Here is a 230686-nt window from a genome sequence, read left to right on the forward strand (position 1 = left end):
CAAGCCAGGCGCAAGGACTCTCCATCATTGAGGTCGCCCACCACACGTTCAATATTCAGCCCGTCAATGGTGAAGGTGTTGCTGGTGGATCTATGCAGCACACGAACCTGGTCCCCCCGCTCAAGTAGGGCGCGAACGACATTCGCTCCAAGTTGCCCGGTTCCACCAATAACCAACGATTTCATCTGAAACCTCCGTCGAGATATCGTGGAGAAAGCCTTCTTTCAGGACGGGTTGAACATTCCCTGTCCGGCTGGACAAATGGGATCTGGACACCGACACAGGTTTGCACGATTGCGGTAAAGATATACAGGGAACTGAATGATCCCTACTGCCCAAAACCCTGAATGGCGTTCCAGGCATCATTGCCTGGTAGACCAAAGGAAGAGGGAGCATCTGCGGTTCGAACCAACAAGAGCGTCATGGGAATCATATTGGAAAAATCCTGAAAGGTCCCGGTTAAGGTTCTCCCATCATCAGACATCGTGGTGGCAGATTGGCCCATCGTTCCCAATACGGTCCGATAGAATATGGCCAATTGATTACCTTGCAATTGGCCTTCGCCCTCCGCGGTCACCATGGTTCCCAATACACTGGTGGTCATCTCCCTCATGACCACTCGATCTCCAATTTGTTGCAGGACATAGGACACGGCCGGTTCATTGGGGTTTTTCCAGATACCCGTCACATCAACCACTTCTCCTTCCTGGAGGATCACATTCAACTCCCGACGTTCACCGGGGAGAAGGTCAACATTCATAAACCAAGGTCGATACTTTTTCTTTTTGACCGCCACCTCGTATGCATCGGGAGGTAATTGACTCACGACTAATGATCCCTGTGTGGTGTTTCCGACGAGTTCATCGTCAACAAATACCTCCGCATCCTGGGGAAGAGTGGTGACCACCAAAGTGGCCAACTTCTTTCCGTCAGAATCACCGGCATCTGGTTCGCTCCCTGATGAAATATTTTTGGGTTCAATCCTGACTTGACGGCTAAACCCCGGCCAATTATCAACCGTAAATTGAGCAATTTGAGACGGCTTGGCATTACCAAACTGCCGGATGATTTCCACAATGACCCCAATGACTTTTCCCTGGTAGAGCAATGGTCCTCCAGAGTTCCCTTCTTCAACCGCACCCGAAAATTTGAGAATGGGTCCGTCAAATCCAGACAGGGTCCCCCGGGTCACCGCCCATGGATTGCCTCCAACCTGGGGAAACCCGATCACACGCACGTCTTCGCCCCCATGCAATTGGCTCTGAGTATCCCACTCCAAAATCTGCACATCATCGGGGAGGTCTCCGCCCACTTTCAACAGGGCCAATCCTCTGGGATCTCCGCCTTCTTTATTGATCACCTCAGCGACCAACGGTTCTTCTTGATGAGAAAAAAACGTGACGGTGATCGACTGAGGGACTTCGGCCTCTCCCTCAATCACATGTGAGGCGGTCACAATAAACAGATGCTTTTTGCCCTGTCCGGCCACAAAGCCGGTTCCGATCTGTTGCCTGTTGGGGAATTGAGCCGTGATCTTGACCACACCCTTTTTCAGCTTGTCGATATCCACCTCGGAGAAGACCGGTGGGACCATACCCAACATGCCAATAAGAAAAAAAATCAGGAAACGGATGAATAGCATGGGCAAGTCCTATACTCTGTCATAAGGTTCACATACCCCCGTAATCTTGTCACAACAATCCTAAGAAACCAAGACCATTCACCCAGAACTCGTGCAATGGAATGAAGAAAGTTCGGCAGAAGTCATCATCTGTTTTTCCTCCCAAAATTTTCCTGAATCTGCCCTTCCATATAAACGCGATGATGATTTCATCTGTGATGAAACTTAATGTTCATCAACCCGGACAATCTTTTCTTCGTTCACTTTTTTTCATCCAGGAATGACACCTAAAATCCGATTATTTTCTTGACTGGTTCAAATAAAGGGCTATATCGAATTCGATCGAAGAGGGTGGGGCGAAGGTCCTGTGGATTACCGGCTGTCCCCGTTTTGACATAGCCGGCCTTCCCCTTCAGATCCACCATGAATGTATGGCTGACCGGGTCAATGCTGATGGACGTGATTTCAAATTGGTCCAGGTCATCTAGGGTCAGAAATGCATTCGTTCCAATCGGCACCGGAGTCATCCCTTGTGGACTCACATATTCTACGGTTCCAAAAAAGTCCTCTGGCGGTTTGCGTTCACCGGTACCAGGATCCTGCCAGGAAAAGTCTACAGATTGAATCGGCAACACTGAACCGGAAATGGGTTTCTTGGCTGTGGTTTCTTTTTCTTTCAACACCAGGACAAAGGCCTGGTCCTGTCCAAACAGTTCGATCGTTCCCGGCTTCTGTTCAAAAATGATTTGATAGGTCAGCTCCTGATCTTGGGGAAAGGGTATAGAGAGTCCCGGAGATGCCTTCATTCCTGTCTCAAGAAGTTGAACGGCATGAATCCTGGACATCACCACTCGCTGTCGCCCTTGCTTCGCTCGGATCGACCAGGTGAGGGCATTGTCATTGGAAACCTCCATACTCACCAGGGCCTCGTCGGTAAGCACGATCCCATCGAGTTGTCCCGCAGCCGCAGACTTATCCTCCGTGGTTTCGATCGTGATTTCCGAGGAGATGCTGGGCCTGTCCGCTGCAAATTGTACGGTCCGCCCATTGATCGGCAAATCCAGCCAGGCTTTCGGTGGATAACTATCCGACGTCATATCATAATCAGCGGGATCAGCGACGAGCAGCCTGTCCGGAGTGACGGAAAGCTTCCCGACGTTTTCAACCGTCAGGGAGTCAAAGGTTATGGCATCGGTCAGTCGCTTATTATCCAAACCGGGAGCCACCGTAAATTCAATACGAGCCGTCTCAACATGGACGGAAATCACCGGGGCCACTCGCACAAATGAACTGCCGATAAGCAGAAGGGCAAAAATACCGCCCACCATCGTCCTGATCCCCAAAAGGGCCACCAGCTTTCCCACCACGGACGCTTTTGTGGAAGAAGCCTCCGGGAATTCTACGGACTTCCCCTCTAATTTTGCTTTGATGACGCCGAGAAGAATCTCAAATTCTTTGGACCCGGACGACCCATCCCATCCAAGAAAACACAAGGCCTGAATACCTGTAAACGCTAATGGGATGGCATCGGCCTCCAACATGACCGGTACGACCTTTTCTTTATTCAAGGCTTCCCGAGCCTCGGCCCGCACCCATCGGGAATCTTTGGCGTGCCCCGTCCATAACACCACCACACATTTCGCGTCGGCCAATGCGTCTTCAATGGTTTTATCCCACTCGCTGCCCACTTGAATCTGGCGATCCCACCAAACCGAAATCCCCGACTGCTCCAAGCCCTCCGCCAATTGTTGGGCCACAGGTCGATCCTCACTGGCGTAACTGATGAACACATCTTTCATATCTGAAGAGGTACTCTCGTTATGGGGTCACAATGGGCTGATGATAGAAATGAATTTCTTTGGAAAGGGTTTGATTCGTCGAAAGCGAAAACCCGCTGATGTCCAGTTTATAGAGACCTGGCCCTGCTTCTTTGGCGTTCCAATGAATGGTAAAGGGGCGCCCGGCACGTTTTCTTCTGAACATTTGCGTCTCCACTTCTTGTCCTGTGGCTTCCCGGGTGATGGTCGCCATCAATCGCGCATCTTCACCGGTTTTCAAGGTAAAGAAATAGCCATCAATTTCAGATGGTGCATCCTTGTGGTAAAGCACCGCAGGCGCCACTCGCTCTATGCTGGAGGTCGTCTCGGCATCCAGGCGAACCAGGGCTCCCAATTCATAGAGATCAAGTTTGGGAGTTAGTTGTCTCAGGACAGGATCGGTCGGCCAGGCAAAGACATTCTGAAATCCCTTTTTCCAGACCCGGGCAGGTTCCACCTTATCCAACCAATAGTAGGTGCGATAATCCAGTTCGCGAACGGTCAGATACACCCCATGCTCATCATCTAGATAAAATTGAAGCTTCACCGCATTTGGAAAGTTGTCAGAGGAGACCGTTTCCTGATAGTCGGCCAAAACTGAAATCAATTCGATATTCAATCCCGAGACCGGCTTCGGTTTGACGCCTTCCTTCCAACTGCCCGATTGCTCCTGACGCCTTATTTGATACTCCAAATCCAGTTGAGCCCAGAGTAAGGATGGGACCGCTGCGAGGAAAACCAGAGTCAGGAATAGACCATACGCATATCGTTTTATCACAACGTTCTGCTCCGCCTCGCCAATGGGGTAAAATCTCATAATCTGAAGACGTTCGAGTGAGAAACCCGAATATCGATGTCGAGAAGTCTAACGCGGACGAGAAAACGAATCTAGAGGAACAAAGTATTCGGGCAACGGCCTAATGTTCTACACACATCGCCATTCAGGTAGTTTTGAAAGAGCCACGATTCAAAGAGAGATTCCGGGGAACAACTTGCGGGAATGCCGGGGGCAGCTTTAGTGATATTAGACATCCAGATCATTGGTGAACCCCTCAGATAACATGGAAGAAAAATTCAGGGAATTATTTCGATCAAGAACTGGCCGGAAGGGGTGTAATTGATAGAGAGATTATGATTGGAAAAGAATCGGAAAGCGAAGGTAGGCGTGTTTACCTCAGCAAGATCGTCTTGTCACTATGTACTCCCACCCAGTCCTCGCTTACTCAATCGACGCTCTCTTGCTACATGCGAGGCACCTTGTGAGCCCTCTTTCTCCCAATCCAGGTCTCTGAAAATTCGGCAGATGAACATCTTCCCGGCCATTGCTTCTTATCTCACACCCCCTTACCTCCGTCGTCGGATACAATATTCACACGTAATGTTTTCAATCCGGCGCTAAGCTGTTGACGAATGCTGGGAGGTGCCTGCGTGGCAACCATTAATTCAAAGTACCTGATGTGTTTGATGACGGAATCCATTTCTCTGGCCGACCCTCCCCGTCGTTTGGCTTCAAGATATCCATTACCAATTTCTTTCTGATCCTTTCCTGTCATACGCTGTGCATATAAGGCCTCAAGCAGTTTTTGATCCGGGGGCAGACTTATATCCCAGAAGGATTGTCTATTTTCTTTAAAATTCTTTGCATATGTGGCTAAATCAGCCAGTCCCTCTGTGATCGGATCAGGTCCTTTCTTTTTCCCTCGTTGTGGTTGCCGTCCTTTCGGCTGATCCCACGAGAGCACAATTTCAGCCGCGAGTCGGTTTTCCAAGGGATAATACGCATCGTTTCGCTTTACCGCTTTGCCAATAGTATAGGCTTCATCATAACAACGCTTCATCTCGAGTAGGGCTTTCCGTTGATCCGCCTTAGTGGTGAGCAACATGGCTTTCCCTTTATAGAGCTTCCCTTTGAGGGCATACCGTTCTTGGGTAGGTTGAATCGTAAGAAGGCCTGCGAGAATATTTTCCGCATCATCAAACAGGTCCTGGATAGGAAAATCTTTTTCTATGGGGTGGAGCGTTTGTGCTATGGGATCTCCCTGTCTTTCGACGCGATCGAGTGCCCATCGGACTTTCAAATTGGCTAACTGTTCCAGCGACTCTACCGTCGCATCGGCCGGTTGCAGGGTTCTTCCTCGATCATAGAATCGGACCGCCTCCGCAAAGAGGCCCAATTCCCCATAAGCCACCCCCAGGGCAGCACACATAGCCGCGGAATCCGTCCACCCTTGACCGACACCGGCAGTCAATTCCTGCAATCGGCGTCTCAACCGGGCTTCATCTTTCGGCTCGGCTGTTTTGGCTTCTTGAACCAGATTATACAATTCCTCTCGCAATTCGACGGGAGCCACCATCCGGCGCTCCCTACCTATGCTTTTCGCTCCGATGTGTAACGAAAAATCCGGATCCCCATAACATTGATACGCACCCCACGTATTGGAACCCCCCTGGCGAAGAAAAATCTCCTCACGTGCCAGCCGCACCGCATCGCCGAATGTTCGATTTTGAAACATCTCTTCATAGAATTTCTTTGCAAAGGTTTTAGCGGCAAGGTCATCCACCGCCCAACCGGCTGCCACCACCGCCCGCACACCCATGCGAATCAGTTGCGTCCCCAGATTGGAGGCGAGTTGATGAAACGGAATGTTTGATTGTTCAGCACTGCCTTTGGTTTGTCCCAGATGGCAGCAATTCAAAAACACCAATTCGGGCACATACCGCATTTGATTGATTTCGGCCGGTGTCAAAAATAGACCTTCCCCGAGAACCATCCCCGTGACCGTCTTGGGTTTCGTACCAGGGTCCCTTTGGGAGCCTGGAATTCCGAGCTTGGCGAGCTCTTCTTCTATTGGAAATTCAAAAACGCCATGCGCCGCGCAATGCACAATACGATAGGGTTGTTGATACAACGCCGTCAGAATCGCATCCGGTGTCGCGTCTCCCTCCACGAGTTCCACCACCTCACGGTACTCCTGATGCCGAATGAGTTGCGCCACTTCCCGAGCTTCCCTCGCGGCACCCGGCAAGGGAGAAAATTTCCCTGAGGGTTCGTGACTGGTGGGATCACCAATGACCAACGCATTGAGGGCTGTCCCATGGAGGACCTTTTCCCGGAATTGCGGAACCGCCATTTGCCGGACCATCCCGGCCTCCACAGCCAGAGGACGCGAGTTGGGATCAAACCGATTGTGCAATAATTCCCAAGGATAAGCGGCAGACTTTTCGTCCAGTACCAGCACCATACTTCGACGGTCCGGAGCATATTCCTTCATCCGATTCGGAATGATCAGTTCAAACAAGGTGCTGGATAATTCCAGATCATTCTGCGTGGTGGCCATAGCCCGTTCCAAAAACCGTTCAATAAGTTTTCGTTGTGCCGGCTGCAAATAGGTTTCGGCCCGCGCACGATTGGTGAGGGCTTCAAATTTCAAGGAGCCGTCCTCCTGGATGGCAATGCGCAATCGTTGCCACCAGCCCGCATCTTCATCAAATGAGGCACGGCGACGCCCCTCAACTCCCTCGACCATTACTTCATGGATATTGAAATGTTCCCGAAAGTCTCGTGACCGTCCAAGTTCCAATAGCGATTTTGTGGCTTGAATGGCCAGATCTTGATACAACTCGAGTATCTCGACTGTCTCGATGGAGCCCGTGAGGCGGTCATCATCGGCGGTCTGCCCTTCAGATTCAGGCGTCTCCGTCCGTTCCAGCTTGTCCAAACGCCGATTCGCCTGAAGAATTCCGCGAAGAAGGGATTGGAGAGAATCAATCAGGGACAGTCCACCCGCACCCGTCCCGATCAGCAACATGGTCAGAGGGATGTTCAGTCGTGGACCACACGAACCATCCACCGCCGTGGCACTGCGACGTTTCCGCTCAACCTCGATACATTTGAGCGCATAGTTGACGACCGCATCGGCCATCGTGCTCGTTAACCCTCCGGGGGTTAAACCCCCAACCATGCCCAACCCCACGACGATGGCCCCTGGATGCGTTCTTTCCTGATCACAATCCCCATCGGTTAGCACCACGGCAGAAGTATTAAGTTTATCCGGATAGAGACCCAGGCACTGTCGTTCACGCAATCGACCATTGAGTTGCCGGTCAAGATAGGCCTCGGCACTAACAATCGTGTCTCCTTCATAATGCCCCACCGCCACAGGAGACGAGGCGCGCGACAAATTGCCATGGACCATGGTCACGCTAATTTTCCGGGTAGGCTGGCGTTTCTTTTTGATGCGAGCCGAGCCCAGGGCGGACGCAATGAGATCCTCCTCGTTGGGATACATTTCGAGCCGAACCTCGGGGAGCTCAAAGGGGACAACGGACACCCCCCGACGAACGAGAGGCACTTGGGACAACTTCGTGGTGACCCCGGCATTCAATAAATCAAGCAGGGCATCAAAGGCTTCCGGAGCATTGGCCAGGTCACCATGCTCACTGTCCATATAATACGTCTGGTGCTTAAGGGCTTCAGGAATACCGGTATCCCAGGGAACCCGACCATCCCCAAAGGGGGTCGCATCAATCCGTATTCGCCGTTCGGCTGAGGCCGAGAGATCAATGGAGACATCACACGGTGTCGCATCCGCACGCCCCGCGACATAGATCATCCGTTGAGAGTCAATCGGGCTGTCCTGAAGAAGTCGCTGAACCTTGAAGGCATCAGCCAGTTGTGCGGCATCAGGCACCGGCCACTCAATACCAGCAGTTTTTGAGGTCGCCACTTTCGCCCCGAATAGCCCTCGCACTCGATCCCGGTCATGCTCCAGGAGGGACCGCCAGGTTTCCACTTGATACACATCAAGAGTGCCGGTATGCGGGAGAAGCTGCAACACTCCATCAAATCTGGAAATAATTCTCAAAAGAGTCGTTTGGGAATTCGTAATATCCAGAAGGTCTAACATTCGCACCAGTGGATCACGCCCCATGAGCATGCCGGTGATGGCATGCGACCCCATATTGGGTGTGCCCAACATGATGAACCGGGCACCGGGATGCCGGCACATGCGATCCCACACCTTCTTTCCCTCTTCCGTCGCCATCATGACTCGCACCACCAATCCGCCCATGGAGTGCGCGACAATCCGCACCGGTTGTCCCACAGCTTCCTGAACTTTGACCGTTTCCTCTAAATCCTTACGAAACCGGTCAGCAAGTTCGATCAGCGATTTTCGCCAATCATAGGCAAAGGGTTTAACCGTATGTGAATTGGCCAAATACTTGATGAGGTCCTTATAGCCACTCCCGATCGGTTGATCAGCCTCCACATTCTTCGCGGTATACTTCAGTTTTTTCAGGCCGCCAAAAGCTAAATCCAACTTATCTAACCAGACACGATCGTTTCCCACCTTGAGTTGACTGCCCATGGTGCCGGGCAGGACATAGACAACAGGCTGTGGGGATCCCACAGCACGTTTGCGGTAATCATCTTCGGTCACTTCGGAAGGTTCACGCTCCAGTCGGTGAAATAGAGAATGAGGCGCATCCTTGGTGAGAGCTTGCATCAGCCGATTTGCCGTGTCCGGATTGCGAAAATAATGGAAATGATCCACCTCCTTTCCGGTGTCGATCCAATACTGCACCTCCCCTGTCCGCTCTGTCCCACCGAACATCGCCGGGGTATTCACCACCAGATCATGATCTTCACGATAGAATAAATCCGTCACGAAGGTTTTGAGCCGCCCCAGCACCCCTTCTCCGGCCACATCCCCGCCTAAAATATGCAGATCCGCCATTGACCGGATTCCCGGGCGATTGAGAATGCGAACCAACGGGGAGGTCGGCATCTGCGCTTCCAACCCCGGCAACTCTTCCGGTTTGGTCCGGTTTTTCACCACGCCCAGCAGGAATGCGGAGAGACCTTCCAGCACCGGATTGCCCTTCAGCCCCGGGATGGCCTCAACCACGTTCAGGATAATCGACAGATACCGATCCAGCCGGCCACTGGCCAACGTAGTTCCGCGAGCTGGACACCCAACCCGAACAAACCGTTCAATGATCAATTGCTTTTGTTGGAGCAGATGACCGAGTTGCTCCAACTGCTTCAGATCGTCCTTTCGATCCGGTTGCGCAAAGACCTGGAAATCATCCTGATCAAAGGGAAATCGGCCTTCCATGATGCTGCGACAGAGCAATTCCCCCACGAGTCCGCCACGGGAATGCGAGACCAGGTGCAGACGAGCCCCTTCGGGAAAATATCCGGCAAGGTCCAACGCGTTTTGAATGGGATTCTGAGAAAGCGTTCGATGTTGAAAGGCCAGCACACGTTTGGGGTAATGGCCAAGAAGTTGCACCATGCGGGCATTGGCGCCCCCCTCCCAGAGTCCGCCGAAACTGCCTTCGGTCGAAGAGGCGGTTCCATGAATGAAGACCAGCCACGGTGTATCTGTCTTTTCCTTTGCCAGGGATTTGATCCGTGTGTAATCAGACGATTCTTTTCCTTCCCACCGATAGAGTCCAGGACCAGGTTTCATCACACCTTCGACCTTGTCCTTAATCAAGTCTGTGGTCGCACCGACAGGGTCCAGGCCAAACACTTTGAACCCTTTAATCACCCAATTGCCGACGATGCCCCGACTGGGAGTCCCTAGAGGCAACGCAAGGGGAAGCTCGACCACGTCACCGGTAGACCCTCGGCTGGGAGTCAATCCAAAATCCCTTTCCAGATCATCGGCACGCACCCACAATTTAATCCCCTGATCCAATTCCAGTTGGATGAGATCGTCTGAACTCAGATCATCAATTTCCAGAGGGGGTTGGCCCGCGCGAGCCCCTTGGACCCTGGCACTGTGTTTAAGAGTGACCAGGTCCTTCAAATTGCCAGGGAAATCGGGAGTTGCGGATTTCAGGTAGAGGGGCTCACGTTGCCCATGAACACGAAGACGTTTCATTGGTTATTCCTCATACAGTACTGGTGATATACCCACCGATTCTCCCCGGCGGAACAAACGCTTCCTAAAATATATCGACGATGACTACTGTGTGTTTCATTCAATTGCCAGTCAAAAGAAAACGGAATCCCATTACAGCAAATCCACCGAATAATTCCTACCCTTTGCTATGGCATCTCTTCCACCGAATTTGTTTCTTCGTAGGGGCGTTCCCGTGAAACGTCGTCTTCACCGCACGTCGGGTGGCCATCCACGACACATCTTCTGTAGATTTGGGAGGTGATGTCGCCGGTCGTCTGGCCATTCATGCTGCACATCCCACCGGGGCGTCTCTACATCGGACAGGGTGGTCCGAGATCAATTGAGAAGGGTTCGGTGCCCTCTCTCGTCACAACGTGGGGGTGACCCATCGACTTCTATTGAGAGAGAGACATTGGTGTCATGATTAATTGGAACTGATTCCGGCCAATGACTTGTCGGAATGACGACAATTGAGAGGGGCAACTTTGGCAGGCGATGCACTCTACCTTTTTCGTAGGGGTCCCTACCATGCCGGCTCCACAGCATCAGGTAAAGTCATTAATGATTATAAGCAACAAAAATGGTTATTTCTTTGTCGCGACGTTCCGATGGAACGTCCTTTTCAATGCACGTCATTCGACAATCAAGGATAGACGTATCGCCCGATGTCTCTACCGGTCAGGGCTTTTTGGTCAGGTGAGCCAACTGTTCCTGCTCCCAACCGCCGCCTACGGCTTTGAATAGATCCACCATAGCCGTGAGACGTGCCCGCTCGGTTTGGACCACTCCCAATTCTGCATCGAGCACGATGCGCTGAGCATCTATGACGTCGATATAGCTGACCAATCCCTTTCGATACCGGATGTCCGCCAGCTCCAGCGATTCCCGGGCGGCTACCACATGTTGATATTGACTGACTAGTTGCTCTTTGCGCGTTTGCAGGGCAACCAGCACATCAGCCACTTCCCTGAACGCATTCAGAATGGTTTGCTGGTAGTCTTCTAACATTTGTTGATACCGGTTTTCCGCCACCTCTAATCTGGCCAAATTGGTATAGCCTTCAAAGATCGGAAGGGTAACCGAAGGACCGATCGCCATGTTGCGGCTGCCCCATTTGAACCATTGATCGAATTCGCTGGTGAGAAATCCTCCGTTTCCCGTGATGGCCACGCTGGGGAAAAAGTAGGCGCGCGCTTCTCCAATTCGAGCATTGGCGGCTTTTAAGGTTTCCTCCTTTTCCAAAATATCCGGGCGCCGTTGCAAGAGATCTGAAGGCAGACCAACAGGGATCGTTGGTTGTGCCATCACGGACCGAAGGGGTTTGGAGGACAACACCAGCGTCCCAGGATTGGCCCCGGTCAACACTTCGAGTTGATGCAGTTGCACAGCCCGTTGACGACGAAACTCGGGAATTTGCGAGGCCGTTTGAGCCACAAGGGTTTCCTCTCGTTTCACATCCAGGTCCGATACCAGACCGGCCTGCGCACGGCTCCGGATGATCGACAGTGAGTCTTGTTGAAGGGCCAGGTTCCGTTCGGCAATTTCCACTTGTTCATCGAGTTCACGAAGCCGAAAATAGGCATCTCCCACCTCACCCACCAGGCTCAATAACAAACCGCGGCGATTCATTTCGCTCCCCAACGCTTCTGCGGTAAAGGCCTCCTTTCCGCGGCGAATGCGACCCCATAAATCCAGTTCCCATCGAAGATCGATGTCCGCACGCCAAATATCAAAATCAGCTCCGGGCGGCGCGAACCCTTCAGGTGCCCCTCCTGTGGGACCGACCAAAATGCTTTCCGATCGACGAATCCGGCTATAAGATCCATTCAACGACACATTGGGATAAAGCCCGGCTCCTGACCCATAGGCAATCGCACGAGCCTCCAGCACCCGAAACGCAGCTTGTCGCAGATCGTGGTTCCGATCCAAAGCCTGTTCAATCAATCCATTCAATTCATCGTTGGCGAACATTCGCCACCACTCGGCCTCCGGCACTTGGCCGACCGTGATGGGAAGCAGAGAAGATGAGCCTTCCAGGGTCATTCTGTTCCAGTCTTCCGGGACATTGAGGTCCGGCTGCTGATAGTCCGGCCCCACCAGACATCCCGGCAGACAAAGAATCACAAGCATCATGGGTACATGTTTCTTGGCGATCATGCGTTTCCCCTTATTGAGTCTCACCTGCCTTCGACAACGGACGGGAGACATCAGATTGCTGAGCCCCTTTCCCCCATTGGCTTTGGTCCTGTCCTGAGACCTGAACAGCAGAGCGTTCAATATAGACATCGACTTGTTGGCCAACATAGACCGGGAACGAGGGCCTTTCAAATCCATAAATTATCTGGAGCACCCTGGTGTCGACCCGCTCGCGATTGTCGCCAGTGAGGGAACGTTTGGGCACAATGTACGGCTCAATCCGATCAAAGGTGAGAGAAATGGACTTATCCGTAAACCCTTTGAGATAGGCCACAGCCGGGCTTCCCGGCACCACCAAAGGCGCGTTGACCTCATCGATATCGGCCCGCACCTGTAGGGTCTCCGTATTTCCCAATAAGATGAGCGGCTCTATGGGATTCACCGTGGCATATTCACCAGCCCGAACGTTGACCTGAAGAATCGTCCCCGCACGTGGTGCCCGGACGGTGAGACGATTCAACAACGCTTGGACTTCATCGCGTTCCGTTCGGGCCAAATGGAGATCAGCCCTTGCCCGAACCAACGCCCGCTTGGCTCCTTCCGTCTCATGCCATTTTCGCTTCACATCATCTTCACTGACCGCCCGACGGTCTGTGACCGACTGAAGCCGCTTCAATTGGTCATGGAGATCCCGAAACCGGATCTCCTGCTCCGCGATCCGCGCCGCCGCAGACGGGAGCGAATCAGTCTTGGTTTCCAATTGTGCCCGCAACTCCCGATCATCCAACTGAAACAACGGATCTCCCTGCTCAACATGATCCGCCACCGTGACAAACACCTCCGTCACAAGACCGGAGACCGGAGGCGCGATCCGGACATTTTCATTCACCGCTTCAATAATGCCTGCCGCAGCCACGGTGACCGGATACGGATTCTGAGGAGGAGATTCCATCGGTGGAGGCGGAGCCACTTTCTTATTAGCGCCCCACAACGTCGCAATCGTCAAAATAATGCCCCCCACCGCGATCCAAAAGCTCAGACGTCGCAGTACCATTTAAACGGGTGTCTCCTGCCCTTCTTGGATCTGGTTCACTCGTCCATCTTCCATGTGGACAATGCGATCGCCAAATTCAAAAATCCGGGTATCGTGCGTCACGATAATCACCCCCCGATCATGCTGTTTCCCGATATCATGTAATTGCTGGACAATGCGGTGTCCCGTCTCTCCATCCAGGTTCGCCGTCGGTTCGTCACACAGCAATAACTGAGGATCACTCACCAAGGCTCGGGCAATCGCCACTCGCTGCTGCTCCCCTCCCGACAGTCGGGTTGGCAATGCCGCCAAGCGCGCCCCCATGCCCATGCTCCCAAGGACCATCTCTGCCTGAGCCAGGGCATCGTGTTTGGCTACTCCGCGAATCAATAACGGGACAGCCGCATTTTCGACCGCCGTGAGGGTGGGTAATAGATGGTATTGCTGGAAAATAAATCCGAGATGATCCAAGCGAAATTTCGTTTTTTCAGACGCGGACAATTCCAGAATGGATTCGCCTAAGATTCTCACCTCTCCCTCATCGCTTTCTAAAATGCCGGCAATCACCGATAAGAGCGTCGTTTTTCCGCTACCCGAAGGCCCCACCAGCAACAACACTTCCCCACGAGCGACATTTAGATCCACTCCCTTTAGGACAGAGATCCGGCTCTCTCCTTCCCCAAACGATTTCACCACCCCTCTGGCCTGCACTAGCCAGTGAGCCGAATCATGATTGAGAGTTGGAGACGGATTCCCTCTCACGACGCTACCCCCGAAACACAATCGCCGGTTCAAGTTTGGCCAACTTTCGAATGCTAATCACACTCGAAACCGTACAAATCAACAGGAGCGCGACGCCCACTCCGACAAGAAGAGGCCATGTTTCTTTAAAGGGAAGCCGCCCACCACCTGCCGCAGTCAATCCAAACAACGTGGCCAATCCCACACCGACTCCATATCCAATGGACCCGACGGTAAAACTTTGCAGAAGAATCATGCGCGCCAGGATACCCGTGCTGGCTCCTATCGCTTTTAGTGCGCCGAACTGCGGCAGGTTTTCAACCGTAAACAGGTAAAAGGTTTGTCCGGAAATCGCCATCCCCACAATAAACCCTAATAGGACGGTGGTACCAAAATTCACGCCAATACCGGTGTTTTGTAGAATCCATCGAATGGTTTTCCATCCAAACTGGTCTTCGGTAAATGCGCCTAATCCGGTTTGCTCATGAATACGCCTGGCTAATTCCTCGGGACCGACTCCACTCACCGGACTGGCAAGGACATACGACAACTTCCGCCGTTCTTCGGGTGTCACACTCAAGGCTCGCTCGTAGGTGGTGTAAACGAAGGGAAAGTTTTGAAAACTTTTTTGAGTCTGCACGATTGCCACGACCCTGACACGGTGATCATTGATTTCAAACGTGGTGCCGAGATGAATGTTCTCGGGCCCACCTAATCGTTCCACGCCTAATTGATCGATCGCGACCGCGTCAGGAGAGCGTAGTTCTTCAATCTTGCCATCCAATACCTTACCGGGTCGGCCGATTAAGGTACTGGATTCAATTCCGACTAAAGCAATTTGTTCATAGTTCCCATCCCGCAGCCTCGCACGCTGAACGCCCTTATAGAGAGGAACTGCCCATTCCACCCCGGAAACACTTCGAACCAGGTTCACCGTCGTATCAGCCAGCGGTTTAATCTCTTCGACTTGATTGATATTGGAATCGGTAACCCACACAGGGGCATTCACATTGGTGATGCCCGATTGCGACCAGGTCATCAACCCCCAGAAAATGGATCCCTGCTGAACAATGAGCATCGTGGAAAATGTGAGCCCTGCCAGCAACATGAGGTATTTGGGGCGATCGCCAAACAACATTTTCAGTGCAACGTAATTCATATTTTCCGTGCCGTCCGCTTCCGGGGTTTTTTTATTTGGCCTGACAAGCGGGCGGCTCCTTCCGGTGAAGGAATTTTGAGTCCGTTCATCATGATGTTCACAAAGGTTCGGGAAATGTCTTCGGCTGTCTGAGGGAGTTGAGCCTGAAATAGGACCGTCAACAACCGATGATAAATCAGCATGCCCATAAAGGCGCGTGCAGCAATAAGGGGCTGAACCGGTTGAAAGGCCCCATCGTCTATGCGCTGTTGAATGTAGCCGGCCAAAAAATCATAAAACACTCGGATGTGATTGTGGAAAAACATATCCGACATCTCATGGTTTTCCAGTGCGCTAAACAAAATCAGCCGCATCAAATCGGAATCCGGAGCCCCTCCGACCACCGTCCGGGCAATCACGGAAAACACCTCAACATCCTTTTGTTCCCCAGCAAGACTTTTCACTCTGGAGAGTAATCCCGGCACGGGAGATTCCTCTGCAAGAATGGCCGCATACAAATCTTCTTTACTGGGAAAATGTTTAAAAATAAGGGCTTCGCTTACTCCTGCCCTCTGGGCAATCTCCCGGGTCTTTGTCCCGCTAAAGCCTTTTTTGGCAAATAAGGAGGCCGCCGATTGAATGATTTTGGCCTTCCGGACCGGACCGGATATTCGTTTCGGTGATGATCGCATTTGGGGGCTTCCTAATTAGTAAGTATTTACTTACAATTTTAAAATTTCCCCAGAAAGCTGTCAAGGAATCCAGGAAATCTAAATCATTTGCAATTTTTTCGGGAAGGGTGGAAAATTCGTAAAGCTTACATGGCCAATTCTGACTCATCACAATCATCAATACTCAGGATGTTCTGCGATGATCAGATGGACACCACGGAGATTCACCTCGCATTATGAGCACGAGAGTTGATCACCAACATAGGTGCAGGTTTTCAATTTCGCTCATGAAAGGCTTTTTAATTACCTCCCGCATAACAACACGGGTAAGTCCTGCCAATCAATTTGACTCAACGAAAAAGATGCGTATCTTGTTGGGGAGAACAAGTATAATGTTGCTATATTCCTGAAGAACGGTAAGGACCAAAATGGATACTCCCCCAGAACCCGAGAATACACTCATCGTTTCCCTCCCGCTCGTCCCTGTCAAACGAACGGTCTTGTTCCCCGATACCCTTGTTCCCTTCACGATTGGCCGACCCCGCTCGATCGCGGCGGTGGAAGCCGCGATGAATTCGGAAGACAAAGCCCTGGTGTTCGCCACTCAGCGTGACTCTGAAAAGGAAGAACCCGGGTTCGATGACCTGTATCGCATTGGCACAAAGGCCGTCATCAAGCAAATGGGGAAAACTCCGGACGGCCATCTCCAGGTTCTCGCACAGGGCATCGAACGCGTCGTCCTACTCAAGCAGGAACAAGCCGAACCCCATATGATCGTTCGGTCCCGGCAACTGGCTCTCTCTCTTGAATCCGACCTGGAACTGGAAGCCTTGCATCGTGAACTGGTGGAACTCATTGGCCAATTACCGGAATTATTGACGACCCAAGGCGTAGTGGAATTGGTGGCGGTGCTTCGAGCGGAAAAAAATCCCCTTTCGGTGGCCTACCGGCTCGTGTCCCTCCTCAACCTCAATGTGGAACGATTACAGGGACTTCTGGAGCAATCTGATGCCAAGGAGGTGCTTCGTCAGGTATACGGCGCATTGGCACATGAACTCCATATCCTCAAAATTCGCCATGAAATCGCGAGCCAGGCCCAAGCGGAAATTGGAAAATCCCAACGGGAGTACTTCCTACGACAACAGTTAAAAGAAATTCAACAAGAACTCGGAGACTTGGAGTCCCAACCTGAAGATGGGGAAGTGGGAGAATTAAAAGCCCGTATCGAGAAGGCTGATCTTCCTGAGATCGTAAAAACCGAAGCCACCAGAGAATTGAAGCGCCTGGTCAAGCTGCCTCCCGCCTCTCCGGATCATCAAGTCATTCGCAGCTATTTGGAGTTGGTCCTAGAATTACCCTGGAACACCCTCACAGAAGATCACCTGGATTTGACTCACGTTCGAACCATATTAGATGAGGATCATTACGGCATTCAGGATGTCAAAGAACGCATCCTTGAGCACCTGGCTGTGTTGAAGTTGAATCCGTCTGCGAAAGCTCCCATCCTGTGTTTGGTGGGACCTCCGGGAGTGGGGAAAACCAGTTTGGGGCAATCCATTGCCCGCGCCCTGGAAAGAAAGTTTGAACGCCTGAGTTTAGGGGGCCTCCATGATGAAGCCGAATTGCGTGGACATCGCCGGACCTATGTCGGGGCCATGCCCGGCCGTCTAATTCAAGCTCTCCGACGTGCCGGAGCAAAAAACCCAATCCTGATGCTGGACGAGGTCGATAAGGTCGGACAGGATTTTCGAGGAGATCCCGCCTCAGCCTTGTTAGAAATTCTTGACCCGGAGCAGAATCATACCTTCAGGGACAATTACTTAGATTTGCCCTTTGATCTCTCTAAGGTGATGTTCATTACCACGGCCAATTCCCTGGACACGATCTCCCGTCCTCTTTTGGATCGCATGGAGATCATACGCTTGGGTGGCTACAGTCATCAGGAAAAACTTGAAATTGCCAATCGCTATTTGTGGCCTCGCCGGTTAAAGGAGGCCGGGTTGGAGTCCAAACCTCTGACGTTAGAGGAACAGGTGATTCCCCATATCATTAAACGGTATACCCGTGAAGCCGGCGTTCGCCAATTGGAACAGATGTTGGGACGGCTCACTCGTAAAGTGGCTTTGAAGCTGGCAGAACATCCGCCGGACCAGCCGGAAGAATCTCTCACAATTATCCAAAGTGACCTTCCGGAATGGTTAGGGATCGAACGATTTATGCCTGAGGAAGCCAGAAAAACATTGCCCCTGGGGGTAGCCACGGGAATGGCCTGGACAGAAACCGGCGGGGATGTCCTCTATGTGGAAAGTGCCCTTCTCCCGGGAGGGAGCGACCTCACCATTACGGGCCACATTGGCGATGTGATGCAGGAATCAGCCCAAGCGGCTCGAAGCTATCTCTGGTCGCGCGCCGAATCACTAGGCCTGGACATCGCCGTGTTCAAACAAAGCGGGATGCATATTCATGTACCGGAAGGTGCCATTCCCAAAGATGGACCATCTGCCGGTGTGACTATGGCCAGTGCTCTGGCTTCACTCCTGCTGAAAATCCCGGTTAGGAACGATACGGCGATGACCGGAGAAATTGGGTTGACGGGATTGGTCCTGCCTGTGGGCGGGATTAAAGAAAAGATTCTGGCCGCACATAGGGTCGGGTTGCGCCGCATTGTCCTTCCTAGAGCTAACGAAAAGGATCTGAAAGATGTGCCTGACGCTGTGCGATCTGAGTTGTCCGTCATATTCGTGGAATCGATTGAAGAGGCCTTAGATGCTGTCCTGCTGGAGGCGCCGGACATTCGTGGGAGACAAAAGAACCCTCCGCCCACCCATCCTGCAGGGAGTGAACAGAAAACCGTCATGGGCAGTCGCTAACTAAGCTTTCAGGGATGCTCTTCTCTCCAACCTTGATTCTTCCCTCATTCTGGAAATGACGCGACGAGACTACTCCCCACCTGTGAGGAAAGAGGATATCCGTTGCATGGTAAAGGTCCCCCCAGGTTCAAGGGGGTTGTGATCCTGGCCAATGCGAGTGTACCACCAACGGCCCCGTGCGACCGGGGAATCATCTAACCACTTCAGCTCAAACCCTCCCTCTCGATCGTTACCGGCTTGCATCCATTTGCCCTTCCACACCCCATCCTTCAGTTCATGGGTTTCAAACCAGCCATCCTCCCAATCATAATGTCCTTTCCCCGCCTCATTTAACGTAATGGTATTGGACCCGGTATCGTCTGCATAGGCCCATATTCCGGCAAGTTCTTGAAGTTGTCGAGGTGGATGAAAGGGTTCCAGACGAGAACGCACTTCATCTTGAGGAGTCTGATGTGAGAGACCAGCACAACCCAACACCCCAACAATATTTATGACGACCATGATCATTTTGACTATACTTTTCTGCATGAATCCTTCCTTGACTCCCCACGAGAATTAAGTTGGGAAATTATGTTTAGGATTGTATCAAATAAGACCGATAGAGCCAGATACGTGAAACCCTGTATCTCCAGAGACCACCACTGATGAGCCCGATCAAAAAGGTGGCGTCTGAGCGATGGAACTGACGCCCGCTTTGTTCTGTACAAATTGCGGGAGGGTCAGAAATGGCGGAGAGACCTGTTCGCATTGTGGGGTCGCGCGTCATTCACCACTACAGGAATCCGTGAATAACTCCAATGAACCACCACTCGCCACAGACCGTTCCTTGACCCCATCAGAATCTCAGGGCCCGTTGTTCCCTAATAGGGCTGGCCCATTGACTGAACATGGCTCAGATTTAGCATATTTAGGTTTTGCGCAGAGAAAACCGACCGAGCCCCTTCGCGCAATTCCCCCTTTGGACATAGACAACGAGTCGGACGATTCCGATTTGTTTCCCGTCCACCACCCCATTTTTTGGGGGCGTGGGCGAACCCTCTTTGGCATTTTCATTGTCAATACCTTTTTCACATTACTGACTCTTGGCCTGTATTCTTTTTGGGGGAGAGTGCGTATTCGCCAATTTTTGAGCAGCCAAACCAGTTTTGCTCACACTCGCTTTTCCTATCATGGAACTCCGCAAGAATTATTAAAGGGCTGGTCAAAAGCATTTTTAGTTTTTGGTCTTCCCTATGCTTTTCTGAGTCTCGTTCCCCTCATATGGGACCAGATTCCAATCTGGATTCCCAATGCCCTTGCAGCAACCATGGCCCTGTGTTTCATTCCTGTCGCTGTGGTCGGATCGCATCGTTATCGCTTGAGTCGAACTTCTCTGGGAACAATTCGTTTCTCCTTCCGGGGGCACGTGAAAGCCTATATGAAAATATGGATCCTGGGAACGGTACTGACCTTGTTGACTGCCGGCATCTATTATCCGTTTTTCGAAAATGCCAGACGGAAATTTCTCGTCACTCACACCTACTTTGGCAATCGCCCATTCACCTATTTCGGAACGGGAAGCGGACTCTTGAAAATCTATGCGAAAGCCCTTGCCCTCAGCATACTGATTGTGATCACACTCATCGGGACCAGCGCAGGACCCGAAGGCCTGTCAGTCTTCGCCCAATGGCCATCCGGTGGTTGGCGAGACCTCTTGTTCAATTCCATCTTCATCACCGGGATTCTCACACTGCTGCTACCGTGGTTTTATCTGCAGGTTGCCAAACAACGGTACCAATGGAATCATTCAGATTTTGGAGATGCGCATTTTCAATTTTCTGCCTCCACCTGGAATTTAGTGGAGTTGCGGATGACGAACTTCTTCATGCTCATTCTTACCTTTGGATTAGCCTGGCCTTGGGTCCAGGTCAGAAATCTTCAATTTTTGTATTATCATCTCACCCTTCAAGGCCCTTTAGATTTTCAACGGATCGAACAGGAAGCCTTGGATGCTTCGCCCACCGGAGAAGAGCTTGCGGGATATTTTGACGCTGGTTTCGATCTGGGCTAATTTGGCCTTTGTGCGTGTCAGTGTTGGACCTTCCCGACATTCACCTCTCACCATCCATCGACAAATTATGAATCCCTTAGGCTGAACCACCTCGATCATGGCATACCCCACAGAATGGAAAGGGTCTTATTATGACGGACAATCGGCAGTTCCCCAGCATGTCACCATCTCCGTGACAGCTGTCGGCCTAAGTCTTCACTTTGCTGACCACACACACACGACATGGAACTACCATGAACTTCGCCAAACCCAGGGGCGCTACTCCGGAGAAGAAGTACGATTCGAGCGAGGGACAGGAATTGGCGAAACCCTGGTCATCCCCGGCCCCAATATTCTGCTGGCGATTCATGAGCATGGCGGATCGGACACCAAGCATTTCCATCATCCCCACACGCGAGGTACACGCGTGTACTGGACAGTGCTTGCCGCACTCGCCAGCATCCCCATCGTGTATGGCATCTTTATCTGGGGGATTCCCTTATTGGCTCAGCCAATCACCGCCGCCATTCCGATTTCCTGGGAAATTCAGTTGGGACAATATGTTCAACAGGAAGTCACAGCCGGAAAACCGGTTTGCCAGAATCCGAAACTGATCCACGCGGTCGAATCAATATTGACGGCCCTGACCGATTCCATCGACCGCCCCCCCTATCGATTTCAGGTGACCGTGGTGGATAGCCCCGTCGTCAACGCCATGGCGGCTCCGGGCGGGTATGTCCTGGTCTTTCGTGGTCTTCTGCAGGACACCGGTTCTCCAGAAGAATTCGCGGGAGTCCTGGCTCATGAAATTCAACACGTTCTGCTTCGACACACCATGCACCTTATCGTCAGGCATGTATCGATGGCTTTCGTCATCGCCGCGCTCAGCGGGGATGCCAGCGGCATAGTGGCCTATGCACTCCAAGCCGCCCAAACGCTTCAAACCCTGTCCTATAGCCGTGACGCCGAAAACCAGGCCGATGAACAGGGATTCCAATTATTACAGCAGTCGAAGATTAATCCCGAGGGGATGATCACCTTTTTCGCCAAACTTGGAAAAGAACAACCTGGGAACGACGTCTTTCGCTATCTTTCGACTCATCCGGAGACCCAAGACCGGCTAGCCCACCTGAAGTCTTTGCTGCCACCAGGCTCCATGACCTATCGAACCTTCCCGTTTCAATCTGAGTGGTCTGACATCACCACATACTGCAAGTGACCCCCTAAAGGCATTTTCCGAACCCGGTTTGCCTCCTGGCGCAAACGCCCTTGACGGGAGGTTCAACTCACCTTTTTAATACCTAGCCCATTGCTCTCCAGCCCTGGAGCCTTCATAATCATTTCAATCGAGACATACCGGAATGTATGGTGTCTTTGTTTGTACCGCGACTCCAAATACACCTATACCCCGTCTGTCTAGTCGGAGGGTATTATCATCAACACACAACAAGGGGTGGGTCACATGGGAACCGAAATAACACGCTATGCCATTGGGGATCACGGGAAGCTACACAAATTTACCGGAAAGAATGTGCCGGCCGGCACCGAGGCGCTGGTGGAAGAAGACGGAACAAACTTAACGGCGAAGGGGAAAACCTATACCGCTCGGTTTTCGGATATTCTTCCGAACGTGGAAATTATTCGCGTGCAATTCGACCAATACAGTTCGAATGCCATAGGTGATGCCATGGAAGCCCATGATAAAACCCTAGAAAAGATTCCTGAAATGCTTGAAAATACAAAGATCATATCAGAAAAACTCAGGCATGATTGGATGGCCCAGGACAAAGCCTATCAGGATACAGAAAAAGCCAAAAAAGTACCGCCGGCTGCAGCAAAAGTCACAGCCCCTGCGAAAGAAGCGATTGCGGCAACCTAATCAATCCCTCCCTAATTACAGAACATTCCAGGACTAAAAATGGCGCCGTTCGCTTCAGGGTCATCATCATTGTTCCCCCTCTGCCCCAAAAAGCAGAGGGGGAAAACGCTTCAATATTTCTCAATACTCAAACTAAAGAATTCCGAAAAAGGACCGGCTTAAGCCGGTTACGACCTGCAGGACCTTGCTATCAAGGCTGAGGAAGAGCGGGTAAAATTCATGGGGCTAACCATCAAGATTTGCTTCACCTTGATCAAATAAACGGACTACTTTTTTCGAAACGTAATATGATCTTTATACTCTTGAATCGCGGCGCCCAACGCCTTCGACCCTAATGGGATATTGGCCTCCAGCGCATCTTCAATGCCTTGATCGTCAATTATCACTTCATAGCATTCGTGTTGATTGGTGAGCACCATGCCCTTCTCCGTTTGCCGGGGCATATAGATTTCCGTCCACACTTCCTTTTCCACCAAACACACATCCCGAAACCGTTCATACAAAAGCTGCAACCGTTCTTGATCAGAAATTACGAGCGGATTACTTTCCATTACTATACATCTCCCTTTACATCGTCAACAGTGCTTCCTTTTCTACTCCCCTCTCATCAAACTCGTCAAGTGGGTCGCAAGCTATTTTCCGAAAACGGATACCCAGGGGTCGCGGTTAAGAAACCAGAGATAAAAAAACGTGCCCAGCCAGCCATGATAGAGCCCCAGCGGCCAAAGGTTTCCATCACGGATATAGAACGGGATAAAAAAGCAGGCCATAAGGCCGGTGGCCAGCATCAGCCACCAATCGGGGAAATGAACCACGGCAACAGGATCACCCCAATGGGAAGGGATAACTACAGTCCATGCTGAGGAAAAATTTTGATGAGATTATCGACACCCAGGGCCTGCACAAGAAACTGTTGAAGGATTCCCCACCCCGGATACATGAACAACAGAAACAGCATGGCATACCAGACCATGGCTAACCGCAACCAGGCAAATAACACCGATGGCCAAATGAAGACTTGTCGAAGATTGTCGGTGCGAAATCCCCAACTCTTCCACCTCGTTGGATCTTGCCGAACCTTCCAGACAACATAGCTTATCCAACTGATGCTGGCCAAGGCTATGGAACAGTCCCTTTGCACCAAGACTTTTGAATACAAGATGCAGCAGCCCTGTCAAGACAACCGCAGAGAATTCCCACCAATTGCCAACCCGATCATCGGGAGAAATTTTCAGAAAATCTCTCCCCCATGAATTACAGGGTATAGGCCGAGGAGCCTTTGAGAAAAGCCACGGAGGGATCCTGGGGGGAAACCGTGATCACTGGTGAACCATCTAGGTAATGATCCGTAATGAAGCCCAATGCATCAGACTCATAAGGAAAAAGACGGACCACAGCAACAACCGTCTTTCCCAATGTAGGAAAAACCAATTGAACATCTTGCGGCCGTTGAGTTTTCAGTGTTTTTGTCAGGGCTTTTTTCAAACTTCTGGCTGAATCTTTCGGTAAGACCTCATTAGTGGCCCGCCCAATCAAATGCTCTCCACCTAAAAGGTGTTGACAGGGAACAGGGAAAAAACAATCTCGATAGATCCCATTTTCATCCCAACGAAAGATTTTATGCGGAACAAACGAGACATGATCACCGGAAAAAATCCTGCTCAAAAATTCTTCCCACATCGCCTTCGACCACCGTTTACTGGACATAGAACCCTCCATGGTTTCTATCCATTTCCTCTATCATATAGGTCAATGATCATTACACCAAAACTTCAGGGCTCTTTAAGAGAGTAAATAAGAGTTCTCTTCTCATGCACAACTAGGGAAAGTCCTAGTTATTCCAAAAAAATTCCCTAGTATCCTATCTACTGTATTAAAAAAGGAACGATTTAGAACAACGCTTCTCTTCTCTATGCCTAAAATAGACATAAATTGTCTGGTTCACCGGGAAGGCCTTGGTCCAGTTCACTCAGAGTTTGGTATTTGACCACCCCACCCTGCGGCGTTATCTGAGTCAGAAAATACTGTAGGAAACCCAGGGAAATAAATCAACGGCCTCTACAATGCAATAAGCAGCAAAGCGAGCACACGGTCCATTGACAAGTCTATCCGCTAGAGACAGTAGGTCCGCAAGGGTGGAAATCCATTAAACCCCACAGACGCATAGCTGCTGGTATAGGCGCCGGCGCTTAAGACTTCGATTCGATCACCGATCGCCAAATCCATGGGCAACTCATAAGATGTTTTTTCATATAACACGTCTGCGCTGTCACAGGTGGGGCCAGCCAATATCACCGGTCCCGTTGGACCCTGACGGAAGGTGCGTAGGCGATACTTTATACATTCATCCATCGTTTCAGCCAAACCGCCAAACTTTCCGATATCGAGGTACACCCATCGCCGGACATCTTCGCGAGATTTTTGAGAAACCAGGATCACTTCGCTCTGGATAATTCCCGCATCCGCCACCAGAAACCGCCCGGGTTCAATCATCAGTTGAGGGGATGGGATACCAAAGGATTGCTGTAGAGCCTGTTGAATGGTTTGAGCGTAATGGGAAAATGGCTGAAGAGTCGTTTGGTAGGTAGCCGGCAATCCTCCGCCAATATTAACCCATTCCAGCTCCAGACCCTGTCGTCTCAATTGGCGATACAATTCCGCTGCCTGCTGCATGGGCTCGACCCATTGCTGCGGATCGGTTTGTTGAGACCCCACATGGAACGTCACACCCAGCGGTTTCAACCCGAGATCACTACTTTTGATGAGTAATTCATATGCCATGGTCAGGTCACAACCGAATTTTCTAGAAAGAGGCCAATCCGCGTTTTTCCCTTGGCTCAGGACTCGACATTGCACTCCAGCACCAGGCGCCTGTCTCCCCAATTTTTCCAGTTCGGCCACACTATCAAAAGCAAAGAGTCTAACCCCACAGGCAAAAGCATAGCCAATGTCCGCCTCTTTTTTAACCGTGTTGCCATACGACAGCCAAGTGGCCGGCACCCCGAGAGACAAACACAAATCCAGTTCATAACGGCTTGCAATATCAAAGCGGGAGCCCAGCGTCGCTAATAGTTGAATGATTTCCGGGGCGGGATTGGCTTTCACGGCATAATGGATCGCTGCCTGGGGAAACTCTCCTTGAAGCTCAAGATACTTGTGTCGTACCTGCTCAAGATCAAGAGCTAAAAACGGTGTCTCAGGACGCCCGGCCAGAAATTGCTCAAGCTTTGGGGTCAGGCTGCGGCAATCAATCTGTGACCAAACATGTCGAAGCGATGGAGCACTTGCGAGAACAGAAACCCCCTCATTGTCAAACCCGGAATTAACAACACTGGTCTGCACATTCCACTCCTATGACGATGGTGATTAAAAGGGATCAAACGCGCCAAGCCTAAAGTCCAAAAGCCTTCAAATACATCGGCTAAGTATCCAGGAAATCTTAAGAGGAGTCCGGAACCATTCACGTGCCTGAAACCAGACTCCTTGATCCCTGGCGCAAAGCTTTTCCAGTCCGATGGCAAACGGGAAATTCGTTTGAGAAATTTTGGGACCATGCGGTAAGAAATCCCAGGTCCCGTTACACCATAATGCCTGAAGTTTTGATTGGCGGGACCCGGAGGATGCCTCGAAAGGGGCGCAACTAATGTGGGAAAGAGGCGAGCAATAGCTCGTTGGAGGAATCGATGAGTGAAACCCGATTCCCGGGTTTCAGCTCGCCCATGAAAGAGAACACATGTTCGCGGGATGGAAGTTCCTTATTCTATAGGCAGGGGTCACGACACAAAATTTCAGCCAAAAGCTTATTCTATAAAAACCCTAATAACACCACGTTTCAATCTGAAATATTGCCCTTCAATATGATCGAAGAAAGCATACCACGAGCTTCCCCATCTGGGAATATCCCTTCCGTCCTTCCAAACAAAATATTTTTGGAGAGGAGCGTCTAGCCTATCTGAGGTTCTAAACTGATTTCACAAGAGAGGCGGCCTTCAAGCGACCGCATAGTGCTGCACCTCTCTTTGGTAGGACAGGACGAGTACTGGCAAGGCCCTAAAATTCCTGGGCTCTGGACCAGGAATTAAGGGCGTCTTGCATGAGGAACTTCCTTGGAAATTACTGAGGGGGGAGCCCAGGATCCTCCGGTTCTCCGGAGTCGCTCATGACCGTTCCGACCAATGGCTGGTCATGACAGGATTCTACAACATCCATTTGGCAATACATGGCCTGAGGATCATCTTCATTCCATATCCCACCGTTGTTAAAGCAATCCAATTTTTCAATACAGGTGTTTACTTGCTCTTCCTGGCCGGAAACCGCACAGGTCGAATTGCAGGATGCAAAGACGGGTTCAATGGAGGTACCCGTGCAATCGCTGCCCCCTCCACTAAGCAGGCAATTCAGCGCTGCGGCGGTTAACTGACGTCCGAGCTGCAGTTTCGAGTCCCCGCCTGGGGATACGCATAACGCTTCGACGACCGGAGGAATTTGGTCGGTACCATTAGGGTCTACGGAAACAATTTGTCCACAGATATCAATTCCCTCATACCCGATAGGGAAATTATTCAACAGGGTGATATCATTCTTCTTCGCATCTCGACAGGCTTTCGGACTTCCCGCCTGGCCTGGCGGTTCAAAATTACATATTACCGTGCCATCCATTTCATAGGTACACTTGTCCGTCGCCGTTTGATCATAGGAATTGACGGTTGACAACCAGGCCCGGATGACTTCTTCAGATATGTTAGTACTACCCGATTTCTCCTCGCCTGCATGAGTGCCCCAGAATCCTGCCGTCCGGCAAATCTCTTGAGCATTAACCTGGCTGGCAACACTTCCCATGCTAAAAACAAGACAAGCCGAAAATAATATCGTCCTTTTCATTGTTAAACCCTCCTGAGAAAAAAGTGAGTGTTTCCTTGGTGAGAATTGTTACATTTCTCCAACCTGATGAGATTTCCATGAAACCCTTCAGTCAAAGTCCCTCAATAGTGGCATGGAGTTGAAAAACCATTCATGCGTTCTTGGGAGTATTGAAACCTGTGAAGACCGCTGACTATAAGATTTTGGGGGAATACCCGGAGAACAATGCCCTCTGCCTTATCGGCCTGTGGGAGGACAACTTAACCCAGGCAGGAGCACTGGAGGGAAATTAAAAAAAAGAGATCTAGCAACATCCTATCGGTTGCATGGTAATGAGCTCTCTTGCCTGCAACTTTTATCAAAAAAAGACATTGGACGCATAATGGTGAAACATGTCGGTAAGTCCACATACCAGGCCACCATCCGCGATCAAACAGCGGGGAAGCCTGGTCGAACACATTCTTAAGCCACACTTCCACATTCCCGTCTAAAGGATTGCCCGCTTCGATGAGTGAGATCCAATCTTTGGGTTTCATCGGCATTCCTCAAAACAGATCGATTGTAAATGGGGGAAAGGAGCCTCATCCTTTCAACCCGTCTGCCGCTGACCTATTGCATGTTGAACACATTGAGGGCGTTCCTTCCAAGGGCGACCAAATTATACGCACTATTTTAAGGGCATCTCAAAAAAATGGCGAAACACCCACGCCCAGACCGCTGCAGCGAGGAAGACTTTCCGTCTAGACAAGGCCATCGGGGATTACCATTTAATGGTGTACACCGTACCACGCTGTTTGAGTCGGCAAACAACAGGACTTTTCTCACTATATTCTGACACACCTACGGACAAGGAACTAAAATTCCACAAACATTTGGTGCAACTAGGAAGTCGTAAAACTGAAAACTTCACTCTTTTTTGTACCACCGCAAAGGCTGACGGCCCGGACCTGCCAGTAATAGACTTGGTTAGAAAGCAACGTCACCTCTGGCTTCCAATGAGTCGCGGTGATACCGGAAACCTCGGCAACAATGCTTGTCCCAAATGGAGGAGGTTGGGTCGCGAGTTTGACATTGTATGTGTTCGCACCAGCCTTAGGTTCCCAGACAAACAAGGTTTGGAGTGCCACATTACTTCCACTGTCAAGGGGTTCAAGAGCGGTCGTCGGCACTGGCGAACCACAGCCGGCATTTAGTTCCTCCGCTCCACGGTCGCATTGTCTGGTGCCGGTTCCACCATCCACCGGTCGACGATTCCCATTTTGATCAAAATTCGCACACCGAAGACCCGAATCCACAAGCGGACTCCCGGTTAACGGGATATGAACGTGAGTGTATGTCCCGGCTTCAATCCCGCCGTCACTATCGGTCAGTGGACCGAGTTGGGGATCCAAAAGTGCGGTATCAGTCCCACTCAGATCATTCGGAAGAAGGTTGAGGACCCCGCATCCGTCGACTGTTCCTACGAGATTATGATCACTAGAATCGAATGATTGATTACAATCATCGGTTGACCCGGTTGCATTTGCCATTGAGGCATTGTTTCGTGCAAGAATAGAGTTTCGTAAACTCATACTATTGGCATTCAGCCCCCCGCCAGTTCCGTATGCAAGATTATCGACGATCGTTGAACTCTTAAAATCGATAATCCCCGATCCGTAGGCGCCTCCCCCGTTACCCTTAGCAAGGTTCAAGGAGACCGTGGAGGTGTTGACGGTCACATTGCCTCCATAGACCCACAGTCCGCCCCCATCTCCAACGGCTGTGTTATAGGCCAGACTGCCTTGCACGAGGTTGACCGTTCCCTGCTGCAACAGGTTGTAAACTCCGATTCCTCCACCATAACCGGATCGATTTCCATAGAATTCGGTGCCAAACACATTCACTTCTCCGCCTGATTCCACATAGAGTCCTCCTCCAGATGGGAGCCCCCCGGCAGTGAACGTCTCCCCATTGGTGAAGTTTTCAAAAAGTACGGAAGTCGCGATGTAAACCGTGACTGAGCCGCAATTGACGGCAATGGCCCCACCAAATAGATCTGCCCGATTATAAAAAAATGTACTATTGGTCACATGAAGTTCACCGAACGTGCGAATCGCGCCTCCCCGTCCGGTGTATGGAAGAAATCCCGTACTGTCATGAGCGCTATTATCCGAAAAGGTGGTCCCATCAATATAGACCTTTGCTCCAGTCCCGATATAGATTCCCCCACCATACAAGGCTTCGTTGGCTCCAAACGCACTGTCATAAATCCGCACCGTCGGCCCACCACTGATCGGGTTCCCATCGACAAATAGACCTCCACCACGCCCTTCAATCGGGTTAATTTGAGAATAATGCAGATGACTGGCAAGCACGGTAACCCGCTCAAGAACCAAATCACCACTGGTGTAAATGCCCCCACCGTTCAGATCATTCGAACAATTCTCCAGAACGCTATCCCGGACGACCAAGTCCGCATAGTTTTGAATACAGGCTCCTGTGACTTGGCTATGAAGGGTCACCCCACTAAGACTGGCACCTCCCGCGCTGGCATTGAATACAAACGCACTGAGCGGACCGTCAACAATAGTGCTCGCACTACCAGCCCCGACGAAGCGGAGATTGGGAATATTTACTTGAACAACTTCCACATAGGTACCTGGCGCGATATCGATGACATCTCCGCTTGCGGCAACATCCACTGCCGCTTGAATCGTCGAATAGGTGCAGGCAGACGGGCACACATCCAAGGTTACTGCCCCAGCCATGGTACCTCCCAAAGCAATACATACACTGCTCAGAAATAGAAGACAGAGGAGTCGTTGGAACTTCAAAAACACTGGAAAAAGATGAATTTGTCGTCGAATTGGATGGGGCATGTGAAAATTCATTTCTGATTCCTTTTGTTGTGGATCAGAAAATGCCGGTGAGGAAAGGTATGAATACTGATGTGGCTTTCGGCAATCAGCACAAATCCACTTCATCCACCAGGATCTTTGTGATCATTCGCGTCCGCCCACCGAACCACCGGCGCGATCAATGGGTGCATGCCGAGTAATGGGGGCAAATCGAGAAGACAGTGTTCCACCAGATAACGGTCATTAAAAAACACAAACTCGCCACCAGATCCTTCAATTGTCAAATGTTCCCCAAACGTACAGGTGTCCATGACATTTCACTCCTTTTTAAAAATTCTGGCTCCTTAAATTACCGTTATTTGCACGATCAAAATGGCGATCAGTATGAGTGTGACCGATGTCAATTTGACAGGGCTTGACGTCATCTGGAGTCGCAATGTGTCGCAAATAGCGGGGCTCAAGGATTTCCGATATCGAGAAAGCAGCAGCCCAGCACTGAACACCATCACAAATAGCGGGAGACTACATTCAACCACTGCGACGATCGAAACCGAAGGCCCAATAGCCGTGGCCCGTTGCGATGCCAAAACAGCTGCCAATTGAAGGAGTTCAGCCACAAGAAAGATCCCCCCGAAACGCCAGCACAACCCGAAAATGCGTTGACGCCGCCTGCGTTGTACTCCGCCGACAATCAACGCAGTAAGAAATGTACCGAGAGAAAAGAGCACGACCCCATTCCAATAGCCCATTTGTTCGAAGACCCAGGCCTGCAGCACCATCGTCAGCGATATACACAGCACCGCAACGGTCAACAGAACGACGGCATGCCGATGCACCCCTGAGAGGTGATACCGGATCAGCACAAAAATTCCACCCAACGCCAGTACGATTGCAAAATAATAGATCGGGTCCAGGCGCTCACCTAACAGGACAAAAGCCATCACAGGGACAAATAAAACACTGAGCGTATTGAAGGTTTCTGAGCAGGAGGCATCGTTCATAGTGAAAAGGGCTCTGAATACAAAATAGAGATGGAGGAAGTAGCAGACCCCGGCCAACAGTGCCGGCCAGCTTGTCCGCAATGTCACAGGCTCCCAACCCCCAACCTCGGTAGCGAGCACGAAGAAGGGAAGGACGCAGAAGAGGCCAGAGATAATGGGACCATCTGAAGGAAAACGGAATATACGCTCTCCCACAAAACACACATCAATAATGCAGGACACTGCCCAGAGAGCTGGCGTCAACAACGCCATAGACATCCAGTTGTTCCACACATCAAGTTCCATCACTCCCTACTTTCCGTTACTATCATCAGTGGCTGTTCTCTATGTGATCTGTCGAAACCGTTACCAAATAGGTTCATGAAGAATGAAGAATGAGGGATAGAACCATTCGTACTCTGACACCATTCTTGAACATTGTTATCAAGCAAGCATCACGCCAGAAGATCAACCTTCAAACACACCCTACAAAAAGTCACAACAAATCAACCTCATTGTTTCTCTTGAACTGCGCCACCTCACTCACTTGCCAAGATGCCTGGCCAAGAATTCGTATCCATTTGGATATGCTTATTATCGAAAAACCTTTCCATAAGCATTGGCCTACCCACGATTTTTTCCTTTTCATTCAAAAGCACCTCTGACCCTTTAACCCTTTAACCCCAGTAGGCCGGGTCTCATCAATAAGGGATGCTATCGTTCGTTTCACACATGATCGTTGTCGATCTGGGAAGAGCATTTAGGAACCGTGATATTTTCCTGGGAATACAAGCAGAGGAAGGAAAACAAATGTAAATAGGGTGGGTTAAGGAATCCGTTTTGGGAGGTTTAAAGAACCGGAAGGAAGAAAGTTATCTCAAATGAAGATATAGTCTACAGGAAGTCTTTAAGCAGCACGTTGTAGTGGTGCTGCTAATTCACCACGAGAATACACCAGAATTTTTCGAAAAATGGCCGGCACCTGGTTGACCACCGTATAACGTTTGAAGAGTTTTTGTCTCCCACGACGGGAGTTTCGATGGCGAGGGCACCGCCGCTCCTACTGATTGATTGGGACAGGGAAAAGTAAAAGGCAAGAATGAGAAAAGGGTTAGGGGGTACCCTGGGCAAGACGAAAACCAACGGTGAGGCCCCGGAGGCCTTCGGTGTAACCGTACCGGCCCGATGATCGCAGGGTCCCCGGCTTATCGTCCCAGGAACCACCCCGGAGCACGCGCTCGCGGTTGGATTGATTATTCCAACTCGCACACCATTCCCACACGTTCCCGGCCATGTCAAAACAACCAAAAGGACTGATGCCCTTCGTATATGTCGTGACCGGCGTGGTCGCATCACCGGATTCGGCACTATTACATTTCGTCGCATCGAAGTCATTGCCCCAGGTATATTCCCAACCATCAGTCCCCCTTGCGGCTTTCTCCCATTCTTGTTCCGTGGGCAGGCGTTTTCCCGCCCAGGAGCCATATGCCTCCGCCTCGTAATAACTAACTTCCACAACGGGATGGTCGGCTCGATACCAGTTTAGATCCGTCCAAAATCCAGGGCAATTCACTTGATTTTCCTGCTTCCAGGCCCACCCCTCTTCCGTCCAAAATTTTTTGGAGCCATAGCCATTGGCCAGCAAAAACTTCTTGAATTGGTCATTCGTCACCGGATAGATATCCATAAAATAATCATAGGGAATATCTGCTCGAACTCGTTCTTCAGCATATAAAAAAGGCCCCTTGGGGATAAGGACCATGCCTTCGGGAATTGTCGCTTCCAGTTCTCGAGGCGGTGACGGAGGTTCAGATTCAGGCTCAATCACATATTCGCTGATCTGTTCAAACAATCGAGTGGCATCGGCACGAAACCGCTCATCACTCATTTTCATCGCGTGCCGCCGAGCCAGTTTGGCGATAACGTCGGGTAACTCCACGGCTTTTGGCATTCCCGCTCCACCGACCAGCAGCGGAATGACGAGGATATTCCGCTCAAGCGCGACCTGAATTTCGACCCGAACGAAATCCTTAGGATTATCTAACCGTCGCTTCCCCTCTTCGTCTTGTATGTTCACCCAGGTCTTCCCGATGACCGCGATCAGGACATGACACGATTGGACGGCCTTTTCGATTTGCTCCACAAAATCCAGTCCGACCTTCATCGTGTCGATGTCCATAAAGATCTGCTCTTCTCCAAAGCGATCGGCTAACTGGTCAAACAACCGCCCAGCATAGGCGATACTATCCTCTCTTCGATAACAGATAAAGATACCCGACATGGTTTTATGTTTCTTTACACCTGAAATCGTGGCTTGAGCTTCAGCCAGTTTTTTGAACAGGCCTTTCAATCCCGCTTGCCCATGTAATTGTTCGACAATGGTTGGTATTTTACGTGTTCATCGAATTTCGTCAACCCGATAGCTGACAGAACGGCATTTCACTAGCTTCACAGCTGGCAGTGCCACAAATTATGGTCCGACGCCCGCCGTCTGGCCCAAGGAAGGACGCTCTTTTCAGGTGGCGGACCTTGTTTGAGTCCTTCGCGAAAACTCAGGACAGGCTCCACGAGTTGGTCCGCCCTCTGGATGCTTGCGTTTGTCCCCTCTAATAGGGCCAGACGGGGCGTCACTGGTTTTGGGGCCCTTTTGCCGAACCAAAAGGGTCTGGCCTGCCGAGACGAAATCCGGCAACACCAAAAATCCATTTGACGCGTGAGTTGGGTGCACTATTGTGACGTATTCACCTCCGAACGCCTTTGGACTGGCCATCCCTTCATAAGGATTCCCCACATGCATCGTGAAGGTATAAAACCAGAACCATAATTTCTGTATGGATTAGCTGTAGAAACATCCCGGTTGGACGGCTTCAGGATTTTCCGAAACCGCCGCCGCCCGGAGTATCGATGGTGAGTTCATCGCCTGCTTCAACGAGGAATGAACATTTTCCACTGACGTCTTTTTCAACGCCATTTTGCCTCAGGCTATTGCGACCGGGTTGTCCTGGTGCGCCCCCCTCCAATCCATAGGGCTTGGTTAACCGGCGGTCGGACAACAGCGTCACCTCGGCAGGCTGAAGAAATTCGTACGTCCGCACGATCCCCTCTCCACCTTGATGCTGCCCGTTTCCTCCCGACTTTTCCCGAAGGGCATAACGCGCAATTCGAAATGGATAGGCATATTCAACCGCTTCCACCGGCGTGTTCAAGGTATTGGTCATGTGTGAGTGGCGGCCGCTTGCCCCATCGAATTGAGGACCCGCGCCCATACCACCGCCGATGGTTTCGTAATAGGCAAAGGGGCGGTTGTGTCGTTGATCCCATCCACCGATGGTGAGATTATTCATCGTGCCTTGGCTGGCTGCCGGAATCCGGTCAGGACAGGCTAGCGCCAACGCCCCCAACAGAACATCCACGATTCGCTGGGAGGTTTCGACATTTCCAGCCGCCACCGCGGCAGGACGTCTGGCATTCACCAATGTGCCTTCCGGCGCAATAATGTGAATCGGCCGCAAACATCCGCTATTGGCAGGGATGTCTAATCCCAACACACATCGGAACACATAAGCCACTGCGGACAGGGTGACCGGATAGACGGCGTTAATACTGCCAGGCCGTTGGGCGTCAGTTCCCGAAAAATCGACCGTGACTTCTTCATCTTCGATCATAATGGCCACACGAATGACAGCAGGTTCCTCAGTGAATCCATCATTATCCAGGGCATCTTTAAAGCGGTAACAGCCATTGGGTAACGTGCTGATTAACTGACGGGTCATGCGTTCGCTGTAACGAAGCAGGGCTTCCATTTCCGCGAGCAACGGTTGCATGCCAAACCGTTCAGCCATCGCCTGCAACCGCTCAGCTCCAACCTGATTGGCCGCCAACTGAGCCTGGAGATCACCCATGCGTTCCTCTGGAGTACGGACATTTGCTAATAACAGCCGCCAGACGTCATCATTTTTTCCCCCGCTAACCATGAGTTTCACCGGGGGAATGATCAGTCCTTCTTGAAAAATTTCCTGTGACAACGGCATCGACCCTGCCGACATCCCGCCAATATCGGCATGGTGCGCGCGATTAGCGACCAACCCTAAGAGAGTAGGAGGAGAGGTGTTTGTCATAAAAATTGGCGAGACCACTGTAAGATCGGGAAGATGCGTGCCCCCGCGATAGGGATCGTTGACCATGGCCACATCACCAGGCGCCAACGTCAAGGACTCAAGGCAGGCTTGCACCGACAGCGGCATGGCGCCAAGATGAACGGGAATATGCGCTGCTTGCGCGACCAAGTTTCCGGATGCATCAAACACCGCGCAGGAAAAATCACAGCGTTCTTTAATGTTGGGCGAGAAGGCAGCCCTCTGCAGACGAGCGCCCATTTCCTCGGCCACAGATACCAACCGGTGCTTCATCATTTCTGTGCGAATGGGATCATCCATCGGTGGCTCCAACCTTTATAAGAATATTCGAATAGGTATCAATCGCGGCGTGATCCGTGGGTCCGAGATAGACCGTGGTATCATCCAGCACCAGAATGGCCGGTCCATTGATTTCATGTCCCGGGCACAAGCGGGTTCCCCAATAATGCGGGACCGCTTGCATCCCTTGAGGCAAGACCACCGGACGATCTTCCCACTTGGCTACAGTCGGATCGGCTGCCCCTAGCGGCCTGGTGGGAATGGTCGGCGGCGTCACATGGCCGACTGCCCGGACTCGTACATTTACAATTTCGATAGGCGTCTCTGTCTGACTATAGCCATAGCGTGCGTGATGGATCCGATGAAATTCCTCGTGAAATTTGGAAGTCAGCGGCACCGCTAAGTCGAAGGATTGACCGACATATCGAACATCGACGGTTCGAGAGAGAACCCATTGGTCAGGATCCACGCCTTCCCGATGTAAGTCTTCTTGCCCCTGATCAACCAACGGTAGCGTCGACTGTTCAAGAATCTCCATCGGCGTGCTTCCCGGCAACATCACCGTCTGGACGTAATCCAATTGCACATCCGCAGCCAACATGCCCAGAGCCGAGAGCGTGGCGGCCATGGGTGACACCATCACGTGCGGAATACCCAACGCCCTGGCCAAATCACACGCATGTAATCCGCCTGCACCACCAAATGCCACCAAGACGGTTTCCCTCGGATCTTCTCCCCGCTCCAACGAGATGACACGCAACGCGCGCTCCATATGCACATTGGCAATTTGGATCATGCCCAAGGCCAAGGTCTGCCGGATATCCAAACCGGAACGAGGTGTCAGAACCATCTGCTGGCTCAGTTCATCGAACGCCTGTTGCGCCGCTTCGACATTCAATCTCATCCGGCCACCTAAAAACCCGTCAGTCGGCAATCGACCCAGGACCACATGGGCATCGGTGACCGTCGGAATCGTTCCGCCCCGCCCATAACACACCGGACCCGGTTGTGCTCTGGCACTTTGAGGTCCCACACGAAGATTACCGCCCGCATCGACGGTAGCCAGGGAGCCACCTCCGGCACCGACTGTATGGATATCGATGACAGGCACACGAATGGGATTCCCCCCAACTTTGGCTTCTGTCGTGACGTGAATCGTCTCATTAACCAACGCCACATCTGTTGACGTCCCGCCCATATCATACGTCAGAATCCTGGTGAAGCCTGCCAACCCTGCCAGGTATCGCGCACCCACCACACCCCCGGCCGGACCGGACAGAATGGAGCGGACACCATGCCCTCGCGCTTGGGCGACGGAAATACGTCCCCCGTTCGATTGCACAATATGAAACTCGGTCGGTTTTATCTCCCGTTCTAAACGGCCCAAATAGGCATCGAGCACGGGAGACACATAGGCATTCACCAGCGTCGTACTGGTTCGTTCATATTCCCGAAATTCCGGCAGGATTTCAGAGGAACCCGTCACAAAGAATCCTTCGTCACGCAAGCGCGCCGTCACCCATTGCTCATGAGCAGGATTCACAAAGGAAAAGAGAAACGACACGGCCACAGACTGAATCGCCTCACGCCGGAACATTTCAAGAATTGAGACAAGATCTTGTTCCTGAAGAGGCGTCAGGATGTTCCCTTCACAATCCACCCGCTCCAAGATTTCGAAGGACCATTCACGAGGGACTAAGGGCGGAGGAATGACAGGGAACAGGTCATACAAATCAGGACGATTTTGCCGTCCAATAAGCAGCACATCGCGAAAACCTTTAGTCGTGATGAGAGCCGTCCGAGCCCCTTTCCGTTCCAGGATGGCATTAGTGGCCACGGTGGAACCATGCACAATATGACGACCAGGATGGTGAGAAAGACGGGCTAACCCTTGCAGGACCGCTTCCGCAGGATCGGCCGGGGTCGAAAGAATTTTAAATCGCTGAAGAGGAAGAGATTGATCCGAGGAGGAACAGACCACAAAGTCGGTAAAGGTCCCCCCAATATCGATACCCACCCACACATTTTGACTGGATTGACCGGAAGTCGACATGAAAGTCACTCTGCTTCAGGAAACGGAAGAAGAGCATACCGGATTTTGGGAAAGGTTTGAAGCGCAGAATTCAAATAACGGGATGAAGGGAGGGTCAAAAGGGCTGGTTCAGCTTCACATTCATGCTCAGGAGAGCACCTTCTTAACTTTTCACCAGTGCTTTTAACACCACACGACGCGGACTACCGCTGGCATTATCGTGAACTATAAGCATGGCATAGTGGGTTCCCGGCTCATGGAGAGCGAATCCGACATTGAGCATGCACGAATCGCCCGTATGCAACGTGACATCCGCGCAAGTGTTCTCCACAACAGAAAAGGCATCCGCTTCATTGCCGGTGATCTTCACATCCACAATTTTGAGAAGTCCCAATCCGATGTTGGAGACCCGCACCACATGAGTAGAGGAGGAGGGATCCGTCTCCTGGCCCGACTCCATCTCATAGACCAGGACATCGGTGCTCAGGCTTGGGAGGGGGATAGCCGCATCCCCGCTAAGCAGTACCGAAACGCCATCGGCATTGGTGCTGGCCGTGGCCAAATCGGGAAATTTGTCTTGATCAAAATCCTCCACAACCATGGCTGACGGCGCGGCTCCAACACCAAAGTGTCCCGCTGAGGTAAAAAGGCCGGCTCCATCCCCCAACAAAATCGACAGACTATTTGAATCACGATTGACCACAACCATGTCTATTTCTTGATCCCCATTAAAATCCCGAAACGTCACGCCCACCGGGGCAAAGCCCACTTTAATGGGATCCAATTCGGTAAACGTTCCTCCATCCTGCTGAAGCAGAATACGAACGCTGTCCGAAAAGAGGCTGGTCACGGCAAGGTCAACCAATCCATCATGGTTGATGTCGGCCCCCTGAACCGCGCTTAAGGTAAAACCAGACTTGAGTTCCTTCTCAAGGGCAAATGTCCCATTCCCGGCATTCTTCAGTATGGAGACAAGCCCGTTTGGAGAACGCCAACTCGGCTGACTCCATGTTACCGCAAGATCCGGTTTTCCATCGCCTGTCAGATCCTCGACCAGCACACCGGTAGGAAACATTCCGTCACGCCCGTTCTGTTCATAAGTCACGGGGGCCAACAGGCCTCCCTTGCCATCATTTAAGAGCACCGCAAGATCAAAAGGCGGGTAGTAACCAAATCGTCCGCTATTCACTGCCACCACATCACTCCACCCATCCCCGTTAAGATCCCGGACAGCTAAAAAGGTCGTCCCCTTGCCTGCCTCCTGGCTGGCCAACTTCTGAAACATTCCTGTGCCCTCACCTTTCAGCACAACCACCTGATCAGAGCCGGTTAACGCCAGGACCAAGTCGAGACGGCCGTCGCCATCCATATCGGCGGCCACCACCGCCAGCGGAATTTTCCCGACTCCAAAGGATACCGCAGATTGAAAGGTGCCATTGCCGTTGCCTAAGAGCACTGAGACGTCGTCGGAGGTGCTGTTAACCGTCGCCATATCCCACAATCCGTCTCCATTGAAATCTCCCGCTGTGATGGCTTGCGGAGCGCGTCCAACCGGATTGCCCGGTGTGGGGGAATAGATAAGATTCTGGGCATAGGCAGGCATAGGCCCTCCAGCCAAACAAACCCAGGCAATGACTAAGATTCCATACCGTTTCACGAATAGCCTAACGATCATAATACGGTTAATTCAATGTAGAATCGGTATAGGTTTTTTCTAAGACAATTTCAATCTCGTCCGTGGCCGCCATCCCTCGATTGCGAAAACGTGCCACCCAGTCAGGGTACTGTTCCAATGTGCGAAATATACTTTTCACAATATCAGGCTTCACTTTGTCTTCCCAATGGGCAAGCCACGCCCTTTCATCTTCCTCGCCCTCATATTCATCCGGGAAATTGGCTTCCAGGGAAAACCGCAGATTAAATGATCCCTCTTCTTGATACATCTTTTTCTCCTTCTCTATCATGACCGTAAACCCGCTCCCTTCGCGATCCTCCATTGTCCTTATCTCATGTGGTCGCCTATAATAGGTCTACCACTTCATTGAAAAGGAGGTCCAGAACCCATGCCGATATTTGCCTATAAGTGTCAAGGATGTTCGCATCATTTTGAAATGCTTGTCCATAGCTCGACAATTCCGGAATGTCCAAAGTGTCAGGCCAACACGTTAGAAAAACAACTGACAGGATTTGCCGTAGGCGGGACAGGTAGTGGAATGAATATTGTTGATCCGGGCAGTTGCGGATCCTGTGGAGATCCCCGGGGACCCGGCGCCTGCTCGATGAATTAAACGGGCTGGCAATCTACCCTGGAGGCGTATGACGCCTCATTTCCCTGAATCAGTTTACCTGCCATTAATGTGTTCGTTGCCGTTCAGCCCATCCTCTTCGGGATCAATCCACATCTTTTCCGGAAAACCTAAGGAATCCTCACCCACGCCATAGAATAATGCATGGGCGGAAACGATGTAAGTTATCCAGCCGATCGTGCCATCTCCCTCAACAATTCGATAGTGTATATCAGAGGCTTCCGGAAGTGATTCCTGTAATCCCGGAATCACCATCAATATTCGATGCACACTGACATGCGGAGAAACTTCCTGCTCAGTTGCCGGATACCGAATGGCCATCATGCCATTGGGAAGCAGGGTGTTTTGGGTGAAGGTCGTAACCTGAAACGCCAGAGGATTGAGTAGAGATTCACACGACAACGCGGGAGTGGGGGAGGCAAACAGAAAAATGGGGGCAATCCCAAAGACCATAAAGATAAGTGGACCAGATCTGAAGCCTCCCATAGGACACCTCCTTCTAGGGAATCTTCACGACGACTTTTGACCCTCTTCTTCTTATCGGTCTCATCTGTACAGGAGTTAAGAAAACGAATCGATTGAACAAACGGAAGAGATGGGCCAGCCCCGTCATTTCGCGGCAGTGGCACAAGAAGCTTAGGCAGACAATTCCCAGCCCTCTAAGCAAACGCCGACTCATAAATTTTATTGGCAGGATTGGCTAGTCTGGAAGATGCAGAATACCGGAAAGAAGATGTGGTAACGTGGGGTGAAGGTCCCCATTCAGCATGTCCGGTCAAGTGAAGATGGGAGCTATTCTGAACTGCCCAACATATCGTCGATGAGGGGACGGTTCAAATCTTCGCAGCCTGGACAAATAAGATCAAAAAAAGCCTCATGGTCTGCCACATAGTTTTTTTCATCCACCAAGTTTTCTTCATGAATGCTGTCGAAACAAGCCGAACACAGCATCATGCGGCCGCGCATGACCGATACCGTTTTTCTCTCGTGGCTACGTGGTAACTCCATCTGGTCCTCCCTACAATAAGATGGGGGTGGCCTCTCCTAACAATTAGGACCAGCCCCGTTGTTGCGCCAACATAAAATCTTCCTGTTCCAGATCAATGCCACACGCGGGGCATTCATAGGGCTGATCGTCAGGAGGAATGCCTACCGGCGTGTCCTGGACCTTTCCCTGACAGACATGATAGAAATTCCCTCTGGCATTTTCGTCATCTAAAATATCGGACTCATACTTTAGGATCATCTCACTCTCCTTTACATTTACTTATGGCTTCTCAAGTTATAACAAGGCGTCGATTTCCCGGGCAATCCCCATTCCCCTCCATCATTTCCAGAAAACACCCATTTCGTCTCCATCGACCGCCTCAAAGGCGACGAGGCCCCCTGACGATGGGAATCATCATAGGGATAGCGGTAGGCCTTTGGTCCACGTTGAGTTGGAGCCTTTCTGGAAAACCTGCTCCTGCCAATGGACCCATTGGATTGCAACCCGTGGTGGAGCACGAATTTTCCAAGCCTGTTTTTCTTACAGGCAGTCCGGATCAGACCAAACGCTTGTTCGTGGTAGAACAACATGGCCGCATTGTTATCCTGACTCCAGGCCAACAGGATCCGTCTCTTTTCTTGGATATCACTGAAAAACTGTCCACAGGAGGGGAACGAGGGCTCCTGGGACTGGCATTCCATCCTCAGTACTCAACGAATGGCCGGTTTTTTGTCAACTACACAAGGGCACGGGACGGTGCTACGGTGATTGCCGAACATCAAGTTTCACCAGCCCCCAATCAAGCAAACCCTCAGGAAACCATCAGACTCGTCATTCCACAACCCTACAGCAACCATAACGGTGGCATGATCGCCTTTGGCCCGGACGCATTGTTGTACATTGGGATGGGAGACGGCGGAGCAGGTGGGGATCCGGAGAATCGAGCGCAAGACCGACAGTCATTGCTAGGAAAAATCCTTCGGATTGATGTGAATGGACCCCCTCCATACCGCATCCCTGCAGACAATCCATTTGTCGGACAACAAGACCAACCTGAAATTTTTGCCCTTGGCCTTCGAAACCCCTGGCGTTTTTCCTTTGACCGCCAGACCGGAGAATTATGGGCCGGGGATGTTGGACAGAATCTTTGGGAAGAAATAGATGTAATTGCAAAAGGGAAAAACTATGGATGGCGACTTCTTGAAGGGAGTCACTGCTTCAAGCCCAGCAAAAACTGCGAATTGGCCGAGGGTGTGGTCCGTCCGGTTACAGAATATCGCCACGAACAGGGACGATGTTCGGTGACCGGGGGCTATGTCTATCGTGGGAAACACGTGCCATGGCTAGAAGGAGTCTATGTGTTCGGGGATTATTGTACCGGTGAAATCTGGGGCTACCGCGACGGGCAGACCACACAACTGCTGGATACGGATTTACAAATTGCGTCCTTTGGAGAAGATCGCGAGGGAGAAATCTATGTCGTCGGTCATCAAGGTAAGATTTTTCAGATTGTACCCAACGCCACTGCTGGATTGCCCTAGATCACCATTAAAACTTTTGAATTTTTTGAAATAAATCGACTTCATCAAGGGCTTTTCCCACGCCATACACCACGGAGGTCAAAGGATCCTCCACCGTAATGATGGGCAGATTGGTTTCCTCCTGAAACCGCGTGGCGATGCCCGGCAATAACGAACCCCCGCCTGTGATCACCACACCCTTATCGATAATATCTCCGGCTAACTCCGGCGGCGTATTCTCCAACGCGTTTCGTAAGGCATTCACGATGGCATGTATGGGATCTTCCAACGCTTCCCGGATTTCAGAGTCATTCACCACCACCGTCCTGGGAATACCTGAAATCATATCCCTCCCTTTGACCATCATCGTTTTGGCTTGTTCTAACGGATAGGCCGATCCGACCTCGATTTTCACTTTCTCCGCCATGTGATCACCGATCAGCAAATTATACCGACGCTTGATATAGCTCATGATGGCGTCATCCATGGAATCACCCGCCACCTTTACCGACTCGCTGCAGACAATGCCCCCAAGGGAAATGACGGCAATATCGGTCGTACCTCCTCCAATGTCGATCACCATGTTCCCTGAGGGCTCCGTGATCGGTAACCCGGCACCAATGGCTGCCGCAACCGGTTCTTCAATGAGATAGACTTCCCGAGCACCAGCTTGAGTGGCCGATTCACGAACAGCACGTTGCTCAACTTCGGTAATACGGGATGGGACACCAATAATACAGCGAGGCCGGACGAACGCCCGCCGGTTATGTGCTTTGGTAATAAAATAATGCAACATGCGCTCGGTCATGGCGAAATCGGCGATAACGCCTTCTTTGATCGGCCGGATCGCCACAATATTTCCCGGCGTCCGTCCCACCATGCGCTTGGCTTCGACGCCCACGGCCAACACCGTATTCGATTGTTTTTCGATAGCCACCACCGAGGGTTCACTCAGGACGATCCCTTTTCCACGAACATAGACCAGTGTCGTGGCCGTTCCTAAATCGATGGCTAAATCGCTCGAAAACCACCCTAGAATGTCACTCAACCCTGGCATGAGCCCCCCATGTGGAAAGACGGTTGATTCAAATAATGCCGATCAGGCTGAAGCCGGTTCGGCACTACCGGCATATATCGGAACACCATTTGTCAAAATAAAGAAATATCGAGAAAATGTTCGGGAATGTGTTTGGAACCAAGAACCCACCGGCTTCTTCCTCGAAACCAAACTCCTGATCAATTATTCAAGGAGCGGGAATTCCCACATCTCCATCTTGACGGAATACATTGCCCGAGAGGAGGGATATGAGACTTAGGGCCTGACTGAAGCCCGGAACAGGCTAGGCGATCATCCTGTCCATGTCAAGAGTACAGAGCAGCCATTTCTAAGGTCGTAATTCACAGTCGCCCGCTTCACCGTCATTTCAAACGCGCCACACACTTGCTCTGAAGGCTGGGTATGGTATAAGAAGAGGAACATTTTTTGTCCTGCTCGCATAATCCTCTGGAAAAAGAGTTACCCCAATCGTGTCCAAAAAAGTCTTTCTGATTATCATTGTCCTGGCTCTTATCGCCATTTACCTGGGATTAATTGGGAACGCACGATGGGGAGATTCCACTGCTCCTGAAATCTCCCTCGAGCAACCATTCGAGCAGGTCGGTCCAACCACACCCCTGGTTCTCCGTATTCATGATCCTGAAACCGGCCTTCGCGACATCTCCGTTCGCATCATTCACAATTTGGAAACCTTCGTTCTCGCCGACCAGTCCTTTCCTTCTGCCGGATGGCTTTCGGCGACGGGCGGACATGACCATGAATTCACGCTGGATGTCATTCCCTATGCCGACGGGGATCTGCCGCGACGACAAGGGCAGGCTCAACTCATTGTGACCGCACGGGATTATTCCTGGCGAAACTGGTTTGAAGGTAACGGACAACGGCTGGAAAAGGAATTTACCCCACAATTCACGCCGCCCCGATTGGAACTCCTATCGGCCCCCACGACCATCGTGCAAGGTGGAGCAGGAATTGTGAGGTATCGAGTAATCCCGGAAGTGTCTATTCACGGGGTAAAAATTGGAAAGGCCTTCTTCCCAGGATATCCTGCACCTGACAAGGCCGGTATGTTCGCCTTCATTGCCTTTCCCTATAATTTGCCGTCCTCGACACCGATTCAAGTGATTGCAGACGACGGATTTGGCAACTCCGCCATCATGGATGTGAATTTCAAGGTCAAACCTCAAGCCTGGCGTACCCGCTCCATAAATATTTCCGAATCCTTCATTCGAAAAACCGTCCCCTCCATCCTGGCTCAAACCCCCGAGTTACAAAGCCTGGGTGATTCGCTGAAGGATTTCCTTCTTGTCAACGACAAGTTACGCAAGATGAATAACGATACCATTACCAATTTGGCCAAGGTTAGCCGCAAGGAATTCCTCTGGAAGGGGGCGTTTCGCCAACTGTCGGGGTCCAAGGTTGAAGCCTCCTTCGCCGATCATCGCAAATACATGTATAACGGGCAGGTGGTCGATACCCAGGATCATTTAGGGTTTGACCTTGCCGTTACCCAGCATTATCCCGTCGAAGCTGCTAACCACGGAATTGTGGTGTTTGCCGGATACCTGGGAATTTATGGGAACACCATTATTTTAGATCATGGATACGGGTTGCTTTCTTTGTATGCACATCTGTCCTCAATCGAAGTCAAAACCGGTGAGGCTGTCACTCTGGGGCAACCCATTGGCAAATCAGGCACCACCGGCCTCGCCGCCGGTGACCACCTGCATTTTAGTTTGATTTTGCATGGCGAACAGGTGAATCCCACGGAATGGTGGGATCCGTTTTGGGTGAAAACTCGTATCAAGGACCAGTTAGGATTGCCTTCTCTTGTTAAACCAACTGACGAAGAACCGGAGCCGCCGACAAAACACCTTGGCCCCGAACCCCCACCAGTCCAATAATGTGATAAGACGGCTTCACCCTCCGAAATCCTGATTCCCGCATGATTTTCAAGACCCTCTGAGTCATCAAAGGATACGAACGTATGGCCAAACGAACCCGTTCAGGCACAGATTCTTCCAATAAGACCCCTTCGGTGATCATCCCGGTTCCGTTGGATGAAACCACGCGACAACGCTATCTCAATTATGCCCTCTCGGTCATTACCTCTCGGGCCCTTCCGGATATCCGGGATGGGTTGAAACCGGTGCAGCGACGCATTTTATTTTCCATGTTTCACAACCATCGCCTTGTGCCTGACCGGCCACCCATCAAGAGCGCCAAAGTTGTGGGGTCGGTCATCGGTGAATGGCATCCACATGGGGACGCGGCGGTCTATGACGCGATGGCGCGAATGGCCCAGCCCTGGTCATTGCGCAACACCCTGGTCGATGGCCATGGAAATTTTGGCAGCCAGGACGGAGACCGTCCTGCCGCCTATCGCTATACCGAAGCCCGTCTGACACCCCTCGCGCTCGAACTCCTGAACGAACTGAATAAAAACACCGTCGACTTCCAACCCAATTACGATGGCAAGGCGGAAGAGCCGCTGGTCCTCCCCGCCCGCTTTCCTAATCTGTTGGTGAATGGATCCACAGGGATTGCCGTGGGCATGGCCACCAATATCCCTCCCCATAATCTAGGAGAGGTGATCCAGGCCGCAATTGCCTTGATTGCAAACCGGGACGCCTCTATTGCCGATCTCATGAAATACCTCAAAGGCCCGGACTTCCCGACTGGTGGGGAAATCCTGAACAACAAAACAGAAATCCGGGAAATGTATGAAACCGGACAGGGGTCGATCCGGCTTCGTGGAGAATATGAGGTCAAAGCATTGGATCACGGGAAATCGGCCATTCTGATTACCTCCATTCCCTTTGCCGTCGATAAATCCACGATTGTGGAACGGATCGGCGAATTAATTATCACCAAAAAGATTCCGCAATTGGTGGATGTCCGGGATGAATCCACGACCGAAGTTCAAATTGCCCTTGAGACACAAAAAGATGCCGATCCCCATTTGGCGATGGCCTATCTCTTTAAACATACGCCACTGCAGAATAATTTTTCCGTCAATTTAACGTGCCTGGTTCCCGTACCCGGATCGACCGTGGCCCGTCCTGACTGCCTGAATCTCAAGCAGATGCTGGAACAGTTCATCGACTTTCGCTTTGTTACCGTCAAACGAAGATTCAGCTACGATTTGCAAGTCCTGGAAAAACGAATCCATATCCTGAATGGATTTAAACTCATCTTTGACGCCCTGGATCAGGTGCTCAAGATCATCCGGCAAAGTGAGGGCAAAGCCGATTCTGCGGAAAAACTCCAACAACGATTCGGATTGGAACCAATTCAAACCGACGCAATTCTGGAGACGCCCATTTATAAATTATCCCGGACCGAAATCAAGAAGATGCTGGATGAGCTGGCCGACAAGCTGCGCCAGGCCAAGGACCTCAAAGCACTGTTGGCTTCTAATAACAAATTATGGGATGTGGTGAAAAAAGAACTGGAGGAAGTCGCCACGGCATTTGGTGACAAACGTCGAACAAAAATAGGCCGGAAGCAAACAGAGGAAATTGAATTCGATCCGGACGCCTTCCGGGTCAAAGAAGATGCCGTGATCACCATTTCCACAGATGGATGGATCCGGCGAGTCGGCCTCATTAAAGATCTCTCCAAAGCTCGGGTTCGGGAAGGCGATCGAGTGATGACGATCTTAGGGGGAAGCACCCTTGAATCGGTGGTCTTCTTTTCCAATTATGGCAGCGCCTACTCTATCCGCATCGGCGATATCCCACCGGCTCGCAGTGGTTTTGGAGATCCGGCCCAAAAGCTTTTCAAATTCAAAGATGGCGAACGTATTATTGAGGGGCTGAGCTTCGATCCCCGAATGCGGACAACGGGACCGTCCTCCCTGACACCGTCAAAAGGTCGCGCACTGCCACTCTTCGACAGCAACCCAACCGGCCTGCACGGAGAAGCCATCGCCATGACCTCAAGCGGGATGGGGGTCAGATTTGAACTCGACACCTTCCAGGAGCCTTCGACCCGTCTTGGCCGAAAATTTTGTAAACTCAAGGAAGGGGAAGAAGTCGTCGGGGTCAGCCAGGTGACCGCTCCTCTGAAAAAAACCGTCGTGGCCGTCGTCTCGGCTCAAGGACGAGCCTTGCTCTGTCAGGCCGAAGAGGTCGCGCAACTAGCCGGACCCGGACGTGGAGTCATCGTTTTGAAATTAGACGGGGACGATACCGTGGTAGGATTTAGCTTATTGTCCTCAAAAGAAGAGGAACTGGTGCTTATAAAAGAAGACGGGGGAACCCTTTCCGTTTCTCTTCGCAAGTACCAGGTGGTTGGACGTGGAGGAAAAGGGCATCCCTTGTTTAGGCGGGGTCGCCTGATCGGCATGGTTCCAGCTGAATTAACCGTTCCGATCTTCCAATCAGAAGGTGCCCCTTAGCTTCCAGGTGAATTGTACAAAGACCCTGTTGACCTTTTTCATTCTCATTCACTCACGAGGATTCGTTCATGGGTAAAACATATGATGCCAGTGACATCTTGGTGCTGGAGGGTATTGAACCCGTCCGCCGCCGCCCTGCCATGTATATCGGAGGCACCGATAAAACGGGCCTGCACCATCTCGTCTGGGAAATTCTGGACAATGCCATCGATGAAGTCATCAATGGGTACGCCAGCCACATCATCGTGGAACTGGATAAATCCCGTGAGGGTCTTCGCATCACCGACAACGGTCGTGGCATTCCGGTGGACAAACATCCCAAGCACAAAAAGTCCGCGTTGGAAATTATTATGACGACCTTACATGCAGGAGGTAAGTTTGATACGGGAAGCTACATCCATTCCGGCGGCTTGCATGGAGTCGGCGCCTCGGTTGTGAATGCCCTATCCCGTCACCTGGAAGTTCAGGTCAAACGTGAGGGCAAGGAATGGGAACAGACGTATCAAGCAGGTGTGCCCCAAGGTCCCGTCAAAGCCTTGGGTAATGCCCGAGGAACCGGGACCTCGGTCTATTTTCGTCCCGATCCAAAAATCTTTGGCAAAACGATTCAATTCGACCCTGCCGTGTTGCAGGAAACGCTGGATGCCAAGGCCTATCTGCACAAAGGGCTTAAGCTCACGTTTAAAGATGGCACCACCGGAGAAACTCATCTGTTCCATCACGAACAGGGAATCCAGGAATACTTGCGAAAATTAGTGGCGGATCGCGGTCGAAAAACGACAGTCGATTTCGTCTTTTACCTGGAACGCCAATTGAAAAATGGCGCGTCAGTCGCGCAAGGAGCAGGGCAGAGTCTGAGTATGGAAGTGGCCTTGCAATGGACCGATGAACCCGCCGAATTTGTCAAAAGTTACGTCAATGGCGTGGCAACCCCCAATGGTGGCACGCATGAAATGGGATTACGTGGCGGCATCGTGAAGGCTGCACGCAACTATATCGACACCCATAATCTTACGCCCAAAGGCCTGTCCCTCCAAGCCGAAGACATTCGCGAGGGCATGGCGGCCGTCTTGAGCGTGCTTGTCCTCCATCCGCAGTTTCAGGGTCAAACGAAGGAACGGCTCAATAATCCGGAAGTGCAGGCACAAGTGGATAGTCTGATTCGACCGGCCTTTGAAACCTATCTCAACGAAAATCAAAGCATTGCCGAAACCCTCGTGGGTCGCATGTTGCTGGCGGCCAGAGCCCGTGAGGCTTCTCGTGAAGCCTCCAAAGCCGTGATGCGGAAGTCGGCCGTGAGCCATCGGCTCAATCTGCCTGGAAAACTGGCCGACTGCCAGAGCACGGATCCAACCATCAGCGAACTGTTTATCGTCGAGGGCGACTCCGCAGGCGGGACAGCCAAACAAGGTCGTGACTTAAAAAATCAAGCCATTCTTCCCATTCGGGGAAAAGTGCTGAACACGGAAGAACTCACGCTAGCCAAAGTGGTGGAAAACAAAGAGCTGGCCGATGTCGTAAAAGTCCTGGGCTGTGGGGTCGGCAAAGACTTTGATCTCAAAAAACTCCGGTACCATAAAATCATCCTGTTGATGGATGCCGATATTGACGGCTATCACATCAGCACACTGTTACTGACGTTTTTCTTCCGGCACATGCCTGATCTCATCCGGCAAGGCCATGTCTACATTGCTCAACCACCTCTTTACCGAATTGAAATCGGGAAAGAAGTCCACTGGGCCGGCACCGACGAAGAAAAGGAACGCATCGTAGGCGGGGCGCGAAGCAATGCCAATCCGACCATTAGCCGCTTTAAAGGGTTAGGAGAAATGTTTCCTCAACAGCTTAAAGTCACTACCTTACACCCCGACACGCGTCGTTTACTCAAAGTCGAACTGTTAGATGAACTGCACACCGACCGGACCTTTCAAGATTTGATGGGCAAACGCACAGAGGCCCGATACGAATTTCTCATGGCCAACGCCGGACTGGCTGACAATCTGGACGTGTAGACCCCTCCCGCCTAAATAGACCTGGTTCTAAAGCCGACCCGTCGAGGCGGGACAGGCCTTCTTGTTCCACTCCCCTCTCACGGTGCTACACTTGCCTTTATGAAGACCGACATCGCCCAACAGGAAGCCAGAACTGCTCTTGATCGCGTTAAGCACTACCATGAGCAGACCAAACATGAGTTCAACCGGTACGCCCGCTCGTTAGGACATTTGGATTGGGCGAATCAACCCAACCCCTTTCGACGATTCGAAGGCGCTTCGCTCATCGCGCTTCCTCATCTCACACTCGACGAAGATCCGCTTTCGCCAGCCTATGAGTCTCTCTTTCATCCACATTCGATACCCTCACAACCCATTACCCTCAACACCCTCTCTCGCTTCTTCGAATATGGGTTATCACTCACAGCGTGGAAAGCCTACAACGGGACCAGCTGGGCACTGCGGAGTAATCCCTCAAGCGGTAACCTCCACCCCACCGAGGGTTATCTCTTGACGGTTTCTCTGCCTCAACTTGCCCTTGACCCAGGGCTCTACCACTATGCCCCGAAGGAACATGCCCTCGAACACCGCTGGGCAATTCCATCCTCACTCGCCCGATCAATTCTACAAGGCCTGCCCTCTGAGGGATTTCTGGTAGGTCTCACATCTATTCATTGGCGGGAAGCCTGGAAATATGGAGAGCGGGCCTTTCGATACTGCCAACATGATATTGGCCATGCTATCGGCACGTTGCGAATTGCCGCGGCCACCTTAGGATGGAAACTGTTGGTACTGAGTGGCACGACGGACGAGGCTATTGCACGGCTCTTGGGTTTGACTCGAAAACAGGACTTCCACCAAGCCGAACCAGAATACCCGGAACTATTGGCGGCCGTCTGGCCAACAAACCTTGAGCCCCCTCCCACTCTGAACCTGGCCTTCAACGATCTTGCTGATACGGTGCTAACATCCGGAGAATGGAAAGGCACGGCAAACCGTTTGAGCAAAGATGAGCCGGTTTTGTGGGACATTATCGATTCGGTCACAGACGCGTCCTGGAAATCGACTCAAGACCCCGAACGCATGACCTTTCATTCCCCGACTGGCCCCATGGACGACCATGCAGCATTTGAACCCGAACCCTTGGCAGGGCAGATCATCCATCAACGACGGAGCGCCGTCTCATTTGACGGACGAACCGGGCTCTCCGCCTATCGTTTTTTCACCATGCTGCAACGGATTATGCCAAGGGGGGGCTTGCCTCTTCCGGATCGCCCCATGCCCTGGGATGCCATTCCCTGGAATCCCACGATTCACCTCTTTTTGTTCGTTCACCGCATAGACGGGCTCCCACCGGGTCTGTATTGGCTCAACCGAAGTCCGAACCACCGGGACATCTCGTCTTTTAAAAGCGCGATGCATGAGCAGTTTGTCTGGTCGACTCCTGAAGCATGCCCACCCGATCTTCCGCTCTATCTACTAGAAGAAGGCAACGCCCAAAACCTGGCCAAACAACTCAGTTGCGGACAGGACATTGCAGGTGACAGTGCGTTCGCTCTCGGAATGGTGGCAGAATTCGATGACAGCTTAGACACGTTCGGCCCGTGGTTTTACAAACGATTGTTTTGGGAAGCCGGGCTGATCGGCCAGGTGCTCTATTTGGAGGCCGAAGCGGCTGGAATCCGGTCAACGGGGATCGGCTGTTTTTTTGATGATCCGGTGCATCGGGTGCTCGGCGTGCATCCTCAAACCAAGTGGCAATCGCTCTATCATTTCACGGTTGGCGGACCACTTGACGATGGACGGTTGACCACTCTGCCGCCCTACGGCCCTCATGTCACCTAATTCCCTATGACCCCAAAGCCTCCAAACCCCTTATTACGAGATTTTTATGAACAACCAACGGTGAAGGTCGCGAAAGAATTGCTGGGGAAGGTACTTATCAAGCAGACTCCCGTCGGCATAATTCGAACAAAAATTGTGGATACGGAAGCCTATGTCGGACCCAAAGATAAAGCCTGTCACGCCTCCAAAGGTCGAACGAAACGTACAGAAATCATGTTTGGCCAGGCTGGCTTCACCTATGTGTATCTGATTTATGGAATGTACCACTGTCTCAATATCGTGACCGAACAGGAAGAATATCCTGCCGCAGTCTTAATTCGAGGACTGGAAATCCTGGAAGGAGATCATTCGCCGGATGTGCCTCGACGCATCGACGGTCCCGGCCGGATCTGTCGATTTCTAGAAATTGATCGCACCCAAAACGGATTGGATGCCACCATCGGCACCACACTTTGGATCGAAAACCATGGTCTGGCTGTTTCGCCAAAACAGATTCAGACACTGCCTCGAATTGGCGTGGACTATGCTGGAGAATGGGCAAAGAAACTGTGGCGGTTCTGTCTGCCGGCTTCTACTCCACCAAAGACGCGTCGGATCATCCAAAAGTGAATGATTGCGAATCCTTTTGTCAGATATCTTGAACAAGATAGCCGGTCTACGTTACGCTAAGGCACCAGATAGTTGTTGGCTACATTCCGTAAGCCACATGACACAACCCGCTTCTCATTTCTACGAACAATAAAGGAGGAAGACAATGGGCAATCCGCTCGATACGATCTCTGGCACCATCATTGCTGGCTTTGTATTGACCGTGGTCCTGTACGGCCTGGTCAAAATGCTGGTGTGACACCTCTCACCTCCAACAATTAATTTAATCAACCTAACGAATACGAGGACATTTTATGGAAAGTTTATTAGCGTGGGGGCATTTCCTCGCGGGCATTACCTGGATTGGAATTCTCTATTACTTTAATTTCATCCAAGTGCCATTTCTCAAAGCCGTCACACCCGAAACCAAAGCTGAAGCCTTTAAACACCTGGTGCCTAATGCGCTCTGGTGGTTTCGCTGGGGAGCCCTGTTTACCTGGATATTCGGCGCCGCCCTATTGATGAATCAGCATCGGATGGGAAGTGCCTTTATGCTGCAGGGACAGGATGCCGTGATCGGCATGGGCGCCTGGCTGGGTACCATCATGTTGCTGAATGTGTGGGGAATTATTTGGCCCAATCAGAAAAAAGTTCTTGGGCTCAAGGAAGCTACACCTGAAGAAAAAGCCAAGGCCGGGCGGATGGCCCTCTTGGCGTCACGCACCAATACCTTACTGTCCATACCTATGCTCTTTTTCATGGCCAATTCCGGCCATGCATCCGGATTATTCTGATCTCAATATTTCATATCGAATCGAAATCAGAACAAAAGCCGGGGTCTAAAGACCCCGGCTTTTTCTTTATAGCATCCTCTTCTCTCTCGTTCTTTCCCGGCTTAACAGAAGCGCCCGGAAAGATGGTAAGTACGAGGGAGCAACTGGATACAATCTGGAGAGAGTTCTTCATCTCATCCAGAATCCTCAGTTCCTCCCCTGGTCCTGCTCCCACCCCTTGAGCCGGCCTCCGCTTCTACCGCAAGGATAAGGAAAAACTAATCCTGGACGACGATATGGGTGTCGGTTTCTTCCACTCCGGGGATTGTGTGGATTTTGGCCATGATGAGGTTGGACAATGCGCGGTCATCAGGCGCATTGACCAGACCAAAGATGTCCGGCTGACCGAAACAGGCATGAGCCTGTTCCACGCCAGAAAGTGCCTTGAGGGTCTCTAACACATCCTGGACTTTTCCTGCTTTGACTTTCATGAGAATATACGCTTTGGCTGCCATACATACCTCCTTGATAAATGCGGATCAGGTTTCTGTGATCAATAGCAACGTTGATTTTGGTATACACCAGACATGATCGATATTGTTTTGCCGAATCATGGTGAAGGTACCTTTGTACCATAGATGGAAGGTAGCTTCCATTGTCTTCCGGCTCCCTCTCGCCCAGCCTACGCAACTGAAAAGAAGTTGCGGACGCCCTGGCTTCCTCAGGTAGGATGAGCAATTCTTTCTCCCTATTCCTGTTCACCTTCAAGGAAATATTATGTCGACTCGCATTGTGTCGTTAATTCCTAGCGGAACGGAAATGGTCTGCGCATTGGGCTGCCGCGCTCAGCTTGTCGGCCGGTCACACGAATGCGATTTTCCTTCTGACATTACCCAGCTGCCTATTTGTACTCAAGCCACGGTGAATTCTGAGGAAAGCAGCCAAGCTATCCATGCCCAGGTTTCGGAACGTCTTCAGACAGCCCTCTCCTTGTATGAGGTCCTGGTCGACCAGATGCAGAACTTACGACCGGATATCATCGTCACCCAGACCCAGTGTGAGGTGTGCGCAGTGAGTGCGAATGAGGTGCAGCGGGCCCTTCACGACTTAGTTGGGTCGTCACCCACATTGATTTCCTTGGGCGCACAGGACTTATCAGGGGTTTGGGACGATCTGACCAGAGTGGCGGAAGGCTTAGGACAGCAAACTGCAGGGCAGGCATTTCTGAAACAGGCCCACCAACGCATGGGCGATATTACCGACCATTCCCAACAACAACTCACTCCCCCCACCGTCGCCTGCATCGAATGGATGGAACCGCTGATGGCTGCCGGCAACTGGGTACCTGAACTGGTTCATCTGGCTGGAGGTTATTCGGTCTTTGGACAGCAGGGGAAACATGCTCCCTGGATAACCTGGGAAGCCTTGGCGGCCTCGGATCCGGATTTCCTGGTTTTGATGCCGTGTGGGTTTTCAATGGCTCGCATTCAAGAAGAAATGCCGGTCATGACATCCCATCCTTTTTGGCCACAGTTGCGAGCGGTAAAAAATCAAAAGGTGTACCTGACAGATGGGAACCAGTTTTTCAACCGTCCGGGACCACGCCTGGTTGAATCTCTCGAAATTTTAGCTGAGATCCTTCATCCCATCCATTTTCAATTTGGACACCAAGGCCAAGGATGGCGGAAGTGGGTTCCTAAAGAACGTTAACTATCTCTAAGGCACGATTCACAGAAGTACGGACCCTACCAATTTCGTCTTGGCTTTACTTATGCCAATGCAGTCGGCGGACTTCGGTTGACCCATTCGTGAGATGTTTGTTAAATAGTAATTATTCTTAACTAGGAATAAAATGGATTTTTCTTTTAATGACATCAAGCGGAAATTCCAGGGATGCGGATTAAAAACGACTCCTCAGCGAACGGCCATTTATGACGCGCTCCTCCGCAGTACTGCGCATCCGACAGCGGAAGATCTCTTTGCCCAAGTCGCTCCGCAATTTCCCATGATGTCTCTGAACACCGTCTACTACACACTTGGGGTCTTACGTACCTCCGGCTTGATCCATGAAGTCAATATTGGCCATACCCGGGCTCGATTTGATGCCAACCTGTCTCCCCATCACCATTTGATTTGTGTGGAGTGCCAAGCCATTGTCGATGTCATGGATCCCCGATTAAATCGCCTGACCTCCCCGGCCGGCATTCCCAAAGATTTTGAAATTACCAGTTATCAAGTCGCCTTCCGTGGATATTGCGGCTCCTGTCGCCGCCACCGCGGGCGCTCAATCAACCATTCATCATCGGGGTTACACCCCACAACCGTTAAAGGAGGACTCCATGGGAAAAGCTCTTAAAGGCACGAAGAGCCATGAAAACTTAAAAGCGGCGTTTGCCGGCGAATCGCAAGCGAATCGGCGCTATTTATATTTCGCCCGACGCGCGGATATTGAAGGCTATACCGATATCGGCGGTCTCTTTCGTGATACCTCGGAAGCTGAAACCGGGCATGCGTTTGGGCACTTGGACTTTTTGAAAGAAGTCGGTGATCCTGCCACCGGCGTGCCGATTGGCAACACCGAAGCCAATTTGAAAGCGTCGATTGAAGGTGAGACCTATGAATACACCCAGATGTATCCCGGTATGGCGAAAACCGCTCGGGATGAAGGCCTTGAGGAACTTGCCGAATGGTTTGAAACATTGGCTAAAGCGGAACGATCCCATGCGAACCGATTCACGAAAGGGCTGGAAACTCTGAAACAGGGCTGATAATTTCGGCATTATGACGCATGGCGGCGGCTGATGAAAAAGGCTGCCGCCCTGCAATCACTCTTACAAAGCCTTTCAAGCGACGTCACAACCTGTGCCAAAATTTGACCTCATTACGCCCGGCTGGACGCGGTCTCAGCTCGAAACCGAGACCCGACGGATCTTCGATGTCTGTGACGGATGTCGACGATGCTTTAACTTATGTCCGTCGTTCAATACGCTTATTGACCGGATTGATGAGTATGAGAGCGACTCAACAAAATTCACCCCACAGGATTTCACAAAGGTTGAACAGGAATGCTATTACTGCAAACTCTGTTTCAACCATTGTCCTTATTCTCCGCCCCATCAATATGATTTGGATTTCCCCCGGCTCATGGCTGCCTGGAAAAAGCAGCGGACGGCTGAAGGTGGCGCCACATGGCGTGACAAACTCCTGATCCAAACCGATTTAATCGGAAAGTTGGGCAGCCTGACCGCCCCGCTAACCAATTGGGCCCTTCGCACCCCTTGGCTTCGTAGTCTGGCTGAACGTACGGTGGGCGTGCACAAAAACCGTCAGGTCCTTCCGTTTCAATCCCAGACCTTCACCCAATGGTGGAACCAGCGGAAGCCGGCTCCCGCATCCCGCAGCCAGGGAAAAGTGGCCTTCTTCCCAAGCTGCCTGGTGACATATCAGGTGACTGATATCGGGAAGGCCACAGTGCAAATTTTAGAGAAAAATGGCATTGAGGTCGTGGTGCCCCCTGACCAGCAGTGCTGTGGGATGCCACGGTTTGACTTGGGTGATACCGATGGAATGGCCAAGATTGCCGAATCTCAATATCGACTCTTTGCGCCCTATCTCGATCAGGGATATGACATCGTCGTGCCAGCTCCCAGTTGTAGCCTGATGTTCAAACGGGAATACCCTTACCTCAAACCCACACCTGAAATGAAGCAATTGAGTGAGCGCACGTTTGATCTTTGTGAATATTTAATACGGCTCAAACGGGAAGGCAAGCTTTCCCTTGATTTCCAGTCCAATCCGGGGCGCGTGGCCTATCAAATTCCCTGTCATTTACGTGATCAGAATATCGGCTTCAAATCAAAAGAATTGTTGGAGCTGACCGGGGCCACGGTTCATCTGGTCGAGAAATGTTCCGGCCATGATGGAGCCTGGAGTGCCAAGACTGAATTTTTTGATCTCTCAATGAAAATCGCCAAAAAAGCTGTGCGAGAAATTCAAGAGGAGCCTTTCGACGTCGTCGCCTCCGATTGCCCTCTGTCGGCACTACAACTGGACCAGGCGCTTCAATCTGCACCAACGCAATCGACCCTGCATCCTATTCAAGTCGTTCGTAACGCCTATGGATTAACACCATGAACCTGCTCACACCACAAGACCTCCTCTCAGCCGCTCAATATGAAGAAAATCGTGCCGACATTCGGCAACGAATTATTACGCTTAAAAAACGGCGCCGTATTTCTGTAGGGGAACTCGTAACACTCGTGTTTGAGAATCGTGAAACCCTGCTATTTCAAATACAAGAAATGATTCGAATAGAGCGAATCTTTGATCCCGGAAAAATTCAGGAAGAATGTGACGTGTACAATGCTTTGCTACCAGGTCGTGATGAATTGAGCGCCACACTGTTTATCGAAATCACCGATTCCGAAAAAATTCAATCGCTGCTGGATTCTTTTCAGAATATTGACCAGTCCGATACCGTGGGCCTCAAGGTTGGGGATACCTCAGTTTTTGCAAATTTTGAGGCTGGGCATAGCAAGGAAGATAAAATCAGTGCCGTGCATTTTGTACGATTTTCCACCACCCAAACCTTTCGAGACCTCTTGGCCCAGAATGAAGTCCCTGCCTTTCTGACTATCCTCCACCCTCAATATCGCACAGAAGCCCCAGTTCCTCAGGAGTTGAGGCAGGAATGGCTAAAAGATCTTGAGTGATGCATCATTTACTCTTCATGATTCCGCAACCTCTCAGTCCTTCTATAAATTGACAAGAATAAAAGTCGTGCTTTAAGATGTAAGCTCAATGTTGAACTCCTTTCAACCGATTGAAAGGAAAGATGAAACTACAAAAAATGTGTGATTAAAAGGAGGATACAACAACTATGGTAACGATTACTGAGATTGCAGAGCAGAAAATTAAGGAACTGATTAAAGAAGAAGAAAATTCCGTCGGCTTGCGCATTTACGTCAAAGGCGGCGGCTGCAGCGGCTATCAATATGGAATGTCGTTTGAAGATAAAACCAGCGACGATGACACCATCATTGAAAAAGGCGACGTGAAGGTCATTGTGGATTCCCAGAGCGCCCCAATGCTCAGCGGCGCAGAAGTCGATTACGTGGATAGTCTGCAAGGGTCGGGATTTGCCATTAAAAATCCTCAAGCGAAGTCCACCTGTGGATGTGGAAGCTCGTTCTCGACCTAAAAAATATTCTCTCAGACCCCTAACCAATTAGGGCTGGACTTGGACTCCCATAGGCAACCAAGCTCCAGCCCTTTTCTTTTTTATAGAGGTTCCCCATGCCTAAAGCGACCCTCACCAAACGCCTAGAGTTTTGCTCCTCCCACCGCTACCACAACCCTCAATGGGACGACGCGAAAAACCGTGCCGTTTTTGGTCTCTGTAATAATGTGAATACCCATGGCCATAATTATTTATTGGAAGTCACCTTGCGTGGGGACATCGATCCTGTCACAGGAATGATCATCAATTTATATGATTTAAAAAACATTTTAAATGCGGTTCTGGAACAATTTGATCATAAAAACTTAAATCTTGATACTCCCTATTTTTCTGAACGAATTCCCACAACCGAAAATTTTGCAATTATCCTATGGCACATTTTAGAAAAGCATCCAGACCTTCCTAATCCAGATGCACTTCGTCTTTACGAAGACGAAACCCTCTACGCTGAAGTGAACGCGAGCTTCATGGATGGAGATCTCCAATCCTCCCAAAGAGATTCGGCCTTAATCGCTCGACGCTATGCATTTTCTGCAGTGCATCAACTCAGGACGAGTAATCCCCAAGGGCATGATTATGATCTGTGGATTGCCATCAAAGGCCTAATTTCCCCCGACACAGGGCAGGTTATGAATTTAGACACTGTGGATCAAATCGTCAGAACCCATGTCTTTACAAGGTTTGACCAACGAAATCTGAGCCAGGATCAGGCCTTTGCCAACATCCCCGTTACAGATTCCGCGCTTGCAAAAGTCATCTGGGAAACACTGGTGCCCCACTTCGAAGCACCATCTCTCTATCGAGTCTCCGTGAGCCAGCAACCAGGCGCTGTGGCTGTTTATTCTGTATAGCTCTGAATCTCAAAACCCTTCAACACATTCAAAGACCTGTCGCTGGGGAAAATCGGTATATTCTGCTGGTCAAAATGAAACCTCTGCCAGCCAGGTGTGGAATATGGATCAATATAGATCCACCAAAACAGAATCTAGGTTTGAATAGAGAAAGATTGTCGAATCAAGCTGGCAAGTTCGGCGGGTTCTAGTTTGCCCTCTTTAGTGAGCACAAGCATTCCATTGGAAAAGAAATGGGTGGTGGGATACGTTTCAAATTGATGCCGCTTTTTAATGGCGCGGCATCGTCCCGGAACATGCATTTTGGCTTTTCCAAATCGCACATTCGTAAACTGTTGGGCGATTTCAGCCAGAACAGGATCATACGCCTTACAAGGTTCACAAGTCGCAATGCCATAAGCCACAATCGCAGCCGAAGCCTCGGTAAACCCTTCGTAATTGTCGTCGCTTACATCTTCAACAATACCGGACATCACAGCCTCGCGATCAAAGATTTCAGACCGAAGGAGTAGGTTCAAGAACCAACTCCTTCGGTTTGAACATCCTCAGGATTAATTTAACTTTTTCAACGCTTCCAAAATTTCTTTGTCGTCACGAGCGGTTTTGATATCCTGAACCTTCGCATAGGCCACTTTTCCATTTTTATCCACAATCACCGTAGCCCGCTTTGAGCAATTCAACGGCTCAAAATATAATCCATACGCCTTAGACACCGTCCGATGCATATCGGCGAGTAATTGATGCTTGAGATCTAAGGAATCAGCCCAGGCTTTGTGGGAAAAAAAGCTATCACAGCTTACACCAAAAATTTCGGCATTGACCGATCCGAAGTTTGGAAAATCATCGGTTAAACATTTGTTTTCTCCTGTACAGACAGGGCTCCAATCCAGAGGATAAAATGCCAGAACCACGTTCTTCTTTCCACGATAGTCGCTGAGTTTAATATCCTTTTGATCTTGGTCTTTTAATGTAAAATCCGGGGCCACGTCTCCCACTTTAACTTCTGCTGCAACATCTGTAGACATAATTTTTCTCCTTCGTTGTAATAGAAATGCCGAAAATTCACTTGACCTTTTGTGGTACCATGGGGTGAAAAAGTTTGTCAATCTGGCAGAAGACCTACAGGATTGTCCATTTAGTCCCAAACCTACATTCCACTCCAAGCCAGTTTGTCGAATAAGAGGGCAGTGAGCATTGAATTCTGCTATCTTCCTTCCGCCCTATTTTTCACAATTCCAATTCCAACATCGTTTGTATACGCCATGGCCGCCAATTGCCGTCTGTAGGAAACAGATATTGATCTTGTGTTTTAGTCTATCTCGGGGTATCGTAAATAAAAGGCCAGTGAAATTTTCTTCCTCATTGATACCATCCAAAATCTTTCCTATCTCTAGGCCGTTTTTGGTTACTTATTCTCTATGAGTAAATCCCGGACGTTCTTTTCCCAGCTACGCGGCTGGTCCTGGCTTCGAATTACCATAGTCACCACGTTTCTAGCCTTGTGTATCGGGATAGGAGGCATTGCGGGAATTCTCTGGATTGCGACTCGTGATCTTCCTACGTTTGACTCCTTCCAAGACTACCATCCCAGTTTAGTATCAAGAGTCTATGCAGAAAACGGTGAAATCATTGGGCAATTTTTCATCGAACGTCGTCTGTATACCCCTATCGATAAAATCCCTCAAGCCTTCACACAAGCCGTGATTGCAACGGAGGATACTCGCTTTTTTGAGCACCCTGGACTAGACATTATCGGCATCGGGCGGGCGGCTTGGACCAATATGAAAAAAGGTGGTCGTTTCCAAGGGGCGAGCACCATTACTCAACAATTAGCCCGAGCCCTTTTTCTTTCTCCGGAACGAACGTATCAGCGAAAAATCAAAGAGCTCATTCTTGCGGTAAAAATGGAATGGGTGCTGACCAAAGAGCAAATCTTAGAAATGTACCTAAACCAAATTTATTTTGGTCACGGTGCCTATGGAGTGGCAGCAGCCGCCTTAACCTATTTTGATAAAAATGTCTCGGATCTAACTCTTCCTGAATCAGCCTTTTTGGCCGGCCTTCCTAAAGCCCCGAACACCTATTCTCCCTATCGGAATCCAGATCTGGCCAAATCGCGGAAAGAATTGGTTTTGGGTCGTATGGTAGAAGCAGGGTATATCACCAACGAGGATGCGCAAGCGGCCATGGCCACAACCCTATCCTACCGCCATCAGTCCATTGAACCGATCGCCGCTTATTTCCTGGAAGAGGTCCGTCAGCACCTGGTGGATCGGTACGGAGAAACCCTGGTGTATAGGGGTGGGCTACGAATCTACACCACTTTAAATATTGCCATGCAAAAAAGCGCGGAGGAGGCCGTTCGCACAGGTCTCCGTCAATTAGATAAACGGCAAGGCTGGCGCGGACCAATTGAACATATTGCCTTTTCCAAAGATTTTACGCCTCCGGATACCTTTCCGGAACTACAGAGTCCAAAGGCAGCTCTTGTCCATGGCCTCTACCGAGCCCTCGTGACCGACGTGACTAAAAAATCTGCTCAAGTCTTGATTGGAAATACCTATAAAGGCTCTATTCTTTTCGAGGATATGCGCTGGGCTCAACGGCGATTGGAGAAAAATGGGGACGTTGGAACGGCGGTCGTCCGTGATAAAGCCTCACCGCTCCAACTTCTGAAGGTGGGGGATATTATTGAAGTCGCTCCCAAAAACGGCACTGTCGAGTCTGGGGAATTTATCTTAGAGCAAACTCCAATTGTGGAAGGCGCCCTTATCGCCTTGGATCCCAGGACTGGTGCTGTTCAAGCCATGGTGGGAGGATATGATTTTACTCGGAGTCAGTTTAATCGTGCAGTGGTTGCACGTCGACAACCCGGCTCAGCATTCAAGCCACTCATTTATGCTTCGGCACTCCAACAGGGCCTGACACCGGCAACCCTAATTCTTGATGCCCCCGTGGTGTATGAAGACGAGGATTTAGACCGGATTTGGAAACCAGAAAATTATGAAAAACGATTTTTTGGGACAATTACCCTACGTGAAGCGTTGCGCCATTCCCGTAATGCCGCAACCGTGAGATTGCTTGAACAAATTGGAGTTCCCGAAGTCGTCAATATCGCCAGCAACCTCGGAATTCGAAGTCCACTCAGCCAGGACCTCTCCCTGGCCTTAGGATCTTCCAGCGTGACCCTCCAAGAAATCACATCTGCCTATGGCGTCTTCGCGGATCAGGGATTGTGGCTTGAACCTTACCTGATTACGCATGCAAAGAACCTCAACGGGGAGATCTTAGAACAGCATCTGTTCGAACCTCAACAGGCGATGACCAAGGAAAACGCCTACTTGATCACCAATATGCTCATGGATGTCATTCAAAGCGGAACAGGAAGACTCGCCAAATCTATTGGGCGGCCATTGGCAGGAAAAACGGGAACCACCAATAGTTATAACGATGCGTGGTTTGTCGGGTATGCTCCGAATTTGGCGACGGGAGTATGGGTGGGTTTTGATGGGGTTCGGACACTGGGCAGATTGGAATCCGGAGCACATGCGGCCCTCCCAATTTGGACCCGGTTTATGGATCAAGCACTTCTCAACTCACCCGTTATGACCTTTCCCATCCCTAGTGATATTCAATTCGCACAGATCGACACCACGACTGGTGATTTACCATCAAAGAACAGTCGAAACATCAGTACGGAAGTTTTTCGTAAAGGGACGGAACCAGGAAAAGCGGCTCCTCAGAAAGCGAACCCTATGGATTTTTTTGAGTTCGACCGGTTGAACTCGGAGTCCACCAACCAGCTTTCCCCATTTTAATTGAACTCTTCGGCAGGACGAATGCAAAGCATTTCGCACTCTCAGGACTGGGCGTCCTGAAACTCTTCATACCAGGCCATTTGGATGGCCTCCAGTTTTTTTTCATTTGACGTTTTAGGATCGTCTTTGAATTCAGGAAGAGCAACCACCCACGCATGCAAATCCGTAAACCTGACGGTTAACGGATCAAGGTCAGGATGCTCTTCCTGCAGCCGAATAGCAATATCTTCGGTATCACCCCACATGAATTCCTGAGCCATACGTTCTTCCCCTTGGATTAATGAATTTTTCCCTGCGGACAGTCTCCCAATTGAGGGATTATTTAATGATATCAGATAATTTCTTACTTTCGAGAGCTTCTTTCAACGTGGCATCCATCAACACTTCGGCCAAATGGTGAGTCGTCTTTTCAGCCTCAGCAATTTTCGCACGAATCACACGATGATCCTCTCCCTCTTTGACTTCACCAAGCTGCTGCAAAATCCGGCGGATGCTTTCAGTTTCCTTGTCATTAATTAAATTCGTTGCGCGCACCAGAGCCTTTTCGGTTGCCACAATGATCGCATTGGCTTCATTTCGGGCTTCAATAATCTGACGGGCTTTGATGTCTTCTGTGGCAAATTGGAAAGAATCCCGAATCATGCCTTCCACCTCGTCGTCGGTCAGTCCATGGGAAGGCTTCACCTGAACCGACTGAGCCTCACCTGTCCGTATATCCCTGGCCGTCACGTGTAGGATCCCATTGGCATCAATGAGAAAATTGACTTCCACACGAGGCACCCCTGCCGGCAAAGGTGGAAGCTTTAATTGGAAACGGGCCAAACTTCGATTATCTTTGACCAATTCCCGTTCTCCCTGGAGGATATGAATATCCACAGAGGTTTGCCCATCGACATAGGTGGTAAACATTTCCTTTGCACTGGTTGGAATCGTGGTATTTCGACGGATCAGCGCACTCATGACCCCACCCATTGTTTCGATTCCCAATGACAAGGGAGTAACGTCCAGTAACAACAGATCCGTGGTATGCCCCCCTAAAATATCCGCTTGCACAGCCGCCCCCAACGCGACGACCTCATCAGGATTAAGTTCAGAGTGAGGCTTTTTGTCAAAAAGTTCTTCCACTTTTCGCCAGACCAGCGGCATGCGAGTATTCCCGCCGACCAGGACCACTTCATCAATTTGATTAGCATGTAATCCAGCGTCTTTGAGCGCGCTTCGACAGGGAGCAAGAGTACGTTCCACCAAATCCATGGTTAACGCTTCCATGTCCTCCCGTGTCCACGTCCTTTCATATTTCCCATCGGGAAGCTCAATGACAGCCTTCGTGTGCGTTTCATCAGACAGCCGAACTTTGACGCGTTCCGCCTCAAGCCGAACGGTTTGCATCAAATCGAGAGACTCGCCAATATCCAAGCCCTGAATTCTTAAAATTTCATCAACCATGACATCAACGAGCCGTTGATCGAAATCATCTCCCCCTAAATGAGTATCCCCATTCGTGGCCAGGACTTCAAAGATCCCGTCCTTTAATTTGAGGATAGAGATATCGAACGTTCCCCCGCCTAAATCATAGATCGCAATCAGCCCTTGTGTTTTTTTCTGTAGGCCATAGGCCAGCGAAGCGGCTGTCGGCTCATTAATGATTCGCAAAACTTCCATACCGGCAATCAGCCCGGCATCTTTGGTGGCCTGTCGTTGACTATCATTGAAATACGCCGGGACCGTGATCACGGCCTTGGAGATGTCTTCTTTTAAATATTCCTCGGCCCGCCGCTTTAATTCCTTCAAAATCATGGCAGACACTTGAGGCGGAGAATAGGTCTTATCTCCAACTTCAATGCGAATCACTCCGTTTTTTTCATGAAGCTGATAGGGAAAATACTTCAACTCGTCCTTCACATCGTCTAACCCCTTTCCCATAAACCGCTTCACGGAATAAATGGTACGGGAAGGGTCACGAATCAAATGGGCTTTTGCGGGTTCCCCCACGATCAACCCATTATCCGTTAACCCCACGATGGATGGGACTTTGGTCTGCCCGTCCGGACCTGGAATGACATGAGGCCCTTCTTGATCCATAAAGGCAACCAGCGAGTTTGTCGTTCCTAAATCAATGCCAACAATACGACCCACAACATATTCCTTTTTAATGATGACGGTTAGCCCGTCGTTTCCAGCAAATCGTCAACCATATTCCGCACGTATGTTCGATTAGAGAGAATTTCCTGCATACCCCGCAACAGAGTATTTTTCTTTTCACGGGTTTGGCTCGAATCAGGGGGTTCTCCCTGCAACTGATCCCATTCCGTGAACTTATGCTGCAGGGATTTTTCCATTTCGGCTTGTCGTTTTTCCAGACCTTCCCGTTCGTCCTGCAACTTTGTCCGAAGCACCTCAAGTTCCGATGACGTGCCATTGGGGGCCAATTGACGGAAGGTTTCCAAATCCTCTTGTAACTCAAGAACTTCTTCAAACAGATCAGCAGGGGGATTCGATCGAATATCTTTTACTGCTCCAGCCTCTAAGCGGATTAAATATTCGGCCCGTTGAATAGGATCTTTGAGTATCCGATAACCGGTATTCAAAAACGCCGAATTTCCCAAACTAATGGCTTTTTCCGATTCATCTTTGGTCGAATAAAAATCCGGATGAAAAGTACGACTTAATTCATAAAAAGTCTGCTCCAACTGTTGTTCATCAATATTCAACAAACGAGGCAGTTGAAAGCAGGAAAAATAATCCAAGTCTTTCGAAAGTGGCTGAACTTTGACACACTGGCCACAGAGGTATTCTCCCGTGACTTCGGATTGGCAGTGCCAGCACATACTGCGCGCCATCGGAAGTTCGCGGGGTTTTGTCGTGGCTTGTTGTTGGGGTTCCATGATTTCCGGCTCTGACGACTCGGGCACGGGGAACAGCCCCATGCCCGAGTGGTTACGTCACTATGTGGTTGAATGAAATTGATCTTACGCTGAAAACGACTCTCCGCACCCACAGGTTTTGGTGGCATTGGGATTAATAAATTTAAAGGCTCCACTCACCATGTCCTTTTGATAATCCAGGGTCATGCCTTGAAGATAAATGGCGCTTTTTGCATCGACGATCACTTTCACGCCATCCACCTCGGTAACGGTATCAAACTCCCCGATCTTGTCATCGAAGTTGACGGTATAACTCAATCCTGAACAACCGCCACCCTTCACTCCCAACCGAAGCCCTCCTTCAGTAATTCCCTGAAGGTCCAATAACCGTTTGACCTCTTTCAACGCCTCATCGGTCATGGCAACCGTTGAATTGCTTTCCGTAGTTTTTGTTTCCATCACCAATTCTCCCTACAACAAATCGTAAACAGTTCCCAAAGCTAGGATGAAGTAGTGGCTGCTTCCGGCTTGGGTTTTTTCTCTCCAGCTTTTTTCTGATAATCCCCCAAGGCCGCTTTAATGGCATCTTCAGCCAACACGGAACAATGGATTTTGACGGGTGGAAGATTTAATTCATGAACAATATCCGTATTTTTAATCTTTTGAGCATCTTCTAGGGTTTTCCCTTTGAGCCATTCGGTCGCCAAACTGGAACTGGCAATGGCCGAACCACAGCCAAACGTCTTGAACTTGGCATCCACAATGGTGTCGTTTTCGACTTTAATTTGAAGTTTCATCACATCGCCGCATTCCGGGGCTCCGACAACCCCTGTTCCGACATCATCGGCATCTTTTTGAAAACTTCCCACATTACGGGGATTGTTGTAATGATCAATGACTTTTTCACTATAGGCCATGGACTATCCCTCCCTTTGTTGTATGGTATGACATGGTATTTTTTAAAACTCTTTTGACTATTTTTTCAATTGTAGCAATTAATGAGCTGCCCATTGAACACTTTTCAAATCCACCCCTTCCTTGGCCATCTCATAAAGCGGGGACATTTCTCGAAGGTGCGTCACAGCCTTAATCATTCGATCAATGGTGTATTCCACCTCCTCATCGGTATTAAACCGACCGAGCCCAAAGCGGATCGATGAATGAGCCAAATCCGATCCAACTCCTAGGGCACGCAACACGTAGGACGGCTCAAGCGTAGCCGAAGTACAAGCCGAACCGGAAGACAGCGCAATTTCTTTGACCCCCATGAGCAACGCCTCTCCTTCCACATACGCAAAACTAATATTGAGATTATTCGGCAACCGTTCCGTCGGGTGCCCGTTTAAATAGACCTCATCCATCTTACTCATAATGCCTTCTTGAAGGCGATCACGCATCTTGGCCATACGAACAGACTCCGAAGACATCTCCTGCTCGCATAGTTCGCAGGCTTTTCCAAATCCAATTATGAGCGGCACAGGCAAGGTTCCCGATCGCATACCCCGCTCATGCCCCCCGCCATACATCATCGCCTCCAACCTCACTCTTGGCGCCTTACGTCTGACATATAAGGCTCCTACGCCCTTGGGGCCATAAATCTTATGGGCGGTAAAGGACATCAGATCAATTCCCATTTCCTGAACATTCACAGGAATTTTTCCCACTCCTTGCGTTGCATCACAGTGGAAGAGGACGCCTTTTTCTTTAGCAACTTTTCCGATTGCCGCCACAGGATTGATCGTACCGATCTCATTGTTGGCCATCATAATCGATATTAAAATCGTCTGATCGGTAATGGCATTACGTACGTCATCCGGGCTCACCATGCCTGCTTTATCAACAGGGAGGAAAGTGACCTTGACGCCCTTCTTTTCCAGATATTTCGCCGTATCAATCACCGCCCGGTGTTCCGTCGAACCTGTAATAATATGATTCCCTTTTTCCCGGTACATTTCGACTACGCCCTGTAAGGCCAGATTATCCGATTCCGTTGCTCCACTGGTAAAGATAAGTTCTTTGGCATCGGCGTGAATAAGATGCGCAATCTGCTTTCTGGCCACTTCCACAGCCTCTTCCGCTTCCCAACCGAAACTGTGATTCCGGCTGGCCGCATTCCCGAATTTCTCGGTGAAGTAGGGGAGCATCGCTTCAAGCACCCGAGGATCGCAGGGGGTCGTTGAATGATTATCCAAATATATAGGCAACTTCATAATTGAACTCCTTTTGTTTTACGAGATTCCACAATGATTAAGGGGGGCTCGGCCATCATATCTTCAATAGACATGCTATTGAGTAAATGAAAAATGCTTTCTTGTACGCGCAACAGAGGTGTCCGGATATTGCAATGCTCTATTTGTTCACAGGGAGCATGTTCATCTTTTTCATGGTAACAATCGGCAATCCCAAGTGGCCCTTCAATCGCTTCCAGCACCTGGGCAATAGAAATCTCCCGTGGCTCACGGGCCAAGAGATAGCCTCCCTTGGGTCCATTTTGACTTTCCACCATGTCATATTTGGCCAGGGTCTGAAGCACTTTGGCTAACAGTTCCAATGGGATATGATGCTCCTCAGCAATTTCTTTGGTATTGACTATCCTATTAGGATTAAAAGGACTGGTTTCCCCAGATCGGACCATGGCCATATATTGAAGAGCCATCAGGGCATAATCTGCTTTTTTCGAAAGCTTCAGCATAATTAAGTATTAATATTGGTAAATTTCAATTAGCCATAATACCGACTTATATGATCGGACTTAACATAGCATTGACCTCTTTGGTCAGTCAAGACTAAAATGGTCGGAGATCCATTTAGTCGGATTAGTAAGGACAAAAAATGACCCAACGTGAAATTTTTTGAAATTCAACTTTTAACATATTGATTTATAAGGAGAATTTAATGGGAGGCAGTAATCCATATATTGAGAGAAGTGAAACGGCGGTTGCAAAAAAACCATTTAAACTTACCTTTATCACACCAGAAAAGCCTATTGAAATTGAGGTTGACCCGGAGAAGTTCCCTTATGGAGAGACAGGATTACCTGGGAGCATCTTAGATATTGCGCTGGGAAATGGCATCGATGTGGAACATGCATGCGGCGGAGTCTGTGCCTGCTCAACCTGTCATATCATTGTGAAACAAGGGCTCGACACCTGTAACGAGGCCACTGATGACGAAAATGACCAATTAGATGAAGCTCCAGGGCTCACCCTGCAATCAAGACTCGGATGCCAGTGCGTACCGAATGGGGAAAAAGATCTCATCATCGAAATCCCGGAATGGAACAAAAATCTCGTAAAAGAAAGTCACTAACCAAACCGGATTGCTTACACGAAACAGAGGTTGATGGAGTAGGTTTTCTTCCACTCACTCTATCCCATTAGAACTTCTTTGAATAAGGGGGGCCACCCTCAATAGCGACGAGAACCAGCCTTCATCGATCATCAGATGGTTCCCTAGTAATTATTGACTCTTTCCTGTATAACAACATCCCTAGAGCAGACAACCTCTTCTACTGAATGCCATTCATGGCGGCGAGGAATGCGTTGTTTGGTTCAGGTCCCCTCTCCTATTCATCCGTCAAACGGATTTTCCGGGCGGCAGACATCGGGAAGGGACTTCTCGTCCTCCTCATCCTATCCCTACAATATTTTCCGGGAGTCGGCCAAGAAGATCAACTCTTGGCACAGGTCCGGCCCGGGTTTGATCCTACGGGACGATTCGGTCAACCCCCGCCGCTCGAAAAAAAAACGGAACCCCTACCCCCAAAACCTGCTCCCGATATTACACTGCCTCCGGTGGAAACCATACCTGAATTGGAAGGGGCCCCTCCCCAGATTCGGGTCATGGTTCGGAAAATTCAAGTTAAGGGAAGTACCGTCTTTTCAGAGGAAGAGCTAGCCAAGGTCACAGCCCCATTCGAAAACCGTGAGTTGTCCACCAATGATCTGGAAGAACTGCGCCGGGCTTTAACCCTGCTCTATGTCAATAAAGGATATGTGAACTCCGGAGCAGTGATCCCGGATCAGACCCTACAGGATGGAGTCGTCACGATTCAGATAATTGAGGGAAAACTGACGGATATCCAAATCGAAGGCACCAAATATTTTCTACCGTTTTATTTTGAAGACCGGATTGCCCTGAGCAGCGGACCACCGCTCAATATCAACCCCTTGAAGGAAAAACTCCAGCTCCTTCTTCAAGACCCGCGCACGGAACGGTTGAACACGGAGTTAAAACCCGGCCTGAAACCCGGCGAAGGGGTCCTTCATGTGCAGGTAGAGGAAGCTTCACCATTCAGGGCATGGGTTGAATTCAACAACTTTCAGTCACCTACGGTTGGCGAGTCGCGTGGTCTCGGAAATATCGCTGTGCAGAACCCGTTCGGGCTGGGCGATGCCTTTCACTTTACCTACGGCCAATCCAAAGGATTGCAGCCTCTCATTGAAGCCAACTACATCATCCCGCTCACCGCACGGGATACTACCCTCGAACTGAATTTCCGATTCAATGATTTTAACGTCGTCACAAAACCATTCGATGATCTGGATATCAGGACCAAATCCCAAATTTATAAAATCGCTTTACGTCAGCCCATCTATCGCACACTCAATGACGAAATTGCCCTTTCTCTCGTCGGAGAACATTTGGAGAATCAAAGTTTCCTCGGTGGAACGGGGTTTTCCTTTCAGCGCGGCGCGACCGATAACGGCAAGGCTATCGTGTCAGCACTCCGGTTCGGGCAGGAATGGATTCACCGCGAGTCCAATCAGGTCCTCGCGATTCGATCCCGATTTAGTGTGGGATTGAACGTACTGGATGCCACCAACAATAAACAAACCTCGGATGACCCGGACGGGGAATTTTTTGTCTGGTTAGGCCAGGCCCAATATGTTCGACGCGTCGATCCTCTCGGCATCGAATTTCTCGGCGGCCTGACCTTACAGATTGCCAACGACAGCTTATTCGCCCTGGAACAGTTTGCCGTCGGCGGCCGGTACAGCGTCCGTGGGTACTGGGAAAATTATCTGGTGCGGGATAATGCGTTTCTGTTCAACGTGGAGTCACGAATCCCGATGTTTTCAAACTTTTTTGGTCCAAAGGTGGCGGTGGCTCTGGCTCCCTTCATCGATGTGGGTCGTTCATGGGATGCCAAACGCGACACCCCCGATCCACAGACGCTGGCCAGTATTGGCGCGGGAATCCGCATGTCCTTCTTCAACCGGGCGCATGCCAGTCTGTATTGGGGTCAGCAGTTAAATCACGTGGAGGATCCTCCCGATGGAGGCGCTCAGGATCAGGGAGTTCATTGGGAATTTATCCTGGATATTCTATAACCTTCCCGAATGGAGATGCCTTCACAAAGCAGCCGATTTTTGCGGAAACGCAAAATACCTTGTTTTTACAATGGGGAGGAAGGGGAAGGTTGAGACACCTTCAGGGGAGAGACGTGAACTGAGGGGAGGCCAGTTGAATGCGTTGCAAATAACGGGGGCGCTTCAAATATCCAGTTGCTCGATCCGAATCCTTTCCAGCCACAAAACGTAATCGCGCCAGACATCCCCGTTGAAAACGGTCAACGGCCAGGATAGAAAAAATTCGTTCCGCGCGAAGGTTATCCTCCTGACACCATTCACTCCCGCTCTGACAGGAAAAAGGAGTTTGACCAAAATTTACCGGATGAATTCGCCGGGAGGGAATCCCCAACTGTTCCAAAAACCCGGCAAGAAATCTCAGATGATAGTCGGCCCTGGCCAGGTTATAGGCAGACGTGCCTCGCGAATCACAATGTCCTTCAATTCGTACTCCCCACTGATCTTCCTGTTTAAGAAGCGCTACCGTTTCGTGGAGGAAACCCTCGATACCACCCTGGATGGAAGACCGGACGTCATCAAAGTAGACGTCTGCAAAGACAGGGTCCTGGTACATGTCTTCAACAAAAGGCTCCGAACCCCTACCCTTCCCGAAAGACGTCACCGGTATGGAGACAATTAACGTATCATGAATTTCTTCCCCCGCCTCTTCCTGAAAATTCGAATAGGGAGGAAAAATATCCAGGGGATTCGCGAAGGATTCCTGAATAGTCCCTATCGCCCCGCACAGAAGGGCCCATGCCATTAAAAACTTGTGGAATCTATTCAGATGGAGGAGAAACATGCCAGTGAAAAGGAAAGAGGGCCCATTTGAAAGCTAAACACGAAAACGCCTCAGGGTTGGTATGGTTTTGGCCACACCCCTTTGGAGTCAATATCGGCTCGACAAAATGAGACTTAATTCATATAAGAAAACGGAGTATCGCCATTCCTACCAAGTACCAGGAGACATACATGGCTGAAACGAAGTGATGAATCTGATGCGAGGATTAAGGAAAAAATTGTCAATCAGAATGCGATGACGAGGAACGGAATCTACAGGTGAGCCTGTCAGCGCCCAGGAAGAGCGGAGTACAAGGGATTTTGGTATCTCGCAGAAGCAACCGTTCGATGCACCGGAAAGCAGCTTACCGGAAGAACGGTGTCGATGAAGACGTTCAAGTCCTCTAAAAAATGGGCTGTTGAATATTTCAAGTTTTTGCCCCGCTTATTCACAATTGAATTGGTGGTTTAGGCTCACAGGGAGTAAATAATGGACTATTCAAAAATGCGCGTCCAGTCCTGTCCTGAGGCTTCGCGAAGGGAAGGCCGCAGGCACTTGGACGCGCGGAGGGTATGGAAAAGTACGTGAGCACTGCCAAGAGGCGAAAACACCGCTGGCGACATTTCTCAACATTCCAAAAAATGAAAACCTGTCCCCGCCACAACGGCAGGGACAGGTTCCATAACTGCGGGTACGATGAAGGGGGAAGGGAGCCGGCTCCCCTAGAACGGAAGAAGCCGGCTCAATAACTCACGGGCATCACGGACTGAAGGAAATTTCTGGTCCTGTCAACACCCGCCGAGACAAGACCTTCGTGGGCTTGCCCATACAAACCTCCAATTCCCACTGTCAAAAAGCCGCAGTCATAATCCATGCTGGCGATCCACCTGCGCCGGCATGTCCAAATCCACCTCTTCGAGCAAGGACGCTCGCACATTATGCATCTCGGGATCTGAAGGATTAGACTGAATCTGGGTGGAAATCACGCCTATGGCGTCATACCAAAACCCCGCTTGCCCCCATAACCTCGTCGCTTCAACGGGATTGGCGTTCCTCATATTCTCACCCAGAGAGACCGGGACATCTCCTACCTGGATCATCCCTCCGACAATCAGATCTCTTGATCGGTGTTCGGGATCGGAGATCAGAGCCACAGACCATTGATAGGTTTTTCCTTTTTCCAGCCTCAGGTCATAGTCTGCTAACCGGATGATCTGAATCCCGGGCTCAGTCGGTGAGGAAATCCCTTTCTCAATTATCGGATTCACTCCCGTCGCCTCTATGATGGTCAATTCCAAAGGGTAGGTCGTCTTCTTTGATAGATACCAGACCAATCGTGGTTGCACCTCGGCAGACAATCCCACGTGGTCAGGAACCAAGGCCCACATTAATGGAAGATCAGCCGAAGGACCTCTGGTCCCTCCACCGACCCGTCCTCCTGGAGCCCCTCGTTGTGGGGGCTGGTACAATGCCTCCTTACCAGATGAAACCCGCTGCTTATCATCTGCAACCTGTACAAACCGCCGGTCGACAATAGGAAATGTCTCCTCCAGAAAAACCGCCGCGTGATTTTTCCTTGGTTCAATGGCTACAGTCGCAACATCCCTCATTTGTTGGCGATTTGCCTGACCAGTTAGTTCCGCTCCTCCCACTACTTGAACACTAAGACCAAGGATCACGCCTATGACACCCACACCCCTGCTTCGCGTCATCATCTGGCTCATGATGGTCCTCCTCTCTTCGCCCGGACCGTCTTTCCGGAACATTTACACGTGAGACATTTTCAGATCTACTCACGCTCATTAATAATTACATAAAGCAAGCTTCGTTCCATGAGCCAAATTTCCTTCACATGGCGACAATCGTTTCGAACCCAATGCTATTGCAAAAGATTTAATGGCAAACCTCTCACACCTGGACTTTCTCCTTCAATGCGGCAAACACCTCACCTGTACACATGATGTATTGTGTGTCCACTTTGAGAACAATTTCAAGCGCAGATGGATCACCCTTCCAAGCCAGCGACAGAAGACGTGCATGGTAAAAATCCCCGTTCTCCACCCGATCCACTGGAACCCCAAAACCCTCCCTATCACAATCCCTCGCTTTGACCTTATTGAAGGGAGTTCCTAGAATAGATTCCGTAAAAGGATCGTTTCGAAAGAAGGGACTGCAACGTTGCTCAAATGCGGGTTCCTCAAACGTCTTGATTATGGTCCTCTGGTTTTCATTCTCATCCTGGGGTCAGGTGGATTAGGGTTCACCAACTCCAGTGGAGAGGAAATATCCCCTCAAACCCTGATGGAGGATGGAAGCCGGCATTACCAGCAAGGACAGCTTGAACAGGCCACCCGGTCCTGGACTCAAGCCGCTCAGGTCTATGAAAATTCCGGAGATCATCCCAATCAGATTCAAGCGCTCATTTATCTCTCAAGAGCTTTTCTCGATATGGGCCAATACCAAAGGGCGCAACAACTCCTTCGCACCGCCATCCAAACAGCACAGGAAAACACCCAGCCCCGCCTGATGGCCCAGGCGCTCAGCCAATTGGGCATCGTGCACCTTAATGTAGGAGAATCAGATTCCGCGCTCGAAATCCTGCAACAAGGTCTGAAGATCTCCAGGGAAATTGAGGATCGACCGCTCATGGCTGCCATCCTCAATGATCTGGGCAATGCCCATGCGGTTCGCCAGAGCGACACTGAAGCCCTTGCAGCTTATACAGAATCGAGCATTCTCGCCGACTCCCTCGATTTGCAACCTCTCTCAATTCGAGCCATGATTAATGCGGCCCTGGTGGAAATCCGGCAGCAGTCCACACAAAATGGAAAAATCCACCTGCAACTGGCATTGGAGAAAACACGCCAGCTTCCGGACTCCCATGAAAAGATTCAAAACCTGCTCACCATCGGAATGGGATTGAGAGACCTCAGTACCCAGGTCTCAGCGGAACATGCACCGGTATTCACGCAAGCCGCTGAGTCCTTTCGGGAAGCCATACGTAGCGCAAAGGAAATTGGAGACTGGAAAAATGAATCTTATGGATGGGGATTTTCAGGAGAATTGTACGAAGAAGGGGGCCGCCATGAGGAAGCCCTTCAACTCACTCAATTGGCAATTCGGACGAGTCAAAAGGGCCAAGCCCCGGAAGCCCTCTATCGCTGGGAATGGAACATGGGCCGTCACCTCAAAAATCTGGGTCGGACGGACGAGGCCATTTCAGCCTACCAACGGGCGATCGATACGCTCCAACCCATTCGTCAGCAACTAGCAGTCGGGCTTCCCCAAAACCCGGCATCGTTTCGAGAATCTCTGGGAGCCTTGTTTTTTGAGACCGCTGATCTGCTACTCCAACGGGCGGACGAGGTAACAAATGACCCAAGAAAGGAAGGACTCCTGTTCAAAACCCGGGATACCATAGAAGCGTTGAAGGCCGCAGAATTACAGGATTACTTCAAAGACGATTGCGTGGAAGCGAATAGGGGAAGAATTCAAGCCATAGATAAAGTATCCGCCTCCACGGCGATCATTTATCCGATTCTTTTTCCTGACCGGATGGTCCTGCTGATGAGCCTTGGAGGAACGATGAAAAAGATCACCGTTCCTGTTCAGGAACGTGACCTGACCAAAAAAATTCACCTGTTCCGGACCCTATTGGAAAAACGCACCACCCATCAATATCTGCCTCATGCGCAATCTCTCTATGACCTGATCATCCGACCGCTTGAACCTTCCCTGAATGAATTCGGGATCCAGACACTCGTCTTCGTTCCGGATGGATCATTGCGAACCATACCCATGGGGTCTCTCCATGACGGAGAAAAGTTCCTCATCCAAACGTATGCCCTGGCAATCACGCCAGGACTGACGCTCACCGATGCCCATCCCCTGGACCGGGAGCAGATCAATCTCTTGTCGGTTGGACTATCCGAAGGCGTGCAGGGATTTTCACCGCTTCCGAATACGCAACAGGAGGTCAGGGAACTTCAAGACCTCTTTGGCGGGAAGACTCTCCTGAACGAAAAATTCCGCATTCCCAATCTTGAACAGGACATGAAAGAAGAAAACTTTACTATTATTCATATCGCCTCACATGGAAAATTTGAAAATGAGGCCAAGAATTCGTTCGTGCTCACCTATGACAACAAACTCACCATGGATCGACTCAGAGAACTCATCGGACTCTTTCAATTCCGACAAATCCCCCTGGATCTGTTAACCTTGAGCGCCTGTGAAACAGCAACGGGAGACGATCGTTCCGCCCTGGGTTTGGCCGGAGTAGCCGTGAAAGCGGGAGCTCGAAGCGCTTTGGCCACCTTATGGTTCATCAATGACCAGGCCTCCTCCAATCTGGTCAATCAATTCTACCTGCGGCTCAAAGAAACATCACTCTCCAAAGCCCAGGCCCTTCGGGAAGCCCAAGTAGCCCTGCTCGACCATCCTATCTATCGACATCCCGGCTATTGGGCACCGTTCCTCCTGATCAACAACTGGCTCTAATCGTGTATTTCCCAGACTGATCACACGGAGTGGCCCGGCGATTTTTGGCTTTGTATCGAAGGACGCCTCCTCTATAAATCATGCTGTCACGACCAGACCACACGAGCCAAATCCGGGTCCTGCCCTCTTTAATTAATTGATCGATCTTCCGCTCCTGTCTTTTTTAGTACCTTGATCCCCTTCCCGGTCATTCCGGCCGGTTTTCTCTGCTTGTCATCCCCCCAGTTGTAAGCGGGTATCCATACGAAACAGTCCTAAAAGAGATGTTACATACCCAAGTCGACAGAACAGGTATTTTGGGGTCCTGCTAAGACGGATAGAAGTGAGACATCACCGTGCTTCCCCCTCCTGACAAAAACCTCCAAAACCCGTCAGGCCTAACGGTTAGCTCATTCAGCGGCAAGGAGAACAGCCGTTGACATGGTGACAACGTCGTGACCACTTAGACAGACACACTTGAACAAGATCCCCCCATTTTTTGGGATTTCGGTCTTGCAAGCTATTGTTTTTAAACATGAAATTCTCTCAACTGAAATTCTCTCCACACGGCACCATCGTTGCTTTAAATAAGAAGTAACAAGATCAATTAAACGGAAGCAAAGAGGAGAATTCCATCCAATTTGCAAAAGGTTTCTATCATGCAACTTTACGAGCTTTACCAAAACATCGTCCTCGGAACTTCAATAAGCTGCATAATCGGGCTGGCGGTTGCATGGGTTCTTTTCCTGTCTAACCGGGGTAAATAATAAAAAACGTAGATTTTCCCATTCAGCCATTCAAAACCCAATCCATAATTCCATCGTAGATCCATCCGAAATGAGCCCAAGCCAAAAGTTGGATGCCTGATAATAAATGTCTGGCCTGACGGCATTTGGACTGGCTGTGCGATCACACTTCTTGGGAATGACACGTTGTACGGGAACATGTCTGTATAGGATCACCCAGGCAGGACAATATCGAGAACTACTATAATACTTAACTTTCAACCAAGACACTTCGTATTACCCTCGCCCCTTATGGAAGAGGGGCGGGAGTGTGGGAAAACGTATGTGAGAGATGCCGTGTAGAAAGGAAGAGGTCTGAAATCACACAACACAGATTAAGGACAGATAGAAACCATCCCATCGCCCCGCGCAAACAGCATGGGCGGAAAATAGGCGGCCAACCGGATAGGAGAAGTTTGGTCGTTACCGGAAACCCCGGAGGGCGTGTCGGCATGACCCAACTCGCCCGCAGGGGATGAACTCATTTGGGGGAGAAACGGACTGGCTAAGAATGTGCCGGGCGTGGGCGCCACACTGTCGGTCTTGGAATCCACAAAAGTACTAAAATGGCCCCCCTCTCCCGCCACACAGCGGGATGCATAGAGCGTGGCCACGTTCACCGGCTGATCGGGCAGAGGCGCAATCGTGCCGCTCAGCACTTGAATAGGCGATTCAATCCGGACCGCGCCGCTGATCCCCGTTTGGGAGGAGGCATCTAGCGTGCTCTGGGCATCCAATAAGACCGCCTTGTTCGCGATTAACGTAATATTGCCCCCCTGACCGGCCACAGCCTTGGCCAGAATATCACTGTTCTGAAGTATGATGAAATCCGGATCTAACGTGACATCGCCTCCGGTCGTGTCTGCCTCCTCCCCCTGGACCGAACTCGCAATGGTACTGTCGACCAATTGAATCATCTGGTTGGCGGTGAGTGTGATGTTGCCACCTGAAGCCATCTGAGCGTCCGTGGCCACGGTGGCCTTATCGAGATAGATCGTATCATTAGCCGTAATTTGAATACTCCCAGCGTTACCCGGCCCTGAGCTTGATGCCGAAACGATGGCATGGTTATCAAGAGTAACGTTATTAGCCATAAGGGAAATGTTGCCTCCAACGCTTTCGGTAGCCTCGGTTGTGACATCACTATTACTTATCAAAACAGTGGCATCAGCCTTAAGATTAATACCCCCGGAATTCCCGGTGGAGGTGCTCCCCGCAGTTATGGTGGACCCTTCGGTAAGTGAGAGTTGGCTCGTCGAGACTTCAATGGTTCCCCCTACTCCCGCACTTGCTGTCCGAGCACTGACCAACCCCTGTTCAAGATTCAGGGTCCCAGCTTGAATATTAATGTTCCCGGCGATGCCTGTAGCTTCCGGCCCTGGAATGCGGCCCTCGTTTTCAGTGGTGATGGACGAACGCGGATCAACACCAAATGCCGTCTTTTCTTGATTCTCACCAGAAATCGAAATCGTGTCGGCACTTAAACGAATAGCCCCCCCGTCTCCCTCGCCTAATGAGCTGGACGTCACAGAACCTCCATCAAGTATGTTGATCTCCCGGGCCGTGATCCCAATTGTTCCGCCAGTGCCTGTGTCATCGGTTTGAGCAGAGATTCGACTAAAACCTAAAGCAACCGTAGTGCCATCCCTTTCAATAAAGGGAAACGCAATCTTTCCGGAAAGCTCAACCGAATCGGCGACCACCTCGATTTTGCCGGCAGCACCGCTTCCCTCAGTAATGGCTCTGATTTCTCCGCCATCAGCAATCTTTAACCCGCCTGAAAGATTAATTGAAATATTTCCGGCTGGCCCAGGGCCATCGGTGGACGCGTTTAGGAAGGCTTTATCTGTCAACTGAAGATTACGAGCCGTGATTTGCATGTCCGCACCCTTCCCATTGCTCGTGGTCGTTCTAAGACCCGTAAAATCCGCACCAGCTTGACCTACTAACGGGAACATCGAGTCTCGAATACCCGTGATGACAATATCTTCCGCTCTAATCGTCAGATCACCGTCTGCAGCCGTGCTTGCAGATCGCACAACTATTGACGAGCGTTCCTCTATTGTCAGTTGGCCGTCGACCACTACATTGACGCTATCAGCATTACCCGTCGCACCCCCAAAAGAAGCGGATTCAATATTAGTAAAATTCCTAAGGGTTAATTTGTCCGCTGTGATTTGGACATGTCCTGCATTACCACTCGAACCAACACTGTTCGCCGAAATGACAGCGCGATTGAGAGACATCTCGCCTGCCTTGACATTAATATTCCCCGCTTGCCCCGTCCCACCAACCGTCGTAGCCGTCATGGCTGCTCCCGTCATTTGGAAATCTTTTGCGATCATTGAGATATTCCCGGCATTTCCTGTCGAATTCCCGAGAAAAGCACCAAATGTCACGCTCTCAAAAGGTTGAAAGGCATCAGACATTAGGACTTTATCCGCATATACCTCGATATTCCCGGCGTTCCCCGATCCACCAAGCGCATACGTGTGAACCATGCTGTTATTCCTTACTTCCAAAGTTTGGCCGGCGTTCAAGAAGATGTCTTTACCAGCCAGGGAACCCTCCAAAACATTTGCCTCAATGAGAGACCCATTATCGATAAGAAAGTTTCCAGTAGTCGCTATGTCAATTCCGGCTCCTGGAGACTCTAAAAGTCCACTTGCAGGTCCGGTGGTATTGGCAGAAATGGTTGAACCATCGACCATAAGTTGACCACCACGAATAACTACCGTCCCTGCCGGCTTGCCGGACACATCCAGCGTCGTGCCTTCCGACAGTGCTATGTTGCCCATCCTGGTGAACGATTGCCCATTGACATTGGGTGCACTGTCATAAGTAGTGGCCAACACCTCACCAGGCGAGGCCACACTGGTTAAGACTATCTTTCCTCCTGGTGCATTGAGTTCACTGCCAATAATATTGTTTTCTCCACCATTAAGCGAAAACGTTTGTCCTTCGGAAACCGATAACGAGCTTCCCCCAACTACAATTGAAGAAGGGTTCGATTCCAGAAATCCAAAGGCCGCGACGGGCGCCACAGTCAGCAGTGCATCTTGAGCGCTGGGAAGCGCGGTGAACTGGATGCCGTCACTAAGTCGTAAATAATCAGCGGTCGTGAAATGTGTCGACCCGCCTACGTTCAACGAGGCATCAGGACCAAAGATGATGCCGGCAGGATTCATGATGTACAGGTTGGCGTTGCTGAACCCTTGGGTCTGAATCGTTCCCAAAATGTTCGAGGGATTACCGCCAGTGACACGGCTCAGAATATTTTCTGTTGGAAGTCCAGTGTTGTTGCGAAAATTGGCAATGTCCCCTCCTGCCACACTAAATTGACCGAAACTATGAAATAGATTATGGCCATTACCCGGCCTGGTCCCCCCGGTGATATCATGAAGGCTTCCAATCTGAGTAACCGCCGTGCCCATTGTGCCATCGGAGGTAATGGCCGTCGTCACTTGACTCCGGCTGAAGGTCGCCAGGGTCAATGGCAACGTCAGGACCGGTATGAGTGTGCCAAAAAACCGTAATAACATTCGTTTATGAATGCCCAGCATTGAAAAAACCATGTGCCCCTTAAAATGGGCTTTATAACCTTGCCTTTTTCCAAAGGCTTAATATTTGCCCTCTCTAACCCTAAGCATCCTCTTTCATCTTAAAAAAGATGTCAAATGTGGACTCTTGGTCCAATCTGCTATCCCCCGAAAGGTATTCAGAAAATTATGCAGAACCGAACATCGGACATGCCTTTCGGATTGTAATCAATAGAACCGGCACATAGAGATATTATTGTGCTTTTAGTAATTTCCTAGTACCAGGATCGTCGAAAGAAAAAACTACTTCATCCTTTTCTTGAAGACCATCTTGAACGTCATCAGGCGGGACAGAGAAATACAACTTTATGATCTGCCCCTTATCCTCGACCTTAACTTCATAAATTTTCCCCGCACCAGTACCATGAATTTTTTCGAGGACTCCACTATTAGGTGGAGTACCACCCTGACACATATAATATAGGTGAGCCGGCCAACCTGGTGGACAGGCAGGGCCTGGTCCCGGTGGATGACCGTTCCCAGGTTGTACTCCACTACGAACGTCAACGTGGACGTCAATTAATGGTGTATGACAACCAGTCAATATCCCAAACAAAAATATGAGGACAACGGCAATTCTCGGAATGCTCATTTTTTCCTCCATGTATAAGTGTTAGTAAATAATTTAAAAAATTTGAGGCTGTGGCAGGGAATGTTCATTCCAGAAGGAATTTTCCTTTCCAATCTTTGGTTTCCTAGGTTTCATGATATTTGAGTTTGCAAACAAAGGACCCCATTGGAGTTTTGTTTATAGGTATAAGCCCTCTCCGAAATAAAAGGAAAGCATTGCTTTTCCTTCCTAAATCTATCTTGAAAGTTTGACCGATAAAAGCTTTCAACTTCTCAAATTCTGATTACGAATCTATGGTGAAGCAGGGTTCCTCAGATTTTTTTAGACTAATTGAATCTGTTATTCATTATTTATTTTTGGCCAATAAACCTTTTTATGTTTCCCTGACATTCGCTGCTCCTTTTCTCGTAATAGCAAGCTAACCCCAATGCCGCAATCCCATTTTGGGCTTCGAGCGCCTCAGTGATGTGTGCCCGTGATGAAGTGCCAACTTCAGTATTTTTGAGGAGAAGTTCTAGGTAATCTTTCACTGTCATATCTTTATTTTCGCCATTTTCCATTACTTTCACCTTGATGTGCTTTGACCCTGTTAAGGCAAGTCCTGTAATGGCTGCTCGTTTTCTAATTATCATTTGGCTGGGTGAAATTATTTCCGTTTTTTGGTTTCCTGAACACTCACTCCTGCCATTCTGAATCTCAGATACCAGACAATTGCTGAATTCAGTCGCCTTGTTTATTAGTGCGTTATTCGCTTCCACGAGCATTTGTCTATCTGCACTTTCCTTTTCACTCCCCATTTCCCTACCTTGGCCCATACCCTGGGCTTTAATCTTCACAAGATTCCTTTTCGTTGTTTCTTCCGCATTGTTAATCCAATATCCCAGTATCATCAAGGCATCTGCTTTTTCCTTAGCAAATAAAGATTCATTGTCCTGTTGAAGAAAGGTAATAATGGCATCTCCTGAATTCGGTCCCCCAATAATGCCCAGCATAGTGAGGATATTGGTACAATACGGGGTGCAATCTGTCTTCAACATTTCGGCTAACCTTTTAACTGTGTCAGCTTGGATTTTAGGTGTAGCGCTATATTGTTTGATTTTCTCGAATGGGAAGCTATCAACAAAGCTTAGGTGTACGAACTGCTCAACGGGCATAAGTACAGCATTTTCATCTTCTATCTGCTGGGCCAAAGAAAAATGATTGAAGTAAAACCCTCCTCCAATCACCCAGAGCATGCCTACTATTAATATTATTTTGTTCATTAAGGTTCTCTCTTTTCTCTCGGTGGTTAAAGGGCACCAGATTTTATGTTTCATCATGCCCTCTATGGTAGCTTGAAATTCCCGCATTCGGTGGAAGTTAGTGCGCTGTGTTCTGAGAAAATTTGGGGATGCATGACCGCCGTTGAATTTAATCGATGGTAGTTACCTTTATTGTGGCCAAGTTCGTGAAGCCACAGAATACCTAACGTTTGATAAAACGGGTTTTTATCTCCTTTTTTCTCCCGCAACATTTCAACAACCAGAGCATCACCTGGAAGTTCAGCACAACCTATCCATGGGCCAGGCCTACTACACCATTGGACATCTTCAATCACTTTCACACCCGGCAATCCGGTAATAACTTCAAAATCAAACTTACTTGAAACTACGCCTGCTCTGGGTCCCTCTTGGGGCCAGGTAAAATTCTCAATTTCTCCCTCTCCATTGCGAACCAGTTTGAGATTGCATTGGCCATCCGTAATCGCCACTTTGGTCGCCTGCTCTAAAATTTTAATAGCTTCTTCTTCAGTCAGTTCTACCGATGGATGCTTTTTAATATTAAGAGATATCAGTTTCTCAGGCCCGTCGTCTGGCCCTTGGTCTGGAGAATCGGGCACATCAGGAGTTGATGGACAGCCAGAACACTGTATGCTGGAAGTTTGAGGAAGGACTACGTGAACATGAACCCTCACGCACCCATTAGTAGTAAGAATCATTCCCAAGAACAAAATGAACAATAATAAATTGAACGCCGGGGTAATTTTCATTCAAATTCCTTTCTTCTCCCCCTGAGCTGCCACTAGTAGATGATAGTTGAATATTTTCATCTTTCGCTTTGTGGGCTCCCACCACGAACCCCTGGAGGGATCATCAGTTGGTTCGGTTTATTCCCTAATGTTAGGGTCAAATAATCCATCCCACTCAATCCTCTGGTCACTAAGATCCACTTGCATAAAGCATTTTTAAACGGCAAGGGGCCAACAATAGCAATGAGCCTTCACATATCTTTATCACAGGAATTTTGTACCCAGGAATTTCCAGTTGCACACGTGCTTTGACACAACCTTGAGCACTTAAATTTATCACGACTAAAAGATGAATTTGTCAGTATATCCACTTGAACCTCATAGGAATTTCGGATAATTCTCTCCAGCTCAGAAAGTCACTTTTAGCTTCTCGCGTTAATTGCATCATTCGACCTTATAATCAGGTCATACCCTGATGCTTCAGTTTTTGATGGTGCCTACACAGACCAGGATTATATTGAAAGGCCGATATCTTTCAGCTCTGAATTGGAAGAAGGGGAAAAGAAGACTTCGTTATGATGCCGGATCAGCAATACCGCTACAAAAATATAAAGTAGATCAATTCATGGTATTGCAGTTGTTAGAGAATCTATGCTCCCCTTTTTTTTCCAACCACTCCATTATGAAATTGTGACCTCCCTTATTTTCATGGCATGCTGCGCGGAATTGTTACGTAACCAAATAATTATTGCAATAAAGGCAATTGCAATGCCGCATTCAGCAATAGCTACCACCACTCTCACCTAAACTCGACTAAGCTTCTCATTCATAAGAGTTTTCTCGAGGATTAAAAGGGCTAGAGATAGGGACCAGTTCTTGTTCAGCGTGGGACGCGTATCCGAATAGATACCCGTTGTATCTGATTGGATACACAATGGTATTGATTCAGCGAGGAAGAATGGCTTTGGGGACTTTTGCTTCACAAAGTCCGTAAAACGACATTGTCCTGAATTTTTCCTTGGCCTCATTTCCGAAGAAGCGGAACTAAGACTTACCCTTCAATCCCCATTGAGCCAAGATCACCCTTTTAGACAAGGGAATGGGCTATCGTTGTTGATGAGTTTTTAGAGAAAGAAAGAAGAGTAATCTTGTGGGACTGGGTGGGATCTTAAGAAAACCCGTCGAAGAGCAATTCGGTTATCAGGGGGATTCGTAGACTTCATCCCGCAAGTGATTGACCTGAATGTTATGACGTTTGATTTTTTTGATGAGGCCCTGCCGGCTTAAGCCCAACCGTTTGGCCGTTTGGACCTGATTGAACCGACAGGCCAACAAGGTCTCCTTGATCATGCGTTGCTCCAATTCATCGACGGCCTGATGGAGGCTCCGGCCTTTCGGATCTATGGTGTCTCCGGTCGTTTGAACAGGGCATCGGATACCTTCTTCGAGCGCATCCTCGTGTATCGTCGTGCCACGAACCATGACCATTAGCCGTTTGATTTCATTCTCTAACTGCCGGATATTTCCCGGCCAGGAATATTCCATGAATCGCTGCATGGCCTTGGCGGACAGTTTTTTCCTGGGTCGATCCATCTGCGAGCTGTAGAGGTCCAGAAAATAATTGACGAGCAGGGGGATATCTGCCGGAATCTCCCGTAAGGCCGGAGTATGCACATGAACCACTTTGAGACGATAGTAGAGATCGTCTCGAAACGTGCCGGCTTTAATTGCGGCTTCTAAGTTTTTATTGGTGGCCGCAATAATTCTGATATCGAGGGGAATGGACTCTCGCTTTCCCACCGGCTCGACGGCTCGCTCCTGCAGCACCCGTAATACTTTGGCTTGGGCGCTTACGCCCAGATCTCCAATTTCATCCAGAAACAGCGTGCCCTTATTGGCCTGTTCAAATTTGCCTATTCTGGCCTCCACGTCGGTCGCTGTCCCTTTGCTGATGCCGAATAATTCACTTTCAATTAAGGTTTCGGGTAGGGCGGCACAATTGATTGCGACAAACGGTTGACGGACTCGGGGGCTGCTGTAATGAATGGCTTTGGCCACCAATTCTTTCCCGGTTCCGTTTTCTCCGGTAATAAGCACATCCACTGAACTATCTCTGACCTGATCGATGACTCTGATCAGTCGCTGCATGGGCAGACTGTTTCCCATCAGCTTTTTCGTGGAGTACTGTCCTTCGACCTCTTTCCACAAATGCGCGTTTTCCTGTTGCAACCGTTCGCGTTCCCGCCGCAATTGTTCCATGACATGGAATTTTTGAAGAGGGATGGCGATGCTATCCACCAACGCCTGAGCCACCCTCTCATCTTGGGCCGTAAAGTCCCTGCCCTTTTTATTCACGGATTCAAAGACTCCAATGATGTCGCCGGTTCTGTCCCGAACCGGCAACGCCAACAGGGTCTGCGTTTGCTGATTCATTTGTGCGTCGATACCGGAAAAAAATCTTGAGTCCGATTGCACATCTTTGACATTAATCAACTCTCCGGAGGCTATACAGGCACCCGCAATTCCTAAGCGAGCATCCAGGCGAAGTAGCCGTCCATTCACAGGGAGAGGAAACCACAGCTCACATTCCTTCCGATCCAGCAGAAACACACTGATCCCCTCCGCCTGTAGTAACCGGCGTGATTCTTTTTCAATGAGTTGTAACAAGGTTCGTAATTCCTGCTCCTGGTTAATGTGAAGCAGAAATGTTTCAGGGAGGTCTATGCTCTTGTGAGAGATTTCTTGTTTTCCGGATCGACTCGCCATGGCGGTGTTCCTGAAAATTCCGTTGACTCCACACCACTGGACAGCAGGGAGCATCAACTGTACACATTATGACCAGGTGTGAATGGAGAAGGCAACTACCCGACCAGCCCTCCCTTTCTCCGTTCACCTGAGGAGGGTATTCGCTTACAACCCAAAATCCCGGGCCCTTAACCTATCCTCCGGTTTGTTCGATGGAAGTCACCGAACATGGTTCCGGACTGCCTGTCTTGGTGAACAGCCGGTAAACTGAAATGCCGTTAGATTTCCCTCTTAATGTGATCATGCCAACTTCTTTGAGTCTCCATGGATGGTCCCCGAGGTAGTGCTTGGTCGTCTCTCCAATAAGGATCCGGCAGACTTCATCTTTGGGCCAGGTCTCCAACGAGTCTTTTTGGAAACTTTCTAATCGAGAGGCAATGTTTACGGAATCTCCAATGGTCGTAAATTTCAGTCGTTGTTCACTGCCCAGACTTCCGACCACAACCGGCCCCGTTTGTATGCCTATCCGCATTCGCACCTCGGGCAATCCTTGCTGTTGCCATTGAGTATTCAGACATCGCATTTCCTGTTCCAGGGCCACGGCACAACTGACCGCATTGTTGACATCCTGCCGTTTGTTTTCTTCAGTCTGACTCAGCCGGAATACCCCGAAATCCGCTTTGATCATGTCTCCATGATAATCATCAACCATCCCTCCATGGTTGTCGATGATTTTCACCATTCGCTCCATATACGTGTTGAGCCAGTCCAGAACCGTGTTAGGTTCCATGTTTTCTGCAACAGTCGTAAACCCTTCAAGATCCGTAAACAACGTCGTCACCACCAATTTTTGTGGGCGCAACCGGCCCTTTTCCAAAAATTGCTCCCGCTTCTCCCAGACAGCCTGAGCCACTTCTGAAGAGACATGTCTGGAAAAAAGCGACATCAGGATCGTCCGGTCCTGCTTTTCCCGATTCGAAAGCCTGGCTGTCACCACCATGGCATTGACCACCAATCCCACGGCTGGAGGAATAAATGGTATCCACGTTCCATACATCATCCCGCCCACCACCACTCCGCTTAGCAGCAGCATCCCCATGAGCACCGCCAGAGAGAAACGCCAGGCACCCCGAACCCACCAGCCGATGAATCCGCCCACGAGCACCCATAGCCCGATCCAGGCTGTTTCCAGGGAATCTGGAAATGTCGCAATGGGGGCTTGGCCCTCCCCCTTCGCTAAGCGGAGCAGTTGGTGCACCATATAGGCATGCAGTTCAAGACCGGGAATTTGGTCACACACCGTAAGTGCTCCGCATTGGGAGGTGTAAAAATAGTCTTTGACTCCCTGGGCGATAACCCCGATAAGCACAATGTGGTCCTCAATCAATTCCGGATTGAATGTCCCTCCCAGAACGTCTCCCAAAGAAATGATAGGAAAAACGTTCTCCCCCCGTTCAAGATCCAATAGATATTGATACCCTTGGGCGTCCGCTCCAACATAACCCCCATCATGCGATTCGAATGGGCGGATGACCGTTTTTCCAATTTGCACCCAGTCTGAATTCTCAATGGCGGGTTTTGGGACTACACTCTCCTGCTGTAAATATTGCAGAGCGAGCAGCAAAGAAAACGACCGATAGAAATTGGTCCCATCATCCAGGAATAAGAGACCCCGCCGAACGATCCCCCCGGAATCCACGATCACATCGTTAAACCCGACACGATCCGTTCCTTGTAACAGGGCCGGACCGGGAATACCCCCCTTCTCAATTTTCCCGAATTTCATGACCATCAGAATTTCCGGGTGCGCCTTAAGAACCCGGTTAAATTCCTCCCGACCCGGCGGCACTTCCATATCCCGATAGATATCCACTCCGATCGCTCGAGGGTGATATGTCGTCAGGATGTCTAAGACTCTTGCCATGATTTCATCAGTGACCGGCCATTGCCCTAATGTACGGATATCCTGGTCTGTAATAGACACCAGCGTAATCGGAGGGTTTGTCCTTGTATTGGTCGGACGAAGACGCATCGACCAATCGTAAGCATCCAGTTCCGCACTTTCCAGAATGCCTTCCCACCGAAGCCCCATGACACCCAGAAAAACCAGGAGAGTCATGACCCCGATTTGAAAGGCGGGAGAACGAAGAGGAGAATGGCCCACAGGGATCCCCTTAACGACTCAGGTACCTTATAAATGAAAAAGAAACCGGGAAGGTATCTGCTGTACTTTGATGGTCACCACAAGCAAGTACATAGTGAGGAGAGCGCAATGAACGGGAAGAACATTGAACGCGCCTCGTACTTGATTATCAAAATTTTCAAGAAGACACGTGATCCGAAAAAAACGTGGCCGGCACTTCCATGGGCAAATGAATGTGAAAAATGGTGCCTCTATTCACTTCACTCTCGACACCGATGACTCCCGAATGGGCTTCGATAACATCCTTGACAATTTTTGTTCCCAACCCGGTTCCACCCTGTTTCCGGCTTATCGCCCTGGCCGTGAATAAGGTATCTCGAATTTCGGCTGGCATACCACGCCCGGTATCAATCACGGACACGTGAACCGTTTTTCCCATAGCCTCCATTTGTCCCGTAATCGTGATAGACCCGCCTTTGGGAACTTCGGAGATGGCGTTGTTGACAAGGTTATAAAAGGCATTAAACAGCCGGGATTCATCGGCTTGCATCACCGGCAATTCCAAAATTCCTTCATGAGCCAGAGAAATCCCTTTTTCTTGAGCGGCCAGCTTCAAGGTATCAAACACCGAAGCAACCACATGGTGAAGTTTACAAGGGGCAAAGCGTGGAGGGCTCGTCAAACCCTTCACGCAATCGGCAATTTCCTTTACCCGCTCTTGAATCCGTTTGGCGTTATTGGCCACCATCCCAATGACTTCCAGACATAATTCATAACTCGCCCGGCCTTTGTCAGGATCAAACGCTGGAAGATCAGCGAAGACGTCATTCATCTCATCTCTCAAAAGTGATGTCCCACACATGACCGGCATCAGCATATTTTTTACGTCATGCCCGATGTCTCCCAGGATTCTGGCCACTTCCGCTAATTTGGCTTCCTGAAATAATCGCGCCTGCTCGATGGCCAGTGCGGTGAAGGCCCCGATAATCATGAGGATGGCCACGTCGTCCTGATTTAATCTGTCCTCCCGCTTGTTCATCACCTCCAGGACGCCTATCGGATGTCCTTCCCATCGGTTCAGAGGAATGGCAATCAGGTCCCTGGTATGGAATCCGCTCAGTTGATCGATTTTCTCAAGGTGACGCTGGTCCTCCTTCACATCCTTAATCACCACAGGGGCTCCCGTGACAAAAACCGATCCTGCAATGCCTTGCGTCCATGGAAATGCGGTTCCGGGCTTGAGTGGCTGGTCACCAATTGAATGATAAAACACCAATTCTTTCGTTTCCGAATTGGCCAACAACACGGATCCGGCCCGGCAGTTCACCACCTCCAAGGCTATCTTTAATCCCTGCTCCACCACCTCTTCCACGCTGAGATGCTGAAAAAAGTGCTTGGCTAATTCTCCGGGCGGCTTCCAGTTCCCGCTCCTTTCGATCCAGTTGGGTCGAGGGATTCACGGCTCGTTCCCCAATGATGTCAAAGTTGACCAGTTCTTCACCATAGCGGTACCACTTTTGGAGAATTATCAGAAAAGCGTAGCAAAATTTCAAAAAAATAGCTTGTAGGGCCTTTAAGGGATCACCCAGGAGGAAGGGGCAAGCAGGATCAGACAAAATCAGGGCTATTTTTTCTCTAGTGTCACCACTTTATCCCATGGTTCCTGCGGTGGATGTTTGATGAACTGTTCACAGAGTTGGAGATAAAATTCCGAAGGTCCATCTCCATCTACAAGATCAACACACTGAGAGAACAATTCTCGGGCTATATTCCAATCTTGTATTCTAAATGCACCAAGGCCTTTAGCAAAGATCCCACTCGCTCTCATTCGATTTGGGTCAGACTCCTCGAAGCGACTGATGAGTTCGTAGATGACAAACGACGGCTCCTTTCTGTTGAGTTTAAATTGTCCAAGCTCTCTCATGAGAAAGGCTGCTTCAAGTCCATGGACGACATCGCCTGTCACGGCGATTGTCGTTCCAAGATACTTATTAAACCCTTCCACGCGGGGGGGAGTATTGAGCACATCTCCAGCGGGACGGGACTGATCGACCGCCCCCACCGTTCCGACGGCAAACTGCCCGCAATGCAATGCGATCCCGATGCGAAGACTATACGGTGCCACTTCCCGGTTAAACCGAGCAACAGATTTCGCAATATCCAATGCCGCGAAACACGCTTGTTTCCTCAAGCTCAGCGTATCCTGTGGCGCTTTCCAGATCGCCAGGATCGAATCTTCCTTCAGATCGACGATGAGCCCACCATGGTGGCGGACGGGCGTAAAGAGCGCTTCAAAGTATTTCCCAAGCATATCGTTCATTTCCTGAGGATTCAGATTTTCCAATAATGTCTTATAATTGACGGTATCGATAAACAGACAGGTTCCATTGACGACTTGAGGGCCGCCCTTGAGATTTCCGATGTCGCAGGACAGCGCATCCACCACATTATTGGGCAGATAGTCGCCAAAAACCTTCCGAATATTCTTTCGCTCCCTATCGGTCTCGTAATAGTTCCACAAGACCGCACTCCCGAAAGCCAGCGGACCCTGCACTAACAAGGGAATCAGGAAGGGAAACCACGTGAAGGCGGTTTTAAATGCATAAACGGTTCCTCCCAGGTACAGGAAACATAAGACAAGGACCGCTCCTGCCGCCATTATCGTCGGGACCATTCGGCAAATCATCCCAACAAGTAGCCCCCAACTCACGAGAAGCGATATTTTGGCATGCAGACTCAGGGGTTGGACGAAAGAGTCCTCCAGCATATTGGCAAAAACCGTGGCCGCAATTTCAACGCCTCCAATGACGACGCCATTAGGCTGGGAAAACACCGTATACAAACTATCCTTTCCTTCCACAAGGAACATTTCGGAAAGTCCCACAAAGACGGCTTTGTCTTTCAGATCATTTCGAGCACCCATGGTGGCATCAGACTCGGATTCCAGGATCTGATAATAGGAAATGGTTGGGATCGTCCGAGGGGGTCCATAGAAATTGAGATACCGACCCTGAGCGTTTCCGTAAACCTTGATAAGTGCGTTGAGTTGCTGGAAGTTCTTTACATCAGCTCGATAGGATCCCACAGGCCCGAGGGCTTTGAGCATGTCTTCTGCCAAATGTGGATTGCCTTCAAAGACCTTTCTGATATTCCGTACTAACTCCACCAGGCCTTTGCTGGTTCGAATTGACTCAAAATCATTTGGAAGTCGGCCGGTTAAATTGGGATGCACCTGATCAAGAAGATCAATAAACTTTTCATAGACCGATGAAGAAAACAATTGGAGTGCCAGGATTGGAAAAGTTGGCGTATCGCCCCTTCCTTTTTGAAACGTCCAATACTGGTTCGCCCTAAAGGGGATTCCTGGAAGCATAAATGGCCCGGTTCCGGCGGCCGCTTCCTTAAAGAGCGCAAATGGCTTCGAGATTTTCACGATGCTATCCGGGCCAGCACCGGCTTCTGCCATCACACCCATGGGAACTTTTTTCAAATGTACCGCATCTGCCAGCACCACATTACCGGCTCGCTGAATAGCTTTTTGGAAAATTACATCCTCCTCCGGAGATCGGGCTTCCAGAAAATTGACGTCGAAGACAATGACTTTGGCTCCGGCTTTTACCAGCCCGTCCGTTAGCCGAGCATGAAGAGAGCGAGGCCATTTATCAGGATTATCAGGGACGTTGAGATGCTCTGAAGAATCCTGATCAATACGAATGACCACCACCTCAGTCGGTGGCGGCCTGACGCCTCGCAATTGGAACAAGAGACCTAATCCAACATCTTCTTCAAAACTACGAGAGAGAGGGACAACACTGAAAACAACTCCAACGGTACCAATGAGCAGACCAAACAAAACGGCCTTAATGAGTTTGGCCACGAATGCCTCTCCTCTGATTCTGGGAATCTCATTCCTGAAGATACCACCAGAACCGTCAGTACCCACTGCTCCATGTGGGCATTTCCGAACGACCTATCCCATCAGCTTCATACTCGTCGTCCACTGAGAAGCACACACCAATCAGCCATCCTCACAATAAGACCAGCCGTCGGGACAATTTTCACAATCTCGGTGCAGGAGGGTGCACAGGAAGATGCAGATAAAACGTTGTGCCCACACCCAGCTCACTTTCGACATCAATGCGTCCTCCATGGGCATCCACCACATCTTTGACAATTTTGGTCCCCAGCCCCGTCCCTTCCTGCTTGGTGGTGATGGCCTCGGAGTGAAAAAGGCGATCCCGCACGTCGGGACACATGCCCTGACCATTGTCCGAAACAGTGATGAGAATCCCCTCTCCCGGATTGTTCTCCTCTCCAGAAACCGAGATCAGGCCTCCTCCGGGAATCTCCGGAATGGCATTGCTGATGAGATTGTAAAACGCGGTAAAAAGACGGTGCTCATCCGCTTCAATGACAGGGAGGGTGTCCAGGCCGTCGGTTTCAAGTAGGACCGCGTGCTCCGCCGCATAGGTTTTAAGGGTTGCAAACACGGCCCTCACCACAGTGGAAATCAGGCAGGGGGCGAAGTGGGGTGGACTCGTGACACCTTTGACCGCATCGGCAATTTCCCGCACGCGCCGTTGTATCCGTCTGGCATTGTTCACAATCATCCTGGTGAGTTCCTGACAATTGGCATAACTGGTCTCAGCTCCTTTCATCTTCACTTCCATCAAACGAGGAAATTGCTCATCCAATTCATCCTCCAATAATTGGGCCCCTGATAACACCGGCATCAACATATTCTTAATATCATGACTAACATCACCCAACATTCGCACGATGACGGCGAGCTTCGCTTCCCGGTACAGACGGGATTGCTCAATCGAGCTAGCGGCAAGGGCTGACACAATTGTCAGGATAGCCACGTCTTCTTCATCAAGAAGCGATTCGCGTTTGTTCAGGACTTCCAACACACCGATAGGCTTTCCTTCCCACCGTTTTAAAGGCAGAGCGACCATATCCCGTGTTACGTGCTCGGTTAACTCATCGATGGCTTTATAATGCCGTTGATCCCGTTTGACATCCGGGATCACGATCGGCTGTCCGGAATGAAACACGGCCCCGGCAATCCCCTTGTCCCATGGAATCGCCGTTCCGATTTCTACCGGGCTGGCTCCAATGGAATGACGGAACACGAGCTCCTCGGAATCCTGACTCGCGAGAAGAATGGATCCGCTCTCCGCTCCAACAACCTCCAGCGCAGTAGTAAGTGTTTTTTTAACCAACTCATCGGTATGGAAATTCTGGAAAAGCACTTCCGTCATCCGGCAGGCCGCTTCCAACTCCCGGTTGCGCTGTATCAATCGTCGATCTTCTATCCGGCGAGGCTCTTTTCGGCGTTCCGTAACAGAAATCTGAAACGAGGAGGATTTGCATTCAAATTCCACAGATATATCTCCTATGAAGGTTCGCGAGCTATCCCATACAGACTTACCCACGTGATTCATAAAATTTCATACAGCCGGTCAATGCATGGTTTGTTTCCACGTTAAATACCATTACCTCTCACCCTCCTGGCTGCCTTTGAATTTCGAACAACTAACATTGAGGTATCGGCCATTCCTGTTGGCTCCCTTCTTCAGTATCGGCCATCACCGGATAGGACGACATGTGGTACGCCAGCGCATTTACCTTTGCTGAAACGACCGATTTCCACCCGGTGAGAGAAAACGTTCGGTCATCCCTTGGCGACCACACCCTTCCCATCAAGGATGGTGATTCCGTTTGAGTGTCTCTGATCCGAATTATTCCTTCCGTTTCCCCCGCACCTGCACTGACAAATGGGGTGTTCATCTCTATCGCGCGAATGGCACGGGTGAAAACATCGGTCGCACTTTCGACGGGGACGACCAGAACGGTCTGTTCCTTTTGAATTCCTCCCAGCGTGATGGTGGTGTTTTGATCCAACCGGAGTACCGCTCGATTGGCAAGGGCGATATCCGCCCGGCCTCCATCACCTACCCGAATGCGATCCCCGGCACAGAGTATCGTGGAGACTCACCGGCTTCCATTGCTCGACATGCACGCGGCGGACCTCCACTCTGCCCTGAACGGACACGACCGTCGCCACAATCGGTTGGCATTCCGCAGCCGAGGTGACCGACGTGGTAAGCCCGACAGCCAAGAAGCTGATGCACAGAAGCCAAGTGGAACAGACAGAAACTTCGTTCCTGGTCATATTTCACCCATGTTTAGTGTATGGAGGAGATGCATCCTGTGTGCTCGTCTTTCGATGTATTGATAAGCGGAAAACGGGGAATTTTTGGTGAGAATATTCATATAGTATTCCACTCCTTTTTTCTCGGATTTCCTAGCAATGATACCGTGGCTTGAATTCGGAGGCTTTGACGACACGAGGCGTCGAATGACGCGAGGGGAGAAAGCGTACGAAGGTTAGAGGACGTTACGGGCTCATGGTCCCGCCATTTGGATCCTCTTCTTTTTTTGTGACATTTCGTGCCGCCAAATCTTGGGTCTCAACACCGCGCCCTTTGTGGTTTTTGACATTTTCGACTTCATCCACCCATTGTTCCCATGCTTTAAGAATACCTTTGAAGAGACGGATGATCTGTCGGTTAAAGATGACGGTTTCTTGTTGCATGGGCATGTTCCTTCTCTCACATTTCTGCGCAACGAGTCATCGAATCGTTCCTATGCCCCAATGACGCCTCAATGACTTGGCGAATCCTGTTTTTCAAAGTCTGAGACTACTGAGGAGGAGGGAGCATCCGTGTTCCGCACCTTCTGCCTCCCTCCGAATCCGACTCCTTTCGTCGTGAATTCCTTGTCGACACCAAGGAATTAAACCCAGAGAGGCGGGTTCATTAGGAAGCAACGATTGCGTGTTCAGAGGCACGAGCCCAAGCGACTTTCTCTGTATATGTCGCCACCCCTACAATCCTTTCTCATGGATTGGGAGATCATGCCATGAAGATGATTGAGGCTCATGGTTTTTGTGATTTTGATCACGTAAATTGTTATTGAGGCAACTTCAATACCATTCATATGTTGGGTGCCCTTACCGATTTCCTTGAAGATAACCAATTGGCTGAAAACAGAATTTTTCGTTTTCAAAGCATTTCAGCTGTGGTTATACCATCTCAGGCACCACGGAAGGGTATCCATTTGGATACATAACTTATCTATTTAGATACATGTCTTGGTTTACGACTCCCTGTCTTTAAATGTCCCAAGGTCGATCATTAAGGCCTATTTATTGTCCTTTAGTCCGAATGCTCCATGGTCCTTCTCAAATTATTCAAGACAGAACTGATGGATTGAGATTCTTTTTTGAGAGAGAAAATGAATAATCAAAAACATCCAAGGCAGATATTGGAATTGTCGGAGGTGTTGTAGGTTTTAAAAAAAAGGGCTACACCACGCCAATGCGATAGTTTGAAAAGCGGGTGAACCTTGGGAAATGAACGTGAAGAATAGAGAGGTAAAAGAAAAATGGCATTTCTAAAATTTTACTTCCTGGCCTTCTTTCAGAACCGTGACCTGAGGGATGTCCAGATGGCTTATTTCATCAATGATTTGGTCTCGTACGGTAGGCTTCATATGGTAAACGTATAAGGGCAGGTCAGGTTTTCCGATTTTTCGATATTCGTGGGCTAAAAGAGTTGGCGTGAGGTGTTTACTCCGATAGGCCATATCTTTCATTGAATCGGGAAAGGAAACCTCAATGAAGACCGCTTTTAAATTTGGGATTCGGGAGGCCTCCTGCCAAATATTTTCCGTCACATAGGTATCTCCACTATAAATCCACGCCACCTCGTCATCCTCAATAATAAAACCGGCTGTTTCGACGGTATGGTTAACGAGAAGGGGGGTCACTCTAACCCTTCCGGTCAAGCGCAATTGCTGTTTTGGTTCCAATTCTTTTCCACGTAAGATGGAATATGGGGATCCTGGAAGATTAAAGAAATTCGGAAAGACCAAATCGTTAAAAATATGCTTTTGAAGTCCAGCTAAAACTGAGGGTAAGCTTGCTACCACGATTTGATGATCTATCAGTCCGGACATATTATCGACAAGTGGAGGAATGCCCTTCACGTGATCTAGGTGCAAGTGGGAAAGGAGGATATATTTAATGCGTTTTTGCTCCTCTATAGTGAGTCCTGATGCTAATGTTCCAGCGTCCACCATCAGTTCTTCATTCACCAGGAATCCAACGCTCCGACAAATATGGTGACTGGTTTGCTCATTCAAGAACAGGTCAGACCCATGGGCACCCAATACCCGAATATTCACAATAAGCCCCTCGAATAAAAGCACTGATTCATATGTATGCTACACAGTTTGCAAAATTCAAAAAATGTAGTTATGGGATCAATTTCAAATCGTGAAATCCTCTGGGAGTTACCTACTCTTTGGGAAAAAGACAATCAGAACATCTTTTCTGTTTTTTTTATTTATCCCATTCCATGTCTCGTGCCTGTGACGTTCATCACTTTTCTGGTGTGATTACCCTCACATTTCGCCAAATCCATATTTTTTAAAATAATCAATTTCACCAAACAAGATCTATGGGACTTCATTCCCATAATCTATTGATATAGATATATTCCTGGTAATCGTAAGACTTCCGTTTTCTTTCAGAGCCTTAAGGGTTCGACTCAAGGTTTCACTGAAGCATCCTACCATTTTGGTTAATTCCTTGAAGTATGGGCGATGGGAAATCCATCATTGCATCTGAGTCTCTACCCCAAACTGGACCTCTCTCAAATCAAACAGACATCGGCTCACAACCCCCATAAATATCAGACATCACGAGACTGCGATCTTGTTCCCTGACTGTTCGCAATCATTGGGAATGGTTTTTGAGAAATTGTATAACAATACCTAAATGGTTTTTTTAAGAGTTCCGTCATCTCGTTTCCGCTCAATAAAAAACTCACTAGGCTCCACCATTATCACTGATGGGGACCGTGGAGCCGATTCCAGGATAGCCATTTCACCGAAAAAATTTCCTTAATCTAAATACGAGAGGATACATTTCTGCCCGTTTTTGCCCTTTAAATGTACTTTGAATTTGCCTGACAAGATGATGACCAATCCTTGGCCTGAATCGCCTTCTAGGAATATGTCATTTTTGTTAGGCCATTTCTGACTACTTCCCGAAACGACCAACAGACTGATTTCCTGATCCCATAAGTCGGAAAGAGTCAGACATTTTTAATAGTTTGGTTGTTCATCACCAAGAGAAAAATTCACTTAGGCATTATCCTTTCTTTGGATTTATACAGGCTCGGTTGTTATTTGGATAAAATGAACAAAACTTTTGAATTCAACATATTTGGTGATATCACTAATTCCTAAAGCAAAAACTATACTACAACTCATTAATTACAGAATTTCCGAATTCCGCCGGACATGGAAGTGGCTAATGGCTGTTAATTAAGTATTGGGGCGAGGGAGGAATGAATTGCTCATCTGCATTTTATAGAATAGCTTGCTTCTGACATAAAAAAGCCCTTTGCAATCGTAGAATGCAAAGGGCTTTAGCCAATGTGGCTCCTCGGGCAGGACTCGAACCTGCGACCATTCGGTTAACAGCCGAACGCTCTACCAACTGAGCTACCGAGGAACGAATATTTCTAAATCTCGATTTTTCTAAACTAAAAGTATGATCATAGCGGGACTGCCTGATTTCTTCAAGAACCGATGTAGCATTTTACAATTTTTTTGACTTAGAACTGAAAATCCGCAGAATCCTCTTCCCCCTCATCCGCCTCTGACGCACCTCCATCAGATAACTTCACGTAATGGCGTGCCCAGGATAAATAGATATTGGCACTGTCTTTCATGGCATCAGTGCCCTTTATAAGTTTGCCAACAATTTCCTGGTCTCCCCCATTGATTTCAATCTCTCGCGCTTTGCTTTCTAAGGCATGATGAAAATTTTCCATCTCTTCGGTTAACTTCTGCATATGATCATTCAAATCGATACTCATTTTATCTTACCTCTAAATCAACTAATGCATTATTAGGTGGCGGTTCCCCTCAAACAAATAAAAAAGCCCTACGACCAATCACCAGACGGAAGATCGTAGGGCTTTTCGTCTTTTAGAGTTACCCCTGATAGGCTTGACCCAACTCCGCGGCTTCTCCAGCCTTTTCCATTAAGGTCCCATCTGAATTCACCGCGACCATCTCAATGGCTTCATGTTTAGCGGCGTCACACACGACTTTACACAGCTCACAACCCTTACACCTGTCAATATGCACTTCGGCTATCATTTTGTCTGAATTGAGATCCAAACAATTAGCTTCCGGGCAATACATGATGCAGAGCCGACAGCCTTTTTTCGCCACACACTTTTCTTCTGTCACTAGGGCAACATTATACATCTATCTCTTTCCTTCGATGATGAGGTTCTCGGTATTTATGCAGCAGCGGCTTCTCCAACCATTAATTCCACCTTATTTTTCTCGGCCCATTCCGCAGCGATTTCATAAGATCTAGCCACCGTATCGAGATTCTTTTTCAACAACATTTCTTTCTTCGCAAACTTCTTCTTAATGGCTTCGTCCAGCGTTGCCGTACCGCCAGATGCCACAAACTTCTTACCAAACCGTTCTTGTAAGGCCAAATCCAAGCCATTCATGGATACACACTTCGTAATTCCTGCTACCGAACCAATCATGGTCATGTTTGTCGCCAATTCAGTCCCTGCAACTTCCAGAGCGATATTCGTACCTGGTATGTTAAAGACCGATACATTGAGATCTTTGAGTCGCTTCACATCTTCGTCTGACAAAAGGGGCATATCGGTATTAATGATCACAAGCCCCCCCTCTTTAATCCCTGAATAAAATGGCATCGTATAACTCTTCCCCATCGTAATGACTTGAGGATGAAATACTTGAATCACATCAGGAAACACGAGTTCGCCACGGTCGTAAATCTTCCTCAACCCTATTCGACAGTAACTCTCGGCAGGCGCCATGCGTTTTTCCGCTCCAAAGAATGGGTTTGAAATAGCAAACTTACCATCTTTAGATGCAGCCATGGCCATGACATGAGCCGCAGTCACGGCACCCTGCCCTCCCAGACCTGACATTCGGATATTGATTCGACGTATAATCATGGAATATCTCCTCTCACATGTCCCGCCGTTTACACTGTTACTGTTTGGGAAGCAAGTTGCCTTTTCGCTTCAGCCTTTCGTTCCTTTTCCTTCGCTGCCAATTCGGCCAATAATTCCTTTGCCGGTTCACTTACATACTCTTTATATGCAAACCGTTCTGTTGGCTTTTCGGAATCACGCATTTCCTGCAAACCTTCCATACTGTTTTTCCCAATTTCCAAGATACATGGCGTATACAACTGGAGGTAAGTCGGCCCAATTTCCCGCGCAATATGCACAGCATTTTTAATTACTTTTTCTATGAGATTTGGTTTGCTGACCGTGCAATTCACTACATAATGGCAACCGGATTCCCTGGCAATTTCGGGGAGACGAACTTTTTCAAAGGTCTTACCTACAGGGGCCATCTTGGCAACAAATCCCTTTTGCATAAGCCCACTTTCTTGACCACCGGTATTGGCATACAGCTCGTTATCAAAACAAATGGTAGTAAATTTTTCCTGACGGAACCAGGCCTGCAAGGTCATGTCTAAACCAATATCCACCGTAGCCCCGTCTCCTGCCAGCACTACTACGTCTTTGTGGCGATCAGGAAACCGGACCGTCAACGCCCGTTTCAACCCAGATGCAACGGCATTTTGATTGCCAAACAAAGAATGGATATTGTGGACCGCCACATGTGGGAAAACCAAGCTGGTACATCCCGTCGAACCCACCATCACTGTATCCTCTGGATTTGGCAAAGAGGCGAGGATATAGCGAAATGCCATAGACTCCGGACATCCGGCACAAAGCGAATGCTCTTCAATGAGTTCCTTCGCATTACCGATATCCTTCCATCCCCGTTGCTCATTCCCATACGTCGCCCGCTTAACTAAATCCTGATACTCAGCGGGCATGATATCAAATAACTCCTCTGCGATTTTTATTCTTTCTTTACTCATGAATTTCTCCTTATAGTCGTGATCTGTTTGAGAGCCATACTCTCATCGAGGACTTTCCGTTGCATCAACCCCCACGCCCAGCCAACGAAGGTGCCTTAATGCCTAACACCGTTTTGATTTCAGCGGCGATTATTTCAGGCGGCATCGTCATACCACCGCATACATGGGGACCCGCATGGACCCGATTATTATTCGGAATGGTTGCACTCACTTCACGGGCCAACCATCCAGTGACATTAAATTCAGGAACAATAATGTGGTTCGCATGTTTTGTAGCTTCCCTGATCTCCTCTCCTGGCCATGGGCGTAGAGTTTTGACCTTCACCAAACCAACCTTAATCCCTTCCTCTTCTAATATCGCAATGGCTTCCCGGCTTTGCGAGACTGCCGTTCCCGAGGCCACGACAATGACATCCGCATCAGTATTTTCGGTATCAATCAGTCCATCCATCCAACGGATAGTATGCTTTCTTGAACGCTCAACAGCCGCCCAAACCTCTTGCTGCCAGCTCGCATGGGTGGCGTAACTGATATAATTGCTTTTCATTACGAAAGGATCTCTCATCATGCGAACAGGAGGGCACTCCATATCCATACACGGAACAGGTGACCGATAAGGGTCGTACGGTGGCAGGCACATATCCACAGGGGTCAGATCAACCATATCCTTCGTATGGGTCACAAAAAATCCATCGCAGCATAAGGCCAGTGGCAAATGGACATCAGGTTCTTCCGATACCATGTACCCCTTGAGTATCCAATCATAAAAATCTTGTGCAGTTTCTGCATGCCACACCAGCATACCCGTCTGCATCAGATAAGAAATTTCCAAAGTATCCGGCTGGATCGAGAGCGGAGAGTTGATGCCACGACAGGTTACAATCATTTGAATAGGCAATCGCGCTCCGGCCCACATGGGGAAATTTTCCATAGCCCGCATCGTGCCTGGTCCAGCGGTGGTGGTAAATACTCTGGCACCACCAAAAGCTGCTCCCGCACATTGAGACATGACGGCAAATTCACTCTCCCCTCGGAAGTAATCACCAATATAACCTTCGGCAAAGAGTTCCCCGCACAAAGCAGCAGCTTCACTTTGAGGTGTAATGGGATACGCGACCATTATGTCACAGGAGGCTCTACGTACGGCCTCTTTAATGACTTCGCTCCCGGTAAAGAACGATGGCGTCCTTGCCGCCTCATTCATCATGTGCCAGGGATCGGTATACACCTGCTCTTTTTTGTTTTTTTGTCCTATAAAAGAAGCTTGAGCGGCCATAACTTTGACCTCCTTTTTCTGCTTCAGGGTGAAAAACTTCAGATTTTCCTAAAAAATATACTCACAATCACAGAAGAAATTTTATCAGAACAAGCACTTCATATTTTCATCTACAATAAAGACAGACCCAGAACGATTCCCCCTAATGTTTCACCGGAGGAGGAACCGACCCCTTCAACTTCTTTACCCAATCTGCCAATCTAATTATTTTATCAGCTGTCGCGTCACGAACGGACAACATGGCATCTTCATGGCCTGCTTGCGCACACATAGCAATAGTATAACAGTTCGTGCCACCACGAATGATCTTGAGAGAAAGATTGGCCTGATGGCAATGGACGCCCACAAACATACAGGCATCAATTTTATTATGCCAGATGGTCAAATTTGGATGGTTCGGGTTAATTTCAATTTCAGGATTAATTTTAGGATACTTCGGTCTATAATCCGGCATGGGAATAAGCATAGCCTGCTGACACGAAGAATCCACACATTCCTTAATGGTTTCATACAAATGGCGAATTGCTTTGGCTTTCTTGGCTGCCTTGTCATTCCAAGCCCATAGGACCAATGGTCCAGGGAAAATTGTAGGAACTTTGGCCGAAAGAAACTGTCTGGCTGCTTCCTCCAAGGCTTCTTCTTCAGAAACTATGCTACCATGAATATGTCCCTGACCTGGATCGGGGAGTCGAATCCCCATAGAAGCCGCCGACGGTGGCAAAAAATGTTCGGGTCCTGGCATAACCCTATAAGAAGTTGTCATCGTACCCTCATGTCTCCATTAAAAAAAAATTGACAATCCTACCCGTTGCATCTCCTTACTGTAAGAAGACAATAAGCAAATCTCAAGATCAAAAAAGACCCACCGGTCAAAAATATTTGACTTTTTGAGAATATACCTATGAGTCTTTTGCCCTATAATTAAGAATATTCCTTAATAACCTAGCCTAGTATAAGAAGGCGCATTAAAAATTGTCAATTTGACAATTGTCGATAACAGATGCAATAGGCAATTTTTCACAGTAAAGAGCTTCATGACTGTCAATTTGTTATTTATTTGAAGAAGTAAAGACCTAAGATTGAGAAAAAGGGAATGAAAACCCCCGGCAGGCAAAAAAGAGAACATGGCCTATCTGGCTCTTACCTTCAAAATAGCGTATCGCCACGTAGCTTCACCAATAATTTTTGGGATCGCGGAAAAAGGAATGGTTAAAGAAAAATCTCTCGCCTGTTTCGGAGGGATTTCCAACGAGATCTCTGCGGTTTCTTGCCCAACAATTTCACATTCCGTCGCATGGCAATCCTCAATCGTAGCTTGGATAGTCACGGAAATGATGGTAAAAATTTGAGCTGCATTTTCAAGCCTCCCGGTCAGCACAAACGATCGGGAGTTCAGTCCGGGTCGAACGTCCATGTGAGAGAGTTGGACCTGGCTAATAGGAATCCGCTGAAACTCCAATTCCCGCTCCTGGGTATCCTGCCAAATAATGAACGCGATGGCTCCAAACAGAACCATCAGGATCACCCCTAGGACGCGACGAAATTTCGGCAAATACCCCGCGACCAAAATCATGATTAATATCAATAGGATAATAGTAATTGGCAGCATATATTTCACAGGCCGTAGGTGCGAGAAAAATTCTTATTCCTCCTCTACACCCTTATCGGCCTTCTGATTCCCCTTCTTTCACTGGAGAAAGCAATGCAAGATTTTTCTCATGAAATCGAAATCGCCTCGCATCTGGCCAGAAAGGCTGGAGAGATTATCATGGACATCTATAAAAATGATTTTGCGGTCATGTACAAAGGCATTAACGATCCCGTCACCAAGGCAGATCAACAGGCCAACGCTCTTATCGTAGATGAATTACACACACAATTCCCACAAGATTCAATCGTGGCGGAGGAAAGCCCCCTACCCTCCAACTCTTTAACGACAGGCCGGACCTGGTACATAGATCCCCTAGATGGCACGAAAGAGTTTATTGCACACAACGGCGAATTTTCTATCATGATCGGACTGACGATTGATGCTCATGCCAAACTTGGCGTCGTCTACTGGCCTACCCGTGACGAACTCTATGCCGGCCTGACGGACCAAACAGCTTGGGTAGAACGCAACGGGGACCGCCAAAAACTCTTCGCTTGCGAATCCAAATGCCCCCCCAACATTTCATTAGTTACCTCTCGCTCCCATCGATCCCCAGCACTTTCTACCATTAAACAATCATTACCCATCCACAAAGAACAACAGATGGGAAGTGTGGGACTGAAAATTGCTCAGATTGCCCAAGGAACAGCTGATGTCTACGTTGAACCCAGTCCGTATACCAAAGCATGGGATGCCTGTGCACCTGAAGCCATTTTGCGAGGTGCCGGTGGGTACTTTACCGATATTCACGGGAAACCCATCCAATATGGCCTCAATAATTTTCGCAATCTCCACGGGTTGGTCGGAAGCACTCCAGACATTCATCAACGCGTGATTCATGCCTTGACGGGTCGATGTTCCTCGTGTGAAAGTTGACACCTTTTTCCGGCGATTCTTAGAATTTATTCTTTAATACCTTATTCAGCGACTTTTTCAATTATTATTCTCACACAATTATGAGAAAAAACCTCGTCATTATCGGAGGCGGCTTAGCCGGATCAGAAGCGGCTTGGCAGGCGGCCAACTCTGGAGCCAGAGTGACCCTGTATGAAATGCGGCCCAAGGAAGAGACAGCCGCGCATAAGACCGATCACCTAGCCGAAATCGTCTGCTCAAATTCCTTGGGATCGAATGATCCTCTCAGCGCTCCGGGTATGTTGAAAGAAGAGATGCGCCAATTGAACTCTTTGATCATCCGAATTGCCGACGAGGTGCGGATCCCGGCAGGGACGGCATTAGCCGTGGATAGAGACCAATTTGCTTCCAAGGTGACCCAGGCATTAGCCGAACACCCGAATATCAAAATTCTTCGAGAAGAGATCCATGAAATTCCCGAGGATGCGCTGTGCATAATTGCCACCGGCCCCTTGACCTCACCGAAACTGTCTGAGGCAATCATCCAGTTCACCCAATCGAAAAATTTGTTTTTCTTCGACGCCATCTCACCAATTGTGGATGCCGATTCCCTCAACACAGACCGGACGTTTCTGGCATCACGATATGAAAAAGGTACGGCGGATTACGTGAATTGTCCTATGGACGAAGAAACCTATAACGCCTTTTATAATGCATTGATCGAAGCTGATCGCGTCCAACCAAAGTCTTTCGAGAACGTGCCGTATTTTGAAGGGTGTCTCCCAATTGAGGTCATGGCCGACCGTGGTCGGCAAACCTTATTATTTGGTCCCCTCAAACCTGTGGGATTAATTGATCCTAAAACCGGCCAACGACCCTATGCTGTGCTACAATTACGTCCAGAAAACGCATATGGCTCCTGCTACAATCTGGTAGGATTTCAGACCAAACTCACCTACCCGGAGCAACGCAGAATCTTCAGAATGATCCCGGGCTTGGAACAGGCAGAATTTTTACGATGTGGAAGCATCCACCGAAATACGTATATCAATGCACCCATCCTCTTACAAAACACCTTGCAAGTAAAAAAACAGCCTCGCATCTTTTTTGCCGGACAATTGGTTGGAGTAGAAGGTTATGTAGAGGCTGCAGCTAGTGGAGGGATAGCCGGAATCAATGCCGCTCGCATCTTATCAGGCCGTTCACCGGTCACCCCACCACCCTCTACCGCTCATGGAGCACTTCTCCATTACATTACGACCTGTGAGCCAAAGCACTTTCAACCGATTAATTCCAACTTTGGGCTATACCCGCCACTTGATACACCGGTGCGAGACAAACAGAAAAAACGACAACTCATCCAAGAACGGGCTACTTCCCATTTCAAAGCATGGATGACGCAATCCGAGCTTTCGTAATGTACCTTCAATTGGAACGGGGAGTTTCACCTGAAACAAGCCGAAGCTATCAGTCCGACCTCAAACAATTCATGGCGCACATTCGACACACACTTTCAGTGAATGACCTTTTACAGCCTGGTGCAATTGACTCGTTCCATATTCGATCCTTTCTCAAGAGCCTCAGCGATCAAGGGTTAAAAAAACCCTCACTTGCCAGAAAACTGGCATGTCTCAAAAGCTTTTTTCGTTTTTTAGTTGAAGATGGACGGATACCCCGTAATCCCGCATCGACTGTTCGTTCACCTCGACAAGGAACACGTCTTCCCACTGTCCTCACCAAGGACGAAGCCAATACCCTGTTAGACGCATCAGCATCCCAGAGATGGATTGAGTTGAGAAACCACGCCATTCTAGAAACGTTGTATGCAAGCGGAGCCCGGGTATCAGAACTGGTCGGATTAAATTGGGGAGATGTGGATCTAGAAACCAGATCGATCCGATTGCGTGGGAAAGGGAAAAAAGAGCGGATGGTGCCTATTGGCACAGTGGCGGCTGAGGTCATCTTGGAATATCAACGTCATCTGCCCCACAAGAACAAGGTTGTACCAACCGGAACATCAGCTCCACTCGTACCCTGCCCAGGATCCCAACCCCTTTTTCTTAATGCTCGAGGAGGACGATTAACCGCTCGAAGCGTGGAACGCATGATGAAGCAAGAGACCGGACACCGTTTCAATAAGACCGTTACTCCCCACACCTTGCGCCATTCCTTTGCCACCCATCTCCTCGATGAGGGCGCGGACCTGCGAGCCATCCAGGAACTCTTGGGGCATGCTTCGCTCGCCACAACCCAAAAATACACCCATGTGGCAACTGACCAACTCATGGCCGTTTATGACCGGGCCCATCCCCGATCCGGCTCTTCTCACTCCATACCCCCAGAAGGAGACCTTCTCAAACGATGAAGATTCGATCCACTACGATTTTGTGCGTCCGCAAGGGGGCTTCAGTAGCTATGGGCTGTGATGGCCAGGTCACCGTCGGCAGCACAATTATGAAAAGTAACGCCAGGAAACTCCGGAAAATGCATCAAGACCAGGTCCTGACCGGCTTTGCAGGAGCGACAGCAGATGCATTTACCCTATTTGAAAAATTCGACACGAAGCTGGAAGAATACCGAGGAAATCTAACTCGAGCCGCCGTCGAGCTGGCGAAGGATTGGCGAACCGACCGGGTCCTTCGACGATTGGAAGCGCTTTTGGCCGTGGCGGACCGGGAGCATTCATTCATTATTACCGGCACGGGTGATGTGGTCGAACCGGAAGATGGAATTTTGGCCATTGGATCGGGAGGACCCTATGCCTTATCGGCGGCTCGAGCTCTCCTGGCTCATACTGAACTGCTACCCTCCCAGGTTGTCGAACAAAGCATGCAAATCGCCGCCGGCATCGATATTTATACCAACCATCACATTGTCATTGAGGAGTTATCGTCATAACGTATGGAACAACAGACTTCACCAACACCCAAAAATTTGGACTCCCTCACTCCACGCCAAATTGTGGAGGAATTAGACCGCTATGTCATTGGACAACGGGACGCCAAGCGCATGGTCGCCATCGCCTTACGGAACCGCTGGCGACGCCAACAGCTCAGCCCGGAGCTCCGTGATGAAATTGTCCCGAAAAATATCATTATGATTGGCCCAACAGGTGTCGGGAAAACCGAAATTTCCCGACGGGTTTCAAAATTAGCAGACGCGCCATTCATAAAAGTGGAAGCCTCCAAATTTACCGAGGTGGGATACGTCGGCAGGGACGTGGAATCTCTGATTCGTGATCTCACAGATTTATCCATCAATATGGTCAAAACTGCTTACCTGGAAAAAGTCCAAAAGAAGGCTGAAGACATGGCCGAAGAGCGCGTCTTAGATATGCTCCTTCCGCCTTCGCCATCGAGTCCTTCATTTGAGACCACTGAAGAGTCAGCAGAGGCTCCCACACAACAGAAACAGGATCAACAGGAATCCACCCGCTCAAAACTTCGCCTTCAGCTGCGCGAGGGCAAACTGGATAACCGTATGGTGGAAATAGAAATCAAGGAACGAGGAGGACTTCCGGTTGGAATCATTTCCAATATCGGAGGGATGGAAGATCTTGAGCACAACCTTCGGGATATGCTCGGCGGCATGATGCCGGGTAAAAAGAAAAATCGTCGGATGAAAGTCTCAGAAGCGCTGAAATTCATGGCCCAGGAAGAAGCGCAAAAACTCATTGATATGGAGGAAGTGACCAAAGAGGCCATTACCCGCACGGAACAATCGGGTATCGTCTTCCTGGACGAGATTGACAAAATAGCCGGGCGAGAGAAAAACACAGGCCCTGACATTTCCCGGGAAGGAGTCCAGCGGGACCTGCTTCCGATCGTGGAGGGATCGACGGTCAATACTAAACACGGCCCGGTCAAAACCGATCATATTTTATTTATTGCCGCAGGAGCATTTCATGTGGCCAAACCCTCGGACTTGATTCCGGAATTACAAGGTCGGTTTCCCATCCGGGTGGAACTGGAGCCCCTCACAAAGGATGATCTCATCCGAATTTTAACCGAGCCCAGAAATGCCCTGGTCAAACAATATCACGCATTGCTAAGCACAGAAGGCATCGCGTTGGAATTCACTAAAGACGGGATCGAGGAAATTGCAGCCACTGCTGTGCAGGTGAATGACCGAACCGAAAACATCGGAGCACGTCGGCTCTTCACCATCGTGGAACGGTTATTGGAAGATGTCTCGTTTGAAGCGCAGGATCTTCAGAAAAAAGAGGTCGTCATCAACGCGCAGTATGTTCGAGACCACCTGCAAAGCATCGTGAAGGACGAAGATCTCAGCCGGTTCATACTTTAAAATTATCCCTTCTGCTACTATGATCATATGTCCTTTTAACCTCCACCATCTTTCCCAACCCCTGTACCCATGAGTAGGTTGCATGATCAAACTGATTAAAAAAGCCGACATTCTGATTGAAGCGCTTCCCTATATTCGGACATTGGCCGGAAAAACCGTGGTCATCAAATACGGTGGAAGCGCCATGGTCCATGAAGAACTCAAGGAAGGATTCGCCGAAGATGTCGTCTTATTAAAATATGTCGGATTGCAACCGATCATCGTTCATGGCGGTGGGCCACAAATTAACGAGATGCTGGATAAATTCGGCATTGAAGCAAAATTTCTGCATGGCGTTCGGGTCACGGATCAGCCAACCATGGACGTGGTTGAAATGGTCCTGGGTGGAAAAATCAACAAGGAAATCGTCTCATTATTGAACCAGCATGGCGCCAAAGCTGTAGGACTCACCGGAAAAGATGGTCGCCTCCTGACCACGAAACCATTTAATCCCAAGAGTCTTATTCACACCTACAGCGGATCGACCGACGTGTTGCACCCTGAAGACTACGGCCTCGTCGGCCAAGTCAGTCATGTCGAGACCGCATTGCTCCATACCCTTCAAGAGGCCAATTTCATTCCGGTCATTGCGCCAATTGGAGTGGACGCCAAATGGAAAACCCAAAATATCAATGCCGATCTGGTAGCAGGCAGCGTAGCTGCGGCGGTTCAAGCCGAAAAACTACTGGTCTTAAGCGATGTCAAAGGCATTCGTGATGCCAATAATCGGCACGTCTCCACCCTCTCAAAAAAAGACATGGAACGAATGGTCAAAAAACAGGTCATCAGTGCAGGCATGCTCCCCAAAGTTCATGCCTGTTTAACCGCGCTTCAGGGAGGCGTCCGCAAGGCGCACATTATTGATGGACGCGTGCCTCATGCGGTGTTACTCGAAATTTTCACCGACAAAGGCATCGGGACAGAAATTCTGGCATAACGAACATGAAACTTTCCAAGCATGTCTCCCCATCAGATTCCTCACATATCCAAACCTCGACCGTTCCCCAACCCGATCAATTTTCCGCGCTCCTTTTAGTCGACCTACAAAATGACTTCTTTCCGGGTGGCGCACTGGCTGTTCCCGAGGCAGATAGCCTCATCCCTCTCATCAACGCCTACATCAAGCACTTCAGCCGTCAAGGCTGGCCCATACTGGCGACCAGAGATTGGCACCCGGCCAATCACAGCTCCTTCATCGAAGAACAGGGACCTTGGCCGACTCATGCAGTTCAAGGGTCACGTGGAGCTCAATTTCATTCAGACTTAGTCCTTCCTCCTGGAATGATGGTCATTTCTAAAGGAACCGATCCCAAGAAAGATTCGAAATCCGGCTTTGATGGTACAAGTCTGGCCGACCGACTGGAAGATCTCAACATTCAAAAATTGTATGTGCTGGGCTTACCTACCGAACATTGCGTCAAACACACGGTTCTCGATGGCTGTCAACGCGGGCTTCGAGTCGTCCTGCTCACTGATGCCACGAAGGGGGGCATTCCCCAAAAAAAAGATTCCCTGAATCCCCTACAAGAAATGGCCGATGCAGGCGCGTGCCTCGCGAACAGCAGCGATTTGGGAATATCCGCTTCTTCTCTCTGAATAGTATCTGCTCCACTCCTTTTGTGTTAGGCATGTGGTTGACTTTCCTCACGTTTTGAATTGGGGAAATTTTTCTGTCATCACATCCTCGCCTTCCGGAATTTTTTCCAGGCATCCCACCTTTGGTCTTTTACGGGAAGATGCACATATTCCCTCAAGAGTCGCATTGAGAAATCCGAGAAGTGGATTTATGAGACCAAAGGGTAGTGCAGAAAAACTAGAAGCCAGGCGCCGAATGGCCGCCAGACTGTTGGCCAAAGGGCGAGGTATTCGTGAGGTTGCTCGCACAATCGGGGCAGCGCCATCTTCTGTTAAGCGATGGAAAGATGCACTCGAACAAGGCGGGAAAAATGCCTTGAACTCCAAGCCTCATACCGGTCGTCCATCGCGCCTTTCGCCCAAACAACGCCAAAATCTCCTCCAGATTCTCCAACGAGGACCACGAGCTGCCAAGATGCGGACTGATCAATGGACCTGTCGTCTTATTGGCCGGATGATTCGGCGATATTTCGGAGTGAAATATCACCCAGACCATGTGAGTCGGATTTTGCGAGGGTTAGGTTGGAAGAACAAAAAGAACACCAGCCCGGTTAAAAAACCCAGCAAGACAGAACAAACACGCCTTCGGCGCTTGAACCAATCGCGGCGCCATCGGTAAGAAATTTTCGATGAGGGTCACTTCGGTCCTCAACAATCAAAATACGGGGTTCGACTCCCAGCAAAGACCTTTTCTTTCTTGCTGCCTGTCTCCAAACTTTCCCGACTGCCGCAAGGGGCGCCCCTTACTACAGCATTCACACACAAGCTTCAGGCCGGATAGCCTTTTTGCCATGCAAGAGGTCATGGCCCACAAGAAGAATGGCTCCTACGTCCCATCAACAAACGCGTCGATTCAGGGAGTGTTGAAAAATGCCGCCAGCGGTGTTCTCGCCCATTGGCCGTGCTCACGTACTCCTCCGTACGCTCCGCTCGTCCAAGCGGCTGCGGCCTTGCTGGACGGGCCTTTTTGAACACTCCACTATTTTTCTCTGATGAGCCTCGTTGACTCCCAAGCTGATGAAGCGGCGAAATTTTACAATATTCAACAGTCCAATTCACGGAATACCAAAAGAAGATCTAAGCCGCACCCAGTGACTGACGACTTCCTCATGAAACCATGCCAAGCAAGCAAAGGCCTCTGCCGGAGGTGGCTGACCGAGTGAAGATGGTTAAGTTCAAGTGGCCCGATTGGGAATAACACCTTTTTATTTCCTTCGATTCATTCTTCTTTCCCTCCTCCCTCCTCGGCAATGATCGCTCGAGGAAAATACACCCGAAAGGTCGAGCCTTGCCCCGGAGTCGATTCGACTTCAATATTTCCTTGATGCCGATCAATGATCCGGCGCACAATGGCCAAACCAACCCCTTGACGACCTTCCGGCTCCACGACCGGATGCGAGAATGCCTCAAAAATTCGGGCATGATGTTCTTCAGCAAGGCCGATCCCGTTATCCCCAACAGAATAGACCGACCATCCATGCATCGCTTTACCGGAAATAATAATTTCTCCAGGACGTTCAGGATCGAGATATTTCTGCGCATTATCAAGCAGATTCGCAAAAACCTGATTCACCAACACCTCGTCACCCATACAATCTGGAAGATCCTCAATACGAACCACGACTTCCTTGGTTTTGAGTTTCCTCTCCATGGAAGTCACGATTCCCATCACAAGTTGATTCACGTCCAGGCCCTCCCACTGAAGGACAATCTGCCCAAGCCGGATAAATTGGAGAAGTCCCGACGTGAGGCAACGCATATGATCCACCTCACCTCGGATACGCTGAACGGCCTCGGGGATTTCCTTTGTGACCAAAGGATCGAATGGACCCCGTGCATTACCGAATGAGGTTTCCTCCTCAAATGATTCATTCATCCGGTTGCACACCATAGTGAGTTGCCGACAGGTATCCTGAATAGTTGCCATTGGAGCAGAAAGATCTTGGGAGATCACCCGCAACAACAAATCCACTTCTGCGGAAGCAATGGCCTCAGACCTTCTCTTTCTCTGAAAGAAAGAATCATCTAGATTGTTGGGTGATTCCATTCCAAGTACTCCCTTTTCAAGCAGCCATCTCGATTCATTAGGAAACCTGTCTACCAGAATTAGGCAGAACGCATACCAATGGAGAGAGATCACCCCCTCCCCCTGAATGCGTATTCCATCAAATCGATGCGAACCGGAACAACCATGAATGAGAAAAACCCAAGCGCCTCATGGCTATTCTCATTTCACCAAACTGGCGATCCCGCCCGTGAAAACTTCAGAACATCAATCTTTGTTGTAATAAGACCGGTAAAAATTAGGGGAATGACCGATGAAATGACCAGCTTGGCCAACCACAGCTAGGAAGAAAAAAGGAGGATAAAGAGAGAGATGAAAATTCCACACCGAATAGAATAATGAAAAATACCACATCAAGATAGGCATGAATACCACATATAAGGCTTTAACCAGTCTCGCTATATCACTTAAAATGAAAACACCGTCTGTAGCACCCATTATCCGATGGAACACGGAATTCGGCCCAACCAATCAGAAGAAAGCTCAGGACTTGTTGGGCGCCTATAGTCTGCAGAAATTACTTTATCAATAGCCCGCCGTACTGGACGAAAAATGGCACAAACACCAGTGACAAAATAGCTGAAAGTTTGATCAGGATATTCAACGACGGCCCTGAGGTATCTTTAAGGGGATCACCAACGGTATCACCAACAACTGCGGCCTTATGGGTATCGGTACCCTTCCCGCCAAGATTTCCTGCCTCAATAAATTTCTTCGCATTATCCCAAGCACCACCACTATTTGATGAGGAGATGGCGATGACGCCCCCGGCGACAAGGGAACCGGCAAGCACCCCAGCCACCGCTTGAATGCCAAACAGGAATCCAGTGATCAGGGGTGTTCCCATAATCAGAATGCCCGGTGCAATCATTTCTTTTAAAGCCGCTTGAGTTGAAATAGCGACACATTGTTCATAATCCGCCTCGGCTTTCCCTTCCATGAGGCCGGGAATGGTGCGGAACTGACGTCGGACTTCCTCAATCATCTTATAAGCCGCCGATCCCACCGACTTCATCGTCATGGCGGAAAAATAGGCGGGCAACACGGCTCCGATAAACAGCCCGGTAAACACCAGGGGATCCAGCAAATTAATACTGCCTAACAGATCAAAATCCTGCCCATGTTGTTCCTTGAGCAGCAAGTCCGCCCTGGTGAGGAACGCGGCGAACAGGGCCAATGACGTCAAAATAGCCGCTCCGATGGCAAAGCCCTTCCCAATGGCGGCAGTCGTATTTCCGGCAGCATCCAACACATCCGTCCGTTTACGGACATGTTCCGGCATACCGGCCATTTCAGCGATACCGCCAGCATTATCAGAAACCGGTCCATAGGCATCGATCGTGAGTGCAATCACCAGTGTTCCCAACATACCAAGAGAGGCAATGGCCACCCCATACATGCCGGCTAACATCCACGGGATATAGATGGCGAGACCAATGGCGAGATAAGGGCCCACGGCACTCTGATAGCCGAGAGCCAGTCCAAAAATGATATTGGTGGCCGCACCCGTTTCACATGATTTCGCCACTTCCCGCACAGGCTTATAGTCATGGGAAGTGTAGTACTCAGTCATTAATCCCACGGCAAGCCCGGCAATAAGACCTGTCAGGAAGCAAAAATACACCCCTAGATCCGTATACGCCTGCCCATTAATTTCAAAAGTATCCGGGAGCATGGCCTTGGTCACAAACAACATCACCACCGCCATCAGCGCACTGGAGATGATCAGCATCTTTTTCAGGGCCGGGCCAACCTGGTCCTCGGAAGTGACCTTGACCATCAACAGAGTGAGAAGACTCACTGGGATGCCGATGGCAGAAATAAGGATTGGATACAACAACGCATCCACCATCCCGGAAAAGGCGACCGCACTAATCACCATGGCGGCGCAGGTACTTTCCGCGCAGGAACCAAATAGGTCGGCCCCCATTCCGGCCACGTCACCCACGTTATCGCCTACGTTATCGGCAATCACCGCAGGATTACGCGGATCATCTTCCGGAATCCCCGCTTCAACTTTTCCGACCAAATCGGCCCCGACATCAGCGGCTTTTGTGAATATTCCTCCACCCACCCGCGCAAATAACGCGATGGACGATCCTCCGAGGCCGAAGCCGGCAATCACCTCCATCAGAATGTGCGTCGGGAGTTGATCCGGCATGATACTTTTGAGTCCAAGATAGATAATTAACAGTCCTAAAGCCGCTAAGCCGACCAACGCAAAACCCATCACAGCTCCGGAATGCAGCGCGACATTAAATGCGGTGGAGAGAGATTGATTGGCAGAAACCGTCGTCCGCACATTGCCCTGTGTCGCAATCTTCATCCCGATAAAACCGGAGGCAATCGAAATGATGGCGCCAAAGATAAAGGCAATAGCGGTATACAGCCCTTCATTCACATAGTCCGTATGATGGTCATCAATGAGCACCGCAATGATTGCCGCAAAGACCACCATAAAAATGGCCATAATTTTGTATTCTTGCTTCAGGAACGCCATGGCCCCGGTGGCAATAGCGGAATGGATTTTCGCCAGACGCTTCCGTGTTTCCGGATCTTCGACACCCATATCAATGGGGATCTTTAAAACCGATGAAGAATAGTAATACGCGATAGCTAATCCAAAAACGGACAGAGCCAGAATAATAGTTACCGACATGGTGGGAATATCTCCATTCTTATGTAAGTGACCAGAAGTAAATTATTAGCATCATCTCGACAGAAACGACAGAATGGGACCGGTGAATTCCGGCTATGGGCTAAGACCATACGTCACAATCTAAGAACCGACCCTTCATTTGTTCACAGAGAAATGCTCCATTCTCGAATCAACTTCCTTATGTCGTTCTAGCTGGGAGACAAAACAGCGTGCGGGGGACCGTCCTTGACCGACCAGACACGATCATGACATCGGCCTGATTCAAAAATGTGTCATGCCGCTATTCCGTCGGCCATCAACGCATGTTCATTGATGACGAGCGGTGAATTTTACCTGTCTGCGTAACAATGTTCAAGGTAAAAACCCTAATACCTATTTTATCGACACCAACACCCTGATCAAGGTCAAATATAAGGGTTGTTCCGGCTCCTGCTAATTATTTCATCCGAATGGCTTGTTCCTGTCCACACATTCGATTCAGAAAGCCCTAGGACAACCCGCGCAATTCTCCTGTTCGCAGCTCCCTCCATTGTCCAGGCGCAAGAGAGCCCAACCGAATCGGCCCGATGGCGACACGAATGATTCTGAGACACGGGTGTCCGACTTGTGCAGTCATATGCCGAATCTGCCTGTTCATGCCTTCTTGAATTTCCATACGCAACCATACCGTGGGAACGGATTTGCGAAAACGAATGGGGACGGGGCGAGGATAGACGTCCGGCTCACCGTGAAGAAGCTGAACTTTAGCCGGCCGGGTCCGCTTACCTTTGACCATGACGCCTTCCCGAAGCTCCACGAGGGCTGATTCATCTGGAATACGTTCCACCTGCACCAAATAGGTTTTGGAAACTTTCTGAAATGGCGAGGTCAAACGATGAGCCAGATCTCCATCGGAAGTCAGCAGAAGCAGGCCTTCACTATCCATATCCAATCGCCCGGCCGGATACACCCGTAACTCATTCACATAGTCGGCTAACGTCGGACGTCCTTCGGAATCGGTAAATTTTGACAGAACCCCGTAAGGCTTATGCAGCATCAAATGCCGATGAGGTAATTGCGAGGATGTCCTAGCTTGAAATTTTGATTTCATTGTCAGCGCTGTCGGTCAATCACAAAACGTCTCTCCACACTTCCCAAGGGACATTTTCTCTGCCCTACTCAATTATTCCAGCGAGTACATCAGACTGGGGCGATCCCACAAGACTTTCCCTTAGCTAACGCCCTGTCTACCACAAACATTCCTCCCTGTACTCCGTCAATTTTAATCCCTTGGTAAGGACCAGGGGGCAGGCCCTCCAGTGTAGGAACGACAGGCCCTGAAAAAGCTCGGCCTACCCCCAAAACACTCAAATCATCGAACAGGCAACTAAGATCTTCTCCCTGTCGTCAAAAACATCCCTCCTAAAAAATACAACTTATTTCCTTGTTGCCATACCACCAAGCTCTCTACGGCGATTGAATCGACATCACCTATTTATGAGCCCGTAGAAAACTCCCTCAGGACGACTACGTGATGGAAGTCTTTTACCCTTCAATCCATCCTCCATTCTCCACAAATCTCATGGGAAAAATTCCGCCAAGGATTTTTCCAATTTTTTGCTCCCCATAGGAATAAGAATTTTTCTTTCTTGGACCAAGGCCAAATACCTGACTAGGCCATTTACTAAAATAGCAAATAGAGCAAATCCATTGCAGAAAGGGAATTGCCACACGGCACTCCCTGCCTGTGTGGAACAGGATTCATTGATCTTTTATTGCCCCACTCAAAAATTTCTGTTACCGTGGTTCACGTAACTACAGTAATTACCTCGCACATCCCGCTTGTAACTCAAACATAGGACTAACGTATGGCATGGGAACCTAAAGATCCGTGGGGAGGAAGCGGTCAAGACCCCCTCGATGAAGCGCTCCGGAAAGCACAAGAACAAATCACTCGACTCGTGCCCGGCCGGGGTTTCAAATCAATCATTTACATCGTCTTAGCCGTCCTAGCTCTCTGGCAATCAGTGTTTATTGTGGCTCCGGACGAGCAAGGTCTGGTGAAACGGTTTGGCGATATTGTTCGCGAGGTTGAATCCGGCCCACATTTCAAGATTCCATTTGTAGAAACAGTTGACACACCCAAGGTTGAAAAACTCCATCGAGTGGAGGTGGGATTCCGCGAAGACCGCGGACGCACCCAATTCGTTCCCAGAGAAGCCCTCATGTTGACCGGTGACATGAATATTCTGTCTCTCGAGTTCATCGTCCAATATAAAATCAAAGAAGCTAAAAATTATTTATATAAAGTCGCGGATGTGGAAGCCACCATTCACAATGCAGCTGAAGCGGCCATGCGTGAAGTCATCGGCAAAAGCAAGATTGATGAAGCGCTCACGATCGGCAAAGCGCAAATTCAACAGGAAGCTCAAGACCTGCTTCAAGGCATCCTCGACCAGTACCTGGCTGGCGTACAAGTGGCCACAATCCAACTTCAGGATGTGAATCCTCCGGATGCTGTCGCCGCGGCTTTTAAAGATGTCGCCAGCGCCAAGGAAGACCGCGAAAAACTCATTAACCAGTCTCACGGCTACCGAAACGATCTCATCCCCAGAGCCAAAGGGGAAGCGGCTCAAGGCATCAACCAGGCCAAAGGGAGCGCACAGTCACGGATTGCACGTGCGGAGGGAGAAGCCAATTACTTTCTCCAGACTTTAAAAGAATACAAACTGGCCAAGGATGTCATTAGTAAACGGGTCTACATTGAAACGATGGAAGAAGTCATGGCAAACACGGAAAAAATTATTCTGGATTCCAAGGCAGCCGGCAACGTTCTGCCCTTCCTTCCGTTAGACCGCCAATCCCGCTCGCGCGGAGAAACAACCACGCAAGGAGGGGACAACCGATGAAACAAAATCTCCTCATGGGTGTCATCTTAGTTTTTGGACTGCTTTTGGTCTTAGGGCTATCTCCATTTTTTGTGGTCGACTTAACCGAAACGGCTATTGTGGTCGCATTAGGAAAACCTGTCCAAACCATCACGGAACCAGGGTTGAAGTTTAAAATTCCCTTTTATCATCAAGTCACCTTTTTTGATAAGCGCTATTTGGACTATGACGCTCCCGTACGAGATGTCATTACCAGTGACAAGAAGTCTATGGTGATCGACAATTTCGCCAAATGGCGCATAGTGGATCCCTTAAAAGTCTATCAGGCATTTCAGACACAACGAGGAGCCCTCCAGCGCCTGGACGATATCATTTACTCGGAATTGCGTGTTGAGTTGGGCCGGCATGAACTCACGGAAATCGTTTCCGCAAACCGTGCATTGATCATGAAGGTCGTGTCAGATCGTTCCAACGAAAAAGCCTCGACCTACGGCCTTGAGGTCCTGGATGTGCGCATTAAGCGAGCCGACCTGCCTGAGCAAAATGAAAAAGCGATTTTCCAACGAATGCAAGCCGAACGGGAACGTCAGGCCAAGCAATATCGAGCAGAGGGGGAGGAAGAAGCCCAAAAGATTCGCTCCGAAGCCGAGAAAGACAAACAAATCATTCTAGCCGAGGCCTATAAGACCGCACAGGAACTTCGTGGAGACGGTGAGGCCAAAGCCTACAAAATCTATGCGACCGCCTATCAACAAGGTCCCGAATTTTTTGAATTCATCCGAACCATGGAAGCCTATAAGAAAACATTTGCGACCAATACCACGTTGGTACTCTCTCCGGATTCGGAATTCCTCAAGTACCTCAAAAAACGGTAAACAACCAGAACCACACCACCTTCAGCCAGGCGATCCGGTTCGTCGTTCATTCCCGACACTCTCCCCATGGCCAATCCTGAACATGTTGAACGCCTCATCAAGGGAGGGGTCGGGGAATGGAACAAATTTCGACGGACAAGCCAGGCGATTCAACCCGATCTGAGCGGAGCCGATCTTTCCGGCTATGACTTTACCGGGCTCGATTTAGCCCAGGCCAATCTGGAAGGTGCCGACCTCTCAGACTCCTATCTCTTTCATGCAAATTTAACAGAAGCCAACCTTACAGGCGTGAACTTCACCGAAGCCGATGTCCAGGAAGCCAATCTGATCAAGGCTAATCTCTCACATGCCACCATGACCAGGATTGATTTGTCCGGAACCGGGCTCATTGCCTGCAACCTGGAGGGCGCGAATCTTGAGGGAGCCACCCTTACACGTGCTTCGATTCCATGGGGAAATCTTGCCCGTGCCAATCTGGCCAAAGCCAAGCTCCACTTAACAGATTTGCGTGAGGCTCAACTCATACAGGCTAATCTGGAAGGGGCTTCACTTCAGGATACATCCCTGACCGGGACGAACTTACAGGAAGCCAATCTCCAAGGCGCCACTCATGTCTCCATTGATCTGCTCGCCAAAGCCAAATCTCTGTATCAAACCATCCTTGATCCGGACCTAAAAGAAACCCTTCTGCAAGGTCATTCTCACCTTTTCGAAAAACCAGTTGACCTATAGAAAATAGCTCCAAGCCATTTTAATTTTATTCCTTTGGAACGAATAATTTACGAGTTTTGTCCATGACATTATTGGACGTATCGATGCAAGTCGGTAAGCATTCGAAATGGTCTTGTTCAGCAAGACGGTTGTCACGTTTGCATGCGAAAGGTACAGATTCGCAGGTAAGTATAATAATGGACCAAGCTCACGTTTGAACGACCGTTCTCCTGATTCAAGAATCCCGCTAGGGAAGAATTCCTTCTGGTTTCGAAATCTGTGGAGTAATTGGCAATTGGATGGTGAAGATGGTGCCTTTTCGTGGTTCACTATGTACGCTGACCGTTCCTGAATGAGCATCAACCACATCCTTGACGATCTTAGTCCCCAATCCGGTTCCCCCGGCTTTACCGCTAATCGCTTCTTTAGTAAATAATTTGTCACGGATTTCAGGGGGCATTCCCCCACCCGTATCTGCGACCGTTAACACCACCGTTCTTCCATCTAACCCTACTGACCCACCAATGGTGACTGATCCACCGGCAGGGGTTTCCGGAATTGCATTATTTACCAGATTGTAGAGGGCGTTGAACAAACGGTTCTCATCCGCCTGAATGGGCGGAAGGACGTCAAGACCTTGCGTATGCAGGGAAACCTTCATCTCGGTGGCATAGAACCGAAGGATGCCAAAGACACCTTCGACCACTTCTGCTATCTGGCATGGGGCAAACCGTAGCGGGCTGGATATACCTTTGACCGTATCGGCAATCTCCCGCATGCGACCTTGAATCCGACGGGCATTCTTCACGATCATGTCGACCGCCTCCCTGGAAAATTTTCTTGAGGCCGACAATTCCTTCGGAGTAACGTCAGGCAACTTCGCAAATAATTCTTGAAGATCGTCGTCTAACAATTTGGCGCCATTCAGCACCGGCATGAGCATATTCTTAATATCGTGGGCAATATCCCCAAGCATCACCGTCACCCCAGCAAGCTTTGTCTCTTCCACTAATTCTGCAATCATTCGTACCCGCTCGCTGATATCTTTGAACGTCACTACAGCCCCAATCAAAATTCCATTTTCACGGATCGGGGAAATGTAGTAATCAACGGGAAAAGAGGTCCCATTTTTGCGCCAGAGCCCCTCTGTATCATCATGATAAACCCTTCCCTCCTTGAGCGCGGCATAAATAGGACAGGCTTCTCTGGGATAGCGTGACCCATCGGGTTTCGTATGATGTATCAGCTCGTGCATCGGCTCGCCAATTAATTCTTCGACCGTATATCCCAGCATAAGAGCCCCGGCCGGATTCACAAAAGTGGTTTTGCCTTCTCTATCCAATTCATAGATCCCCTCTCCCGAAGCGGCGAGGATTCGTGCATAGTGCCTTGCGAGATCCTGATGCGCTTCCATGACTCTTTCACGTTCAATGGCTGTGGCGATACGGTCAGCCACTAACCCAAGACTGTGCCACGTAAAACTAGTCAGGAAATGCCGGGAAAATACCGCCATGACCCCCACCACTTCCTGATTGACCAGCAACGGATACCCAGCAAAGGCCATTAGTCCCTCACGTATGGCCCTGGCCTGTTCTGGTACACCAGGATCCCTAAAAATTGCATTGGTTAAATGTGGTCGTTTTTCAAACGCAATTTGACCGATTTGAGAATGGCCAAACGGCACTGAATCGTTCCAACGGGTGAACCGAGTGGAAAGACCGGCACTAGCCTGCAGCTCCAATCCTTCCTCCAAAGAATGCATGGTCCAGAAGCCGGCCCACGCCCCATCCAGATGACTTATGAACGAATCCGCGCAACCCTGCAGGCGGACGCTCAGTGTTTGGTCACAGTTCAGGACCTGCCCCACCTCCACCTCAAAGGCCAATAGACGGTTCCGTTCCTCCAGCACCCTCTCCGCCTGTTTCCGATCCGAGATGTCGCGGATAATGCCGCAATAAAATATCTCCTCGCGTAGGATGGATTTTGAAGGAGCCATCTCAATAGGAAATTCCTCCCCGTTCTTTCTCAATCCATGCAATTCCACAGTCTTCACGATGGTCTGACCCTCTCCTTCAATTCCCACACGCTCCATCCCATAGTGATGAGCTTCATGGTACCGGGCAGGCATGATCAGGATAAGGGACTTGCCTACAATTTCCTCGGCTGCATAACCAAACATAGTGTGGGCACCCTTATTCCAACACAGGATGGTTCCGTGCTCATCCCACAAAATAATGGCATCCGTGGCGGTCTGTACAACAGATTGAAATCGCTCTTCACTGGCCGTCAACTTTTGAGTCAATTTCATTGATGGATTTCCGGAAGCTCTGCCCTTTAACGAATGGGAGAGGGTTGCGCTAATTTTGTTTTCTTTCACTTGAGTATCTTTCATTCATTACTTTCGAGGATTCTTGATGAAATTTCATATAAAAAAATGGTCAACTGCTTTAAAATACCTTTCACGGTGCGGAAGCCCGCCATTTACGATCAAGAAGCCATATGATCCCGTCAGACAACCCAAAGATGACAGTCATGATCACCCACCAGGTTCCGACCACTAATACTGGAATCAACGCCAGGCCGACCAAACCCATGACGATCCCGACAAAGACCGACATGACCAGTTCCATGTTTCACCTCCATTTAAAATTCTCAGAAAAGTGTAGATATGAGGCGGGGGGATTTTCTGTTGGACGCCCTCACCTCACCCTTCCCTTCCGAGGGAAACGGTGAGGCGAAAGAGCCATACTCAACAGCGACAGGGATTCAACTTCACTGCTCCGAGCCAGTCGTGAGATTCATCAGGAAGACTCCCGGGGCAACAACAAGCAGGGGCACCCGGATTGGTCCTCAGAAAGTCAGTGACTGCTGATTAATTGTCCGGACAGTCTCAACTTGTTGGCAGCTTTCTTTCGCCAACATCAGTTGCCCGCTACTGGCATCCTGGGGAATTCTTCCCAGACAGGCTTTTAATGTGTCCTGGGCACTTCCAACCGCAATTTGCGTGAGACCTTGAGCCTGTGCCTCGGCAGAAGACATCGGTTCTGTTACTTGTGGGGCGGCTAAAGTCAGTCCCGTCAGAATCAAAGGGATGAGTGCCATGGAGGCAACAAGAATGGTGCGTTTCATCAATAGAGTGTGTTTCATGGTTATTCTTTCCTTCTTAAAAAAAAGGTAAAAAAGTGCCCACCACGTCACATGGGTCCATGTGACGTGGCAAACAAGATTGACAACCTGCCTAGAAAGTAAGGTTGCTTACTCCCGCGATGGCAGATCCCTACACAGCAGGTGTTGGCCTCTCGATGAAGGACGCATAAATGGCCGCACCCCAAAAGACAAACATGAGGCCTAAAAGAGCTTCTAATGGATACATGATGTTCACCTCTTTCCTGAGACCGCAGGGTCAGGAATGAACTCTCCCGGAACCTGATCTGACGACCAGCGTTACAATCGAAACCGTTTGGCGGCACCGATTGATGAGAAGAGTATAGGCGTAGGCTTGCGGAGACAGAGGAATCAGACGCGCAGGAAGGAATGCTGAAGCGCGAGGGATAGGAGAGTCAACGTAGATTCATACGTCATACACTCACGCTATACCCTAAATAGAAGGGTGTCAAGACAACACCATGTGTGTTTTTTGGGTAGTCGACAATAAAAGTTGATGATTTCCACAAGTCCTGCATGAATGAGAACCCGATTTGTGGAGAGATTGGCAAGGCCGAAGTCTCTATTTTCGGCGGATAACGACCAGACGGCCAAGCATTTCTTGAGGAAATTGTGAGGGAGGGGCACTGAGATCAATCCGGGGACCAACGCCTTGGACAAGCGTCGGCCCTTCTGACGTGTTCACGATGCCTTTTATGCGAAGAGTGTTGAGTGGTTGAAGTTGTTTAAGGAGCTGTTCGGGCGTGATGTTGTCGGGAAAGGAGAGTTCCTCCGCCTCAAATTCCTCATGGGTGTGAGGTAGGAGTTCGGGCTTTCGTTGAGCGTTGGATGAAGTTTTTGCCGCAGGAATGGAAGGAAAAACAATCGTCGTATCGATTTCACCCTGAATGCTTCGAATCACCGGAGCGCCAGGGGCCATATCATGGAGAAGATCTTCCAAACGACCGAAGGAATCTGATGGAACTAAATCGACTTTATTGATGACCAACAAATCTGCCGAAGATACCTGTTGCTCAAACGTGCCTTCCAAATCCCGCCCTTGGGCCACTTGTTCGGCATTGACGACCACCACGGCTAAACTTTCCCCTACCCACTCAGTGACTGGCTCGCGCCAAAACGTCAGAAGCGTTTCGAAGGGTAATGCTACACCGGATGTTTCCACGACGACCCGATCCGGATGAATGGTTTCCCACAGATTCTGCAGGGTGTTGAGCAACTCACCGGAAAGCTGGCAACACACACACCCGCCTTCAAGCTCCACATATCCCGGACCGCCTTCTTCTTGAAGCAGGGCTCGATCAATGCCTAATTCACCAAATTCATTGGAGATCACAGCCAACTTCAGACCCTGTCGTTGAGCATCAGCAATCAAATGTTTGACAAGAGTCGTCTTACCCGCCCCCAGGAAGCCGGACACCACCAGTGCCGGAACCCCAAGATCCGTTCCGGCTTTTTCAGTTTCTGCCTCAGTTTCTGGCTTTTCATTGTTCATGAAGGGAATGCTCATGAGGACAAGGACGGGGGATACAAGACTGATAAAAAAGGATTGATTACTTCTGGCTGATTTCATACACCAAGAGGACGGAACCACGTATGGAGATTTCTCCTGCCGACACCGAGGCATCTCCGCCGCTATCCATGGCCATCGCCATGCGATATCGACCCTCAGAAGGGGATGGGGAATTTCCACCTTCCGAAACATTGATCATACGAACCAACTTGAGATTCAAAGCCTGAGCCAACGCTTCAGCCTTGGCTTGGGCTTTGGCAGAAGCCTGTTTCAAGACTTCAAGTTTTGTGGGTTGTTCGTTTTGCAAGCCCCAGGCGATGCCTGAAAATTTGTTGGCCCCAACGTGTAAAACTCGGTCAACGACCTTCCCCACAATCTCCAGGTTACGTACTTCCACATTGACCTGGTGGACAACACGATAGCCAATGATTCGGGGAACATTGTTCTCCAAGGTTCCATCCGCTTGACGCCGCGGAGGTGGCGGATATTCAGGAATCACATTCAGGGACGTGGTTTGAATGAACTCAGAGGGGATATTAAACCGTCGGCATTCCTCCAAGACCTTCGCCACACGCTCCTGGTTTCCTTGTTGAACATCGGACAACTTTTCCCCGACTGTTTCAACCGCAAAACTTAATACCGCTTTATCGGGAGGCACATTGATCGTTCCCTCTGCGGAAACAGTTAATCGTGGAAGATCCTCATCATTCGTTTCGGACCACCCGGATGCCGGAAGCAACAGCACAACCCCCAGCACCATACCCTTCAATATTTTTGTGGCATTCATAGCCCTAAACATTGACAAACCCCCTGTATGTTTTTGAGAATGACCCCTATTATGACTAACACGGATTCCATGCCTCCCTTGACACCTTCTACATCAGATCTGCCGGACCGTCTCTGCACCTGGTGTCAAACGTCTATGCTGAAACGTCTCGTTGGCGATGGTCGCTTTATTCACTATACCTGCCCGAAATGTATTTTCCAGCACACGTCTAAAGTCGCCGCGCCCCAGTCCTAGCCTCTCTGTGCTTGGCTTTAATTTGCTCCTGATCAAAACAAATTAGACACAATACGCGTGCCTCCCACCCAGGTGCCGATGAGACTTCCAATCGTGGGCAGGAGAAACGCTAAGAACACACGCAGGAGTCGACTCTTCCACCATTTGCGTGGAATGGCGATATCCTCTGCTACGGTTTGAAACTCCCGCACCAATGGCGGTTGCAAATAAGCCTGGACAAACGCCGTCACATACCCGACTCCAATAACCGGGGTGAGGCTGGTAAACGGTGCCGAGAAAAATGCGGCGACAATGGTGAGCGGATGAGCCATAGCTAACAACCCGCCAATCCCGCTGGGAATACCATTGGCCAAAATCCAAAACAACAAATTGTCTCCGGCAGCACTTAAACCTTTTTCCCATCCAATCCAGGCAATTGACCCCACAATCAACACAGGGATACTCCAACCCACGGCTTTCCACACAGGAGAGACAGGCGGAATACTTTCCAGCTCCTCCAAGACCACCGTCTCCCGTTCGTTCAATGTTCGGCAAATCCCTTCCACATGCCCGGCGCCAACCACGGCAACAATCCGGGTCCCAGGCGCATCGACAATTTTTTTGGCCAAATAATGATCCCGCTCGTCAATGAGCACGGTTTTGAGCGTCGGCACTTCTTTCCCTAAATCCTTCATCATTTCTGAAAGCACATCCTGCTTTTTGAGATTCCGAATCTCCTCTTCGGAGACTTCAGTGGTGTCGAAGATGCTCAGCATGAGGGAGGACATTAAGAGACTTTTTCGCCACATTGGGGTATTGCGCCAGGCCCGACGCATCGTCACGCGCACGTCCCGGTCAGCAAGGGTCACGGGAATGCCATGTTTGTCGGCCATACGAATGGCCTCCAGCATTTCCGTGCCTGGAATAACGCCCAATTTATCGCCCAGCCGCTTTTGAAAGGAAGACAAAATAAGATTGACCATCAGCGTACTGAGCTGCTGCTTGTGGATGATTTCTTTGAGGTCTAACGATTCCCACCGGTTGGGATGTGAGATGGCTTCAAAACGCTTCGTATCCAATTCTACACAGACACGATCAGGATGCTCCTGTTCAATGACGAGTTTGACTAAATCCACTGATTCTTGTGACACATGCGCCGTGCCAATCAGGATCACGGTCTTCCCATATACGGACAGACACAGAACATCCGCTTCGTACTGCCCCACCAAGCCTGTGGATAATTCCGGCACAATAGCTGATGAGGGATAATCTGAATTTTTCATGGGCACACCATGACATATCCGGCAAGGAACTTGTCAAGCCTCATAGCAATCGATCACAATACTCTCGGTAATATTGACTTCAACTCCCACAAAAGTCCCATTCAGCACGCCGACAAGGAGGTTTAAGTGCCATCCGAATCTAAACGGCCCGTTCGACGTTCCCCGGTCTGGATGTGGATCAGTGCCGATGGAGGACGATGGCGGATTAACCATACGCCGAACGGAGTGTGGTCCTGTCAAATTGGTCTCGGTGGGAAACGTGTGGGATCTTGGAAAACCGGACTTCCTCCTAGTCTGGACTCCTGGCCGAAGGGCACCTATCAGGAATAGGGCACGTCCCTTTCCCTGGAGTTCTCTTGTAAAACTTACAAGTCAAACAGGAAATTCACATTATCCCCGCCAAAGGCTTTGACGGTTCCCTCAATCACTTTCTCGTTCTCTGAATAGACCCACACTGCAACATCCGTTAATCCGGTCAGTTGCTTCATCTGTTCCATGAGGACCAGGACAATTTTCCGACCTCGCTCGCGATCGGCCGACAAGCGATGAAATAGCCCTTGGGTCACATGCAGTTGAAGCAGATGGCCCTTCACGATCACATTCGTAATCTCTGGATTTTTACCCATTTGAGTTTTAATGGCTTCAGTGATTTCTTCATTCGTTTTTTGTGGTGTCATGTATCGTTAGCTCCGATTTGATTATAGTTCGAATGGTCTCGGGCGAAGAGACGGACTAGTTGAGCGGTTGCGTCGCCTGCTCCAACCAGACACGCGTATCGGTATCCACAAGGGATTGGAGATCCGCCCACACCCGGGCATGATAGGTATCGACCCATTGGCGTTCCTTAAGCGATAACACCTCCGTGGCAATAAGGGCCCGCTCAAATGGTACGATCGTCAGCGTATCAAAGCCAAGGAATGACCGCGTTGAGTTCTGGGAGGACTCATCTTTCACCACCGTCACGAGGTTTTCCAGGCGAATCCCATAGGCCCCGGTTTTGTAATAGCCCGGCTCATTTGACACAATCATCCCCGGCTTCAGGGCAACCGCATTGGCAGCTTTCCCGATCCGTTGCGGGCCTTCATGGACTCCTAAAAAGCTCCCAACTCCGTGGCCTGTCCCGTGATCGTAATCCAACCCCATTGCCCATAGGGGCGCACGTGCCAACACATCTAATTGACTGCCTGTTGTGCCTTCCGGAAATCTAGCCGTGGCCAGAGCAATATGGCCTTGTAACACGCGAGTATAACGATCACGATGTTCGTCCGAAGGGCGTCCAATCGCGAGTGTTCGTGTGATATCCGTCGTTCCGTCCAAATACTGCCCGCCGGAATCCACCAAGTACAATGTCCCGGGCTCCAGGCACCGATTCGTCTCCCGGGTCGAGTGATAATGCACAATGGCACCATTTGACCCCGCACCAGAAATGGTCGGAAAGCTGCAATCCTCCCACATCGCCTGCTTTCGACGACAGGCATCAAGATAGTCCACGGCTTCTAACTCGGTCACCTGTCCCTTGGATCCTTCCCGGGCCAGCCACGCCAGAAATTGACACATGGCCACTCCATCCCGCTGATGCGCGGCATACGCCCCGGCAATTTCCACATGATTCTTACAGGCCTTTGGCAGCACACAGGGATCATCTTTTTGTAATAGAACAGCCCCGCTCTGAGTTAATGTGGTAAAAATCCAGGAATTGGTCTTGGCCGGATCACACAGCACTCGATTTCCATGGGTTCCTAACTGTTGTAAAGCGACTTCAAATTCTTCCGGCAATGCCAAGGAAATGTCCGGACCCAAATGCGCTTGCAAGCCCGGTGTGATTTTTTTCGGATCGACAAATAGGGCGACCCGCCCCGTGGTGTAAAAAATTGCCCGGCATAATGGTAGCGGAGTATGCGGCACATCCGAGCCGCGAATGTTCAACAACCAGGCAATGGAATCGGGCGCGGTGATGATGGCCGCATCGATCCCGCCTTCCGAGAACCTCCTGCCAAATATCTCACGCTTTGCCTGGGAGCTTTGCCCGGAAAACTCCAGCAGATGAGGCTTGATCACACCTGAGGGTTGTTGAGGCCGGTCATGCCAGACCGCATCAATAGGATTCGATACACAGGGGACGAGATGTGCACCCACTCGTTCGGTTGCTGTCTGAAACCGTTCGAGATCCTGCGGAGTATGAAGCCAGGGGTCATAGCCGATTCGATCCGTTGGTGTCACCCGAAGTGCTAACCATTCATGTGGTGAAGTGTCTCCACTATTGTGAAGCGAAAAGCTTTTCTCATCAACCTGGTCAGCCACCTGAAGCGTATACCGGCCATCCACAAACATTGCGGCTTCATCCCGCAGGACAATCGCCGTCCCCGCCGAACCGGTAAATCCGGTTAGCCAGGCAAGCCGCTCGGCGCATGGAGGCAGATATTCATTTTGATATTCATCCGTATGGGGCACCACAAAACCGGTTAATTGTTCACGGAGCAGCTCCGCTCGTAGCGCGAGAAGATGTTCATATGCCATCACAACATTCCTATTATTCTCAGAATTCAGGTTCTACTTGTTCCCTAGCAAATCCACGGGAGGATAACACATTCGCCATGATCTGCCGATTGTAAAAGCACACATTCCCGGAAGACACCACATCTGTACACATCCCGAATCGTCTCGGATATGCGCCGGGTCGACATGTTCGCGCCTTAGTAGGGAAATTTGACTTACCTCATTTTAAACGATGAAAAAGGGAAGCGCACCCGTAAATCTATTGGGAGTGTTGAATCATACTGTTCTCCATGTGCAAAAATCCCCATGGCAACTTTGAAGGCCAGAGGCCTTGGATTGGTTCAAAAAAATCCGTCCAGCAAGGCCACAGCCATTTTTGTTTTGTGCACGGAGCGTACACGGAGTAAGTGAGCCCGGAAAAATGGCGAAAACGCAGTTGGCGGCTTTTTTCAACAGACCACTATTGGATGGCTTGCAAGGCAGTCTCTTCGGTGGGATACGTCGGAATCAGATCGGGAAAATTTGCGTCTTCGAATAAGGTTTTGACCGGATGTTGAGGCTCCACGACGCTCATGGCCATATGATTCTCATTCAAGTCCAGGTAGGCGAGCACCAACCCACCCAAGGCAATGCTGTCCATGAAGGTGACGCCCTGCATATTGAAAATGATATGCTTGGCACCAGAGAATCTGGCCGCCTTCACCATCCCCTGGAAGACTTTCCTGGAGTACACGGTCACTCGTCCTGAAATCATCAAGACAAGGGTTGTATCTTGCATTCGTTCGGCTACATACATCATGGCACCAAAAGGTTTCTTGGTTCTTTTCGGCAATTTCCAGCGATTCTTGCTGAATGCCCCAGATTTCCTCATGATGTCGAGGATCTTGTGCATACACAGGTAGACAGCCTCTTGATGGAAAGAGCAAGATGGCGGATCCTGAGACGCCCACTGACAAAGAACAACATGCCGAAATGACCAAGAAATTAAGAAAAAATCTGAACATTGCGCCTGAGCCGAAGGAAATAGATCGGAGTGGGAAATGAGGAAGCCACCTAATGTCAGTGGAGGATCTCCCTCCACAAGATGACCCTCACGGCCAACCACAATAGCTCTATCAAGACGATTCATTAACATTTCCAACATTTGCGACAACTTCAATTGTGAAAAGTAACCTATTCCCTCAACAGACGGATTCCCCACACCTGCCCACCTCAACACAACCTCCCCTTCTCTCTCTGCTAAAGGAACATTTTGGCTTCACCGCCTTTCGACCCCTACAGGAAGAGATCATTCGGGATGTCCTGGCCGAACGCGACGTCGTAGCCCTGTTACCCACGGGAGGAGGAAAGTCCCTGTGCTTTCAGTTGCCGGCACTGGCCCGCTCAGGCCTCACCATCGTCGTCTCACCGCTCATTGCCCTGATGAAAGACCAGGTCGATGGGCTCCGGGCCAATGGCATTGCCGCGACCTATCTCAACTCCACTCTCACCGCGCAGGAATCCCAGGCCCGCTTGCGGGGGTTGTACCAAGGCGACTACCGACTGCTCTACATGGCACCGGAACGGCTCATGCTCCCCGGGTACCTCAACCTGATCCGGAATTTTCAGGTCAATCTGCTGGCCATTGATGAAGCCCATTGCATCAGTGAATGGGGGCACGACTTCCGGCCGGAATACCGGCGGCTCGTGGAACTACGAGATCAGGTCCCTGCCCTTCCAATCATCGCACTCACCGCCACCGCCACGGCGCGAGTGCAAAAAGACATCGTGACCCTCCTGCGATTGCGGAATCCGGCATGCTATGTCGCCAGTTTCAACCGTCCCAATCTGACTTATCAGGTGCAGCCTAAGGACAACCCGTTTGGACAGGTTCTGGCATTTCTCCGGACACGCCCCAAGGACTGCGGAATTCTCTACTGCCAAAGCCGAAAAACCACGGAAAGTGTGGCGGAGCGATTACAGGACCATGGCATCAACGCACAGCCCTATCATGCAGGCCTGAGTGCCGAGGAGCGCACACGGCATCAGGAATTATTCCTGCGGGATGAAATCCAGGTCATCTGTGCCACCATTGCCTTCGGCATGGGAATCAACAAACCCAACGTGCGATTTGTCATTCACTACGATTTGCCAAAAAATCTCGAAAGTTATTATCAGGAGACCGGCCGCGCCGGGCGCGATGGCCTGCCAAGCGAGTGCGTCCTGCTCTTTAGCGCCGGGGATACGGTCAAGCAGCAACGCTTCATCAATGAGAAACCCAACTTCCAGGAACAGCAGATTGCCAACCGGCAATTACAGGAAATGGTGCAATATGCGGAATGCGGCACCTGTCGGCGTCGGACGCTACTCCAATATTTTGGAGAGCATGTTGAATCAAAAAACTGTGGCGGATGCGACAACTGCCTGACACCCCGTGAGACCTTCGACGGCACAAATGCCGCACAAACCGTGCTCACCTGCGTTGAAGAAATACGTGGATCCGGAGGATTTAGCGTGGGACTCAATCACGTCATCGCCGTCCTCACCGGAGCCAACACCGAGAAAATCCGCCGATGGGGTCATGACCGGCTAACCAGCTACGGGAAAGGGGAAGCCCATCGGCGGCCCGAATGGGCAGCCATCAGCCGGGAACTCATCCGGCTGAGGTACCTTCAACAAACGGCAGACCCCTTCACGGTGCTGGAAGTCACCGATCAGGGGCAGCATTTTCTTCAGGACCCCAAGACGCTCATGCTCACCAAGCCCATGAGCACACCGGAGCGCAAAACTCCGTCTCTTCAGGACCTGGGTCACGACGAAATGCTCTTCACTCGTCTCCGCCAACTCCGAAAAACGTTAGCCGATGAAGCTGACGTCCCCGCTTACGTCATATTTTCCGATGTGGCATTGCGACAGATGGCACGAGACTGTCCCACCAATGAACAGGAATTTCTACAGATTAGTGGAGTCGGAAAGCGAAAATTAGAGGAGTTTGGGCCCAAGTTCCTCACCGTCATTGCGGCACATCTGGAGAATTACGCTCCCCTAAATATTCCAAACGAATCCAATCATTCTCCAGCCCCTTCTTTAAGGGATCAGAACCCGGCGAGCAATCAAAAAGGATTTGGGCACCAACACGATGTAGAGGGTTATGAAAAAACGTCCGGTTCACAAATCCCCACAATTTCACCAGCCCAATCCCAAGGGCGCCAAGACGCCCTTTCCCACGGACAAGGACGTAGGGGAATTGAAACCCCGAGCGCACACCAAATACCCGTGCACGACCAAGCCCCGAGAACTCGGCTGGCTGACTTTTCCAACAGGCCGGCCAGAAGAAAGCCGCTTGGAGATACCGTCCATCAAACCTTGCGCCGTTTTGGATCGGGAAATTCGGTCGAACAAATCGCCAGAGAACGCGGGTTAGTCACCAGCACCATCTATGGGCACCTGGAACAAGCCATCCAGGCGGGTGAGCCGGTAGACTCCACACAACTATGGACACCGGAGCAGGAATTAGAAATGAAAAAGGCTTTTGAGAAGACAGGGTATGGCAATCTCACCGGTGCCAAAGAGATCCTCGGCGATCTCTATGATTACGGGCAGCTCCGCCTCTTCCGCGCCGTTCATGGAAATAAGGATCAATAAAAAAATCCGCTCTCTTTTCAGGCACTCGTTATTTCAAGAAGGTGCCATTCACAAGCACATAGCGGATTACTGAAGAATGTTTGTACGTTCGCTGTATGCGGGAATATCGTAGGAGGTAAACGGTTTCGCGCTAACAGTTGGTGTTGTCACCGAATGTGATCCCGGTACACAGGAAGGGTAAGACCCGAACGAGGCCTTTTCTCCTTAGAAGAAAAGGCCTCGCGGATGGGAGATGCCTACGGCACTTGAGGGAACTCGACATTGATAAAATAATCATCCTGGGGACTATTTGAAGATGGATTGGCTGCAGTCACCCCGGTATTGGGTTCTCCGCCCATGGAAACGGACACCAGATCGAATACCTCTGCCACTGTCGAATCAATGATATCTGCAAAAGCCGTGGACTGTGGTATATCCGTTATCCGAAACCGGGAGCCGGATAGTGAATGCTCCCATGTATACCTGGCACCTGCGGATGAAACAATCATAGGACTGCCACTCATAGAACTGCCGGGATCTATGGAAAGAACCTCCAGTGGTAGTAGGGGAGCGAAGAATCCTATATCAGTACAGGGATCTGCCGAGGGGGGAGCGGGGCAAGGGTCATAGTTCATGGGGTATTGGCTTAATTCGATAGTGTCACCCTCACTAAGTCCCGCAGTTGTGTCGGTGTCTAACAACTTTGCGATTTCAAGGTCTACGGACGAGTCGTACACCCCGTTACGGTTCTTATCAATGTATGCGCGCGCGAGTACGGGCGTGGGCGCCATGCCCTCCATGCAATCGGAATCCAGGGTGATCGACCCATTACCATTTGATTCGCCTGGGAATATGTCCCCATGGTTGGCCAGGTGGTTCGGTACTGCGTTACCACTGACGGAAATTTTCTTAAAACCCCCTTCATCCGCATCAAAATGGCAAATCTCCACTTTAGGCATCTTGGCCGCTTCGACTTGACTCGTTCCTAACATATACACACCCACAAAAGCTGCACTGAGCCATACCGATGCTCTCCTTCTTCGATCGACTAAATTCATAACATCCTCCAAATGTGTGGTTATGAATAATTAATCGGTTGGTTACCCAAAAAAGGAAAGTACCACGGAGCAAAATAATTTCACTCACGACCGAAAACCATAAATACAAGGGATTCTCCCATTCATAGGTCGCGCACATACTGGCTGGAGATGCTTCAATCAATGGTCAAAGGCGAAGCCCACGAGTAGCACCATCACAAAGAAATACTATCTTATTTAAAGGGGATTTTCCGTAGGTCACGTCGGAAATCAACGGGAATTAGCGGCAAGTACGATCAATGGGCATCTGGAACAAGCCATCCAAGCCGGTGAGCCGGTAGACCCCGCCCATCTCTGTGAAACCAGAGCAGGAATTAGAAATGACAGCGGCCTTAAAAAAACAGTGTTTGGAAATCTCCCCGGCCCCAAAGAACGTCTCGGCAATCTCTACAATTACGACCAAACTCGGCCTCTTCCGCGCCGTTTAAGGGAAAAACTGAGGTATCACAAATCGGACCGGGACTATCACTTTGTAACTGAGTAAGTCCCCAATCCAGCTGTGCCCTTTTTAGGGATCCTGATGCACAAGGTCCAAGCTAACCTGCCCAGTGTAACATCGCCCGCTGCAGCGGTATGCTAGCAGAAACGCTACACCCACGGATTATCATAAATAGTTTTTCGTAACGCGTGGGCCGCGAAGAGTGCCATCTGTTCAAGTTCGAAATCAGTATCTTCCGGTCGTTCGAGAAGGCCCGCATCGTCCCACGGATCATCGATATGCACCCACTTATTGCGGTATTTGCGCAAAGTGTGGAGGTCATTTTTTAGGTTACCATCAATTGAAGCTCGATTGATCAACTCAACGAGGCGTTCTTTCCCAGTTTCCGAATGCTCGGACCGGAGGTAGGTCTCGATTCCAGAAACAGCAGTGAGGATCGACGCGAGGTTTGCCCCATTGGCGAATGCAGTATCGGCTTCTCGAACGATGAAGCAACACCATTCCGAAAGGATAACGCCGCCTTTGAGCAGTTCATCATCTAGCGCCACAAGGTACGTCCAGCGTTCGTCTTGGTTCATGGCGGCTAACGCCTTGTCGAGCAGCGGTACGGCAATGCCGCATCCGTCTGCATTGCTTTTTTAGAGTTTCCCATAAATCAAATACAATCCTGAAGGATGTTCAAAACGGCTCGTCCAGCAAGGCCGCAGGTGATTAGGCGAGCGGAGCGTACGCTAAATACGTGAGCACGACAAAGCGCCGAGAACGCCGCTGGCGACCTTTTTCAACATCCTGCTAGTGACTATGGCCATCACCAGCATGTGAATGGCCATGCTCGAGTTCTTCCTTGGTAGCTTCTCGCACACTCACAACTTTAATATCAAAATTGAGCGCGACACCGGCCAGGGGATGGTTGGTATCAATGGTGACGGCATCACCGTCAACTTTCACCACTACAATTTCTTGCGTCGCGCCATCCGGCGCCTTGGCCTCAAAGACCATTCCCGCTTCAACCGCCTCGACTCCTTCGAACGCGGCCTTTTCGATGGTCTTGATACCGTCAGCAATAAGCTCGCCATAAGCCTCAGCAGCCTCAATTCTTACCTTCAGAGAATCTCCCTCGGCTTTACCCGCCAGCGCCTTCTCCAACCCGGGAATGATATTCCCCGCCCCATGCAAATACACCATGGGCTTTGAGCCATCTGAACTATCCAACACCTTACCGGCATCGTCAGTGAGTTTATAATTGACGCTGACCACCGAATTCTTCCCAATCAATACAGACATACTCTCTCCTTTATTTCTAATTTTTCTATGACCACTTACACATGCAACGTGTGCACCTTCTCTCATTCACCACCATTCCATAAACTTTGATCGCGGCCATGGCTTATCCATCCATGACGTGTCAGGCAGAGGTAACTTGGAGGCTTCTTGAACGGTCAGCCATCCGCCCGGCAATTCAAAATGGGATATGGTGCCTCGCCCGGTTATCCAACTGATCTTTTTGGCTTTTTCGCTGGCTTCGGCCACGTCCAAGGTTAACCGACAATCCTGTGCCACATAGTCCAGTACCGTTTGACATTCTCCCTCTTTCCATAGCCTTGGGGCCACAGAACCATCCACATTAGCAGGCTTACTCACCCCTATGGCCTTCGCCGCCGCATTAAGCTTTATGGGGAAGCCTTTCCCGCAAAAGAAATGATACATCATGTCGACATGGTTCATCGCCAATGCACGGCAATCATCCACCTGTCCGCATTCTTCCGCCACAATGACGAAATCAAATCCCAGTCCATTATGGGTTATGAGGGTATAGCCTTCCTGTAACTTGCTTTTGAGATGCTCGACAAAGGCAGTGACATCCGCCCTGGTCATTTGTGGCGCAGGAGATCCATCGGCATTTTTTGAGTAAAAGGTCACAGCCGAGGGTTCATCGCTACACCAGGTCGCCATACAGGTAATGCCGAGTGGCCGATGATCATGTAAGTCACCGAAGTTTTCAGGCAAAATTTTGGCCGTTTCGATATCAAATGCCAGATATTTTCGCGGCATTGCAACCCTCCTCACGATTGAACTGAATGGCGTGATTGATTGAAACACCCCACACCATCACATGGTTAGTTGGGGTGTTCTGGAACAATGCGGTGTTAGTGCTTTTTGGTCAACATACCGGTTCAGAAACTGCCTGTTGAACGATACCTTCGGCATCGAGTTCAAACGTTTTATGACACTCATACGAAGTGCCATACAATTCACCTGCCAATGGATGGCGAGTGATTCGTTGAATAAATTCCAACCGTTGTCCGCCGTTAGGCAAAGCGGTTTGCTTAGTCGGTAGCCCCATCACCCGAATGAGCTCTTCACGGTGAACTCCCTTCCATCCATACATTTGTGCCTGAGGGTAAAGACCGCAGCCCATGGCCAAAATTAGTAAAAATGCCAAAAAAATTAATGATAATCTTCTCACGAGTACTTTCCGATCATCAGGTTCGGCAGGAATGTCCTCTCCCACCACTTGTTATACATCCATAATTAACAGGTTAAATGGCGGCAAAACCACCATACCCGAGGATAGGGAGATATTTCCACTAGACGCGTTTCTGAATCCCTTGGTGTCGGGAGTTGAGAGGTGATAGGAAGACCGGCTAAGTCGGGATACAGCGAAAGAACTTGGGCTTTTGCATCCTCTAGATCAGTTTCCACGGAAACATCGACCAACCGAAGATACGTCGGTGGGTGAATTTTCACTTCCCATATTCCCAGATAATTCAGTCCCCCCCTACTCACCTCGAAGGTCGAATTCAATTGAGCCATAGATCGAAAAGCTCCTTCATTGATCTGGAGTCGCACCAACTCATATTCGCCTGGCGGCAGTGCGAGAAAAAATGGAGAATCGGCAGATTCGATATCCACCCGAAACCATTCTTTTGTCGTGAGATTCATGAGCTCAAAAAATCGAATCTGCGGAGTATACCATCGCGTCGTAGGTCCGGTGAGACTCGCTTGAACTTTCCCAAACACGATTGTTTGATCAACTGAAAGATTTGCGGGCAAAGGTGCCATATTCGTGGCACATCCCAGGAAAGGAAAGGCTATTCCGAGGACTAACATCAGGGTTCTTATTTCTTTCATGACCAGATAGTCTCTCGTGGTTTTTATCAATCGGTCTGAAAAGAAAGTTTTGACCTCCAAACAGGACTACTTTCCTTCTGTGTGAACGAAATCACATGAACCACATACCGAAAAAGTGGTCTCCCGGCTTCCTCTGGCGCTCAAAGTAAGTATTACCCTAAAACAGCCCGCGGGCACCGACCTAAGCGATCCTCTTCCGCTATTCTGATTATATCAGAGGGATGGTGTGCTCCTACCATGACGGTGATACAACCGGGTCCGATTTTCGTTCATGATGATGGATGACCATCACCACGAACGATACGCCCATCCAGATACTCGATAATGTGCGACAATTTCTCAACGGAATAGGGAATCAGGCGCATTGAATTCATCCTGAATGAAGGCAGGCCCGCTTATACCAGGATTCAGGCCATGCTTCCTGAGGTTCACTACTCCCGGCCCGGCAAAGCCGAGAATCTTTGCAGGTTGACCTCATTTCGTACAGTAATTCTTTTTGGTCACAGGGGTTTTACATTTCTGCGATCCTGGACAATCATTGTCCGACTGACACACACATTCACCTTGTTCACATTTATCCGAGGCACATTGGCTATTCTTTGAACAGCTGGCTCCCAGAGCCTACTCGTACTTGCACAATAGTTCGCCTTCCCAACCGGCGTATAACAGCTTTGCCCGTTGGGACAATCGCCGTTTGATTTACATACACATTTGTCCTGTTCGCACTTGTCTGAGGCACATTGACTATCCTTGGTACAGCTGGCCCCCAGGGCCTTACTTGTACTTGCGCAATAATTCGCCTTCCCAACCGGGGTATAGCAGGTTTGCCCGTTGGGACAATCGCCGTTTGATTTACATACACATTTGTCCTGTTCGCACTTGTCTGAGGCACATTGACTATCCTTGGTACAGCTGGCCCCCAGGGCCTTACTCGTACTCGCGCAATAGTTCGCCTTCCCAACCGGCGTATAGCAGGCTTGCCCATTGGGACAGTCACCGGCCCCCTTACACACACACTTATCCTGTTGGCATTTGTCCGACGCACATTCACTATTCTTGGAACATGTAGCTCCCAGAGCCTTACTCGTACTCGCGCAATAGTTCGCTTTGCCAACGGGTGTAAAGCAGGCCTGCCCGTTCGGACAGTCACCATCCCCCTTACACACGCAGTGGTCTTGTTGGCATTTGTCCGAGGCGCATTGGCTATTTTTAGAACAACTGGCCCCAAGGGCCTTGCTCGTACTTGCGCAATAGTTGGCTTTCCCGATTGGGGTATAACAGGCTTGGCCATTGGGACAGTCGCCGTCACTCTTACACACACAGGTATCTTTCTCGCACTTGCCGGACCGACATTCCTTGTCTTTAATACAGCTCTGATTGACACCTTTTGTTCCGTCCGCTAAGCAGCGGTTGAGTCCCAAGCGTTTATTGCAATACCGACCGGCCCCGCAATCCTGATCCTCCTTACAGGTTTCTCCTAAGATATAGCGGGTGACCGCTATATAATGATAAATGGTATTGGTTTGTGTCCCATAACCATTACACATGGTGTAATCATCAATGGTGTAAGTGGTTGACCCCGAGGTGCCATCAAATTGATCAAATTGGGAATTGGCACAATGATCTTTATTCTTACTAGCGTCGCCCTGAGCATATTCGTCATCTAGACCAAAGGCGTGACCGACCTCGTGGGTATAAGTTCCATCATCGGTCATTGTGGAAAAGTTATTCGGTTGCCAAGCATTCGCTTTATACATTTGATTGGCGCCGGGAAGGAACTTCGTTCCAAAGCGTATCGTTAAATAATCATTATTTTTAATATGATTATTGATTTTGGTTTTTACCGAAGGGTCGAGCCGATTTTCATTATGACCTTTTAGAAGAACGTACAATTCAAAATCATCAGGAATACTCCAATACTCTTCCGCCACTTTTTCAAAATTATTTAATACCCAATCCGCTGGCAAAATCTTTTCAACTTCTCCGGTGGTGGGATTGGCGCTGACATAGAGATGCTCACCTTTCTTCACCCGACAGCCATTCATCACCCAATAGCTGCCCTTGCCGTCTTTATAGGAGTATTGAATTTTTCCGAGGCTAATATGCTGATTGGCGGGGTCTCGCTTATGCGCATCGACGCCATTTTGCCCATCGTACTTCTTTTCCTTGCCAGCAAAGAACGTTGTGGTGGCACATTTAGTGGCGCTAATTGGCTGCGCGGTTGATTTCAAAGTATACGTCTTACTCGAACCACTCCCGCTTTCGTCGACTTGATCCTTATCGTAGAGCATTCCAGCGTGAGTCATATTAAAATCGATCCGGTCTTTTACCTCATCATTAATAATCGGATCATAGGGAAGCACCATCTTCCAAACACCACCCTCCTTCCAAATCAGGTAGCTCATTTCAAACCAGGCGAAGCCGAAGAACTTATACTTCGCCGAAAATAAATAGGGTGAAAGATCGCTCTCCTTTAAGATGCTCTTCATCTCGGCCCAGTCTTTATTCGTAAGCATCTTTCTGACTTCGTCGCCCTTATTATCGCGCCTACGATTACACTCCAGCACAAAGCCGTTATAGTCCTGACTGCCGTGATAATCCGCATTGGGAAAAAGTTCCTTATAAAACTCAATCTCATCTTTGGTCTCCTGAGTCGTCGAAAGATCCTTCACCGGATCACATAAATTCGCCGACACCTCGCTCACACCAAAAATCGCCAGGAGAAATACAAGACTTAGAATTGTCATCAGTCGCTCGCTTTTTCTTGTTTTATAGGCTTGGGAGGTAGTGGGAATGCCCGCCATGATACCCAGACCAGTACCAATCATGATGAGAGACCACCGGCTTCGTTTCATGGTCCACCCCCTTGTTAAAAGTCAGCAATAAAATGGGCTTGGGGGAACGCTGTGTAGCACTCCTCGACAGTTGTTGAGACCTTATTGTGCCCAACATCGTTCATTGGCCTTTTCAGGTTGACCTCATTTCGTACAGTAATTTTTTTTGGTCACAGGGGTTTTACATTTCTGCGATCCCGGACAATCATTGTCCGACTGACACACACATTCACCTTGTTCACACTTGTCTGAGGCACATTGGCTATTCTTCGAACAACTCGCTCCCAGAGCCTTACTCGTACTTGCACAATAGTTCGCCTTCCCAACGGGGGTATAGCAGGTTTGCCCATTGGGACAATCGCCGTTTGATTTACATACACACTTGTCCTGTTCGCACTTGTCTGAGGCACATTGACTATCCTTGGTACAACTGGCCCCCAGGGCCTTACTCGTACTCGCGCAATAGTTCGCCTTCCCAATCGGCGTATAGCAGGTTTGCCCGTTGGGACAATCGCCGTTTGATTTACATACACACTTATCCTGTTCGCACTTGTCTGAGGCACATTGACTATCCTTGGTACAGCTGGCCCCCAGGGCCTTACTCGTACTCGCGCAATAGTTCGCCTTCCCAACCGGCGTATAGCAGGCTTGCCCATTGGGACAGTCACCGGCCCCCTTACACACACACTTATCCTGTTGGCATTTGTCCGACGCACATTCACTATTCTTGGAACATGTAGCTCCCAGAGCCTTACTCGTACTCGCGCAATAGTTCGCTTTGCCAACGGGTGTAAAGCAGGCCTGCCCGTTCGGACAGTCACCATCCCCCTTACACACGCAGTGGTCTTGTTGGCATTTGTCCGAGGCGCATTGGCTATTTTTAGAACAACTGGCCCCAAGGGCCTTGCTCGTACTTGCACAATAGTTGGCTTTTCCAATTGGGGTATAACAGGCTTGGCCATTGGGACAGTCGCCGTCACTCTTACACACACAGGTATCTTTCTCACACTTGCCGGATGTGCATTCCTTGTCCTTAAAGCACTGATCACCGACGACGACCGTTCCCAGGAAACCACATTTCCCGATCGGCTCGCCGTAACACGTGAGGTTGGGGCCACAGACATCGTTCCGGCTACACGTTTCATTACGTTTCTTGTCTGCCTTACACTTGTTAATCCCAATTGTCGCAACAGGGCCTTTGTCACAGTATTGACCCTCAGCACAATCCTCGTCTTCGCTACATGTTGGTTTAAGGGGTTGCCCTGATTCGTTGCTCACCCCAAAAGCAATTTTAAACGCTTTGACCACCGCATTATTGAGGGTGCCTGCTCCGTAGACTTCCTTATTTCTTGCCCATGTATACTTGCCGTTGACGAGCACGACAATGCCTACCTGCTTATCGCTATGCGCATAAAAGTTCGTAGCAAATCCCTGGTGCTTGCCTCCGTGGGAGAATTGAGACCCCGAAATGTCCACTCCCAGTCCATACTCAGCAGGAGGCACCTTTGTCAGAACCTCATCAATGTCGGCCTTCGGTATGATCTGCGTTCCAGCATTGTTCTCAAGATACTCTGCCCCATCGTTCATCATCAGCGAGACTAATCGTGCGTAATCTACAGGATGGCACAGCAATCCACCTGCAGCTTTGAGTTCAGAAATTTGGACATCATAGAGACATACACCTCGACTACACCCACGAGCTAGATGGACCATGTCCGAACTGCCATCCTCAAAAGTGCTGTTATTCATGCCATAGGGCTCAAGAACATTCCGTTGAAGATAGGTCTCGAAACGTTTATCGGTCGCGATCTCGAGCATCGCTTCTGCCACGGTATACCCACCTCCAGAGTAGTCATATTTAGTTCCTGGTTCATGGATAGGTTTAACGGCATCATGCGCAAGGTTTCTACCGAGAATGACCCCTTTGAGAGGGTCGCTGGAAGGAAGCCATGGCTTATTCGCGATTCCATGTGTGTCCAAACCTGCCGTATGGCTCAGCAAACGTCGGGGCGTTATGTCATCAGGCCAGGACTTGTGATCTTTGAAAACCTTGTCGACCCATTTTGTAATAATGGTGTCAGGATGCTTCTTATTGAAATCGGTGACGCTCTCATCAAGGCTAAGTTCCCCTCGCCGCGAAGCTGCAGCAAAGCCCAGTGATGACACCATCTTGCTCGTCGAGGCACATTGGTAGATTGTGTCTGCAGTCGTCTTTTCCTTCTTTTTCTGGTTACGGTCTCCATACCATTTATGAATGACCGGCTTACCATTATAGATAATGGCAAGGGACATGCCTGCCACATCGTTCTTCTCCACGGCCTTGCTAATTGTGTAGGGATCTTTGTCATACAAAAAGATAGATTTTTCCATTTGTTTAAAGAGGACATCCGCCTCGTCATTCGGAATCACTTCGTAGGCGGCCACGTGGGCACTCATGACGAGGAATAGACCAATAAGGATCAGCAAGGTCTTCATGTATCTCATGAATCTCCCATTTCTATACGGATGATTTCGGGGCCTTGTGCAGAGGCTCGGTACAGCTTTTCACTCACAGAGCCTAAGAATCATGCAACCGTAAAACTGTTCAGCCCCATCACTGTCCCGCGAATTTTATTTGTTGCCCTTTAGAAACATTTTTCTATTCGCGTCTATACCCGTCACCTGCGAGTAGCGGCTCAATGATTCTTGAAAAAGCTGACAACGGTTGAGTCCCACTCACTTCTTTGGGATCTGTGAGTTGCCCGTTTTCTACTCGTCCAATAAAAAACGTCGGGGTTCCGTTCACCCCAATCTCTTGGCCGTAAACTACATCCGCCTCAACTCTTTGTATTTGTTCAGGGCTATTGACGCATGATTCAAACTGATCCATGTTGAGTCCCAACGACTGAGCCAACCTTTCATACAAGTCATCCCCAAGCTCGGATTGATTGGAAAAAAGCTGATGGTTCATCTGCCAATACGCCTCCTGTTCACCGGCACAATTCGCAGCAATAGCCGCCCCTTGGGCATAGGCATGAAATTCCAACGGAAAATCTCGAAGGACATATTGCACTTTTCCCGTGTCGATATATTCTTTTTTCAGGTTTTCAAATGTTTCTGAATGGTATTGAGCACAATAGGGGCATTGATAATCCGTAAACTCGACTATTGCCACTTTCGCTCGCTGATTACCAAGGGTAGGATCATGATCCTTGAGTTCGACATGGCCAACCACAGAAGGAAGTGAAGCAGCACCAAGGGGAAGAACGGAATTTTCCTTTGATTCGTCCACCGATTGACGTATTTCTGCAAGTTCTTTTCGAACATCTTTCAGTTCGTTTTGAATTTCGATGAGTTGCCGAAGAATAAAAACCTCTGTTGTTTCATCAGAGGAAGGAAGTGAAGGTTCCTGAGCAAAGAGCGGGAGGGGAAAGACCAGAAGGGATCCGAGTAGCCCTCCGACTATCCGCCACGTGAAAAATGTCGCAGAATTATTGTGTAGTTTTGACATAGGTCCTCGCTTTCCAGTGAAAGACCTTACTATTCTTTTTAAATAAAATAAAGAATATGGCCAAAATAATGGAACCCTACAAGACTTTGAATGAAACGGGGACAGATATTGAGGATAATTGACGCCCACCACTTAATGGGTTCAGATTTTTCCCCGACTTTGCATGGCCTTCACCTCATAGTCCTAGTGATTCCCAGCCGAAGCAGGACCCAAATTTATAGAAAGTAAGCGTAATGTTGGATTTGAGGGGTTTTGTGGAAGAAGTTGCTAAAGTTCCGCCAACTCCATGTTTTCATCAGGACGAACGTGTCCGCTCAGTTCATGGAACGGGATTAAACTTATGAAGAAAATGAGGAGGCGTTAAGAACGAATAAGACTAGGCATGTAGAACGCTTCTCACGGCTTCCCCTATTTCTGCTGGATTTTTGACGACAATTACCCCAGCAGATTCTAAGGCGGCCATTTTATCGGCGGCGGTGCCCTTTCCCCCGGTAATAATGGCACCGGCATGGCCCATTCGTTTTCCGGGAGGTGCCGTTATTCCGGCAATGAAACTCACAACCGGCTTGGTCATCTCTTTTTGAATATAGGCGGCAGCCCGTTCCTCGGCATCTCCACCAATTTCCCCGATCATCACCACCGCTTCGGTTTCATCATCCTCCTGGAACATATGCAACAAATCGATATACCCGGTTCCAATGAGGGGATCGCCACCGATGCCGACACAGGTCGTTTCGCCAAGACCCAAATTGGTGAGCTGATTGACGGCTTCGTAAGTTAAGGTGCCACTTCGTGAAATTACGCCGACCCGCCCTTTTTTATGAATAAATCCCGGCATGATCCCGATTTTGCATTCCTCGGCCGTTATAATTCCCGGACAATTGGGGCCAATCAGACGCGTGGTTTTCCCATACAGTGCCCGCTGAACCCTAACCATATCATTGACCGGAATCCCCTCCGTAATGCAGATGATGAGCCATATCCCCGCATCGGCCGCCTCTAAAATCGCATCGGCGGCAAACGGAGGTGGCACAAAGATCAACGACGTGGTGGCTTCCGTCTTCTTGACAGCTTCTCGAACGGTATTAAATACCGGGATGCCCTCGACTTCTTGCCCGGCCTTGCCTGGCGTCACACCGGCCACAACCTGCGTTCCATACGCTTTGCATTGGGTCGCGTGAAAGGACCCTTCTTTGCCGGTGATTCCTTGAACGACAACCCGGGTATTTTTATTCACCAAAATGCTCATGCCACGTCACCTTTCACCAATCAAGGAGAATAATTTCACAATCAGGTTGACTATTTCTTTTTTCTGAGTGCGACAATGCGTTGTGCCGCTTCCCAGAGGTCAGCGACCCCTTCCACTTTCAAGCCTGATTCAGCCAGAAGTTTTCGGCCTTCTTCCGCATTGGTTCCTTGAAGTCGAACGACAACAGGTAGCTTGATGCCGACTTCTTTCGCCGCATCAATCACTCCATGGGCAATACGCTCGCAACGCACAATCCCGCCGAAAATATTAATGAATATGCCTTTGACCTTTTTATCTTTCAAGAGAATGCGAAACCCGGCTGCAACCGTCTCTTTCGTCGCCCCACCGCCCACATCCAAAAAATTCGCCGGCTCTGAACCCGCCAACTTGATGACATCCATGGTGGCCATTGCCAAACCCGCCCCGTTGACCATACAGCCGATGTCCCCATCAAGTTTGACGTAGTTCAAATTATTATTGCCCGCTTCGATCTCCAACGGTTCTTCTTCGTGTAAATCTCTGAACTTTTGAACATCGGGATGCTTAAACAGCCCGCTGTCATCAAAGGAGACTTTTCCATCCAACGCGACTAGACGCTTATCCGTGGTGACCACCAATGGATTAATTTCCACAAGCGATGCATTTTTTTCCATGAACAGGCGATACAGGTTTTCCAACATTTGAAAAAACGGCTTCACCACAGCCGGCTCAAGCTCTGGTAGACCTAAGCCAAATGCCAGATTTCTTCCATTGTACGACTGGAATCCCACCGCCGGATCAATGGATTCTTTCAGCAATTTGTCCGGTGTATGTTCGGCTACTTCCTCAATGTCCATGCCACCTTCGGTACTGGCAATAAACGTCGGAAATCCTGATTCACGGTCAACCAGTAAACTCAAATATAATTCCTTAGCAATCCCTGCACCTTCTTCAATGAGGAGGCGCCGCACTTTTCGCCCCTTGGGGCCGGTCTGATGCGTAACTAAGGTTTTGCCGAGAATTTCCTTCGCCAGCTCAGGCACTTCCGCTTTATTTTTGGTCAATTTGACTCCGCCGGCTTTCCCACGTCCACCGGCATGGATCTGCGCTTTCACGACAAACACGGGGGTATCAAGAACTGAGGCCCATTTTTCAGCTGCTTTGACGTTTTTGATTTCCTTGCCTTTGGGTACAGGAATCCCAAATTGCGCAAAGAGCTGTTTGGCTTGAAACTCGTGAATATTCATAAATCCTCTTCGTAGGTTCTACAGCTCAAATCGGAACATTCGGCGATGACAATATCCCGGTTGGTGATCAATCGACTTGATAATTACTTGTTGGTGTAGGCCGGCAAGACCATGGGTGAGATGATGCCAGCGGACACATGATGCCGTTTGGCTTCCGCTCGAAACCGCTTCAGATGGTCTAATGTCAATGAACATTTCGGCAGAGACTTCGATCGCTCGGCTGCGAGAGTACCCGTCCGCTTCCCAAACACCATTAAGTCCAACAATGAATTCCCCATGAGCCGATTTCGCCCATGCAATCCCCCGGAGGCCTCTCCTGCCACAAATAAATTAGCCACCGGCGTTTCCCCATTCACATCAATCTTGACGCCCCCGTTTTGGTAATGCAGCGTGGGATAAATCAACACGGGGTCTTTCCGGATATCAACCTGGTAGCGCTCATACTGCCGAACCATCGCGGGAAAATGTTTATCCAATGTTCCAGGGCCATGTTCCACATCCAACAATGGTGTGTCGAGCCAGACTCCCACCCTTCCTGATGGTGTTCGAACGCCTCGGCCTTCTTCACATTCTCGAATGATCGAGGAGGACACGACATCTCGGGTATCCAATTCATTCACAAAACGCTCGCCCTTCCCATTCACCAAATGGCCGCCCTCAGATCGAATGCCTTCTGTGACCAGCGCACCGACTAATTGCTCCGGATACACGCCACCTGAAGGATGGTATTGGAAGGTATCGATTTGAACGAGGGGCACCCCGAGGCGATAGGCCAGAACCAGGGCATCCCCTGTCGCCCCGAAATGATTGCTGGTCGGAAAACCCTGAATGTGCAACCGGCCTATTCCGCCTGTTGCCAGGATCACCGTTTTGGCCGCAACGACGATGTACCGGTTGTTGTCTAAGTCCTTCAGCACCGCCCCGGTGCAGGCGCCCTTGGCATCGCTTAACAATTCCACCGCCGCGACAAATTCCAACAACGGAACCTTCTGGTTCAACACTTCGTCTTTCAGCACACGCATGATTTCCAAACCGGTGTAATCGGAGCAGGTTAACAGCCTGGCCTTTGAGCTTCCTCCCCCTTTTTTTACATGCAGATTTCCATCGGCATCCCGATCGAATAAGACACCCAATTCCAGCAGCCATTTCGCAATAGACGGTCCCTCTTCCACCATGACCTTTAACAACTGGTGGTCATTTTTCATGTGCCCGCCCTTTAAGGTGTCCAAGAAATGCTGGACAGGGGAATCGTCCGAGCCGACGGCAATTTGCATCCCGCCTTGGGCCATGACCGAGTTGGAATCCCCGAGCCGTAACTTCGTGGCCAACAACACATTGGCACCCTGGGCATGGGCATGGAGCGCCGATGCACACCCCGCCCCGCCTCCACCAACGACCAGGACATCCACGGAATAATCAGGAGTAAGGTTAAGATCAGCCGGAACCGGGCTCTCCCCTTCCAACAGAGTCGCCACTTCGGTCACGGTTGATTCACCGGCATTCGGGCCAAAAATAATTGGCCGGTAGGCATGAGCCCGATGATCAGGATGGTATTTCTTGATAAGGCCGTCCCGTTCGGCTGGAGAAAGCTTGGGAAAACTTTTAGACCGGCGGACGTCTCGGGTTTGATGAACTAAATTTCTCTGATCGGTAAGTTCCATGGGAAAAGCGCAGAAAACTGTTTAGGTTGTGGCGGCGGTGGTATTTTGTAATTCCTCATCGGACAACTTAAGGATACGATCCCATTCCTGCTGAAAACGCCCATCGGTAATCTCTTGAATACGTGTCGCCAGACCTTCAGGTTTCTCGGTGAAATGTACGCCTTGGGCCCGACTGGCATAGAGCGCGACCAGGTTGGGAGCTATATCAGCAATACACACGGGCGCACACATTCCACACATCACACAATCCATGAACATTTCCGAGACCGCTTTAAAATCCCCAAACACGGCTTTCCACACCCCTTCCCGCACATCGATATGTTGCGGGCAGGCTTCTGTGCAGGCATTACAATTTCGGCATAAGGGGGCTTCAGGATAGAGGGTAAACAAATCCTGTTTGGGATCTTTGAGCTCAAGAAGATTGTAGGTCGCTTTTCTCGCAGGAAAAGCCGGCATAAACGAAAAGGACATGCCATCTTCAACTGCCATCGAGCACGCCAAACAGGTTTTGACCTTGGGATCGTCTTTCGTACGGTAATAGGTCGCACAGGCTCCACAAAAACCGCCTAGGCATCCAACCCCACGGATCACATCCTGCCCGGCATACCACAAGGCCTTGATCAGTGTAATACCCGCTGGAACCTGAAACGGCTTCCCTTCAATCTCCACCGTGACCATCTTGGGTTGGAGATTCTCTTCTTGATCCAGCGTATTTTTTTTATCCAATGTGTCAGGCATAGCTTAGAGATAGTACCTTAAACTCTTAACAAATTTCTCGTGATGCGTTCCAATCACCTAGCCCCACTTAATTGAGGGGTAGGGTTAATTTAACGCATTCAATGCTGAACCGGCCTTAAACCACGTAAGCTGTTGTTCCGTCATACTATGATTGGCTTGAATGACCACTTCCTGCCCATCCTTCTTGTGAAGGACAACCTGAACCGGCTTACCTGGGGCAAGTCCACTTAACCCTTTCACACTGATCCGGTCTTCCTGTTCAATTTTGTCATAATCTTTCGGATCCGCAAATGTCAGTGCAAGGATGCCTTGCTTCTTGAGATTGGTCTCATGGATGCGAGCGAAACTTTTTGTCAGGACAGCTTGGACACCCAAAAATCGTGGAGACATCGCCGCATGCTCACGGCTGCTCCCTTCGCCATAGTTTTCATCCCCCACCACAAACGACCCCATCCCTTTTTCTTTATACCGCCTGGCGACTTGTGCAGGTGTCAAACCGGACTCCCCTGTTAGGACGTCATTGGCCTTGCCCGCTTCGTCTGCAAAAGCATTGTTGGCTCCAAGAAACATGTTGTCGCTGATCTTGTCCAAATGCCCTCGAAATTTAAGCCACGGACCCGCCGGAGAGATATGATCAGTGGTCGTCTTCCCTTTGGTCTTAATCAATAAGGGCAATTTTTCAAAATCTTTTCCATCCCATTTTGGAAAGGGTTTCAATAATTGCAATCGCTCGCTGGTTGGAGGAATGTCCACCTGAAGCTTGGAACCATCCTCCGCAGGGGGGACCAAGCCTTCTTCCCCTTTTGCAAATCCCTTGGCAGGCAATTCATCTCCCTGAGGCGCCTCAAACTTGAAGTCTTTCCCATCTGCCGTTTTCAATGTGCTATTGATTGGATCAAAGCCCAAATCACCGGAAAATGCATAGGCCGTCACGACTTCGGGACTTGCCAGGAAGGATAATGTCTCACTCACTCCATCATTTCGGCCAGGAAAGTTTCGATTGAACGTACTCACAATTGAATCAGCTTTGCCTTTTACGGCATCCGAGCGTTTCCATTGCCCAATACATGGTCCACAGGCATTGGCCAGGACGGTTGCACCCATGCTTTCAAAAGTCTCCAAAAATCCTTCACGCTTCATGGTGTGGTAAATCCGTTCCGATCCCGGGCTAACCAGGAAAGCGGTTTTGGCTTTAAGGCCTGCTTGCAACCCTTGTTTGGCTATATGTGCCGCACGACCGATATCCTCATAAGAAGAATTCGTACAGCTTCCGACTAATGTCGCTTTTAACTGAACGGGATAGCCTTTCTCTTTGGCCTCTGCTGCCATTTTGGAAATAGGCCGCGCGAGATCAGGCGTATGCGGTCCCACAACATGGGGCTCAAGAGTGGACAAATCGATTTCAACGATTTCATCAAAATATTTTTCCGGAGACTGATAAACCTCAGGATCCGCAACCAACATGTCCCGATTGGCTTCGGCTAATTTGGCTATATCGGCCCGCTCCGTGATATTTAAATACGCCACCATTTTTTGGTCGAAGGGGAAAATAGAAGTCGTGGCGCCCAACTCAGCACCCATATTGGTTATCGTACCTTTTCCTGTCGCACTGATGGTTTCAGCTCCAGGGCCAAAATACTCGACGATCTTATTAGTGCCACCCTTCACCGTCAGGAGGCCACAAATATACAGAATGACATCTTTGGGCGAAGCCCAGCCACTCAGCTTTCCGGTTAGCTTCACGCCAATGAGTTTTGGATGAAGGACCTCCCATGGAAGACCCGCCATGACTTCACCGGCATCGGCTCCACCGACACCGATCGCTAACATTCCCAACCCGCCACCGTTTGGCGTGTGTGAATCGGTTCCAATAATCAATCCGCCAGGGAACGCGTAATTCTCTAACACCACCTGGTGGATGATCCCGGCCCCAGGCTTCCAGAATCCGATTCCATATTTTTTCGCGGCCGACGCCAGAAAATTATACACTTCCTTGTTTTCATCACACGCGCGTAAAAGATCCTTTTCCGAACCTACTTCAGCCCGGATCAAGTGATCGCAATGGATGGTACTCGGAACAGCAACTTTATCCTTACCCGCTTGCATAAACTGCAACATGGCCATTTGGGCTGTCGCATCCTGCATCGCCACTCTATCGGGACGAAGGGCCAACATGGCCTTTCCGCGTTCCCAGACTTGCGTATCGAAATTATCTGCATGGCTGACCAGGATCTTCTCTGTCAGCGTGAGAGGACGTCCAAATGCTTTGCGAGCTTTGTCCACAATTCCCGGCATTGAAGTATAGAGTTTTTTGACCATTTCTAAGGACATAGCACCATCTCCTGGGTTCGGTTCAATATGGATAAGATTCGACCAAGAAAGCCCACTTACACCAGCATTACTTTAACGGTGGCACCTCGCGACGTTTCGGAGAGGCATAATTTACCAGATAGTCAAATAACCGGATGAGCCGACTCCCTTGCTTCTTTTGATCTGTCCAATGGCCAATCATTCCGATGGTTCGCGACAAAATGAAAAACCCATTGAGGCTATCCACCGGAAATCCGATATCGACTAACACCGCCGCCATGGTTCCATCCACGTTGAGAATGAGATTATCTTTTTTGACAGCGGTAATTTTTTCGACTTCCAAGGCAAAATCCAAGTGCGGAGTGGCCATATTCAAACTTTTTACGTACCCAACCAACTCCTTCACCCGCTTATCTGGGTTTTTCAAGCTTTTGACGCGATGACCGATTCCTGGAACCGGACCCACATTTTTCTTCATGTAGACCAGGAAATCATCGACCGAAAGTTTGTTGTCGATCGCGTACTTGAACCATCGCCCCGCGTCCGTCACCGCGCCACCAAATCGTGGACCGATCATAATCATCCCGGCCGCCACCGCTTGAGATAACCCGATTCCAGCACAAGCCGCAATAATCGTTGTCAGGGCTCCACTTACACAAGGACCATGATCCGCAGACAGCATGATAATTCGTTTTATGATTTCAGCTTCCTGCTTGGAGACAAGGCGATTATCCCACAGTAATCCAATAATATGAGGGATGTCATATCCGTTATTGATCAGTTCAGAAGCCGGATAGCCTTGATAGAGTGGTTCATCACCACGATCGTCACTGATTGTCGACCGAATCAGGGGGGTCACCAACACTTCCCCCTCTTTCATACTCTCTTGAACAGTTTTGGGGAGCTTCGGCATGTCCGCCGGAGCCAGATCAGGGATGGGCTTGACCTGTCCGCTTTTCAGCAACTCTTCGTGGGTAGCCTTGATGGCCGGTCCCAGAGCACCAAAGGTTTCAGGCACTATGGCACCAGCTTTTTTCAGCGCTTCAGACTTTGCCCGAGCAGACCCTTCACCCTTCAATCCTTCTTTTGCCCCGGCATGCCCGAACTTCATCCCCTTTGGAAGACTCTCCTGACAGAAGCCTGACACGACCGCAAGTAATTTAATCCTTCGCTTCTTAGCCCCGTACCATTCGGCGGCGCGCTCTTCCAAATCTCCGCCCATTTCTCCAACAATCACCACCGCCTTGGTCTGAGGATCGTTTTCAAACATTTCCAGATAGCTGACATAGTCGGTTCCCGGATAGGCATCACCGCCAATACCGATCGCCGTCGTAATGCCATCTGCGAACTGGGAACAAATCCAAATAATCTCGTTTGACAATCCCCCGGACTTGGTGACCACGCCGAAGGAACCAGGACGATACAGTTTGCACGCCACCAAATTGTCAAACGCGCCACCGATCACTCCGAGTCGACATTCTCCTGCAGACACCACACCAATAGACGAAGGGCCATTAAAAGTCTTTCCAAGCTTGCGGGCATGCTTGCCCAGAAGTTTGGCATCTTTTTCCGGCACCCCTTCGGTAATCATGGAGACCGTCTTAATATGCGAGTCATTCAACGCTTCCATGGTTCCCGCATAGGCCCGATCCGCTCCGATGTATACCAAACTGGTATTTATCTCCGGATGGTTGGCGGTCGCCTCGGCGACGGTTTTGTATATGGGGATCATCACTAACTCGGTCCCGCAAATGATTTCGTTGGTCTTCCCCGCATCAGGGGGATACACAAACGCAGAGACATTTAACGGTTGTTTGATCATGTACCGGAACTCAGCCATACGACGAGCGGCATTCACACCGGCCAGCCCACCTTGAATCACGACATGCGTATCTTTTGTTGCAAGAATACTCATCGAAGCGGTCTCCTACATCCTCAAGGTCAAATAGGTTATTTTGCGGCCATGGCCATATCGACAATGTCCGTTAATGGCGTTTTGCGGTCGAATACCTGGATATCAAAACCCTCATCCTGAAGGGCACGCATGGCGGCTAGTCCTTGCAGTTCATTTGGCCCACCCCGGCGCACCCAAATTTTGACACCCTGAAGCTTGCCTTCCGCTTTTGCTTTACGAAACGCGTTGATAATTCCTCCGAACGTCTTTTTGACATCGGTAAAATTCGCAATGGCTCCACCCACAATAATATGCTTAATACCAGGCAAAGAGCAGACTTTTTCCGTCAGAACTTCCACTGCCCAGTCCGGTGGATCGCCGGAATATTCTGCATAATTCGCAAGTTTCCCACCACGGGCTACCACAGCATCTGAATAATAGACGCTGGCTCCCCCACCGGCTGGTAACATCGCAATATTGCCTCCGGGAATCTCAATAAGCTTGACCGAGCCCTTTACTTTGGCATCAACCGCCATGACTTCTTCTTCATTTTTGGTATAGGCGCGACCAAATTCCGCCGCAAACGGGAAGGTCCAGTCTTTATGCCGGAATTTGGCATCACCGTCCAAGAGGGTCACCGCATCAAGAGCCACAAGTTCTCCCTGGCCGCTAAGCACAACAGGGTTCACTTCCACGTATTGGGCATCTTCATTTTCAAAACAGGCATGTAATTTTTTCAGAAATTCAGCCATTTTGGACGCCGTGTCACCGGAAAACCCGGCATCTTTCACCAGGGAGGAAAGCGCAGAATCAGTGAGAGTTTCCCCCGTTTCTATAGAAACATGCTTGACCTTATCCCAATTAGATTCCACTTCGATGCCGCCACAGGTTGCCACCAAGAGGTCCACCCCATCACGAGTCGATTTGGCTGCGGCATAATATTCTTCTTTGTGATCAACCGCCTCGGAAACAATCACCTGCCTAATCGTCAGTGTTTCCATTTTTTTGCCAAGCATCTCCCGCACAGCCGCTTTCGCCGCCGTTAAATCCAAGCCAACCTTAACTAATCCCAATTTAAAACGAGAGCCAAGGGCTTCATGGGCTTTGACCACTAGTTTACTTTTTTGGAGCCAATCATTGACCTGGGATAATTGGTCAAATTCATCACTTGAGGTCACGACAGCATAGTTGGGAGTTGAAATTCCCCATTTTCGCAGTAGACCCATTCCAGGGCCTTCAAGAACTTTTGCCATAATCCAACCCTTCCTTCAGGGACTCATCATGATGGTTAAGGACAAACGTAGCATAACCCGCTTTCCGCACGGAACGGTGCATTGTACGAATGCCCTCATCCCGCTGCAATCAATCAAAAGACCCATGGCTCCCCTTTCAAAAGTCCCATTGTCATACCATAACCGAGCCCCATGGGAACATCACGCCAACCCAAATTGCAAAACCTATTTAAAATTAGATAGTTGGAATGATATTTACGCTATACCTTCCTTACACCACAAATCCCATCAATTTTCGACTCTAGATATTTTGCCTTCTGAGCCAACATACCGGTTGAAAGCCTCGTTAGAACACATGGAGCTTCAGGACGTGGAAAATAATATTGTCAGGATGCCAGCTGACTTCTGCGAGTGAGTTGGTAAAGAGACCCCATTTTTCCTACCCCAGCACCTTTTCGCGGAGGCCAGTTGAGGGGGATTTCATCTATTACCACGATAAACTTCTCGTTGAATCCACGTTCGATGGTATCCCACCCCAGTCTATTTGGATCACAAAAAAGGCCTTTTCCCCCTGGGGCAAGCATTTGTTCTAGCACATGTGAAATATTCGCTAAAATTTCTTCGTCATAAAAAACTTCACTGCCTAAGACCAAATCATAAGGTTCTTTTGGTTCAATCGTTTTCGACCAATTCAACAGACATGTGTCAAAATTGCTGATATGATTCCGACGGCAGGAATCCTTTACCGCTTCAAGGGTAATCGGCACCATATCTGAAAACATGGTGAATGCCCCGAGCTGAGCAGCCACGACTCCGGCCACCCCTGTCCCACAACCAATTTCCAGAACCCTGGCCCCTTGCAGTTTTGTTGGGAAAAACTGCTGAATGAGATATTCTGATAAGGCCACAGCCGAAGGCCAAATTCGATCCCAGTACCCCCATCCTAGGGATTCGTCATCCCTCGCATCTAATGGGGTTTCAACAGAGATGTCCCGCTTGGTCTTACAGACGATGGGAACATCCCCGATTTTGGAAAGGGTCACGACTTTCACATGACTCACACAAATACCTCCTCTCCCCAAAAAAATCGAGCCGGGCTCCGTTCGGAACCCGGCTCGTTGCACACATCCCCAGTATAAAAAATAATACCGGAAGAGCAGCCTACGTTTAGAACCTAGGCTAAGCGACCCAAGATGCTATTAAGAGTTGCGCTGGGACGCATGGCGACCATAACCTTTTTCGGATCAGGACGATAATACCCGCCAATATCCTGAGCCCGCCCCTTTGCCGCTTTCATCTCTTCAAGTATGGTATCGATTTTGGATTCCAACTCTTTTGCGATCGGGGCGAATTGCTTTTTCAAGTCCTGATCATCATCCTGAGCCGCCAGTTCTTGCGCCCAATACAAGGCCTCGTACACATGGCTTCCCGCATTATCCAACTCTCCCAATTCACGTCCAGGTGATTTCCGGTTGTCCATGAGCTTTCCAGTGGCCTTGTCCAACGTATCCGCCAGGATTTTTGCTTTTTTGTTATTTTTGGTTTGACTTAAATGCGCAAACGATTCGGCCAACGCGAGAAACTCTCCGAGTGAATCCCAGCGCAAATGTCCTTCTTTGACAAATTGCTGTACATGCTTCGGCGCGGATCCTCCGGCCCCCGTCTCAAACAGTCCCCCACCATTGATCAAGGGAACGATGGACAGCATTTTGGCGCTTGTACCCAGCTCCAAAATCGGAAACAGGTCAGTGAGATAATCCCGAAGCACATTTCCAGTGGCCGAAATGGTATCGAGACCGTCCTTCGCGCGTTTGAGTGAGAATTTCATGGCATCCACAGGCGCCATAATCTGAATGTCCAACCCTTTTGTATCATGATCTTTCAAATAGCGATTCACTTTTGCAATCAGCTGCTCATCATGTGCCCGATCTTTATTTAACCAGAACACTACAGGAGTTGATGACGCTCTGGCTCGCTTCACAGCCAGCTTCACCCAATCTTGAATGGGAATATCCCTAACCGTACATGACCGAAAGATATCGCCTTTTTCCACTTCCTGTCGAAGAATGGTCTTGCCCGCTCCATCAATAATACGGATGGTCCCATCGCCCGGCGCTTCGAAAGTCTTGTCGTGAGATCCGTACTCCTCGGCTTTTTGTGCCATCAGACCGACATTCGGCACGCTCCCCATCGTCGCAGGATTGAATTCACCATGCTTCTGGCAGAATTCAATGACCGCCTGGTAAATGCCGGCATAACACCGGTCTGGGATTATGGCCTTGGTATCATACTCTTTGCCATCCGGACCCCACATTTTCCCAGATGTCCGAATCGCCGCCGCCATCGAGGCATCAATGATGATGTCACTCGGCACATGAAGATTCGTAATACCCTTGTCAGAATCCACCATTGCCAAAGCAGGGCCATTCTTCAGTGCCTCCTGAATGTCCGCTTTGATCTCCTCTTGTTGGGCGGCGGGCAATTTGCCAATTTTGGCATACACATCCCCAAGCCCATTGTTCGGATTCACCCCCAGTTCACTAAAGACCTGCTCATGCTTCTTAAACACATTTTCAAAAAAGACCGTCACGGCATGGCCGAACATGATGGGATCCGACACTTTCATCATGGTCGCCTTCAAGTGCAACGACAACAGAATGCCGCTCTTTTTGGCGTCTGCAATTTGCTCCTTAAAGAATTCTCGCAACGCGTTCACGCTCATTTTCGTGGTATCGACCACATCGCCTTCGTCGAAAACCACATTATCTTTCAATACTTTGACCGTTCCATCTTTCGCCATGAATTCAATGCGTCCCTTGCCAGCCGCTTGCTCCGTGATGGTCGCTGATTTTTCGTTACCGAAAAAATCTCCGTCGGACATGTGGGCCACATGGGTTCTCGACTCTTTAGTCCACTTTCCCATCCTATGAGGGTTCTTTTTGGCATACTGCTTGACCGAAGCTGAAGCCCGACGATCGGAATTCCCCTGCCGCAATACGGGGTTGACCGCGCTTCCTTTTACTTTGTCATATCTGCCTTTAATGTCCTTTTCGTCATCGGTTTTAGGATTTTCCGGATAGTCAGGAATCGCATAACCCTGAGATTGCAATTCAGTAATTGCACCCTTAATTTGTGGGAGGGATGCACTGATGTTCGGCAATTTAATGACGTTGGCATCGGGCTTCTCAACCATTTCACCTAATAGCGCCAAATCATCCGGTTGCCGTTGCTCCGGCTTGAGTTTGTCAGGAAATTGCGCAAGAATTCTTCCCGCAAGAGAGATATCTTTGGTGCCAACAGTCACACCTGCCGCTTTAGCAAAAGACTGAATGATTGGAAGAAACGATCCGCTGGCCAACTCAGGCGCCTCATCAACTTTCGTGTAAATAATGTCTGGTTGTACACTCATGGCATTTACCCCGTTAAAAGTTAACTATGAACACATTTTCCCTGCAAAGACCTCGCTCCAAGCACATCATTTAGGATCTCACCCACCAGGTAGAGAATGAAATCTGTAAACCAATCCCCATGCCGTGACAAGAAGTAAGGCATTGTAAGAATGGTTTCACGCTTCTGCAATCAATCAAAGGACCCATGTGGACACGAATCAAAAGTCTCATGAAAGATGCGGAAAAAGGGGAAGCTTGCGAGAAACTTCAACCGAAAAGTAAAACTCCACTAGAAACAGGAAGTTTATGGGATTATTGAGAGGAAGCCTTGAAAGGAAAATTTTTGAGAGGTATCGGTCGAGAAATTGAACAGTCTTAGAGAGGTCCTAGAGGAGTTGTTGCCAACTGAGGGTAGCAACAGGAAGCACTCGAAGGGACGCGGCGATCGGACAGGTATCCAAAATCATCTTCACTTCGCCATTCAGTATCTGCACCTGGTCCGCCAAGAGGGCACCCTGAATGACTGAAGTCCCGATTCCACCATCAAACGTGACTTGTCCAGTGACAATGATGAGGCCTTCCCAATGAAAAGGGGAGGAAATGTTTAGGTTCCCCGTTACCAACAGAATGCCATATCCATTGAAATTCTGAACGGCAAGCCGGCTCGAAAATTCCCCTGCAAGCGGTTCGGCATACAACTGGGCAGGATTCCCCGGCGCCCCAATATTCACACTGATAAGATCTCCTGAAATAACCTGAGCGCCTCTCTTGAGGCTATCCAAAGCCTTCACCAAATCCAGGGTATCCATGCCCACTTGTGGCATCGGAGGATTACCTGTGAAAGTGGCAGTTCCTGCCAATGCACCTGCAGGGCCCAACCACACTGGAGGCCTTCCTCCTGGCAGGAGGCCACAGGTATCAAAGCCTTCCACGACAGCGGTTCCGCCAGCAAATACGACCTGACTATTCGCATATACCGGTGCCAGCAATGGGGGACCAGAGGGATGCGCCACCTCTACCTGAATCAAGGAGGTGGCCCCTTCTACCTGACCCTGGCTGATGATGATTTCGACGGGAGAATATGGTGTTGGATCTGCTGACGTAAATGACCTGGGCATGAGCCCGCTTCCTGACCCAAATCCAAAGAAGACCACGTTGCCTCGGTTATTGATGGAATGGGTCGCGGTGCTTCCATCCTCATCTTGATAGTGAGGGGTCAGAGAACTGTGCCCCGCCCGTTCCGCATCATACTCGGTTTTATGACGAATCTTAGTCCAATAAGGAAGAGTCGTTTGCACACTATTGGGAAGAACTGCCGTATTGCTGAGATTTCCATTCAGAGGGAAATAGTTGGTGAACAGCCCTGAATATTCCTGATCATCCTGTGATTTCCAGTCGGAGGTGGACAACACATAGGCAGACCAATTTGCTTGCAGGATGGGAGAAGGATCGCCGAGATGCCCTGAATTTGATAGAGAGGAACCACCTAAACGAATGGCGGTTTCTGCGATGCCCGCCTCTGCGGCATAGAACGTGGCCATCGACCTTCGGAAATTTCCACTGATTTGTAAATCGGTGGACGTGGCAAACAGAATCGTCGCACCCATTATTGTGGAAATAGCGACCAACAACAAGGCGGCAATGAGCGCTCCACCCATGGAGTTAAGACAAGGCCTTATTCCTACATGCCTAATTTGTCCGATCATGATTGTCTATTTCTTACCGTAATTCGGGAGTGGAGAGTTACTGTTCGATATCCACCGTTTTTGGCATACTGTGGATCAGGCCGTGACGTTCGAGCTGTCACCGAAATTCCCACTTGTCGTATGGCTTTGGAATTCGTGGTAGGGTTTCCACCCTGATCAAGATAGTCTATGACAAACGCTTCAATGTCCTCACCAAACGGTTGATTACCTCCACCGGTATTACGCCGGAGCAGGTGGGTCGTGGCATCATAGACAAAAACGATTGATTCATTGGCATCGCTGATGAAGCCATTTCCATTCAAATCGGCCTTAATAGAGAGCTTGCCTGGATCATACGTGATGCCTTCAAAATCATTTGTAAGATCGGAATCATGATTCACTCCTCGGGGATCATAGCCGGCCATCAGGATTTCCCTGGTCACCAAATCTACCACCACACGAGCCTGTTGCTGCATGTCCAAGACATGCCCTCGCACGCCCTGAGCCTTGAGTTCTTGAATATATAGGGCATAGACCACACTCACCGTCAGGAGACTCAGTCCCAGGGCAACCACAACCTCAACAAGCGTATATCCCTGCTGGGACCATTTTGAAATACCTGGTATCTGCTTATTCATTCTTACTGGGTGAGAAAGGTGGTCAGTGCGGTGGAATGCGCATCATGGTCCCATCGCACTTCGACGGTGACCGTGTGCAACCCGGCTATTGGAGTGTGCGGTTGAATGATGACTGTGCGTTGATGATGCATCGCACCGGCAATCGAGCCATAGGATTCTGTATTGATCCATGGGTCGGTAAACGAAATAGGCACTCCACCCCGACGCACGTCTTCTAATTTTTCCTGGGCGAGTGTGACAGCTCTGGTCATTTTCTCACTTGCGGACATGCCCGTATGGGCAACAACGGAATAGCCTGCAAAACCAAGGAGTGCCATGAATACCACCACCAAAGCCATGAGCACTTCTAATAAAGAGAACCCTCGTTGATCACGAAGACACATCCCTACCGGATATCGTTCATGAATGTTGGCGTTCATTTAAGACTTCACTTTTACCCGTCCGGTAATGCTGACCGTAATAATTCGCTTTCCGGCGGAATTGGAAAGTGTAATAGAAGCTAAGCTGGACGCCGTTCCTCTTGGCAGAAAGGAGGGATTGTTGGATGCCGTCATTTTGACATCACGATAGCTTTCTTGAATATCGCGAGTGACAAGATGCTCACCTGGGTCGGACTTTCCATTATTGTTATCGTCATCCAATAACTCATACCGATGACTATCCTGAAAGAAGACTCGTTGCCTATTCCGCTCAACCACCGCCTTCATTTTTGCCCCTAAAAGGTCGGAGGTCACCTGTCTGGTTGCTCCATTCAATCGCCAATGAGGTAATTGGGATACCAACCAGGTTTGGGCTAACATCAAGACGACCCCGATAATGCCAAGCACGATAATCAATTCAGTAAGGGTAAAACCTCTGGTACACCAAAGAGACCTCTTCAACCCTTTTACAGTGACGACTTGAGCCGACTCCATGTGGTCATACCTGCCTTACAGGATTCGTTGGGTACTACTTATAACAAGCCATGAAAATACCAGTGCCATAATTCCGTTCCCCATACCACCGCGATCAGGCCCCCGAGCGCTAAATAGGGTCCGAAAGGAATGTATTGGCCTTTTTGAAGAACCTTCGTGGCCAGCAACACTATCCCGATAACCGCTCCCACCACTGATCCCACCATCAAGGTGAGTATGGCCTGCTGCCATCCCAAAAAAGCTCCAACCATGGCCAAAAATTTTATATCGCCTCCCCCAATGCCTTCTTTCCCGAACAATAAAGGGCTGACCCAGGCAAGGGCTAGTAAAAACCCGCCCCCCACTAAAATACCTACAAGCGAATTGCCCCAGCCTGTCGGTAACAGGAAAGATGCGCATAAGAAGCCAACTACAATTCCCGGCAATGTAATCATATCCGGAATGATTTTGTGGTCCCAATCAATCCAGGCCACCACAAGGAACACTGATACTAATCCCGCATACACAAGCGTTGGCCACGTGAGCCCAAACCGCCACACCACCAGGAGATAACCCAAGCCATTGGCCAACTCAATAATGGGATACCTTGGAGGTATATCCACATGGCAAGAACGACACCTCCCCAGCAACCAGACAAAACTCAAAAGAGGAACATTGTCATACCAGCATATTTGCCTTCCGCAATGAGGACATGCCGACCGAGGAGCCACCACCGATTGTCCCTTTGGTACTCTGTGCACACATACAGTCAAAAAACTTCCAAAGATCGTTCCCAGAATAAAGACGGTCGGCCAAACAATCCAGTGAGACATATAAGTCACATATTCCGTAGTTAATTCGACTAGGGTGAGTTTACGTATGCTTTCGGTTTACAATCCTAAAATGACCTGATATTCTCCCTTAGATAATTCGCCTAGAGAAAATGCCTGAGGTACCCATGACCAACCAACTGAAACCGGAAAAATTGGACATGCCGCCTATTAAGCGAAAACGCCCGGAGGCGCTGACTCAACGCGAGCAAGAAATCCTGCAACTAATATGGTCAGGATTGAAGAATAAAGAAATTGCACAGCAGTTAAAAATTAGCGTCAAAACAGTTGAAGCCCACCGGGCCAATATGATGAAGAAAGTTCGGGTTTCTAATGCCGCCCAACTGCTCAATGCCGCAATTCAGGAAGGCCTGATTCAGATAAAATAATTTTTTCGTGGCTCTTATCGTTTCTGAGTCCGTTGGCGAACTGCCTCAAAGAGGGTTACTGCTACGGCAACTGACAAATTCAGCGAGTTCATTTTTCCAAACATCGGTATCCTCACTTGTTGGTCGCATTTTTTCAGGACAATCGGCCGGATTCCTTCTCCTTCACTTCCAAACACCAGTGCAACAGGCTCCGTGTAGTCGACCTCTGAATAGGGTTGAACTCCTTCCGGGACCAATGCCACGGTCCTGATGTCCCGCTTCTGACATGTTTCGAGAAACTTCCCCGTATTGGCTACCCGAGCAATTGAGACATGCTCTAAAGCTCCAGCGGATGATTTGGCAACCCCACCCGTCAGCCCCACGGCCCGGTGCTTTGGGATAACAATTCCATCTCCACCGGCCGCCTCTACCGAACGGACGATCGCGCCTAAATTATGTGGATCCTGAATTTGATCTAGCACCACTAATAATGCAGGAATCGGTCTAATAGAAAGTAGGTCCAGCAACTCCTCTCCCTCCAGATACTCTTTGGCGGAAACCTGAGCTACCACGCCCTGATGGTGTCGATCGCCAGCTAGGCGATCTAAATGCTCCCGTGATTTGACGGCCAGGGAAATCCCACGTTCCCTTGCCAATTTTACAATGGGAAGAAATCGGCCATCAGCCCGAAGAGTCCAAATTCGTTGGACGGGCCGAGACTGCGAGTGGAGAGATTCTAGAACCGCATGAAACCCGTACACCGTTGCCGGGGGTTCATCGCTTCCATCGTGTGGTGCCATCGGATCGGTCTTCCAGGATGATGCCTTGTTCGGCTAATTCTTTTCTGATGGTATCGGCGGTAGAAAAATCTTTCTGGGCACGGGCTTCATTGCGTAGGCGGATTTTTTCTTCGATCCATTTATCAGTTGTACCAACAATGCCGTTGATAGGAAGAGCGGTCTCCTCAGATTTAGCCACTCCCAGGCTGCCTACAATTAAATTCCATTTACTCACTGTAATTTGAAATAGACCCAGGGTTTTCCCATAAACTTTAAGGGTTTCCAAGATGATTTTCTTCGAATTATCAGATAGTCCCTTGCCAAGCAATCTATTAATAGTGCCTCGAATTTCATTAAATACTCCCAGGGCCTTTGGTGTATTAAAATCATCATTCATGGCCAATGTGAATTTCTCAGTAAAGTCTTTGAAAGGAGTTTCCCAATCCTGGGCACTCTCAATTTCAGGCTTAGAACTAGATTCCTCAAGCCGTTGAAATAATCCATAAAAATTATCTAATGCTGCTTTTGCTTCGTTGATGGAATGATCTGAAAAACTCAGATCGTTTCGGTAATGTGTTGATAAAAACAAATAACGTAGGCATTCAGCGGTAACGGGTTCGGAATGCGGCGATTTGTCAAAAATCTCGCGTATAGTGAAAAAATTTCCAAGCGATTTTGACATTTTTTCTTTGTCCACGGTCACAAACCCGTTATGTACCCAAAATCGCGCAAACTCCTTGCCCGTATAGGCAGAGGATTGGGCAATTTCATTTTCATGATGAGGGAATATGAGATCCTTACCCCCACCATGAATATCAAAGGTGGGGCCTAGCTCAGCCACTGACATCGCCGAGCATTCGATATGCCACCCAGGACGTCCCTTTCCCCAGGGGCTGTCCCATCCAGGTTCACCAGGCTTTGCAGTTTTCCATAAGGCAAAATCCATGGGATCTTGTTTTCGGGTATTAACCTCAATCCTGGCGCCGGCCTGTAGTTCTTCCAATTTTTTTCCGGACAGTTGGCCATAAGAGGAAAAATTCTTGACGGAAAAATAGACATCCCCTTCTAGCTGATAGGCCACGCCCTTGTGAATCAAGCCTTCAACCATGTGAAGTATATCCTGAATATGTTCGGTGGCTCGAGGTTCTGCGGAGGGCTTCCTAATGCCCAATGCCCCCATGTCTCGGTGAAAATTCTGAATATACCGGTGGCTGATTTCCTGCCAGGGGACATCTTCTTGTTTGGCACGATTTAAGATTTTGTCGTCGATATCGGTGAAGTTCCTCACATATTTTACTTTGTAGCCAGCAAATTCAAAATAGCGTTGGATCATGTCGAAAGTCAGTGCACTTCGAGCATGGCCTAGATGGCAATCATCGTAGACGGTCACACCGCAGACGTACATGCTGATCTGCCCTGGGATCAACGGAACAAAGACATCCTTTTTCTTGGTCTGGGTGTTATAGAGAACAATCGACATTATTTATAGCTCTCAGGTAGAAGTCTTTTGTGCTAGTTTTTGTCCCTGATGTTTCACAATCCAAAAACCCAGGATCAACAGAACGATGAATACGATTGAGAAAAGATTGAAATATTTTTCGATGCTATCTTTTATCCATGGGCCGAAGAATTGAATGGCGCCCGCCACCAGAAAAAAACGCCCGCCTCGACTCACTATCGAAGCCACCATAAAGGTTTTGAAATCAACATAAAAGGCTCCGGCCCCTATCGTAAAAATTTTATAAGGGATTGGGGTGAATCCGGCAATAAGGATTGCCCAGCCTTCATACCGTTGAAAATGCTGATGCACAAGATCCATTCGATCTTGCCCCATGATTTTTTTTAAAACGGGTTGCCCTCCATACCAACCAATACCATAACCCAAAGCCCCTCCAAGAACTGACCCAACTGTAGCCACCGTGGCAAACCACCAGGCATTTACAGGACTGCCAAGCGTCATGGCAATTAATAACACATCAGGAGGGAGCGGGAAGAATGAGGATTCGGCTAAAGCCAAGCCAAAGAGTGCAGGAACTCCATAGGGCGAATCAGCCCAGGACAGCATCCAGTCATATAATTGTTTGACCAAGTCCATGGCAATGGAACCAAAAGCTAATAGATAATATTTACCAAATTGGGCAAGAGGATTATCAATCCCTTTTTATTTTCGTCAATTTCCGAACAGATGAAACATGAGTTCCTTTTTTGGGTGAAAAAGTTTTCACCCAACTCTTCAGCCTATTGAGTGCCACGTAATCGGTTAAATCTAAATGCAAAGGAGTGACTGAAACCAGGTTCTTTTCCATCGCATCATGGTCGGAGGGTTTTTTTCTGGCCCACGATTGTCGTTCCCCAGCGATCCAGAAATAGGACACTCCCCTGGGGTCAATTTTTTCCACCACTGGCTTATGATACCGTCGTTGGCTCAAACTCGTGAACTGTAGGCCGGCAATCGCTTCCATTCTTGAGCCAGGAACATTCACATTGAGAATCGTCCCTTCCGGCAAACCTGATTTTAAAATCCGCTCCGCCAGTTGAACCGCATAATGGGCAGCCATTGCATAGGATGCTTTTGGGCAATCTTCTAGGGACACTGCCAGGGATGGAATTCCATGGAGCATGCCTTCCAACGCGCCTGCCACCGTACCCGAGTTGGTGACGTCATCTCCCAGATTCCACCCCTTATTAATTCCCGAGACCACAAGAACAGGCACGTTCGTTTCTAAAAGCTTGCAAATGGCCAGAGTGACACAATCTGCCGGAGTCCCATTCACGGCATACCACCGCGGCCGAATTTGCCTTACCCGCAATGGTTTATGCAGCGTCATCCCCCGCCCTACTGCATTCTGTGTTTTCTCTGGGGCGACAACCCAAACTTGTCCCAATGCCTTCATGGCTTTGGCAAGGGCCAGAATGCCAGGCGAACCAATGCCATCATCATTGGTTACGAGAATTCTTCCCGGTTTCACAGAAGGTATATTGTCCTGAATAGTTGAAATGATACAGAAAGGCCCGCCCCAATTTCTTTGGGGCGGGCCTTAGAATTCTCAATTGTTGGACAATTGAATTAAATACTTTTCATAAATTCTGCAACGGCCTTCGGATCGGCCGCACCCATAATGGCTGAAGGAGGAACTGTATTGGACTTTTTACCAGTCAGACCACATTCCACTTCATCCGTAATCATTTCAACCGGCATCGACATTCCCCCATAAACATGTGGGCCAGCCACAATTTTTGCGTTGGAGAATCCATAAATTGCCGTAGCTACATCTTTAGCTAACCACCCGACATAATTAAACTCGGGAATGACTATAAGCTTGGCATTACCACACAGCTTCCTCAGTTCATTTGTTGGAAAAGGTCGCAAGGAACGAATTTTGATCAATCCAGCTTTAATACCTTTTTCCTGACATTGTCGAACTGCTTCGCGAGATTGGGCGGCTGCACTCCCAGAAGCTACAAGGAGAACATCTGCGTCTTCCACGTCCTGGGCTTCTAACAATCCATCCATATATTGATTAATATATTTCCGTGAACGTTCAACGCCAGCCCATACTTCCTGCTGCCACACCGCGTGAATATTATAGGCCATAAAATTAGATTTTTGAACTGGAGCATCACGAGACAGTCGAGCTGGAGGGTTCTCCGCATCCAGGACCGGTACCGACCCTCGGTAAGGATCTCGAGGTGGGAGCTTAAGGCTACGATCCGGCATCGCACAATATCCGCGAGCATGAGTCACAAAAAATCCATCACAGCAAACCCCTACCGGGAGGGTTACATCATTTTTTTCACTGATAATAAAGCCCTTCATGATAAAATCAAACAGGTCCTGTTGATTTTCAGCATGAAAAACGAGCATTCCGCTGTTTAAAAGATAGGCGATTTCAATATTGTCGGGTTGGATAGCCAGCGGAGCATTGACGACTCTGCAGGTAAACATGCAAACGGCGGGAAGACGGTGACCAGCCCACGAGACTATGGGTTCAAGACCTCGTAATGTTCCCGGACCTGCAGTGGCCGTAAAGGCTCGAACACCCGCGCGCGAGGCCCCGGCAATTGCCGACATGACACCATACTCTTCTTCGCCTCGATAGAATTCCTTCACATACCCTTCGCCATACAAAACCCCAATTAACTGCAATGTTTCGCTTTGCGGGGTAATAGGATAGGCCACGGACATATCTACATTTGAACGTCTCACTGCTTCTTTTGCACATTCACTACCGGTAATAAATTCCCGTTCACGAGGAGCTTCCGAAAACATATACTCTGGAGAGACTACCCGCTGATTTTTTGCATCGCCGTGAGGGTCTTTTCTTCCTTTTGCACTATCAATCGATGGTGCTTCCGGTGCACTGGTAATTGGATCACCTTGGGGATTGGTTTTAACTTCTGATTCAAGGGCTTCGCTCATGGTTTTACCCCCTTATGACTTAAGTAAAAATTTCACAAATATAATCATGCTTCTTTTTGCATGTGTTCAGCTTTATGGCCAAACGCCGCCGCGTTCCCATCAACAGGGCTTTCTATACTGAAATCCAGTGGATTGGTGTGTGTTTTGCCACCATGGACCTTGGATTGTAGTCCGGTAAAACGAACATTATTGCTATTTTCTGGCAATTTGATCCCCATTTCTTCCCGCACTCTCTTAAACACGGCTGCGGCTCGCCTAATTTTGGCGGCATCAGAATCTCGAACTGTGAACATGGCATCCTCATGGCCTTGTTCCGCGCAAATAGCAGAAGTCCAGCAATTTGTTCCAGCTCGGATCATTTTGAGGGTCAAATTAGCATAGTGACAATGCACACCAATAAAGATACAAGCCTCAATCTTATTACCCCATATCGTAAGATTGGGATGATTAGGGTTGATGACTTCTTCTGGCTCAACTTTAGGATACTTTGGTCTATAATCTGGCATCGGAATAATCAATACGTCAGGAATTTGGGCGGCTAACTCCAAGACCGCCTTCGCCTTATCCGCAGCATGTTCATTCCATGCCCATAAGACCATTGGCCCAGGAAAAATGGTGGCATTCTTCCTTGTGAACATCGAATGCGCCATAGCTTCCAACGCCCGTTCTTCCTCAACAATATGCCCGAACTTTAGGCCCATTCCTGAGTCTGGAGTCAGCACACCAAGCTCTGCAGCTGATGGAGGATGGAAGCCTTGCGGCCCTGGAGCCACGATTGCGTTTTCTAGTTCTTTGGTTAATTCCACGTTGAACTCCGATTGATGAGTATAAAATGACTGGAAAATGAAAAGACTTTGTTAGGTTATCCCTTTAACGGACTAGCAAGAACCGCTTTGGTATTTTTTTCCAAGTAGGAAATATTTTCAGTGAGTGCAGCATCCCCGATTTGATCGATCATTTCCATTTTAATGGCATGGTGCTTGGCCATATTGTCACAAACCCAGACGCATTGTGCGCAACCCTTACAACGATCAACGGCCACATAAGCCGATCCATACTTTAAACCCCTGTCCTTTCCCGCTTCCGTATCATACTGAATCGTATTGGCTTCCGGACAGTATTGTGTGCACAACTTACAGCTGGTTGCAGCACAAATATCTATATCTATATTTGCAACAAGATACATCGCTCTCCCCTTTCAATTTCTTTTTCTCTTTTTAGACCGAAGCCTTTGCTGCTTTGGCTGCTGCAGCACTAGTTGTTTGGTCGGCCATTGAGGAAGCTCCCAATGTCCAACCATTGTCGACGGCGTAATCCCAACCAGCCTTCACCACCGCTAAGTTTTTTTCAATCAATTCTGCTTTTTTCTTGAACTTTCTTTCCACTACACTATCCAATGCGGCAGTTCCGCCTGACACCACAAAACCTTTTCCAAGAAATCGGTCTTTCACAGCCGTACCCGAGGCCTCTAAAGTCGAAAGTCCCGTAATTGCCCCGATAGCTCCAACCATAGCCATGTTGGTGGCCAAATCAATTCCGGCCACATCTAGCGACATCTGGGTGGCTGGAAGGTAATATATTTTGGCATTTAGATCTTTCAATTCCGCAGCTTGATCCGGTTCAAGATTCATAGGTATGTTGCTATTGATAAGAACAACTCCCTCATTTTTTAACCCATAATAGAAAGGATTCGTATAACTCTTTCCATGGGTGATGCACTGCGGATGAAAGATCATGAGAATATGAGGAAAGGTAATTTCTCCAATTTCGTAAATTGGCTCATTCGAGACCCGCACATAACTCTCCACTGGAGCCATTCGCTTTTCAGACCCATAAAACGGAACGATGGTGCTCTCCCCTCCAGCATTAATGACCGCCGTGCTAAAAATGTGGGATGCAGTCACCACCCCCTGGCCACCAACTCCTGCCATACGAATGTTATAACGAATAGCCATTTTCAACCTCCATTCTCTTACCTTTTAAAAGCACCTAAACCATTCTTCCCTTAGGAAGTAGACTACCCTTTTGTTACTGCAGCTGCTGGCTTCGGGAGATACTCTTTATATCCGTATAATTCAGCTAAATGCTGCTTGGCTTCGTCCGTAAGATATTCAGAAAATGCATAACGATCATTCTCAACATCTTTGGCATCTTCCATCACTTTATCTGTTGGAATTGCATATTCAATGTTACAGGATGTATAGGCTTGGATATACGTTGGGCCCACTTCTCGTGCAATCAAAACCGCTTTCTTAATGACACTCTCTACTCTTCTTGGGTTGTTGGGAACCACTGTTGCCACATAGGCACACCCTGCAACCTTGGCCATACCTAACATATCCATCTTTTCAAATTTTTTGCCCAAAGGGGCCATCTTCAAAACTTGGCCCTTGTTGGTCATTCCGCTTTCTTGACCACCCGTATTCCCATAAACCTCGTTATCCAACATGATGGTCGTAAATTTTTCTTTTCGAAACCAGGAATGTAACGTCTGCGCAAAACCAATGTCAGCCATTCCTCCGTCTCCGGCCATTACCACAACGTCTTTGGGTTTATCACCAAAACGCAATCTCAGTCCACGAGACAACCCACTGGCCACCCCATTTTGATCACCATAATTCCCATAGACAAAAGGAATAGCCGCCTGGGAAATGGCCAGACGCCCACATCCTGCTGTCCCGACGGTAATCGTGTCTTCCGGGTTAGGGAAGGCAATGATAGCCAATCGGATAAACAACGTCATCGCACACCCTGCACACATAGGATGTTCCTCTAAGATCTCTTTAAACGTCCCCACTTGCGACACAGAAGTCTTCTTACCAAATGGACCATGCTCGACCATATCCCGATATTCTTTTGGCATAAATTTTCCGAAACCTGGCGTGAATTTTACGTAATCGAGACTCATATTGGGCCTCCTCCTTGGTTAAAAACAAAAATAACCATCACCATATTTACTTTTTCACAAAATTTTCTGCTAGGTAAAATCACCCAGCAAGAACACAAACTAACAAAGGAAATAAATTATTGTCAATTTATCCGTTAGACTTTAATTTTCAATTAATTTCCCCAGAATATCCCGAACCTTTCTTAAATATCCCACAACAAACAAAAATTCCTCAACGTCTTCAATGCTAATCTATGTAATTAATTTTGAGAATTCAACACAAAAGAAGGCCCACCATCTATAAAAGAAGACCCAGTCTCGAATAAAACTGCTTAGGTCTTTTGTCCCAAAATTATCAGAAGAAGATGGAAGTGTTGCAGGAAAGAAATGCCAGACGGACCTGGAAGATGCCTAACGTATATCCCAGAGCTGATGTGGGGGACTGGCTAATCCAAAATATAATGAATGGGATCTACAACTCTATCATTCACAGCAACCTGATAGTGCAGATGGGGTCCCGTAGAAAACTTTCCCGTGCTCCCGACAAGACCGACAAGGTCGCCTCTTTGAACTTTATCCCCATATTTCACATTAATTTTGGACATATGACCGTAGGTCGTTTCTATACCGTAACCATGATCAATACGAACAAATTTCCCCATCCGCCCATCATAAGCGGCTACAACAATTTTTCCCGAAGCGGGGGACCGAACCTCTGTGCCAGTTGGTGCACCGATATCAATTCCTGCATGCAAGGCTTTTTTCCCTGTAAAAGGAGAAACGCGGGGACCAAATTTTGAGGTTAAGACACCCTTAACTGGCCAGATGGAAGGAATGGAAGCCCATTGATCAGCTTTTTTCTGAGCCGCAGCAGAAAGTTCTTCCAAAATTTTATTTTCTAATTCAGTTTGTTGGTTTAGCCACTCTAGCCCAGCTTTAATCTCGGTTATTTTTTGGTCAATGGTCGAATTTAATCCAGAAACCGCTGGGACCCCGGTCCTTGCAATTGCAGGCTTTGACTCCAAAGATGCCTCCTCTTGCAGCCCATCGTATGGCACCTCCTCATATGGCAACTCTTCTCCCCCTTGCCCAGGAAGGCCAGTAGGCAACCCCTGAATCTCATCCGCCTCCAGACCAAACATGGTCTGAAGTTTCCGATTGAGGGTCTCCAACACCAACATTCGCTTCTTCATTCCATCTACTTCTGTTGAAAAATTGCTGGTTCGAGCACGTGACGTATTTAATTCTTGTTTTATTTCTCCTAATTCACTGAGTTGGCTCCACTGGTAAACATAATGCGTAATTACCCCACCCTGAACGAGCAGTAACACTAAACCAACAATTATTCCATATTTCACAAAAGACTTCCTGAATTTGAGGCGCCAAGGATTTGCTCGTGCGCCTCGAAATATGATCACCGTCAAGGCATCTTCAGATTCTTTCATAATTCACCAAAATTAAAAAGTTAAGAACTTCTAAGGTTCTTAGAATTACAGCCAATAAAGCCAAATACACCTTCCACTACCCTTCGACCATACCTACTCGGCTCTTGGTGGCATCTTGAATCCAGGCTAAATATTCTTTGCTCCCAAGCTGAATCGGAAGAGCAATGATTTCCGGAACGGTATAACTATGATTGGCTTTCACCATAGTAACTAATTGGTCAAACGCCTGTCTCCCAGTTTTTGCCAACAATAAAATTTCCTGTTCCTCCGAAATTTTCCCATCCCATTTAAAAATTGACCGCACCCCTGGGATAATATTGACGCAGGCAGCTAACCCGTTTTCCACCAAGATCCTTGACAGGCTTGTAGCCTCCGCTTCAGAACTTACCGTCACCAAAACGACGATTTCTTCCATTTAAAAATAGCACCAAATGCCTGAAATCTTGAATGAAAAGGAAACGCTCTCATGAATTCATGAGAGACGCTGCCAAAGGTCATTGCAAGATATCAGTATTTCCTAATCATTATCGGCCGTTTTTACAATTCCTGAAGATTAAAATAATCTTCTGCTTGCCAAATATCAACCAGATATTTCATATTTTTTCTTGATTTTTCACATGGCAATAATTTCAATCACTTAGCGTGGCATTAGACGGTTGGGGTCCTCCTTGGCTAGGCCAATTAAATCTGCAACTGCTGGTTTTAAGGCTTCCTGTAGAGCCTCAGGATAACTTTCGGCCGCATTCTCAAGACCATAATATGGTCCATCGAGCTGCTTCCCTTCGAACTCCATCGTCATATTCCATAACACCTTCGACGGGTCACTTAGGGGAGTTAGTCGAAGATCCATCTCCAAAGCGGTGGTGGTTTCACTCATGGGAAGACCTAACATCCAAAAAACCACTCCAACTGGAGCGAATAGGTACGAATACAATCGCCGGCTCCAATCGGTAGAACGGAGACGGCCTCGAAAGACCAGATCTGCCGGCTCTTGTCCTTCATCTTTGGCAAAGTTGACTGAGGAAAAAACTCCTGCATGACTTAATTCCGCAGCGATGGATTGAGCAAGATCATTAGTCGGATCAAACTTGACGACATCGACCTCTTCTGGGTGCTTCACAGTTTCAGGGCGTTGATATTTCGTATCCCCATAGGGAACAAAGGGAATAGCAGCTTTCCAATATTCCTCTTTTGCCTCATTCCCTCTCAAATCTTCCAACGGAAGAACAATGGCTTTGGCCGGGATTGGCGAGGCAGCTTTTTCGTTCAAGAATGAACCCGTAGAAACCGGGGGATATTGCCAATCCCGTTTTCCTAGACAGCCTGTTACAGTGGAAAAACAGAAAAACACCATTACCAACACAGACAGGCGAATGCGAGAGGCCCTCATGTAGATGCTCCTTTCAAGTTTGTCAGTGCTCTTGGCATAAAAACTTTGCGGCCAACAGTCTCAGAGGATCCAGAAAAATTTTCCGGCAAGTTTCTGATGATTACATCTCTTTCCAATTTGAACTCTTTGATTTCCCTTCCCCTCACCATCAGTACCCGTCTCAGCCATCTATAAAGCGTGATACATCTAGCAAGTACCATGGGGAAAGGCAACAATGTTTCCCCCTCAGAAAACCTTCCATATTGCTTGGCATCAGCCAGAGACCTCTTTAACAAAAAAAGGGGAAAGGAATACAAACCTACATCAGCATGACCATATCAGGACGGGAAGCCGCCTGCCCGCCCAAGATGTTCCTGGAATTCTGCATACGAACGAGCTACAGGGAATTGGGGAAATTCCTGGATTATCGAATCAGGAGGACAGAAAAAAATTCCGGCGTCGGCCTCCTTTAACATTGAAACATCATTATAAGAATCTCCTCCCGCCAACACCCGGAACCCGATACCCTTCATCGCACTAACGGCATGTCGCTTTTGGTCAGGTTGGCGCAGGAAGTAATCTGTGATAAACCCATGGGAATCAACCCCCAATGTATGGCAAAAAATCGTAGGGAATTGGAGTTTCTTCATGAGTGGCGCTACAAATTCATAATACGTATCCGACAATATTATAATTTGGCAGCGTTCGCGTAACCACGCAATAAAATCAGGAACTCCAGGGAGGGGAGAAATTGAACTGGCAACATCCTGAATATCGCGAAGAGTAATGCGATGCGCCTTCAGAACTTCCAGTCGTTTTTTCATCAAGACATCATAATCCGCAACATCCCTGGTGGTCAGACGTAGCTCTTGTATTCCCACTTTATCCGCCAAAGCTAGCCAGATTTCAGGAAATAACACTCCTTCCATATCCAAACAGGTGACAATCGGTTGCGCCATCAAGTCCTCTTCTCGTAAAAAATTTCAAAAAATGTAAAAAGGCATCAAAAATCTCAAATGATCATAAAAGAATTCCTGCATTAGCCACAACTAGAAAAATCCCGTGGCGAGCAGTACCCTTTTGACAGCTGTCGTCCCTCGAAAAGAATGAAATGGAGGTGGGATTAATTAAAACAGGCCAAGAAGATCCTTCGGATTTTCACAATAAAAATCAGGCCGTAATGCCGCAACTTTTTCTCGGTTCCCATAACCATAGCCCACAGCACAAGATCGTATGCCGGCGGCCTGAGCTGCCCGGACATCATTCGTACTATCCCCAATCATCACCGCTTCAGATGGATCAATGCCCAACCCTTCAAGTGCTCGCAGTAACATCACGGGCTCTGGCTTCAATTCCATCGTATCCCGAGGAGCTTCCACATGATGAAAGAGATCCTGTGCATGTAACCCATCAACAATTGAAAGGGTATACTCTAAAGATTTGTTAGTCACAATGGCTTTCCGGCGGTCCTGATAGTGATGGAGCACTTCCCATATCCCAGGATAAAACCGTGTGGTTTCCACGCAATGCTCTAAATAATGTTTCCGGAAAATCTCCAGGGCTTTTTCATATTGACCACAATTTTCTTCTCCCACCGATAACCGCAATAACCGCTTCACCCCATCACCCACAAAACTAAAGATTTCTTCCCGCGATCGTATGGTCAACCCCAAATCCCTTAGGGTCAGGTTTACCGATGTGGCAATATCAATTTTCGAATCGATCAAAGTTCCGTCAAAATCAAAGAACAACACTTCCGCACGCCAAGTAGTCATTTCTGCGTATCTTTCTCATTATTATGTTCTAGTTGTTGTATTAAAGAATTGAAAAAAACTTTTCTTTCCAGCACAGATTCATTTAACTCCGCCCAACGGACAAAGTCCACCAGACGTTGACGGCCCACATGTGGAGGCAATTGAGGCCCAACAATTTGCCACCGGTCCTCAACCGCCTTCAAATGAAAATATTGTATTTCACGGTGTGGATTGGACACATACGTGACACGTTCCCAATGCATTGCTCCTAACACCTCGAAGATCACGGGAATTTTGGCCTCTAGCACACCAAGAATTTCCCATTGCGACACATCGTCTACAACCTCATATTGAGAAATCACAACCACTTGCCCCCAGACCGGCTCTTCCAGCCAAGCCACAAAAGGCCTCACCACCTGCCAGGAATGCGCCTCCAACCGAACACCTTTTTTATCTAGGGAAAGATATTTCTGTAAAATTTTGGTGGGATCTTCAGTGATTTGGCCACTAATGGCCGAAAGAGAGCTTGCACCGAACACCACAATACCCAAAACACACAGTAAGGCCTGCATGAACAAGGACAACAGGCTCACCATGAATAAAGGATTGGCGATTGAGCAATGACCACACGAGAACCACTTGAGAAAAAACCGCTTATCCTTTAAACAGGATAACCAGAATTATCCCCAACAAGAGCCAAAGCGGAATGGACAACATTAAACCCCAAGCCAAACCTTGTGCGGTTTTCAAGCGACCTTTTAAGGTTTGCTTTTCCAACGCTTTCGTGACTCGCAACCTTACGTCCTCGAGATGGAAGGGTTTGGTAATATAATCATCGGCTCCACGATTAATAGCCTCCACAGCCGTACCAATAGAGGGATGCCCAGTGATCATCAGAAAAATCACCTCATCATTTTTGATGTCTCTGATACGCCTTAACAACTCCATCCCATCCATATTGGGCATAATCAGATCCGCCATAATCACGTCAAAATCACCCTTACGATATTGATTCAAGGCCTCTTCACCATTTTCGGCCATCACGACGGTATAACCCAACGATAGCAAGAACTCTGACAAGGCCTCCCGGACTCCCTTGTCGTCATCAACAACCAAGATGCGCTCAGCCATTTCTTTCCACCTTTTCCTTATCAGAGAACACCATCAAAAACGATAGACCCGAAAGTTGCAATCAGGGTAGTTCGACCACCACGACATCAGGTGGAACATCGAAGGTGAGCTGACTGGACGAAAGACCCGTATTCGCTTGAATGTGGTCAAATACCACCCGGGAGATATTCCCGCTCACCTCAAATAAGGTAATACCCTGAATGAAATACGTATCAGGAAAGAGTTTGAGTACAATCTTCTTGATAGTTGGAGGGGTTTGGCCAACAGGCTTTGGGACCAGGGTGAGACTCGGGAACTTGTCCGCATCCCTCGACCCATCTGTGGATTCCAAAATCGTAAATTGTTGAGAAAGGTTTCCTGCCCCCTGAAGAAGCGCCAGAGGACCCTTGGACGCGGCCATTTGCGTGAGGGCTCCCTTGACCACCTGCTGATGCTCAGGGACATACATCATTACCTGATCACCATCCACATAAATCTGCTCTTCGGACGGGTGAAGATAATCCCATCGAAGCAATCCGGGTTTTTTTAAATAGAGCCGCCCTGAAGACGTAAACCCCGTCGTAAATCCCTCAAGAATGGTTTCCTGGACAAAGTCAGCTTGCAAATCTTTGGTCTGAGCATAACGAGCATCAACTTTCCTAGCGACATCCTTTATGACGGAAGCAGAAGCGGAGGCGGCCGAGGCATCGGATACAGGCATCATTAAACCAACGATGACTAAAAGGAGCGTACCGCGCAGAAACAATAGTGGCATCATCCTATCTCCGCAATGGCCGTACTTCGAGCGAGGACCTCTCGTCTCCCATCCCGCCCTGGGGCACTCACCAGACCTTCCTCCTCCATTTGCTCAATCATTCTGGCTGCTCGTGGATACCCTACCCTCAAGCGACGCTGGATAAACGAAGCTGAGGCTTGCCCCGTAGTCATCACCAATTCCCTAGCCCGCTCATAGGTCTCATCTCGTTCCTGTTCATCCACCGAGGGTTCTTGAACGGACTCCAAAGCCACCGGGTCATAGACGGGGGTGGCTTGGGATTTCACCCATTCGACTACCCCGCGCACTTCCTCATCTGAGACATAGGGACCGTGCAGTCGATTAATTCCGCCGGTGCCAGAAGATAAAAACAGCATATCACCTTTTCCCAAAAGGCTTTCTGCTCCATTCGCATCCAAAATGGTCCGGGAATCAATTTTGGAAGAAACCTGATAAGCAATACGTGCAGGGAAATTAGCCTTTATGAGCCCAGTTACGACGTCAACGGATGGTCTTTGCGTTGCCAAGACGAGATGAATGCCCGACGCACGGGCCATTTGGGCGAGTCGGGCAATGCGATCTTCAATATCCTTCGGAGCCACCATAATCAGATCGGCAAACTCATCAATGACCACCACGATGTAGGGCAACAGAACCCGCTCTTCCTGCGAAGACTCTAACAAGGGTGCCCCTTCCTCCACATTCATCGACTGGCCCTTGCTCAATTTCTTCATGGTTCGAAGTGGAGAACCCGTCTCCTGAGAGTCGGTAACTTTTTTATTATAGGCATCAATATTTCGAACTCCCAATTCCGCTAACACCTGGTAACGCCGCTCCATTTCCTGTACGACCCACCCAAGCCCACGAGCCGCCTCTTTAGGATTCGTGATAACCGGGCGAATGAGGTGCGGAACCCCATCATACACCTGCAATTCCAACACTTTTGGATCGATTAACAGGAGCTTCACCTCATCGGGATGCGCGGTAAACAGGATATTCAATAACAGGCAGTTCAGCCCCACACTTTTGCCTGACCCCGTCGCACCTGCTACTAACAAATGGGGCATGGTTCGGAGATCCGTCACCACCGGTCGCCCAAAGATATCTTTTCCCAAGGCCAAAGCCAGCTTTGAGCGAGCCCGGGTGAAAGCCTCCGATGTCAACATCTCTTTCAATCCAACCGTTTCCCGTTGAGGATTCGGTACCTCAATACCTACTGTGGATTTTCCTGGGAGAGGAGCCACCACTCGAACCTTTAAGGCTTTTAAGGCCATGGCCAGATCATCAGCCAAATTGACAATGCGGGCGACTTTGATGCCGGGGCCGGGAGCAAATTCATACATAGTAATCACCGGTCCGGGGTGCACATCCGTGACGCCCCCCTCAATCCCAAAACTTGCCAACGTGTTCACGAGAATTTCGGACTGGGATTTCAGCACCGCATCCGTCTGGTGCGCGGCCCGCGCAGCATGAGTATCCAAGAGGTCAACGGGGGAAGGCATTTGATAGGACTTTGAAATTTGCCTGCGAGAGATAAAGGTGTCGTCGACTTCCTCCAGGATGGGGAGAGTAGGTGCAATCTCGATTGTGGCTGGGGGATCATCTTTTACCTTGGATAACTTGGATTTGGGTTCCAAAGTTTCCAATACCATCGTGCCAATACCCCCACGGGCAGCCAATTGACGATTAATCCGTATGGATTTATTCATTTTTGGTTGGGCATCTGATGCCCACCAGTCTCGCTCTTTCACCGACTCCACCAGGGTATTTTTGAGGCGTCCCCCGAAATTCAGGGTTGTTCGAACAATTTGCCCAATCGATACCGGCACAAGCAAAAGAAAAGCAATCAGTAACAGTGCCCCTAACAGGATCGTGGCTCCGGTGACCGCCAGATACGACCCGAGTCCGACCGCCACCCATTGTCCCACAACTCCACCTTGGCCAACTCCTAGCACATCCATCCCGGATATTTGAGGCCCGGCTGAAAATTGAAGATGTAGCAGCGCACTGACAGATAGAACTCCAATCAGCGATCCAAGAAGACTTCCTGACGTAATACGAATTTTTTCGCCCCATAAAACACTTAAACCCAACATAACAAGCAGCAAAGGCACAACATAGGCTCCCCCTCCCACAACAGTTAAGAGGGAAAACGCGAGAGTAGCCCCAATCGGGCCTACCGCATTTTCGGGAACAGAATTTGATGAGGGGTAGTCATTAAAAAGGATCGGATCGGCTGGAGAAAAGGTGGCCATGCTGAGTAGGCCCAGAATACCCAAGGTGGCAAGCAAAATTCCTACAACTTGTGTAGTTAAAATAGAAAATCCCTTAGGTTGGTCCTTTGTTGTCTTGCTCTTCGAACTAGGGAAGATACTCATCAAAAAATCCTACCATAAGTGTTTCTATCGAGCAAACAACCCTTACGCATATGACAAGCCTGCCCAAGGTCCCGGAGTCGTTAAGAAGTGGAAGGAAACGTCGGGTCATTGAGCGCTTCACTTAAATTCTGAAACTCCCCCACCGACAGCGTTTCCGCTCGTCGGGTCAACATGATACCTGTACGCTCTTGAGCCCTTTCCAAGCAGATCAAAGGAAAACCCGCCCCTCGTAGTGCGTTGAGGAGGGTTTTTCGCCGTTGCCCAAATGCCGCCCGTACCAGCGAAGCAAACGCGTCGGCTTCCTGCCCAAAGGAAGGCTGAGAAAAACGAATATCCAACCGTACAACTCCGGAATCTACATCAGGAACGGGGCGAAAGCATTTTCGAGACACGGGGAAACCGAAACGGACATCAGCTAAACGCTGCGCCATAACCGAGAGCACCCCATAGTCTTTAGTATTGGGGTTGGCGGTTAACCGTTTTGCGACTTCCAGCTGTACAGTTAAAACCATCCGACGGATCTTTGGCCGGGCTTCTAATAACCGAAACATAATGGGGGTTGAAATATTATAGGGCAGATTGGCCACTACGACAGCAGGTTCCGGTAGTTGATCGAAGGGATAACGAAGCGCATCGTGTTCTCGAATATCAAGATTCGAATATCCCGAAAATTCCTCTTTCAAAAAATCCACCATACGGGGATCGACTTCCAGGGCTAACACCTGCCTTGCCGATTGGCACAACAATCTGGTTAAGGCGCCGCCCCCCGGTCCAATTTCACAGACATAATCATTCGGCTGGAGATCCGCCAGATCGATAATTTTTCGGAGTAAATTGGGGTCAATTAGGAAATGTTGACCGAGCCGTTTGCGCGGATAAGGAGGAAGCGGTGCCATCATTATAGGCAAGGAGAAAAATGAGAAGAGGCATACCGGTGATTCATAGGGTAAGTGGCATCAGGGGATGCCGGTGGTCTGAATGTCTTTAAGCAACTTCTTAAGATGGCGCCGACACATATCCACTTCATCGGCTAATTCGTCAAACACATCGCCCACAAAATAGGTGGTTTCCAGCCATTCCTTGGTAATGAGTTGAAGATATGTCTGACTCACGTAGGGTGCCAGGCCTTCAACGACCTTCCTTTTCCATTTCGTGACATGGTCTTTCCCCTGCACCGCATTGAGGGCCTTCTCGGCCTGTGCATGAATGGTGTTAATTTCCTCGATTTGACTTTGTATAAACGCTAATAGCTCGGAGGATTGATCGGTCATTATTGGATCCTTTTCCACCAAAACAGGTCATACGAAAACACCTGGCAATTCCAGGCTGCCGGTGCCACACTTTTTTTATTTTAACCACACGATTACACTGCACAATCATCTTGCTGCCCCATTGAGAAGGTCATACCGAGTGTAATCCGATGCCCGGCTAAATAGTCAGAAACGTGCATGCGTTTTTTGTTTTCAGGTTGAATCTCCAAAAGATGCAAACTTCCCTGACCAGTCTGGACGCGGATGGACTGTTTCGTGATGGCAGTAATTGTTCCTGGAGCCTGAGGAGCGTCATGAGTAGTATGCAATATACCTGATTCTTGGTCTTCAATCTGAACTTTCCAAATTCCCCATCGCTCACCCTCCAGGAAGGTATACACACCAGGCCATGGCGACAGCCCCCGAATACGATTGGCAAGGCATCGCGCCGATTGTCCCCAAGACATCAAGCCATCTTCTTTAGTTAAGATGGGCGCCAAGGTCGCTGCCGAATCATCTTGAGCCGAAGGAGTCACTGTGCCAGCGACCCATCCACGCAGAGTCCGGACCAGTAGCGCTCCGCCAATCTCAGCCATTCGTGAAGCTAACTCTCCGGAAGTCTCGTCCTGACCTATAGAAATCACTTCCTGCTGTAGAATGGCCCCCGTATCCATCCCTTCATCCATGAGCATGATCGTAATACCGGTCTCCGCCTCTCCATCGATCACAGCCCATTGAATGGGAGCAGCACCCCGATACTTCGGAAGGAGGGACCCATGAACATTCAGACACCCTTTCGGGGGGAGCTCAAGAATAGTTTTTGGCAAAATACGCCCAAACGCGGCAACCACCACCAGATCAGGTTCCCATGCTCGAAGAGTCTCCATCAATTTGGGATCCTTCATTTTTTCAGGCTGCACCACCGGGATATTTTGTGACAATGCAAGCCCCTTTACCGGGCCGACTTGAACTTTCTTCCCACGCCCACTCGGTCGGTCAGGCTGACACACAACACCCACGACAGAAAATTCAGTTTTCAATAACTGTTGAAGCGTAGGAACTGCAAAGGCGGGAGTTCCCATAAATACAATGCGCATGACTAATTTCCTTAACACTGGAAAAAGAGGAAAATCAAAAGCACAGAATAAAGCTTGTTGACTCTCCAGGACAATAACATCCCGTCTGCTTTGCCAACCTTTCTTTTGCCATGCCCGCCTGCATTGACTCCCTTTCAATTACTGTGATAGAAGCCCACCCGGGGGCTTACTATAACATCTATAATATTCTTGACCCCTTAATTTTAGGAAATGGACCGCAACCATGGGTGGACATAGCCATTGGTCAACAATTAAGCGCCACAAAGGCGCACAGGATGCCAAGCGTGGGAAAATCTTCACGCGCGTCATCCGTGAAATTTCCATTGCCGCACGTAGCGGCGGCGACCCAGACGGTAATCCAGCCTTACGCCAAGCCATTGCGAAATCCAAAGAAGTCAATATGCCCGCCGATACGGTCAAACGGGCAATTCAGCGAGGTACTGGAGAACTTCCGGGAATGCAATTCGAGGAGTTTATGCTAGAGGGGTATGGACCAGGAGGGACGGCACTCCTCCTGGAGATTTCAACCGATAAACGCAACCGGACCGTAGCCGAAGTCCGAAATATTCTCACAAAAAATAATGGAACGATGGCTGAAGCCGGCGCGGTTGCCTGGCAATTTCAAAAAAAGGGGTTACTGGTCATCGAAAACCAGGCGGTGACTGAAGAACAACTATTTGATCTGGCGCTGGAAGCGGGAGCTGAAGACGTGAAACAAACTCCCACCGGATTTGAGGTCATTTCAGAACCAGCAAATTTCGAAGCCGTCAAGGAAGCCTTACAGAAGGCCCAGATTGAAACCAGCCTGTCCGAGCTCACTTTCCTCGCGCAAAACCATATTCAACTTGACGGCAGAGATGCAGAACAAGCCTTGAAGCTCATGGATCTCCTAGACGAGAACGAAGATGTAGCCAAGGTCCATGCCAATTTTGAGATATCTGACGAACTGATGGAGAAAATGGCTGCAGAAAGCACCTAGCCCTTTTGATCCCACTCCATTCTCTGATTTTTCTCTTACCGCGTTCTCTCATTGATCTTGAATTCTCCTGTCACCTTCCACTTTGACGAACAACTGAGTCTGCCAAAATGATTGCCTCACTTTCGGGAGTCCTCTCTTCTAAGACGCCACAAGATGCCGTCATTTCTGTGCAGGGTGTGGGGTATCATCTGTTCATAGCCCTTTCTACCTATTTCACTCTTCCTGAAATCAATTCTGCAGTCCAGGTTTTTGTTTCCACTCACCTGCGGAACGACACCATTCAACTTTTTGGGTTTTCCACCACCGAGGAGAAGCAGGCCTTTTCGCTCCTCACTACTATCAGCGGCGTCGGACCGAAACTCGCACTGAGTGCGTTATCAACCCTTTCCGTCCCAGATTTATGTAAGGCCATTGAAACCGGCGATCTTGAAACCTTAGGTTCCATCCCCGGCGTTGGGAAAAAATCGGCGAGTCGAATCGTCCTGGAGTTAAAAGACAAAACCAATCGCATCATGATTTCGGATTCCCACAAACCCTCAACAGCGGCAATGGAACCTATCAACTTTCTCCAAGAAGAAGCCGCCTCCGCACTCATCAATTTGGGATACCGAGCCCCAGAAGTCAAAAAGGCCATGAATCTCGCAACAGCTAAGTTGGACGAAGGATACGAACTCGAAGACCTCATCCGCACGACCCTCAAAGAATTAGCTAAAGGTTAAACGGAGGCGTTATTTCCTCCATCCCATAGATAATGACCACTCCTGACTATTAGAGTATTGGTCAAAGTCTAGGAGTATGGAATTCTTTCTCTAAAAAAGCTGTTACCAAAATGTGAAATCAGGGACAGAGGAGAAAAAGTTTCATCCCGGAAACCGAGATTGGGGAACTGTTGAATATTTCCCATATTTGGCTTTTTCACCACATAGATGAGTAGCAGAATCCCGAACAGGCAAAATAAGTGAGAGTCCATAATGGCGCGTTCAGTCCTGCCCTGATGGCTTTCGAAGGGAAGACCACATCCGATTGGACGAGCGAAGCGTAAGGAGGAGTATGTGGACAAGGCCAAGCGGCGAAAACTCTGCGGGCGGACTTTTTCAATACTGCCGTCATTAAACTTTGGCACAAGAAACTAAAACCTAATAGGCCACTGGATAATTCGTGGAATTCACTCCAACGCCTGCCCGCCACAAACAATCCTAACAAGGACCCGATCAGGTCTTAAAAATTTAAACGTTGCAGAACTGAAAGTACGGTGGGTTGGATTCAGAAAGGCTAAAGGGTTTCACGGATTTTTTGGCCGTTGTAGCCGCTTTCGAGGACTCGCTTAAAAAAACGCAACACATCTGCTAAGTCAAACCAAAAACCGCAATTGATACATTTCGCGTTGAACCGGCGCGACTCCCTGGTGTACTGACGTTCAACCAGCATCGTTCCTTGGCATCTGAGACACGTCATATCGATACAAACCTATTTCCCTGATTAGACACCCGCGTGAACGGATGGGATAACACCCATCTTCTTTCTTTTCCCCAGGGCCAATCTGAATAACTACAGTCCCTTTCAGCCCTCTTCCTGAGGCATCCAATTTGCCTATCGAAGTCGATTTAAAATAACCGCCACACATCCCGCAAGCACTCCGCCCCCAAAAACCGTCAGTCCCATAGAAAGTATTCCTTCCCACGTCCCGGAATGAGAAGAACCGTAAATCAGGTCTCTCATTCCGCCTTGAACCAGCAAGACGGCCAAGGTCAGCAGAGATCCCATTCCAAACCACCAGCCAAAAGTTCGCACATTCTCCTCACAAGGCTGAACCACGCTTTGGAACGGCGTTACGCCTCATTCTAAAAGGCAATAGTATTGTAAACATGGCAGAATTCGGGTATCAAGAACAAACCTTCGAAGTATCAAGAAGCGGGAGTTCCCGAAAGTTGGCTCTTCCGGAGATTCAACCCATGATGTAAAAAAATGGAGACATTACTAGATGCATTATTCACGACCGCCAACCCTGGTTCTTCTCCCCGATCGGTGGCAATTAATAGGGTGGTCAATGCAAAGGGGGCATGCGGGGTGGGATAATCCCTTGGAGGATAGTGAAACGTCCCATCGCCATTCCCAAATAGCAACGAAATACTCCCGGATTGAATATTGGCAACCGCCACATCCGGCAATTTATCTCCGTCAAAATCCTGGGCCACGCCAAAATTTGGACCGGCATCGCCTCCTGATTCTCTTCCCTCTTGAAAAGTCCCATCCCCGTTTCCTAAAAATACAGTAATCGTGTTCATCTCACCGTTAATCACGAGAAGATCTAGGGCCCGATCAGTATTGAAGTCCGCAAAGGAGACCCCCAAGGGCCGCTTGCCGGTTCGATAGTCAGTTGGAGCTTGGAAGGTGCCATCCCCCAAACCCAACCAGATCGACACAGCATGACTCATCGGCCCTCCATTGGTCACAGCCAGATCCAAATGTTTATCTCCATTCAAATCCTCGGTAGCCACAGAGGTCGGCGTATCTCCATATTCATATAATGACCCCAATCGAAATTTTCCGTTGCCCATACCCAACAGAATTTGAATTTTGTCGTTGCGGAGAGCCACCGCCAAATCAGGAAGAAAATCTTCATTAAAATCGCCTGTGGCAATACTCACCGGAGTACGATGAACCAGGTATTGGGCCCCACGCAAAAAAGTGCCATCGCCCTGCCCCAAAAACACGAGAGCATGATTATCCCCCGAACACGCCACGACAAAATCGGGCACGTGGTCAAGATTAAAATCATCAACAGCCACATTCCTCGGCTCCTGACAGGCAGAAATCGTTTTTTGGTCCTGAAAACTCCCGTCCCCTTTTCCCAAAAGCAGGGACAAGGAATTTCCCTGAATATTGCTGGTGATCAAATCCGTAAATCCATCACCGTTAAAATCACTTGCCCGGATTGAGGTAGGATTTTTCCCCACTGGAATGTCTAGGTAATGATAAATCAAATCAGGAGGATGGTACTCCTCGCGTGTAGGACAACCGACCAAGGACAGCAGACCCAAAAGCCCCAGAGGAATGACAAGTCGAGCACGCAAGGACTGACTGAAATACAATTCTTCTTGCCTTTCTCCAGAATATGTGGGTTGAGAGGGTACCAAAATAGATGCAGGATAACCCATGCACAGCGCATCGAGTATACGGATTTTTCCAAATGATGTAAAACCGGCGAGTAGTCCGAAAAGTCTCATTTTTTCTAGGAAGCTACAGACTTTGTCAAAAGTTACTTTGAAAGGGAGGACCGTAGCCCACTGGATGCCACGACTATCTTTATGTTATAGAGATCTCTTGTCTTTTTGTCTGTTTGTAAGGAGGAAACCATGGCTGAGGAAAAGCAAAAAATTGATCTAAGCATGTACGGGGTAGCCGAAATCATTAAATGGTGCATTACCCGCAACAATGGACGTATCCCTGGCTGCGATACCGCAGTATTCAAAGCACTTCAGGCTGCACTGGCGGAGAAGCCGGCCACAGGGGACTACTATACGCTGGATCAATTTTGGAAAACACGGAAAGTCTTCGAATTTACTCAAGATGAGGTAGCAGTGGTTGATCGATGTCTTTATGATCTCCCGAATTTTGACGGCGCTCAGCTACCACAAATCCGTTACAAATTTTGGCCAGAAGCTGTCTGTCAAAACTAAGGTTGTTTCTGGGACTCCAGCACCTTTAAACAATGTTTCCCCCTTCGATTTTGTCTCCACAACAGCCTTTGTCTTCGGCCTTAGGATAACGGCGAGAACGCGGGAACCATTCCCGACGGCCAGGATGAAGAAGGACGGGACAACTCATGCCAGCAATTCTTGCATGCACCCACTGTTGTACTTACGGACACCTGGTAAACGTGTGAAAGAAAAACCGCCAAATCAGTCCCCGCCGAACGCCAAATGAGTGGAACCCATTTTTTGTTACAGTGGCCTCTTGCCCTTTTTTAACACCTGCCATTCTCACAATGAAAACCAAGAATAGGTTAACTGTCTAGTGAAGCTTCCCCAGCAAGGTGCTGGGGATATCCTGCGCGGTATTTTGGAATTAAAGGAAGAACCCTGCTGACTCAAGGCAAAAGGGATGGTTACCCTTCCCCCTGAAGTAAATCTAGCGGAGAGAAATCATCGGTCAGAATTTCTCCAGGAGCCAGTACGACCGGCTCCTGTGACATGAAAAATGCAAACCCTTCTGACGGAAATCGGTCACGATTCATCTGACGGGCCAAAACATCCAAAAAGTTCGAAGAGCGCATAACGGAGACAGGTTCCCCACCAAAAAAAATCAGGTTCACGGACCCTTTTGCAGTGTCTAACCATTCAGGGCCCGCAACCCCATAAGGCACCACTTCAGGGAACGTCTGTTGCATAGTGGTCAACACCGCTTGTGCGCGACGAACATTTGCCGGCGCATCGGAGGAAGCCAGATTCACGGCAACGGCACCCTCAGGGTTCACATGCTTCCGTAATTCTTCAAAGAATTCATGAGTCGTTACGTGGAACGGAATGAGATGCCTGGCAAACACATCGACCCACACCACGTCATACTGGTAAGGGTTGTTTCGTAAAAACGTGCGAGCGTCTTCCACATACACATGATGGTTGAGCGGTGGCGTATAACCAAAATACCGTTCAGCGGCTTGGACGACAGACGGGTCCATTTCGACAACATCTAACTCCAAATCCGGCCAGTGCTTGCCTAACCACTTTGCCAATGATCCTCCGCCATGGCCTAAGATCAGTCCTCGCTTAGGATTCTCAACAAGTGGCAACACCCCCATCATGACTTGACTATAGGGCAAGGCAAGCGATTCCGGCGTCGCTTTCCACATCACCGCGTGGAAAGTATTGTCCAAAATAAGATAACGGAATAAATCATTTTCACTCACCCTCACCTGTTGGTACGGGCTATCTTCCTGATAAATTGCCGGTGGTAAAATGGTGACCGGATGAAAACCCATCCAGGTTATTCCGCCTACACAGGAAAGGAGTATGACCTGTAAACCAGGCTGGAGGATTCCAGCTCTCAATGTCCACCATAGACCAAGACAGATCTGGACTACGCCAAGGATAGCGACTAATGTGGTACTACCCAGCCAGGTTAACAGATAAAACGAGGTCCCCCAGGTTCCGACAAGACTCCCAATAGTTGAAATCGCAATCATGCCTCCGGTATGACGTCCAAGATGCCCCATATCCCCGATAGCCAAACGCAAAAGGGCCGGGAGAACACCGCTCAATCCAAATGCCGGAACCGCCAACAGCACACTGGCAGCAAAACAGGGGCCCCAACGAGGATCCTGAATCCATCGAGACACCCCAAAAACTACGGGCTGGCCTGCCCATGACAACAAAAGAGTCCACACACCGGACAGCAATAACAGCCCGGCCAAAACTCTCTGCGGAGCGTATCGATCAGCCAGCCAACCTCCCGCCGCATACCCACTGCTCATGGCAGCCAGGACCACTCCTATCAGCCCGCCCCAGACAAACAGTGAACTACCAAAAACCGGCGCGAGGAGTCGGCTTCCTAAAATTTCCAGCGCCATCACCACCGCACCGGTCGAAAACGCCGTCGCAAAACACCACCATCGTGGCAGACTGGATTGAGTCAACGAAGATCTTGTCATAAGATGGAGAAGTGCATAGACAAAAGGGAAGTGATGCTAAAGCATGATTCAGAGGGTGTCAATTCAAGCCTAAGCGAAAACTTGCATGCTCAGATTCTGCGTGAGGTTCAGCGTTCCCTTATCATAGAGCAAGACATTCGCCCCTGACATCTGACAGGTGAAACAACTCAACCCTTTCCGGTATCATTCCTATTCGGATGTCCCAATCAGCTCAACCTCCATCAGTCCCGTCATCTCCTCAAGGAGAGACCAGTCGGATTAGTCGTGCGGCCGGGCTGATCGGCGTAGCCACTTTCTGCAGTCGGATTCTCGGATTTATCCGAGATGTCATTCTCGCCAATTTGTTTGGCGCCAACGCTTCAGCAGACGCCTTTTACATCGCGTATCGAATTCCCAATCTGTTGCGAGAACTTTTTGCGGAAGGGTCCATGTCTTCCGCCTTTATCCCGATATTCACCGAATATCATTCGACCCGCTCCAAGCAGGAAACCTGGGAGTTAGCCAGCGCAGCATTCACCACACTCCTGACGCTCGTGACCTTTGTCACCTTAATGGGCGTCGTTGCCGCGCCAAGTCTCGTCTGGATTCTGGCACCAGGCCTCCATGGTCAGGCGAATCAACTTGCCACAACCACGCTCCTCACGCAGATCATGTTCCCCTACTTACTGTTCGTAAGCCTAGCGGCCCTGGCCATGGGGATACTCAATTCCCTCCATTCATTCGCCGTTCCTGCCTTGGCTCCTGTCTTTTTCAATCTTTGTGTCATTTTTTTTGCAGTGGCCATTTCGCCGTTATTTGATCAGGCGATTCTGGCTGTAGCTGTAGGCATTGTAGTGGGAGGGCTCGCTCAATTCCTGATGCAATTACCCAGTTTGCACAAACAGGGTTTCCCATTGTACTGGAATTTTCATCCGCGGCATCCCGGAGTGAAACGAATGGGGTTACTGCTCATTCCTTCCTTGCTGGGATTAGCTGTGACCCAAATCAATCTCACCGTCAGCACGATTTTAGCTTCGTATTTTCAAGGAGGCCCCACGTACCTGTTTTATGGGATGCGCCTCATTCAATTCCCATTAGGGATATTTGGTGTGGCAATGGCCACAGCCATCTTGCCCACCCTATCCGGCCAAGCAGCCCGTGGGGCCATGCATGAACTGCGGGAAACGGTGAATTTTGGTTTACGCATGGTGCTATTTATCATCCTTCCATCAATGGTTGGGCTGATGATGTTGCGTATACCGATTATTCATGTATTTTTTGAGCATGGTGCCTTTTCGGCTATAGATACAGTTGGAACCGCTTCGGCACTTTTTGGGTTTTCAATTGGATTGTGGGCGTTCGCCAGCTATCGAATTCTGGCAACCGCGTTTTATTCCCTTCAAGATACGAAGACCCCGGCCATTGTGGCTGTGGTTTCGGTTATCCTTAATATTGTGCTGTCATTATGGCTTATGCAATGGCTCCAACACGCCGGATTAGCCCTGGCGACCGCATTAGCTGCAATGGGAAACACACTAATTTTACTCACTATTCTAGGGAATCGGCTTCAGGGATTACTATGGAAGACACTCGGACTATCTCTGGTACGCACAGGAATAGCCCTTGTCCCTCTCATCGCCGTTTCCGCCTGGATTGCAGGATTTCCGCTATGGCAGACAACAGGACAGAGCCTAGAAAAAATTGCCTGGTTGAGCCTGGCACTTGCGGCAAGCACGATTGGATATTTTTCCGTTCACCAGGCATTCAAGTCGGAGGAACTTACGCACCTGAAGCTCATGTTGCGACGAAAAATACGAAAACCATCTACCACAACATAAGCATTCAAACTGACACGCCTACCGTCCTTATGACCGCTGGGCTTGAGATAGGCGATATCACACGAAAGGGTTTCATGATTGCCGTCATTCAACGCGTCAGACAGGCTTCAGTCACGGTTGAAAACCAAGTCATCGCCCACATCAACCGTGGGCTCGTCATTCTATTAGGGGTAGCCCAAGGCGATACCGGTCAAGACGTGACCTTCATGGTCGAGAAAATTCCTCGACTACGGATTTTTCCTGACACACAAGGGAAAATGACTGATGCGCTTCAAGACATCAATGGTGAACTCCTTCTAGTCTCTCAATTCACCTTACTGGCCAATACCGAAAAGGGACGACGTCCAAGCTTTGAATTGGCAGCACCTCCGGAAGAAGCACACATGCGATACCAGGAAACACTCGAACAATTCCTGGCTCTTGGCTTATCGGTACAAGCAGGGAAATTTGGGGCGACGATGGTCGTGGCATTGGACAATGATGGTCCAATGACCCTCATCCTGGACAGCAGGGTAGGCAAAGGAGTAAAAAAGGTTAAGAACCTTTTACATCAGGCCGATAGACATACATAGAAACCGACACACCCTGACGAAGGGACATTCGGTGGAAAGAGAGGGAAGGGCATCTATGACACCAATCCCTGAACAACATCCTCTAAGACAGTTATTTGGCCGGTTGACAGAACGAAACTTTTCCGAAGCATTGGGATGGCCGGATTTTCAAGTAACGGAATACGTTTCAAACCTGCTCCTCGAATTTATCCATATCGATCAACTCGCCCGTATCAAAGACCATGAGGGAGAACCCGTTGAAACAGTAGTAGAACTCCTGTATGCGGCCGAATCCCATAGCCAACAGTCTTCTGCCGAAAAAGAGCGGGATATTCATCGTCACATCGGGGACCTGACCCTGTTCCTCGCCGGACTCTTCCCCGAATATTGCAAACGAATAAAATGCTCCGGACTTATTCACCACAAAGACTTTTTGGTGGATTACGTCAAAGCCGGCAAACGCTCCTACAGCATTGTCGCTACCCATCAAGATCCACAGGGCAAAAATCCACCAGCGCTCTTTCAAACGCTTTCAACAAATTTTGAACTTTGTGTCGCGGGCCTAGGCTTTGTCCGATTGGACCTTGACCGTTTTCAAGATCCTAGCCTGAACCAAGCACAAAGCCACCTTTTCCACTAAACACTCTTCCTCCAAACAGTTCCCTTAGCTCCCGTCCCCCACCCGGAGGACTCTATTCGCTAACTCACCAGATTATCCGGGAGGGCCGTCTCATCATCCACAGATTTTGCAAGATCAACAAAAATAATCCAGTCAACATCAATGTTACGGAACATCAACTTCATAATCGAGGGATCATGCTTTTCACTTGGGCTTTCTTAAACCCGTTTTCTCGCTTCGATTCAGGAAATCAGGACGATCGCCTATGAATCAAAATGAGAGAAAGGCCTTATCATGTCATGCCTATTCAGATGGCAAAACAATATGCCGAAATGTCCATAATCAGAAAACATCACGGATATATCCTCGTGTTCGTGGGTCCGGGCATATGAGGATTAGAACAGCCCAAGATGCCGAGTCTTTCGAGGCACTCGCGAAGGTCTTCTGACCCTGAGTCTTTTATGACACCCGAACTGAAAAAGAAACTACAATCCTGCCCTAGTCTTCCCAGCCCAACACACGTCGCCGTACAAATTATCAACTTAGCCAACGAACCGGAAACCGACCTCCACAGCATTATCAGAATTCTCAATTGTGACCCGGCGCTGGCCAGTAAAATTCTACGAATCGCCAATTCTCCCTTATACCCATACTGCAAAAAAGTTGAAAGCCTTCATCAAGCAGTCCTGGTCCTGGGTCTCAACGCGACTATTTCACTTGCCTTGTCCTTTTCATTAATGAAATCGCTGCAAACCAGTCGCGGAACTGGCTTGGATTATGGACTGTATTGGAAACGTGCGCTTTTGGCAGGAACAGCCAGCCGGGCTCTTGGAGCGGCCTGTGGGTTAGTTGAAATTGAAGAGTTATATCTTTCGAGTCTCATGCAAGATCTGGGAATGCTCGCCCTCGATCAGGTGTTCCCTGACCTCTATAATCCCCCTAACCTGGATCAGACATCCCATGCCAGAATCATCTCCCATGAATACCAATGCCTGGGAGTCAATCATGCCGCCGTGGGGAGTTGGCTCCTGACGCAGTGGAATTTTCCCGATCGCCTCCGATTGGCCGTGGCCGGTAGCGATGACCCCTCTCGCATTCCCCAGGGAGATGAACTTGCAAAATTTGTCCATTGTGTGTCTCTGTCAGGGAAAATTGCGGAAATTTTTTTACGCGACTCTCAAAGCGCCTATATACAAGAGGTCAGAGAGAATGCCCAGACTTCGCTGAATCTCAATCCAGCAGAGCTCATGGAAGTATTGGAAACAACACAAGGGCTTCTTCCGGAAACAGAGAAAATATTCCGGACTGACTTACAACCATGGACCGAACCTCAAGCCATTCTGGAAAAAGCCCGGGAGGCACTTCTTCTCAGAAGCCTTCAGACTCTTAAGGAAGTTCAGGAGCTCCAACAGAATAATGCCGCCATGGAAGCCAAGTTCCACAATTTGGAAGAAATCCACCGTCATGATCCCCTCACCGGGGCATTGGCAAGAGCCTACTTGGATAAATACTTAAAAGCCTCTTTTGAGCATGCTCTCGTCAACCAAGAATGTCTGACCCTGGTTTTTGGGGACCTTGATAAATTTAAATCCGTCAATGATACCTATGGTCATCAGGCAGGGGATGGGGTTCTTCAATCTACCGCCCATCTCTTACAGTCGAAGCTTCGCACGACCGATTCGGTCGGACGCTACGGAGGAGAAGAGTTCGTGCTCATCCTGCCAAAAGCCTCCTCAGCCACCGCCGTCATGGTGTGCGAGAGAATCCTCTCCGCATTTCGGGGCACCACCCATGACATAGCCGGAGACAAACTCATCGTCACCATTTCTCTTGGCATCGCGACGCACACGCCGGATCACCCCTATCCCACGGTCACCGACTTGCTCCATGCCGCAGATGATGCCGTCTATTATTCTAAAACCCAAGGTGGCAACAGGTACACCTCCTATGACAAAATACAAACTGAACAATCCGTTTGATTATGAAAAAAAATACGATTCACCTCGCCCGTTTTTCTTAATCCCTTCGCACTTTGCCTAAGTCAACACCTATTCCCACACCGAGGGTCCTGATCCATGGGGGTGCAGGTTCCCGGCAACCGACCCCCAGTCAGTCCATGTGCCTCACAGAGGCACTCATAGGAGGATACGAATCCCTCAAAACAGGGCATTCACCCCTGGATGCTGCAGAAAGTATGATCTGCTATCTCGAAAAGTCCGGATTGTTTAATGCCGGGCGAGGATCGCTTCGACAACTCGACGGATTTCAACGGATGGACGCATCGATAATGGAAGGGCAATCCTTATCGGCTGGTGCTGTGGCCGGGTTGGAAGGATATCTCCATCCAATTTGCGCCGCGCGACGAATTATGGCCGATACCGATCATGTATTAATCGTAGGCCGGCATGCGAATCGATTGGCTCGGCATTTCGGTCTTGCCCGATTGGTCCATCGGAAGAGTTCGACTCCACTGATGAACAAACGAAATTCACGAAACACCCTGAATCCTAAATCCCAAGCTCTTTACCGCCAGTTAGGATTGTATGACACCGTAGGTGCGGTCGCCATGGACCGTGCCGGCCATCTTGCCGCAGGGGCATCAACAGGGGGAGTGGCGGTCATGTTACCTGGCCGGGTTGGGGATACCCCCTTAATCGGTGCGGGAGTGTATGCCGATGATACCGCCGGGGCCATTTCCATGACCGGCTTAGGAGAATCCATCATACGTGCCGGTATGGCCAAACATATGGCCATCCTGCTCGGGCTCGGCTGGACGCCCTTAAAAGCTGCCAACTACGCACTCAAGGCGCTCGTCAGCCGAATACAGGGGGAGGCCGGATGCCTCATCCTCGACCGCACTGGCAGGTTTGCGATTCGACATACCACCCCATGGATGAGCGCCGGGTATTGGAACGGCTGCGGCAAACCTGTTGTAAAAAGCCGTTTTCCCTGAAGGGTTGCTTAAAGCTCCTTTGTTTTTGAAACGCTCAACCCTAGCCGTTTATCGAAAAATTGCAAACAGATTTTCATTGATCATTCAAAACATGCGATAATTCGTAAAGGAATCTATACTATGTCTTCTTCTACCTTTCATCTCTCTATTCCGGTCAAGGATATTGAATCCACGAAAGAGTTTTACGCGGAAGGCTTAGGATGCGGCGTGGGCCGCCAGTCTTCCGTCGCCATCACATTGAATTTTCACGGACACCAAATTGTCGCCCATGTGACCAAGGACCTTGGCCCCCAACAAACGAGCATCTACCCCCGCCATTTCGGGTTAATCTGCCAGACAGAAGAGGAGTGGAATGAACTCCGGAATCGGGCCCACACGAATAGCCTCATATTTTTTCGTGAGCCCAGTCGACGTTTTTCTGGCACTCCTCTCGAACATTTAACGTTTTTTCTAGAGGATCCTTCGCATAATCTGCTTGAATTCAAATATTACCTTAATGCGAATGCCATCTTCGGGGAAGAGGCGTTTTCTCAAATTGGCGACGCTCACGAGCAGAATGGGTAGAAGGTTTTCCCTTACCTGTCATGGTTCTCCGGGCAACACTATCTAAGGGATTCAAGCACTTCCGAAAAATGCCCGTTCACTTTGACCTTAGGAAATATGTTCCTAATGGTCCCGTCTTCATCAATCACCACCGTTGTTCGTTCAATCCCCATATATTTTCGGCCATACATTGATTTCTCCTTCCACACTCCATAGGCCTGGATCATGGCCTTGGACTCATCACTCAATAAGGGAAAATTAAGTTGAAATTTATCGGAAAACTTCCGGTGGGACGAGACTGAATCGGCACTCACTCCGAACACGACTGCCCCGCTCTTTCTCAATTCCTGAATACCATCCCGAAAGGAACAGGCTTCTGTCGTACATCCGGGCGTGTCATCTTTCGGATAGAAATACACGACCACTTTTTTCCCTCGAAGTTCAGATGAGTTCACAATGTTTCCCGTGTCATCGGGAAGGGAGAAGGCTGGAGCAGGATCACCAACCTGTAACTCACGCGAAGAAACGATACGAGGACTCACCTGAGCGGGCTTTTTCGTTTTAGGGGCGGATGCCTTTTTGACCGTTGTTGAAGTTTTTCGAGATGTTGAAGCCACCCCCTGGCCGGTTGATGAGGAAGGCTTGGGAGTGGCCTTCTTTTTTGCAGCAACCTTTGGTTTTGTCGGTTTTGATGGTAACGGGCCCTTTTTCTTAGGCTGGGCTTTTTTCGCTTTGGATGCCATAGAATCCTCCTCTAATGACAAGTAAGTAAAACGTGGCGTGTCAATTCTTTCGCTGGACGAAACTACCCTTCCTCAATCCAGGAGATTCTCGTCATCTCCCTGGTGATGAGAGCCCATTGTACAATGGTTGACAGGTTCCATTCCTCTATTTTTTTGTCTCACACACCTTATTGGAACGTGACTAAGTAGATAGAGGAGCTTCCCCACACTTGCCGGTCCTCTAAAGACACCATAATAACAGGAAGAAGAAAACTGGCTGGAGTTACGAATTCGATCCAGGAAGGGACAAACTCTTGATCGGAATTAAAGGCCTCATCCCGTCGCCAGGGAATTTAAATTGGAAGGCATTCCCCCGGGCTTAACCGATGGGCTCTTCAATTCGAAAAGAGGGAGAAGTCAACGAAGTGTATCCTTGAAGGCGCAATTCTAAGGTTTTTATTTCCTCGTCTTTTTGTTTGAGATCCATAACCAGAAGATTATTCTGTACTTCGACATTCTGAAGTTCATCTTGCAAACTTTGTATTTCCGGATGCACCTGGTCCAATTTTTTCTTGGTAGCTTGTAGTTCCCGTCCCAGTTTTTCCTTTGTTTCGCTTAGTTCACGAGTCATAGCCTCTTTCGTTTTCTCCATCGTCGAGACATCATCCTCCAAGGTTTTCAGTCGTTCCTCTAGCATCATCTTCTCTCCCCGCATCGCCTGGACGATGGACTGAACTTCTTCAAGCAGATCAGCAATATTTTTCATCTCAATGGTCCTCACAGCTCCGAAAGGTTGCAACCGTTGCTTTTCATAATACGTTCCCAGTCAGGTATCGGCCCATTTTTCACCAATATTTAGAGACCATGCGATTGTTGTTCAGCTTTTCGTTTGATTGATTCCATGGACTCCTGATGACAGATCCGTCCAGGAGGCAATCGTCCATACCCATTTTTAATCCCTTGCATTTTTTGAGAGAAAAAGTACGGCTCACAGTTCTTGACAAATGTTTTCTGCGCCTTTTATATTGCATATTATTCCTATCGTTTTAGTATGAATTGAAAATGAACAAGTTCCCCATCAAAGTCACCTATGGGATTTTGGCCACAATCGAGCTAGCAAGGCAGGACAGATCCATTCCGCTTCAGGCAAAAATCATCGCTCAACGACAGGGGATACCCTCTCGTTTTATTGAGCAAATTCTTCAGCACTTGAAACAAGCCGGGATTATTAGAAGTCTGCGAGGAGCACAAGGAGGGTATACCCTGGCTCAACACCCCAATCAAATTTCCCTGGCGGATTTAGTGAATTCAATGAATGGATGGGCGACAGAACCATTGCTTCAACAAGGACATGCCAATGGTCATTCAGAAAGCCGACAAGCTCACAACGTCTTACTTTCAAATATTTGGCAACAGGTTCAGGAGGCGGAGCAGGCAGTCCTTCGGGGCATTTCGTTACAAAAATTGGTTGAACAGTATCAAACGCTCGAAACCCAGCGCTGTGTGATGTATCATATTTAGTTTTGGCAAAGATTCATCAGAACCAAGGTCGAACAAATCAGAGCATTCTCAGCAACCTATAGAAAATATTGATCCGAATACAGGATTTGGAGAATTATCATGAGCACCTCACCAGTCACCAGCCACCCTCCTATTCACACGGCTCCGATACCTCAGGAGATTCTTGAGGAAATAGAAACATTCGAGGATGAGGTGAATCGCCTCCAATCAGGTGACACTCCGTCCGACGTATTTAAACCGTTTCGACTCCAATACGGCATTTATGGTCAGCGACAGCCGGATGTCCAAATGGTCCGGATTAAGATTCCCTTTGGCGGCCTTAACGCAAATCAACTACGCCAAGTGGCTGACATTGCGGATACCTTCGCGACCGGCGTGGGACATGTCACCACGCGGCAGGATATTCAACTGCACTTTGTTCCCCTCCGCCACGTTGGCACCATTATGCGAAAACTGGCGGAAGTTGGACTCACGACTCGGGAAGCCTGTGCCAATACCGTGCGAAATGTCACAGCCTGTGCCTTGGCAGGGGTGTGTCCTGGCGAAGTGTTTGACGTGACACCCTATGCAAAAACCGTGGCCTATCATCTATTACGAAACCCGCTCAACCAAAGCCTCCCTCGCAAGTTCAAAATTGCGTTTTCCGGCTGCAAGCAAGACTGCGCCTTAACCCCCATCCACGATGTCGGGCTTCTGGCTGCTCGCAATTCTGAAGGGGTTCCGGGGTTCAAAATGGTCGTCGGAGGCGGGTTGGGGTCCACTCCGCGCCTCGCCAAAGTGCTACATGAATTTGTTCCCATGGAAGAGTTGATTCCCGCCACCGAAGCCATGCTCAAGGTGTTTGATAATTTAGGCAATCGGAAAAATCGAAGCAAAGCCCGCATGAAATTTGTCGTTGACAAACTAGGGTTCGAGGAATTTTCCAAACGATGGAAAGAGACCTACGATGCCATGTTGCAATCCGGCGCCACCAAATTTGGATTGGAAACGGCCCCGTATCCTGATGATCCTCCCTTAATAATGCCGACGAAACCCGGAAACGGCACATCCCTCCAAGGCAATGGACACAGCCAACTTGAGGGCTCATCCATCCATGGAGCCCCCTCATCTCAAGAAGCGTACGATCATTGGTGCGCGACAAATGTGATCACTCAACGCCAGTCAGGATTTAGAACAGCGGCGGTGAGACTCCCCTCGGGTGATATCACATCTGAGCAAATGTTTGCGCTGGCTGAGCTCACCGAACGGTATGCCAACGGAAACCTTCGTACCACCATCAATCAGAACATCATGGTACGTTGGGTTCCCGATATTCGCCTCCGGCACTTCTATGACGAATTAGTCGCTCATGGATTGGGCGACCCTGGAGCTGAGGGAGTCGCCGATATCGTTTCCTGCCCGGGGACCGACACCTGCGGACTGGGAATCACCTCTTCTAAAGGACTGGCACGAGCACTGGCAGAAGTATTCCCTGCCGGGAAAATCGCTGAGGACTTGGAAGGGGTGAACGTGAAAATCAGTGGCTGCCACAATTCCTGCGCGCAACATCATATCGCCACGATCGGCTTACATGGAGTCGGCAAACGTATTGGAGACCATGTCGCGCCAGTGTACGAACTGCACCTTGGGGGACGGGTCAACGGCACAGCCAAAATTGGCCAACTCATTGTGAAGGTTCCTGCGAAAAACGTTCCCGCTGCCGTCCAGCATCTGCTCGATCTCTATCGCCGGGACAAAAATAATGGGGAGTCATTATTAGGTTTTATTGACCGCACCGGAAAAATCAAACTGAAAGATGAACTGATCCCCTACACCATCCTTCCCACCTATCAAGAGGATCCACAATTCTATGTTGACTGGGAAGGCGACGAGGAATTTTCGGTTGAGGACCTCGGACCCGGCGAATGTGCGGGTGGGGCATTGGAAATGATCGACAATCGGATTCTTGAAGCGGAACAGGAACTGTACCAAGCTCGCATTTTGGCTGAAAAACACCAGTATGCGTTTGCCATTAACAAGGCTTATCGAGCCGTGGTGGCAGGAGCGAAAGCCATCCTTGTCACAGAAGGAATCGATCCGAATACCGATGCCGACACCTTAGCCGAATTTAACAAGTTGATCGTGGCCAAAGGGCTCATGCCTGCGGAATACCATAATCTGGCCTCTATAGTGGGCGATCTGGGGAATAAGGACGCCTCGGCTGACCTGACACAGGGAAAAATCGCGTTTACCAAAGGTTTTGTGGACCTCTGCCGGACCGTCTCAGACCAGATCGGCCAGGACCTCAAGCTGGCTCCCGCTGAACTGGGACAAAAGCCCACTGAATCAACCAAGGAGGCAACCACGCCACCTGAAAAGGCATCCTCCCCATCAGGTGTGCCCGTTTACGACCTCCGGGGCGTGGCATGTCCCATGAACTACGTGAAAACCAAGCTCAAATTAGAAATGATGGACCACGGTGACCAGTTGGAAGTATGGTTGGACGGCGGCGATCCTATTCGCAACGTCCCGGTCAGTCTTCGAAACGATGGGCACAACGTGCTCGAACAGGAACCCATGGACGCCGACGAGCAGCACTTCCGGGTGGTAGTGGAGAAAGTGGAACTGTAGAACGCCATGGCTCTTTTCCTCAATACCCATCCAACTCCTGAAGAACTCGTCGCGGTCAATCGATCCATGGAAGGTCAGGCGCCTCGACAGATTGTCGAGACCGCGATCGCGGAATATGGGGGAACGGTTATTCTGGCCTGTAGTTTTGGGGCCGAGGATGTCGTCCTGGCCGATATGATGTTCCGCTCAAATCCAGGCAGCACACTCTTTTATTTAGATACCGATTTTTTATTTCCTGAAACCCATGCTGTTCGGGATCGGATCATTCAACATTATCAATTACAGGATGATCAGATTATCCAGGTAAAATCAACACTCAGTCCTTCCGAACAAGCGACACAGTTTGGGGAAGCCTTATGGCAACGGGAGCCCGACCAATGCTGTTCCCTGCGAAAGGTTGAGCCCCTCACTCGCATCCTGGCAAAGTATGCCGCGTGGATGACGGGAATCCGGCGTGATCAATCACCCACTCGCGCCAACGCCGGCATCATTGAGTGGGATACCAAATTTGGCCTTGTAAAATTTAACCCCTTAGCCACCTGGTCATGGAAACAGGTCTGGGAATACATTCGCATGAATGACGTTCCGTACAATGCCTTGCATGATCGGCATTATCCCAGTATTGGATGTACCCATTGCACCGCGCCCGTCATGCCGGGAGAAGACCCACGCTCCGGACGATGGAAAAGTTCGGAGAAAACCGAATGTGGACTTCATCGATAATCCGGCCATGTGACCATTCCGTCGTTCATGACCTTACATTCATTTTCCTCAATCAAGTAACTATCGGAGACCATCAGTGAAAAAAATTGCCGTCATTATTACCAAAGGGGGATGGAACAACTTGTTTCAAGCCTGTGAGTGGATAGCCCTGGCAGCCGCCAGCGGCATGGAAGTGAGTGGGTATTTCCGTGACGAAGCCGCAGGCCGAATGACCAAGGACAAAATCAAAGAGCTGACCATGTCCCCGGATTTTAAAGGACGGGAAGGCTTTGTTCGTGATCTCTTGAAAAAAGAGGATAAATCGGACCTCCCGAAAATGATGCAGACCTCTAAGGAAAAGGGAAACGTCAAATTTTCGGTGTGCAGAGATTCTCTGAAATATTTTGGAGTGAATGTCGAAGAACTCATTCCAGAATTAGATGAAGTGCAAACCGCCGAGGCCTTCTGGAAAGAAGCCGTTCTTCCCGCTGACCAGGTTTTGACTTTTTAACCCGGAATCATCGCATGGATCAACTGATTGCAAAAATTGGAAAAGGGCTGAAGGGTGCCAAGGATTTAACCTGGGATGAGGCCAAATTTGCGCTTAACGCCATCATTGAAGGGCAGGCAACCGACGTTCAGGTGGGAGCCTTTTTGATGGCCATGCGTATCAAAACCGAATCCATCAGCGAACTCGCCGCGTTCACCACCACGGTTCGCAAGTGGGCGCCACCGATACCACTCCCGCATGCCGAAAACATTGTGGACGTGCCGCTCTATGGAGAAAAACATAACACCATCCATGTGGTCGTCGCGGCAAGTCTTGTCGCAGCTTCGGCCGGCGCAGGACTGTTCATGCACGGTGTTGAAAACCCGGACACCCCGTACGATCTCCCTCAAGTCCTTCATCACTTACAGCTTCCCATCGCCCGTACTGCGGCAGAAGCCATTGAGCAAGGCGCTCAATCGCCCTGGGTGTATATGGACTTAGCCGGATACCATGCACCATTAACCAAATTGCTGGACCTGCGTCAGGCATTCGGTTTACAAAATTTGTCCCATCAGGTATCCAGACTATTGAACCCTGCCAGGGTGGGCTCACAAGTCATCGGCATTTCCCATCCGCCATATCTGGATAAAATGGTGGAAGCCCTGGACATGCTGGGAGCGAAACGGGCGCTGATCATTCAAGGAGTCGAAGGATTTCCCGAACTGTCCCTTTCCGCTCCCTCCATGGCTCGTGAATTACGAAGTGGACATATTTCATCGTTGGTCTTTCGTCCCGATGATGCCGGGTTCCGATCCGGACCATTTCAAGCCATGAGTTCAACAATTAACGGCCCGGGATCGGGCACCCCTGAACATGAAGCCCGATTGATAACACAAGTACTCGTCGATCGCCAGAAAGGCGACAGACGGAACTGGGTAATTATGAATGCCGCTTTACTGATGTATGCCGGAGGGTTGGCCTCCTCTCTCGCGCAAGCCACACCGCTCGCCCAGGAGACACTGGACTCCGGAAAAGCCGGAGCGTTCTTTACCGCCCTGGTCCAAGGACGCCCCCCACAGTCAAAATTTGTCGTCCCCCCTTCACCCGCGGTGGTGCCCGCATGAACCATATCCGTCAATTAGAAGACCAAAGCGTCTATATCCTGCGAGAGGCGTACAAAAACTTTGATAACCTGGCCATGCTCTGGTCCATGGGCAAGGATTCAACGGTGTTATTGTGGCTGGCCAGAAAAGCGTTTTTCGGCCATGTGCCCTTCCCCTTACTCCATGTTGACACCAGCTTCAAAATTCCTGAAATGATTGAATACCGGGATCGCCTCGCACGCGAGTGGCGATTAAATCTGATTGTGGGCCAAAACAAAAAAGCCCTGGCCGAAGGGATGAACCACACCAAGGGACGAGTGGAATGTTGCACCGCCTTAAAAACCCAAGGGTTAAAACAATTGCTGGAGGAAAAGGGCTACACAGGGGTGATTTTGGGTGTGCGATCGGATGAAGACAGCACCAGGGCAAAGGAGCGGTACTTCTCCCCGCGGGACAAAAACAATGAATGGGATTTTCGCGATCAGCCCCCCGAACTCTGGGATCAATATAAACTGTCCTTTCCGCCGGGCACGCATATCCGGATCCATCCCCTCTTGGATTGGACAGAGATCAATATCTGGGAATACATCAAATTAGAAAACATTCCCTTTTTGGATAACCTCTATCTGGATCAAGGCACCGGCAAGCGCTATCGCAGCCTGGGATGCGGCCCCTGCACCACTCCCATTGATTCCACCTCGAAAAATGTGGATGAGGTCATCATTGAATTACGCAACACCAAGGTGGCAGAGCGGGCAGGACGCGCACAGGACGAAGGACGAGGGATGGAACAATTACGCAAAGATGGATACATGTAATTATGACGGTCACACCAGCCATAGGCCTACCTAACGACACTCCTCAGGACAATTCCATCCGGGAGAGAATGAATATCGTCATCGTGGGTCACGTCGACCACGGCAAATCCACGCTATTGGGTCGTCTGTATGCCGACACCGGGACGTTACCAACCGGCAAGATCGAAAAGATCCAGGCCATTTGCAAACAACAAGGCAAAGAATTCGAATATGCCTTTCTGTTTGATGCCTTTTTAGAAGAGCAACAACAGGGTATCACCATCGATACCGCCCGAACCTTCTTCTCATGGGGAGGGCGCCAATACATCATTATTGACGCGCCAGGACATAAGGAATTCCTGAAAAACATGGTGTCTGGCGCGGCTCGTGCCGAAGCGGCGCTCCTGGTCATTGATGCCCTGGAAGGCGTGCGCGACCAATCAAAGCGCCATGGGCTCTTGCTCTCCATGTTAGGAGTTAAACAGGTCACCGTAGTGGTCAATAAAATGGACCTGGTCAATTACCGGGAAGACACCTTCCAAGCCATCGAAAAAGAATACCGGGAATTTCTCACCCAATTGAACGTCATTCCCCAATACGTCATCCCCGCGAGTGCCAAACAGGGCATCAACATCATCAACTCAAGCCCGGAAACCCCATGGTACACCGGACCATCCGTTTTGGATTCCCTGGCGCATTTCCATCTGGAATCCAAACGCGCCGAACAAACGCTTCGTCTTCCCATCCAGGACGTGTATAAGTTCGACGCCCGCCGGATTTTAGTCGGCCGCATCACGGCAGGGAAACTCAAGATTGGTGACCGGCTGGTCTTTTCCCCGTCCAACAAATCCGCCAATATCGAAACGATTGAAGCTTTTAATATCGATCCGCCGCCAACTCAAGCCGAAGCCGGCCAATCCGTCGGCATAACCCTGGACGAACAAATTTTTGTGGAACGAGGGGAAATTGCGACACACGAAGATGCCAGGTCGCTGGTCTCCACCCGCATTCGTGCCAACCTGTTCTGGTTAGGAGGGCGTCCCCTAGAAACCCGCCGTCCATATGTCTTACGACTGGCCACCAGGGAAGTCCCCTGCGAAGTGGCCACTATTCATCGCATTGTGGACGCCACTAATTTGGACGACCGACAGACGCAAACCACCGTGAAACGAAATGAAGTGGCCGACATTACGCTTCGGACCAAATCTCCCATTGCGTTCGATCTTTATGCACAGTTCGAGACGACCGGACGTTTCGTATTGGTAGATGAATACGATGTGGCGGGAGGTGGAATCATCACGGAACTGGTCCAGGACGACCAGGAAGATTTTCGAACGGAGGCACGAGAACGGGATTCCGCCTGGGTCAAGGGAGATGTGGGAGCCGAAGACCGGGCCCAGCACTATGGACATCGAGCGGCCGTGGTCTTACTGACCGGTCCGGATGTCACCGCGAAAGGATTTCTGGCTCGAAAACTGGAAACCGTGCTCGTTGCAGAAGGCCGGCATGCCTACCTTCTCGCACCGGAAAATCTGCAACGGGGGCTCGATGCGGATCTGCTCGACACGAAACCGGATGAAATCATTCGACGGTTCGGGGAAGTCGTGCGGTTACTGACCGATACAGGCTCCCTCGTGATTTCTACAACCAATGCCCTCCATGAACCGACCAAACACATCGTGCAAACCGTGCAAACGTTGGTGAACCCGATCCCGGTCATCACCATCCACATGGCCAAAGATTTACAAGGGCCTCAACCGGATACCGATCTAATTTTTGCAGGGCCGGAAAATTTCGACGACTGCACCCACCAAATCATTGATTTGCTCAAATCCAGGGGGATTCTCACTGAACCTCCCAGGGGCCGTGGCGACTTCCAGTACTCCATTTAAGACCATCGTCATTTCCCGCAAGGATGACTGACTGTACCCACCATTCTCACTCAAGATGTGGGTCAATCAGGGACGAAACTCGCCCATTCATCCAGACGTATCATTTTGGTAGACAAGATTCCATCCGTTTTCTTTTTTTTAGGCACCGTCGAACTGAAAACTTGAGTCACACGAGTGTGAAAGACGATGAGTAGCGATTATTATTTCGTCCCAGTGAGCACATGGACGTGTGAGTCAGGCTGCGAAGGCTTCATGTCATCATGACAATTGCAGATCAGCAACTTCCATCGTAGCACGGCGTGTTGTTGTTATTTTCAATAGTTGGAAAGCTGCCTCGCGTATAGAACCAGTAGCGATAGGCACCCAAGGCATCCGAATTGCCGGGATCCAGCGGCTTGAACAGGCCAAACGTGTCCGGATAATCATGCGTCTTCGGGTAATTCTGACTGTGGCCGGGGCATGAATCGTTTTGATATTTGGTAAGTGTCAATGCCCAGATGCCCCATTGATAGTTCCATGGGTATTTGCCGGAATGAGAATTTTCGTTGGGGTCATTGTTTATGTGACCGTTCGGGTAGTAGAGCACCGCTTTATTGTTAATGAAATGTTCCCATTCGCATTCAGAGCCACCCCGGTCGAAATACGTATTGACCACGTGCAGATTATTGCCCGTGTACGGAAGGTGTTGAACCACGAAGTTGGTTGGGAGGAGCTGCGCGTACATTTCGCGCTGGACCGCCCGATCGTAGCTCTGCAAAAGCAGGCCTGTGGCATTGTTGTCCCAGGGAACCTGATCGGCAAGCAGCGGCGCGGCCAGGGTCTTGAGCCGTCCCCAGTCGGTCATGACGCGATCGAATTCACTTCCGAGAGAGACGAGTGTGGCCGAGAACTGATTCGCCAATTGATTCGCTAAATCCCCAGCCGCTATTTCCTGGTTCTCCTGCGCCTGCAGGGGCGTGCCGGCGGCCGAATTGGTATGAGACGCGGCTTGATTGGCAATTGCGGTGCCAACGGTCAGCGCCACCTCGGTGCCCGCCGCCACAATCCCGCCGCCGGGAATGGCATTGAGCAAGCTGGACCCAACACCGAAAACATCACCCAATATGCCTGTCCATGAGGCGGCATGCGCCTGGGTGGTAAGGCCGACTTGCAGGTTATGCAAAATCTTGTCGCCATCGTCCTGCAACAGCAGCGACACGTTGGCCTGCTGATCCTGGTACAGGCCGATGACATTGCTTTGGAAGAGGCGCGCCAGCGTGACGTATTGGAACTCGGTGGTGAGCTGCTGCACCATGGCATCGAAATCTGCGGGACTAGAATTGGGGATTCTCGAGGAGTCGTACGTCAGATGTCGCAGTTCCGCCAGCCAAATGGCAGGTGAAATATTCAGATTAACATAGGCTGAACGAATATCGGCGCAACACAGCTGCTGGCTGATCCAATCGTAGGCGGCCTTCGATCCGGCCGGATCAGGTCCGGGGAACGGCCAGGGCGTGGGGTTCAGCAACGACGCCGACAAGATATCCGCGATCGTCGTCTTGCTCAGGTTGAGACGGTGTCCGAACGAGGCCGGACTGTAATACCCCTGGTGGTTCACCCGCAGGAAGCCTTCCATGTCCGCGCCATGGCCCGCACCGGTAGGCGGCGGAAATGCTTCCGTCTCACGCGCGATGATGGAGCTCATCTCGGCGCCCACCTGATCTAGACCCGTATCCGTGCTTTCTCCTCCGACACCGTCGACAAACGATCCAACCAAGGTATAGTCGTCATACAGGTATGGGTCGGCATTGGGATTGTTGGCGAGGTAGAAGACCTGTTGCGTTCCCCCCAAATCCCCCATCAATTGTGAGGCGGTGTACCAATTGACGCGTGCCCCACAGAGCCCGGTGCTGGTACTGGATTGGCAGTTATAATTTGTATATCCAAACCCGGCGATGAAAAAGAGATACCCATAGGATTTGTAGCCGGTGATGGCGTCATACAGCCTATTGACTTCACTCGCGTCAAGCTTGCTGGGAAAGGTCTGGTGCCGGACAACCGTCAAATCCTTGCTGTTTAAGATCAGCAGATGGAACCCGCCTTGGCTGCCGTTCAGTGAGCCCGACGCATGGGGTACACCGTCCACGGTAATGGTATTCATCACTCCATCGGGACCATCGGGGATCGTGGCGGTCGAAAAACTGACCAGGCGGTCGTTTCTCGCAAATGTGAAATTATGATGATTATCGCGAATGAGAACACCGGCGATATCCCCGAGTTGTGATGGCTCCGCCCCCTTGGGGGCGGTGAACGACGTATTGGGAGAGCCGAGACTGTCACATGCCGGGCCGCTGCCATAATTACTGCCACTGCAGGTCAGGCTTTCAAAAAAAGTACCGGGTGGTGGTTTCGGTGGCCCGGACGTGGGTGGGAAGGGTACTTTGTTTGATATGGAAGAGAACGCGATCTGCTTCGAGTCCCCGTTGGCGTAAGCAAGTCTCGAGGAAAGACCTAGCCCATTCAGCATATTCTTGAAGGATTCGCAATCCTTTGGAAAATCCTTACTATAAGCCTTAGAGCACGGGGTAAAACCAATGGTTCCAAGGCTTTGGATGAGTAGAATGCATCCGGCAGAAAGACAATCTTCAGGCGTGTAAACTATTGATTGATAAAGCGGGGAGTCGTGCCACCGGCCATCACTGGGAGGCCGCTGATTAACGACCGAAACATTGGATATCACCGACAAATCCCAGCGTCTCATAAAGACTACCTGGAAACCGGCATTCGAACCGTCGCTAGGGACGGACGCCGGTATCAGCGTGGCAGCCGTGGGATCGTCTAGATCCTTGTAGAGCGCGATGTTGTAGTCCGCTGCCTTGTCGCCTGAGCCGGTAACCACGCGCGTCTTGATGGGGATCAGCAGCGGCAGATTGGCCGCGGCAGGACTGCTGTCCGGATGATCAACCAGGAAAAAATGACTGTTTACCTCGTGCGATCCGGATCTGACTAAAATCTGATTTTTGCCCCAATTGACCAAGGGCCGGTCAACCTCGGCCCGGCGAACACCATTGCGGCCAGGCGCCATAAACCGCGAGGTGATGTCGACGCCATCCAACAATACCTGCATGGCCTTTGCCGCATGATGTGCAACGCGCACCTGGATGGTGATGGGTGCCGTGGTATGCGCCGAGGCATTCGTCGGGGACATGATCATGATTGATTTCCGCTGCAATGTATCGTTACTGGATTCCGCCAGCAAAGTTGAGCTACTAATACATGCCTGCAGCAGAAGACACAAACACGTGAGAGAAAAGGACAACCAACGATTCTTCATATGATCCCCCAATATTGATCAGATGTCATGAATCGGTATATTTGTTTTGCGCGTATGCGCATCAAGAACTAGCCTTCAGCACTCGATCGGAATCGTATCCCGTGGCCAACATAACGAAAGAAACGAACAGAATCAACAAACATAGGCCGTTCCTTGTCACGAATACAGATGACTGAAAGGAGAATAAAAAAAGACGGTACGTGTGAGGGCAGAAACTTGATGACGGCAAGGTCAGCGTCAATGATTTCGAGGTTCATCGAGTCCCAACGGGCAGCGCCATTGAATGTGATGTCATTCCATACGCACTCGCCGGGTTTCCGCTTCGATGAGGTTTGGTATACGGTCCTCATACGGAATACGTGAGCACGAATAGCTATCAGGAACAACACCTCCAGACTTTTTCAGCTCTTGAATTCAAGAAGGGGAAGCGAACTTCAATCGGGGAATACCCGAAAATTTTGACGACTTCACCCACCTATTAGCACGTTGCAGATCAGTGGCCTCGGGGACGGTTCAAAAAAGCATGCCCTGAGCCTTTCGAAGAGTTCCCCCAGCAAGGCCGCAGTCCTTTTTTCGCGCAGAGCGTACTTCCAGTACGTGAGCAGGGAAAAATGGCGAGAACGCCGCTGGCGGCTTTTTTCAACAGCCCCGGGAACAGATTCGCCGTCATGCCTTGCTTGGCATGACGGCGAAAACGCATGAGAACGCACCGACTCTCTACTGCTATGCAAGATCGAGTTAGGGCCCATGTGGGTCATTTTTAAGGTCTTCAATTTCCGTTCTTTTCTTTTCTCGCTTGGCATCCCATTGTATTTTCTTGAGACCGTAGGCGTAGACAGTCCCCTTCTCCGGCTCAAATTGCCGTGCCGTTTCGGACTGCACATCAGAATCCACGGTCAGCTTCGTGCCATTCCAAGTGCCCTTAAAATTCCCTTTGTGTGTAATTCCCAAGCTCCTCGCCTCTGATCCCTTCATCACGATGATGACAGAATCGACAATACGATAGCTGTCCTTTTGCTTGAGATCATTAATCTTGCCAGGTTTCTTGTTGAGGTCATTTTTGAACTTATTCTCGTTGTCGATTGCCATGTGCAGGAAAACATACTCACCATCAAAGACTTTCTTGACAAAATCATCGCCTTTGAGCCCCCAGCCCAAAAGAGGAATCGAGAAATTTCCGAGGATGTTGACGGCGGTGGATCCATTTTGTTCCACCTCGAACCTTGAGACGGTCACTTGATTAATCAACCCTTTTAGCGTGCCCTTCTGATCGCAATAGTTGGCTGCGGTTATCGGAGTTTTTTTGTCGCACCAATCCCCGAGCTCAAGCTGTTGGGCAGAACCTTTGTAGTATCGGTAGCCATTATAGTTCAGGTAGTTCTTCTTGATGACCGCGTCAGCACTCGCTATCGAAGTCGATAGCCCTAGAAACAAGAGTCCCAAAACTGCGATATTGAGATAGCGTACATACATGATTTTTCTCCTTTTCGTCGTAAGACGTATTTAGTGAATTGCTAAGAGAAAGACGGTCAGATGTATTTCCTGACCCCGTGCCTCCCGTTTGGTCAGACCAAGGCGAAATAAAAAGCGCATAACCAAGTTCCTTAGAAGTTCCCGAATGCCGGTCATGTAGTCCTCGCCTTTCCCTTACCTGTCATGGAATGCCTTTCCTATTATGTTATTCTGTTTCCTTTTCCCCCTGACGTTGCTCGTGCCGCTCACGATTTTTTGCGCGTATCGCTTTTCGTCCTTCTTTAAACTCCTCCGCGGTGAGAAATCCATCTTCATCGGCATCCAGCTTTCCGAATCGGGTTCCTGCTCCTTCGAGGAATTCATCCAATGAAACCTTGCCGTCTCCGTCCGTATCCATTTTCTCTAACTTCCCTGGACCTCGTTCTTCAGACATACTTTCATCGTCTTGAGAAAAAACGGCGCCATTTCCTGCCAGAACAAAACAGGCAACAAGACCGAAAATGAGAGTCTGGGTTTTCATGATTCACCTCCTTGTGAATTGGATGAGAGTTAAATATTCCGGTCACGCGAAACAATGCCCCTGGCCTTCTCTCACGTCTCCCTATCTACTGGATGTCAGCAATAACCAGACCAATGAAATTTTTCCTGCAGAACAAATGGGTAATCGATGACTACAGCGAGAGATTTCAAAAACTGAACACGCCTGATTTGTCGATTTCTTAAGAAACTGCTTCTGTGCTCAGGAAGGGGAATTATCCAAATGGATAAATATGTTATCTAAATGGATTCGTCTGCCTATGAGTTTGACACGTGGGCCATGGCAGGAATTCCAGGAACGATATCAATCTGGAAAATAGGCCGACAGGAATTGGATTTTGATGAGAAACACAGCGCATGCCCATGACGTGCTCAATCATCGCGAAACGTCCGGACACAAAAAGCATCGAGAGCTGGGAGCTCCCCACCAATCGGGAATTCTTTTCGATAGGTCATGGAATACATTCTCGCGTTTTTCTCGTAGAACGGGCAGCAACGCTGTTCTGCAGGTGGAGACTTTCATCTTTAAAGGAGAATGCGATGAATCCCTGCCGCCTGTTTCTTATCCAGGTGCGATAGGTTTGTTCGACCATTCAAGGCACATGTTTACGAGCGGTGTTGCACATCATTGAGGCTGCAATGATCCCTCATCAACCACGCACGATGACCGATCTCGGTCGCGGGCTGAAGAGTCTGACTTGGAGCAGGACAATATCAAGGGCCTAGACTGCCTTCTTGGGATTGGGTGGTTGCCTGAGTCCTGTCAAATTAACGATGTCACTGATTCTCTCTTTACTGAGCCTGGTAGCTCTCGATCTCCTACAAAGAAGGCGAATTGGTTGAGAGTGCGCTTCCAGCCAGGAAGAGGCGTCGTCCATTTCTTGGCAATTTGCAGCATCTCGACATACAACCCATTCAGAACCGATTCATCAGTCCAAAAAGCCCGTCGCTTTTTAGGCCTTTGCGGCAGGCAACGTCTAGGCCATAGGCTTCGTCTCCTTCCTCTTCTCTGCTCTTCAAATTGAAGGGCATCACCCATCCCTAAAAAAACATTCTCCACCTGGGATACCAGAAAAATCACAATCAACACAGATAATCCCAAAAGAAGGATCGCTGAGCACCTTAAGAAATCTTCATCTGGAATGACCGGAATTTGAGAATGTCCCCGATTTCTAAGGGCTCCAGGGTTTCAACAAAAAAGATGATGAAGAAGTTGAAGGTCTTATGCGCTTGCCACACCATCGGTTGATCTTCCTTCTTTGATTGCTATCTCTTGTATAGAGAAAAAAAATCCGCCAAAAGGGAAAGTTTGTGAATTTGGAGGGAGAATCAGTGTATAATAGAGAGACTCTCTGATGGTCAGGGAGAAAAGGTTGAACTTTTACAAGGGGGTGACTGGCTTCGACGGGAATCAAGAGGTCAACAGAGCGTGTCGAGCTCTCGGAGTCTCGTAAAACCTTCGGGAAAAACTTAATTGCCAACGATAATTTGGCTCTCGCGGCTTAATTGACCGCGACGTCCCTCCTCTCTTTGTCTGCGGGGGGGGAAGGGGCGTCACACTGCAGGCTGGTCCAAAGCTGGTGCTCAGCGGCGGCGGACGAGAAAATTCTGGGCTAGCGGGCGCTCTAAGCCGGTCGGTGGGCGTGGGCAACTGCGAAAAACCAAATCATCGGCTACACACGTAGGGCTGTTGCGCTGAATGTTCTCGGACAGGGGTTCAATTCCCCTCACCTCCACCAATCGGCCTCTGGATTTCACGATCCAGAGGCCATTTTTTTTGGTCCCATCCCCATGTTCACGAAACATGAACAATTCAATTAAGTGAACAAAAGCGCCAGATCCCACCCAGCCTTCTGGATGTCCGGATCGAATTTTTTTTGGTGGAACAATAAGTGGTAAATGCTATAGTTCCCCAAACATTTCATAAGGATACAGCGTTGACGCACTGACATATCAGGAGATGGAAAGGTAGACGCCAAAGGCTGTGATTTCGTCAACGATACTGTCGCTGAACAGGCCGCCAGCTTTGCGATTCCGATTGAGGCACTTCCTATAGCTATGCCAGGTGCTACTGTCGGAAAAGTGGGAATACTGTCAGATAGCACTCGGACATACTATTTGAATCAGGGGGTCGGTTTGTTCAAAAGCAAGAATGGTGTACCGGTCGAAAGATATTTTTTCCCATTTTTTCAAAAAGGGGTTGCGCAGACTCAGGTAATAAATCTGGCAGGAGGTGCGACACAGCCTAATATTAGCGGTGGCCAGATCGAATCAATTCAACTGTTAATTCCAGACGAAAAAATCTTTGCCCTTTATTTGGAAATAACGAAGGCTGCGTTCTGGCAGAGGCAAACCCTACTCGACCAAAATAGAAAATTGGTCCAAGCTCGCGATCTGCTCCTTCCGCGCCTGATGAACGGAGAGGTGACGATATGAGCGACACGATCCCACTGCCCGAACCGCCACCACCTCCAGCCCCAAATGCTGACACAGTGGTATCCGGTCCAGCAATCGCTCCGATCGAACGGATTCGTCTTTTCAGCTCATCTCAGTGGGAGGACCTCGTCCTTGAATGGGCTCATTCTCTCAAATCGCGGTATGCACGGGTTAATCGATGTGGAGGTGCCGGCGACATGGGTCGCGACGTCATTGCTGTACCGGATGAATCGAACACAACTGTTTGGGACAACTATCAATGCAAGCACTACGATCGCCCACTGATGCCTTCGGACATCTGGATTGAACTTGGCAAGCTGGTATACTACACGCACCGCCATGAATTCACGTATCCACGCCAGTACAGATTCGTTGCCCCACAGGGCGTAGGCACTACGCTCAGTAAGCTGCTTGAAAAGCCAGGTGAGCTGAAAGCAGGGCTCATTTCCAATTGGGACAGCAAGTGCCGATCATTGATTACAAGTACTGGGAATGTGCCGCTCGAAGGTGCCATGCGCGACTACTTGGGCCACCTCGACTTTTCAATCTTTGGGTCTACTCCACCACTGACACTACTGGAGCAGCATCGCACCACTCCATGGCATATAGCGCGATTTGGAGGAGGGTTGCCGCCTCGACCAGGGGTTCCGACGCCGCCAATGGAGCCCGACCAACTGGAAACAATCTATCTCCGGAAACTCTTTGAGGCGTATGCGGAAGAACACGGGCGGCAAGTATCGAGCGTTGTGGATGTTCAAGGTGATGCCAATCTTGTCGCACACTATGGCGATTCGCGCCAGGAGTTTTACAGCGCTGAATCCCTTCGAAGCTTTTCGCGGGATACTCTCCCGCAGGGTTCTTTTGAACAATTGCAAGAGGAGATTCACGCCGGCATACGTGATCTACTTCGGGGCAACTTTGACAACGGTTATCGCCGTCTGCTTGAGGTTGTCCGGACCGCCAGAGCCCTGCAATTGACAGCGCATCCGCTCGTTCCACGGATGCACCTGAGAGATCGGGGTGGCGTGTGCCATCAATTAGCTAATGATCGTGACGATGTGACATGGGTGCGAACATGACGGAAACACAGCAAAACATTTCGTCACCATTTAACGGTTCAGTTGAATGCGGCCTGCGTGCTGCAGTGCTTCTCTACATGCTTTATCCAGAGCAGGCATCATTCCAGCGATTGATCATTTATGATTATCTGCTTGTTCATTCAGATGACGTTCCAGACGGCCCGCCAGGACTACACCCCAAAACTCCGTATCGCAGTGGTGAGTTGCTCGTGCGGCGAGACACTCTTCACCGTGGTTTATTGCTGTACATGAGTCGAGGGTTAATCGACGAACTGTATCGCGAGTCCGGTGTTGCCTATGTTGCAACTGAGCGCACAGGCTCATTTCTGGATGCGATGGTCTCGGAGTATGTTCATGCATTACGCGATCGAGCCGAGTGGGTAGTGGATTCATTTACGTCCTACTCTGACAGTGACCTCGATACCTTTGTGAAGGAACATCTCGGTGAATGGGGTGCTGAGTTTGAAATGGATTCGGTCCTTTGGGCGGAGGACGTACCATGAAACGAGAGAACGGCTTCCAGCTTGTTCGGGTCGCACTCACGGGCATCGGTGTCGAAGACGCGGAGGTGCGATTCAGTTCCGGGCTCAATGTTATCAGCGGGCCATCAGATACCGGGAAGACATTCATCCTTCAGTGCATCGACTACCTTCTAGGTGCCGGTGCTGCACCTAAAGAAATTCCCGAGGCACGCAGTTACGACACTGCTGTGTTAGAAGTTAAGGCACTTGCAGATAACGCTACATTCGTACTGTCACGAGCCCTTCGTGGCGGTGCGTTTACACTGCGACGGCCGGATGGTTCGGAAAGCGTGTTACGAGAAAAACACGAAGGCGATCGCGACGATACGGTCTCACATTTCTTTTTGGATCTGGCAGGTCTCACCGGCAAGCTCGTCCGCACGAATATTCGTGGTGAGACGCGGCCGCTGAGTTTTCGGGATCTTGCGCATCTCATCGTCATTTCAGAAGAAGACATCATTCGAACTCGCTCACCACTTTTGTCCGGACAGTACACAACTAAAACTGTCGAGAAGTCTGTGTTTCGGCTTATGCTTTCGGGACAAGACGACTCCGCTGTTGTGGCATCCGAGGATCGGCGAGTATCGCAGGCTAGACTTGACGCAAAGGGCGAAGTTCTGGAGCAGCTGGCCAATCAGATTCGCGACCAGCTCGCCGAGATCGGAACCCAAGAGGATGCTTCCGAGCTTCGTGCCCGTATGGATCGACTTGACGCGACTCTCGAAGAGACAGCCTTGCGCCTCTCGGCATTGGGATCGTCCGTCAATGAGATTGAAAATCACCGAAGGCAGGCATGGACACGCCTTCGTCAGATGGAATCCCGATTTGAAGTGCTTCGTGGCCTTTCAGAACGTTTCGCACTCCTTGCCAACCAGTACAACTCAGATCTGCAGCGGCTGGAAGCCATAAAAGAGGCGAGCGCTCGACTTAATGATCTCGGTGAGGAGAGATGTCCCGTTTGCGGTGCTCTGCCCGAGCACCATGAAGACGACCATCGATCGCAGCGCGCAGATCCGGTTGCTGTCGCGGAAGCATCCGCTGCAGAGGCCAACAGGATTCGTTCGCTCATTTCCGATCTCACAGCAACCCGTCGCGAGGTAACTGAAGAGACTTCCCAGCTACAGTCAGAAAAAGCTGGGTTGCAGGGCCAACTTTCCGACCTGAACTCCGCTTTGGCAGCCAGGCTAAGACCACAAGCATATGAATTGACCCAGGTGTTACGCTCAACTCGTGATGAGCGGGACCGTGTACGACAGGCGCTGGACCAGTACAAACAACTTGAAGAGGTTGAAGGTTTAGCAGGGAGCCTTGAGGCCAGATCTACTTCCACACAAACGCCGGCTACTGCAGAGATATCTGCGAGTGATCTAGAGGAATTTGCACAGGAAGTAGAGGAGAGACTTCGCAGTTGGAAATTCCCAGGGCTTCAACGCGTCACGTTTAGTGAAGAAGACTGGGATGTTGTCGTCTCTGGACGTCGACGTACCAGTCACGGAAAGGGAGTGCGGGCTGTGACCCATGCTGCATTCACCTCGGCCCTGCTCGGATACTGCTTAAGCAGATTACTTCCGCATCCAGGGTTTTCAGTGATGGACTCGCCGCTTGTTGTCTACCGCGAACCAGACTCTAATGACCCAGAGCTCAGTGCCGACCTGAAGGGGGCCTTCTTCCGTGATCTAGCCGAAGCATTTTCAGATAGCCAAATTGTGATCCTTGAGAATGAAGCGCCGCCAACAGACCTGATCGATGCAAGTGCGATTACATCAATTAAATTTACGGGTACCAGCACTGGTCGCAAGGGTTTCATCCCAGCCCCTCGCTAACTTGTGCATTGCGTTAATCAGGAGCACGCATTGTCAGGATACACGGAAGACACACTCGTCCAGCAAACCACAGTCGACTTACCTGGCGCAGCAAGATCGGTTGATAATCGGAATTTGTCAGGAATCATGCGAATATTGGGTAAAAATGGCACTGTGATACGCTAACCCCATGAACACGAAGGCGATAAGATGCAACCGATAAGAAGAGAACAGGTGATAACGATGCTGGATGAGCACAAGGCGACCCTGCGTGAGCGCTTCGGTGTCACGGATCTCGCCCTGTTCGGCTCAATGGCGCGGGATACGGCTGACGAGGGCAGCGATGTCGATATTCTGGTCTCATTCGATGGGCCGGCCAACTCGAAGCGATTTTTCGGGGTACAGTTTTATCTGGAGGATCTTCTGGGATGTCCGGTAGATCTGGTAACAGACAAGGCGCTACGCCCGGAGCTTCGCCCGTATGTAGAAAAGGATGCAATCCATGTCTGATTCGCGTGGCCAGCAGAGGGAATGGCGTTTCTAATTTCAGGATATGATTGGTTTTGAGGAGTTTAAGCTGGTGCAGGAACTGGATGACGAAGCCCACCGCGCCGTGCGCGAAGGATTGGACGAGGAGTCCCTGGCCATCTTCGACCTGCTGAACAAGACGGACCTGAAGCTATCCGACATCCAACGCATCAAGGCAGTGGCCACGCAGTTACTTATGAGGTTGAAGGAAGAGAAACTGCGGGTGGATCAGTGGCGCGAGAAAGAAGCCACCCGGGATGCCGTGCGCCAGGCGATCCATGATTTTCTCTGGAGCGAGGATACCGGCCTCCCCGTGGATTGCTTTGCCGAACAGGAGGTGGAGGTCAAGGCCGAGGACGTCTTCCGGCATATCTATCGGGCCTATACCACCGTGCCTTCTCCATTTTTCACGGCCCATGCCTCGATGTGACCCGTCCAGTGTTTTAAACCACCCTCGATTCGCAAGCTCACAAGTTTTTCCGAGAGCGGCTACTCGCCATGAAGCCCTGTGAGTTTAAGGAGATTATTTTAAGAAAAAGTGGGGGTGGCCCCTCCAAAAGAACGATGAGAAAAGGACCTAGGATCCCTTGCTTTTAGCGCTCTATTCCTCGGCAATGCTCGTTCTCCTATTCCTGGTGCCTGCCCTTCAGGCCCGCCATTCCCCTGCCCTCTTTTTCTCTTTTTTCTCATCTCAGTCAAATCAGCTGGAACCTTCTTTTTGGCAATCCACTTCCTAGTCCTTTAGGACTATTTTTTTGACCTATTTTCGCTTATTACAGAGGGCTTTGTATGAAAACAGATGCAGTGAAAACCATACTTGTGAAGGGCAACCCATACAGTGGGGAGGCATGAGAATTTAAACGAATTTTTCTAATTCTATATTTACACAAATCATTGTATTTTAATGTTTTTTTATGATTTTTCTTGTTTTTATCTGGAGGTAATTTTCCTTTTGGTAAAATTATTAGAATTTCTTCATAAACTCACCAGGCAGAACCGTTATATTTCATCAACAAAAACAATGTGTTATGTAAATGATTTTTCTACAATTCGGGGAATGATTTTTGCTCATTTAGCCGGTCCTGTGAGTAGTTAGAGTTTTTCTCCCAAGATGATGATTCAAGGGAGATCGTGGTTAACCTTTATTAATTTTGGAGGGCTGAATCATGGTTAAATTATTCACTGTTTTATTGACCTTACTTGTTGCCTTGTCCTTTGGCGGAATGACTTTCGCCGGGTCCTTGGCTGACAATTCGTCCATTCAGAACACCTTTCCCTTGGGTGCAGATGGGGACAAGGATGACAAGGGCGACAAAGGTGACGACAAGCATATGGACGACAAAAGTGACGATGAAAAGGATGGAGAAAAAGGCGACAAGTAGTTTTTCGCCTGGGCTTCATAATTTTTTTCAGTCTGTTTGAAGAACGACCTTCCGGGTTAAGCCCCGGAAGGTCGTTTTTTTATTGGACATATTTTTCAATCTACACCTAGCCCTTCTTACCAATCAGCCCCTAGCCGATCCAACACAACCTGATGCACAACCGTATGGTATCCCAGTGTCGCCAAAAACACTGCCGTTTCAGCGACATCATAGGGATCAATCTTTTCACTATGGAGGATTTCTTCAGGCGTCGCATCCACCAATTCATCTGCCACACCACCGGGGCAGATCGCACTCACTTTGATATGAAATGCCAGCCCTTCATCAGCCAGCGACTTGGTCAAGGCCATGATGCCATGCTTTGAGGCGCTGTAGATGCCTGTTCCTGCCCAGGCCTGAATCCCGGCTACACTGGAGATGTTGATGATAAGCCCGCCTCCCTGCTTTTTCATGTGTTGAAACCCGGCTCGACAACAGAAAAAGGTTCCCCGCAAATTGGTCCCCACCACCTCATCAAACATTTTTGTGGATGTGTCAGCCACCCGTCCTCCTCCAACCAGGCCGGCATTATTCACCAGAATATCGATTCGCCCATAGCGGGCAATCGTCTCCTGCATCAGCGCGTTAACTTGTGCTTCCTGACTGATATCAGTTTGTTGAGCGTAGGCGCTTCCGCCAGCCTCTGTAATTTGCGCCACCGTTTGATGACACAAATCCACCCGTCTGGCAGCGACGACCACCGTTGCCCCCTCTTCTCCGAATCGAAGGGCAATGGCTTTGCCAATCCCGCTGCTGCTTCCCGTGACCACCGCGATTTTACCTTCTAGCCGTTTCATAACGTTCTCCTCCTTTAGGCCTCTCCTCAAAATACGTTAGCCGTCTGCCTCGCCAGACCGACTCTTGGAGTGACTGTAGGCCACCCGGCCAGTCCAGGCCAACAATGATGAACCATACCCTGACGGTAAGGATGAGATTTCATCCAGGTCTCCAAAAAGATAGAGAAACCTCCCCGAGAGATTGTGCTGGAGACCACTTTAAGTAAGCCGGATTTTTTAACCCGATACCGGGCATTACTAGACAATTCTAAAGGTTGTTTCCTGAAAACCGACAAGTTGAGACATGGCTCACTCAACGATCACCTCTCTTGCACAGGAAGAGAGGGAAACCCTTCGTTCCTTTATCGCCGATCAATTGGAACGAGGGAATCTGGATCTCCCGCTTTTGCCCGTCGTGGCGAATCGGGTTCTTCTACTTTCAAACGATCCGAATGCCGACGCCTCACAGCTGTCTTCATTGATTCAACAGGACCAAGCACTAGCCGGACAGATCCTCCGCATTGCCAATTCCCCTGCCTATGCTTCTCGCACCCCTATCGTCTCGCTTCAACAAGCTATCACATGGTTGGGGTTAACGATGTTGGCCGGGTTAGCATTTTCGGTGTCGGTTCAAAGCGGTGTTTTTCATACGACCGGCTATGAACCAGAAGTACGGAACCTCTGGCGGCACGCCCTAGCCACAGGGATTTTCGGGAAAGAAATCGCCAGACGCATCCGTCATAATGTGGAAAACGCCTTTTTGTGCGGGCTCCTGCATACCATCGGGAAACCCGCCATTCTCCATCTTCTCTCACAATCTCCCGGGAACTCAGTGGAACCGTTTTCCTGGATCACGGTTGAATCCCTCTTCGAAGAGTTTCATGGTAGGGCAGGTTCAAAATTGGCCGCTGTCTGGCAACTACCCGATCCGGTTCAGGAAACCATCCGCTACTACCAGGACGACCAGTACCACCAAGCCGTTTCGCCCACAAAGGGAGCCATGATCACCTGCCTGGCTCATCATTTGGCCTCTGTCATGCTTGGGAATTCCAGGCATGACGAAAATAGCCTGCTCACGCTTCCCGTCGTGCAGGATCTGAATTTTTACCCTGAAGATATGACGGCCCTACTGGAATTGCGTGAAACCGTCAAGGCAAGTGTGGAGTGTTTTTTGCCATGACGTCACCGACCCCATTTGATCTGATTGTGATCGGAAGCGGCCCGGCAGGACAAAAAGCCGCGATTCAAGGCGCCAAAGCCGGAAAGCAGGTGGCCCTCATCGAGCAAACCCGCGAGGTGGGCGGGGCATGCGTCTATCAGGGCACCATACCCAGTAAAACTTTACGGGAAAGCGCCCTTCAGATGGTGCGATTTCTCCAGGCAACTGAAGTCTTTGAATTCCGCATGCGGGACGACGTCAAAATCACCAATCTGATGACCCGCTTGGACCGTGTGGTGCGCGCCCACGGGAAGTTTATGAAAAACCAACTCACCCGTAATGGTATTGACTGCTTTCATGGTCGCGCTGGCTTTGTGTCCGCCCATGAAGTGCGTATCCAAAAGACTGACGGCACCGCCACCCTCGTCACTGCACCGATTATCGTCGTCGCCACCGGCTCTCGCCCACGCGTCCCTGATAATATTCCCATCGACCATGAACATATTCTGGACAGCGACTCCATTCTCTCCCTCGTCTATTTGCCGAAATCCCTGACTGTGTTGGGGGGTGGTGTGATTGCCAGTGAATACGCCTCCATTTTTGCCTTGCTGGGAGTGCACGTCACCATGGTGGATACGGCGGACCGCCCGCTCAAATTTTTGGATCAAGAACTCACCGATGAATTTTGTGAAGCGTTTGAGAAAACCGGAGGGCACTATCGGGGTGGACAAAAAATCGCCACCGTCCAGTGGGACGGACGCTCTAAGGTGACGACCGTTTTAGAGAGTGGTGAAACGCTGGAAAGTGAAAAGGTGCTAGTGGCTCTCGGACGAGTGTCCAATCTGGAACATTTACATTTACCAGCCACCGGGATACAGCCAACGACTCGTGGGCTCATTCCGGTCAACCACCACTGCCAAACAACGGTTCCTCATATCTATGCCGTCGGTGACGTCATCGGCCCCCCGTCGCTGGCATCCTGCTCCATGGAACAGGGCCGCCGTGCTGTCTGTCATGCCTTAGGTCTCAACCCCGGCGTCGCTCCTGAGCATATCCCCATGGGAATCTATACCATTCCTGAAATGTCCAGCGTGGGATTAAGCGAACAGGAAGCCACCGCCAAATATGGCGGAGCGACCGTGGGAAGGGCCAGATTTCATGAAATTGCGCGTGGACAGATCTCCGGCATGACCCATGGATTGCTCAAAATGATCGCTGACCCGAAAGGCGAACAATTGTTAGGCATTCATATCGTGGGAGAGGGAGCGACCGAACTGATTCATATCGGCCAAATGGGCTTGCTCCACAATATGCCCATCGACCGATTTATTGACAACATCTTCAACTTCCCGACCCTCGCCGAAACCTACCGGGTCGCCGCACTCGACATCGCCAAACAACGCCAACACTGAACAACTGGTTTCTTGTATTTGGAGGGTATGTTCCCAGAATCGAACCCGCCATCTTTGGATGATGAATGATTCGTCCATGGATAGATACACAGATTGAAGGAGGAAGGTCCTATCGGAGCGCTACCCCCATGATGGCAGGAATCTTCTCAAATACCCTCAGAACCGGTAGCTGAGTTCAAGCATGTGCAGATCCACTCCGCGATTATTGCTCCCGTATATTGCGGCATCTGACATATGATGAAACCGATATCCGGCGGATATCCTCCAGGGAAGATGATAGGTAATGCCACCATGCCCGATAATTTGAACGGGTCCGCCAATATCCTGGCGGCCATATTTTTCCTCGCTCAGATACGCCGCGCCACCGCCAATATCGAAGGTGAATCTCCAACTTGGCTTCGAAAACGCAAGCCCAGGGCCGACCTCCCCGATAAACCCTGAGTCTCCTGCCGCTCTCAACGTTCCGGCAGAAACATTCAGCCTGAAACGGATATCCCATCCGGAAGAAAAATCCCAACTCCAAGGAGTTCCGACCACGGCAAACACGTCGTATTGCTCGAAATCTTCCTTTTCGGTGGGTGGAATGCCTAACGTTTCAGAATTGATCCCTCCTCGTATCCCAACGGAGAGTAATTCCGTCTCTTTTGTGTGGGCCAAGCCCGAAAAAATTACCGTGAGCCACACCGTCATCACCAGGATTCCGGTTATCGTTGCTGGGACTTTGGACTTGATTTTCCTTCTCTCCACAGTTGGTCCTTTTGTTGAATTATGATAACAGCTCATCACACCACCATGTGCCGGCAATCTGGACAAGCCCTGGCTTGGATACCACATGCTCCTACCTTGCCACATCGCCAATTGAGGCCAGAGAGAGGTTTTTCACGATCTTTCCACACGTGAAACTTCTCTGCCCCCTAGACGAGGTCTGTGAGAAAAAATTATAAGAGGGGATTACAAAAATAATGACAATGGTGTGGTGTAATGAGGGGGTAGACGATGAGGCGATTCTATCATATCCTCACTCGCCTGTCGTCCCCCTTAGAGCTTCAGGGGAAGGAAGTAAACACGGTCAACGAACTTTTCGATTTTTTGAGGCCGTCTATCCCGAATCTAAAGGTGACGGCCCTTTCTCGTTTCCTCCATTCACGCCTAACAGACCTTCTTCACTCGGACCAAACATGTGTTAGTTAGCCAATACCAGGGGCCAGGTCTTCATCAAGCCTCTCTTTTTGGGACTCGTTATAGGCTTTCTCAGCATCGTCTAATGCCGTGGATTGTTGAATTTCTTGGACCTCTTTTGGAGTGAGATATTTTAATGCCGTGGCGCCAAGCACCTTTTTCTCAGCGGTACCCTTTAATTGAATATGAATCAAGGCATCTGCCCCCATACGTTGCGCCTTCTTCACCAGAGCAAAATGGAGTTCATCCCAATTCACTTTCGATTTATCAGGAGATTGTCCGACCTCTATCTCATCCAACGTCTCATAGGGGACAATGGGCATTTCATCAAGTATTTCAACAACTTTATTGAGGTAAGCCTGGTCATCGGGCGGAGGGACATTTTCAATAACAGGTTCGGAGCGAGGGTATCGGGCTGCCTCCACATCAAAATCCTTCAGTCGCATGGCGGCCAATGCCGCCTCGTGAGGATTACTGCTTCCTGATAACCGCTTGAGTTTCTCTACTCGCGCAAGAGCTTCTTGCAGGCTCATTCTGGCCCCACTTTTCCGCAGAGCATTCACTGGCATTTCACAACTCCATGATCGCTTGCCATAGGTCTTCCGTGGCTCAGTTTAAAAAGGTAAGAATATTTTCATAATCAACCGTCCTTAGGTCTTGAATACAAGAAGAAGCCGTTAAATAGCAGATGGACCTAAGCTTTTGCTGTTTTTTCTACCTTCCCAGGATTCAGGTTGTCAAATGGTCTTTTGGAAAGAGACTCCCCATCCCCAAAGTCCTTCCCCTTCCTTAGGCTGGCGAACGGCCAATGGCCATGGAAACCACAAGTTGACCTTGGGCCACCGACGACCTTCAAGGACTTTGGCTAATAGACCAAGAACTCATATTCCAACATTAGGAGCCAGGATAATGTCTTTGACCCCAGAAGCTTCCCTAACTAAAATTGAGATTTAAGGCCCCTGTGAGACTCTGATTGGTCGGAAAATGTGGAATGAACACGGGATCAGCGCGAACAGCTTCATTCCGATTAGTTTAGCCGGACTCGTTCTCGGTCATGGAAGCAATAACGACTTATTATTCCTCATTCATTCGCGCAACCGTGTTCCTCTTGGATTCTGATCTGTCTATTTACCACCGGCTGCCTGGTGGTTCCTCCTTCTCAATCCTACGAGAATACCCTCATTCACTATGAACCCTTAGTCGGTATGAATATCCGCAATCTCCAATGGCAGACTCTTGCGGTGAACGCCACCCAACCCTGGCAAAAATCCAATGTGCACCTCACCCCAGGAACCAATCTGAAAATTCTCGCAATGGGAAAGTGGGGCCTGGCACCTGGATCAAGGAATTTTCACCAGACACTTGAATGCCATGACTGTATTTACAGTTGTCATTCCGATCAGTAGTTAGCCGAACCCGATGATCGCAACCGGAAGAAAGGACATTCATGAACAAATCCTCAAATACCGTCAAAGTTTTTGATACCTGGGTGCAAGGAAAAACTGGCACCATTCACTTTGACGTCATGACAACAGATGAAGATACCGCTCTTCGATTAGCCAAAACCTATCTTGCCAGCCTGGGTGAAGCGGAGGCCGTCATCACAACAGAAGAATGCCGATTTTGCCATAATGAACCCCTCGCCTTTTTCTCTCAAACCCAGCAACAGGAGTTTACCCAAAATGGAGGTTTTATCCTTCCTATGCCTTCCTGACCCTCCCCTGCCCTCATTCTGTTTTTTTGTCAAAAGGGTCGGTAACAAAAGTCATAGGTTTGGGATTTGGTGGAGTCATATTCGACCCGTATATGAGTGTGGCTCGATGCCGGGCTAGGCTGGACTGCGCAGAACATTCCGATAGCCAGGCGCCCTTGGAATTGTGCACCGCACTTGGTCATGGCTATACTCAGTGGAGTAAGCAGGGCTTTAATGTGACATCACGATTGCATGGGGTTCACTTCTCAATGGAAACTGATTTACACGAAGGATATGGGGAAAATCACGTTTTCTCGGGTATAGGATTAAAAAATATAGTGTAAAAGACAATCCACCGCAGATCTTCAGGACGTAAGGAGGAAGAAAATGAGCCTAGCAGATAATACATGCGTGCCATGTCGTGGGGGCGTACCGCCGTTGGAACCTGGGAAAATCCAGGACCTGTTAGGTCAATTGGAGACTGGATGGACCCTAAATGCTCAAGGTCATATTGAAAAGACATATACCTTTGACAATTTTGCAGATGCCTTGGCTTTTACTAATCGAGTGGGCAATGTTGCCGAACTTGAGGGCCATCATCCTGATATCTATTTGGCCTGGGGCAAATGCAAAGTAGAAATTTGGACCCACAAAATTCAAGGCCTCACGGAAAGTGACTTTTATTTAGCTGCCAAGGCGGATCGTGCCTTTCACCTTCCTGCTGCCCACTGAAGGCTCTTCTAGGCACCAGCCAGAATTTGATTCACCCGGTCCCTTTAGAGGCAAAACAAACTCAGGCCCCTTCGCCTCGGGTCACCACCGGTTTCCGATCTCTTGGAACAAACGTCGCACATGAAGCCATGACATTTAGTTAATCGAATTTCCTTCGATCCAACTAAGACCCCCTGGGCTTGGCTAAAAGAGTACAAGGGCTTAGAATCCAGTCATTCCTATCCACTCAATTTCCATTTCACCCATAAATCTCGGTTTCGTAATACAAAATGTAGGCGATATCGAGATATTGCTCCCTCCTGGAATATTTAAGAGGCTTACTCCGACCAGTGAACGATTTGAAGGACCACAGACCTTCATCTGAGAATTTTGCAATGAGCAGCCCCAATCCGTTGAACCTATTCGCAAAGCCTTGCAGGGTTTCTCCTTTCCAGGATCTGAGAAGGCGCCATCCTATCTCTCGCCGATATCCTCATACCTTGGAATCCTCATCGGTGACATTTTTGCCTAATAACTGGACTAAAAACACCACTCGCATCCTCCCTCCCATCATATTTTTCTTTATTTCATACACTTAACTTTTGGTTTGGTTTGTGCAATTTAGTTCTACCTATGGAAAAGATCAAAAATACATAAATATGTTTGACAAACTTTTCTTGCGAGGGTAGCCTATTAAGTTGTGCACAGATTTGCCGAAATGCCTTATAAAATGAATCACTTAGATAAAACCTTACAGGTTCAACGTTCCTCCGTTTCTCTGCGACCGGCTGCCATTGCCAGCAATCTCCTCTTTGGCTCAAGTGTCATTTTGATCACGTTGGCTCTTTGCCCACAATCCTCTCTTGGCGAACCCTCGTTCACCCCTTCAAATGACTCCACAGAGGAAATGACGTTTAATTATGCTATTGCACATAGCCACCCCCACCAAAGCACCTCAATTGAGACCCAAACGTCTCCGAATAGCACCATTCAAAACAATCAGCAATCATCTATTCTGATAGATCAAACTGAGAAACCAACTCCAGGTATGACAGGGTTATCTTCCGAAGACCCCTCGAACCCGTCTTCTGTAGATGATCTGGCTCAAACACCCTCACAGCAATCATCGGATACCGGAAAATACATAACTCCCTCATCCGTTGATGTTTCCCAGGAACCTAACACTTCAGAAGACCAGCGGATCTTTTTGTCTGGTGAAAACACACTTGAAGCCCTAAACGCTCAAACTGGGTTCTCAATCAACTCCTCTACCAAATTACGTTTTTACCCTGCTGACTCATCTGAGCAACGGTCGCAGATTGTCCTAGCCCGATTCGCCAAGGCGTTTGACCAAGCATGGGAATCCACCCCGCTGAGAAAACCAGGGGCATATGGAACCATTCCCCTTGTACTGAACGATTCGGTAGAGAAAAATCTTGAATATTTTCAGTATGGGATTCATGATCGATTTCAATCCTATCTGGATCGCTTTCATCATTATCGAGACCTTGTGGAACCCGTTTTTCATGAACTAGGCCTCCCACCGGAACTCATGTATCTTTCACTCGTCGAAAGTGGGTTCAACCCTCGTGCATTTTCTCGATCCCGTGCCTCAGGCCCCTGGCAATTTATGAAAGCGACCGGTCGTGTGTATGGCCTTGACGTCGACTGGTATTTGGATGAACGGCGGGATCCTATTAAATCCACAGTAGCCGCCGCTCATCATCTTCGTGATTTATATGACCAGTTTGGCTCTTGGCCTCTCGCCCTCGGAGCGTACAATGCAGGAAGTGGAAAGATTTCACGGGCCATCAAAAAAACAGGAACCCGTGATTTTTGGAAAATTCGACAGACACGGCACATAAGACGGGAAACCAAAGACTATGTGCCTCGCTTTATTGCGGCGACCCTTATCGCACAAAATCCAACGGCCTATGGATTTAGTACTCCTGACGGCGATCGCCATGAATTTGAGGAAGTCCTGATTACGAAACGCGTGCATCTTTCAGCCGTTACACAACAAACAGGAATTCCGGTTGAGGAACTCCGACGACTCAACCCGGAACTTCGACGAAGCATCGTGCCCAGTCTTACGGGTCCAGGCTACTACCTGAAAGTACCCCTCGGCATGGCTTCATTGGTCGAAGAACTGCATCCGACACTCACCGTCTGGAGCCAACCTCCTCCTCCCCCAACGGAATGGCATACAGTCAGAAGAGGAGAGAGTTTATCGGTAGTAGCTAAACGATATAGAATGAAAGTTAGTCAACTGAAAGACATGAATAATTTGCGGAGCAATATCATACGAGTAGGAACCAAACTCCGGGTTCGTGGAGAAGTTGATGACGATTACGCTGATTCTGAAACCACCTGGTATCGCGTCAGGTCCGGGGATTCCCTTGGAAGCATTGCGACTCGGTTTCGACAATCCGTGAATGCACTGATGCGGATGAACAATATCTCCAGCCACATCATTCATCCAGGTGACCGGTTGCGGGTAAAAGGAAATCCTTCGGTCAGCCCGTCGAACAAAAACGACTCTAAATGGTATAAGGTCAGGCGTGGAGATAGTTTATGGACGATTGCCCAACAATTCAGAATGAGCGTGAACGATTTGCGAGCGCTCAATAATCTCTCTTCCAGCATTATTCAGGCTGGCCACATGTTGATGGTGAGCCAATAACCCACCTATTGGGTGAGCCACTTAACTAATACTATTTCCCCTCTCCTTTATCCTGAACCTGTGGGGCTTCAGGACTGCTCTTCTCAATCCCGTCCAGTTCACCCGTTTCCGAGGAAGGAGAATCTTTAGCTTCTTCCGGTGCCAACACTTTCACCCGGAGGGCAGCTTCCGACGCAAACGGAGATAAAGGAAATTCCTGGATAACCTTTTTATACTGCCCAACCGCTTCAGCAGTATTTTCATCAGCCTCTGCAATCTTCGCCAGCTCAAAAACGACTTGGTCTTTATTTAACGAATGAGGATCGGCCAGCACGGCATCAAATGCCTTTAGGGCGGACTCTCGATCGCCATTAAGTAAATAGGCAAACCCCAATCGCTGCTGGACTAATCCGACGAAAATATGATCTTGCCCATACTCTTTGATCCACGAAGTATACACCTCTATCGCCCCTTGATAATTTTTCTCCTCCATCATACTGTTGCCTAATAAAAATGAGGAGACTCCGGCGCTGGGCGTCCCAGGAAATTGCTCAAGGATGTCCTTGAACAGGCTTGAAGCTTTTTGAATATTCTCTTGTCCCTTTTTGACATCATCTAGTGGACGATCCAAATAGATCGTTTGCGCCTGACCTTCTAGTTCCCATGCATGCTCTTGATTAGTTTGATTGAGCCAACCCATCGTCACAATCGCCACGATCACAGCCAGAACAAGAAAAATTCCTCCCCATACCAGAGCCCGATTCTCCTCCACAAAAAACAAAAACCGTTCTTTACTCGATAGAAACTGAGCTTGCTCCACCATAGGAGATTTATTAGAAAGGTCTTTAATTTTATATCCCATAATTACTTTTCCCTCTCGTCACTAGGACGACCAAATATTTTTTTCTCGCATTCAGAATTTGGGTGTGCTGCCTTATACCCACGTGTCCTGTTCATGTCAAACAGTATTCCACACTATTTCATTTGAGTTGACAAGGCCTAACTCCCTGTTATAATGGACGAATTGTAGCGTTTTAATTTTTAGGCGGATAGCTCAGCTGGCAGAGCGCTGCCTTTACACGGCAGATGTCGCAGGTTCGATCCCTGTTCCGCCTACCAAATATAAAAATATTATTTTGGCTTATGGTATTCTTGATCTGATATATTACGAAATTCTTCATCGACTCCATTTCCTCTTTGAATGAATGCGTGGGCTATTTGCCCAAGATCAAAAAAAAATTCGGGGCCGTCGTTCAGCTAGGTTTAGGACGCCAGATTGTCAATCTGGAGGTCGCGGGTTCAAATCCCGTCGGCCCCGCCATACCTCATCTCTCAGTGGTTTATTTCTATATCAATATCCCCTGTTTAGCATCTGACCAGCCTAGAGGAGGTCGAAATACAACTATATGACCTTTGCTGCCAATCCTTCCGAGTTCTTTGGGTCCCTGGGCCTGCTATCCATTGTCATTCTTTTCATCCTGTCAATTTTTTCCGTGATTTCCTGGGGAATCATTGTGAACAGATTCAGGCGGTTTAGCCGCATTCACCAAGATGAATCACAGTTCCTCCAATTGTACGAACAGAATCCCATCGACCAGCATACCTTAAGAAGTCAGGCTCAAACATTAACCTATAGCCCAAGCTCGGTAGTTTATTTGGGCATAACCGACCGCTTGCCCGAATCCTCTGATCTCTTCACCTCGAGGCCACCCCTGGAGGCAAAACCCGCAGAGCGCTCCCCTAACCGACAGTACTTGGAAAAGGTCGCTCAATACATCATCCAGAACCAAATCAGCCAACAGGAAGCCTATTTGCCTTTTTTGGCGACCACAGGAAATCTGACTCCGTTTGTCGGTCTTCTAGGGACAGTTTTGGGCATTATCAATGCCTTTCATGAAATCGGCATTCAAGGTTCAGCAAGCATTGCCGCAGTTGCTCCTGGAGTCTCTGAAGCACTCGTGGCCACTGCTGCCGGGCTCTTTGCCGCAATTCCTGCCGTGATGGCCTACAACTATTTTCTCTCTAGAATTCGAAAAATGTCCTTCAGAGTTGAGGCATTTACCATTGAATTTCTCAATACGATTGAAGAATCTGAAAAAGCCTTTGAAGTGGAAGTGACCCGATGACCACTGGATCAAGGCCTCGACAATTTCTCTCAGAAATCAACGTCATTCCTCTCGTCGATGTCGTCTTAGTTCTCTTGGTCATTTTCATGGTTACCGCCCCGATGCTACATCGTGGCTTAGACATTAATCTCCCAACAACATCTTCCAACAATATACAAGCGGAAGAACGCCTGATTGTGACGATTCAGCGAGATCACACCTTATCCCTCGGTAACGACACTATTAGCTTGGTCAATTTACGAGCCAAACTTCAAGAAGCCAAAATCTTAAATCCCTTAATTTCGGTGTATCTGCGAGCGGATCAAACAGTTCCCTATGGAACAGTGGTGCAGGTCATGGATGAAGTCAAAGGGGCCAAAATTGAACGTCTTGGAATGATTACCGGCCCCAAAATTGAAACAATAATTGAGGACGATACCATCGGGATTTCCCGCTAAGCGTTTGACCAATGGGACATGCTGAATCCCCAAGTCTAATTTCCCTTGGGCTCGCTGCTGATGTTTCACAAGAAAGCTCCTCATTCCGTTGGGGACTCGTTACCTCAGTTTTTCTGCATGCCCTCGTCATCATGATGGCCCTGTTCTTACGATTTCAATCCACAGTCGAGGAGCCTTTCAGAGCCATCGAGGTAAATCTTATTTCTTTACCGGAGGAGCAGGCTCCGGATTCAAGCCAAAAAAAATCTTCTCCCCCGGCGCCTTCTCAACAAAAATCTCAGCCAACAAAAGCAGAACCAATAAAGACCGAACCCAAAGAAGCCGCCCTTCCTCCTTTGCCAGTTCCAACACCCTCCGAACGATTATCGGAATTTTTGGAAGGGGCGGTTGGCTCGATCGTAGTGCCCCACAAACAAGAAATGGCCACTCCGGCACCATCTCCTCCAACCGAACAACCTCCCTTGAACGACCAGTCCCCGTTATTTGAAAATCTTCGAATGCCCCCTATTGCTCCACAAATTTCGCGTCCGGAACGCTTACATTCTTCACAACCGTTAGTCGCTCCTAAGCCTAACGCAACGCCATCACCCAAACAGGCTACACCCCCAACACCTGTTCCTCCGGAGCCTCAAGATTCGGTATCCCAACCTCAGCCTCCTAAAATTGAGCCAACTGTCAAACTCGCTCCTGTGCTACCGGAATTGAGTTCGGTGACCCCGTTTAAGATGTCCGAAAAGGAAAGACAGCCCAAAGACGCTTCTCCACCCAGTAATATCGAGGAATCGCTCAAGCGAACCCTCCCGACCATACCGACGCTGGCACCGACTCGAAAAATCAAAAAACAGACCAAAGCCTCCACGCCGCAACAAGAAAAACCTTTCACCCCTGGACTCTCCGCACCGCAATTAGCCCAAATTGCTCCATCCCCACCACTGGAAAAACCTCCCCAACGTGAGAAAATGTCAGATATGATGAAGCAATTACTAGAAGAAGCTAAAGCCCCCAACTTGAAACTGTCTCCAGCCTCACCACCCCCTCAAGAGTCTGGGTCCTCTTCTTCAGCACAAACCCAACCGGTGCAGTCAGAAATGGATCAACGAATTGCAAAATTATCCATTCCCGACGTCACGCCGGTTGAATCGATTAAAAATCGCCTCCAACTCCTGGAAGTGCAACCCACTTCAAATTCCAGGAATACTGCGGCTCAGTCTTCTGCGGGAACAAATCATTATTATGGAATGATCCAGGACCTCATTCAGGATCAGTGGAGAAGAACCCCACTCGTTGCAAATGCTCCGTTAGTGGTGCTCAAATTCCGTATTTTTAGAACTGGAGAAATTTCCCAGATTCGCATTGATAAAGGTTCAGGAAATGGATATTACGATTCCGCCGCT

At 49.5% G+C, this 230686-nt stretch carries 198 protein-coding genes, 3 tRNA genes, 1 other RNA gene and 2 pseudogenes (2 of these 204 cut by a window edge); 73 read left to right on the forward strand and 131 right to left on the reverse strand.

The features are described from left to right. The 10 genes from ACWHYD_RS17865 to ACWHYD_RS17910 all read right to left on the reverse strand — a co-directional run. Positions 1-185, reverse strand: the beginning of a protein-coding gene (locus ACWHYD_RS17865; protein ID WP_447963369.1) for an NAD-dependent epimerase/dehydratase family protein. It extends 802 nt beyond the left edge of the window; the window shows 185 of its 987 coding nt (coding positions 1-185); the start codon lies at positions 183-185; its stop codon lies beyond the left edge, outside the window. 143 nt (positions 186-328) lie between these two features. Next, positions 329-1642: a trypsin-like peptidase domain-containing protein gene (locus ACWHYD_RS17870; RefSeq protein ID WP_447963370.1), complete on the reverse strand. Its 1314-nt coding sequence runs from the start codon at positions 1640-1642 to the stop codon at positions 329-331. A gap of 266 nt (positions 1643-1908) precedes the next feature. Further along, positions 1909-3420, reverse strand: a complete 1512-nt coding sequence (locus tag ACWHYD_RS17875; protein ID WP_447963371.1) for a toll/interleukin-1 receptor domain-containing protein — start codon at positions 3418-3420, stop codon at positions 1909-1911. 19 nt (positions 3421-3439) lie between these two features. Beyond that, positions 3440-4216: a hypothetical protein gene (locus ACWHYD_RS17880; protein WP_447963372.1), complete on the reverse strand. Its 777-nt coding sequence runs from the start codon at positions 4214-4216 to the stop codon at positions 3440-3442. Positions 4217-4772: 556 nt separating this feature from the next. Then, positions 4773-10331: a CHAT domain-containing protein gene (locus tag ACWHYD_RS17885; RefSeq protein ID WP_447963373.1), complete on the reverse strand. Its 5559-nt coding sequence runs from the start codon at positions 10329-10331 to the stop codon at positions 4773-4775. A gap of 699 nt (positions 10332-11030) precedes the next feature. Then, positions 11031-12509: an efflux transporter outer membrane subunit gene (locus ACWHYD_RS17890; protein WP_447963374.1), complete on the reverse strand. Its 1479-nt coding sequence runs from the start codon at positions 12507-12509 to the stop codon at positions 11031-11033. A 10-nt stretch (positions 12510-12519) separates the two neighbouring features. Further along, the gene (locus ACWHYD_RS17895; RefSeq protein WP_447963375.1) at positions 12520-13542 is read right to left on the reverse strand and encodes an efflux RND transporter periplasmic adaptor subunit; all 1023 of its coding nucleotides are present in this window, start codon (positions 13540-13542) and stop codon (positions 12520-12522) included. After that, entirely contained in the window at positions 13543-14283 is a 741-nt protein-coding gene (locus tag ACWHYD_RS17900) for an ABC transporter ATP-binding protein (RefSeq protein WP_447963376.1), read from the reverse strand. Between the two features lie 4 nt (positions 14284-14287). Further along, positions 14288-15421: an ABC transporter permease gene (locus ACWHYD_RS17905; RefSeq protein ID WP_447963377.1), complete on the reverse strand. Its 1134-nt coding sequence runs from the start codon at positions 15419-15421 to the stop codon at positions 14288-14290. Then, positions 15418-16092 carry a TetR/AcrR family transcriptional regulator gene (locus ACWHYD_RS17910; protein ID WP_447963378.1) on the reverse strand — a complete coding sequence of 225 codons (675 nt, stop codon included), beginning with the start codon at positions 16090-16092 and terminating at the stop codon, positions 15418-15420. The genes ACWHYD_RS17905 and ACWHYD_RS17910 overlap by 4 nt, the downstream gene beginning before the upstream one ends. A 407-nt stretch (positions 16093-16499) precedes the next feature. Between ACWHYD_RS17910 and lon the strand changes: the two genes are divergently transcribed. Next, positions 16500-18941: an endopeptidase La gene (lon, locus tag ACWHYD_RS17915; protein ID WP_447963379.1), complete on the forward strand. Its 2442-nt coding sequence runs from the start codon at positions 16500-16502 to the stop codon at positions 18939-18941. Between the two features lie 69 nt (positions 18942-19010). Here lon and ACWHYD_RS17920 read toward each other — a convergent pair whose 3' ends face one another. Beyond that, positions 19011-19469 (reverse strand): hypothetical protein, encoded by a 459-nt coding sequence (locus tag ACWHYD_RS17920; RefSeq protein WP_447963380.1) that lies wholly within the window; start codon positions 19467-19469, stop codon positions 19011-19013. Positions 19470-19617: 148 nt separating this feature from the next. On the opposite strand from ACWHYD_RS17920, the gene ACWHYD_RS17925 reads away from it, so the two are divergent. The 3 genes from ACWHYD_RS17925 (at position 19618) to ACWHYD_RS17935 (ending at position 22849) form a co-directional block, all read left to right on the forward strand. Beyond that, a complete protein-coding gene (locus ACWHYD_RS17925) occupies positions 19618-20991 on the forward strand; it encodes a YjgN family protein (protein WP_447963381.1) in 1374 nt (457 codons plus the stop codon). A gap of 97 nt (positions 20992-21088) precedes the next feature. After that, positions 21089-22189: a M48 family metallopeptidase gene (locus ACWHYD_RS17930; RefSeq protein ID WP_447963382.1), complete on the forward strand. Its 1101-nt coding sequence runs from the start codon at positions 21089-21091 to the stop codon at positions 22187-22189. Between the two features lie 243 nt (positions 22190-22432). Beyond that, positions 22433-22849 (forward strand): hypothetical protein, encoded by a 417-nt coding sequence (locus ACWHYD_RS17935; RefSeq protein ID WP_447963383.1) that lies wholly within the window; start codon positions 22433-22435, stop codon positions 22847-22849. Between the two features lie 266 nt (positions 22850-23115). On the opposite strand, the gene ACWHYD_RS17940 is transcribed toward ACWHYD_RS17935, so the two are convergent. The 14 genes and pseudogenes from ACWHYD_RS17940 to ACWHYD_RS18005 form a co-directional block, all read right to left on the reverse strand. Continuing rightward, a complete protein-coding gene (locus ACWHYD_RS17940) occupies positions 23116-23400 on the reverse strand; it encodes a hypothetical protein (protein ID WP_447963384.1) in 285 nt (94 codons plus the stop codon). Between the two features lie 296 nt (positions 23401-23696). Then, entirely contained in the window at positions 23697-24008 is a 312-nt protein-coding gene (locus ACWHYD_RS17945; protein ID WP_447963385.1) for a hypothetical protein, read from the reverse strand. Positions 24009-24103: 95 nt separating this feature from the next. Next, entirely contained in the window at positions 24104-24556 is a 453-nt protein-coding gene (locus tag ACWHYD_RS17950) for a hypothetical protein (RefSeq protein ID WP_447963386.1), read from the reverse strand. Between the two features lie 405 nt (positions 24557-24961). After that, entirely contained in the window at positions 24962-26191 is a 1230-nt protein-coding gene (locus tag ACWHYD_RS17955) for a type III PLP-dependent enzyme (protein WP_447963387.1), read from the reverse strand. Between the two features lie 771 nt (positions 26192-26962). After that, positions 26963-27730 (reverse strand): hypothetical protein, encoded by a 768-nt coding sequence (locus ACWHYD_RS17960; RefSeq protein WP_447963388.1) that lies wholly within the window; start codon positions 27728-27730, stop codon positions 26963-26965. An 860-nt stretch (positions 27731-28590) separates the two neighbouring features. Continuing rightward, entirely contained in the window at positions 28591-30456 is a 1866-nt protein-coding gene (locus ACWHYD_RS17965) for a choice-of-anchor Q domain-containing protein (protein WP_447963389.1), read from the reverse strand. A 119-nt stretch (positions 30457-30575) separates the two neighbouring features. Next, positions 30576-30662 (reverse strand): annotated as a pseudogene (locus tag ACWHYD_RS17970) (hypothetical protein); the annotation flags it as partial. A gap of 6 nt (positions 30663-30668) precedes the next feature. Continuing rightward, complete coding sequence (locus tag ACWHYD_RS17975; RefSeq protein ID WP_447963390.1) at positions 30669-30857, reverse strand: hypothetical protein; 189 nt, start codon at positions 30855-30857, stop codon at positions 30669-30671. Positions 30858-30890: 33 nt separating this feature from the next. Continuing rightward, positions 30891-31832 carry a hypothetical protein gene (locus ACWHYD_RS17980; protein ID WP_447963391.1) on the reverse strand — a complete coding sequence of 314 codons (942 nt, stop codon included), beginning with the start codon at positions 31830-31832 and terminating at the stop codon, positions 30891-30893. A gap of 805 nt (positions 31833-32637) precedes the next feature. After that, positions 32638-33807: an SUMF1/EgtB/PvdO family nonheme iron enzyme gene (locus ACWHYD_RS17985; protein ID WP_447963392.1), complete on the reverse strand. Its 1170-nt coding sequence runs from the start codon at positions 33805-33807 to the stop codon at positions 32638-32640. A gap of 586 nt (positions 33808-34393) precedes the next feature. Then, positions 34394-35962, reverse strand: a complete 1569-nt coding sequence (locus ACWHYD_RS17990; RefSeq protein WP_447963393.1) for a hydantoinase B/oxoprolinase family protein — start codon at positions 35960-35962, stop codon at positions 34394-34396. Further along, entirely contained in the window at positions 35955-37994 is a 2040-nt protein-coding gene (locus tag ACWHYD_RS17995; protein ID WP_447963394.1) for a hydantoinase/oxoprolinase family protein, read from the reverse strand. Before ACWHYD_RS17995 ends, ACWHYD_RS17990 begins: the two co-directional genes overlap by 8 nt. 142 nt (positions 37995-38136) lie before the next feature. Continuing rightward, on the reverse strand, positions 38137-39576 hold the full coding sequence (locus ACWHYD_RS18000; protein WP_447963395.1) for an FG-GAP repeat domain-containing protein: 1440 nt from the start codon (positions 39574-39576) through the stop codon (positions 38137-38139). A 79-nt stretch (positions 39577-39655) separates the two neighbouring features. Next, entirely contained in the window at positions 39656-39970 is a 315-nt protein-coding gene (locus ACWHYD_RS18005; RefSeq protein WP_447963396.1) for a hypothetical protein, read from the reverse strand. Positions 39971-40036: 66 nt separating this feature from the next. Between ACWHYD_RS18005 and ACWHYD_RS18010 the strand changes: the two genes are divergently transcribed. Next, a complete protein-coding gene (locus tag ACWHYD_RS18010; protein WP_447963397.1) occupies positions 40037-40261 on the forward strand; it encodes an FmdB family zinc ribbon protein in 225 nt (74 codons plus the stop codon). Between the two features lie 54 nt (positions 40262-40315). Here ACWHYD_RS18010 and ACWHYD_RS18015 read toward each other — a convergent pair whose 3' ends face one another. From ACWHYD_RS18015 to ACWHYD_RS18025, 3 genes are all read right to left on the reverse strand, one after another. Then, positions 40316-40765 (reverse strand): hypothetical protein, encoded by a 450-nt coding sequence (locus ACWHYD_RS18015; protein ID WP_447963398.1) that lies wholly within the window; start codon positions 40763-40765, stop codon positions 40316-40318. Positions 40766-41071: 306 nt separating this feature from the next. After that, complete coding sequence (locus ACWHYD_RS18020) at positions 41072-41287, reverse strand: hypothetical protein (RefSeq protein WP_447963399.1); 216 nt, start codon at positions 41285-41287, stop codon at positions 41072-41074. Between the two features lie 43 nt (positions 41288-41330). After that, complete coding sequence (locus tag ACWHYD_RS18025) at positions 41331-41525, reverse strand: hypothetical protein (protein WP_447963400.1); 195 nt, start codon at positions 41523-41525, stop codon at positions 41331-41333. A 146-nt stretch (positions 41526-41671) separates the two neighbouring features. Here ACWHYD_RS18025 and ACWHYD_RS18030 point away from each other — a divergent pair, with 146 nt between their 5' ends. Continuing rightward, positions 41672-42808 (forward strand): PQQ-dependent sugar dehydrogenase, encoded by a 1137-nt coding sequence (locus tag ACWHYD_RS18030; protein WP_447963401.1) that lies wholly within the window; start codon positions 41672-41674, stop codon positions 42806-42808. Between the two features lie 7 nt (positions 42809-42815). Here ACWHYD_RS18030 and mreB read toward each other — a convergent pair whose 3' ends face one another. Further along, positions 42816-43844, reverse strand: coding sequence for a rod shape-determining protein (gene mreB / locus ACWHYD_RS18035; RefSeq protein ID WP_342347518.1), 1029 nt, complete (start codon positions 43842-43844; stop codon positions 42816-42818). 470 nt (positions 43845-44314) lie between these two features. On the opposite strand from mreB, the gene ACWHYD_RS18040 reads away from it, so the two are divergent. From ACWHYD_RS18040 to ACWHYD_RS18065, 6 genes are all read left to right on the forward strand, one after another. Then, complete coding sequence (locus ACWHYD_RS18040; protein ID WP_447963402.1) at positions 44315-45748, forward strand: M23 family metallopeptidase; 1434 nt, start codon at positions 44315-44317, stop codon at positions 45746-45748. An 83-nt stretch (positions 45749-45831) separates the two neighbouring features. Continuing rightward, positions 45832-48246 carry a DNA gyrase/topoisomerase IV subunit A gene (locus tag ACWHYD_RS18045; RefSeq protein WP_447963403.1) on the forward strand — a complete coding sequence of 805 codons (2415 nt, stop codon included), beginning with the start codon at positions 45832-45834 and terminating at the stop codon, positions 48244-48246. A gap of 68 nt (positions 48247-48314) precedes the next feature. Continuing rightward, on the forward strand, positions 48315-50258 hold the full coding sequence (locus tag ACWHYD_RS18050) for a DNA gyrase/topoisomerase IV subunit B (RefSeq protein ID WP_447963404.1): 1944 nt from the start codon (positions 48315-48317) through the stop codon (positions 50256-50258). Between the two features lie 99 nt (positions 50259-50357). Further along, a complete protein-coding gene (locus tag ACWHYD_RS18055; RefSeq protein WP_447963405.1) occupies positions 50358-52082 on the forward strand; it encodes a SagB/ThcOx family dehydrogenase in 1725 nt (574 codons plus the stop codon). Positions 52083-52088: 6 nt separating this feature from the next. Then, the gene (locus tag ACWHYD_RS18060; protein ID WP_447963406.1) at positions 52089-52691 is read left to right on the forward strand and encodes a DNA-3-methyladenine glycosylase; all 603 of its coding nucleotides are present in this window, start codon (positions 52089-52091) and stop codon (positions 52689-52691) included. 293 nt (positions 52692-52984) lie between these two features. Next, positions 52985-53464, forward strand: coding sequence for a urate hydroxylase PuuD (locus tag ACWHYD_RS18065; protein ID WP_342347512.1), 480 nt, complete (start codon positions 52985-52987; stop codon positions 53462-53464). A gap of 257 nt (positions 53465-53721) precedes the next feature. On the opposite strand, the gene ACWHYD_RS18070 is transcribed toward ACWHYD_RS18065, so the two are convergent. Further along, a complete protein-coding gene (locus ACWHYD_RS18070) occupies positions 53722-53958 on the reverse strand; it encodes an Lrp/AsnC family transcriptional regulator (RefSeq protein ID WP_312644591.1) in 237 nt (78 codons plus the stop codon). Positions 53959-54220: 262 nt separating this feature from the next. Between ACWHYD_RS18070 and ACWHYD_RS18075 the strand changes: the two genes are divergently transcribed. From ACWHYD_RS18075 to ACWHYD_RS18105, 7 genes are all read left to right on the forward strand, one after another. After that, the gene (locus tag ACWHYD_RS18075; RefSeq protein WP_447963407.1) at positions 54221-55153 is read left to right on the forward strand and encodes a cobalamin-binding protein; all 933 of its coding nucleotides are present in this window, start codon (positions 54221-54223) and stop codon (positions 55151-55153) included. Between the two features lie 142 nt (positions 55154-55295). Beyond that, positions 55296-55799 (forward strand): Fur family transcriptional regulator, encoded by a 504-nt coding sequence (locus ACWHYD_RS18080; protein ID WP_447963408.1) that lies wholly within the window; start codon positions 55296-55298, stop codon positions 55797-55799. Next, the gene (locus tag ACWHYD_RS18085; RefSeq protein WP_312741854.1) at positions 55783-56211 is read left to right on the forward strand and encodes a rubrerythrin family protein; all 429 of its coding nucleotides are present in this window, start codon (positions 55783-55785) and stop codon (positions 56209-56211) included. Before ACWHYD_RS18080 ends, ACWHYD_RS18085 begins: the two co-directional genes overlap by 17 nt. A 94-nt stretch (positions 56212-56305) precedes the next feature. Next, positions 56306-57577: a heterodisulfide reductase-related iron-sulfur binding cluster gene (locus ACWHYD_RS18090; protein ID WP_447963409.1), complete on the forward strand. Its 1272-nt coding sequence runs from the start codon at positions 56306-56308 to the stop codon at positions 57575-57577. Next, positions 57574-58155: a DUF3501 family protein gene (locus ACWHYD_RS18095; RefSeq protein WP_447963410.1), complete on the forward strand. Its 582-nt coding sequence runs from the start codon at positions 57574-57576 to the stop codon at positions 58153-58155. Before ACWHYD_RS18090 ends, ACWHYD_RS18095 begins: the two co-directional genes overlap by 4 nt. 167 nt (positions 58156-58322) lie before the next feature. Beyond that, entirely contained in the window at positions 58323-58643 is a 321-nt protein-coding gene (gene erpA / locus ACWHYD_RS18100) for an iron-sulfur cluster insertion protein ErpA (RefSeq protein WP_447963411.1), read from the forward strand. Between the two features lie 95 nt (positions 58644-58738). Continuing rightward, the gene (locus ACWHYD_RS18105) at positions 58739-59533 is read left to right on the forward strand and encodes a 6-carboxytetrahydropterin synthase (RefSeq protein ID WP_447963412.1); all 795 of its coding nucleotides are present in this window, start codon (positions 58739-58741) and stop codon (positions 59531-59533) included. 134 nt (positions 59534-59667) lie between these two features. On the opposite strand, the gene ACWHYD_RS18110 is transcribed toward ACWHYD_RS18105, so the two are convergent. Both ACWHYD_RS18110 and ACWHYD_RS18115 read right to left on the reverse strand, forming a co-directional pair. After that, complete coding sequence (locus tag ACWHYD_RS18110; RefSeq protein WP_447963413.1) at positions 59668-60051, reverse strand: thioredoxin family protein; 384 nt, start codon at positions 60049-60051, stop codon at positions 59668-59670. Between the two features lie 33 nt (positions 60052-60084). After that, the gene (locus ACWHYD_RS18115) at positions 60085-60558 is read right to left on the reverse strand and encodes a peroxiredoxin (RefSeq protein WP_447963414.1); all 474 of its coding nucleotides are present in this window, start codon (positions 60556-60558) and stop codon (positions 60085-60087) included. A gap of 393 nt (positions 60559-60951) precedes the next feature. Between ACWHYD_RS18115 and ACWHYD_RS18120 the strand changes: the two genes are divergently transcribed. Further along, positions 60952-63351: a penicillin-binding protein 1A gene (locus tag ACWHYD_RS18120; RefSeq protein ID WP_447963415.1), complete on the forward strand. Its 2400-nt coding sequence runs from the start codon at positions 60952-60954 to the stop codon at positions 63349-63351. A 41-nt stretch (positions 63352-63392) separates the two neighbouring features. Here ACWHYD_RS18120 and iscX read toward each other — a convergent pair whose 3' ends face one another. The 7 genes from iscX to ACWHYD_RS18155 form a co-directional block, all read right to left on the reverse strand. Further along, on the reverse strand, positions 63393-63611 hold the full coding sequence (iscX, locus tag ACWHYD_RS18125) for a Fe-S cluster assembly protein IscX (RefSeq protein ID WP_376753528.1): 219 nt from the start codon (positions 63609-63611) through the stop codon (positions 63393-63395). Between the two features lie 58 nt (positions 63612-63669). Then, positions 63670-65487: a molecular chaperone DnaK gene (gene dnaK, locus ACWHYD_RS18130; RefSeq protein WP_447963416.1), complete on the reverse strand. Its 1818-nt coding sequence runs from the start codon at positions 65485-65487 to the stop codon at positions 63670-63672. 26 nt (positions 65488-65513) lie between these two features. Then, positions 65514-66236, reverse strand: a complete 723-nt coding sequence (hscB, locus tag ACWHYD_RS18135; protein WP_447963417.1) for a Fe-S protein assembly co-chaperone HscB — start codon at positions 66234-66236, stop codon at positions 65514-65516. A gap of 84 nt (positions 66237-66320) precedes the next feature. Continuing rightward, positions 66321-66674: a HesB/IscA family protein gene (locus ACWHYD_RS18140; RefSeq protein WP_342347498.1), complete on the reverse strand. Its 354-nt coding sequence runs from the start codon at positions 66672-66674 to the stop codon at positions 66321-66323. A 41-nt stretch (positions 66675-66715) separates the two neighbouring features. Next, positions 66716-67132, reverse strand: a complete 417-nt coding sequence (gene iscU, locus ACWHYD_RS18145) for a Fe-S cluster assembly scaffold IscU (RefSeq protein WP_447963418.1) — start codon at positions 67130-67132, stop codon at positions 66716-66718. Between the two features lie 78 nt (positions 67133-67210). Next, positions 67211-68425, reverse strand: coding sequence for an IscS subfamily cysteine desulfurase (locus ACWHYD_RS18150; RefSeq protein ID WP_447963419.1), 1215 nt, complete (start codon positions 68423-68425; stop codon positions 67211-67213). Beyond that, positions 68422-68907, reverse strand: a complete 486-nt coding sequence (locus ACWHYD_RS18155) for an RrF2 family transcriptional regulator (protein ID WP_447963420.1) — start codon at positions 68905-68907, stop codon at positions 68422-68424. The genes ACWHYD_RS18150 and ACWHYD_RS18155 overlap by 4 nt, the downstream gene beginning before the upstream one ends. Positions 68908-69110: 203 nt before the next feature. On the opposite strand from ACWHYD_RS18155, the gene ACWHYD_RS18160 reads away from it, so the two are divergent. Continuing rightward, entirely contained in the window at positions 69111-69524 is a 414-nt protein-coding gene (locus ACWHYD_RS18160; RefSeq protein ID WP_447963421.1) for a 2Fe-2S iron-sulfur cluster-binding protein, read from the forward strand. A gap of 215 nt (positions 69525-69739) precedes the next feature. Next, positions 69740-71548, forward strand: coding sequence for a ShlB/FhaC/HecB family hemolysin secretion/activation protein (locus ACWHYD_RS18165; RefSeq protein WP_447963422.1), 1809 nt, complete (start codon positions 69740-69742; stop codon positions 71546-71548). Between the two features lie 100 nt (positions 71549-71648). On the opposite strand, the gene ACWHYD_RS18170 is transcribed toward ACWHYD_RS18165, so the two are convergent. The 3 genes from ACWHYD_RS18170 to ACWHYD_RS18180 all read right to left on the reverse strand — a co-directional run bounded on the left by ACWHYD_RS18170 (position 71649) and on the right by ACWHYD_RS18180 (position 74417). After that, a complete protein-coding gene (locus ACWHYD_RS18170) occupies positions 71649-72329 on the reverse strand; it encodes an OmpA family protein (RefSeq protein WP_447963423.1) in 681 nt (226 codons plus the stop codon). 881 nt (positions 72330-73210) lie between these two features. Continuing rightward, entirely contained in the window at positions 73211-74071 is an 861-nt protein-coding gene (locus ACWHYD_RS18175) for a DUF928 domain-containing protein (RefSeq protein WP_447963424.1), read from the reverse strand. A 184-nt stretch (positions 74072-74255) separates the two neighbouring features. Then, positions 74256-74417, reverse strand: coding sequence for a hypothetical protein (locus ACWHYD_RS18180; RefSeq protein WP_447963425.1), 162 nt, complete (start codon positions 74415-74417; stop codon positions 74256-74258). Between the two features lie 108 nt (positions 74418-74525). Between ACWHYD_RS18180 and ACWHYD_RS18185 the strand changes: the two genes are divergently transcribed. After that, a complete protein-coding gene (locus ACWHYD_RS18185) occupies positions 74526-76847 on the forward strand; it encodes a CHAT domain-containing protein (RefSeq protein ID WP_447963426.1) in 2322 nt (773 codons plus the stop codon). A gap of 1099 nt (positions 76848-77946) precedes the next feature. Here the strand turns inward: ACWHYD_RS18185 and ACWHYD_RS18190 are convergent. The 21 genes from ACWHYD_RS18190 to ACWHYD_RS18290 all read right to left on the reverse strand — a co-directional run bounded on the left by ACWHYD_RS18190 (position 77947) and on the right by ACWHYD_RS18290 (position 103563). Then, a complete protein-coding gene (locus ACWHYD_RS18190) occupies positions 77947-81186 on the reverse strand; it encodes a two-partner secretion domain-containing protein (RefSeq protein ID WP_447963427.1) in 3240 nt (1079 codons plus the stop codon). A 217-nt stretch (positions 81187-81403) separates the two neighbouring features. Next, complete coding sequence (locus ACWHYD_RS18195; protein ID WP_447963428.1) at positions 81404-81802, reverse strand: hypothetical protein; 399 nt, start codon at positions 81800-81802, stop codon at positions 81404-81406. A 329-nt stretch (positions 81803-82131) separates the two neighbouring features. After that, positions 82132-83100, reverse strand: coding sequence for a hypothetical protein (locus ACWHYD_RS18200; RefSeq protein WP_447963429.1), 969 nt, complete (start codon positions 83098-83100; stop codon positions 82132-82134). A gap of 5 nt (positions 83101-83105) precedes the next feature. After that, a complete protein-coding gene (locus tag ACWHYD_RS18205) occupies positions 83106-83810 on the reverse strand; it encodes a hypothetical protein (RefSeq protein ID WP_447963430.1) in 705 nt (234 codons plus the stop codon). A gap of 1179 nt (positions 83811-84989) precedes the next feature. Then, on the reverse strand, positions 84990-86555 hold the full coding sequence (locus ACWHYD_RS18210) for a sigma-54-dependent Fis family transcriptional regulator (RefSeq protein ID WP_447963431.1): 1566 nt from the start codon (positions 86553-86555) through the stop codon (positions 84990-84992). Between the two features lie 172 nt (positions 86556-86727). Further along, a complete protein-coding gene (locus tag ACWHYD_RS18215; RefSeq protein ID WP_447963432.1) occupies positions 86728-88698 on the reverse strand; it encodes a CHASE2 domain-containing protein in 1971 nt (656 codons plus the stop codon). A 157-nt stretch (positions 88699-88855) separates the two neighbouring features. Continuing rightward, on the reverse strand, positions 88856-90049 hold the full coding sequence (locus ACWHYD_RS18220; RefSeq protein WP_447963433.1) for an ATP-binding protein: 1194 nt from the start codon (positions 90047-90049) through the stop codon (positions 88856-88858). Positions 90050-90301: 252 nt separating this feature from the next. Beyond that, positions 90302-92554, reverse strand: a complete 2253-nt coding sequence (locus ACWHYD_RS18225) for a CHASE2 domain-containing protein (protein ID WP_447963434.1) — start codon at positions 92552-92554, stop codon at positions 90302-90304. Positions 92555-92735: 181 nt separating this feature from the next. Beyond that, positions 92736-94064 carry an ATP-binding protein gene (locus ACWHYD_RS18230; RefSeq protein ID WP_447963435.1) on the reverse strand — a complete coding sequence of 443 codons (1329 nt, stop codon included), beginning with the start codon at positions 94062-94064 and terminating at the stop codon, positions 92736-92738. A gap of 151 nt (positions 94065-94215) precedes the next feature. Further along, complete coding sequence (locus ACWHYD_RS18235; protein ID WP_447963436.1) at positions 94216-94584, reverse strand: hypothetical protein; 369 nt, start codon at positions 94582-94584, stop codon at positions 94216-94218. Between the two features lie 46 nt (positions 94585-94630). Further along, positions 94631-94855, reverse strand: a complete 225-nt coding sequence (locus ACWHYD_RS18240) for a hypothetical protein (RefSeq protein WP_447963437.1) — start codon at positions 94853-94855, stop codon at positions 94631-94633. A 225-nt stretch (positions 94856-95080) separates the two neighbouring features. Next, positions 95081-95284, reverse strand: coding sequence for a hypothetical protein (locus ACWHYD_RS18245; protein WP_447963438.1), 204 nt, complete (start codon positions 95282-95284; stop codon positions 95081-95083). Positions 95285-96138: 854 nt separating this feature from the next. Continuing rightward, positions 96139-96930 (reverse strand): MBL fold metallo-hydrolase, encoded by a 792-nt coding sequence (locus ACWHYD_RS18250; protein ID WP_447963439.1) that lies wholly within the window; start codon positions 96928-96930, stop codon positions 96139-96141. Between the two features lie 1260 nt (positions 96931-98190). After that, a tRNA-Asn gene (locus tag ACWHYD_RS18255) sits at positions 98191-98266 on the reverse strand. Positions 98267-98369: 103 nt separating this feature from the next. Beyond that, positions 98370-98633 carry a hypothetical protein gene (locus ACWHYD_RS18260; protein WP_447963440.1) on the reverse strand — a complete coding sequence of 88 codons (264 nt, stop codon included), beginning with the start codon at positions 98631-98633 and terminating at the stop codon, positions 98370-98372. 118 nt (positions 98634-98751) lie between these two features. Then, positions 98752-99030: a pyruvate ferredoxin oxidoreductase gene (locus ACWHYD_RS18265; protein ID WP_447963441.1), complete on the reverse strand. Its 279-nt coding sequence runs from the start codon at positions 99028-99030 to the stop codon at positions 98752-98754. A gap of 35 nt (positions 99031-99065) precedes the next feature. Continuing rightward, the gene (locus ACWHYD_RS18270) at positions 99066-99770 is read right to left on the reverse strand and encodes a 2-oxoacid:acceptor oxidoreductase family protein (protein ID WP_447963442.1); all 705 of its coding nucleotides are present in this window, start codon (positions 99768-99770) and stop codon (positions 99066-99068) included. 29 nt (positions 99771-99799) lie between these two features. Further along, positions 99800-100714, reverse strand: a complete 915-nt coding sequence (locus tag ACWHYD_RS18275; RefSeq protein ID WP_447963443.1) for a thiamine pyrophosphate-dependent enzyme — start codon at positions 100712-100714, stop codon at positions 99800-99802. A gap of 64 nt (positions 100715-100778) precedes the next feature. Then, positions 100779-101990: a transketolase C-terminal domain-containing protein gene (locus ACWHYD_RS18280; protein ID WP_447963444.1), complete on the reverse strand. Its 1212-nt coding sequence runs from the start codon at positions 101988-101990 to the stop codon at positions 100779-100781. A gap of 142 nt (positions 101991-102132) precedes the next feature. Next, positions 102133-102753 carry a carbon monoxide dehydrogenase beta subunit family protein gene (locus ACWHYD_RS18285; RefSeq protein WP_447963445.1) on the reverse strand — a complete coding sequence of 207 codons (621 nt, stop codon included), beginning with the start codon at positions 102751-102753 and terminating at the stop codon, positions 102133-102135. A 366-nt stretch (positions 102754-103119) separates the two neighbouring features. Beyond that, positions 103120-103563 (reverse strand): hypothetical protein, encoded by a 444-nt coding sequence (locus ACWHYD_RS18290; RefSeq protein WP_447963446.1) that lies wholly within the window; start codon positions 103561-103563, stop codon positions 103120-103122. Positions 103564-103692: 129 nt separating this feature from the next. On the opposite strand from ACWHYD_RS18290, the gene ACWHYD_RS18295 reads away from it, so the two are divergent. From ACWHYD_RS18295 to ACWHYD_RS18335, 9 genes are all read left to right on the forward strand, one after another. Next, positions 103693-104517, forward strand: a complete 825-nt coding sequence (locus tag ACWHYD_RS18295) for a 3'(2'),5'-bisphosphate nucleotidase CysQ family protein (protein ID WP_447963447.1) — start codon at positions 103693-103695, stop codon at positions 104515-104517. 80 nt (positions 104518-104597) lie between these two features. After that, on the forward strand, positions 104598-105914 hold the full coding sequence (gene trmFO, locus ACWHYD_RS18300) for a methylenetetrahydrofolate--tRNA-(uracil(54)-C(5))-methyltransferase (FADH(2)-oxidizing) TrmFO (protein WP_447963448.1): 1317 nt from the start codon (positions 104598-104600) through the stop codon (positions 105912-105914). Next, the gene (locus ACWHYD_RS18305) at positions 105914-106861 is read left to right on the forward strand and encodes a tyrosine recombinase XerC (protein WP_447963449.1); all 948 of its coding nucleotides are present in this window, start codon (positions 105914-105916) and stop codon (positions 106859-106861) included. Before trmFO ends, ACWHYD_RS18305 begins: the two co-directional genes overlap by 1 nt. After that, entirely contained in the window at positions 106858-107394 is a 537-nt protein-coding gene (gene hslV, locus ACWHYD_RS18310; RefSeq protein ID WP_447963450.1) for an ATP-dependent protease subunit HslV, read from the forward strand. The genes ACWHYD_RS18305 and hslV overlap by 4 nt, the downstream gene beginning before the upstream one ends. A gap of 3 nt (positions 107395-107397) precedes the next feature. Beyond that, positions 107398-108801: an ATP-dependent protease ATPase subunit HslU gene (gene hslU, locus ACWHYD_RS18315; protein ID WP_447963451.1), complete on the forward strand. Its 1404-nt coding sequence runs from the start codon at positions 107398-107400 to the stop codon at positions 108799-108801. Positions 108802-108883: 82 nt separating this feature from the next. Further along, positions 108884-109777, forward strand: a complete 894-nt coding sequence (argB, locus tag ACWHYD_RS18320) for an acetylglutamate kinase (RefSeq protein ID WP_447963452.1) — start codon at positions 108884-108886, stop codon at positions 109775-109777. 5 nt (positions 109778-109782) lie between these two features. Then, complete coding sequence (locus ACWHYD_RS18325) at positions 109783-110436, forward strand: isochorismatase family protein (protein WP_447963453.1); 654 nt, start codon at positions 109783-109785, stop codon at positions 110434-110436. A 190-nt stretch (positions 110437-110626) separates the two neighbouring features. Next, positions 110627-111094 carry a helix-turn-helix domain-containing protein gene (locus tag ACWHYD_RS18330; RefSeq protein ID WP_447963454.1) on the forward strand — a complete coding sequence of 156 codons (468 nt, stop codon included), beginning with the start codon at positions 110627-110629 and terminating at the stop codon, positions 111092-111094. Positions 111095-111278: 184 nt separating this feature from the next. Next, positions 111279-111446, forward strand: a complete 168-nt coding sequence (locus ACWHYD_RS18335) for a hypothetical protein (RefSeq protein WP_447963455.1) — start codon at positions 111279-111281, stop codon at positions 111444-111446. Between the two features lie 248 nt (positions 111447-111694). Here the strand turns inward: ACWHYD_RS18335 and ACWHYD_RS18340 are convergent, their stop codons facing one another. From ACWHYD_RS18340 to ACWHYD_RS18350, 3 genes are all read right to left on the reverse strand, one after another. Then, entirely contained in the window at positions 111695-112522 is an 828-nt protein-coding gene (locus ACWHYD_RS18340; RefSeq protein ID WP_447963456.1) for a sensor histidine kinase, read from the reverse strand. 535 nt (positions 112523-113057) lie between these two features. Beyond that, positions 113058-115199, reverse strand: coding sequence for a V-type H(+)-translocating pyrophosphatase (locus ACWHYD_RS18345; RefSeq protein WP_447963457.1), 2142 nt, complete (start codon positions 115197-115199; stop codon positions 113058-113060). A 487-nt stretch (positions 115200-115686) separates the two neighbouring features. Beyond that, entirely contained in the window at positions 115687-116289 is a 603-nt protein-coding gene (locus ACWHYD_RS18350) for a pseudouridine synthase (RefSeq protein WP_447963458.1), read from the reverse strand. A gap of 757 nt (positions 116290-117046) precedes the next feature. On the opposite strand from ACWHYD_RS18350, the gene hflK reads away from it, so the two are divergent. From hflK to ACWHYD_RS18365, 3 genes are all read left to right on the forward strand, one after another. Further along, on the forward strand, positions 117047-118087 hold the full coding sequence (gene hflK / locus ACWHYD_RS18355; protein ID WP_447963459.1) for an FtsH protease activity modulator HflK: 1041 nt from the start codon (positions 117047-117049) through the stop codon (positions 118085-118087). Continuing rightward, positions 118084-118941: a protease modulator HflC gene (gene hflC / locus ACWHYD_RS18360; RefSeq protein WP_447963460.1), complete on the forward strand. Its 858-nt coding sequence runs from the start codon at positions 118084-118086 to the stop codon at positions 118939-118941. Before hflK ends, hflC begins: the two co-directional genes overlap by 4 nt. Positions 118942-119007: 66 nt before the next feature. Further along, a complete protein-coding gene (locus tag ACWHYD_RS18365; RefSeq protein WP_447963461.1) occupies positions 119008-119673 on the forward strand; it encodes a pentapeptide repeat-containing protein in 666 nt (221 codons plus the stop codon). Positions 119674-119899: 226 nt separating this feature from the next. Here ACWHYD_RS18365 and ACWHYD_RS18370 read toward each other — a convergent pair whose 3' ends face one another. From ACWHYD_RS18370 to ACWHYD_RS18395, 6 genes are all read right to left on the reverse strand, one after another. After that, positions 119900-121960: a PAS domain S-box protein gene (locus tag ACWHYD_RS18370; protein WP_447963462.1), complete on the reverse strand. Its 2061-nt coding sequence runs from the start codon at positions 121958-121960 to the stop codon at positions 119900-119902. Positions 121961-122111: 151 nt separating this feature from the next. Further along, positions 122112-122282, reverse strand: a complete 171-nt coding sequence (locus tag ACWHYD_RS18375) for a hypothetical protein (protein ID WP_447963463.1) — start codon at positions 122280-122282, stop codon at positions 122112-122114. Positions 122283-122502: 220 nt separating this feature from the next. Then, positions 122503-122799, reverse strand: coding sequence for a hypothetical protein (locus ACWHYD_RS18380; RefSeq protein ID WP_447963464.1), 297 nt, complete (start codon positions 122797-122799; stop codon positions 122503-122505). Between the two features lie 580 nt (positions 122800-123379). Beyond that, the gene (locus ACWHYD_RS18385) at positions 123380-124309 is read right to left on the reverse strand and encodes a CobW family GTP-binding protein (RefSeq protein ID WP_447963465.1); all 930 of its coding nucleotides are present in this window, start codon (positions 124307-124309) and stop codon (positions 123380-123382) included. Between the two features lie 58 nt (positions 124310-124367). Further along, complete coding sequence (locus tag ACWHYD_RS18390) at positions 124368-125126, reverse strand: SIMPL domain-containing protein (RefSeq protein ID WP_447963466.1); 759 nt, start codon at positions 125124-125126, stop codon at positions 124368-124370. 254 nt (positions 125127-125380) lie between these two features. Continuing rightward, positions 125381-126610: a TraB/GumN family protein gene (locus tag ACWHYD_RS18395; protein WP_447963467.1), complete on the reverse strand. Its 1230-nt coding sequence runs from the start codon at positions 126608-126610 to the stop codon at positions 125381-125383. 126 nt (positions 126611-126736) lie between these two features. On the opposite strand from ACWHYD_RS18395, the gene ACWHYD_RS18400 reads away from it, so the two are divergent. Continuing rightward, positions 126737-126940 (forward strand): hypothetical protein, encoded by a 204-nt coding sequence (locus ACWHYD_RS18400; RefSeq protein ID WP_447963468.1) that lies wholly within the window; start codon positions 126737-126739, stop codon positions 126938-126940. Positions 126941-126975: 35 nt separating this feature from the next. Here the strand turns inward: ACWHYD_RS18400 and ACWHYD_RS18405 are convergent, their stop codons facing one another. The 3 genes from ACWHYD_RS18405 to ACWHYD_RS18415 form a co-directional block, all read right to left on the reverse strand. Continuing rightward, positions 126976-127287 (reverse strand): hypothetical protein, encoded by a 312-nt coding sequence (locus tag ACWHYD_RS18405; RefSeq protein ID WP_447963469.1) that lies wholly within the window; start codon positions 127285-127287, stop codon positions 126976-126978. 55 nt (positions 127288-127342) lie between these two features. Further along, on the reverse strand, positions 127343-129127 hold the full coding sequence (locus ACWHYD_RS18410; RefSeq protein ID WP_447963470.1) for a M24 family metallopeptidase: 1785 nt from the start codon (positions 129125-129127) through the stop codon (positions 127343-127345). A gap of 439 nt (positions 129128-129566) precedes the next feature. After that, positions 129567-129998: an STAS domain-containing protein gene (locus ACWHYD_RS18415; RefSeq protein WP_447963471.1), complete on the reverse strand. Its 432-nt coding sequence runs from the start codon at positions 129996-129998 to the stop codon at positions 129567-129569. A gap of 269 nt (positions 129999-130267) precedes the next feature. Between ACWHYD_RS18415 and recQ the strand changes: the two genes are divergently transcribed. Then, entirely contained in the window at positions 130268-132730 is a 2463-nt protein-coding gene (recQ, locus tag ACWHYD_RS18420) for a DNA helicase RecQ (protein WP_447963472.1), read from the forward strand. A 236-nt stretch (positions 132731-132966) separates the two neighbouring features. Here recQ and ACWHYD_RS18425 read toward each other — a convergent pair whose 3' ends face one another. Beyond that, positions 132967-133767: a hypothetical protein gene (locus tag ACWHYD_RS18425; RefSeq protein ID WP_447963473.1), complete on the reverse strand. Its 801-nt coding sequence runs from the start codon at positions 133765-133767 to the stop codon at positions 132967-132969. Between the two features lie 235 nt (positions 133768-134002). Between ACWHYD_RS18425 and ACWHYD_RS18430 the strand changes: the two are divergent. Then, positions 134003-134290 (forward strand): annotated as a pseudogene (locus ACWHYD_RS18430) (hypothetical protein); the annotation flags it as partial. Positions 134291-134394: 104 nt separating this feature from the next. Here ACWHYD_RS18430 and ACWHYD_RS18435 read toward each other — a convergent pair. The 22 genes from ACWHYD_RS18435 to ACWHYD_RS18540 all read right to left on the reverse strand — a co-directional run bounded on the left by ACWHYD_RS18435 (position 134395) and on the right by ACWHYD_RS18540 (position 161449). Next, positions 134395-134823 carry a hypothetical protein gene (locus ACWHYD_RS18435; protein ID WP_447963474.1) on the reverse strand — a complete coding sequence of 143 codons (429 nt, stop codon included), beginning with the start codon at positions 134821-134823 and terminating at the stop codon, positions 134395-134397. 214 nt (positions 134824-135037) lie between these two features. Then, positions 135038-135529 carry an FKBP-type peptidyl-prolyl cis-trans isomerase gene (locus ACWHYD_RS18440; protein WP_447963475.1) on the reverse strand — a complete coding sequence of 164 codons (492 nt, stop codon included), beginning with the start codon at positions 135527-135529 and terminating at the stop codon, positions 135038-135040. A gap of 66 nt (positions 135530-135595) precedes the next feature. Next, positions 135596-136297, reverse strand: a complete 702-nt coding sequence (locus tag ACWHYD_RS18445; protein ID WP_447963476.1) for a ribonuclease H-like domain-containing protein — start codon at positions 136295-136297, stop codon at positions 135596-135598. Positions 136298-136406: 109 nt separating this feature from the next. Continuing rightward, positions 136407-136712: a hypothetical protein gene (locus ACWHYD_RS18450; RefSeq protein WP_447963477.1), complete on the reverse strand. Its 306-nt coding sequence runs from the start codon at positions 136710-136712 to the stop codon at positions 136407-136409. A 65-nt stretch (positions 136713-136777) separates the two neighbouring features. Continuing rightward, positions 136778-137377 (reverse strand): hypothetical protein, encoded by a 600-nt coding sequence (locus ACWHYD_RS18455; RefSeq protein ID WP_447963478.1) that lies wholly within the window; start codon positions 137375-137377, stop codon positions 136778-136780. Between the two features lie 500 nt (positions 137378-137877). Continuing rightward, positions 137878-140232: a hypothetical protein gene (locus tag ACWHYD_RS18460; RefSeq protein WP_447963479.1), complete on the reverse strand. Its 2355-nt coding sequence runs from the start codon at positions 140230-140232 to the stop codon at positions 137878-137880. Positions 140233-140355: 123 nt separating this feature from the next. Beyond that, complete coding sequence (locus ACWHYD_RS18465) at positions 140356-142686, reverse strand: serine hydrolase (protein ID WP_447963480.1); 2331 nt, start codon at positions 142684-142686, stop codon at positions 140356-140358. A gap of 163 nt (positions 142687-142849) precedes the next feature. Continuing rightward, entirely contained in the window at positions 142850-143701 is an 852-nt protein-coding gene (locus ACWHYD_RS18470; protein ID WP_447963481.1) for a DsbA family protein, read from the reverse strand. Positions 143702-144077: 376 nt separating this feature from the next. Beyond that, complete coding sequence (gene sucD, locus ACWHYD_RS18475; RefSeq protein WP_447963482.1) at positions 144078-144950, reverse strand: succinate--CoA ligase subunit alpha; 873 nt, start codon at positions 144948-144950, stop codon at positions 144078-144080. A 50-nt stretch (positions 144951-145000) separates the two neighbouring features. Then, positions 145001-146176 carry an ADP-forming succinate--CoA ligase subunit beta gene (gene sucC, locus ACWHYD_RS18480; protein WP_447963483.1) on the reverse strand — a complete coding sequence of 392 codons (1176 nt, stop codon included), beginning with the start codon at positions 146174-146176 and terminating at the stop codon, positions 145001-145003. 83 nt (positions 146177-146259) lie between these two features. Then, positions 146260-147837 (reverse strand): FAD-dependent oxidoreductase, encoded by a 1578-nt coding sequence (locus ACWHYD_RS18485; protein WP_447963484.1) that lies wholly within the window; start codon positions 147835-147837, stop codon positions 146260-146262. A 21-nt stretch (positions 147838-147858) separates the two neighbouring features. Further along, the gene (locus ACWHYD_RS18490) at positions 147859-148575 is read right to left on the reverse strand and encodes a 2Fe-2S iron-sulfur cluster-binding protein (RefSeq protein ID WP_447963485.1); all 717 of its coding nucleotides are present in this window, start codon (positions 148573-148575) and stop codon (positions 147859-147861) included. Between the two features lie 84 nt (positions 148576-148659). Beyond that, positions 148660-150906: an aconitate hydratase gene (locus ACWHYD_RS18495; protein ID WP_447963486.1), complete on the reverse strand. Its 2247-nt coding sequence runs from the start codon at positions 150904-150906 to the stop codon at positions 148660-148662. Positions 150907-150973: 67 nt separating this feature from the next. Beyond that, positions 150974-152800 carry a citrate/2-methylcitrate synthase gene (locus tag ACWHYD_RS18500; protein WP_447963487.1) on the reverse strand — a complete coding sequence of 609 codons (1827 nt, stop codon included), beginning with the start codon at positions 152798-152800 and terminating at the stop codon, positions 150974-150976. Positions 152801-152835: 35 nt separating this feature from the next. Continuing rightward, complete coding sequence (locus ACWHYD_RS18505; RefSeq protein WP_447963488.1) at positions 152836-154032, reverse strand: ATP citrate lyase citrate-binding domain-containing protein; 1197 nt, start codon at positions 154030-154032, stop codon at positions 152836-152838. 365 nt (positions 154033-154397) lie between these two features. Continuing rightward, positions 154398-155072 carry a class I SAM-dependent methyltransferase gene (locus ACWHYD_RS18510; protein ID WP_447963489.1) on the reverse strand — a complete coding sequence of 225 codons (675 nt, stop codon included), beginning with the start codon at positions 155070-155072 and terminating at the stop codon, positions 154398-154400. A 113-nt stretch (positions 155073-155185) separates the two neighbouring features. Next, the gene (locus ACWHYD_RS18515; protein ID WP_447963490.1) at positions 155186-157420 is read right to left on the reverse strand and encodes an NADP-dependent isocitrate dehydrogenase; all 2235 of its coding nucleotides are present in this window, start codon (positions 157418-157420) and stop codon (positions 155186-155188) included. A 366-nt stretch (positions 157421-157786) separates the two neighbouring features. Further along, positions 157787-159106 (reverse strand): PilX N-terminal domain-containing pilus assembly protein, encoded by a 1320-nt coding sequence (locus ACWHYD_RS18520; protein ID WP_447963491.1) that lies wholly within the window; start codon positions 159104-159106, stop codon positions 157787-157789. Then, positions 159103-159723 (reverse strand): PilW family protein, encoded by a 621-nt coding sequence (locus ACWHYD_RS18525; RefSeq protein WP_447963492.1) that lies wholly within the window; start codon positions 159721-159723, stop codon positions 159103-159105. Before ACWHYD_RS18525 ends, ACWHYD_RS18520 begins: the two co-directional genes overlap by 4 nt. Before the next feature lie 2 nt (positions 159724-159725). After that, the gene (locus ACWHYD_RS18530; protein WP_447963493.1) at positions 159726-160142 is read right to left on the reverse strand and encodes a type IV pilus modification PilV family protein; all 417 of its coding nucleotides are present in this window, start codon (positions 160140-160142) and stop codon (positions 159726-159728) included. After that, entirely contained in the window at positions 160143-160637 is a 495-nt protein-coding gene (locus ACWHYD_RS18535) for a GspH/FimT family pseudopilin (RefSeq protein ID WP_447963494.1), read from the reverse strand. Between the two features lie 38 nt (positions 160638-160675). Beyond that, positions 160676-161449: a prepilin peptidase gene (locus ACWHYD_RS18540; RefSeq protein WP_447963495.1), complete on the reverse strand. Its 774-nt coding sequence runs from the start codon at positions 161447-161449 to the stop codon at positions 160676-160678. 125 nt (positions 161450-161574) lie between these two features. On the opposite strand from ACWHYD_RS18540, the gene ACWHYD_RS18545 reads away from it, so the two are divergent. Then, positions 161575-161835 carry a response regulator transcription factor gene (locus ACWHYD_RS18545; protein ID WP_342347814.1) on the forward strand — a complete coding sequence of 87 codons (261 nt, stop codon included), beginning with the start codon at positions 161575-161577 and terminating at the stop codon, positions 161833-161835. 14 nt (positions 161836-161849) lie between these two features. Here ACWHYD_RS18545 and rlmB read toward each other — a convergent pair whose 3' ends face one another. From rlmB to fmt, 21 genes are all read right to left on the reverse strand, one after another. Further along, positions 161850-162614 (reverse strand): 23S rRNA (guanosine(2251)-2'-O)-methyltransferase RlmB, encoded by a 765-nt coding sequence (gene rlmB / locus ACWHYD_RS18550; protein ID WP_447963496.1) that lies wholly within the window; start codon positions 162612-162614, stop codon positions 161850-161852. Then, entirely contained in the window at positions 162589-164073 is a 1485-nt protein-coding gene (cysS, locus tag ACWHYD_RS18555; protein ID WP_447963497.1) for a cysteine--tRNA ligase, read from the reverse strand. The genes rlmB and cysS overlap by 26 nt, the downstream gene beginning before the upstream one ends. A 12-nt stretch (positions 164074-164085) precedes the next feature. Continuing rightward, a complete protein-coding gene (locus ACWHYD_RS18560) occupies positions 164086-164688 on the reverse strand; it encodes a YqaA family protein (protein WP_447963498.1) in 603 nt (200 codons plus the stop codon). A gap of 55 nt (positions 164689-164743) precedes the next feature. Next, positions 164744-165562: a 5'/3'-nucleotidase SurE gene (gene surE, locus ACWHYD_RS18565; protein ID WP_447963499.1), complete on the reverse strand. Its 819-nt coding sequence runs from the start codon at positions 165560-165562 to the stop codon at positions 164744-164746. A gap of 98 nt (positions 165563-165660) precedes the next feature. Next, positions 165661-167013 carry a transketolase C-terminal domain-containing protein gene (locus ACWHYD_RS18570; RefSeq protein ID WP_447963500.1) on the reverse strand — a complete coding sequence of 451 codons (1353 nt, stop codon included), beginning with the start codon at positions 167011-167013 and terminating at the stop codon, positions 165661-165663. A 44-nt stretch (positions 167014-167057) separates the two neighbouring features. Continuing rightward, positions 167058-167819, reverse strand: a complete 762-nt coding sequence (locus ACWHYD_RS18575) for a carbon monoxide dehydrogenase beta subunit family protein (protein WP_447963501.1) — start codon at positions 167817-167819, stop codon at positions 167058-167060. A gap of 56 nt (positions 167820-167875) precedes the next feature. Then, positions 167876-168199, reverse strand: coding sequence for a pyruvate ferredoxin oxidoreductase (locus tag ACWHYD_RS18580; protein WP_447963502.1), 324 nt, complete (start codon positions 168197-168199; stop codon positions 167876-167878). Between the two features lie 31 nt (positions 168200-168230). Continuing rightward, positions 168231-168968 carry a 2-oxoacid:acceptor oxidoreductase family protein gene (locus tag ACWHYD_RS18585; RefSeq protein ID WP_447963503.1) on the reverse strand — a complete coding sequence of 246 codons (738 nt, stop codon included), beginning with the start codon at positions 168966-168968 and terminating at the stop codon, positions 168231-168233. A 62-nt stretch (positions 168969-169030) separates the two neighbouring features. Beyond that, positions 169031-169921, reverse strand: coding sequence for a thiamine pyrophosphate-dependent enzyme (locus tag ACWHYD_RS18590; RefSeq protein ID WP_447963504.1), 891 nt, complete (start codon positions 169919-169921; stop codon positions 169031-169033). A gap of 425 nt (positions 169922-170346) precedes the next feature. After that, entirely contained in the window at positions 170347-171345 is a 999-nt protein-coding gene (locus ACWHYD_RS18595) for a M23 family metallopeptidase (protein ID WP_447963505.1), read from the reverse strand. 76 nt (positions 171346-171421) lie between these two features. Next, complete coding sequence (gene cutA, locus ACWHYD_RS18600) at positions 171422-171760, reverse strand: divalent-cation tolerance protein CutA (RefSeq protein WP_447963506.1); 339 nt, start codon at positions 171758-171760, stop codon at positions 171422-171424. A 222-nt stretch (positions 171761-171982) separates the two neighbouring features. Then, positions 171983-172735 (reverse strand): hypothetical protein, encoded by a 753-nt coding sequence (locus ACWHYD_RS18605; protein ID WP_447963507.1) that lies wholly within the window; start codon positions 172733-172735, stop codon positions 171983-171985. Between the two features lie 317 nt (positions 172736-173052). Beyond that, on the reverse strand, positions 173053-173673 hold the full coding sequence (gene thrH / locus ACWHYD_RS18610; RefSeq protein ID WP_447963508.1) for a bifunctional phosphoserine phosphatase/homoserine phosphotransferase ThrH: 621 nt from the start codon (positions 173671-173673) through the stop codon (positions 173053-173055). Positions 173674-173841: 168 nt separating this feature from the next. Further along, the gene (locus tag ACWHYD_RS18615) at positions 173842-174489 is read right to left on the reverse strand and encodes an HAD family hydrolase (RefSeq protein WP_447963509.1); all 648 of its coding nucleotides are present in this window, start codon (positions 174487-174489) and stop codon (positions 173842-173844) included. Continuing rightward, a complete protein-coding gene (locus tag ACWHYD_RS18620; RefSeq protein ID WP_447963510.1) occupies positions 174486-175052 on the reverse strand; it encodes a hypothetical protein in 567 nt (188 codons plus the stop codon). Before ACWHYD_RS18620 ends, ACWHYD_RS18615 begins: the two co-directional genes overlap by 4 nt. Before the next feature lie 70 nt (positions 175053-175122). Further along, positions 175123-175599: a sigma-54-dependent transcriptional regulator gene (locus ACWHYD_RS18625; RefSeq protein ID WP_342347829.1), complete on the reverse strand. Its 477-nt coding sequence runs from the start codon at positions 175597-175599 to the stop codon at positions 175123-175125. Positions 175600-175660: 61 nt separating this feature from the next. Then, positions 175661-176356, reverse strand: coding sequence for an outer membrane lipoprotein carrier protein LolA (locus ACWHYD_RS18630; RefSeq protein WP_447963511.1), 696 nt, complete (start codon positions 176354-176356; stop codon positions 175661-175663). Next, the gene (locus ACWHYD_RS18635; protein ID WP_447963512.1) at positions 176353-178731 is read right to left on the reverse strand and encodes a DNA translocase FtsK 4TM domain-containing protein; all 2379 of its coding nucleotides are present in this window, start codon (positions 178729-178731) and stop codon (positions 176353-176355) included. Before ACWHYD_RS18635 ends, ACWHYD_RS18630 begins: the two co-directional genes overlap by 4 nt. Positions 178732-178811: 80 nt before the next feature. Continuing rightward, positions 178812-179630, reverse strand: coding sequence for a 16S rRNA (adenine(1518)-N(6)/adenine(1519)-N(6))-dimethyltransferase RsmA (gene rsmA / locus ACWHYD_RS18640; RefSeq protein WP_447963513.1), 819 nt, complete (start codon positions 179628-179630; stop codon positions 178812-178814). Positions 179631-179687: 57 nt separating this feature from the next. Then, positions 179688-180002: a hypothetical protein gene (locus tag ACWHYD_RS18645; RefSeq protein WP_447963514.1), complete on the reverse strand. Its 315-nt coding sequence runs from the start codon at positions 180000-180002 to the stop codon at positions 179688-179690. A gap of 92 nt (positions 180003-180094) precedes the next feature. Next, positions 180095-181078, reverse strand: coding sequence for a methionyl-tRNA formyltransferase (fmt, locus tag ACWHYD_RS18650; protein ID WP_447963515.1), 984 nt, complete (start codon positions 181076-181078; stop codon positions 180095-180097). 223 nt (positions 181079-181301) lie between these two features. Between fmt and ACWHYD_RS18655 the strand changes: the two genes are divergently transcribed. Next, on the forward strand, positions 181302-182057 hold the full coding sequence (locus tag ACWHYD_RS18655; RefSeq protein WP_447963516.1) for a YebC/PmpR family DNA-binding transcriptional regulator: 756 nt from the start codon (positions 181302-181304) through the stop codon (positions 182055-182057). A gap of 107 nt (positions 182058-182164) precedes the next feature. Continuing rightward, positions 182165-182776, forward strand: coding sequence for a Holliday junction branch migration protein RuvA (gene ruvA, locus ACWHYD_RS18660; RefSeq protein ID WP_447963517.1), 612 nt, complete (start codon positions 182165-182167; stop codon positions 182774-182776). An 871-nt stretch (positions 182777-183647) separates the two neighbouring features. Here ruvA and ACWHYD_RS18665 read toward each other — a convergent pair. Further along, entirely contained in the window at positions 183648-183848 is a 201-nt protein-coding gene (locus tag ACWHYD_RS18665) for a hypothetical protein (RefSeq protein WP_447963518.1), read from the reverse strand. A gap of 113 nt (positions 183849-183961) precedes the next feature. Then, positions 183962-185215: an FG-GAP repeat domain-containing protein gene (locus ACWHYD_RS18670; RefSeq protein ID WP_447963519.1), complete on the reverse strand. Its 1254-nt coding sequence runs from the start codon at positions 185213-185215 to the stop codon at positions 183962-183964. A gap of 198 nt (positions 185216-185413) precedes the next feature. Between ACWHYD_RS18670 and ACWHYD_RS18675 the strand changes: the two genes are divergently transcribed. Beyond that, positions 185414-185737: a hypothetical protein gene (locus ACWHYD_RS18675; RefSeq protein WP_447963520.1), complete on the forward strand. Its 324-nt coding sequence runs from the start codon at positions 185414-185416 to the stop codon at positions 185735-185737. A gap of 428 nt (positions 185738-186165) precedes the next feature. Here the strand turns inward: ACWHYD_RS18675 and ACWHYD_RS18680 are convergent, their stop codons facing one another. Beyond that, positions 186166-187692 carry a spermidine synthase gene (locus tag ACWHYD_RS18680; protein ID WP_447963521.1) on the reverse strand — a complete coding sequence of 509 codons (1527 nt, stop codon included), beginning with the start codon at positions 187690-187692 and terminating at the stop codon, positions 186166-186168. A gap of 212 nt (positions 187693-187904) precedes the next feature. Here ACWHYD_RS18680 and murJ point away from each other — a divergent pair, with 212 nt between their 5' ends. The 6 genes from murJ (at position 187905) to ACWHYD_RS18710 (ending at position 194211) form a co-directional block, all read left to right on the forward strand. Further along, positions 187905-189524 (forward strand): murein biosynthesis integral membrane protein MurJ, encoded by a 1620-nt coding sequence (murJ, locus tag ACWHYD_RS18685; protein WP_447963522.1) that lies wholly within the window; start codon positions 187905-187907, stop codon positions 189522-189524. 74 nt (positions 189525-189598) lie between these two features. Next, positions 189599-190096 carry a D-aminoacyl-tRNA deacylase gene (gene dtd, locus ACWHYD_RS18690; RefSeq protein WP_447963523.1) on the forward strand — a complete coding sequence of 166 codons (498 nt, stop codon included), beginning with the start codon at positions 189599-189601 and terminating at the stop codon, positions 190094-190096. A gap of 55 nt (positions 190097-190151) precedes the next feature. Further along, positions 190152-190715 carry a hypothetical protein gene (locus tag ACWHYD_RS18695; RefSeq protein WP_447963524.1) on the forward strand — a complete coding sequence of 188 codons (564 nt, stop codon included), beginning with the start codon at positions 190152-190154 and terminating at the stop codon, positions 190713-190715. A gap of 440 nt (positions 190716-191155) precedes the next feature. Further along, a complete protein-coding gene (locus ACWHYD_RS18700; protein WP_447963525.1) occupies positions 191156-192673 on the forward strand; it encodes a sensor domain-containing diguanylate cyclase in 1518 nt (505 codons plus the stop codon). Between the two features lie 53 nt (positions 192674-192726). Next, positions 192727-193647 (forward strand): isoaspartyl peptidase/L-asparaginase family protein, encoded by a 921-nt coding sequence (locus tag ACWHYD_RS18705; RefSeq protein WP_447963526.1) that lies wholly within the window; start codon positions 192727-192729, stop codon positions 193645-193647. Positions 193648-193767: 120 nt separating this feature from the next. After that, positions 193768-194211, forward strand: a complete 444-nt coding sequence (locus ACWHYD_RS18710; RefSeq protein ID WP_447963527.1) for a VOC family protein — start codon at positions 193768-193770, stop codon at positions 194209-194211. Between the two features lie 38 nt (positions 194212-194249). Here ACWHYD_RS18710 and bcp read toward each other — a convergent pair whose 3' ends face one another. Continuing rightward, positions 194250-194933 carry a thioredoxin-dependent thiol peroxidase gene (bcp, locus tag ACWHYD_RS18715; RefSeq protein WP_447963528.1) on the reverse strand — a complete coding sequence of 228 codons (684 nt, stop codon included), beginning with the start codon at positions 194931-194933 and terminating at the stop codon, positions 194250-194252. Between the two features lie 358 nt (positions 194934-195291). Beyond that, positions 195292-195678: a hypothetical protein gene (locus ACWHYD_RS18720; RefSeq protein ID WP_447963529.1), complete on the reverse strand. Its 387-nt coding sequence runs from the start codon at positions 195676-195678 to the stop codon at positions 195292-195294. A gap of 296 nt (positions 195679-195974) precedes the next feature. Between ACWHYD_RS18720 and ACWHYD_RS18725 the strand changes: the two genes are divergently transcribed. The 7 genes from ACWHYD_RS18725 (at position 195975) to ACWHYD_RS18755 (ending at position 204027) form a co-directional block, all read left to right on the forward strand. Next, positions 195975-196433 carry an RrF2 family transcriptional regulator gene (locus ACWHYD_RS18725; RefSeq protein WP_447963530.1) on the forward strand — a complete coding sequence of 153 codons (459 nt, stop codon included), beginning with the start codon at positions 195975-195977 and terminating at the stop codon, positions 196431-196433. A gap of 99 nt (positions 196434-196532) precedes the next feature. Next, positions 196533-199043, forward strand: coding sequence for a sulfurtransferase TusA family protein (locus tag ACWHYD_RS18730; protein ID WP_447963531.1), 2511 nt, complete (start codon positions 196533-196535; stop codon positions 199041-199043). A 6-nt stretch (positions 199044-199049) separates the two neighbouring features. Continuing rightward, on the forward strand, positions 199050-199766 hold the full coding sequence (locus tag ACWHYD_RS18735) for a phosphoadenylyl-sulfate reductase (RefSeq protein WP_447963532.1): 717 nt from the start codon (positions 199050-199052) through the stop codon (positions 199764-199766). A 76-nt stretch (positions 199767-199842) separates the two neighbouring features. Continuing rightward, the gene (locus ACWHYD_RS18740; protein WP_447963533.1) at positions 199843-200256 is read left to right on the forward strand and encodes a DsrE/DsrF/DrsH-like family protein; all 414 of its coding nucleotides are present in this window, start codon (positions 199843-199845) and stop codon (positions 200254-200256) included. Positions 200257-200270: 14 nt separating this feature from the next. Further along, a complete protein-coding gene (locus tag ACWHYD_RS18745) occupies positions 200271-201359 on the forward strand; it encodes an anthranilate phosphoribosyltransferase (protein WP_447963534.1) in 1089 nt (362 codons plus the stop codon). After that, complete coding sequence (cysD, locus tag ACWHYD_RS18750; RefSeq protein WP_447963535.1) at positions 201356-202156, forward strand: sulfate adenylyltransferase subunit CysD; 801 nt, start codon at positions 201356-201358, stop codon at positions 202154-202156. Before ACWHYD_RS18745 ends, cysD begins: the two co-directional genes overlap by 4 nt. Before the next feature lie 2 nt (positions 202157-202158). Further along, complete coding sequence (locus ACWHYD_RS18755) at positions 202159-204027, forward strand: GTP-binding protein (RefSeq protein WP_447963536.1); 1869 nt, start codon at positions 202159-202161, stop codon at positions 204025-204027. 274 nt (positions 204028-204301) lie between these two features. Here ACWHYD_RS18755 and ACWHYD_RS18760 read toward each other — a convergent pair whose 3' ends face one another. The 3 genes from ACWHYD_RS18760 to ACWHYD_RS18770 form a co-directional block, all read right to left on the reverse strand. Next, positions 204302-207340 (reverse strand): hypothetical protein, encoded by a 3039-nt coding sequence (locus tag ACWHYD_RS18760; RefSeq protein ID WP_447963537.1) that lies wholly within the window; start codon positions 207338-207340, stop codon positions 204302-204304. Positions 207341-208078: 738 nt separating this feature from the next. After that, complete coding sequence (locus ACWHYD_RS18765) at positions 208079-208813, reverse strand: hypothetical protein (RefSeq protein ID WP_447963538.1); 735 nt, start codon at positions 208811-208813, stop codon at positions 208079-208081. 205 nt (positions 208814-209018) lie between these two features. Then, positions 209019-209333 carry a hypothetical protein gene (locus ACWHYD_RS18770; protein ID WP_447963539.1) on the reverse strand — a complete coding sequence of 105 codons (315 nt, stop codon included), beginning with the start codon at positions 209331-209333 and terminating at the stop codon, positions 209019-209021. 1404 nt (positions 209334-210737) lie between these two features. Here ACWHYD_RS18770 and ssrA point away from each other — a divergent pair. The 8 genes from ssrA (at position 210738) to ACWHYD_RS18810 (ending at position 217098) form a co-directional block, all read left to right on the forward strand. After that, positions 210738-211089, forward strand: a transfer-messenger RNA (tmRNA) gene (ssrA, locus tag ACWHYD_RS18775). Positions 211090-211300: 211 nt separating this feature from the next. Further along, the gene (locus ACWHYD_RS18780; RefSeq protein WP_447965896.1) at positions 211301-211786 is read left to right on the forward strand and encodes a restriction endonuclease subunit S; all 486 of its coding nucleotides are present in this window, start codon (positions 211301-211303) and stop codon (positions 211784-211786) included. Then, positions 211783-212865: an ABC-three component system protein gene (locus tag ACWHYD_RS18785; protein ID WP_447963540.1), complete on the forward strand. Its 1083-nt coding sequence runs from the start codon at positions 211783-211785 to the stop codon at positions 212863-212865. Before ACWHYD_RS18780 ends, ACWHYD_RS18785 begins: the two co-directional genes overlap by 4 nt. Next, on the forward strand, positions 212862-213368 hold the full coding sequence (locus ACWHYD_RS18790) for an ABC-three component system middle component 2 (protein WP_447963541.1): 507 nt from the start codon (positions 212862-212864) through the stop codon (positions 213366-213368). The genes ACWHYD_RS18785 and ACWHYD_RS18790 overlap by 4 nt, the downstream gene beginning before the upstream one ends. After that, positions 213365-215209, forward strand: a complete 1845-nt coding sequence (locus ACWHYD_RS18795) for an AAA family ATPase (RefSeq protein WP_447963542.1) — start codon at positions 213365-213367, stop codon at positions 215207-215209. Before ACWHYD_RS18790 ends, ACWHYD_RS18795 begins: the two co-directional genes overlap by 4 nt. A gap of 222 nt (positions 215210-215431) precedes the next feature. Next, complete coding sequence (locus ACWHYD_RS18800; RefSeq protein WP_447965897.1) at positions 215432-215698, forward strand: nucleotidyltransferase family protein; 267 nt, start codon at positions 215432-215434, stop codon at positions 215696-215698. A gap of 43 nt (positions 215699-215741) precedes the next feature. Continuing rightward, positions 215742-216146 (forward strand): hypothetical protein, encoded by a 405-nt coding sequence (locus ACWHYD_RS18805; RefSeq protein ID WP_447963543.1) that lies wholly within the window; start codon positions 215742-215744, stop codon positions 216144-216146. A gap of 736 nt (positions 216147-216882) precedes the next feature. After that, positions 216883-217098 carry a hypothetical protein gene (locus ACWHYD_RS18810; protein WP_447963544.1) on the forward strand — a complete coding sequence of 72 codons (216 nt, stop codon included), beginning with the start codon at positions 216883-216885 and terminating at the stop codon, positions 217096-217098. 116 nt (positions 217099-217214) lie between these two features. On the opposite strand, the gene ACWHYD_RS18815 is transcribed toward ACWHYD_RS18810, so the two are convergent. After that, on the reverse strand, positions 217215-217934 hold the full coding sequence (locus ACWHYD_RS18815) for an SDR family NAD(P)-dependent oxidoreductase (RefSeq protein ID WP_447963545.1): 720 nt from the start codon (positions 217932-217934) through the stop codon (positions 217215-217217). Between the two features lie 283 nt (positions 217935-218217). Here ACWHYD_RS18815 and ACWHYD_RS18820 point away from each other — a divergent pair, with 283 nt between their 5' ends. Beyond that, on the forward strand, positions 218218-219093 hold the full coding sequence (locus tag ACWHYD_RS18820; RefSeq protein ID WP_447963546.1) for an HDOD domain-containing protein: 876 nt from the start codon (positions 218218-218220) through the stop codon (positions 219091-219093). Further along, entirely contained in the window at positions 219090-220484 is a 1395-nt protein-coding gene (sthA, locus tag ACWHYD_RS18825) for a Si-specific NAD(P)(+) transhydrogenase (RefSeq protein WP_447963547.1), read from the forward strand. The genes ACWHYD_RS18820 and sthA overlap by 4 nt, the downstream gene beginning before the upstream one ends. 156 nt (positions 220485-220640) lie before the next feature. Here the strand turns inward: sthA and ACWHYD_RS18830 are convergent, their stop codons facing one another. Both ACWHYD_RS18830 and ACWHYD_RS18835 read right to left on the reverse strand, forming a co-directional pair. Continuing rightward, positions 220641-221174, reverse strand: coding sequence for an acyloxyacyl hydrolase (locus ACWHYD_RS18830; RefSeq protein WP_447963548.1), 534 nt, complete (start codon positions 221172-221174; stop codon positions 220641-220643). Positions 221175-221671: 497 nt separating this feature from the next. Continuing rightward, positions 221672-222232, reverse strand: a complete 561-nt coding sequence (locus ACWHYD_RS18835; RefSeq protein WP_447963549.1) for a hypothetical protein — start codon at positions 222230-222232, stop codon at positions 221672-221674. A gap of 878 nt (positions 222233-223110) precedes the next feature. Here ACWHYD_RS18835 and ACWHYD_RS18840 point away from each other — a divergent pair. The 3 genes from ACWHYD_RS18840 to ACWHYD_RS18850 all read left to right on the forward strand — a co-directional run bounded on the left by ACWHYD_RS18840 (position 223111) and on the right by ACWHYD_RS18850 (position 226750). Beyond that, positions 223111-223377, forward strand: a complete 267-nt coding sequence (locus tag ACWHYD_RS18840; protein WP_447963550.1) for a DUF2024 family protein — start codon at positions 223111-223113, stop codon at positions 223375-223377. A gap of 366 nt (positions 223378-223743) precedes the next feature. Beyond that, positions 223744-224088, forward strand: coding sequence for a 4a-hydroxytetrahydrobiopterin dehydratase (locus ACWHYD_RS18845; RefSeq protein WP_447963551.1), 345 nt, complete (start codon positions 223744-223746; stop codon positions 224086-224088). 709 nt (positions 224089-224797) lie between these two features. Further along, positions 224798-226750 (forward strand): LysM peptidoglycan-binding domain-containing protein, encoded by a 1953-nt coding sequence (locus ACWHYD_RS18850; RefSeq protein WP_447963552.1) that lies wholly within the window; start codon positions 224798-224800, stop codon positions 226748-226750. A 31-nt stretch (positions 226751-226781) separates the two neighbouring features. Here the strand turns inward: ACWHYD_RS18850 and ACWHYD_RS18855 are convergent, their stop codons facing one another. Further along, positions 226782-227591 (reverse strand): tetratricopeptide repeat protein, encoded by an 810-nt coding sequence (locus tag ACWHYD_RS18855; protein WP_447963553.1) that lies wholly within the window; start codon positions 227589-227591, stop codon positions 226782-226784. Between the two features lie 181 nt (positions 227592-227772). Here ACWHYD_RS18855 and ACWHYD_RS18860 point away from each other — a divergent pair. The 5 genes from ACWHYD_RS18860 to ACWHYD_RS18880 all read left to right on the forward strand — a co-directional run. Then, positions 227773-227848, forward strand: a tRNA-Val gene (locus tag ACWHYD_RS18860). A gap of 123 nt (positions 227849-227971) precedes the next feature. Beyond that, positions 227972-228050, forward strand: a tRNA-Asp gene (locus ACWHYD_RS18865). Between the two features lie 193 nt (positions 228051-228243). Next, on the forward strand, positions 228244-228855 hold the full coding sequence (locus ACWHYD_RS18870; protein ID WP_447963554.1) for a MotA/TolQ/ExbB proton channel family protein: 612 nt from the start codon (positions 228244-228246) through the stop codon (positions 228853-228855). Then, positions 228852-229292 carry a biopolymer transporter ExbD gene (locus ACWHYD_RS18875; protein WP_447963555.1) on the forward strand — a complete coding sequence of 147 codons (441 nt, stop codon included), beginning with the start codon at positions 228852-228854 and terminating at the stop codon, positions 229290-229292. The genes ACWHYD_RS18870 and ACWHYD_RS18875 overlap by 4 nt, the downstream gene beginning before the upstream one ends. Before the next feature lie 131 nt (positions 229293-229423). After that, positions 229424-230686, forward strand: partial view of a TonB family protein gene (locus tag ACWHYD_RS18880; protein ID WP_447963556.1) — the 5' portion only. Its footprint extends 108 nt past the window's final position; 1263 of the gene's 1371 nt are visible here — the first part of the coding sequence; it begins with the start codon at positions 229424-229426; its stop codon lies beyond the right edge, outside the window.

Source organism: Nitrospira sp. Ecomares 2.1 (assembly GCF_965152585.1).

Excerpts from the sequence above, each read along its gene's own strand:
- ACWHYD_RS17870 (WP_447963370.1), bottom strand. The coding sequence starts at position 1,642 with ATGCTATTCATCCGTTTCCTGATTTTTTTTCTTATTGGCATGTTGGGT.
- ACWHYD_RS17875 (WP_447963371.1), bottom strand. The coding sequence starts at position 3,420 with ATGAAAGATGTGTTCATCAGTTACGCCAGTGAGGATCGACCTGTGGCC.
- ACWHYD_RS17885 (WP_447963373.1), bottom strand. The coding sequence starts at position 10,331 with ATGAAACGTCTTCGTGTTCATGGGCAACGTGAGCCCCTCTACCTGAAA.
- ACWHYD_RS17890 (WP_447963374.1), bottom strand. The coding sequence starts at position 12,509 with ATGATCGCCAAGAAACATGTACCCATGATGCTTGTGATTCTTTGTCTG.
- ACWHYD_RS17895 (WP_447963375.1), bottom strand. The coding sequence starts at position 13,542 with ATGGTACTGCGACGTCTGAGCTTTTGGATCGCGGTGGGGGGCATTATT.
- ACWHYD_RS17905 (WP_447963377.1), bottom strand. The coding sequence starts at position 15,421 with ATGAATTACGTTGCACTGAAAATGTTGTTTGGCGATCGCCCCAAATAC.
- ACWHYD_RS17910 (WP_447963378.1), bottom strand. The coding sequence starts at position 16,092 with ATGCGATCATCACCGAAACGAATATCCGGTCCGGTCCGGAAGGCCAAA.
- lon (WP_447963379.1), top strand. The coding sequence starts at position 16,500 with ATGGATACTCCCCCAGAACCCGAGAATACACTCATCGTTTCCCTCCCG.
- ACWHYD_RS17920 (WP_447963380.1), bottom strand. The coding sequence starts at position 19,469 with ATGCAGAAAAGTATAGTCAAAATGATCATGGTCGTCATAAATATTGTT.
- ACWHYD_RS17925 (WP_447963381.1), top strand. The coding sequence starts at position 19,618 with ATGGAACTGACGCCCGCTTTGTTCTGTACAAATTGCGGGAGGGTCAGA.
- ACWHYD_RS17930 (WP_447963382.1), top strand. The coding sequence starts at position 21,089 with ATGGCATACCCCACAGAATGGAAAGGGTCTTATTATGACGGACAATCG.
- ACWHYD_RS17935 (WP_447963383.1), top strand. The coding sequence starts at position 22,433 with ATGGGAACCGAAATAACACGCTATGCCATTGGGGATCACGGGAAGCTA.
- ACWHYD_RS17940 (WP_447963384.1), bottom strand. The coding sequence starts at position 23,400 with ATGGAAAGTAATCCGCTCGTAATTTCTGATCAAGAACGGTTGCAGCTT.
- ACWHYD_RS17950 (WP_447963386.1), bottom strand. The coding sequence starts at position 24,556 with ATGTCCAGTAAACGGTGGTCGAAGGCGATGTGGGAAGAATTTTTGAGC.
- ACWHYD_RS17960 (WP_447963388.1), bottom strand. The coding sequence starts at position 27,730 with ATGAAAAGGACGATATTATTTTCGGCTTGTCTTGTTTTTAGCATGGGA.
- ACWHYD_RS17965 (WP_447963389.1), bottom strand. The coding sequence starts at position 30,456 with ATGGCTGGGGCAGTAACCTTGGATGTGTGCCCGTCTGCCTGCACCTAT.
- ACWHYD_RS17975 (WP_447963390.1), bottom strand. The coding sequence starts at position 30,857 with ATGGACACCTGTACGTTTGGGGAACATTTGACAATTGAAGGATCTGGT.
- ACWHYD_RS17980 (WP_447963391.1), bottom strand. The coding sequence starts at position 31,832 with ATGGAACTTGATGTGTGGAACAACTGGATGTCTATGGCGTTGTTGACG.
- ACWHYD_RS17985 (WP_447963392.1), bottom strand. The coding sequence starts at position 33,807 with ATGTCGGGTATCTTTATCTGTTATCGAAGAGAGGATAGTATCGCCTAT.
- ACWHYD_RS17990 (WP_447963393.1), bottom strand. The coding sequence starts at position 35,962 with ATGGATGATCCCATTCGCACAGAAATGATGAAGCACCGGTTGGTATCT.
- ACWHYD_RS17995 (WP_447963394.1), bottom strand. The coding sequence starts at position 37,994 with ATGTCGACTTCCGGTCAATCCAGTCAAAATGTGTGGGTGGGTATCGAT.
- ACWHYD_RS18000 (WP_447963395.1), bottom strand. The coding sequence starts at position 39,576 with ATGCCTGCCTATGCCCAGAATCTTATCTATTCCCCCACACCGGGCAAT.
- ACWHYD_RS18005 (WP_447963396.1), bottom strand. The coding sequence starts at position 39,970 with ATGGAGGATCGCGAAGGGAGCGGGTTTACGGTCATGATAGAGAAGGAG.
- ACWHYD_RS18010 (WP_447963397.1), top strand. The coding sequence starts at position 40,037 with ATGCCGATATTTGCCTATAAGTGTCAAGGATGTTCGCATCATTTTGAA.
- ACWHYD_RS18015 (WP_447963398.1), bottom strand. The coding sequence starts at position 40,765 with ATGGGAGGCTTCAGATCTGGTCCACTTATCTTTATGGTCTTTGGGATT.
- ACWHYD_RS18020 (WP_447963399.1), bottom strand. The coding sequence starts at position 41,287 with ATGGAGTTACCACGTAGCCACGAGAGAAAAACGGTATCGGTCATGCGC.
- ACWHYD_RS18025 (WP_447963400.1), bottom strand. The coding sequence starts at position 41,525 with ATGATCCTAAAGTATGAGTCCGATATTTTAGATGACGAAAATGCCAGA.
- ACWHYD_RS18030 (WP_447963401.1), top strand. The coding sequence starts at position 41,672 with ATGGGAATCATCATAGGGATAGCGGTAGGCCTTTGGTCCACGTTGAGT.
- mreB (WP_342347518.1), bottom strand. The coding sequence starts at position 43,844 with ATGCCAGGGTTGAGTGACATTCTAGGGTGGTTTTCGAGCGATTTAGCC.
- ACWHYD_RS18045 (WP_447963403.1), top strand. The coding sequence starts at position 45,832 with ATGGCCAAACGAACCCGTTCAGGCACAGATTCTTCCAATAAGACCCCT.
- ACWHYD_RS18050 (WP_447963404.1), top strand. The coding sequence starts at position 48,315 with ATGGGTAAAACATATGATGCCAGTGACATCTTGGTGCTGGAGGGTATT.
- ACWHYD_RS18055 (WP_447963405.1), top strand. The coding sequence starts at position 50,358 with ATGAAGACCGACATCGCCCAACAGGAAGCCAGAACTGCTCTTGATCGC.
- ACWHYD_RS18060 (WP_447963406.1), top strand. The coding sequence starts at position 52,089 with ATGACCCCAAAGCCTCCAAACCCCTTATTACGAGATTTTTATGAACAA.
- ACWHYD_RS18065 (WP_342347512.1), top strand. The coding sequence starts at position 52,985 with ATGGAAAGTTTATTAGCGTGGGGGCATTTCCTCGCGGGCATTACCTGG.
- ACWHYD_RS18070 (WP_312644591.1), bottom strand. The coding sequence starts at position 53,958 with ATGGCAGCCAAAGCGTATATTCTCATGAAAGTCAAAGCAGGAAAAGTC.
- ACWHYD_RS18075 (WP_447963407.1), top strand. The coding sequence starts at position 54,221 with ATGTCGACTCGCATTGTGTCGTTAATTCCTAGCGGAACGGAAATGGTC.
- ACWHYD_RS18080 (WP_447963408.1), top strand. The coding sequence starts at position 55,296 with ATGGATTTTTCTTTTAATGACATCAAGCGGAAATTCCAGGGATGCGGA.
- ACWHYD_RS18085 (WP_312741854.1), top strand. The coding sequence starts at position 55,783 with ATGGGAAAAGCTCTTAAAGGCACGAAGAGCCATGAAAACTTAAAAGCG.
- ACWHYD_RS18095 (WP_447963410.1), top strand. The coding sequence starts at position 57,574 with ATGAACCTGCTCACACCACAAGACCTCCTCTCAGCCGCTCAATATGAA.
- erpA (WP_447963411.1), top strand. The coding sequence starts at position 58,323 with ATGGTAACGATTACTGAGATTGCAGAGCAGAAAATTAAGGAACTGATT.
- ACWHYD_RS18105 (WP_447963412.1), top strand. The coding sequence starts at position 58,739 with ATGCCTAAAGCGACCCTCACCAAACGCCTAGAGTTTTGCTCCTCCCAC.
- ACWHYD_RS18115 (WP_447963414.1), bottom strand. The coding sequence starts at position 60,558 with ATGTCTACAGATGTTGCAGCAGAAGTTAAAGTGGGAGACGTGGCCCCG.
- ACWHYD_RS18120 (WP_447963415.1), top strand. The coding sequence starts at position 60,952 with ATGAGTAAATCCCGGACGTTCTTTTCCCAGCTACGCGGCTGGTCCTGG.
- iscX (WP_376753528.1), bottom strand. The coding sequence starts at position 63,611 with ATGGCTCAGGAATTCATGTGGGGTGATACCGAAGATATTGCTATTCGG.
- hscB (WP_447963417.1), bottom strand. The coding sequence starts at position 66,236 with ATGGAACCCCAACAACAAGCCACGACAAAACCCCGCGAACTTCCGATG.
- ACWHYD_RS18140 (WP_342347498.1), bottom strand. The coding sequence starts at position 66,674 with ATGGAAACAAAAACTACGGAAAGCAATTCAACGGTTGCCATGACCGAT.
- iscU (WP_447963418.1), bottom strand. The coding sequence starts at position 67,132 with ATGGCCTATAGTGAAAAAGTCATTGATCATTACAACAATCCCCGTAAT.
- ACWHYD_RS18150 (WP_447963419.1), bottom strand. The coding sequence starts at position 68,425 with ATGAAGTTGCCTATATATTTGGATAATCATTCAACGACCCCCTGCGAT.
- ACWHYD_RS18155 (WP_447963420.1), bottom strand. The coding sequence starts at position 68,907 with ATGCTGAAGCTTTCGAAAAAAGCAGATTATGCCCTGATGGCTCTTCAA.
- ACWHYD_RS18160 (WP_447963421.1), top strand. The coding sequence starts at position 69,111 with ATGGGAGGCAGTAATCCATATATTGAGAGAAGTGAAACGGCGGTTGCA.
- ACWHYD_RS18165 (WP_447963422.1), top strand. The coding sequence starts at position 69,740 with ATGGCGGCGAGGAATGCGTTGTTTGGTTCAGGTCCCCTCTCCTATTCA.
- ACWHYD_RS18170 (WP_447963423.1), bottom strand. The coding sequence starts at position 72,329 with ATGGCATGGGCCCTTCTGTGCGGGGCGATAGGGACTATTCAGGAATCC.
- ACWHYD_RS18175 (WP_447963424.1), bottom strand. The coding sequence starts at position 74,071 with ATGAGCCAGATGATGACGCGAAGCAGGGGTGTGGGTGTCATAGGCGTG.
- ACWHYD_RS18190 (WP_447963427.1), bottom strand. The coding sequence starts at position 81,186 with ATGGTTTTTTCAATGCTGGGCATTCATAAACGAATGTTATTACGGTTT.
- ACWHYD_RS18195 (WP_447963428.1), bottom strand. The coding sequence starts at position 81,802 with ATGAGCATTCCGAGAATTGCCGTTGTCCTCATATTTTTGTTTGGGATA.
- ACWHYD_RS18200 (WP_447963429.1), bottom strand. The coding sequence starts at position 83,100 with ATGATGAAACATAAAATCTGGTGCCCTTTAACCACCGAGAGAAAAGAG.
- ACWHYD_RS18205 (WP_447963430.1), bottom strand. The coding sequence starts at position 83,810 with ATGAAAATTACCCCGGCGTTCAATTTATTATTGTTCATTTTGTTCTTG.
- ACWHYD_RS18210 (WP_447963431.1), bottom strand. The coding sequence starts at position 86,555 with ATGGCGAGTCGATCCGGAAAACAAGAAATCTCTCACAAGAGCATAGAC.
- ACWHYD_RS18240 (WP_447963437.1), bottom strand. The coding sequence starts at position 94,855 with ATGACCAGGAACGAAGTTTCTGTCTGTTCCACTTGGCTTCTGTGCATC.
- ACWHYD_RS18245 (WP_447963438.1), bottom strand. The coding sequence starts at position 95,284 with ATGCCCATGCAACAAGAAACCGTCATCTTTAACCGACAGATCATCCGT.
- ACWHYD_RS18260 (WP_447963440.1), bottom strand. The coding sequence starts at position 98,633 with ATGAGTATCGATTTGAATGATCATATGCAGAAGTTAACCGAAGAGATG.
- ACWHYD_RS18265 (WP_447963441.1), bottom strand. The coding sequence starts at position 99,030 with ATGTATAATGTTGCCCTAGTGACAGAAGAAAAGTGTGTGGCGAAAAAA.
- ACWHYD_RS18270 (WP_447963442.1), bottom strand. The coding sequence starts at position 99,770 with ATGATTATACGTCGAATCAATATCCGAATGTCAGGTCTGGGAGGGCAG.
- ACWHYD_RS18275 (WP_447963443.1), bottom strand. The coding sequence starts at position 100,714 with ATGAGTAAAGAAAGAATAAAAATCGCAGAGGAGTTATTTGATATCATG.
- ACWHYD_RS18280 (WP_447963444.1), bottom strand. The coding sequence starts at position 101,990 with ATGGCCGCTCAAGCTTCTTTTATAGGACAAAAAAACAAAAAAGAGCAG.
- ACWHYD_RS18285 (WP_447963445.1), bottom strand. The coding sequence starts at position 102,753 with ATGACAACTTCTTATAGGGTTATGCCAGGACCCGAACATTTTTTGCCA.
- ACWHYD_RS18290 (WP_447963446.1), bottom strand. The coding sequence starts at position 103,563 with ATGATTTTGGTCGCGGGGTATTTGCCGAAATTTCGTCGCGTCCTAGGG.
- ACWHYD_RS18295 (WP_447963447.1), top strand. The coding sequence starts at position 103,693 with ATGCAAGATTTTTCTCATGAAATCGAAATCGCCTCGCATCTGGCCAGA.
- trmFO (WP_447963448.1), top strand. The coding sequence starts at position 104,598 with ATGAGAAAAAACCTCGTCATTATCGGAGGCGGCTTAGCCGGATCAGAA.
- ACWHYD_RS18305 (WP_447963449.1), top strand. The coding sequence starts at position 105,914 with ATGTACCTTCAATTGGAACGGGGAGTTTCACCTGAAACAAGCCGAAGC.
- hslV (WP_447963450.1), top strand. The coding sequence starts at position 106,858 with ATGAAGATTCGATCCACTACGATTTTGTGCGTCCGCAAGGGGGCTTCA.
- hslU (WP_447963451.1), top strand. The coding sequence starts at position 107,398 with ATGGAACAACAGACTTCACCAACACCCAAAAATTTGGACTCCCTCACT.
- argB (WP_447963452.1), top strand. The coding sequence starts at position 108,884 with ATGATCAAACTGATTAAAAAAGCCGACATTCTGATTGAAGCGCTTCCC.
- ACWHYD_RS18325 (WP_447963453.1), top strand. The coding sequence starts at position 109,783 with ATGAAACTTTCCAAGCATGTCTCCCCATCAGATTCCTCACATATCCAA.
- ACWHYD_RS18330 (WP_447963454.1), top strand. The coding sequence starts at position 110,627 with ATGAGACCAAAGGGTAGTGCAGAAAAACTAGAAGCCAGGCGCCGAATG.
- ACWHYD_RS18335 (WP_447963455.1), top strand. The coding sequence starts at position 111,279 with ATGGCCCACAAGAAGAATGGCTCCTACGTCCCATCAACAAACGCGTCG.
- ACWHYD_RS18340 (WP_447963456.1), bottom strand. The coding sequence starts at position 112,522 with ATGGAATCACCCAACAATCTAGATGATTCTTTCTTTCAGAGAAAGAGA.
- ACWHYD_RS18345 (WP_447963457.1), bottom strand. The coding sequence starts at position 115,199 with ATGTCGGTAACTATTATTCTGGCTCTGTCCGTTTTTGGATTAGCTATC.
- ACWHYD_RS18350 (WP_447963458.1), bottom strand. The coding sequence starts at position 116,289 with ATGAAATCAAAATTTCAAGCTAGGACATCCTCGCAATTACCTCATCGG.
- hflK (WP_447963459.1), top strand. The coding sequence starts at position 117,047 with ATGGCATGGGAACCTAAAGATCCGTGGGGAGGAAGCGGTCAAGACCCC.
- hflC (WP_447963460.1), top strand. The coding sequence starts at position 118,084 with ATGAAACAAAATCTCCTCATGGGTGTCATCTTAGTTTTTGGACTGCTT.
- ACWHYD_RS18365 (WP_447963461.1), top strand. The coding sequence starts at position 119,008 with ATGGCCAATCCTGAACATGTTGAACGCCTCATCAAGGGAGGGGTCGGG.
- ACWHYD_RS18370 (WP_447963462.1), bottom strand. The coding sequence starts at position 121,960 with ATGAAATTGACTCAAAAGTTGACGGCCAGTGAAGAGCGATTTCAATCT.
- ACWHYD_RS18375 (WP_447963463.1), bottom strand. The coding sequence starts at position 122,282 with ATGGAACTGGTCATGTCGGTCTTTGTCGGGATCGTCATGGGTTTGGTC.
- ACWHYD_RS18380 (WP_447963464.1), bottom strand. The coding sequence starts at position 122,799 with ATGAAACACACTCTATTGATGAAACGCACCATTCTTGTTGCCTCCATG.
- ACWHYD_RS18385 (WP_447963465.1), bottom strand. The coding sequence starts at position 124,309 with ATGAACAATGAAAAGCCAGAAACTGAGGCAGAAACTGAAAAAGCCGGA.
- ACWHYD_RS18390 (WP_447963466.1), bottom strand. The coding sequence starts at position 125,126 with ATGTTTAGGGCTATGAATGCCACAAAAATATTGAAGGGTATGGTGCTG.
- ACWHYD_RS18395 (WP_447963467.1), bottom strand. The coding sequence starts at position 126,610 with ATGAAAAATTCAGATTATCCCTCATCAGCTATTGTGCCGGAATTATCC.
- ACWHYD_RS18405 (WP_447963469.1), bottom strand. The coding sequence starts at position 127,287 with ATGACACCACAAAAAACGAATGAAGAAATCACTGAAGCCATTAAAACT.
- ACWHYD_RS18410 (WP_447963470.1), bottom strand. The coding sequence starts at position 129,127 with ATGGCATATGAACATCTTCTCGCGCTACGAGCGGAGCTGCTCCGTGAA.
- ACWHYD_RS18415 (WP_447963471.1), bottom strand. The coding sequence starts at position 129,998 with ATGCACAAGATCCTCGACATCATGAGGAAATCTGGGGCATTCAGCAAG.
- ACWHYD_RS18425 (WP_447963473.1), bottom strand. The coding sequence starts at position 133,767 with ATGAATTTAGTCGATCGAAGAAGGAGAGCATCGGTATGGCTCAGTGCA.
- ACWHYD_RS18435 (WP_447963474.1), bottom strand. The coding sequence starts at position 134,823 with ATGAACCAAGACGAACGCTGGACGTACCTTGTGGCGCTAGATGATGAA.
- ACWHYD_RS18440 (WP_447963475.1), bottom strand. The coding sequence starts at position 135,529 with ATGTCTGTATTGATTGGGAAGAATTCGGTGGTCAGCGTCAATTATAAA.
- ACWHYD_RS18445 (WP_447963476.1), bottom strand. The coding sequence starts at position 136,297 with ATGCCGCGAAAATATCTGGCATTTGATATCGAAACGGCCAAAATTTTG.
- ACWHYD_RS18455 (WP_447963478.1), bottom strand. The coding sequence starts at position 137,377 with ATGAAAGAAATAAGAACCCTGATGTTAGTCCTCGGAATAGCCTTTCCT.
- ACWHYD_RS18460 (WP_447963479.1), bottom strand. The coding sequence starts at position 140,232 with ATGAAACGAAGCCGGTGGTCTCTCATCATGATTGGTACTGGTCTGGGT.
- ACWHYD_RS18465 (WP_447963480.1), bottom strand. The coding sequence starts at position 142,686 with ATGAAGACCTTGCTGATCCTTATTGGTCTATTCCTCGTCATGAGTGCC.
- ACWHYD_RS18470 (WP_447963481.1), bottom strand. The coding sequence starts at position 143,701 with ATGTCAAAACTACACAATAATTCTGCGACATTTTTCACGTGGCGGATA.
- sucD (WP_447963482.1), bottom strand. The coding sequence starts at position 144,950 with ATGAGCATTTTGGTGAATAAAAATACCCGGGTTGTCGTTCAAGGAATC.
- sucC (WP_447963483.1), bottom strand. The coding sequence starts at position 146,176 with ATGAATATTCACGAGTTTCAAGCCAAACAGCTCTTTGCGCAATTTGGG.
- ACWHYD_RS18485 (WP_447963484.1), bottom strand. The coding sequence starts at position 147,837 with ATGGAACTTACCGATCAGAGAAATTTAGTTCATCAAACCCGAGACGTC.
- ACWHYD_RS18490 (WP_447963485.1), bottom strand. The coding sequence starts at position 148,575 with ATGCCTGACACATTGGATAAAAAAAATACGCTGGATCAAGAAGAGAAT.
- ACWHYD_RS18495 (WP_447963486.1), bottom strand. The coding sequence starts at position 150,906 with ATGTCCTTAGAAATGGTCAAAAAACTCTATACTTCAATGCCGGGAATT.
- ACWHYD_RS18500 (WP_447963487.1), bottom strand. The coding sequence starts at position 152,800 with ATGAGTATTCTTGCAACAAAAGATACGCATGTCGTGATTCAAGGTGGG.
- ACWHYD_RS18505 (WP_447963488.1), bottom strand. The coding sequence starts at position 154,032 with ATGGCAAAAGTTCTTGAAGGCCCTGGAATGGGTCTACTGCGAAAATGG.
- ACWHYD_RS18515 (WP_447963490.1), bottom strand. The coding sequence starts at position 157,420 with ATGAGTGTACAACCAGACATTATTTACACGAAAGTTGATGAGGCGCCT.
- ACWHYD_RS18520 (WP_447963491.1), bottom strand. The coding sequence starts at position 159,106 with ATGATCGGACAAATTAGGCATGTAGGAATAAGGCCTTGTCTTAACTCC.
- ACWHYD_RS18525 (WP_447963492.1), bottom strand. The coding sequence starts at position 159,723 with ATGAATAAGCAGATACCAGGTATTTCAAAATGGTCCCAGCAGGGATAT.
- ACWHYD_RS18530 (WP_447963493.1), bottom strand. The coding sequence starts at position 160,142 with ATGAACGCCAACATTCATGAACGATATCCGGTAGGGATGTGTCTTCGT.
- ACWHYD_RS18535 (WP_447963494.1), bottom strand. The coding sequence starts at position 160,637 with ATGGAGTCGGCTCAAGTCGTCACTGTAAAAGGGTTGAAGAGGTCTCTT.
- ACWHYD_RS18540 (WP_447963495.1), bottom strand. The coding sequence starts at position 161,449 with ATGTCTCACTGGATTGTTTGGCCGACCGTCTTTATTCTGGGAACGATC.
- ACWHYD_RS18545 (WP_342347814.1), top strand. The coding sequence starts at position 161,575 with ATGACCAACCAACTGAAACCGGAAAAATTGGACATGCCGCCTATTAAG.
- rlmB (WP_447963496.1), bottom strand. The coding sequence starts at position 162,614 with ATGGCACCACACGATGGAAGCGATGAACCCCCGGCAACGGTGTACGGG.
- cysS (WP_447963497.1), bottom strand. The coding sequence starts at position 164,073 with ATGTCGATTGTTCTCTATAACACCCAGACCAAGAAAAAGGATGTCTTT.
- ACWHYD_RS18560 (WP_447963498.1), bottom strand. The coding sequence starts at position 164,688 with ATGGACTTGGTCAAACAATTATATGACTGGATGCTGTCCTGGGCTGAT.
- ACWHYD_RS18570 (WP_447963500.1), bottom strand. The coding sequence starts at position 167,013 with ATGAGCGAAGCCCTTGAATCAGAAGTTAAAACCAATCCCCAAGGTGAT.
- ACWHYD_RS18580 (WP_447963502.1), bottom strand. The coding sequence starts at position 168,199 with ATGTATCTTGTTGCAAATATAGATATAGATATTTGTGCTGCAACCAGC.
- ACWHYD_RS18585 (WP_447963503.1), bottom strand. The coding sequence starts at position 168,968 with ATGGCTATTCGTTATAACATTCGTATGGCAGGAGTTGGTGGCCAGGGG.
- ACWHYD_RS18590 (WP_447963504.1), bottom strand. The coding sequence starts at position 169,921 with ATGAGTCTCGATTACGTAAAATTCACGCCAGGTTTCGGAAAATTTATG.
- ACWHYD_RS18595 (WP_447963505.1), bottom strand. The coding sequence starts at position 171,345 with ATGAAAGAATCTGAAGATGCCTTGACGGTGATCATATTTCGAGGCGCA.
- cutA (WP_447963506.1), bottom strand. The coding sequence starts at position 171,760 with ATGGAAGAAATCGTCGTTTTGGTGACGGTAAGTTCTGAAGCGGAGGCT.
- ACWHYD_RS18605 (WP_447963507.1), bottom strand. The coding sequence starts at position 172,735 with ATGAGGGCCTCTCGCATTCGCCTGTCTGTGTTGGTAATGGTGTTTTTC.
- thrH (WP_447963508.1), bottom strand. The coding sequence starts at position 173,673 with ATGGCGCAACCGATTGTCACCTGTTTGGATATGGAAGGAGTGTTATTT.
- ACWHYD_RS18615 (WP_447963509.1), bottom strand. The coding sequence starts at position 174,489 with ATGACTACTTGGCGTGCGGAAGTGTTGTTCTTTGATTTTGACGGAACT.
- ACWHYD_RS18625 (WP_342347829.1), bottom strand. The coding sequence starts at position 175,599 with ATGGCTGAGCGCATCTTGGTTGTTGATGACGACAAGGGAGTCCGGGAG.
- ACWHYD_RS18630 (WP_447963511.1), bottom strand. The coding sequence starts at position 176,356 with ATGATGCCACTATTGTTTCTGCGCGGTACGCTCCTTTTAGTCATCGTT.
- ACWHYD_RS18635 (WP_447963512.1), bottom strand. The coding sequence starts at position 178,731 with ATGAGTATCTTCCCTAGTTCGAAGAGCAAGACAACAAAGGACCAACCT.
- rsmA (WP_447963513.1), bottom strand. The coding sequence starts at position 179,630 with ATGATGGCACCGCTTCCTCCTTATCCGCGCAAACGGCTCGGTCAACAT.
- ACWHYD_RS18645 (WP_447963514.1), bottom strand. The coding sequence starts at position 180,002 with ATGACCGATCAATCCTCCGAGCTATTAGCGTTTATACAAAGTCAAATC.
- fmt (WP_447963515.1), bottom strand. The coding sequence starts at position 181,078 with ATGCGCATTGTATTTATGGGAACTCCCGCCTTTGCAGTTCCTACGCTT.
- ACWHYD_RS18655 (WP_447963516.1), top strand. The coding sequence starts at position 181,302 with ATGGGTGGACATAGCCATTGGTCAACAATTAAGCGCCACAAAGGCGCA.
- ruvA (WP_447963517.1), top strand. The coding sequence starts at position 182,165 with ATGATTGCCTCACTTTCGGGAGTCCTCTCTTCTAAGACGCCACAAGAT.
- ACWHYD_RS18670 (WP_447963519.1), bottom strand. The coding sequence starts at position 185,215 with ATGGGTTATCCTGCATCTATTTTGGTACCCTCTCAACCCACATATTCT.
- ACWHYD_RS18675 (WP_447963520.1), top strand. The coding sequence starts at position 185,414 with ATGGCTGAGGAAAAGCAAAAAATTGATCTAAGCATGTACGGGGTAGCC.
- murJ (WP_447963522.1), top strand. The coding sequence starts at position 187,905 with ATGTCCCAATCAGCTCAACCTCCATCAGTCCCGTCATCTCCTCAAGGA.
- dtd (WP_447963523.1), top strand. The coding sequence starts at position 189,599 with ATGATTGCCGTCATTCAACGCGTCAGACAGGCTTCAGTCACGGTTGAA.
- ACWHYD_RS18695 (WP_447963524.1), top strand. The coding sequence starts at position 190,152 with ATGACACCAATCCCTGAACAACATCCTCTAAGACAGTTATTTGGCCGG.
- ACWHYD_RS18700 (WP_447963525.1), top strand. The coding sequence starts at position 191,156 with ATGACACCCGAACTGAAAAAGAAACTACAATCCTGCCCTAGTCTTCCC.
- ACWHYD_RS18710 (WP_447963527.1), top strand. The coding sequence starts at position 193,768 with ATGTCTTCTTCTACCTTTCATCTCTCTATTCCGGTCAAGGATATTGAA.
- bcp (WP_447963528.1), bottom strand. The coding sequence starts at position 194,933 with ATGGCATCCAAAGCGAAAAAAGCCCAGCCTAAGAAAAAGGGCCCGTTA.
- ACWHYD_RS18720 (WP_447963529.1), bottom strand. The coding sequence starts at position 195,678 with ATGAAAAATATTGCTGATCTGCTTGAAGAAGTTCAGTCCATCGTCCAG.
- ACWHYD_RS18725 (WP_447963530.1), top strand. The coding sequence starts at position 195,975 with ATGAACAAGTTCCCCATCAAAGTCACCTATGGGATTTTGGCCACAATC.
- ACWHYD_RS18730 (WP_447963531.1), top strand. The coding sequence starts at position 196,533 with ATGAGCACCTCACCAGTCACCAGCCACCCTCCTATTCACACGGCTCCG.
- ACWHYD_RS18735 (WP_447963532.1), top strand. The coding sequence starts at position 199,050 with ATGGCTCTTTTCCTCAATACCCATCCAACTCCTGAAGAACTCGTCGCG.
- ACWHYD_RS18745 (WP_447963534.1), top strand. The coding sequence starts at position 200,271 with ATGGATCAACTGATTGCAAAAATTGGAAAAGGGCTGAAGGGTGCCAAG.
- cysD (WP_447963535.1), top strand. The coding sequence starts at position 201,356 with ATGAACCATATCCGTCAATTAGAAGACCAAAGCGTCTATATCCTGCGA.
- ACWHYD_RS18755 (WP_447963536.1), top strand. The coding sequence starts at position 202,159 with ATGACGGTCACACCAGCCATAGGCCTACCTAACGACACTCCTCAGGAC.
- ACWHYD_RS18760 (WP_447963537.1), bottom strand. The coding sequence starts at position 207,340 with ATGAAGAATCGTTGGTTGTCCTTTTCTCTCACGTGTTTGTGTCTTCTG.
- ACWHYD_RS18765 (WP_447963538.1), bottom strand. The coding sequence starts at position 208,813 with ATGTATGTACGCTATCTCAATATCGCAGTTTTGGGACTCTTGTTTCTA.
- ACWHYD_RS18770 (WP_447963539.1), bottom strand. The coding sequence starts at position 209,333 with ATGAAAACCCAGACTCTCATTTTCGGTCTTGTTGCCTGTTTTGTTCTG.
- ACWHYD_RS18785 (WP_447963540.1), top strand. The coding sequence starts at position 211,783 with ATGAGCGACACGATCCCACTGCCCGAACCGCCACCACCTCCAGCCCCA.
- ACWHYD_RS18790 (WP_447963541.1), top strand. The coding sequence starts at position 212,862 with ATGACGGAAACACAGCAAAACATTTCGTCACCATTTAACGGTTCAGTT.
- ACWHYD_RS18795 (WP_447963542.1), top strand. The coding sequence starts at position 213,365 with ATGAAACGAGAGAACGGCTTCCAGCTTGTTCGGGTCGCACTCACGGGC.
- ACWHYD_RS18800 (WP_447965897.1), top strand. The coding sequence starts at position 215,432 with ATGCTGGATGAGCACAAGGCGACCCTGCGTGAGCGCTTCGGTGTCACG.
- ACWHYD_RS18805 (WP_447963543.1), top strand. The coding sequence starts at position 215,742 with ATGATTGGTTTTGAGGAGTTTAAGCTGGTGCAGGAACTGGATGACGAA.
- ACWHYD_RS18810 (WP_447963544.1), top strand. The coding sequence starts at position 216,883 with ATGGTTAAATTATTCACTGTTTTATTGACCTTACTTGTTGCCTTGTCC.
- ACWHYD_RS18815 (WP_447963545.1), bottom strand. The coding sequence starts at position 217,934 with ATGAAACGGCTAGAAGGTAAAATCGCGGTGGTCACGGGAAGCAGCAGC.
- ACWHYD_RS18820 (WP_447963546.1), top strand. The coding sequence starts at position 218,218 with ATGGCTCACTCAACGATCACCTCTCTTGCACAGGAAGAGAGGGAAACC.
- sthA (WP_447963547.1), top strand. The coding sequence starts at position 219,090 with ATGACGTCACCGACCCCATTTGATCTGATTGTGATCGGAAGCGGCCCG.
- ACWHYD_RS18830 (WP_447963548.1), bottom strand. The coding sequence starts at position 221,174 with ATGACGGTGTGGCTCACGGTAATTTTTTCGGGCTTGGCCCACACAAAA.
- ACWHYD_RS18835 (WP_447963549.1), bottom strand. The coding sequence starts at position 222,232 with ATGCCAGTGAATGCTCTGCGGAAAAGTGGGGCCAGAATGAGCCTGCAA.
- ACWHYD_RS18840 (WP_447963550.1), top strand. The coding sequence starts at position 223,111 with ATGAACAAATCCTCAAATACCGTCAAAGTTTTTGATACCTGGGTGCAA.
- ACWHYD_RS18845 (WP_447963551.1), top strand. The coding sequence starts at position 223,744 with ATGAGCCTAGCAGATAATACATGCGTGCCATGTCGTGGGGGCGTACCG.
- ACWHYD_RS18850 (WP_447963552.1), top strand. The coding sequence starts at position 224,798 with ATGAATCACTTAGATAAAACCTTACAGGTTCAACGTTCCTCCGTTTCT.
- ACWHYD_RS18855 (WP_447963553.1), bottom strand. The coding sequence starts at position 227,591 with ATGGGATATAAAATTAAAGACCTTTCTAATAAATCTCCTATGGTGGAG.
- ACWHYD_RS18875 (WP_447963555.1), top strand. The coding sequence starts at position 228,852 with ATGACCACTGGATCAAGGCCTCGACAATTTCTCTCAGAAATCAACGTC.